Source organism: Paenibacillus sp. TAB_01 (assembly GCF_043945595.1).
Lineage (GTDB): Bacteria > Bacillota > Bacilli > Paenibacillales > NBRC-103111 > Paenibacillus_S.
The window spans coordinates 1,763,358-1,994,043 of record NZ_JBIFNP010000001.1; the positions used below are offsets into that span (position 1 = coordinate 1,763,358).

General features: G+C 53.8%; 199 protein-coding genes, 1 other RNA gene, 27 pseudogenes and 1 other annotated feature (2 of these 228 only partly in view). Of the genes and pseudogenes, 194 read left to right on the forward strand and 33 right to left on the reverse strand.

The features are described from left to right. From gcvPB to gcvT, 3 genes and pseudogenes are all read right to left on the reverse strand, one after another. Positions 1–887, reverse strand: partial view of an aminomethyl-transferring glycine dehydrogenase subunit GcvPB gene (gene gcvPB, locus ACHHV8_RS08370; RefSeq protein ID WP_395157867.1) — the 5' portion only. Its footprint begins 577 nt before the window's first position; only the first 887 of its 1,464 coding nucleotides appear in the window; its start codon is at positions 885–887; the stop codon falls past the left edge of the window. Continuing rightward, positions 884–2,249, reverse strand: a pseudogene (gcvPA, locus tag ACHHV8_RS08375) (aminomethyl-transferring glycine dehydrogenase subunit GcvPA). Before gcvPA ends, gcvPB begins: the two are co-directional and overlap by 4 nt. Before the next feature lie 310 nt (positions 2,250–2,559). Further along, on the reverse strand, positions 2,560–3,669 hold the full coding sequence (gcvT, locus tag ACHHV8_RS08380) for a glycine cleavage system aminomethyltransferase GcvT (protein ID WP_395157868.1): 1,110 nt from the start codon (positions 3,667–3,669) through the stop codon (positions 2,560–2,562). A gap of 354 nt (positions 3,670–4,023) precedes the next feature. Here gcvT and gcvH point away from each other — a divergent pair, with 354 nt between their 5' ends. Next, positions 4,024–4,422 (forward strand): glycine cleavage system protein GcvH, encoded by a 399-nt coding sequence (gcvH, locus tag ACHHV8_RS08385; RefSeq protein WP_395157869.1) that lies wholly within the window; start codon positions 4,024–4,026, stop codon positions 4,420–4,422. A 522-nt stretch (positions 4,423–4,944) separates the two neighbouring features. Here the strand turns inward: gcvH and ACHHV8_RS08390 are convergent. Then, positions 4,945–5,901 carry a LacI family DNA-binding transcriptional regulator gene (locus ACHHV8_RS08390; RefSeq protein WP_395157870.1) on the reverse strand — a complete coding sequence of 319 codons (957 nt, stop codon included), beginning with the start codon at positions 5,899–5,901 and terminating at the stop codon, positions 4,945–4,947. An 832-nt stretch (positions 5,902–6,733) separates the two neighbouring features. Here ACHHV8_RS08390 and ACHHV8_RS08395 point away from each other — a divergent pair. The 27 genes and pseudogenes from ACHHV8_RS08395 (at position 6,734) to ACHHV8_RS08525 (ending at position 34,608) form a co-directional block, all read left to right on the forward strand. Continuing rightward, a complete protein-coding gene (locus tag ACHHV8_RS08395; RefSeq protein WP_395157871.1) occupies positions 6,734–8,239 on the forward strand; it encodes a DUF5605 domain-containing protein in 1,506 nt (501 codons plus the stop codon). A 112-nt stretch (positions 8,240–8,351) separates the two neighbouring features. Further along, positions 8,352–9,788, forward strand: coding sequence for an L-fucose/L-arabinose isomerase family protein (locus tag ACHHV8_RS08400; RefSeq protein WP_395157872.1), 1,437 nt, complete (start codon positions 8,352–8,354; stop codon positions 9,786–9,788). Between the two features lie 146 nt (positions 9,789–9,934). Then, complete coding sequence (locus tag ACHHV8_RS08405) at positions 9,935–10,768, forward strand: transketolase (protein ID WP_395157873.1); 834 nt, start codon at positions 9,935–9,937, stop codon at positions 10,766–10,768. Further along, positions 10,761–11,702, forward strand: a complete 942-nt coding sequence (locus tag ACHHV8_RS08410; protein WP_395157874.1) for a transketolase family protein — start codon at positions 10,761–10,763, stop codon at positions 11,700–11,702. The genes ACHHV8_RS08405 and ACHHV8_RS08410 overlap by 8 nt, the downstream gene beginning before the upstream one ends. Before the next feature lie 15 nt (positions 11,703–11,717). After that, a pseudogene (gene glpK / locus ACHHV8_RS08415) lies at positions 11,718–13,224 on the forward strand (glycerol kinase GlpK). 482 nt (positions 13,225–13,706) lie between these two features. Beyond that, the gene (locus ACHHV8_RS08420; RefSeq protein WP_395157875.1) at positions 13,707–15,878 is read left to right on the forward strand and encodes a glycosyltransferase family 39 protein; all 2,172 of its coding nucleotides are present in this window, start codon (positions 13,707–13,709) and stop codon (positions 15,876–15,878) included. A gap of 18 nt (positions 15,879–15,896) precedes the next feature. Next, positions 15,897–16,924, forward strand: a pseudogene (locus ACHHV8_RS08425) (glycosyltransferase family 2 protein). Between the two features lie 38 nt (positions 16,925–16,962). Continuing rightward, positions 16,963–17,334 (forward strand): GtrA family protein, encoded by a 372-nt coding sequence (locus ACHHV8_RS08430; RefSeq protein ID WP_395157876.1) that lies wholly within the window; start codon positions 16,963–16,965, stop codon positions 17,332–17,334. A gap of 15 nt (positions 17,335–17,349) precedes the next feature. Beyond that, entirely contained in the window at positions 17,350–18,261 is a 912-nt protein-coding gene (gene galU / locus ACHHV8_RS08435) for a UTP--glucose-1-phosphate uridylyltransferase GalU (protein WP_395157877.1), read from the forward strand. A gap of 206 nt (positions 18,262–18,467) precedes the next feature. Beyond that, positions 18,468–19,130, forward strand: coding sequence for an SGNH/GDSL hydrolase family protein (locus ACHHV8_RS08440; protein ID WP_395157878.1), 663 nt, complete (start codon positions 18,468–18,470; stop codon positions 19,128–19,130). Continuing rightward, entirely contained in the window at positions 19,127–19,804 is a 678-nt protein-coding gene (locus tag ACHHV8_RS08445) for a DUF1961 family protein (RefSeq protein ID WP_395157879.1), read from the forward strand. Before ACHHV8_RS08440 ends, ACHHV8_RS08445 begins: the two co-directional genes overlap by 4 nt. Positions 19,805–19,901: 97 nt before the next feature. Beyond that, positions 19,902–20,105, forward strand: a pseudogene (locus ACHHV8_RS08450) (SRPBCC domain-containing protein); the annotation flags it as partial. Between the two features lie 94 nt (positions 20,106–20,199). After that, positions 20,200–20,385: an SRPBCC family protein gene (locus ACHHV8_RS08455; RefSeq protein WP_395163699.1), complete on the forward strand. Its 186-nt coding sequence runs from the start codon at positions 20,200–20,202 to the stop codon at positions 20,383–20,385. A gap of 124 nt (positions 20,386–20,509) precedes the next feature. Then, positions 20,510–21,469, forward strand: coding sequence for a D-2-hydroxyacid dehydrogenase (locus ACHHV8_RS08460; protein WP_395157880.1), 960 nt, complete (start codon positions 20,510–20,512; stop codon positions 21,467–21,469). 397 nt (positions 21,470–21,866) lie between these two features. Continuing rightward, complete coding sequence (locus tag ACHHV8_RS08465; protein ID WP_395157881.1) at positions 21,867–22,148, forward strand: hypothetical protein; 282 nt, start codon at positions 21,867–21,869, stop codon at positions 22,146–22,148. Beyond that, positions 22,142–22,660, forward strand: a complete 519-nt coding sequence (locus ACHHV8_RS08470; RefSeq protein ID WP_395157882.1) for a hypothetical protein — start codon at positions 22,142–22,144, stop codon at positions 22,658–22,660. Before ACHHV8_RS08465 ends, ACHHV8_RS08470 begins: the two co-directional genes overlap by 7 nt. 102 nt (positions 22,661–22,762) lie before the next feature. Beyond that, positions 22,763–23,530, forward strand: coding sequence for an IclR family transcriptional regulator (locus tag ACHHV8_RS08475; protein WP_395157883.1), 768 nt, complete (start codon positions 22,763–22,765; stop codon positions 23,528–23,530). Positions 23,531–23,624: 94 nt separating this feature from the next. Further along, the gene (locus tag ACHHV8_RS08480; RefSeq protein ID WP_395157884.1) at positions 23,625–24,506 is read left to right on the forward strand and encodes a fumarylacetoacetate hydrolase family protein; all 882 of its coding nucleotides are present in this window, start codon (positions 23,625–23,627) and stop codon (positions 24,504–24,506) included. A gap of 81 nt (positions 24,507–24,587) precedes the next feature. Next, entirely contained in the window at positions 24,588–26,066 is a 1,479-nt protein-coding gene (gucD, locus tag ACHHV8_RS08485) for an alpha-ketoglutaric semialdehyde dehydrogenase GucD (protein ID WP_395157885.1), read from the forward strand. A gap of 24 nt (positions 26,067–26,090) precedes the next feature. Continuing rightward, a complete protein-coding gene (locus ACHHV8_RS08490) occupies positions 26,091–28,106 on the forward strand; it encodes a YjhG/YagF family D-xylonate dehydratase (RefSeq protein ID WP_395157886.1) in 2,016 nt (671 codons plus the stop codon). Positions 28,107–28,361: 255 nt separating this feature from the next. Then, positions 28,362–28,883 (forward strand): hypothetical protein, encoded by a 522-nt coding sequence (locus ACHHV8_RS08495; protein WP_395157887.1) that lies wholly within the window; start codon positions 28,362–28,364, stop codon positions 28,881–28,883. Positions 28,884–28,965: 82 nt separating this feature from the next. Next, on the forward strand, positions 28,966–29,151 hold the full coding sequence (locus ACHHV8_RS08500; protein WP_395157888.1) for a hypothetical protein: 186 nt from the start codon (positions 28,966–28,968) through the stop codon (positions 29,149–29,151). Between the two features lie 7 nt (positions 29,152–29,158). Then, the gene (locus tag ACHHV8_RS08505) at positions 29,159–30,664 is read left to right on the forward strand and encodes an AraC family transcriptional regulator (RefSeq protein ID WP_395157889.1); all 1,506 of its coding nucleotides are present in this window, start codon (positions 29,159–29,161) and stop codon (positions 30,662–30,664) included. A gap of 236 nt (positions 30,665–30,900) precedes the next feature. Continuing rightward, positions 30,901–31,863 carry an ABC transporter permease gene (locus tag ACHHV8_RS08510; protein WP_395157890.1) on the forward strand — a complete coding sequence of 321 codons (963 nt, stop codon included), beginning with the start codon at positions 30,901–30,903 and terminating at the stop codon, positions 31,861–31,863. A gap of 16 nt (positions 31,864–31,879) precedes the next feature. Further along, on the forward strand, positions 31,880–32,752 hold the full coding sequence (locus tag ACHHV8_RS08515) for a carbohydrate ABC transporter permease (protein WP_395157891.1): 873 nt from the start codon (positions 31,880–31,882) through the stop codon (positions 32,750–32,752). A 96-nt stretch (positions 32,753–32,848) separates the two neighbouring features. Then, positions 32,849–34,396: an extracellular solute-binding protein gene (locus ACHHV8_RS08520; protein ID WP_395163454.1), complete on the forward strand. Its 1,548-nt coding sequence runs from the start codon at positions 32,849–32,851 to the stop codon at positions 34,394–34,396. An 89-nt stretch (positions 34,397–34,485) separates the two neighbouring features. After that, positions 34,486–34,608 carry a hypothetical protein gene (locus ACHHV8_RS08525; RefSeq protein WP_395157892.1) on the forward strand — a complete coding sequence of 41 codons (123 nt, stop codon included), beginning with the start codon at positions 34,486–34,488 and terminating at the stop codon, positions 34,606–34,608. Between the two features lie 52 nt (positions 34,609–34,660). Here the strand turns inward: ACHHV8_RS08525 and ACHHV8_RS08530 are convergent, their stop codons facing one another. After that, positions 34,661–35,542, reverse strand: coding sequence for a helix-turn-helix domain-containing protein (locus ACHHV8_RS08530; protein ID WP_395157893.1), 882 nt, complete (start codon positions 35,540–35,542; stop codon positions 34,661–34,663). Between the two features lie 139 nt (positions 35,543–35,681). On the opposite strand from ACHHV8_RS08530, the gene ACHHV8_RS08535 reads away from it, so the two are divergent. From ACHHV8_RS08535 to ACHHV8_RS08590, 12 genes and pseudogenes are all read left to right on the forward strand, one after another. After that, positions 35,682–36,071 (forward strand): family 4 glycosyl hydrolase, encoded by a 390-nt coding sequence (locus ACHHV8_RS08535; protein WP_395157894.1) that lies wholly within the window; start codon positions 35,682–35,684, stop codon positions 36,069–36,071. Between the two features lie 13 nt (positions 36,072–36,084). Continuing rightward, the gene (locus ACHHV8_RS08540) at positions 36,085–37,077 is read left to right on the forward strand and encodes a family 4 glycosyl hydrolase (RefSeq protein WP_395157895.1); all 993 of its coding nucleotides are present in this window, start codon (positions 36,085–36,087) and stop codon (positions 37,075–37,077) included. A gap of 68 nt (positions 37,078–37,145) precedes the next feature. Then, a complete protein-coding gene (locus ACHHV8_RS08545) occupies positions 37,146–38,375 on the forward strand; it encodes an oligogalacturonate lyase family protein (RefSeq protein WP_395157896.1) in 1,230 nt (409 codons plus the stop codon). A gap of 319 nt (positions 38,376–38,694) precedes the next feature. Beyond that, the gene (locus tag ACHHV8_RS08550) at positions 38,695–38,997 is read left to right on the forward strand and encodes a MarR family transcriptional regulator (RefSeq protein ID WP_395157897.1); all 303 of its coding nucleotides are present in this window, start codon (positions 38,695–38,697) and stop codon (positions 38,995–38,997) included. After that, positions 38,991–39,884, forward strand: a complete 894-nt coding sequence (locus ACHHV8_RS08555; RefSeq protein WP_395157898.1) for an ROK family protein — start codon at positions 38,991–38,993, stop codon at positions 39,882–39,884. The genes ACHHV8_RS08550 and ACHHV8_RS08555 overlap by 7 nt, the downstream gene beginning before the upstream one ends. 10 nt (positions 39,885–39,894) lie before the next feature. Then, positions 39,895–40,398, forward strand: coding sequence for a Gfo/Idh/MocA family protein (locus ACHHV8_RS08560; RefSeq protein WP_395157899.1), 504 nt, complete (start codon positions 39,895–39,897; stop codon positions 40,396–40,398). A gap of 12 nt (positions 40,399–40,410) precedes the next feature. After that, positions 40,411–40,881, forward strand: coding sequence for a Gfo/Idh/MocA family protein (locus ACHHV8_RS08565; RefSeq protein ID WP_395157900.1), 471 nt, complete (start codon positions 40,411–40,413; stop codon positions 40,879–40,881). Beyond that, positions 40,878–41,873 carry a Gfo/Idh/MocA family protein gene (locus ACHHV8_RS08570; protein ID WP_395157901.1) on the forward strand — a complete coding sequence of 332 codons (996 nt, stop codon included), beginning with the start codon at positions 40,878–40,880 and terminating at the stop codon, positions 41,871–41,873. Before ACHHV8_RS08565 ends, ACHHV8_RS08570 begins: the two co-directional genes overlap by 4 nt. A gap of 32 nt (positions 41,874–41,905) precedes the next feature. Next, the gene (locus tag ACHHV8_RS08575) at positions 41,906–42,865 is read left to right on the forward strand and encodes an ABC transporter permease (protein ID WP_395157902.1); all 960 of its coding nucleotides are present in this window, start codon (positions 41,906–41,908) and stop codon (positions 42,863–42,865) included. A gap of 13 nt (positions 42,866–42,878) precedes the next feature. Further along, complete coding sequence (locus ACHHV8_RS08580; RefSeq protein WP_395157903.1) at positions 42,879–43,760, forward strand: carbohydrate ABC transporter permease; 882 nt, start codon at positions 42,879–42,881, stop codon at positions 43,758–43,760. A gap of 31 nt (positions 43,761–43,791) precedes the next feature. Next, a complete protein-coding gene (locus tag ACHHV8_RS08585) occupies positions 43,792–45,429 on the forward strand; it encodes a type 2 periplasmic-binding domain-containing protein (RefSeq protein ID WP_395157904.1) in 1,638 nt (545 codons plus the stop codon). Between the two features lie 255 nt (positions 45,430–45,684). Continuing rightward, a pseudogene (locus ACHHV8_RS08590) lies at positions 45,685–46,790 on the forward strand (DUF3626 domain-containing protein). 189 nt (positions 46,791–46,979) lie between these two features. Here the strand turns inward: ACHHV8_RS08590 and ACHHV8_RS08595 are convergent. Beyond that, positions 46,980–48,206 (reverse strand): alpha/beta hydrolase family protein, encoded by a 1,227-nt coding sequence (locus tag ACHHV8_RS08595; RefSeq protein WP_395157905.1) that lies wholly within the window; start codon positions 48,204–48,206, stop codon positions 46,980–46,982. Between the two features lie 136 nt (positions 48,207–48,342). On the opposite strand from ACHHV8_RS08595, the gene ACHHV8_RS08600 reads away from it, so the two are divergent. After that, positions 48,343–48,897, forward strand: a complete 555-nt coding sequence (locus ACHHV8_RS08600) for a PadR family transcriptional regulator (RefSeq protein ID WP_395157906.1) — start codon at positions 48,343–48,345, stop codon at positions 48,895–48,897. A gap of 234 nt (positions 48,898–49,131) precedes the next feature. Beyond that, positions 49,132–50,167 (forward strand): annotated as a pseudogene (locus ACHHV8_RS08605) (FUSC family protein). A gap of 249 nt (positions 50,168–50,416) precedes the next feature. Here ACHHV8_RS08605 and ACHHV8_RS08610 read toward each other — a convergent pair. Beyond that, a complete protein-coding gene (locus ACHHV8_RS08610) occupies positions 50,417–51,277 on the reverse strand; it encodes an aldo/keto reductase (RefSeq protein WP_395157907.1) in 861 nt (286 codons plus the stop codon). A gap of 133 nt (positions 51,278–51,410) precedes the next feature. Here ACHHV8_RS08610 and ACHHV8_RS08615 point away from each other — a divergent pair, with 133 nt between their 5' ends. Both ACHHV8_RS08615 and ACHHV8_RS08620 read left to right on the forward strand, forming a co-directional pair. After that, positions 51,411–52,091 (forward strand): FAD-dependent oxidoreductase, encoded by a 681-nt coding sequence (locus tag ACHHV8_RS08615; RefSeq protein WP_395157908.1) that lies wholly within the window; start codon positions 51,411–51,413, stop codon positions 52,089–52,091. After that, positions 52,003–52,554 carry an FAD-dependent oxidoreductase gene (locus tag ACHHV8_RS08620; RefSeq protein ID WP_395157909.1) on the forward strand — a complete coding sequence of 184 codons (552 nt, stop codon included), beginning with the start codon at positions 52,003–52,005 and terminating at the stop codon, positions 52,552–52,554. The genes ACHHV8_RS08615 and ACHHV8_RS08620 overlap by 89 nt, the downstream gene beginning before the upstream one ends. Positions 52,555–52,635: 81 nt before the next feature. On the opposite strand, the gene ACHHV8_RS08625 is transcribed toward ACHHV8_RS08620, so the two are convergent. Beyond that, positions 52,636–53,820: an ROK family protein gene (locus tag ACHHV8_RS08625; protein WP_395157910.1), complete on the reverse strand. Its 1,185-nt coding sequence runs from the start codon at positions 53,818–53,820 to the stop codon at positions 52,636–52,638. Positions 53,821–54,035: 215 nt separating this feature from the next. Between ACHHV8_RS08625 and xylA the strand changes: the two are divergent. Then, a pseudogene (gene xylA / locus ACHHV8_RS08630) lies at positions 54,036–55,353 on the forward strand (xylose isomerase). A 324-nt stretch (positions 55,354–55,677) separates the two neighbouring features. Beyond that, positions 55,678–57,072 (forward strand): threonine synthase, encoded by a 1,395-nt coding sequence (gene thrC, locus ACHHV8_RS08635; RefSeq protein WP_395157911.1) that lies wholly within the window; start codon positions 55,678–55,680, stop codon positions 57,070–57,072. 71 nt (positions 57,073–57,143) lie between these two features. Here thrC and ACHHV8_RS08640 read toward each other — a convergent pair whose 3' ends face one another. Then, complete coding sequence (locus ACHHV8_RS08640) at positions 57,144–57,635, reverse strand: phytanoyl-CoA dioxygenase family protein (protein WP_395163455.1); 492 nt, start codon at positions 57,633–57,635, stop codon at positions 57,144–57,146. Next, a complete protein-coding gene (locus ACHHV8_RS08645; protein WP_395157912.1) occupies positions 57,517–57,960 on the reverse strand; it encodes a phytanoyl-CoA dioxygenase family protein in 444 nt (147 codons plus the stop codon). The genes ACHHV8_RS08640 and ACHHV8_RS08645 overlap by 119 nt, the downstream gene beginning before the upstream one ends. A gap of 156 nt (positions 57,961–58,116) precedes the next feature. Here ACHHV8_RS08645 and ACHHV8_RS08650 point away from each other — a divergent pair, with 156 nt between their 5' ends. After that, positions 58,117–59,031 carry an AraC family transcriptional regulator gene (locus ACHHV8_RS08650; RefSeq protein ID WP_395157913.1) on the forward strand — a complete coding sequence of 305 codons (915 nt, stop codon included), beginning with the start codon at positions 58,117–58,119 and terminating at the stop codon, positions 59,029–59,031. A 68-nt stretch (positions 59,032–59,099) separates the two neighbouring features. Then, positions 59,100–60,026: an NHL repeat-containing protein gene (locus ACHHV8_RS08655; protein ID WP_395157914.1), complete on the forward strand. Its 927-nt coding sequence runs from the start codon at positions 59,100–59,102 to the stop codon at positions 60,024–60,026. A gap of 199 nt (positions 60,027–60,225) precedes the next feature. Here ACHHV8_RS08655 and ACHHV8_RS08660 read toward each other — a convergent pair whose 3' ends face one another. Together ACHHV8_RS08660 and ACHHV8_RS08665 are read right to left on the reverse strand one after the other, a co-directional pair. Beyond that, positions 60,226–60,594, reverse strand: coding sequence for a glyoxalase superfamily protein (locus ACHHV8_RS08660; RefSeq protein WP_395157915.1), 369 nt, complete (start codon positions 60,592–60,594; stop codon positions 60,226–60,228). Between the two features lie 111 nt (positions 60,595–60,705). After that, positions 60,706–61,320, reverse strand: a complete 615-nt coding sequence (locus ACHHV8_RS08665; protein WP_395157916.1) for a nitroreductase family protein — start codon at positions 61,318–61,320, stop codon at positions 60,706–60,708. 305 nt (positions 61,321–61,625) lie between these two features. Between ACHHV8_RS08665 and ACHHV8_RS08670 the strand changes: the two genes are divergently transcribed. The 6 genes from ACHHV8_RS08670 (at position 61,626) to ACHHV8_RS08695 (ending at position 67,082) form a co-directional block, all read left to right on the forward strand. Next, positions 61,626–62,786 carry a Gfo/Idh/MocA family protein gene (locus tag ACHHV8_RS08670; protein WP_395157917.1) on the forward strand — a complete coding sequence of 387 codons (1,161 nt, stop codon included), beginning with the start codon at positions 61,626–61,628 and terminating at the stop codon, positions 62,784–62,786. Between the two features lie 11 nt (positions 62,787–62,797). Next, positions 62,798–63,973, forward strand: a complete 1,176-nt coding sequence (locus tag ACHHV8_RS08675) for a dihydrodipicolinate synthase family protein (RefSeq protein ID WP_395157918.1) — start codon at positions 62,798–62,800, stop codon at positions 63,971–63,973. A gap of 125 nt (positions 63,974–64,098) precedes the next feature. Next, a complete protein-coding gene (locus ACHHV8_RS08680; RefSeq protein ID WP_395163456.1) occupies positions 64,099–64,932 on the forward strand; it encodes a sugar phosphate isomerase/epimerase family protein in 834 nt (277 codons plus the stop codon). Positions 64,933–65,031: 99 nt separating this feature from the next. Then, the gene (locus ACHHV8_RS08685; protein WP_395157919.1) at positions 65,032–65,865 is read left to right on the forward strand and encodes a helix-turn-helix domain-containing protein; all 834 of its coding nucleotides are present in this window, start codon (positions 65,032–65,034) and stop codon (positions 65,863–65,865) included. Beyond that, the gene (locus ACHHV8_RS08690; RefSeq protein WP_395157920.1) at positions 65,858–66,934 is read left to right on the forward strand and encodes a Gfo/Idh/MocA family protein; all 1,077 of its coding nucleotides are present in this window, start codon (positions 65,858–65,860) and stop codon (positions 66,932–66,934) included. Before ACHHV8_RS08685 ends, ACHHV8_RS08690 begins: the two co-directional genes overlap by 8 nt. A 13-nt stretch (positions 66,935–66,947) precedes the next feature. Next, positions 66,948–67,082: a hypothetical protein gene (locus ACHHV8_RS08695; protein ID WP_395157921.1), complete on the forward strand. Its 135-nt coding sequence runs from the start codon at positions 66,948–66,950 to the stop codon at positions 67,080–67,082. A gap of 148 nt (positions 67,083–67,230) precedes the next feature. Here ACHHV8_RS08695 and ACHHV8_RS08700 read toward each other — a convergent pair whose 3' ends face one another. The 3 genes from ACHHV8_RS08700 to ACHHV8_RS08710 are packed head-to-tail and all read right to left on the reverse strand — an operon-like array spanning position 67,231 to position 71,542. Continuing rightward, positions 67,231–67,611, reverse strand: coding sequence for a carboxymuconolactone decarboxylase family protein (locus tag ACHHV8_RS08700; protein ID WP_395157922.1), 381 nt, complete (start codon positions 67,609–67,611; stop codon positions 67,231–67,233). A gap of 27 nt (positions 67,612–67,638) precedes the next feature. Next, positions 67,639–69,285: a thiamine pyrophosphate-binding protein gene (locus tag ACHHV8_RS08705; protein ID WP_395157923.1), complete on the reverse strand. Its 1,647-nt coding sequence runs from the start codon at positions 69,283–69,285 to the stop codon at positions 67,639–67,641. Between the two features lie 22 nt (positions 69,286–69,307). Then, entirely contained in the window at positions 69,308–71,542 is a 2,235-nt protein-coding gene (locus tag ACHHV8_RS08710; protein WP_395157924.1) for an EAL domain-containing protein, read from the reverse strand. A 202-nt stretch (positions 71,543–71,744) separates the two neighbouring features. Between ACHHV8_RS08710 and ACHHV8_RS08715 the strand changes: the two genes are divergently transcribed. Beyond that, entirely contained in the window at positions 71,745–72,254 is a 510-nt protein-coding gene (locus tag ACHHV8_RS08715; protein WP_395157925.1) for a L,D-transpeptidase, read from the forward strand. A gap of 593 nt (positions 72,255–72,847) precedes the next feature. Here ACHHV8_RS08715 and ACHHV8_RS08720 read toward each other — a convergent pair. After that, positions 72,848–74,236 (reverse strand): IS110 family RNA-guided transposase, encoded by a 1,389-nt coding sequence (locus ACHHV8_RS08720; RefSeq protein WP_395157926.1) that lies wholly within the window; start codon positions 74,234–74,236, stop codon positions 72,848–72,850. A 676-nt stretch (positions 74,237–74,912) separates the two neighbouring features. Here ACHHV8_RS08720 and ACHHV8_RS08725 point away from each other — a divergent pair. The 4 genes from ACHHV8_RS08725 to ACHHV8_RS08740 are packed head-to-tail and all read left to right on the forward strand — an operon-like array spanning position 74,913 to position 83,008. Further along, complete coding sequence (locus ACHHV8_RS08725) at positions 74,913–76,976, forward strand: efflux RND transporter periplasmic adaptor subunit (protein WP_395157927.1); 2,064 nt, start codon at positions 74,913–74,915, stop codon at positions 76,974–76,976. Further along, the gene (locus ACHHV8_RS08730; RefSeq protein ID WP_395157928.1) at positions 76,973–80,116 is read left to right on the forward strand and encodes an efflux RND transporter permease subunit; all 3,144 of its coding nucleotides are present in this window, start codon (positions 76,973–76,975) and stop codon (positions 80,114–80,116) included. Before ACHHV8_RS08725 ends, ACHHV8_RS08730 begins: the two co-directional genes overlap by 4 nt. Before the next feature lie 34 nt (positions 80,117–80,150). Beyond that, the gene (locus ACHHV8_RS08735) at positions 80,151–81,374 is read left to right on the forward strand and encodes an RCC1 domain-containing protein (protein WP_395157929.1); all 1,224 of its coding nucleotides are present in this window, start codon (positions 80,151–80,153) and stop codon (positions 81,372–81,374) included. Beyond that, a complete protein-coding gene (locus ACHHV8_RS08740; RefSeq protein ID WP_395157930.1) occupies positions 81,356–83,008 on the forward strand; it encodes an RCC1 domain-containing protein in 1,653 nt (550 codons plus the stop codon). The genes ACHHV8_RS08735 and ACHHV8_RS08740 overlap by 19 nt, the downstream gene beginning before the upstream one ends. Before the next feature lie 404 nt (positions 83,009–83,412). Here the strand turns inward: ACHHV8_RS08740 and ACHHV8_RS08745 are convergent, their stop codons facing one another. Continuing rightward, complete coding sequence (locus ACHHV8_RS08745) at positions 83,413–83,619, reverse strand: DUF1657 domain-containing protein (RefSeq protein ID WP_395157931.1); 207 nt, start codon at positions 83,617–83,619, stop codon at positions 83,413–83,415. 187 nt (positions 83,620–83,806) lie between these two features. On the opposite strand from ACHHV8_RS08745, the pseudogene ACHHV8_RS08750 reads away from it, so the two are divergent. The 8 genes and pseudogenes from ACHHV8_RS08750 (at position 83,807) to ACHHV8_RS08785 (ending at position 92,835) form a co-directional block, all read left to right on the forward strand. Continuing rightward, positions 83,807–84,665: pseudogene (locus ACHHV8_RS08750) on the forward strand (DUF421 domain-containing protein). Between the two features lie 19 nt (positions 84,666–84,684). Continuing rightward, positions 84,685–85,158 carry a stage V sporulation protein AC gene (spoVAC, locus tag ACHHV8_RS08755; RefSeq protein WP_395157932.1) on the forward strand — a complete coding sequence of 158 codons (474 nt, stop codon included), beginning with the start codon at positions 84,685–84,687 and terminating at the stop codon, positions 85,156–85,158. Positions 85,159–85,163: 5 nt separating this feature from the next. Beyond that, positions 85,164–86,174, forward strand: coding sequence for a stage V sporulation protein AD (spoVAD, locus tag ACHHV8_RS08760; protein ID WP_395157933.1), 1,011 nt, complete (start codon positions 85,164–85,166; stop codon positions 86,172–86,174). An 18-nt stretch (positions 86,175–86,192) separates the two neighbouring features. Continuing rightward, positions 86,193–86,558: a stage V sporulation protein AE gene (gene spoVAE, locus ACHHV8_RS08765; protein ID WP_395163457.1), complete on the forward strand. Its 366-nt coding sequence runs from the start codon at positions 86,193–86,195 to the stop codon at positions 86,556–86,558. A 223-nt stretch (positions 86,559–86,781) separates the two neighbouring features. Then, positions 86,782–87,741 (forward strand): AAA family ATPase, encoded by a 960-nt coding sequence (locus ACHHV8_RS08770; protein ID WP_395157934.1) that lies wholly within the window; start codon positions 86,782–86,784, stop codon positions 87,739–87,741. A 2-nt stretch (positions 87,742–87,743) separates the two neighbouring features. Next, positions 87,744–88,997, forward strand: a complete 1,254-nt coding sequence (locus tag ACHHV8_RS08775) for a DUF58 domain-containing protein (RefSeq protein WP_395157935.1) — start codon at positions 87,744–87,746, stop codon at positions 88,995–88,997. Beyond that, the gene (locus ACHHV8_RS08780) at positions 88,990–91,224 is read left to right on the forward strand and encodes a transglutaminase TgpA family protein (RefSeq protein WP_395157936.1); all 2,235 of its coding nucleotides are present in this window, start codon (positions 88,990–88,992) and stop codon (positions 91,222–91,224) included. Before ACHHV8_RS08775 ends, ACHHV8_RS08780 begins: the two co-directional genes overlap by 8 nt. Positions 91,225–91,383: 159 nt before the next feature. Beyond that, positions 91,384–92,835: an IS1182 family transposase gene (locus tag ACHHV8_RS08785; protein ID WP_395157937.1), complete on the forward strand. Its 1,452-nt coding sequence runs from the start codon at positions 91,384–91,386 to the stop codon at positions 92,833–92,835. A 198-nt stretch (positions 92,836–93,033) separates the two neighbouring features. Here the strand turns inward: ACHHV8_RS08785 and ACHHV8_RS08790 are convergent. Continuing rightward, a pseudogene (locus tag ACHHV8_RS08790) lies at positions 93,034–94,391 on the reverse strand (serpin family protein). Between the two features lie 46 nt (positions 94,392–94,437). On the opposite strand from ACHHV8_RS08790, the gene ACHHV8_RS08795 reads away from it, so the two are divergent. The 10 genes and pseudogenes from ACHHV8_RS08795 to leuS all read left to right on the forward strand — a co-directional run bounded on the left by ACHHV8_RS08795 (position 94,438) and on the right by leuS (position 103,770). Next, positions 94,438–94,935 (forward strand): YqeG family HAD IIIA-type phosphatase, encoded by a 498-nt coding sequence (locus ACHHV8_RS08795; RefSeq protein WP_395157938.1) that lies wholly within the window; start codon positions 94,438–94,440, stop codon positions 94,933–94,935. A 7-nt stretch (positions 94,936–94,942) separates the two neighbouring features. Beyond that, positions 94,943–96,064, forward strand: coding sequence for a ribosome biogenesis GTPase YqeH (gene yqeH / locus ACHHV8_RS08800; protein ID WP_395157939.1), 1,122 nt, complete (start codon positions 94,943–94,945; stop codon positions 96,062–96,064). Positions 96,065–96,090: 26 nt separating this feature from the next. Further along, positions 96,091–96,946 (forward strand): annotated as a pseudogene (locus ACHHV8_RS08805) (shikimate dehydrogenase). A gap of 71 nt (positions 96,947–97,017) precedes the next feature. Beyond that, positions 97,018–97,311, forward strand: a complete 294-nt coding sequence (gene yhbY / locus ACHHV8_RS08810; protein WP_395157940.1) for a ribosome assembly RNA-binding protein YhbY — start codon at positions 97,018–97,020, stop codon at positions 97,309–97,311. Between the two features lie 50 nt (positions 97,312–97,361). After that, on the forward strand, positions 97,362–97,949 hold the full coding sequence (locus ACHHV8_RS08815) for a nicotinate-nucleotide adenylyltransferase (RefSeq protein WP_395157941.1): 588 nt from the start codon (positions 97,362–97,364) through the stop codon (positions 97,947–97,949). Next, positions 97,939–98,535 (forward strand): bis(5'-nucleosyl)-tetraphosphatase (symmetrical) YqeK, encoded by a 597-nt coding sequence (yqeK, locus tag ACHHV8_RS08820; protein ID WP_395157942.1) that lies wholly within the window; start codon positions 97,939–97,941, stop codon positions 98,533–98,535. The genes ACHHV8_RS08815 and yqeK overlap by 11 nt, the downstream gene beginning before the upstream one ends. Positions 98,536–98,561: 26 nt before the next feature. Then, positions 98,562–98,909, forward strand: coding sequence for a ribosome silencing factor (gene rsfS / locus ACHHV8_RS08825; RefSeq protein WP_395157943.1), 348 nt, complete (start codon positions 98,562–98,564; stop codon positions 98,907–98,909). After that, a pseudogene (locus ACHHV8_RS08830) lies at positions 98,906–99,809 on the forward strand (CvfB family protein). The gene rsfS and the pseudogene ACHHV8_RS08830 overlap by 4 nt, the downstream one beginning before the upstream one ends. A gap of 107 nt (positions 99,810–99,916) precedes the next feature. Beyond that, a complete protein-coding gene (locus ACHHV8_RS08835) occupies positions 99,917–100,702 on the forward strand; it encodes a class I SAM-dependent DNA methyltransferase (protein ID WP_395157944.1) in 786 nt (261 codons plus the stop codon). Between the two features lie 288 nt (positions 100,703–100,990). Continuing rightward, positions 100,991–101,255, forward strand: a binding site (T-box leader). A gap of 64 nt (positions 101,256–101,319) precedes the next feature. After that, positions 101,320–103,770, forward strand: coding sequence for a leucine--tRNA ligase (gene leuS, locus ACHHV8_RS08840; RefSeq protein WP_395157945.1), 2,451 nt, complete (start codon positions 101,320–101,322; stop codon positions 103,768–103,770). 115 nt (positions 103,771–103,885) lie between these two features. Here leuS and comER read toward each other — a convergent pair. Then, a pseudogene (gene comER, locus ACHHV8_RS08845) lies at positions 103,886–104,720 on the reverse strand (late competence protein ComER). 123 nt (positions 104,721–104,843) lie between these two features. On the opposite strand from comER, the gene ACHHV8_RS08850 reads away from it, so the two are divergent. The 13 genes and pseudogenes from ACHHV8_RS08850 (at position 104,844) to ACHHV8_RS08910 (ending at position 114,815) form a co-directional block, all read left to right on the forward strand. Further along, complete coding sequence (locus tag ACHHV8_RS08850) at positions 104,844–105,614, forward strand: ComEA family DNA-binding protein (RefSeq protein ID WP_395157946.1); 771 nt, start codon at positions 104,844–104,846, stop codon at positions 105,612–105,614. Positions 105,615–105,718: 104 nt separating this feature from the next. Then, positions 105,719–107,014 carry a homocysteine synthase gene (locus ACHHV8_RS08855; RefSeq protein ID WP_395157947.1) on the forward strand — a complete coding sequence of 432 codons (1,296 nt, stop codon included), beginning with the start codon at positions 105,719–105,721 and terminating at the stop codon, positions 107,012–107,014. 44 nt (positions 107,015–107,058) lie between these two features. Further along, positions 107,059–107,565 (forward strand): deoxycytidylate deaminase, encoded by a 507-nt coding sequence (locus ACHHV8_RS08860; RefSeq protein WP_395157948.1) that lies wholly within the window; start codon positions 107,059–107,061, stop codon positions 107,563–107,565. 159 nt (positions 107,566–107,724) lie between these two features. Then, positions 107,725–109,791 carry a DNA internalization-related competence protein ComEC/Rec2 gene (locus tag ACHHV8_RS08865; RefSeq protein WP_395163458.1) on the forward strand — a complete coding sequence of 689 codons (2,067 nt, stop codon included), beginning with the start codon at positions 107,725–107,727 and terminating at the stop codon, positions 109,789–109,791. Beyond that, complete coding sequence (locus tag ACHHV8_RS08870) at positions 109,724–110,344, forward strand: ComEC/Rec2 family competence protein (RefSeq protein ID WP_395157949.1); 621 nt, start codon at positions 109,724–109,726, stop codon at positions 110,342–110,344. The genes ACHHV8_RS08865 and ACHHV8_RS08870 overlap by 68 nt, the downstream gene beginning before the upstream one ends. A 151-nt stretch (positions 110,345–110,495) precedes the next feature. Then, a pseudogene (locus ACHHV8_RS08875) lies at positions 110,496–110,746 on the forward strand (metal-sensitive transcriptional regulator). Positions 110,747–110,765: 19 nt separating this feature from the next. Continuing rightward, positions 110,766–110,966 (forward strand): cation transporter, encoded by a 201-nt coding sequence (locus tag ACHHV8_RS08880; protein ID WP_395157950.1) that lies wholly within the window; start codon positions 110,766–110,768, stop codon positions 110,964–110,966. Positions 110,967–111,046: 80 nt separating this feature from the next. Then, a complete protein-coding gene (locus tag ACHHV8_RS08885) occupies positions 111,047–111,307 on the forward strand; it encodes a hypothetical protein (protein ID WP_395157951.1) in 261 nt (86 codons plus the stop codon). Continuing rightward, positions 111,249–112,100 carry a hypothetical protein gene (locus ACHHV8_RS08890; RefSeq protein WP_395157952.1) on the forward strand — a complete coding sequence of 284 codons (852 nt, stop codon included), beginning with the start codon at positions 111,249–111,251 and terminating at the stop codon, positions 112,098–112,100. The genes ACHHV8_RS08885 and ACHHV8_RS08890 overlap by 59 nt, the downstream gene beginning before the upstream one ends. Positions 112,101–112,103: 3 nt before the next feature. After that, positions 112,104–112,460 (forward strand): DNA ligase-like domain-containing protein, encoded by a 357-nt coding sequence (locus ACHHV8_RS08895; protein ID WP_395157953.1) that lies wholly within the window; start codon positions 112,104–112,106, stop codon positions 112,458–112,460. Between the two features lie 18 nt (positions 112,461–112,478). After that, a pseudogene (locus tag ACHHV8_RS08900) lies at positions 112,479–113,051 on the forward strand (ATP-dependent DNA ligase); the annotation flags it as partial. Positions 113,052–113,157: 106 nt separating this feature from the next. Next, a pseudogene (locus ACHHV8_RS08905) lies at positions 113,158–113,717 on the forward strand (DJ-1/PfpI family protein). Between the two features lie 192 nt (positions 113,718–113,909). Then, a complete protein-coding gene (locus ACHHV8_RS08910; protein ID WP_395157954.1) occupies positions 113,910–114,815 on the forward strand; it encodes an EamA family transporter in 906 nt (301 codons plus the stop codon). A gap of 156 nt (positions 114,816–114,971) precedes the next feature. Here ACHHV8_RS08910 and ACHHV8_RS08915 read toward each other — a convergent pair. Beyond that, positions 114,972–116,116, reverse strand: a pseudogene (locus tag ACHHV8_RS08915) (DUF2264 domain-containing protein). A gap of 323 nt (positions 116,117–116,439) precedes the next feature. Between ACHHV8_RS08915 and ACHHV8_RS08920 the strand changes: the two are divergent. The 4 genes from ACHHV8_RS08920 to ACHHV8_RS08935 all read left to right on the forward strand — a co-directional run bounded on the left by ACHHV8_RS08920 (position 116,440) and on the right by ACHHV8_RS08935 (position 120,684). After that, entirely contained in the window at positions 116,440–116,997 is a 558-nt protein-coding gene (locus ACHHV8_RS08920; RefSeq protein WP_395157955.1) for an RNA polymerase sigma factor, read from the forward strand. Between the two features lie 88 nt (positions 116,998–117,085). Next, positions 117,086–118,492, forward strand: a complete 1,407-nt coding sequence (locus tag ACHHV8_RS08925; RefSeq protein WP_395157956.1) for a zf-HC2 domain-containing protein — start codon at positions 117,086–117,088, stop codon at positions 118,490–118,492. Between the two features lie 329 nt (positions 118,493–118,821). Further along, a complete protein-coding gene (gene holA, locus ACHHV8_RS08930) occupies positions 118,822–119,841 on the forward strand; it encodes a DNA polymerase III subunit delta (protein ID WP_395157957.1) in 1,020 nt (339 codons plus the stop codon). Between the two features lie 66 nt (positions 119,842–119,907). Further along, positions 119,908–120,684, forward strand: a complete 777-nt coding sequence (locus ACHHV8_RS08935) for an AAA family ATPase (protein WP_395157958.1) — start codon at positions 119,908–119,910, stop codon at positions 120,682–120,684. Positions 120,685–120,768: 84 nt separating this feature from the next. Here the strand turns inward: ACHHV8_RS08935 and rpsT are convergent, their stop codons facing one another. After that, positions 120,769–121,041, reverse strand: a complete 273-nt coding sequence (gene rpsT / locus ACHHV8_RS08940; RefSeq protein ID WP_094015290.1) for a 30S ribosomal protein S20 — start codon at positions 121,039–121,041, stop codon at positions 120,769–120,771. Positions 121,042–121,267: 226 nt separating this feature from the next. Here rpsT and gpr point away from each other — a divergent pair, with 226 nt between their 5' ends. The 3 genes from gpr to ACHHV8_RS08955 all read left to right on the forward strand — a co-directional run bounded on the left by gpr (position 121,268) and on the right by ACHHV8_RS08955 (position 123,859). Next, positions 121,268–122,287, forward strand: a complete 1,020-nt coding sequence (gene gpr, locus ACHHV8_RS08945) for a GPR endopeptidase (RefSeq protein ID WP_395157959.1) — start codon at positions 121,268–121,270, stop codon at positions 122,285–122,287. A gap of 124 nt (positions 122,288–122,411) precedes the next feature. After that, on the forward strand, positions 122,412–122,885 hold the full coding sequence (locus tag ACHHV8_RS08950) for a TIR domain-containing protein (protein WP_395157960.1): 474 nt from the start codon (positions 122,412–122,414) through the stop codon (positions 122,883–122,885). Further along, the gene (locus ACHHV8_RS08955; RefSeq protein WP_395157961.1) at positions 122,882–123,859 is read left to right on the forward strand and encodes a TIR domain-containing protein; all 978 of its coding nucleotides are present in this window, start codon (positions 122,882–122,884) and stop codon (positions 123,857–123,859) included. Before ACHHV8_RS08950 ends, ACHHV8_RS08955 begins: the two co-directional genes overlap by 4 nt. Positions 123,860–123,914: 55 nt before the next feature. Here the strand turns inward: ACHHV8_RS08955 and ACHHV8_RS08960 are convergent, their stop codons facing one another. Further along, complete coding sequence (locus tag ACHHV8_RS08960; RefSeq protein ID WP_395157962.1) at positions 123,915–124,130, reverse strand: hypothetical protein; 216 nt, start codon at positions 124,128–124,130, stop codon at positions 123,915–123,917. A gap of 514 nt (positions 124,131–124,644) precedes the next feature. Here ACHHV8_RS08960 and ACHHV8_RS08965 point away from each other — a divergent pair. The 20 genes and pseudogenes from ACHHV8_RS08965 to ACHHV8_RS09060 all read left to right on the forward strand — a co-directional run bounded on the left by ACHHV8_RS08965 (position 124,645) and on the right by ACHHV8_RS09060 (position 144,517). Next, positions 124,645–125,889 carry a stage II sporulation protein P gene (locus tag ACHHV8_RS08965; protein WP_395157963.1) on the forward strand — a complete coding sequence of 415 codons (1,245 nt, stop codon included), beginning with the start codon at positions 124,645–124,647 and terminating at the stop codon, positions 125,887–125,889. Between the two features lie 29 nt (positions 125,890–125,918). After that, a complete protein-coding gene (locus ACHHV8_RS08970; RefSeq protein ID WP_395157964.1) occupies positions 125,919–126,326 on the forward strand; it encodes a hypothetical protein in 408 nt (135 codons plus the stop codon). A gap of 168 nt (positions 126,327–126,494) precedes the next feature. Beyond that, complete coding sequence (gene lepA, locus ACHHV8_RS08975) at positions 126,495–128,306, forward strand: translation elongation factor 4 (protein ID WP_395157965.1); 1,812 nt, start codon at positions 126,495–126,497, stop codon at positions 128,304–128,306. Positions 128,307–128,376: 70 nt separating this feature from the next. Beyond that, the gene (hemW, locus tag ACHHV8_RS08980; RefSeq protein WP_395157966.1) at positions 128,377–129,534 is read left to right on the forward strand and encodes a radical SAM family heme chaperone HemW; all 1,158 of its coding nucleotides are present in this window, start codon (positions 128,377–128,379) and stop codon (positions 129,532–129,534) included. A 123-nt stretch (positions 129,535–129,657) separates the two neighbouring features. Then, positions 129,658–130,119: an N-acetyltransferase gene (locus ACHHV8_RS08985; protein WP_395157967.1), complete on the forward strand. Its 462-nt coding sequence runs from the start codon at positions 129,658–129,660 to the stop codon at positions 130,117–130,119. A 265-nt stretch (positions 130,120–130,384) separates the two neighbouring features. Then, entirely contained in the window at positions 130,385–131,413 is a 1,029-nt protein-coding gene (gene hrcA, locus ACHHV8_RS08990) for a heat-inducible transcriptional repressor HrcA (protein WP_395157968.1), read from the forward strand. After that, positions 131,410–132,951 carry a TCP-1/cpn60 chaperonin family protein gene (locus tag ACHHV8_RS08995; RefSeq protein WP_395157969.1) on the forward strand — a complete coding sequence of 514 codons (1,542 nt, stop codon included), beginning with the start codon at positions 131,410–131,412 and terminating at the stop codon, positions 132,949–132,951. The genes hrcA and ACHHV8_RS08995 overlap by 4 nt, the downstream gene beginning before the upstream one ends. Positions 132,952–133,074: 123 nt before the next feature. Next, positions 133,075–133,662, forward strand: coding sequence for a nucleotide exchange factor GrpE (gene grpE / locus ACHHV8_RS09000; RefSeq protein WP_395157970.1), 588 nt, complete (start codon positions 133,075–133,077; stop codon positions 133,660–133,662). Positions 133,663–133,758: 96 nt separating this feature from the next. Continuing rightward, positions 133,759–135,597, forward strand: a complete 1,839-nt coding sequence (gene dnaK, locus ACHHV8_RS09005; protein WP_395157971.1) for a molecular chaperone DnaK — start codon at positions 133,759–133,761, stop codon at positions 135,595–135,597. Between the two features lie 111 nt (positions 135,598–135,708). Next, positions 135,709–136,840 (forward strand): annotated as a pseudogene (gene dnaJ, locus ACHHV8_RS09010) (molecular chaperone DnaJ). A gap of 167 nt (positions 136,841–137,007) precedes the next feature. Continuing rightward, a complete protein-coding gene (locus ACHHV8_RS09015) occupies positions 137,008–137,166 on the forward strand; it encodes a YfhD family protein (RefSeq protein ID WP_395157972.1) in 159 nt (52 codons plus the stop codon). 40 nt (positions 137,167–137,206) lie between these two features. Beyond that, positions 137,207–137,581 carry a hypothetical protein gene (locus ACHHV8_RS09020; protein WP_395157973.1) on the forward strand — a complete coding sequence of 125 codons (375 nt, stop codon included), beginning with the start codon at positions 137,207–137,209 and terminating at the stop codon, positions 137,579–137,581. A gap of 107 nt (positions 137,582–137,688) precedes the next feature. Further along, on the forward strand, positions 137,689–138,669 hold the full coding sequence (gene prmA / locus ACHHV8_RS09025) for a 50S ribosomal protein L11 methyltransferase (protein WP_395157974.1): 981 nt from the start codon (positions 137,689–137,691) through the stop codon (positions 138,667–138,669). 11 nt (positions 138,670–138,680) lie between these two features. Further along, positions 138,681–138,830 carry a hypothetical protein gene (locus ACHHV8_RS09030; RefSeq protein ID WP_395157975.1) on the forward strand — a complete coding sequence of 50 codons (150 nt, stop codon included), beginning with the start codon at positions 138,681–138,683 and terminating at the stop codon, positions 138,828–138,830. After that, a complete protein-coding gene (locus ACHHV8_RS09035; RefSeq protein WP_395157976.1) occupies positions 138,818–139,357 on the forward strand; it encodes a site-2 protease family protein in 540 nt (179 codons plus the stop codon). The genes ACHHV8_RS09030 and ACHHV8_RS09035 overlap by 13 nt, the downstream gene beginning before the upstream one ends. A 138-nt stretch (positions 139,358–139,495) precedes the next feature. After that, entirely contained in the window at positions 139,496–140,341 is an 846-nt protein-coding gene (locus ACHHV8_RS09040; RefSeq protein WP_395157977.1) for an RsmE family RNA methyltransferase, read from the forward strand. Between the two features lie 5 nt (positions 140,342–140,346). Continuing rightward, entirely contained in the window at positions 140,347–141,699 is a 1,353-nt protein-coding gene (gene mtaB / locus ACHHV8_RS09045; RefSeq protein WP_395157978.1) for a tRNA (N(6)-L-threonylcarbamoyladenosine(37)-C(2))-methylthiotransferase MtaB, read from the forward strand. 102 nt (positions 141,700–141,801) lie between these two features. Beyond that, positions 141,802–142,230 carry an NUDIX hydrolase gene (locus ACHHV8_RS09050; RefSeq protein ID WP_395157979.1) on the forward strand — a complete coding sequence of 143 codons (429 nt, stop codon included), beginning with the start codon at positions 141,802–141,804 and terminating at the stop codon, positions 142,228–142,230. 135 nt (positions 142,231–142,365) lie between these two features. Then, positions 142,366–143,739, forward strand: a complete 1,374-nt coding sequence (locus ACHHV8_RS09055) for a class I SAM-dependent rRNA methyltransferase (RefSeq protein ID WP_395157980.1) — start codon at positions 142,366–142,368, stop codon at positions 143,737–143,739. Between the two features lie 178 nt (positions 143,740–143,917). Beyond that, positions 143,918–144,517, forward strand: a complete 600-nt coding sequence (locus ACHHV8_RS09060; protein ID WP_395157981.1) for a nitroreductase family protein — start codon at positions 143,918–143,920, stop codon at positions 144,515–144,517. A 108-nt stretch (positions 144,518–144,625) separates the two neighbouring features. Here the strand turns inward: ACHHV8_RS09060 and ACHHV8_RS09065 are convergent, their stop codons facing one another. Then, a complete protein-coding gene (locus tag ACHHV8_RS09065) occupies positions 144,626–145,468 on the reverse strand; it encodes a hypothetical protein (protein WP_395157982.1) in 843 nt (280 codons plus the stop codon). A gap of 194 nt (positions 145,469–145,662) precedes the next feature. On the opposite strand from ACHHV8_RS09065, the gene ACHHV8_RS09070 reads away from it, so the two are divergent. From ACHHV8_RS09070 to ACHHV8_RS09085, 4 genes are all read left to right on the forward strand, one after another. Further along, positions 145,663–146,475 carry a helicase-exonuclease AddAB subunit AddB gene (locus ACHHV8_RS09070; RefSeq protein WP_395157983.1) on the forward strand — a complete coding sequence of 271 codons (813 nt, stop codon included), beginning with the start codon at positions 145,663–145,665 and terminating at the stop codon, positions 146,473–146,475. Beyond that, on the forward strand, positions 146,472–149,396 hold the full coding sequence (gene addB, locus ACHHV8_RS09075; protein WP_395157984.1) for a helicase-exonuclease AddAB subunit AddB: 2,925 nt from the start codon (positions 146,472–146,474) through the stop codon (positions 149,394–149,396). Before ACHHV8_RS09070 ends, addB begins: the two co-directional genes overlap by 4 nt. Continuing rightward, positions 149,371–153,414: a helicase-exonuclease AddAB subunit AddA gene (addA, locus tag ACHHV8_RS09080; RefSeq protein WP_395157985.1), complete on the forward strand. Its 4,044-nt coding sequence runs from the start codon at positions 149,371–149,373 to the stop codon at positions 153,412–153,414. Before addB ends, addA begins: the two co-directional genes overlap by 26 nt. Before the next feature lie 143 nt (positions 153,415–153,557). Then, positions 153,558–155,633: a stalk domain-containing protein gene (locus ACHHV8_RS09085; RefSeq protein WP_395157986.1), complete on the forward strand. Its 2,076-nt coding sequence runs from the start codon at positions 153,558–153,560 to the stop codon at positions 155,631–155,633. Positions 155,634–155,667: 34 nt separating this feature from the next. Here the strand turns inward: ACHHV8_RS09085 and ACHHV8_RS09090 are convergent, their stop codons facing one another. Both ACHHV8_RS09090 and ACHHV8_RS09095 read right to left on the reverse strand, forming a co-directional pair. Next, entirely contained in the window at positions 155,668–156,654 is a 987-nt protein-coding gene (locus ACHHV8_RS09090; RefSeq protein ID WP_395157987.1) for an amine oxidase, read from the reverse strand. After that, positions 156,593–157,600: a TetR family transcriptional regulator gene (locus ACHHV8_RS09095; RefSeq protein ID WP_395157988.1), complete on the reverse strand. Its 1,008-nt coding sequence runs from the start codon at positions 157,598–157,600 to the stop codon at positions 156,593–156,595. The genes ACHHV8_RS09090 and ACHHV8_RS09095 overlap by 62 nt, the downstream gene beginning before the upstream one ends. A gap of 272 nt (positions 157,601–157,872) precedes the next feature. Between ACHHV8_RS09095 and ACHHV8_RS09100 the strand changes: the two genes are divergently transcribed. The 24 genes and pseudogenes from ACHHV8_RS09100 to rnpB all read left to right on the forward strand — a co-directional run bounded on the left by ACHHV8_RS09100 (position 157,873) and on the right by rnpB (position 178,858). After that, positions 157,873–158,238, forward strand: coding sequence for a histidine triad nucleotide-binding protein (locus tag ACHHV8_RS09100; RefSeq protein WP_395157989.1), 366 nt, complete (start codon positions 157,873–157,875; stop codon positions 158,236–158,238). Between the two features lie 91 nt (positions 158,239–158,329). Further along, positions 158,330–158,503 (forward strand): 30S ribosomal protein S21, encoded by a 174-nt coding sequence (rpsU, locus tag ACHHV8_RS09105; protein ID WP_010491812.1) that lies wholly within the window; start codon positions 158,330–158,332, stop codon positions 158,501–158,503. A gap of 12 nt (positions 158,504–158,515) precedes the next feature. Continuing rightward, positions 158,516–158,959, forward strand: a complete 444-nt coding sequence (locus ACHHV8_RS09110) for a GatB/YqeY domain-containing protein (RefSeq protein WP_395157990.1) — start codon at positions 158,516–158,518, stop codon at positions 158,957–158,959. A gap of 162 nt (positions 158,960–159,121) precedes the next feature. Then, positions 159,122–160,528: an NfeD family protein gene (locus ACHHV8_RS09115; RefSeq protein WP_395157991.1), complete on the forward strand. Its 1,407-nt coding sequence runs from the start codon at positions 159,122–159,124 to the stop codon at positions 160,526–160,528. 40 nt (positions 160,529–160,568) lie between these two features. After that, positions 160,569–161,558 (forward strand): flotillin-like protein FloA, encoded by a 990-nt coding sequence (gene floA, locus ACHHV8_RS09120; RefSeq protein ID WP_395157992.1) that lies wholly within the window; start codon positions 160,569–160,571, stop codon positions 161,556–161,558. Between the two features lie 44 nt (positions 161,559–161,602). Next, positions 161,603–162,253: a hypothetical protein gene (locus ACHHV8_RS09125; protein WP_395157993.1), complete on the forward strand. Its 651-nt coding sequence runs from the start codon at positions 161,603–161,605 to the stop codon at positions 162,251–162,253. A gap of 152 nt (positions 162,254–162,405) precedes the next feature. Further along, positions 162,406–162,684, forward strand: a complete 279-nt coding sequence (gene yqfC, locus ACHHV8_RS09130; RefSeq protein WP_395157994.1) for a sporulation protein YqfC — start codon at positions 162,406–162,408, stop codon at positions 162,682–162,684. Positions 162,685–162,698: 14 nt separating this feature from the next. After that, positions 162,699–163,880, forward strand: coding sequence for a sporulation protein YqfD (gene yqfD / locus ACHHV8_RS09135; RefSeq protein WP_395157995.1), 1,182 nt, complete (start codon positions 162,699–162,701; stop codon positions 163,878–163,880). A 32-nt stretch (positions 163,881–163,912) separates the two neighbouring features. After that, positions 163,913–164,875: a PhoH family protein gene (locus ACHHV8_RS09140; protein ID WP_395163459.1), complete on the forward strand. Its 963-nt coding sequence runs from the start codon at positions 163,913–163,915 to the stop codon at positions 164,873–164,875. A 57-nt stretch (positions 164,876–164,932) separates the two neighbouring features. Further along, positions 164,933–167,185, forward strand: coding sequence for an HD family phosphohydrolase (locus ACHHV8_RS09145; RefSeq protein ID WP_395157996.1), 2,253 nt, complete (start codon positions 164,933–164,935; stop codon positions 167,183–167,185). Between the two features lie 15 nt (positions 167,186–167,200). Continuing rightward, positions 167,201–167,770, forward strand: coding sequence for an rRNA maturation RNase YbeY (ybeY, locus tag ACHHV8_RS09150; protein WP_395157997.1), 570 nt, complete (start codon positions 167,201–167,203; stop codon positions 167,768–167,770). Continuing rightward, positions 167,767–168,468 (forward strand): diacylglycerol kinase family protein, encoded by a 702-nt coding sequence (locus ACHHV8_RS09155; RefSeq protein WP_395157998.1) that lies wholly within the window; start codon positions 167,767–167,769, stop codon positions 168,466–168,468. The genes ybeY and ACHHV8_RS09155 overlap by 4 nt, the downstream gene beginning before the upstream one ends. A 28-nt stretch (positions 168,469–168,496) precedes the next feature. After that, positions 168,497–168,916, forward strand: coding sequence for a cytidine deaminase (locus ACHHV8_RS09160; RefSeq protein WP_395157999.1), 420 nt, complete (start codon positions 168,497–168,499; stop codon positions 168,914–168,916). Next, on the forward strand, positions 168,913–169,824 hold the full coding sequence (gene era, locus ACHHV8_RS09165) for a GTPase Era (RefSeq protein WP_395158000.1): 912 nt from the start codon (positions 168,913–168,915) through the stop codon (positions 169,822–169,824). The genes ACHHV8_RS09160 and era overlap by 4 nt, the downstream gene beginning before the upstream one ends. A 129-nt stretch (positions 169,825–169,953) precedes the next feature. Then, positions 169,954–170,097, forward strand: coding sequence for a YqzL family protein (locus ACHHV8_RS09170; RefSeq protein WP_395158001.1), 144 nt, complete (start codon positions 169,954–169,956; stop codon positions 170,095–170,097). A gap of 39 nt (positions 170,098–170,136) precedes the next feature. Further along, on the forward strand, positions 170,137–170,883 hold the full coding sequence (gene recO, locus ACHHV8_RS09175; protein WP_395158002.1) for a DNA repair protein RecO: 747 nt from the start codon (positions 170,137–170,139) through the stop codon (positions 170,881–170,883). Between the two features lie 228 nt (positions 170,884–171,111). Next, a pseudogene (locus tag ACHHV8_RS09180) lies at positions 171,112–171,925 on the forward strand (pyruvate, water dikinase regulatory protein). A gap of 90 nt (positions 171,926–172,015) precedes the next feature. Next, on the forward strand, positions 172,016–172,477 hold the full coding sequence (locus ACHHV8_RS09185; RefSeq protein ID WP_395163460.1) for a YaiI/YqxD family protein: 462 nt from the start codon (positions 172,016–172,018) through the stop codon (positions 172,475–172,477). A gap of 40 nt (positions 172,478–172,517) precedes the next feature. Continuing rightward, positions 172,518–174,350 (forward strand): DNA primase, encoded by a 1,833-nt coding sequence (gene dnaG, locus ACHHV8_RS09190; protein ID WP_395158003.1) that lies wholly within the window; start codon positions 172,518–172,520, stop codon positions 174,348–174,350. Between the two features lie 41 nt (positions 174,351–174,391). Next, positions 174,392–175,510 carry an RNA polymerase sigma factor RpoD gene (rpoD, locus tag ACHHV8_RS09195; RefSeq protein ID WP_395158004.1) on the forward strand — a complete coding sequence of 373 codons (1,119 nt, stop codon included), beginning with the start codon at positions 174,392–174,394 and terminating at the stop codon, positions 175,508–175,510. Between the two features lie 127 nt (positions 175,511–175,637). Further along, a complete protein-coding gene (locus ACHHV8_RS09200; protein ID WP_395158005.1) occupies positions 175,638–176,492 on the forward strand; it encodes a hypothetical protein in 855 nt (284 codons plus the stop codon). Position 176,493: 1 nt separating this feature from the next. Further along, entirely contained in the window at positions 176,494–177,255 is a 762-nt protein-coding gene (locus tag ACHHV8_RS09205; RefSeq protein WP_395158006.1) for a tRNA (adenine(22)-N(1))-methyltransferase, read from the forward strand. Continuing rightward, positions 177,231–178,346: a Nif3-like dinuclear metal center hexameric protein gene (locus ACHHV8_RS09210; RefSeq protein WP_395158007.1), complete on the forward strand. Its 1,116-nt coding sequence runs from the start codon at positions 177,231–177,233 to the stop codon at positions 178,344–178,346. Before ACHHV8_RS09205 ends, ACHHV8_RS09210 begins: the two co-directional genes overlap by 25 nt. 101 nt (positions 178,347–178,447) lie before the next feature. Then, positions 178,448–178,858, forward strand: an RNA gene (gene rnpB / locus ACHHV8_RS09215) — RNase P RNA component class A. 58 nt (positions 178,859–178,916) lie between these two features. Here rnpB and ACHHV8_RS09220 read toward each other — a convergent pair. Together ACHHV8_RS09220 and ACHHV8_RS09225 are read right to left on the reverse strand one after the other, a co-directional pair. Further along, complete coding sequence (locus tag ACHHV8_RS09220) at positions 178,917–179,768, reverse strand: S8 family serine peptidase (RefSeq protein ID WP_395158008.1); 852 nt, start codon at positions 179,766–179,768, stop codon at positions 178,917–178,919. Positions 179,769–179,793: 25 nt separating this feature from the next. Next, positions 179,794–180,888: a S8 family serine peptidase gene (locus tag ACHHV8_RS09225; protein WP_395158009.1), complete on the reverse strand. Its 1,095-nt coding sequence runs from the start codon at positions 180,886–180,888 to the stop codon at positions 179,794–179,796. A gap of 211 nt (positions 180,889–181,099) precedes the next feature. Here ACHHV8_RS09225 and ACHHV8_RS09230 point away from each other — a divergent pair, with 211 nt between their 5' ends. The 13 genes and pseudogenes from ACHHV8_RS09230 (at position 181,100) to ACHHV8_RS09290 (ending at position 191,597) form a co-directional block, all read left to right on the forward strand. Continuing rightward, on the forward strand, positions 181,100–181,600 hold the full coding sequence (locus ACHHV8_RS09230; protein ID WP_395158010.1) for a YpuI family protein: 501 nt from the start codon (positions 181,100–181,102) through the stop codon (positions 181,598–181,600). Positions 181,601–181,673: 73 nt separating this feature from the next. Then, positions 181,674–182,828 carry a glycoside hydrolase family 15 protein gene (locus ACHHV8_RS09235; RefSeq protein ID WP_395158011.1) on the forward strand — a complete coding sequence of 385 codons (1,155 nt, stop codon included), beginning with the start codon at positions 181,674–181,676 and terminating at the stop codon, positions 182,826–182,828. A gap of 41 nt (positions 182,829–182,869) precedes the next feature. Beyond that, the gene (locus tag ACHHV8_RS09240) at positions 182,870–183,073 is read left to right on the forward strand and encodes a DUF1540 domain-containing protein (RefSeq protein ID WP_395163461.1); all 204 of its coding nucleotides are present in this window, start codon (positions 182,870–182,872) and stop codon (positions 183,071–183,073) included. Positions 183,074–183,198: 125 nt separating this feature from the next. Then, positions 183,199–183,618, forward strand: a complete 420-nt coding sequence (locus tag ACHHV8_RS09245) for a hypothetical protein (RefSeq protein ID WP_395158012.1) — start codon at positions 183,199–183,201, stop codon at positions 183,616–183,618. 158 nt (positions 183,619–183,776) lie between these two features. Continuing rightward, positions 183,777–184,463: a lytic transglycosylase domain-containing protein gene (locus tag ACHHV8_RS09250; protein WP_395158013.1), complete on the forward strand. Its 687-nt coding sequence runs from the start codon at positions 183,777–183,779 to the stop codon at positions 184,461–184,463. A 97-nt stretch (positions 184,464–184,560) separates the two neighbouring features. Continuing rightward, positions 184,561–185,741, forward strand: a pseudogene (locus tag ACHHV8_RS09255) (cysteine desulfurase family protein). A gap of 3 nt (positions 185,742–185,744) precedes the next feature. Beyond that, positions 185,745–186,960, forward strand: a pseudogene (gene thiI / locus ACHHV8_RS09260) (tRNA uracil 4-sulfurtransferase ThiI). A 144-nt stretch (positions 186,961–187,104) separates the two neighbouring features. Next, positions 187,105–187,773: a TerC family protein gene (locus ACHHV8_RS09265; protein ID WP_395158014.1), complete on the forward strand. Its 669-nt coding sequence runs from the start codon at positions 187,105–187,107 to the stop codon at positions 187,771–187,773. A gap of 202 nt (positions 187,774–187,975) precedes the next feature. Beyond that, on the forward strand, positions 187,976–189,826 hold the full coding sequence (gene typA, locus ACHHV8_RS09270; RefSeq protein WP_395158015.1) for a translational GTPase TypA: 1,851 nt from the start codon (positions 187,976–187,978) through the stop codon (positions 189,824–189,826). An 88-nt stretch (positions 189,827–189,914) separates the two neighbouring features. Further along, positions 189,915–190,184, forward strand: coding sequence for a YlaH-like family protein (locus tag ACHHV8_RS09275; RefSeq protein WP_395158016.1), 270 nt, complete (start codon positions 189,915–189,917; stop codon positions 190,182–190,184). A 35-nt stretch (positions 190,185–190,219) separates the two neighbouring features. Continuing rightward, positions 190,220–190,672, forward strand: coding sequence for a hypothetical protein (locus tag ACHHV8_RS09280; protein WP_395158017.1), 453 nt, complete (start codon positions 190,220–190,222; stop codon positions 190,670–190,672). A gap of 1 nt (position 190,673) precedes the next feature. Then, positions 190,674–190,946 carry a hypothetical protein gene (locus tag ACHHV8_RS09285; RefSeq protein ID WP_395158018.1) on the forward strand — a complete coding sequence of 91 codons (273 nt, stop codon included), beginning with the start codon at positions 190,674–190,676 and terminating at the stop codon, positions 190,944–190,946. A 198-nt stretch (positions 190,947–191,144) separates the two neighbouring features. Further along, complete coding sequence (locus tag ACHHV8_RS09290) at positions 191,145–191,597, forward strand: pyridoxamine 5'-phosphate oxidase family protein (RefSeq protein ID WP_395158019.1); 453 nt, start codon at positions 191,145–191,147, stop codon at positions 191,595–191,597. A gap of 42 nt (positions 191,598–191,639) precedes the next feature. Here the strand turns inward: ACHHV8_RS09290 and ACHHV8_RS09295 are convergent, their stop codons facing one another. Continuing rightward, positions 191,640–192,182, reverse strand: a complete 543-nt coding sequence (locus tag ACHHV8_RS09295) for a YhcN/YlaJ family sporulation lipoprotein (protein WP_395158020.1) — start codon at positions 192,180–192,182, stop codon at positions 191,640–191,642. 104 nt (positions 192,183–192,286) lie between these two features. Between ACHHV8_RS09295 and ACHHV8_RS09300 the strand changes: the two are divergent. Continuing rightward, positions 192,287–193,619: pseudogene (locus ACHHV8_RS09300) on the forward strand (PhoH family protein). Positions 193,620–193,715: 96 nt separating this feature from the next. On the opposite strand, the gene ACHHV8_RS09305 reads toward ACHHV8_RS09300, so the two are convergent. The 3 genes from ACHHV8_RS09305 to ACHHV8_RS09315 form a co-directional block, all read right to left on the reverse strand. Further along, entirely contained in the window at positions 193,716–194,225 is a 510-nt protein-coding gene (locus tag ACHHV8_RS09305) for a hypothetical protein (protein ID WP_395158021.1), read from the reverse strand. A gap of 91 nt (positions 194,226–194,316) precedes the next feature. Next, complete coding sequence (locus ACHHV8_RS09310) at positions 194,317–195,411, reverse strand: hypothetical protein (protein WP_395158022.1); 1,095 nt, start codon at positions 195,409–195,411, stop codon at positions 194,317–194,319. A gap of 141 nt (positions 195,412–195,552) precedes the next feature. Then, a complete protein-coding gene (locus ACHHV8_RS09315) occupies positions 195,553–196,533 on the reverse strand; it encodes a hypothetical protein (protein ID WP_395158023.1) in 981 nt (326 codons plus the stop codon). Between the two features lie 131 nt (positions 196,534–196,664). On the opposite strand from ACHHV8_RS09315, the gene ACHHV8_RS09320 reads away from it, so the two are divergent. Together ACHHV8_RS09320 and ACHHV8_RS09325 are read left to right on the forward strand one after the other, a co-directional pair. Further along, positions 196,665–196,802, forward strand: a complete 138-nt coding sequence (locus ACHHV8_RS09320; protein ID WP_395158024.1) for a hypothetical protein — start codon at positions 196,665–196,667, stop codon at positions 196,800–196,802. Between the two features lie 52 nt (positions 196,803–196,854). Continuing rightward, entirely contained in the window at positions 196,855–197,787 is a 933-nt protein-coding gene (locus ACHHV8_RS09325; protein WP_395158025.1) for a class I SAM-dependent methyltransferase, read from the forward strand. Between the two features lie 36 nt (positions 197,788–197,823). Here the strand turns inward: ACHHV8_RS09325 and ACHHV8_RS09330 are convergent, their stop codons facing one another. Continuing rightward, a complete protein-coding gene (locus ACHHV8_RS09330) occupies positions 197,824–198,054 on the reverse strand; it encodes a DUF2626 domain-containing protein (RefSeq protein WP_395158026.1) in 231 nt (76 codons plus the stop codon). A 341-nt stretch (positions 198,055–198,395) separates the two neighbouring features. Here ACHHV8_RS09330 and ACHHV8_RS09335 point away from each other — a divergent pair, with 341 nt between their 5' ends. The 5 genes from ACHHV8_RS09335 (at position 198,396) to ACHHV8_RS09355 (ending at position 200,880) form a co-directional block, all read left to right on the forward strand. Next, a complete protein-coding gene (locus ACHHV8_RS09335; RefSeq protein ID WP_395158027.1) occupies positions 198,396–199,046 on the forward strand; it encodes an RsfA family transcriptional regulator in 651 nt (216 codons plus the stop codon). A gap of 121 nt (positions 199,047–199,167) precedes the next feature. Continuing rightward, a complete protein-coding gene (locus tag ACHHV8_RS09340; RefSeq protein WP_395158028.1) occupies positions 199,168–199,416 on the forward strand; it encodes a 2-dehydropantoate 2-reductase N-terminal domain-containing protein in 249 nt (82 codons plus the stop codon). Continuing rightward, complete coding sequence (locus ACHHV8_RS09345; protein WP_395158029.1) at positions 199,359–200,153, forward strand: ketopantoate reductase family protein; 795 nt, start codon at positions 199,359–199,361, stop codon at positions 200,151–200,153. The genes ACHHV8_RS09340 and ACHHV8_RS09345 overlap by 58 nt, the downstream gene beginning before the upstream one ends. Before the next feature lie 27 nt (positions 200,154–200,180). Further along, complete coding sequence (locus tag ACHHV8_RS09350) at positions 200,181–200,576, forward strand: DUF3397 domain-containing protein (protein ID WP_395158030.1); 396 nt, start codon at positions 200,181–200,183, stop codon at positions 200,574–200,576. A gap of 13 nt (positions 200,577–200,589) precedes the next feature. Further along, positions 200,590–200,880 carry a late competence development ComFB family protein gene (locus tag ACHHV8_RS09355; protein WP_395158031.1) on the forward strand — a complete coding sequence of 97 codons (291 nt, stop codon included), beginning with the start codon at positions 200,590–200,592 and terminating at the stop codon, positions 200,878–200,880. A 111-nt stretch (positions 200,881–200,991) separates the two neighbouring features. Here the strand turns inward: ACHHV8_RS09355 and ACHHV8_RS09360 are convergent. Next, positions 200,992–201,352, reverse strand: a pseudogene (locus ACHHV8_RS09360) (helix-turn-helix domain-containing protein). A 170-nt stretch (positions 201,353–201,522) separates the two neighbouring features. On the opposite strand from ACHHV8_RS09360, the gene ACHHV8_RS09365 reads away from it, so the two are divergent. From ACHHV8_RS09365 to ACHHV8_RS09500, 28 genes and pseudogenes are all read left to right on the forward strand, one after another. Further along, positions 201,523–202,524, forward strand: coding sequence for an asparaginase (locus ACHHV8_RS09365; protein ID WP_395158032.1), 1,002 nt, complete (start codon positions 201,523–201,525; stop codon positions 202,522–202,524). A gap of 438 nt (positions 202,525–202,962) precedes the next feature. After that, the gene (locus ACHHV8_RS09370) at positions 202,963–203,691 is read left to right on the forward strand and encodes a peptide ABC transporter substrate-binding protein (RefSeq protein ID WP_395158033.1); all 729 of its coding nucleotides are present in this window, start codon (positions 202,963–202,965) and stop codon (positions 203,689–203,691) included. Then, a complete protein-coding gene (locus ACHHV8_RS09375; protein WP_395158034.1) occupies positions 203,606–204,619 on the forward strand; it encodes a peptide ABC transporter substrate-binding protein in 1,014 nt (337 codons plus the stop codon). The genes ACHHV8_RS09370 and ACHHV8_RS09375 overlap by 86 nt, the downstream gene beginning before the upstream one ends. 271 nt (positions 204,620–204,890) lie before the next feature. Next, positions 204,891–205,826, forward strand: coding sequence for an ABC transporter permease (locus ACHHV8_RS09380; RefSeq protein WP_395158035.1), 936 nt, complete (start codon positions 204,891–204,893; stop codon positions 205,824–205,826). Beyond that, positions 205,826–206,740: an ABC transporter permease gene (locus tag ACHHV8_RS09385; RefSeq protein ID WP_395158036.1), complete on the forward strand. Its 915-nt coding sequence runs from the start codon at positions 205,826–205,828 to the stop codon at positions 206,738–206,740. The genes ACHHV8_RS09380 and ACHHV8_RS09385 overlap by 1 nt, the downstream gene beginning before the upstream one ends. A gap of 156 nt (positions 206,741–206,896) precedes the next feature. Then, positions 206,897–207,922, forward strand: a complete 1,026-nt coding sequence (locus ACHHV8_RS09390; RefSeq protein WP_395158037.1) for an ABC transporter ATP-binding protein — start codon at positions 206,897–206,899, stop codon at positions 207,920–207,922. Beyond that, positions 207,919–208,875 carry an ABC transporter ATP-binding protein gene (locus ACHHV8_RS09395; protein ID WP_395158038.1) on the forward strand — a complete coding sequence of 319 codons (957 nt, stop codon included), beginning with the start codon at positions 207,919–207,921 and terminating at the stop codon, positions 208,873–208,875. Before ACHHV8_RS09390 ends, ACHHV8_RS09395 begins: the two co-directional genes overlap by 4 nt. A gap of 202 nt (positions 208,876–209,077) precedes the next feature. Next, positions 209,078–209,278 carry a hypothetical protein gene (locus ACHHV8_RS09400; protein ID WP_395158039.1) on the forward strand — a complete coding sequence of 67 codons (201 nt, stop codon included), beginning with the start codon at positions 209,078–209,080 and terminating at the stop codon, positions 209,276–209,278. Continuing rightward, positions 209,262–209,498, forward strand: coding sequence for a bacillithiol biosynthesis protein BshC (bshC, locus tag ACHHV8_RS09405; protein ID WP_395158040.1), 237 nt, complete (start codon positions 209,262–209,264; stop codon positions 209,496–209,498). Before ACHHV8_RS09400 ends, bshC (ACHHV8_RS09405) begins: the two co-directional genes overlap by 17 nt. Before the next feature lie 46 nt (positions 209,499–209,544). Next, a pseudogene (bshC, locus tag ACHHV8_RS09410) lies at positions 209,545–210,081 on the forward strand (bacillithiol biosynthesis protein BshC); the annotation flags it as partial. Positions 210,082–210,145: 64 nt separating this feature from the next. After that, the gene (gene bshC / locus ACHHV8_RS09415) at positions 210,146–210,730 is read left to right on the forward strand and encodes a bacillithiol biosynthesis protein BshC (protein ID WP_395158041.1); all 585 of its coding nucleotides are present in this window, start codon (positions 210,146–210,148) and stop codon (positions 210,728–210,730) included. Between the two features lie 69 nt (positions 210,731–210,799). After that, positions 210,800–212,062, forward strand: coding sequence for an adenosylhomocysteinase (locus ACHHV8_RS09420; protein ID WP_395158042.1), 1,263 nt, complete (start codon positions 210,800–210,802; stop codon positions 212,060–212,062). Between the two features lie 498 nt (positions 212,063–212,560). After that, on the forward strand, positions 212,561–213,673 hold the full coding sequence (locus tag ACHHV8_RS09425; protein ID WP_395158043.1) for a DUF4349 domain-containing protein: 1,113 nt from the start codon (positions 212,561–212,563) through the stop codon (positions 213,671–213,673). Between the two features lie 111 nt (positions 213,674–213,784). Beyond that, positions 213,785–214,222 (forward strand): division/cell wall cluster transcriptional repressor MraZ, encoded by a 438-nt coding sequence (mraZ, locus tag ACHHV8_RS09430; protein WP_395158044.1) that lies wholly within the window; start codon positions 213,785–213,787, stop codon positions 214,220–214,222. Positions 214,223–214,257: 35 nt separating this feature from the next. Further along, a complete protein-coding gene (gene rsmH, locus ACHHV8_RS09435) occupies positions 214,258–215,208 on the forward strand; it encodes a 16S rRNA (cytosine(1402)-N(4))-methyltransferase RsmH (RefSeq protein ID WP_395158045.1) in 951 nt (316 codons plus the stop codon). A gap of 69 nt (positions 215,209–215,277) precedes the next feature. Next, entirely contained in the window at positions 215,278–215,709 is a 432-nt protein-coding gene (locus ACHHV8_RS09440) for a septum formation initiator family protein (RefSeq protein ID WP_395158046.1), read from the forward strand. Between the two features lie 26 nt (positions 215,710–215,735). After that, a complete protein-coding gene (locus ACHHV8_RS09445) occupies positions 215,736–216,395 on the forward strand; it encodes a penicillin-binding protein 2 (RefSeq protein ID WP_395158047.1) in 660 nt (219 codons plus the stop codon). Next, complete coding sequence (locus tag ACHHV8_RS09450) at positions 216,385–218,046, forward strand: penicillin-binding transpeptidase domain-containing protein (RefSeq protein ID WP_395158048.1); 1,662 nt, start codon at positions 216,385–216,387, stop codon at positions 218,044–218,046. Before ACHHV8_RS09445 ends, ACHHV8_RS09450 begins: the two co-directional genes overlap by 11 nt. A 90-nt stretch (positions 218,047–218,136) precedes the next feature. Next, positions 218,137–220,078: pseudogene (locus ACHHV8_RS09455) on the forward strand (stage V sporulation protein D). An 88-nt stretch (positions 220,079–220,166) separates the two neighbouring features. Continuing rightward, positions 220,167–221,664: pseudogene (locus ACHHV8_RS09460) on the forward strand (UDP-N-acetylmuramoyl-L-alanyl-D-glutamate--2,6-diaminopimelate ligase). Continuing rightward, positions 221,657–223,060, forward strand: a complete 1,404-nt coding sequence (locus tag ACHHV8_RS09465; RefSeq protein WP_395158049.1) for a UDP-N-acetylmuramoyl-tripeptide--D-alanyl-D-alanine ligase — start codon at positions 221,657–221,659, stop codon at positions 223,058–223,060. The pseudogene ACHHV8_RS09460 and the gene ACHHV8_RS09465 overlap by 8 nt, the downstream one beginning before the upstream one ends. A gap of 51 nt (positions 223,061–223,111) precedes the next feature. Continuing rightward, positions 223,112–224,075, forward strand: a pseudogene (mraY, locus tag ACHHV8_RS09470) (phospho-N-acetylmuramoyl-pentapeptide-transferase). 3 nt (positions 224,076–224,078) lie between these two features. Next, complete coding sequence (gene murD, locus ACHHV8_RS09475) at positions 224,079–225,497, forward strand: UDP-N-acetylmuramoyl-L-alanine--D-glutamate ligase (protein ID WP_395158050.1); 1,419 nt, start codon at positions 224,079–224,081, stop codon at positions 225,495–225,497. A gap of 54 nt (positions 225,498–225,551) precedes the next feature. Further along, positions 225,552–226,649: a stage V sporulation protein E gene (spoVE, locus tag ACHHV8_RS09480; protein ID WP_395158051.1), complete on the forward strand. Its 1,098-nt coding sequence runs from the start codon at positions 225,552–225,554 to the stop codon at positions 226,647–226,649. 5 nt (positions 226,650–226,654) lie between these two features. Beyond that, positions 226,655–227,721, forward strand: a pseudogene (locus ACHHV8_RS09485) (undecaprenyldiphospho-muramoylpentapeptide beta-N-acetylglucosaminyltransferase). A 206-nt stretch (positions 227,722–227,927) separates the two neighbouring features. Continuing rightward, complete coding sequence (gene murB / locus ACHHV8_RS09490; protein ID WP_395158052.1) at positions 227,928–228,833, forward strand: UDP-N-acetylmuramate dehydrogenase; 906 nt, start codon at positions 227,928–227,930, stop codon at positions 228,831–228,833. A 15-nt stretch (positions 228,834–228,848) separates the two neighbouring features. Next, positions 228,849–230,114, forward strand: a complete 1,266-nt coding sequence (murA, locus tag ACHHV8_RS09495; RefSeq protein ID WP_395158053.1) for a UDP-N-acetylglucosamine 1-carboxyvinyltransferase — start codon at positions 228,849–228,851, stop codon at positions 230,112–230,114. 297 nt (positions 230,115–230,411) lie between these two features. After that, positions 230,412–230,686, forward strand: the start of a protein-coding gene (locus tag ACHHV8_RS09500; RefSeq protein ID WP_395158054.1) for a cell division protein FtsQ/DivIB. 628 nt of this gene lie beyond the right edge of the window; the window shows 275 of its 903 coding nt (coding positions 1–275); the start codon lies at positions 230,412–230,414; its stop codon lies off the right edge, out of view.

Sequence of the window (230,686 nt, forward strand, 5' to 3'; positions counted from 1 at the left end):
AACGGCACAAGCTTCTGTTTGACGCCGACGGGCCCGGCGCCGGGACCGCCGCCGCCGTGCGGCGTGCTCATCGTCTTGTGCAGGTTCAAATGCACGACGTCGAAGCCCATGTCGCCGGGCCGGGTAATACCCATGATTGCGTTGGAGTTCGCGCCGTCATAATAGAGCAGGCCGCCTGCATCGTGAACGATTTTGGCGATTTCCGCAATGTGCTCCTCGAACAAGCCGAGTGTGCTCGGATTGGTCAGCATGAGCGCAGCCGTGTCCGGACCGACGGCGGCCCGCAGCGCATCCAGATCGACATGTCCGCGCGCATTTGACGGAATCGTCACTGTGCGAAAGCCGGCGGCGGTGGCGCTCGCCGGATTGGTGCCGTGCGAGGAATCGGGGACGATGACCTGCGTCCGCCGCTCCCCGCGGCTCTCGTGATACGCACGGATCATCATGAGCCCCGTCCACTCGCCGTGCGCTCCGGCGGCAGGCTGCAGCGTCACTTGTTCCATCCCGGTCAGCGCCGCCAGGTCGTTTTGCAGCGTGTACATCAGTTCAAGCGCTCCCTGAACGGACGATTCGGGCTGGTACGGATGCAGACATGCGAATCCCGGCAGACGGGCGGTATCTTCGTTGATTTTCGGGTTATATTTCATCGTACAGGAGCCGAGCGGGTAAAAGCCGTTGTCCACACCGAAGTTGCGGCGGGACAGCTCGGTGTAGTGGCGGACGACGTCGACCTCGTACACCTCCGGCAGCTGAGCGGGCGTTTCGCGCAGCAGTCCGGCAGGGATCAGCTCGGCCGGATCGGTTTCCGGCACATCGCAGCCGGGCAGCGAATAAGCGATACGCCCAGGCTGGCTCAGCTCGAAGATGAGCGCTTTGTCGGGCTTCATACGCATACCTCCATTTCCGCGGCGAAGGCGTCGATCTCGGCCTTCGTCCTTTTTTCGGTTACGGCAATGAGCAGATGATTGCGCAGCTCGGGGTAGGCACGGCCAAGATCGAAACCCCCGATGATTCCGGCCTTGAGCAGCCGCTCGTTCAGCTCCGTCAGGCGGATATGATCGGGCAGCCGGAGCACGAACTCGTTAAAAAAGGGAGCCTGAAACGGCATTGCAGCGCCCGGCAGTTTCTCGGCCAGCGCCCGGGCGGCATAATGAGCCTTTTGCAGGTTGAGCCGGGAGACGTCCTGCATCCCTTTTTTGCCCATGACGGATAAGTAGACCGAGGCGCACAAGGCGAGCAGCGCCTGATTGGAGCAAATATTCGAGGTAGCCTTCTCACGTCGTATATGCTGCTCGCGTGCCTGCAGCGTCAGGACGAAGCCGCGCTTGCCGTCGCGGTCGACGGTCTGGCCGACAATGCGGCCGGGAATGCGGCGCATGAGCGGCTCGGCCACCGCGAAGAAGCCGCAGGTCGGCCCGCCGAAGGCCGGATGGATGCCGAGCGGCTGGGCATCGCCGACGACGATGTCGGCTCCCAGCTTGCCGGGAGCCTCCAGCAGCCCCAGCGACAGCGGATTGGCGCTGACGACAAGCAGTCCTTTCCCGGCATGGGCGATCGCTTCTATGGCCCGAAGATCCTCAATGCAGCCGAAAAAATTCGGCGACTGCACCAGGACGGCGGCGGTGTCCGCTGACGCGGCTGCGGCAGCAAGCTCCGTCAAGTCGGTGACACCGTCCCGGCAGCCGACTTCAACGACCTCCAGACGCAAGCCCCGGGCCATGATCTGCACCAAGGCTCTGGCCTCCGGATCGGACCGTGCGCGATACGATGAGCTTGCTGCGCTGTGTCGCCGCACAGGCCAGAGCGCCGGCTTCGCCGAGGGTGGTAGCCCCGTCGTACATGCTTGCATTGGCGACGGCCATGCCGGTCAGCTCGCAAATATAGGATTGAAATTCAAAAATAGCCTGCAGCTCCCCTTGGCTGATTTCCGGCTGGTAAGGGGTGTAGGCGGTGTAAAATTCGGCGCGGGAGATCAGATGCTGAATAACCGCAGGGATATGATGATCGTAAATCCCCGCTCCGAGAAAACTGGTATAACGCTCGGTGTCCGCATTGCGTCCGGCAAGCTGCTTCATATGCCGAAGCAGCGCAAGCTCGTCTAGTCTGCCGGACATGGGCAGCGTACCGCTGTAGCGCAGCGCTTCGGGAATATCCCCAAACAAGTCGTCGACCGATGCGGCGCCGATCGTTTGGAGCATTTCGGCCCGGTTCAGGTCCGTCATCGGCAGGTAACGGTGAGAATTCGTCATCGGAGCATTACTCCTTTCACGGTAGGTTGCACAGAGCTTAAACGGACAGAGGGACTAGGTATGGCAGGAATGAATGAGAAGCATAAGGTGGCCAGTGGCCGGCTAAGGGCCGCAAAGCAGCAATATCAGCAAACGCCTAATGAACTTTAGGGACTGAAGGATCTGAAGGAACGGTCTCGAATGGGATTATTATTGGGATGGATAAGGGGATAGGGTGATTGATCGACAATGCGGCCTAGCCGCTTTGTCGGCAGGCTGTACAGGTGAAAAAAATCGGCAGCAGACTAGGCTGCAAGCATCGTTTTTGCTGCTAAGCCTGCTTTTTACGCCGGTAAAAAGGCGTCTCGACGACGACGGCCTGCAGCGGCTTGCCGCGTATGCCGACTTGGCACCGGGTACCGGGCAGGGCATATGCCGCTTGCAGCAGCGCCAGCCCAAGCGGCCGCTTGAGCGTCGGGGACTGCGTACCCGACGTGATTTCGCCGATTTGCCTGCCATCGGCGAACACCGGGTAGTGCGCGCGGGGGATGCCGCGCTCCAGGAGCTCGATGCCGACGAGCTTGCGCGGCACGCCGGCGGCTTGCTGCTTCAACAGCGCATCGCGTCCGATGAATTCGCCCTTCGTCAGCTTGACGAAGGAGGCTAACCCCGCTTCCAGCGGGGTGACGGACGCGCTGAGCTCCTGGCCGTACAGCGGCAGCTTCGCCTCGAAGCGAAGCGTATCGCGAGCGCCAAGGCCGGCCGGGAGCAGCCCGAGCGGCTCGCCTGCTTCGATCAGCATCTGCCAGACGCGAATCGCATCATCTGCGTGCAGATACAGCTCAAAGCCGTCCTCTCCGGTGTAGCCGGTACGGGAGACGAGAGCGGGGATGCCATCGATGGAGGCATCTTGGATAAAGTGAAACGGACGCAGCTCACCGAGCTTTGCTTCCGTCATAACACGGGATAATATTATCTCCGCCTGCGGCCCTTGAAGCGCCAGCAGCGCCGTTTGAGCGGAGCGATTTGCCAAATCGGCACCTTCGCTCAGGTGCTGCGACAGCCAAGCCCAATCCGCCTCGATATTTGAAGCGTTCACGACAAGCATATATTGATCGGAGGCCAGACGGTAAACGAGCAGGTCGTCGACGACGCCGCCATGATCGAAGCATAGGAGTGAGTACTGCGCCTGCCCATCGGTCAAACGGGAAACGTCGTTGGTCGTCACCCGCTGCAGGAAGCTTCCCGCCTGTGGCCCTGTAACGAGAAATTCACCCATATTCGAGACGTCGAACAGCCCAGCCTGATTTCGGACGGCATCATGCTCGCGTTGGATGCCGGAGAATTGGACCGGCAGCTGCCAGCCGCCAAAATCGATACAGCGCAGACCGGGATACGATGCATAAATGGGGAAGAGCGGCGTTGTTTTCAATCCGTTCATAGGACACCTCCGATCGTAAAGTGGACGATGACAAGTCGATGAGGATATTTCAACAAGGGGCGGCAGAACTAGCTGCGGTCCGGCCAAGCTGTACGGCTGACAGAGGTTCCTGCCTTATTATACGCGCCAGGGCAGGCAGTAAGACGTCCAAGGATGACAAGTCCAACCTGCGGAGCTGCGGGTCGGACACCTGCCGCACTCCAGCTTGAATTATTGTCTGTAGCTTCATTAATACGCCTATGGACAAGCAGCTGTCAATACTATTTTGTCTTTTTCCGCTCGTCCGCGCGTACAATACATTATAGAAGTGAAAAGAAGAGACGAGGGGCATATTCCGTCAGGAGGGTGAACGCAGTGAGCGCCATCGAACCGCAATTTAAGTATACGGAAGAGCATGAATGGGCGGAAAAAACCGCAGACCGCATGGTCAGAATCGGAATCACCGATTTTGCCCAGCATCAGCTGGGGGACATCGTGTTTGTAGAGCTGCCTGCTGCGGGAAAGCAGGTGGAAGCAGGAGAGGCTTTGGGCGTGATTGAATCGGTCAAAACGGTGGCGGACTTGTTCAGTCCTGTAAAGGGAAACATCATTTCGGTAAATGAAGCGCTGCTCGATGCGCCGGAGCTGCTGAATAACGAGCCCTACGGCTCGGGCTGGATCATGGAGATAGAGGTGGACGGGGAAGCCGATGAGGCGCTTGCACCGCTGCTTACGGCAGAGGCGTACGCGAAGCTGACCGACGAACAAGCATAGAGGTACGCAGACAGCTGCCTGCCTATACTGCAACGCTGGTTAGCAGTGGACTGGGCGAGGACTTATTCGCAAGCCCTATACAAAGTTATCGCAAAAAGCTGCCTGCGCATGCTGCAAGGATGGCAGGTAGTGGACTAGGCGAGGACTTATCCGCAAGCTAAAAAAGGTTTGCAGATAGCTGTCAGCCCATGCCACAAGGACGGTGGGCAGCGTCTGGACCAGGACCAATCCCTAGGTAGTTTCATGATTTTGAATAATACACACGATTCGTGTAAGGCACAACACAGTTCGTGTAAAGCAAAGCATGCGTCCAGACATGACGCGGCACGGATTAGATAAGGTACAGAAGGAGGGAAGAAGTACTCAGTGCATAACATGAGACTCCTTCCCTCTATATTTTGTGTCCAGCCGGTTTCGGTTTGCAGGAAGGTTCCCTCTAGCTAAGCTCCACCGCTTTGCAGGATTGACGAATAACGAGCTGCGTATCGATAAACGATTTCAATTTGACCTTATCTTCATGCTCTACGACATCGAGCAGCTTTGCGACAGCAAGCTCGGCAATCGCGGCTTTTTCGACGTGACCGTCGTCAGCTCCGGGGTGATAATAGTAGATTCATGAATGTTATCGAAGCCGATCACGGACAAATCCTCGGGAATCCGGATACCCAGCTCGGTGCAGGATTTGATTACGCTGATGGCGATATAATCACATTCGCAGAATAAAGCTGTAGGAAGCTCGCCGTCAAGCTTTTGAAGCCCGAGCTTGAATTCCTCCTGGGAGGAGACAATGGTCGGCGGCACGGAGAACCAGTGCGCATCCTCTACGCGCAGCTGCATTTCCTCCAGCGCTTGAAGAAAGCCTTTCTTGCGCGCATCAAAATTATACATGCGGGAATCGGACTGTACGTACCCGATCCGGCGGTGTCCCAGCTCGATCAGGTGCCGGGCGGCTTGGTAAGCGCCCATCACATTATTCATGACGATAAAATTGACGTTCAGCGTCTCGAAGCAGGTGTCGAGCACGACTAAATTCGGCTGTTTTCTTGCAATGAGCCCGACTTGCTGCGCTGTCAGGTTCGTGCCGAGCAGAATCATTCCGCTGGTTTCATTCTCATTTTCCATGGTCAGAATCGTTTCCTCCATGGTTTCGGTGGGCACTGAGGAGTAGAACAACGAATAGCCTCTCATCCGGCACTGTTCCTCAATATGGTGAATTAGCTCCATAAAGAAAGGCTGCTTGTTGAATTGCTCCAGCACAATACCGGAATTGGTGCAGGCGACAAAGCGAAGCGTGTGGGACAAGCTGGTTTTTTTATCGGGCTTAACCGTCGTTCGCGGCTGGTAGCCGTGTTCCTCCGCGATTTGCCAAATTTTGCTCCGCGTTTCCTCGCTGATCCCCGATTTACCGCTCAAAGCCAGCGATACGGCCGATTTGGACACATTCGCCAGCCGGGCTATATCTTCCATTTTTATTTTCATTTCATATGACACTCCTCGTAGGGGACAACGGTCTGTTCGAACTAAACAAGTTTAGTTTATATGATCCGGTTTAGATTGACAAGAAATAATTTAGCAGCATTTATTTTATGGATACATCTAAGAAAAATGAGTTTAAGCATCATGAGATTAACCAGGGAAAAGCACGATTGAACTAAACTTAGTCATTTATTTTAGTAATTTTTGAAATAAATAAGAAAAATTTTTACTAAAATATATTGACCTGTTTAGAAAACAGGTGTTATGATTTGGTGGAAGTTGGCAGCGAATACAAGGTTTGAGGCTGTGAAGTCAATCGAATAGAATGGTGCAAGCTGGAGTTCGATTGACCACCGCGCAGCGCTGCAATACATGCTTTGGATTCGTGCTGATTGGAAAATAGCAAAAAACCGGCCGACACATCGCTGTAGAACTGCCAGAAGAGATGTCTTATCATTTTTTTGCATTGAAAGCGATTTCGAAATTATTTTTACTGAAGGGGTTTGTTTATAAACGAGTTTAGTTCAACGAAGGTTTAGCAAGCCACGCCGGGTAATATGTCCGGAAAGTCAGGCGGTAAAGCGACCATTCCTGGATAGGCGGATTTTCGGATAACCCGGTGGTTGCTGAAGAGGCCGGCCGGGCAGGCTGCACGGCATCCTAAGGAAGACAGAACAGGAAATCGTTGATTGGAAACGTGAAGTATTAGAAGCACAAGAAGCATGGGAGACAGGGGAAGAACGACAGCGCAAGAAGCATGGAAAGAACGGCAACCGCGAGAAGCACCGCAAGCGCGGGAAGCACGGGGAACTAGTGAATAGGGAGGAGCAAGCAAATGACTATCGGGCACGAACTGAACAGCCGCGAAATCGAATGCTGGGGGCTGCTGGAGCTTAGGCTGCAGGGGCCTTCCGAAGGCAATCCGTTTAAGGAAGTCGAGCTGGGAGCCGAGTTTGTCTACAAGCACCGCGTGGCCCGTGCGGACGGTTTTTATAACGGCCAGGGCCAATATATCATCCGGTTCATGCCGGACGCCGAGGGCGAATGGGTTTATAAGCTACGCAGCAGCCGGAAGGAATGGGACGGAGCAGAGGGAAGCTTCACCTGCACTACGCCGAAGGAAGGAAATCATGGCCCGGTGCGGGTCCGTTCGGCGGTGCATTTTGCCTATGAAGACGGCACGCCGTACCGGCCGTTCGGCACGACCTGCTACGTCTGGACGCACCAGGCCGATACGATTCAGGAAGAGACATTGGAGTCGCTTCGGCAGGGGCCTTTTAATAAAATCCGCATGTGCGTCTTTCCGAAACGGTACAGCTTTAATATGAATGAGCCTGACTGTTTTCCGTTTGCCGGCTCCAGAGATGAGGGATTTGACTGGACGCGGTTTAATCCCGTTTATTTCGAACGGCTGGAGAAACGAATCGTGCAGCTGCAGCAGCTCGGCATCGAGGCGGATCTTATTCTGTTTCACCCGTACGATCAAGGCCATTGGGGCTTCGACCGGATGGACGCGGAGACTGACGCCCGGTACTTGCGTTATGTTATCGCGCGGTTGGGCGCTTACCGCAACGTCTGGTGGTCGCTTGCCAACGAGTTCGACTTCATGCAGACGAAGACGATGGACGATTGGGACCGTTTCTTCCGCATCGTGCAGGAGAATGACCCTTATCAGCATTTAAGATCGATCCATAACGGGACGAAAATGTATGATCCTGCGAACCTGGTCCTCTACGATCATAACAAGCCTTGGGTAACTCACGTCAGCATGCAGTACTGGGAGCTGACGCCTACAACCGCGTGGCTGAAGCGTTACGGTAAGCCGGTTGTCGTGGACGAATGCTGCTACGAAGGCAATTTGCCGCAGCGGTGGGGCAATATTAGCGGGATGGAAATGACCGCACGCTTCTGGGACGGCTTCACGCGGGGCGGCTCGGTAGGACATGGAGAAACATTCCTGAACCCGGAGGAAGTCATCTGGTGGTCCAAAGGCGGCAAGCTTCAGGGCGAAAGTCCGCAGCGGATCGCATTCCTGCGGGCCATCTTGGAGGAAGCGCCTTGGGATGCCGTACCGATCGAACGGATGCGGGATGCGCCGGCGATTGGGGTTGAGGGCGAGTATTACTTGCAATATTTCGGGCTGCACTGCCCGGCATACCGGGAACTGGCGCTGCCGGAGGATCGCTCCTTCCGCATCGATCTGATCGATACGTGGAACATGACGGTCGCTTCGCTGGAAGGCACATACTCGGGAGCCGTCCGCATCGATTTGCCCGGGGCGCCTTATTTTGCCATTCGGGCGACAGCCGCAGCTGCGGAGCAGGCGGGGATGAGCAGTTAACAAACGGCGGCGCAGACGGAGCTCGTTCCGATGCCGAAAGGCTTGAATGATGAGCGTGACCTGCCGGCGCCGCCGTTATTTTTTACGAGACGGGTAAAGGAGGAACTCGGCTATGGGGAAACTAAAGCTCGGCTACGCGCCGACGAGGCGATTCGTGTTCAGCGCGGAGGATGCGTTCAACTATAAAGTAATCATCCGGGAAAAAATGGAGAGCTTCGGACTAAATATCGATATTGTGGATCTGGAGGGGCTGAATTCGGAAGGGCTGCTCTACGACGACCTGTACAATGCCGAGGCGATCATAAAGCATTTTCAGCGCGAGGAGGTTGACGCGGTATTTTTTCCGCACTGCAACTTCGGCACGGAGGACATGGTCGGCCGTGTGGCCAAGGCGCTCGGCAAGCCGGTGCTGCTTTGGGGGCCGCGGGACGAGGCGCCGCTCGAGGACGGAACAAGGCTGCGCGACACGCAGTGCGGCCTGTTCGCTACAGGCAAAGTCTTGCGTCGTTTTAACGTCCCGTTCACTTACATTACGAATTCCCGTGTCGATGACCCGGTATTCGAGAGGGGCTTCCGCAATTTTGTGGCGGCAGCCAATGTAGTGAAGGCGTTCTGCCGCCTGCGCATTTTGCAAATCGCTCCAAGGCCGGCATCGTTCTGGACGATGATGTGCAATGAAGGCGAGCTGCTGGAACGGTTCGGCATCGAGATTTATCCGATTACGCTGGAGGATATCAAGAATGCCGCCAAGCGGATCGAAGCGAAGGGCGGCGCCGAGCTGGAGGAGGCGGTCAGCTACATCCGGGAGCAGCTGGATTTCTCCGAGGTGGGCGAAGAGGCGGTCGGTAAAATCGCATCCCTTAAGGTGGCCATGAAGCAGTATGCCGTAAAAACGGACAGCACGGCCATTGCGATTCAATGCTGGTCCTCGCTGCAGGATGTGATGGGAATTATGCCCTGTCTTGCGAATGCGATTCTGACGGATGAGCAGATTCCGGTCACCTGTGAAACGGACATCCACGGGGCGATTACTTCGGTTATGGTGCAGGCGGCGTCGATGAATACGAAGCCGACCTTTTTCGCGGACCTGACGATCCGCCATCCGGACAATCCGAACGGCGAGCTGCTGTTCCACTGCGGCAATTTTCCCGTGTCGCTCAGCGCCGAGGAAAAGCCGAAGCTGCGCAAGCACTTTTTGTTCGAGGATCATTCGCCGGGGACGCATGAAGGAGAAATCCGGGGAGGAGAAATGACGCTGGCGCGGTTTGACGGCGATCACGGGGAATATTCGATCTTCCTGGGCAAGGCCAAAGGCACGGAGGAACCGTATACGCGCGGCTCTTACGTCTGGGTTGAGGTGAACGATTGGCCGCTGTGGGAGGAAAAGCTTGTGAAAGGGCCGTATGTGCACCATTCCGTAGGGATTCACGAGAATGTCATCCCGGCTTTGTATGAAGCCTGTAATTATATTCCCGGGCTCCAGCCCGATCCGGTCGATCCGACCGAGAGCGAAATTCAAGCCTGGCTGCGCGGCGGCGAGTGGAGATAAGAGCGGTTCGTTGGTGAAATACGGCTGCGGCAGAGCGTTACTGTTCGTTTTCCGCGGAACGATTCCAACGGTTCGACTCTACTGTTTCGATTCTTCTGTTGCGATACCGTCGGACCCGGCAAAGTATGACAAAGGAGGCGTGGCATTTGAAATCGGCTGAGCTAAGACAAAAAGCGGCTCAAATCCGGATGGATCTGCTTCGGATGATTCATGGGGCGAAGACGGGCCATACCGGTTCATCCTTAAGCAACGCGGATATTTTGACGACGCTGTATTATGATGTCATGCGTGTAGACCCGGCCCGGCCGAAATGGGCGGAGCGCGACCGGTTTATCGCGAGCAAGGGGCATGCGGTCGAATCGTTGTACTGCATTTTGGCGGATAAAGGCTTCTTCCCCAAGGAGGAGCTGGCGACGTTCAGCCAATTCGGCTCGCGGCTGATCGGCCATCCGAACAACAAGGTGCCCGGCGTGGAAATGAATACCGGCGCGCTGGGACACGGTTTGTCCGTTGCCGTAGGCATGGGGCTTGCCGCCAAGCTGGATGGCCGGGACTATCGCGTCTTTACACTGATGGGCGACGGCGAGCAGGCAGAGGGGTCCATCTGGGAGGCGGCGATGGCGGCGGCGCATTACAAGCTGGACAACGTCGTCGGTATTATCGACCGCAACCGGCTGCAGATCAGCGGCGGCACTGAGGAGGTCATGGGCCTGGAGCCGCTGGAGGATAAGTGGAGCAGCTTCGGTTGGCACGTGGTCGGCGTCAATGGAAATAACGTGCAAGAGCTGTCCCGAGTGCTAAAAGCAGCGCCGGCGCTGCCCGGTAAGCCGACGCTGGTAATGGCTTATACGACCAAAGGCAAAGGAGTTTCCTTTGCCGAGGACGTCCCGCATTGGCACCACCATGTGCCGAGCGATGAGGAGCTGGCTCAAGCATTGGAGGAATTAGCGAAGGAAGCGCAGGTGGCTGCATGTGAATAAGATTGCCAATCGTCAAGTGCTGTGTGAAACGCTTCTCGGCATCGCCCGGACCGATAAGGACATCCTTGTGCTGGCAAGCGATTCCCGTGGGTCGGCGTCGATGGTGCCTTTCGTCAAAGAGCTGCCGGAGCAGTTCGTGGAGACCGGCATCGCCGAACAAAACCTGGTCGGCATCGCAGCGGGCCTGGCTTCCTGCGGCAAAAAGCCGTGGGTGACCTCCCCTGCGTGCTTTCTCAGCATGAGGGCGATCGAGCAGGTTAAAGTCGATGTGGCGTACTCGGGGACGAATGTGAAGCTGGTCGGCATCAGCGGCGGCGTCAGCTACGGCGCGCTGGGCATGTCCCACCATTCGCTTCAGGATCTCGCGGTAACCCGGGCCATTCCGGGCTTGACCGTAGCAATGCCGGCGAACCGCCACGAAACGAAAAGGATGACGGAAGCGTTAGCCGCCCATCAGGGCGGAGTGTACCTGCGCATCGGCCGGAATCCGGTGCAGGATGTGTATGCTTCCGACGACTATGAGTTCGAGATCGGCAAAGCCGTCACGATGCGGGAGGGCAGCGATCTGACGATTATTGCAGCCGGCGAAACGGTGCGCATAGCTTTGGATACTGCTGAAGCGCTGGCTGCCGAAGGCGTCGGCTGCCGGGTCGTTAACATGCATACAATCAAACCGCTGGACGAAGAAGCGGTCATTCGGGCCGCCAAGGAAACGGGGCATATAATCACGCTGGAGGAACACAGCATTCATGGCGGATTGGGGGCGGCGGTGGCCGAGGTTGTGATTCAGCGGCATCCCGTTTCGATGCGCATTGTCGGTATACCGGATGAACCGGCGGTGACCGGGAGCACGGCGGAGGTGTTCCGCCACTACGGCATGCATGCGAAGCAGCTGTGCAAGCTTGCTCTTGAAATGATCCGTCCGCACGGATAAGGTGGTGGGAATCAGATGGATACGCCTTATATTTTAACAATTGACCAGAGCACCTCCGGCACCAAAGCGCTGCTGACGGATCGAAGCGGGATGATTGCCGGCAAGGAAGCGATGAGTCATGCCCAGCTGTATCCGCAGCCGGGCTGGGTGGAGCATGATCCGCTGGAGATATACGGGAATGTGTTGGCGGTTGTGCGCAAGGTGCTGGATACAACCGGCATTTCCCCCAGGCAGCTGGCGGCTTTAACGCTGACCAACCAAAGGGAGACGGCGGTAGTCTGGGATCGAGATACCGGACTGCCGGTGTATAATGCTATCGTCTGGCAGTGCCGCAGAACGGCGGCATTTTGCAGCGAGTTGAAGGCTGGAGGGGCAGAACCGGTCATCCGCGACAAAACGGGGCTTGTGCTTGACCCATACTTCTCTGCAGGCAAGTTCCGCTGGATTCTCGACCGGCTGGAGTCGGAGGGGCGGCAGCTGCCAGCGGGCGGACTCATGGCCGGCACGATCGACAGCTGGCTGCTATGGAAGCTGACCGGCGGCGCCGGTCCATGCCACCGATGTAACGAATGCGAGCCGCACCTCGCTGTTCAACATCCATACGCGGGCATGGGACGAACAATTAATCGAGCTGTTCGGCGTGCAGCGGCTGGAGCTGCCGGAAGTCAAGTCCTGCAACGGCACTTACGGTTACACGGCCGACCCCGCGCTGTTCTCCGAGCGGATTCCGATTACGTGCGTCATCGGGGATTCGCAAGCGGCATTGTTCGGTCAATTATGTCATAAGCCCGGCTTGGCGAAAGCGACTTACGGTACGGGAACCTCCGTATTAATGAACATCGGATCGGCTCCGGCCACCGAATCGGAACGGGGGCTCGTCACGGCCGTGGCATGGGAGCTTGACGGCCGGATCGATTACGCGCTTGAAGGGATCATCCATTGCACGGGTGACTGCATGAGATGGGTACGGGATCAGCTGGGACTGTTCACGGATTATGCCGAAGCGGAACGGCAGGCTTCGGCGCTCGGCGACAATGGGGGCGTCTACGTAGTGCCTGCCTTCGTCGGACTTGGCGCCCCCTACTGGTCGCCGCAGGCCCGAGCGGCCGTGCTCGGGCTTAACCGCGGAAGCGACAGGCGCCATATTATCAGGGCGGCGCTGGAGAGCATAGCCTACCAGGTCCGCGATACGGTGGAGCTGATGGCCGCCGAGTCCGGCATTCGGCTGGAGGAGCTGCAGGTGGACGGAGGCGCGGCCGAAAACCGCTTCTTGATGCAGTTCCAGGCAGACCTGCTGCACACGCAGGTGAGGAAGCCTGCGGTGACGGAGCTGTCGGCCATGGGCGCGGCGTATGTCGGCGGCCTTGCGGCCGGGCTTTGGAGCAGCCTTGAAGAGTTAGGCAGGCTGCCCCAGCAGCCTTGCATTTATGTCCCGCAGCGGGACCGGGAGCGGACGAACCGCTATTATGCCGGATGGAAACAGGCGGTTGTGGCTGTTATGTCCATCGAAGGAAGCGAATAGACAGCTATCATATAAGTAAGCATGCAAGCTTGGCCGTATGGCAGAGCAAAGGGTACGGGTTCGGGTAGAGTACGCTTCGGCTATACCGTGTGGGCTGGTCACATAAGCCGCGGAGTTGCGCTGCTCGCCGTATAGGGTTAACGTGTTTCAAAATAACTGCAATGAAGCATGACCAAGAAGAAGACAGGATATCGCGAAGGTTTCGCGCGTTCCTGTCTTCTTTTTTTATACGGGGTCTAACACGCGGTTCCGTTTCCACAACGCTGCTTGGGGGAGCGCGCCTCTTGAATACGCAGTCCAGGTTTTATTTTCAGGCAACTTTCAGGAGCGGCTCAAGGAACGCTCAGTTGAGCTTAAGGAGCAATTCAGTTTGGACGGTTACTATCATAACAAGCGCAAATATGAAAATGAATGGTTCACTCGGCGTCATGCTTCCGCTGGACGGGTTAAGCTGACACGATGGGAATAAAGGAGGAAACGGAATGACGACCGCCAAGCGAGGTCAACGGATCGACTTGTTTTTAATAGGAATCGCGTTCTTATCTGCTTTTCTGAATATGTTTAACATCTGGAACGACGCCTATGCAAATGCATACTACACCGCTGCGGTGACCAGTATGGTGCAAAGCTTTCACAATTTCTTTTTTGCTTCCTTCGACCCGGCAGGGTTCGTAACGGTCGATAAGCCTCCGGTAACCTTTTGGGTTCAGACGCTGTTTGCGAAGGTGCTCGGGGTCCACGGCTGGAGCGTCATTTTGCCGCAGGCTTTGGCAGGCGTCGGATCGGTGCTTCTGATATACCGCTTGGTGAAGCCAAGTTTCGGTCTTGCCGCAGCACGCTGGGCAAGCCTGGTCATGGCCGTAACGCCGATCGCGGTAGCCGTTGCGCGGACGAATAACGTGGACGCCCTGCTGGTGTTCACTTTACTGCTGGCGGCTTGGATGCTGTTCAAAGGCATTCGCGGCAAAAAGCCCGGCTGGATTATCGGGGCATTCGCCATGGTCGGCGTCGGCTTTAATGAGAAAATGCTGCAGGCTTACATGGTTGCTCCGGCGTTTTACCTGTTTTATTTACTGGCTTACAAGGTGCAGTGGAAAAAGAAGCTGGCCGTCCTGGCAGCCGCCACGGCCATTATGGTAAGCGTATCGCTCTCCTGGGCGGTAATAGTCGATTCGATACCGCAGGAAAACCGGCCTTATATGGGCAGCAGCCAGACGAACTCCGTACTGGAACTGGCCTTCGGCTATAACGGAATTTCCCGGCTGACGGGAAATAAAGGCACGGGGGGCGGCGGTCAACTGCCGAACCAGCAGCGCGGCAGCGAATCAAGCGGCCAGCAAGCAGTGCCGCAGAGCTTTGCACCTGACGGCGGCGATTCCGGGCAGATGACGGGCGATGGCGGCAGAGACGGCGGCCGCGCAGGCGGAGGCGGCATGGGCGGCGCATTCGGCACCGGTACGGCCGGGCCGCTCCGGCTGTTCCAGACCGAGCTGTCCGGGCAGGCCAGCTGGCTGCTTCCTTTCGTAGGCTTCGCGTGCGTCGGTCTGCTGGCAGGCATACGCCGCAGGAAGGCGTTGACCGACAAGCAGGCAGAGAGCTTGTTCTGGTTAGCCTGGCTGCTCCCGGCGATGGCATTCTTCAGCGTAGCCGGCTTCTTCCACCATTATTACCTGATTATGCTGGCTCCGGCGATTGCAGCCCTGACAGGGGCAGGCTGGGTGGAGCTTTGGAACCAATACAGGAGCCGAGATAGCTGGCAGATGTGGCTGCTGCCTGCAGGTCTATTGGCTGCGACAGCTTTTGAGCTGTATGTACTGCAGCCTTATCAGTCCCAGATCGGCATAGGCTGGTCGATCGGTATCGGCGCCGCAGGGGCCGTGCTGTCGCTCACCTTGTTCCTGGCGGCAGGCACAAGGGAATTGGTCAGAGCCGCTGCGATAGCGGGAATGGCCGCGCTGCTTGTTGCTCCGACCTTCTGGGCAACGACGCCGATTGTGTACGGAGGCAACAGCATGCTGCCTCAAGCCGGGCCGGGTCAGGCCGGCGGGATGGGCGGAGGCCAGCCGCCAAGGTTCATGGGCGGAAACGGCGGAACGGATGCAGGGAGAACGGACGGCGGCCAGCAGGGGAATATGGCGGATGGACAAACGAGCGGCAGCGATTTTGCGGGAAGCGATGAGCGCGGCCCTGCAAACAATGAGGGGCGAACCGCCGGCGGTAATGCCCGGCAAACTCAAGGGATGGGCGGCATGGGTACCAACGTCAACGAGCAGCTGCTGGATTACGTTACGACAAACAATACGGGCGAGACCTATTTATTCGCTACGTCCAGCGCGATAACGGCCCAAGGCTACATCATCCGGACGGGAAAAGCGGTAATGGCGATGGGCGGTTTCTCCGGCAGCGATCCGATTCTTACCGTCGACAAGCTGGAGCAGCTCGTTAAAAACAAGGAAGTGAAATATTTCCTGGTCTCCTCCGGCGCTCCCGGAGGCGGAAACTCCGAGCTGACGGCCTGGATTCGCGAGCACGGGACGGAGGTGCCGAAGGAGGAGTGGCAGCAGACGCAGTCGAACGGGCAAAGCCAGCCGCAGGACGGAAGAGGCGGCGGTCCGGGCATGGGCGCAGAGACGCTGTATCTGATCAATGAATAAGGACAGGAGGATGGCAAAATGAATACACACATCCGATACTCTATCGTGATTCCGGTCTTTAATGAGGAAGAGGTTATTACCAAAACCTACAAACGGTTAAAGCAGGTGATGGACCTAACGGGGAGACCTATGAGCTGCTATTCGTCAATGACGGCAGCCGCGATAGTTCCGCCGAGCTGATTCATCTCTTCGCTGAAATGGACGGCACGGTCAAGCTGATCAATTTTTCCCGCAATTTCGGTCATCAAATCGCTATTACGGCAGGGATGGATTACGCTTTGGGGGATGCGGTCGTCGTGATCGACGCCGACCTGCAGGACCCGCCGGAGCTTATTCTTGAAATGATCCGCCAGTGGCGGGAAGGCTACGACGTAGTGTATGCCAAGCGGATTCAGCGCATGGGAGAGACGCGGTTCAAGAAGTGGACGGCCAGCCTGTTTTACCGCATACTTCGGGCCTCGACCGAGGTCGCCATCCCGGTGGATACAGGGGATTTCCGTCTCATGGACCGCAAGGTTTGCGAGGAGTTGAAGCGTCTGTCGGAGAAAAACCGGTTTGTCCGCGGCATGGTCAGCTGGGTCGGATTCCGCCAAACGGCCGTTGAATATGTGCGGGAGGAAAGGCAGGCCGGCGAGACGAAGTATCCGCTGAGAAAAATGCTCAAGCTTAGCCTCGACGGCTTGACCTCCTTTTCCTTCAAGCCGCTCAAGCTGGCCGGCTGGCTCGGCGGCACGCTTTCCTTCGCCGGGATAGTCTATCTGCTGGTCATTATGGCAGTGAAGCTTTTCACGGATTCGCCGATCAGCGGCTGGCATGCCGTCGCGATAATTCAACTTCTGTGCACCGGAACAGTTTTGGCCGTGCTTGGCGTCACCGGGGAATATATCGGCCGGATCTACGATGAAGCAAGAGACCGTCCGCTGTATATTGTCCGCGACAGCTTTGGACTGGCGGCGCAGGAGTCCGCGAGCGGGAATAAGCCCGAGACCAAGGCGGAGAACCGGATCGGGAGCCCAATCGAAAAAAAGCTCAGAGGGATCATCTAACATGAGCAGGAACCTTTTGCAGGTGATCAAGTTCGGTTTTGTGGGAGGGATCAATACGGCAATCGACTTTGCGGTGTTCAGCCTGCTCGCATGCAACCGGCCTGCCTTATGTGCTTGCGCAATGCTGCTCCTTTCTCTGCGGCAATGTGAACAGCTACTTCATGAACCGGAAATGGACGTTCAGCCAGAAGGGGAGCGGGAACCGCAGCGAGAAGCTGAAGTTTTTGTCCGTGAGCCTGATCTCGCTGCTGTTGACCACCGGTGTTCTGATTGGGCTGCACCAATATTTGCAGGCTCCGCTGCTGATAAGCAAGCTGTTGTCCGCAGGGGGCGGCATGGCCGTCAATTATTTGGGAAGCCGCCTGTGGGTGTTCGTCAAGCAGGCCGATACCGTGAAAGCAACTCAATAAACAGACTAGGAGTGGATGGATATGAGAGTAAGAAAAGCCGTTATTCCGGCCGCAGGTCTGGGAACCCGATTTCTCCCGGCCACGAAGGCGCAGCCCAAGGAAATGATGCCCATCGTCGACAAGCCGGCGATCCAGTATATTGTGGAGGAGGCGATTGAGTCGGGCATCGAGAGCATCCTAATCGTGACCGGCCGCAATAAGGGCTCCATCGAGGATCACTTCGACCGTTCCGTTGAGCTGGAGCAGACGCTGGAGGAGAAGGGCAAGTGGGAGCTGCTGAATCAGGTACGCGGCATCAGCGAGCTGGTCGACATTCACTTTATACGTCAAAAGGAACCGCTCGGACTGGGGCATGCCGTCCTGTGCGCTGAAGCTTTCATAGGCGACGAGCCGTTCGCGGTGCTCCTCGGAGACGATATTATGGTCTCGGACCCGCCGGCCTTAAAGCAGCTGATACATGCTTACGAGGCTTCGGAGAGGTCGGTCATCGGTGTACGGCAGGTGCCCAGGCAGGATGTGAGCAAATATGGGATTGTATCGCATGCCGGACAGCAGAACCGGCTTTATAAAGTGAAGGATCTGGTAGAGAAGCCCGATCCCGATCAGGCTCCGTCCAATGTGGCGATCATGGGCCGGTATATTCTGAAGCCTTCGATCTTTCAAATGCTGCGCACGATTGAGCGGGGAGCTGGGAATGAGTATCAGCTGACCGACGCCTTACGCCGTGTCTGCCAAAGGGAAGGGCTGCTGGCGCTCGATTTGAAGGGGCAGAGGTACGATATCGGGGACAAGTTCGGGTATATGAAGGCCGTTGTGGAAATGGGATTGGCCCGGCAGGATATGCGGACGCAGCTGCTTGATTATTTGAAGGAAATCGTACGGGCCGAAAGCCGTAACGAAGAATGGAGAAGGACAGTGATCTCCTAGTGAACCCGTATCCGCATGCAGCGAAGACCCGGTGATTCGGCCAGTGAAACGGCTGATTGAATCATCGGTTTTTTTGCCGTTACCGGCTTGTATTACCGAGTTTGAACTGCCGCAGCCGTGCGGCGGACCGAGAAAATGACTTGTCTCCCCCGACGCCTAAGTGATACTATAATTTTGGAAATCAAAGGGAAGAAGGGGTATATTTCATGATATTCGGTCATAATGAGAAGCTGGTCATGATTGGGGATTCAATTACGGATGTGGAGCGTAAACGTCCGCACGGCGAAGGGCGCAACGACGCGCACGGCAAGGGCTATGTATCTGCAGTTAACGCGCTGATTACCACGATGTATCCGGAGCTGCATCTTCGTATCGTGAACATGGGAATTTCCGGCAATACGGTGCGGAATCTGAAGGAGCGGTGGCAGACGGATGTACTGGATCTGGAACCGGACTGGGTTTCTATCCTGATCGGTATCAATGATGTGTGGCGTCAATACGATCAGCCGACCATTACGGAGTCTCACGTCTACATTGAAGAATACCGCAAGGAATTGGAAGCGCTTGTAGCGTCGACACTTCCGTCCGTCAAAGGCATCATTCTGATGACGCCGTTTTACATTGAACCGAACCCTGAGGATCCGATGCGGCAGACGATGGATCAATACGGACAAGTCGTGAAGGAAGTCGCTGAGAAATACAATACCATTTTTGTTGATACACAAGCTGCGTTTGCTGGGCTGCTTGAGCACATTTATCCTGCGACGCTCGCATGGGACCGCGTCCATCCGAATTTAACCGGACATATGGCGATTGCGCGCGCCTTCTTGAATGCCACCGGATTTTCGTGGGACGGCTCCAAGGCATGAGCAAGGAGCTGCGCGGACAGCTGATTTACAGCAATCCGTTGGACAGTCCCGAGGCGATAGCCGATTTTCGCTTGGAGGGACAAGCCGCTTGTTCCTTTCCATTAGGCCGTCTGCGGATGGAGAATGCAGCCGACCCGAAGGAAGGGCAAAAGTCCAACTTCGTCCTCTGGTGTCCGGAGTCGTTTCCGGCGGACTTGTCGGTCGAATGGGATTTCTGGCCGATCCGCGAGCCGGGTCTGTGCATCCTGTTCTTCTCCGCTCAAGGCAGACAAGGAGAGGACTTGTTCGATCCCGCTCTGGCGCAGCGGACAGGGGAGTACGATATGTATCATCATGGAGATATCCATGCGTTTCATATTTCCTATTTTAGGAGAAGATACCCGGAGGAGAGGGCGTTTCACCTGTGTAATCTCCGCAAAAGCTACGGCTTTCATATGGTGGCTCAGGGGGCGGACCGGATTCCGCCCGTGGCGGATGCCGCAGGGCCCTACCGGATGCGGGTGGACAAGCTTGGTGCGAAGGTGGCTTTTTATATTAACGATTTGCTGATCTTTGAATGGGAGGACGACGGTGCAACGTTCGGTCGTCTTCTCGGCGGCGGAAAGCTCGGCTTCCGTCAGATGGCTCCACTGATGGCGGAATACGCGAATTTGAAGGTATACGAGCTAGGTTAGAATAATCGCGCGCAATTCAGGTTAAGCGGTTTGCAAATCCATTTAACGCCGGGGCGGCAGCTCCGGTTCAAGCTTCCCTGCGGTGAGGAGGAATAGCATGTTGGCTGTAATAGATCGGGCCGGTGAGGCGGCGACAGCCCGGTTCGAGCGTCATTGGGAGCATCGGGCAGAAGACGTTTGGGCTTTTTTAACGGAAAACGACAAGCTGGCGCAGTGGTTTCCCGAGCTTCGGGCGGACGACCTCCGGAAGGGAGGCGCGATCCGGTTCAACATGCCGGACGGGACTTCCTTGGATATGGATATCCTCGAGCTGAAGCCGTATTCCGTGCTGGAATACACATGGGGCGAGGGCCAGGGCCCGTTTCGAGCTCACTTCGGAGCCGGATGGCTGCCGGTTGATTTTGCTGGAAACGATGAACAAGATTACGGAGCATACCCCCAAAGATTTGGCGGGCTGGCATGTTTGTCTGGATGTGATCGGGCTGCTGCTGGACGGTAAGACGATGGCTTCGCGCAAGAGCGTATGGGAGACGTGGTACCGGCAGTATGTCGAGCTGCTTGAGAAGCCGGCTTCTTCTTAGTAAAACTTCCGCGGCAGGCCGCAGTGCTTTGCCCGGCTGTCTCTTTTATCCCGAAAATAGAGCTTGAAGCAGAAAGGAATGCCTTCTGCACACAGCGAATGGTATAATGAGGAAAAAGGAGCTGATGACCATGCCGAAAATCGTCTGTGTTCATTCTTTGTCAGCGGAACATGTGGAGCAAATCAAGCGGGTAGCGCCGGATTACGAAGTTATCTGCGGGAAAGACAAGGCCATTTGGCAGGAGCATCTGAAGGATGCCGAAATTATGGCAGGCTGGAATGCGGCCGCCAAGGAAGAAGTATTTCAGCCGGGCAGCAAGCTTCGCTGGGTGCAGAACTGGGGGGCGGGCGTGGACAGGCTGCCGCTTGAGGCGTTCAAGGAGCACGGCATTGCTTTGACGACGGCAAGCGGCGTCCATGCCTACAGTATTTCGGAGACGATTTTTGCCATGATGCTGTCTTTCAGCCGCAAGCTTCATCTGTCGATCCGCCATCAGCTGAATAGGAAATGGCAGGATGTATCGCCCTACGGCGAGCTTCACGAGAAAACCATCGGCATTATCGGGGTAGGAGCCATCGGCGAAGAAACGGCCAGGCTGGCCCAGGCGTTCCGGATGAAGGTGCTGGGCGTAAGAAGATCGGGCGAGCCGTCCCAGTATGTCGACCGGATGTACGACAACAACGGGCTGGACACGGTGCTGGCGGAAAGCGATTTTGTTGTCGTCACGCTGCCGCTTACCTCGGAGACCCGTCATCTGTTCGGCAAGCGGGAGTTCGGACTGATGAAGCCGAACGCGATATTCATCAATATCGGCCGTGGAGGCACGACCGACACGGAAGCGCTGCTGGAGGCGCTGCGCAACGGGACGATTGCCGGGGCGGGCCTTGATGTATTTGAACAGGAGCCATTGCCCGAAACTAGCCCGCTCTGGAGCCAGGACAATGTGATTATAACTCCCCATAACTCGGGCTCTACGGACCGCTATGAGGAGAGAGCCATGGAAATCTTCTTACATAATTTAAAAGAATACACCGCAGGCAGCGCCCCTTCGCTGAACCGCGTGGATTTTAGCAAGCAGTATTAATTAAATATGAATGCGGAGGACGGACCGGACTAGCCGGGCGTCTGACCGCAGGAGCAATGGGAAAGGACGCAGGCTCACGGGCAGGCGTCCCTTTTTTTGTAGAAGACATCCAATACGATAATAAGGACCGGCAAAAAAGGATACGATATGTACAGATTTCCATTCTTTATGATTAAAGGAAGAGAAGAATATATGGTTTTACTTGAATTCGCGGTCGTGTCGGCATGTGTGTGGGTGTTGTACCGGCAAAAGCTTCTCTTCCGGCTCAACACCCTGGTCAATGGGCTGTTCTGCCTTTACCTTATCCAGATGGTAGAAGGGATCATCGTGTCGAACCAAAAGTACGTCGTCGTTACCCGTAACGCATGGTCCATTTCTTACCTATCTTATTCATCTGATGGGAACCGTCCCCTGTATTGCGCTGCTGGCTGTTTATTATGCGGGAAGAGAGAAGGACGGAGCGGGTCATCCGGCCGCATCCTCTATCGGCGTTTGGCTTGCAGGGACTATCGTATTGACCTTGGGAGAATTCATGCTTGAGTCAACAGGCATCATTCGTTATTCCCGCGGCTTTCATCCCGGCGCCTCCTGGCTGTTCTGGGCGGTGTGGCTGGCTGCCGTATTCGTCTGGGACCGGCTGGTCTACCTTAAGGAAGCAAAGGATGTGGGCGCTTGTTAAATGCTCCGGTCCGTTTCGATGCCAATGAATGGTTTGTTTGCGTCACGATGCTCGTATTAATTGTGCTGTTTGCCGTGACGCCCAAAATGTTTTCGATGCAGGCCGCTCTCTGCCTGATGCTGTTTCATTCCGCACTCGGCTTGACGGCCGATATGATTATAGGGGTAGCCTATCCGTGGGATTTTTATGATACGATGGATACGCCTGGATACGACTGGTTTGATTTTTTTATCTACACGGTAAATTATCCTTTGTACGGATATTTTTTTGGAACCGGTATGAAGCTGTGGGAGCGCCGGGGCTGGCCGCTGCCGCTTCTGATTGCGGGAGCCGCGCTGCTGTCGTTGCTTCTGGAGTGGCTGTCCGTACAATTCCAAGTGTTCCAATACAAAAACGGATGGCACGTCTGGGATTCGCTGCTGGCGTATTCGGTTATTTTCTGCGGCAGTGCGGCTTTCGTCAAGCTGGTCATGCGATGGGAGGGGCATGTATTTTATCGCGGCAGGGGATAGACAAAAGATGTCGATTGGATTACAATAGCTTCATACAACACAATATCAAACTTGGTTTTATAATGTAAAACATGTGGTTTGGTTTATTTCAGAGGTGCCACCATGCCAATCATTCAATCTTTGGACCGGGCTTTGCAGATCGTCGATTTATTCGATGAGACGACGAAGGAGCTTAAGATTACCGAAATCAGCGCCCGGATGGACTTGCATAAAAGCACGGTGCATTCGCTGCTAAAAACACTTCAGCTTCACGGCTATATCGATCAGGACGAAGAGTCGGGGAAATACAGATTGGGCATGAAGCTGCTGGAGAAAGGGCAGCTGCTGCTGCAGGGAATGGATATCCGCGCTTTGGCCCGGAAGCATCTGGTCTCGTTATCCGCTTTGACAGGCCAGTCCACGCATTTAGTCATACTGGACGGCAGGGAAGGCGTATACATAGATAAGGTGGAAGGGGATAAGGCCGCCATCCGTTACTCGCGGATCGGACGAAGGGTACCGCTGCACAGCAGTGCGGTCGGCAAGGTACTGGCCGCGTTTCAGGTGAAAGACGAGCAGGCGAAGCTGCTGAGCAACTACAGCTACACCGTGCACACCGCTTCGACCATCAGCGATGAGGAAGCCTTTCTTCGCGCTTTGGAGCAGGCTCGCATTGAAGGCCTCGCGTATGACAACGAAGAGAACGAACCCGGCGTCCGCTGCGGAGCCGCTCCGATCTACGATCATACGGGCGCGGTGATAGCCGCGATGAGCCTGTCGACTTTAAAAACCGCGGTGGACGATGCATCGTTTGCCGAATACATGAAGCTGCTGAAACAGGAAGCCTCGGCGATTTCGCAGCTGCTGGGTTACCGCGGGTCCGAGGGTTAAACCAAAATGCCTTAAACAGGCATTTTATTTTACTCGATATTATAAACTGAGTTTTATAATATAAAACATATGAACGAGGGAGCGTGTCCATTATATGCGTATTATCCGTTATTTGAAAGCGTTGTCTTCAGCCCAGCTGGCTGCTGTTACCGATGAAGGGAAGGTATACGAGCTTCCGCAGCAAGATTTCATCACATTGCTGAAGGAAGCGGAAGCCGCCGGTTCCTCCCCGCTTGCGCTGGTCGAGAAGCTGACTGCAGGCGCACAGCCGCTGTCCCAAAGCCTGGAGCAGCTGGAGCTGCTCGTGCCGATCGAAGCGCCTGAGGTATGGGCGGCAGGCGTTACATACGAGCGCAGCCGCGAGGCGCGCAACTACGAAGCGACCGGCGGACGGATGGACGCGTCCACCTTTTACGATAAAGTGTACGACGCGGAGCGTCCGGAGCTGTTCTTCAAATCGACGGCAGCCCGTACGGTCGGTCCGGGAGGCGAGGTTCAGCTGCGCAGCGATTCCGAATGGCAGATTCCGGAGCCGGAGCTGGCGCTTGTACTGGACGGTCAAGGCCGTATCGTAGGCTATACCATCGGCAATGATATGAGCTGCCGTGACATTGAAGGAGAGAACCCGCTGTATCTGCCTCAAGCCAAAGTATGGAAGCGTTCGTGCTCTATCGGGCCGGCTATCCGCTTGACGGAAACGGTTGAAGACCCGTACAGCCTGCAAATCACCTGCCGCATTTACCGCGATGGAAACAAGGTTGTAGAGGGATCGGCCAGCACGGGTCAGCTCAAACGGAAGCTGGAGGAGCTTACTTCTTACCTCGTTCGCGACAATGAAATTTTTGAAGGCACCGTATTAATGACGGGTACCTGCATCGTACCGCCGAATGAATTTACGCTTGCCGACGGGGACCGTGTAGAAATCGAAATTTCCGGTATCGGCACGCTGGTAAATCCGGTCGTCCGCGCCAGCTAATCGCTGAAGGATCGTTCATTCTCATCTTTCATCATTCATTTTCCATCTTACTTTTCCATTTAATAAAGGAGGCATTATTTCATGACTACACCAGCATCCGCATTTATCGGAGGACAAACATATTTGAACTATATCAACGGGGAGTGGAGCGCTTCCGTTACCGGGAACACCGCTGCCAGCATCAATCCCGCTCAACGCTCGGAGGTTGTCGGCTACGTGCAGTCTTCCTCGCAGGAAGACCTGAACAACGCAGTAGCGGCGGCCAAAGCCGCACAGAAAGGCTGGAGAAAGCTGTCCGGCGCGGCTCGGGGCGATTTTCTTTACAAAGCGGCCAATGCGCTGGAGCGCCGGCTGGATGAGGTTGCGGAAACGATGACGCGCGAGATGGGCAAAACGCTGCCGGAGGCAAAGGGTGAAACCGCACGCGGCATCGCGATCCTGCGCTATTACGCAGGGGAAGGCATGCGCAAAATCGGCGATGTGATCCCTTCCTCGGACGCGGAAGCGCTCATGTTTACGACCCGGGTGCCGCTTGGCGTGGTCGGTGTTATTGCGCCTTGGAACTTCCCGGTCGCTATCCCGATCTGGAAAATGGCGCCGGCTCTCATCTACGGCAATGCCGTGGTGCTGAAGCCTGCTCAAGAAACGGCGGTTACCGCAGCCAAAATCGTCGAGTGCTTTGCGGAAGCGGGACTTCCTGCGGGCGTATTGAATTTCGTCACCGGAAGCGGCTCGGTGATCGGTCAAGGCTTGGCCGAGCATCCGGATGTGAACGGCATTACGTTTACGGGCTCGAATGCCGTCGGCAAGCGGGTTGGCCAAGCGGCCTTGGCGCGCGGAGCGAAATACCAGCTGGAGATGGGCGGCAAAAACCCGATTCTGATTGCGGCGGACGCCGATCTCGATCTGGCGGTAGAAGCAACGATCAGCGGCGGCATCCGTTCCACCGGGCAGAAATGTACGGCGACCAGCCGGGTGTTGGTGGAGAGCAGCGTTTACGAGGCCTTCCGCGAAAAGCTGGTTGCAAAAATGCAGGGGCTCAAAGTGGGACACGGGCTTGAAGCCGGAACCTGGCTCGGGCCATGCGCGAACGAAAATCAGCTGGAAACCGTTCTTTCCTACATCCAAAAAGGGAAGGAAGAAGGAGCGGAGCTTCTGTTCGGCGGCAGCCGTCCCGAGGATCCTGCTTTGGCGGAAGGCTTCTATGTTCAGCCGACCGTATTCGATAAAGTTACGCCTCAAATGGCGATCGCGCGCGAAGAAATTTTCGGGCCTGTGCTTGCCCTGATCCCGGTCGATTCCATGGAGCAGGCGATCGAGCTGGCTAACGATTCGGAATACGGGCTGAGCGCTTCGATTTTCACACAAAATATCGGCAACATTTTGTCGTTCATTCAAGATATGGATGCAGGACTTGTCCGCATTAATTCGGAGACGGCGGGAGTTGAGCTGCAAGCACCGTTCGGCGGCATGAAGCAGTCGAGCTCCCATTCCCGCGAGCAGGGGCAGGCGGCAATCGAGTTTTTTACCTCTATCAAAACGGTCTTTTTGAAAGCTTAATTCAACCCGGAGGAGAGACAGACGATGACAGAGCAGCTGCATGAGATCATGGGGAACGGCTCCGAGAAGCTGTATGAGATTCGCACGCATGCGGCCGGGCCGGGCGGCTCGCTGCCTTTGACGCCGGAGATGCTGCTGAATGCGCCGAGCGGAGATTTGTTCGGGCTCAGCCAGAATGTCGGCATGGGCTGGAAGCCTTCCAAGCTGAAGGGCAAGCAGTACCTGCTGCTCAGCACGCAGGGAGGCATCCGCAAGGAAGACGGCAGCCCGGTTGCGCTGGGCTACCATACGGGACATTGGGAGGTCGGCCTGCTGATGCAGGCGGCCGCCCAAGAAATTACGGAAAGCGGCGGCGTTCCGTTCGCCGGCTTCGTCAGCGATCCGTGCGACGGCAGGTCGCAGGGCACCGAGGGTATGTTCGACTCGCTGCCGTACCGCAATGACGCGGCGATCGTATTCCGGCGGCTCGCCCGCTCTCTGCCTACGCGCAGAGGCGTGCTTGGCGTCGCTACCTGCGACAAAGGACTGCCCGCCATGCTGATGGCGCTGGCTGGGCTGCATGACCTGCCGGGCGTTATTGTGCCCGGCGGCGTTACGCTTCCTCCGACCGAAGGGGAGGACGCGGGCAAGATCCAAACCATCGGCGCCCGCTACGCGAACGGCGAGATGACGCTGGAGGCTGCAGCCGACTTAGGCTGCCGCGCCTGTGCGACCCCCGGCGGCGGCTGCCAGTTTCTGGGCACCGCCGCCACCGCCCAGGTCATCGCCGAAGCGCTCGGCCTGACCGTGCCCCATGCCGCGCTGGCCCCGTCCGGCCAGCCGGTCTGGGAGGAGATGGCCCGGCAGTCGGCGCGGGCGATGATGGCGCTGGAAGCGAAGGGCATCCGGATGAAGGATGTCGTGACGGATGCGGCGATTCATAACGCGATGGCCGTGCATGCGGCCTTCGGCGGCTCGACGAATTTGCTGCTGCACATTCCCGCCATCGCTCATGCCGCCGGCCTGCGCATTCCTTCCGTACAGGATTGGATCCGCATCAACAAGGCGGTTCCGCGTCTGGTCAGCGTACTGCCGAACGGACCGGAATACCATCCGACCGTAAGGGTATTTCTGGCCGGCGGGGTGCCGGAAGTCATGCTGCATCTGCGCCGTCTCGGCGTTCTGAAGCTGGATGCGCTGACGGCGACAGGCGAAACGCTCGATACTGTGCTGGACTGGTGGGAGAAGAGCGAGCGGCGTCAGAAAATGCGCTCGCTGCTGCTGGAAATGGACGGCGTCGATCCGGATCAGGTGATTATGAATCCGGAGACCGCGAAGGAAAGAGGGTTGACCTCGACGGTTACATTCCCGATGGGGAATTTGGCGCCGGAGGGTTCGGTCATCAAGTCGACCTCCATCGACCCGTCGGTCGTCGGAGAAGACGGCGTGTACCGCCACCGCGGACAAGCCAAAGTATTCACAACGGAGAAGGCGGCTATCGCGGCAATCAAGCAGGGCGGCATTCAGGCCGGAGATATTCTGGTGTTGATCGGCCGCGGCCCTTCGGGCACCGGTATGGAAGAGACGTACCAGCTGACTTCCGCGCTGAAGCATCTGCCGTTCGGCAAGTATGTGTCTCTGGTGACCGATGCGCGCTTCTCCGGCGTATCGACGGGCGCCTGCATCGGCCACGTCGGCCCTGAAGCGCTGGCCGGCGAGCCGCTCGGGAAGCTGCGCGACGGCGATACGATCGATATTGTGGTCGACCGCACCAACCTGGAAGGCACCGTCCATTTCATCGGGCATGGCGATCAGCTGCTGACGCCCGAGGAGGGCGCGCAGGTGCTGGCCGCCCGCGAGCCGCATCCCGGGCTGGCGCCGGATCCGAAGCTGCCGCAGGATACGCGGCTGTGGGCCGCGCTTCAAGCGGCAAGCGGCGGAACCTGGGCGGGCAGCGTCTACGACGTGGACCGGATCGTCGCCGTGCTGGAAGCAGGGAAGAAGGCGCTGGAGCAGAGCGCCGCTGCGCAGGAAGAGCCGCTTTCTGAGCGGATCGAATAGCATTGGTTTCAGCATATGAAGACACGTTCCCCTACAACCGGGGACGTGTCTTTTTTATTTTGCAGGCGGCTTCAGCCGGGAAGAATGTTTCGTACTCGCAGCGATGACTTTTTCAGTGGCCGCGGCCTCTTGGGCGGAAAGGCTTTTTTTTCAAAAGGCCGTTTTTCCGCCACGATTCAACAACATGTGCGCTTTTTTTATAATAAACTAAGAGGAAAGCAGCATTACGCCTGAAGCCAGGGGGCCTGATTTCGGATGAAAATGAGTTGGTATTATCGGATTTTATTGTCGTATGCGCCGATTTTTTTCGTTGTCATATCGATTTTAATTTTCTCGTTTTCCACCGTGTTGAACAACTCGGCGAAAAACCAGATGGCCTTGACCAATCAAGCCATTGCGATCAAGGTTATGCAGGCCGTCGACTCGAATCTGAAGGCCTCCGAGCGGATGGTGCTGAAGGAAATGTACACGAATGAAAAGTTAAGCGCTTTCTTCGGGCGGGATGCAGTCAACTCCATTGCAGACTATTTCACGATTTCCCGCAAGCTGGACGATTTCTCTTCCATTTTGCCGTTTGCCAACTCCATTTATTTGTACGATGAACAATCAGGGAAGGTGCTGTCCCGCAGCGGCTTGACCTTGCTGGACCGAATTCGGGGATGCCGAATTTTTACGCAAGGCTTATGCCGAAGGCTCCACTCAAGGCTGGACGAATCCGAGAGGCTTCAAGGAATTTGTCCACGAGGAAGGGGCAGAGAGGGTAATAACCCTGTTTAAATATTATCCGTTCTCGGGAGAGCGGCAGGGGGCTGTCGTCGTCAATATCCGCGTATCCGCGCTGATCGGATTTATTAAGGATTTGACCCGCTATGATGCCGGACTGATCCAGCTGTATGCGACGAGCAAGGAGCCCTTTGACAACAATGCAGCGGCTGCGCTGCCGCCGGAGGACTTGGCTGATGCGCCCCGGCATGAAGCGCCGCTTGTTTTGAAAACGGTTTCGGACTACACGGGCTGGTCACTACGTCGCCGATATGAAGCATAACAAGAGCATGTCGCAGCTGTTGCTGTTCCATGATTTCTGGATTGCTGTGGGCCTTATTACAACGGTAGCCGGCATTCTGTGGTTTACTTACGTCACGCACCGCAATTACAAACCGATTCAAGCCATCGCGGCCCGAATCGAGGAATATACGAAGCGCCGCAGCGGCCGGCTGGTTCGTTCCGGCAGTGCTTTTTCCTCCAATGAGCTGAAATATATCGAAGCGGCCATCGATGATCTGATGGAACGATCGAGCGAGTACGAGCAGCAGTATAAGGACGATTTGGTGCTGAGAAAAAGACAACGCCTGACCGAATGGCTGGAAGGCCGGGGGGAGATGACCGAGCTGCAGTGGGAGCAGGAGATGATAAAGCTTCAGGTGCCTGTTCAGCACAGCCGGCTGGCCGCATCGGTTATGGAATTTGACCGGTATCCGCAGTTTATTGCGCGCTACAGCCGCAGAGACCAATATTTGCTCAAATTTGTCGTCGGCAAGGTGCTGCTGGAAATTGCGCAAAGCGAGCGGATCGCTTTATGGCAGGAGTGGCTTGAGCCGCATCGGATGGCGGTCGTGTTTTTTATCCGTGAGCCGGAGGCCGAGGAGCTGCACAGGACCCGGGAAGCGATGAGGCGGCTGCAGGCGTGGGTCGCGGACAATCTGGAGTTTACGGTATCGGTCGGTATGGGACCGGATACGGCGTACTATGAAGGCGTCGCTTCTTCGTATAAAGAAGCCAAGCAGCTGCTGGGCGGCAAGCCCGCTTTCGGCACGAATTGCTTTATCGGGAAGGCGGAAGTGCGTCCGAAGGAGGAAGGGGGCATTTTCCCTCATCTGCCGGTCATGTCCCTGCTGGCGAAGTCCTTCCGGCTCGATGACGGGCAATGGCCGAATCATTTGGAGCAGCTGCTCGCCTCGCTTCAAGCCGGGCGGTATTCGCAGGCGGATCTGCAGCATCTGTCGGACTGTATGCAGTATCACTTTCATAAGGAAATGCTGGAGCTGAAGGAATCCATTCAGCTGATTTGGAAGGAGGAGTACGCTCCTCAGCTGGCTGGGCTTGTCGAGGAGGCGGATTCGCTGGACAGCTGGCACGAGCGTCTTTATACACTGCTGCGGTCGTTCGAGCCGCGGATGCGGCAGATCCGGGAGAGCTGCAGCCACCATTCCTTAATGTTCCGGGTGAGGGATTACATGGAGATGTATTATGCCGATCCCGATTTATCGCTTAACAAAATCAGTGAGCATTTCGGGATGAATTCCCGGTATTTAAGCAAGCTGTTCAAAGAGCAGTTCGGTGAAAAATTCATCGATTTCATGATAAAGCTGAGGCTGGAAAAGGCGAGACAGCTGTTGCTGGAGACGGATCTGCCCGCGCAGCTCATTGCCGAGCAGGTCGGCTATACGCACGTCATTTCTTTTCACCGCGCATTCAAGAACATGTTCGGATGTCCGCCGGGCGATTACCGCAAACGGATGGAACAGGAGCCGGAATGGCGTCCCGACCTGCAGAATTAGACTCCGTAGCGGAGCTTCTTCGAAAATGTAAAGCGCACTGACAAAATGTTAAGAAGCCTGCTGCGGCAGGCTTTTCGTACATTTCGCTAAGCGGCGAATCATGTAAATTGACCGGAATGGCATAATATTTTACTGTAAATCTATGGAACGGCAGTGGAGCCTAGACCGAAGTCATTCGAACCGAATTCGAATCCAATCTGATCCTATCCGGGTCTCTTAAGAAATGGAGGAATTGTATGTCAGACGCAGGCGGCAAAACCGCGACGGAGACGTTGTCCCGGCCTATTGCGAAGAGGCGGAGCCTCAAGCTGTTCGCCAATCAGGATTGGCAATTATATGCACTGCTGTTTCTTCCCATGCTCTACTTCGTCATTTTCAAGTACGTCCCGATGTACGGCGTTACGATCGCTTTTAAGGAATTCAATATGTTTCAGGGAGTATGGAACAGTCCGTGGGCGGGTCTCGATGCCTTCAAGGAAATTTTTAAAATGAACGATTTCTATAAAGTGCTGCGCAATACGATGCTGCTTAATCTGCTGGACCTGGTCGTATCGTTCCCGGCTCCGATTATTTTGGCCGTGCTGCTCAACGAGGTGCGTATCCAATGGTTTAAAAAGGGCGCGCAAACGATTCTTTACTTGCCGCATTTTATTTCGTGGGTTATTATCGGCGGAATTGTATACCAGCTGCTGTCCACCAATACCGGTCTGGTCAACATTTTATTGCGGTCCTTAGAAATGAAAGCGGTTCCTTTTTTGACGGAGCCCATCTATTGGGTGATTACGTATGTAGGCTCGGGCGTTTGGCAGAGCGCAGGCTGGGGCACGATCATTTATTTGGCGGCCTTGACCGGCATTAACAAAGAGCTGTACGAGGCGGCGGAGGTGGATGGCGCGGGGCGCTTCCGGAAAATCTGGAACATCACACTGCCGGGGATCAAATCGACCATCATTATTTTGCTCATTATCAATATCGGTCATATGGCGAGCATCGGCTTCGAACGTCCGTTCGTGCTGGGCAACCCGCTTGTAACCGATGTATCGGACGTCATCAGTACGTTTGTATACAAGGTAGGTATCCAGTCGGCACGCTTTACGATTGCAACGGCGATCGGGCTGTTCCAGGCGGTAGTGGGCTTGATCTTCCTGCTGTCGTCCAACTACATTTCCAAAAAGGTGACCGATCAGGGCATCTGGTAAAGGGAGGCTGCGTTTTATGAGAGTAAGTACGAGCGACAAAATTTTGGATACATCGATCCTTGTAATTATTACGATAGCTTCCTTCCTCGCACTGGTGCCAATCCTTCATCTGGCTGCTGTCAGCCTAAGCTCCAACGCGGCTATTTTATCGAACAAAGTGACGATTTTCCCTGTGGAATGGAGCACGATCGCCTATAATACCGTTCTTCGGGACGGCAAAATGGTCAGCTCGCTTTTCTTCACGATACTGCTCGTTGTTCTGTTTACCCTTATCTGTATGGTGATGACGGTCTGTGCGGCTTACCCGCTGACGAAGTCGCGGTTGAAAGGGAGAGATTTTTTCCTGCTGATGATTGTGTTCACGATGTTTTTCAGCGGGGGGCTTATTCCGGAATATTTGCTGGTCAAATCGCTGAAGCTGACCAACACGATCTGGTCTTTGATTTTACCCGGCATGATCAACGCATTTTATTTGATTATTCTAAAAACGTTCTTCTCCTCGATACCGGAGGAGCTTGAGGAATCCGCCCGGATCGACGGCAGCTCCCATTTCGGCACGCTGTTTAGAATCGTGCTGCCGCTTTCGCTCCCTGTGCTTGCTACGCTGAGCTTATTTTACGCAGTCGGCCGCTGGAACGGGTTTATGGATGCGCTGTTCTATATCACGAACCAGGACTTGTACCCGATTCAGCTGAAGCTGTATCAGCTCGTCATCAGCAACCAGATGAGCGATGCGACGGCGACGGAGGGCGTCAACTCGCTGGCGCCGATTCCGGAGAGCCTGAAGGCAGCCAGCATTATGTTTGCTACGATTCCGATTCTGATCGTGTATCCTTGGCTGCAGCGCTACTTTATTTCCGGCATGATGATCGGCGCGGTCAAAGGGTGATATACGGTGCCGCCGGTTTTGCCGGCAGCGTTAGCTGTAATACCAGCCTCTATAAGACGAAAAAGGGAGTTGAAAGCAATGCCTTTATCTAAAAAAATGACCAAGACCACCTCGGCCTTTCTCGCCGTATTGCTGCCTGCCTTAACATTGGCCGCCTGCTCGGACAGCGGCTCCAGCCCGTCCTCAGGAGACGCAGGCGGGAAGAAGGGCAGCCCTGTAACGCTCAAGATCGAGCTGTTCGACCGCGGCAATACGCCTCCCGGCGCGCCGCCGCTCACCGAAAGCTGGTTCGTCAAGTATATTCAGGAGAAGTTCGGAGACCCGAACAACATTAAAGTGGAATTCGTGACGGTTCCCCGCACCGAGGAAGTGCCCAAGCTGAATGTGCTGATGGCGGCGAACGAAGCGCCGGATCTTATTTTCACCTACAGCGATCCCGCCGTACAGAACTGGGTGAAGCAGGGCGGGCTGACCGAGCTCGGCGATCTGCTTAACCAATACGGCCCGAATCTGAAGAAATACCTCGGCGACAAGCTGCTGAATTACGGCGTGATTAATGGAAAACAGTACACGATTCCTGCCAAGCGGATCATTATAGCTTCCAGTACGCCGGTTATTCGCCAGGACTGGCTGGATAAGCTGGGCATGCAGCCGCCGAAGACGACCGACGAGTTCTACAATGTGCTGAAGGCCTTCAAGGAGAAGGACCCGGGCGGCACCGGCGGCAAGGTGATCCCTTACGGCATCCGCTATAACAATAACTTGGACCCGCTGGTGCGGACGTTCTGGAAGAAGATGACCGAAGAAGAATATTATTCGCTGCCGGATTGGCAGAAGCCGGGCAATAAGGACGCGTACCGTTTCTTGAACAAGCTGTATAACGAAGGCTTGATCAGCCCTGACTTTGCGCTGGATAAAGACGGCAAGAAGTTCCAGGCGGACCTGGTTAACGGGCAGATCGGCTTCGCGATCACGAATACGAATGAGCCGGTCTATCAGGCTTATTACTCTACGCTGCAGAAGAACGTGCCGAGCGCCACGCTGATGCCGGTCGATCCGTTTACGAACTACGAGGGCAAGCACGTGAAGGCGATTTATCATCCGCTGTCCGCGCATTTGATGATTCCGAAGTCAAGCAAGCGCGCGGTCGAGGCGATCAAGTTCCTCGATTGGATGTCCGACTATAAAGTGATTTTCGATCTGCAGAACGGTCCGGAGGGCGTTGCCTACAAAATGGGAGACGACGGCATTCCAGTGTTCCTCGATACCGACGAAGCCAAGAAAATCATGTATAACTATCTCGACTACAGCATGCTGATTAACGGAAAAGACATGGGGGATCAGGAAAAAACGCTTAAGGCGAATGCGGCCGACCCTAAGTATAAGCAGTTCACGATGGACAGCATCAAAGTCGGGGATACGGACGGCCAGCTGCCGGCGCGCTTCGACCGGCCGATCGAGTCCCAGATCAAGTACAATCAGACGTTGTCTGATAAGGGCGTGGAGATTACCGTCAAGACTATTACGGCGAAGCCGGCCGACTTCGATAAAGTGTATGACGACCTGGTAGCGGAATACATGAAAATCGGCGGGAAGGAAGTCATGGACGAACAGCTCAAGGTATACAAGGAAATGAAAAAATAACCGCGCAACCTCGATGTCTCCCCGGCATCGAGGTTTGCCGCTGTCTTAGACCTTATGCTTGGTTGCTTGGTTCCCGGCAGGGAAGGGGGATGAGAAGGGGGCGGCGGCCGGCTAATAAGCGCGGAGACGGCCGCCATATCGAAGGCGCCGGCGGGATGCAGCCGGTGCGGCAGGATATATCGCGCCTGCCCCGCAACCGCAACCGCGGCTAAAAGGCCGGCAGGCGGTGCAGCCTGCAGGGTGGCTAGGGGCACGCCGGCCGCCTCAGGGCAATTCATTCCTGCGGTATTGCAGCGGCGTTCTGCCGCATATTTTTTTGAAGATGCGGTAAAAATGCTGGATGCTTTGAAAGCCGCAGTCCAACGCAATATCGAGGATCGGCTGCTCGGTTTGGATTAACCTTTTTTGCGCTTCAATCACCCTTCGGTACTGCAAATATTCCACTACCGTGAATTGCGTCGTTTGGCTGAATTGGCGGCAGATCGTAAATTTGCTTCGGCCGAAATGATGCTCCAGATCGTGAAGCTGTACCGGCTCCATGTAGTGATCATCCAGATAAGCAATTATTTCCCGGACCGGATCTTCCGAGGGCCGGACTCTTCGGGCGGCGGCAGCCGTTTCGCACAGCTTATCGTATTCCAGCAGCAGCAGGGCCAGGTGGAGCTTGAGCTCCGCATCCGACGGATGGAGTCCGTACCGCTTGCCGTCATTCCCCGGCTGCTGTTCATACAGCTGCAGCAGGCTTCGGTACATTGCCTCCACCCGCATTCTTTGCGGCAGATCAAGGCAGGCCCGCTTGTTCCTCTTGAGCTGGAGCGCAGCGAGACGCCCCTCCAGGCTGAGTGCGGCGAGCAGGTCTTTGAGAAAGCCTTCGTTGAACTGCAGGACATAACGGGTATAATCGTGCGCAGGATTATAGAAGATGCTGTGGATTTCATAAGGATTGATCAGCAGCCAGTCCCCTTCCCGGATATGGTACTTCGTGTCCTTGACGAAGATATGAATGTCCGCGCGGACGAAGAAGGCGAGCTCGAATGTGTCGTGAAAATGCTCCAATGGCTTGCGGTGCTCTTTCCCGCTGTTCGTGTAATCGATAAAGAAGGATTCGTAAGGCAGGTAATCCGCGCTGCGGGTCATACGTTGCATTCGCCTCCTTTTGCCAAAATAAACGGCAAGATACGTTCATTATAATCCGTCCGGCAATTTAATTGAAGACGGTTACACGGCTCGGGCGATACAATTATTAGGAGATTCAAACGAGGAATAAAGCGAGGAGGCTGGATCGATGAATTCCATGATTTTGACAGTGATCGGCGGGGGCAGCGTAAACTGGATGCGGAATTTGATGCGCGATGTGTATTTGATCGACGAGCTGGAGGGCGGGGAGATCCGTCTGGTGGATCCGAATCTGGAGCATGTGCAGGCAGTGGCCGGTATGCTGAACCGGTTCAACGAGCTGCGCGGCAAGTCTTACCGGATTCGCGTGATGGACGATCGGCAGGAGGCGCTCAGCGGAGCGGATTTCGTTATGACCACCTTCAGTCCGGGCGCGATGGACGCCTTCTGGAACGACCTGGAGCTGCCGATCCAGTACGGGATCCGCCAGCCGGTCTCGATGACGGTCGGTTCGGTGCGGCATTTCGGCGTCCCTTCGAACCGCTCCGGTCGCTTATGAGCTTGTAGAGGAAATGGAGCGGCACTGTCCGGGCGCCTGGCTGTTGAACGTCACGAATCCGATGAGTGTCGTCACCGCAGCGATGAGCCGGGCGGCGGCGAAGACGAACGTAGTCGGCCTTTGCCATGAGTTTCACTGCCTGCCGGCCTATTTGGGGCCGATGCTCGGCCTGGCGAAGCCTGATGGCATGGACACGCTGGACTATTTGTACCGCTGGCTCCCCGAGCAGGGGTTTGAGTATAAGGTAGCCGGCGTGAACCATTTTATATGGCTGACGCAGGCGTCGCTGCATGGAGAAGATATGCTGCCGAAGCTGCGGGCGTATTGCGGAACGCATACCGAGCTTGGAGGAGGAGACAAGAACGGCTCCGGTGCAGCCGCTTCGTTTCAAAACCGCGGTGCGGTCAAATTTGCCCTCTGCCGCCAATTCGGCTACTTGCCGCTGGTCGGCGACCGGCATCTGATCGAGTTTATTCCGAGCCTGTGCAACCAGCGCAACGGCTGGGGCATGAAATATGCCGTGCGCAAAACGACGGTGGATGCCAGAAGATTTCTGAAGTCGGAGCAGCTGCGGCACATCCAGGCGGTTGCGGCGGGGACGGAGGAGATTTCATGGGAACGCTCGGGCGAGGAGATGGTCGAGATCATTCGCGCGGTTCGGGGCGGAAACTCTACGCCGGCAATCGTCAACATCCCGAACCGGGGCCAAATCAGCAATCTCCCGCAGGGAGCCGTTGTGGAAACCTTGGCCACCGTATCGGCGGCGCTAGGGGTTGAGCCGGTCATGTCGGGAGAGCTTCCGGGCTCGGTAGGCAGCTTGTGCAGGCTGCACGCGGATATACACGAGCTGACGCTGCGCGCAGCGCTCGAGGGCAGCCGGGAGCTGCTGATCGAAGCATTAAGTCTCGATCCGCTCAGCGCGGGAGCGGATTTCAGCGAGCTGCCGCAGCTGGCGGACGATCTGCTTCTGGCGAACCGCGAATGGCTGCCGAGGTTTTTCCGGTAAGAGGCAGCCGGGCGCTTTTTTCAACTGCATAGGTTGACAGCCTTATCATGGATCAAGGGGGATGCGATATGAAAGGCAGTATCGTCAAACATAACCTGACGGAGCATAAGGATGCCCTCACGGGGCGTACCGTCAAGCAATTGACCTCTCAGCCGGGGAATCATCACCATCTGTATTTTACGAGCAGCAGCTTTACCGCCGATAACCGCAACGTGCTGTTCCTGAGCGACAGCGGCGACGGCAGTCCGAACGTATTCAAGCTGTCGCTGGCGGATGGGACGGGCGTTCAGCTGACGGATAATCAAGACGGGTATATGAAGAGCTATGTGTATTATGACGGCCGGCCTTACCGCGGGCTGGCGAAGGCGAGCCCAAGCTACAATCCGGCGACGCATACGCTGCTCTATATTCAAGGGCAGGAGGTTCGGTTACTGCAGGTCGATACGCTGGAGGAAGAAACCGTATATACATTGCCTGACGGGGTGATGACCGGATTTACCCATCTGTCCCCCGACGGCCGCCTTGCCTGCGTGCCTTATATTGATGCACGGGCTTTTGAGGTAGGAGAGTCGGACAATCCGTTCTCCGCCATCCGGGATAAAGTGACGCAGGAGCGGATCGAATCCCAGCTCCTTGTCATTGACTTGATGTCCGGGCAGGCGGAGATATGGGGCTCGCAGGTAGGCTGGATCACACATGTGCAGTTCCCGCCGGGGGAAGGCAGATCCATTCTGTACAACCATGAAGGCGGAATGGTGGAGCAGCGGATCTGGCTATATGATGAAGGAGCGATGAGCCGTATCCGCGATCAGTCGCAGGAGCGGGAGCCTGTCTGGATCTGCCACGAGATGTGGCTCCAGCACAGCCGGGGCGTGCTTTATCACGGCACCAAGGGGGTGCCGAACGATCCGGCCATGAAGGGAGCGGGCCTTGACAAAGCCGCGTCTGCTCCCGCCCTGCAGGCGAGCTTTGTGGGACGCTTCGATCTCGACAGCGGGAATTACACGGAGCTGGCGTTTCCCGCGGAAATGACCGCCTATGGGCATTTCACCGCGAGCTCGGACGACCGGCTGCTGGTCACCGACGGAGTTATCGACGGCCGGACGATCCATTTGTGTACGCCGGATTGGGCGAACAGGCAGCTTGTCTGGACTCCGGTATGCCGTCATGACAGCAGCTTCAGCGTGCAGGATGTGCATCCGCATCCGATATTCAGCCATGACGACCGCCGCATTCTGTTTACTTCCGACCGGGCTAACGAGAAGGGCAAGGGTCACCTGTATGTAGTTGAAGTGTAGAAGGCCGGTGAATTTCCAACACGTGCGAATCCCAGGGGCACGGCGGCTCTGTACGGCGTTCGGCCGGGCAGCATGAAACAATCTCTTTACCATTACCATATTCTCCAGCGCAAGGACGTCCGGGTACCGGATGATTCTTGCGCTTTTTTTGCAGCTGTTTGTTAGAGGAATAGGAATGGATTCCAGCGGTTGTAAAATATGAAAAATAATTTAAAGTATTCAGAAAATTCTGGAGGAATTTTAAAAATATTGGAGAATAGGTTGTTATATGGACTTTCTTTTTCGATTGGAGAAAGTAAGTTGGAAGTGAGGTACCCTATTGAATAATAAGAGAGAGAGCCGAAGCGGAAGTCAGCAGCTAATCAAGGAAATCAATCAGGTGCTTATTTTTAACGCCATTCGCGAGAGGGGGCCGATTTCCCGCTCGCAGCTCGCCAAGGAATTGAGCCTGAGCCCGACGACGGTCACCGTTATCGTTGATTATTTCAAGGAGCACGGCTTCCTGATGGAGATAGGAAAAGGAGACTCCAGCGGGGGAGAAAGCCGATCCTGGTCAAGCTTGCGCCCGATGCGGGCTGCGTCATTGCGGTTGATCTTGATCAGAGCAGAGCCGCCGTGCTGAATCTGGAGGCGGAAATTTTGCGGGTCAGACCGCTGCCTGAGGCAAGCAAGGACGAGTGGGTTCATTCGCTTATTCAAGTCATTAACGATCTGATACTGGAAAGCGGCGAAGGCTTTCGTTTATTGGGGATCGGCATTGCCGTCCCAGGCATCATCAGCCTGGATAAAGGCGAGGTCATCACCGCCACCAATTTTAACATAAATCATCTTTCCCTGAAGGAAGAGCTGCAAAAGCATTTTCACGTCCCGATTTTGCTGGAGAACGATGCCAATGCGGCGGCCTACGGCGAGTTTCTGTACGGCTGCGGCCAGCAGGTTTCCAATTTCGTGTACCTGCATGTCGGCAAAGCCGTCGGCGCCGGGCTGTTCCTGTCCGGCAGCCTGTTTACCGGCGGAGCCGGGGGAGCGGGAGAATTCGGCCATATTACGATGGATGAAGACGGACCGCTCTGCCGATGTGGCAATAAGGGCTGCCTGGAAAAGCTGATCAGCGAAGCGTCCCTTGTGGAGAAATGGCGTCAATGGGCGCCGGGTGAAGCGGTAAACCCGAGTCTGGTCGAGCTTGTCGAATTAAGCAATCGGGGAGACGAGCGTGCGGAGCGGCTGATGGCTTATGCAGGCTCGCTGCTCGGCCGGGGGCTCGTTACTTTAATTCATTTGATCAATCCGTCGTTTATTTTATTGGGAGGTGAGCTCGCTCTAAACAATACCCGCTTGCTGCAGGAAATTAAGGATTACGTCGGAACGCATTGTATGCCTATGTTTTCGAAGCACGTTGAGATCAAGGAAGGCTTGACCCGCTTGAATGCGGGAATTATCGGAGCGGGCTCGTTGGCGCTGCATTATTTCTTCGAGCACCTGCACATGGAGAACTATACCGAATCTTAGGAGGAAGCCTATGTTTACGATTGGTTTGATTGGGGCCGGCACCATGGGCAATACGCACAGCCAGGCGTACCGGCAAATTCCGGGCGCGCAAATTACGGCGGTATGCGATCTCGACACGGCCAAGGCGGCTTGCATCGCCGATGATTGGGGTGCTGCCGTCTACACTAGCGTTGAGGATATGCTGCGCGAAGGGCAGTTTGACGCTGTGGACGTTTGTCTGCCTACCGACCTGCACCGCTGGGCGGTGGAGCTGACGGCTGCCAGCGCGAAGCCGGTCTTCTGCGAGAAGCCGATTGCGCTGACTGAGGAAGACGCCTCGGCGATGATCGATGCCTGTTCACGGGCCGGCGTCACCTTGATGGTCGGTCATGTGGTACGGTTCTTTCCCGAGTACCGCGCAGCGCGGGAGCAGCTGCTGTCCGGGAGGCTGGGCAAGCCGGGAGTCGTACGCAGCATACGTTCCGGCGCCTTTCCCTGGTCGGACTGGTTTGCTGACGATGCGCGGAGCGGATGACCGCTGCTTGATTTGGCCATCCATGACTTCGACTTCTTGCGATGGTGCTTCGGCCCCGTAAAGCGGGTGTTCAGCCGGACGCTTTCGACCAAGCGGGAGGGCATGGAGCATACGCTGACGCTGCTAAGATTCGAAAGCGGCGTGATGGCCCATGTGGAGGCCAGCTGGGCTTACCCGAAGGGATCGCCCTTTCAAACCTCTCTTGAAATTGCAGGCTCCGACGGCCTGGTCCTGTTCGACAAAGGCAAATCGGCCTCAATCGTTCAATATGGAGGGCCCCGCAAGCAGACAGGCGTGCCGGACAGTCCCTTGATGATGAGCCCTTATGCGTTGGAGCTGGAGCATTTTATTCACTGTGTTAAAGAAAAGAAGCAGCCGTTGACCAGCGGAGAAGAAGCCCTCGCTTCGCTTAGGATCGGTTTGGCGGCTTACCGCTCTGCCTTAACCAAGCTCCCTGTAGAAATGGAGGTTATCTCACAATGAGTACTTTGCGGATCGGCATGATCAGCTTGGCGCACCAATCGCATGCTTACGGCTATGCCAGAGGCTTGCTGGAGCAGCCCGGCGTTGAAATCATTGGGGTCTATGATGAGGAAGAGGAACGCGGTCAGAAGGCGGCGGCGCATTTTCAGACCGATTTTTATCCGGATTATACGACATTGCTGGAGCAGGCGGATGCCGTGCTGATCTGCTCGGACAATCAGAAGCACATCGTGTACGCCCGTGCGGCAGCGGAAGCGAAAGTACATATAATGGTGGAGAAGCCGATTACCGTGCAGGGGGAAGATGCGCGCGAGCTGATCGACCTGTGTGAAAGGCAGGGAGTTGTGCTGCAGACGGCATTTCCTGTCCGGCTGGACGCATCGGTGCAGAAGGTGAAGAAGCAGATCGAGAGCGGAGAGATCGGCGAAGTTGTAGCGATTGCAGCGACCAATCACGGAAAAATGCCCGGCAGCTGGTTTATTCGCCCGGAATTGTCCGGCGGCGGCGCCGTACTGGATCATACCGTGCATGTCGTAGACATCATGCGCTGGCTTTTGCAGAGCGAAGTGGCGGAGGTATACGCCGAAGTCGACACCCTGCTGCACGATATCGAGGTGGACGATTGCGGGCTGCTGTCCATGATCTTTGAGAACGGAGTTATCGCGACGCTCGATACGAGCTGGTCCCGGCCGAAGTCGTTCTCGACGTGGGGCGACGTCACGCTGCGGATCGTCGGAACGGAAGGCGTTCTTCACCTCGATGCCTTTGCGCAGAGCGGCGAGCTGTGGGAGAACGGGGCCGATTTATCGCACCGAACCGTTCCATGGGGAGATTCGGCGAATAACGCTTTAGTAGCGGAATTTATCGCCGGTATCCGGGAAGGACGGCCCTCCTCCATTTCCGGTCTGGACGGCCTGCGGGCGGCGGAGGTGGCATGGTCGGCTTACGAATCGGCCAAGGAAAATAAACCGATGGCCGTCCGGCATTTTTAAAGACGGAGGCAGGGAAATGGAGGTGAACGTCAATGGCACAGGCTTCCCTTTCGGAAGAAACCGGGCTGAAGGCACAGGCCAGGCGCAGGAAATCGCGGATCCAACCGTTTTTGAGAAATTGGGAGCTGTATTTGATCATTTCCCCTGTTCTGATTTATTTTATCGTATTTGAGTATTTCCCCATGTACGGCGTGCAGATCGCCTTCAAAAACTTTGTCGCAACCAAAGGCATCTGGGGAAGCTCGTGGGTCGGCTTCAACCATTTCGAACGTTTTTTTGACAGCTATTTCTTTTGGCGCTTATTGAAAAACACGCTGGGCATCAGCTTGTATCAGCTGGCCGTAGGCTTTCCGGTGCCGATTCTGTTAGCGCTGATGATGAACGAGCTGCGGCTCGGCTTTTTCAAAAAATTCGTCCAGACGATCACCTATGCTCCGCATTTTCTTTCGACCGTCGTCCTGGTCGGCTTAATCGTTATCTTCCTTTCTCCCCAAAGCGGACTTGTGAACCAGATCATCGTGCGGCTGGGCGGAGAGCCGATTTCCTTTATGACCGAGCCGGGATGGTTTAAGTCGATTTACGTATTTTCCGGCGTATGGCAGCAGATGGGCTGGGGCTCGATTATTTATTTGGCGGCGCTGGCCGGCATCGATCCGCAGCTGCATGAAGCGGCCAAGGTGGACGGGGCAAGCCGGCTGCAGCGCATTTGGCACGTGAACCTTCCGGGGATTATGCCGACGATCGTCATTCTGCTTATTTTGAATGCAGGCACGATTATGGGCGTCGGCTTCGAAAAGGTGTACTTGATGCAAAATGACCTGACCCTCGAAACCGCCGACGTCATTTCCACTTATGTATACCGTACGGGGATCATTCAAGCGCAGTACAGCTTCGCTGCCGCCGTCGGCCTGTTCAATTCCGTCATCAATCTGATTCTGCTCGTCACGGTAAACTATGCGGCCAAACGGTTGAACGAAACCAGTCTATGGTAAGGGAGGTCAGGGGATGCCCCGCAGCTTTGAGGATAAATGCTTCGATACCGTCAACGGTCTATTGCTCGTGCTGATCAGTCTCATCGTACTATACCCCCTGGTCTTTGTTCTGAGCGCATCCGTCAGCGACCCTTCAGCCGTAGCGAAAGGAGAGCTATGGCTCCTGCCCAAAGGGATCAATTTTCAAGGCTATGTGAAGGTCTTCCAAAATGAAGAGATCCTTAGCGGATACGGCAATACGATCCTGTATACGCTGGTCGGCACGGCGATCAATCTGGTGCTTACTATCTGCGCAGCATACCCGCTGTCCCGTAAGGATTTCAAAGGACGCCACGTCATTACCGGATTTCTTATGCTGACCCTGTTTTTCAGCGGGGGCATTATTCCTACTTATTTACTATTGAAAAAGCTCGGCATGCTGGGAACCATCTGGGCTATCGTCATCCCCAATGCGGTGGCGGTCTGGAACGTCATTATTATGAGAACGTTCTTTCAGACGAGCATTCCGTATGAAATTCAGGAGTCGGCGTCGATTGACGGGTGCAGCAACACGCGGATTTTACTGCTGATCGTCCTGCCCTTGTCCATGCCGATTATTGCGGTCATGCTGCTGTTCTATGCGGTCGGTCATTGGAATGCCTTCTTTAACGCCTTGATGTATTTATCGAATCGCAGCCAATTTCCGCTGCAGCTGATTTTGAGGGAAATCCTGATTCAAGGGCAAATGCAGGCCATGCTGGATATGGCCGACGACTCGCTGGCGAAGAAGCTGATGGAAGTGGAAGTCATTAAATACGCGGTCGTCGTTATCGCCAATTTGCCTGTTCTGCTGCTTTATCCGTTTTTGCAAAAATATTTTGTGAAGGGCATCATGATCGGAGCCTTAAAAGGATAAACATCAAACGACAGGTAAGGGAGAGGGAGCTATGAAGGGAATTCAATGGACTTCCGTTCTGCTGACGGCGGTCGTCACCGGAGGAATGCTCGCGGGCTGCAGCGATGGCGGCAGCGGATCGGGCGGAACCGCGGACGGAAAGGACAAGGATACGAAAACGGCGGAGACTAGCGTGAGCGCAACCGGCTTTCCGATTGTAAAGGATCCGGTCAGCATGACATTTATGGCGGCTAAGGCGCCGACGACGGCGAACAACTGGAACGAAACGATGCTGTGGCAGGAATATGCGAAGATGACCAACATGCAGATCAATTTTCAGCTGACGCCATTCGATGCTTTTACGGAGAAGCGCAATCTTGCGCTGGCGAGCGGAGATTACCCGGATGCGATCTTCCTGGCCCGAATGACCACCTCGGACTTGGTCAAGTACGGCGGACAAGGCACGCTGATCAAGCTGAACGATTTGATCGACAAGTATGCGCCGAACCTCAAAAAGATTCTGGAGCAGTATCCCGATATCAAAAAGGGGATTACGATGCCGGACGGCAACATCTACAGTTTTCCAAATCTGCTTGCGCCCGAGTTCACCTCCGTGCGTATGGGCAAGCTGTGGATCCGCAAGGACTGGCTGGAGGCGTTAAATATGCCGGAGCCGAAGACGACGGAGGAATTTTACAATTATTTGAAGGCGGTCAAGACGACCGATCTGAACAAAAACGGCAAGGCCGACGAAATTCCGCTGGGCGGCACGAAGCTGGTCGATGTCGTGGCCCAATTCAAAGGATATTTCGGGGTGATGAACCGGGGCGCGAACCATCCGTATGTCGATCTGGACCCGGCCGGCAATAAGCTGCGCTTCATTCCGACCGACGACCGTTACAAGGAAATGCTGCAGTACTTGAACAAGCTGTACAGCGAAGGGCTGATCGACAAAGACATTCTTCCCAATGAGAAGGATCAGAACAAGTTTTTCGCCAAAGGCGCCGAAGGGGTCTACGGAGCTTTGAAAATCAGCAGCCCGTTCACGCTGATGAAGCAAACGAATTACATAGGGCTTCAAACGCTGCAGGGACCGCGCGGAGACAAGGTATATTCCGAGTTCCGTCCGGCGGTATCCGGTCCGGGGGCGTTCGTCATTACCGACAAAAACAAAAATCCGGAAGCGACCGTCCGGTGGATGGATTATTTCTACAGCGAGGAAGGCAACAAAATGTTCTTCATGGGCTTCAAGGACAAGAGCTATGTGGAGAAGCCGGACGGCAGCGTAGAATATACCGATGAAATTTTGAAAAACCCGCAGGGCTTAACCTTCGAGCAGGCGCTGGTGAAGTACGTTACGTGGCCGGGCGGAGGCTATCCGGGCATCGTAAGGCAAAAATATTTCAAAGGCGCCGAGAGCCTGCCCGAATCGCTCGACGCAGCCAAGAAGATCGAGGCGAGCCTGCCGAAGGAGGTATGGCCGAGCTTCAGCTATACCGATGCGGAGAACGAGAGGATGATCGCGTTGAGCACGGACATCCAGGCCTATGTCGACGAGATGACCGCCAAATTCATCACCGGCGGGGCGCCTTTCTCCGATTGGGATAAATTCGTGGCCACGATCAAGAAAATGGGCATCGACGACTACATGAAGCTGTATCAAGCCGCATACGAAAGATACAAAAAATAAACCAAAACCGCACCCTCCCGGCCGGGAAGGTGCGGTTTTGGTTTCATGAATCGGTTGAAGGCAAACGGCGGGGAGGCGCCGAAGATATAATAACGGGCATGAAATGAAGTTTGTCATTTGCACGCCGGCTGATTCGCTGCGGTCCTGGAGTACTATTACAGACGGCGATCAGAATACTATGTATGTATCGGCACAAGAATGGGCGTACGATTTGATTGGAATTCCGATACGGCTTCTTCTATAAGGAGGGATACGATGAAGCAGTTAACTCCGGCACAGCTGCGGGCACTGCGCCATGTGCGAGATCAGGCCAAGGCAGCGCAATCACAGGCCCTTGTCAAAATAGAGCGTGTCCTCAAGAGCGGGCACGTATCGTTCACGAACCTTGAAACGCTCTTGGCGAGCCTCCGCGCCTATGCCCGCGTGACTTTGAATTTCCACCCGGACCGGGTGCTTGCTGCCGGTTACACGGTAGCGGAGGGGCTGTCCCGACGGGGGAAGTACGACAGCCAATTTCTGACCGGCGTGACGAACGGGAGCCGGACGGCATTCCCGGGAGGAGACCGCGACGGCTGGGAGCGGAAGCTCTTCGGCGGCGCGTACCATACGCCCGGAGGCAAGCAGGAAGAGCGCCCGAAATACGGGGCGCTCAATGTAATGAATTATGGCGACGGGGCCTCGCCCCGCTACGGCTCCTGTTATATCGTACTGGCTCCCGAGGTGCTGAACCGGTGCACGTTTACTTTCGGGGACAGTCATACGGGCCGGAGCCCAAAGGAACGATCGATGTATTCGAGCCGGTGCTGGCTGCTCTGCTGGAGACCGTCGAGACGACGGGGAATGCGTTGGGAACATCCGGCACGGGTGTGGAAGCCGTAGTCCGGAGGCTGCTTGAGCTTGGTTCCCCGCAAGGGGATGCTGCCCGGGGACAGGTCGGACGAGCGCTGGACGATTACATCGAAGCGCAGGTTCACGGCGACCTCGATCTGCACGCCGATGTCGAGGCACTGGTCGCCGACCCGGCTTATCGGGGCACCGCGACAGCCAAGATGCTTGAGACCTTGTGCGATGCCTACGCGATTCGGCTGCGCTGGCATCCGGGCTTCCAGCTGCACGCGGACGACGTGCCGGAGCACTTTCGCGGTCCGGCGATTCCTCCGCTGGCTAGGCGCATTGCCGGCCGGTTCCCGGGCCGGGCCCCCGGCCTGCTGGATGCCGAGGTGCTGGGCCGGGCGGCCGCCACACTGCAGCATCAGCCTGAGACATGGGCCGACTGGGCGAGCCCGGCCGATACGTTCCAGCATATCAAACAGCTGTGGCATGTTCTTGTGCAGTATGGCGAGCCGATAATAACCGATTAAGGGGCGGATAGGTTCTTTTGTCAGCGGCTTTAGCTCACGCCTTAGCCCATACACCTGGTCCGTGCCTTGAGTCCTCGGCTTTTGCCGTGGCGATCCGGGCTTCGGCGCTTCGTCCGGCCAACGCTGGTCTGCTGACCTGCCTCTGCGGCCGGATGGCCGGATAACGGAGCCCGCTGCTCAAGCCTAGCTTTAAAGCATGCCTGCAGCCGATGGCTGCTGCTCACGCTTCACCTGCAGCGTCTGATCCAGCCATTCGAACACGCGGTGATTGTAAAGCTGCAGCGCTCCGAAGTGGCAGTGTTCTTCCGCCCCCTCTTCGGCGGTGAATTTCATGTAGGTTTTCGGGCAGGTCAATGCGTCATATAACCGCTGAGGCTGGCCTGCAAAGAAATGATCCGCCTCGGCCTCGCATACAAGCGTAGGGCATTGGATCTTCTCGGCGATCCCGTCCAGTGTAAACGGCTCCGTTTTCTGAATTAAATCGTAGTAGGAGCCGGCTTGAAACGTAAACAGCCCGTTCTCAATCGCCCAGCGGATGCCTGTAGAGAAGCCCATAATTTTGGCGGCGGCTTCATTGTATTCGTGCGGCTCGGGCGTCCGGTCGCCCGGGTTCAGGAACGGACGGGTCTTCTCGCTGAACTGGAAGTTATACACCCCGTCATTTGCTATGCAGGCGGCCAGCCGGTGCTCGAAGGCGGCGGCGCGCGGAGCCAGCAGTCCTCCCAGGCTGATGCCCATGAGCGCGATGCGCTTCGGATCGGCTTCCGGACGGGTCAGCAGGTAGTCGACAACCGGTGTGAGCGCCTGCTCCCAATCCGGCCGGAAAGGAAGCCGCTGCTCGCGGATCATCGCGCCCTGTCCCGGTCCCTCGAACGTAAGGCAGTTATATCCGCGCTGCAATGCGGCAGCAGCCACCTCCAGATACAATTCCTCGCCTGTCGAATCATAGCCTCCATGCACAATCAGCGTCGGCCGAGGCGTCGACGAATTATCCACCCTATAAAAATAACCTGAAAGATGCGTATGCTCATACGGAATCTCTATGATTTCAGCCAGCGAGTCCAACAGCCGGATGGCCTGGCGGAAGGTTGTGCGGCTGCTGCCCCATGTTGTCATAATCCGCGGGTCCTGCGGGTCGCCATGTAGAAAAAACTCCGCCGTACGATAATAGTTGGAGGCGCGCAGGTAAGCTTCGCGTGCGCTGACGGTCTGGCCGCCGGCCAGTGCCGCATCGGCGAGCGCATGAACTTTTGTTGCGGTTGCATGCCATTCCTTATACCAGCTTTCAAAATCTCCCTCCTGTATCCGGTAAGCGGTCATCAGGCATTCGCCGATATCGGCGCCGCCGTAGGAGGCATAGCTTAAAGTTCTCAGTAATTCGAAGGAAAACGTCTGGTCTTTGAAAATCAATTGCATGGCTATCTCTCCTTTAAGGTTTCAGATGGTTGAATCTGTTAAATTAATAAGTTAATATTAACCTATAACAATTTCGTTTATATGTCAACGATAACTTATGTTAAATTTAACTTATTTTTTTGAGGCGGGGGATTGTATGAGTTCCATTCAATACATCATGCTTAGCTTATTGGCACGCGAGCCGTTAAGCGGCTACGACATCAAGCAGCAGATGAACGGAAGGATCGATTCGTTCTATAAGATCAATAACAACCAGCTGTATCCGGTGCTTGCCAAGCTGGAGGGGGAGGGGCTGGTGGAGCTTCAATCCCATGAGCGGGAATCGTACCGCCCGGCGCGTAAGGTTTACAAAATAACCGATGCCGGGCTCGAAAGGCTGAAAGCATGGGTTATCGAGCCAAGCGAGCCGGAGGCGGTCCGCATGGAATTTTTGCTCAAGCAGTACAGCTCCTGGCTGATCGAGCCGGACATTCTGATCCCGCAGCTGGAGGCGAAGAAACGGGAGCACGAACAGCGCTTGGAGGTATACGAAACGAGAGTCGCCGGCTTTCGTGAGGAGCATGGTCCGTTAACGAGCCGTGATCCTCTGTTCTCCACCGTGGCGGTTATCGAGATGGGGGCGGGGTTCGAACGAAGCTGCATCGAATGGTGCGATAAAATGATCGGCTGGCTGAAGGCGGACAAGATCTAGGACGAGCCGCGATCGGCTGGCTGGAGACGATTACATTTGAGAGAAAACAGCCTCTTGCCGTGTCCGGCCCAGCTCTGCCGCGGAGCTGAACATAAGCAGCATGCTTTACCATAAGGCGAATATTGACCAAAGCTCAGATGTTTTGTATCTTGTAGGGATGGGTTATATATGATTACAGCTGAAACAGCTTCATGGCAGCCCGAATCAACATCTTGAACGAAATGAGGGAATCTATTGTCTTTTGGGGCACGTATGCTGAAGACGGGAATAGCGGTGACCCTGTCGCTGTACATTTGCGCGTGGTGGAACCTGTCCCCCGCCGTTATCGCGGCGGTCGCGGCCATCTTTGCCATGCAGCCGTCCTTGTACCGCTCATGGCGCTATTTTCTCGAGCAGCTCCAGACCAATACGCTGGGAGCGGTCATCGCGATGCTGGCCGGGATGTTCTTCTCCAAGGACCCGATTGCGATCGGGGTTATCTGCATATTGGTCATTATGATTTGTCTGAAAATCAAAATGGGCGACACGATAGGCTTAACGCTGGTTACCGTCGTTTCGGTGATGGAGGCCTCGGGCCAGTGGGATTTTGCGTTAAACCGTTTTTTGCTCAGCCTGATCGGGATTGTATCGGCCTTTCTCATTAATATTATTTTCCTTCCGCCCAAGCCAAGGGAGCAGTTCACGGACCAGTTTCACGATGCGTTCAATCAGCTGTCGCTGCTGCTTAGAACGGTCATATCCGATGAAATGAAGAAAAAGGTGTTCAGAGAACAGAAGCAGAAGCTGAGCGACGCGCTGCGCTCCTTGTCGGACAAATACAAGCTGCTCGAAGAGGAAATCAAAAATCCGAAGCGCACGAAGTATAGTAAAACGCGGCATGTTGTGGTCTATAAGCAGATGCTGTATGCGCTGCAAAAAGGCTACGAGGTGCTGGACGCCGTCGAAGAGCATTATTTCCAGGCCGGACCGTACGGACGCAACCGACGAGACGTACGACCGCCATCTGGAGAGGCTGATCAAATACCATGAGTATGTGCTGCTCAAATTCGACGATAAGCTGAAGAAGGACAGCTCCGAGTCCGCCGCTATGGAAGAGGAGAACGACCGGTTTATGCAGATGGCTACCGATTCGTACAGCCAGGGCCGCGATGGAGCGTTCCGCCTGTTTGTCGTGGCGGCGGCCATGTACGATTACGGCTTCCAGACACGGAGGCTGGACCGTCTCGTAGAGCATTGGGACGGCGGCGGTGAGGAAGAAAAGGAAGCTTGAAAGCAAGCGTGAAGAGGGCGGGTGCCTCCTTTCGGGGAGCGCATCGTACAGAGGCTTTATCGGCCACGTGCAGACGCATTTGAAACAGATCGACCGGATTAAAGGCTTTGTGCGCAAAGCTTGACCGGATCTAAGCGTGTAAGGAAAAAATATGCCCCAAGAGGCGGCCGGGACGAATCCGGCTGCCCTTTGGGGCATTGTTATTCCATGTTCAATGGTGCGTGACCGGATAGGTTCCGCATTCCGAGCCTAAGCCCGCACGTACCATTGGCCTGACGTCCATTCGCTTGCTTTCCAGCGAAGCACCTCCGGATTTGCCAGGTGCGCAATTTCCTTGAAGAATTCGACGCGCTCGGTTTCCGGCATCGGGGTGAAGCTCTGGGCAACGCTCAAATTTCTTTCGAGCTGCTCCATCGATTCCATCCCGACAATGGCCGTAGAAATCGGCAGGGAGAACGTATACCTTAATGCTTTCTCATACCAAGGAGCAAGCTTGCCGAGGGCAAATACCTTCATCCCGACAATGGCAACGCCCTTCTCGTTAGCCTTGGGCAGAAACTCGTGCGCAAAGCTGTAAATGAAGTGATCCGCAGCCGACAATGCGACCAGCACGCTGTCAAACGGATGCCGATCGATCGCTTCGAGCTGAACGCGCGGGTTCGTATGCCCGCTGATGCTGAGCGATTTGACGATGCCCTGCTCTTTGGCTTCGATCAGAGCTTCAAGCGCTCCGCCGGGTGCGAAGCAGCGGTCCAGCTCCTCCATCGTCATAACGTTGTGAAGGCGCCATTCGTCAACGTAATCCGTTTGCAGCCGCTTGAGGCTTTCCTCCAGCAGCTTCAGGGAACCGTCGCGCGTGCGGTCATGGGTTTTGGTGACCAGATGTACGTCCTTGCGGCGTGCCTGAAACGCTTTGCCGAGCCGCTCCTCCGATTGTCCGTTGGAATAGCTGGGCGCCGTATCGAAGTAAGTGATGCCGGCATCGATCGCGCGGTTCACGATCCGAATAGCCTGCTCCTCCGTACAGTTGTGGGCGTCGACGATGCGCTGAGCGCCAAAGCTTAGAATGGGAAACTGCTTACCTGTAGATCCGTAGGCTCTTTGTTCCATAAAAGCTTCACTCCTTCAAATGAGAAATGGTATGCTGGACAAGAATTAGTATACCATATTTTAGGTGAAATCCAGACTGGCGTCTGGATAGAGACGGCTGGATCAGATAGAGACTGGAAAGGCAGGGGAAACGATGAGGACAGCATACGATGTAATCATTGCAGGAGCCGGCTCGATGGGGATGAGCGCCGGATATTATTTGGCGAGCCAAGGAGCCGAGGTGCTCCTTCTGGACGCGTTCAATCCTCCCCATACGTTCGGCAGCCATCATGGAGACACGCGTCTGCTCCGCCATGCCTACACGGGAAGCCGTACGTATACGGAAATGGCGCTCCGGGCCGACAAGCTTTGGACGGAGCTGGAGCAGGCCGCAGGGGAGCCGCTGATCGTCCGTTCCGGTGTGCTGAACATAGGAACGCCGGATTCGTCCCTGCTGGCGGCGAAGCTGGAACGTTCGAATGAATATGGGATTGAGCTCGAGACATTGAGCTCGGCGGACATGGGGAACCGCTGGCCCGGCCTGACGCTGCGGGATTCCTATACCGGCATGTTCGAGAAGCGGGCGGGTTACTTGCTGAGCGAAGCCTGCGTAAGTGCCTGCCGGAGGCTTGCCGAAGCGCAGAACGCGGTAGTGCGGCCGTTCACGCCGCTGCGCAGGCTGGAGGCTGAGCGGGGGGACGTGAGGGCGCATACCGGACCAGGGCGTCTTTACCGCCAAAGCCGCAGTGCTCAGTCTCGGCGCCTGGTTCGGCGGCATCGAACGGCTTCCGAGGCTACCGATTCGCGCTTACCGCAAGGCGGTGGCCTGGTTTGAACCGGCGGAGCGGAAAGACTTGTTCGAGGCTTCCGTATTTCCGGGCTTTACAATCGACAGGCCCGGCGGAAGCTATTACGGCTTTCCGAGCCATGGAGGCAGCGGCGTAAAGATTGGAAGACATGACGGCGGAACGGAATGGACGCCGGGAGAGCCCTTCGAGCCTTTTGGCCATGAGGCCGGGGATGAACGGGAGCTTAGGCTCGCGTTGGAATTCATGATGCCCTCAGCGGCCGGCAGGCTGCTGCGGGGGAGCGTGTGCAAATATGAAATGACGCCTGACGAGGATTTCATCATCGACCGTCACCCGGATTACGAGCAGGTGCTGCTGGCCGGAGGCTTTTCCGGACACGGCTTCAAATTCGCGAGCGCAGTAGGCGAAATCTTGTCCGAGCTGCTCATCCGGGGGGAAACGGAGACGGATATTCGTCCGTTCGCCTTATCGCGCTTTCGGCAGGTATAAGAAAGGGGATGCCTTCGGCGCTTTAAGGCCGGGGCATCCCCTTTCTTTTTAATAGAAAGAAGCCGGAGAGGCTCCGGCTTGTCATACGGGCGGCCCGAACCGGTTCAGCTCGGCCGAGGCGAAAAACTTCGTGATGGCAAAGGAGCAGGCGCCCAGCACGGTCGCACGAATGCCAAGCTCGGAAAACTGCACGTTCAGCTGGGCCCGGGGATAAGGAAGGGAGCGTTTCTCCAACGCTTCCAGCATCGGGCCGCGCAGCCATTTTTGCGCGTCGGCGAGACGCCCGCCGATAATGATAGACTCGGGATTAAAGCCGTTGATGATGCTGACGATGCCTGCGCTCAAATAATAAGCGAGCCGCTCGAACAGCCGGACCGCTTCCGCATCGCCCTCATCGGCAAGCTTCAGCAGCGCCTCGACGGTGATATCTTCTATGCCGAGCACGATGCGGGCCTGCTCCAGAAGCGCATGCTCGGAGGCGTACAGCTCCCAGCAGCCGTAATTGCCGCAGGGGCATTTGCGCCCATCGAAATGGATCGACATATGACCGAGCTCGCCGGAGAAGCCGGAGGAGCCCCGGTACAGCTCATGATTAATGATGATCCCCGTCCCGATCCCCATCCCGATACTGATGTAGACGAGGTGAGAGGCCGATTGGCCGACGCCGAACTGTTTTTCGCCTACGGCGCCTGTATTCGCCTCGTTGTCGATGACGACCGGGATATCGAAGGCTTCCTCCAGCATGCTCTGCAGCGGGACGTGATCCCAGCCCAGATTCGGGGCGAACAGCACATTGCCTTCTTCGTCGCTGATCCCGGGAATACCGATGCCGATGCCGACGATGCCATAGGTGCTTTCCGGAGCGCGGGAAATCATTTCGCGGATGCTTTGCGTCAGCTTGGCAAAGACCTGCTCGACGGATTCGTTGCGGTGGGACACCCGGTACTCTTCAAGAATAGTGCCGTTCAGGTCGGTCAAGGCGGTGAAAATATAGTTGACCCCCAGATCAATGCCGATGGCGAAGCCCGCCTTCCCGTTAAACAGCAGCATCATGGGCTTGCGTCCACCGCTGGATTGGCCAACCCCGATCTCGTAGGTCAAATGGCTTTCGATCAGCTCATTGACGAGGCTCGAGACCGTGGCTTTGGTTAAGCCGGACAGCTCCGCAATACGGGCTCTGGAGATAGGAGAGTGGGTCCGGATAAAATCGAGCACAAGAGATTTATTTATTTTTTTGACTAGGCTTAAATCGCCGGTTGGTTTCATAGCTGCCCCCATTAATTCGTTCCGAAAGGTTTGTAGACTTGATTTTAACATGGAAAAGGCGCATTTGCACCAACTAAGTTTGTTTAATGAATTTACAAACTTTGAAGTCGGTGGTATGATAGGGATGTAAGCGTTTCTGTGCATGAAATTAGCAGAGTGCTCAGAGCGGAATATCATTCATCATAATAAATTAAAACATTCCGGAGGGAAGATCGATGAGTTATTTTGGTAATTTGGAGAAAGTGAAATATGAAGGAAAGCAATCCACGAATCCGCTGGCATTTAAATTTTATAACCCGGATCAAGTGGTTCTCGGCAAAACAATGAGAGAGCACCTGCGGTTTGCCGTAGCTTACTGGCATTCCTTTACAGCGAACGGAACCGATCCATTCGGTACCGGAACGGCGATTCGCGGCTGGGACCGGCTTCTCCGGAATGGATTTGGCCAAAGCGCGCGTTGAAGCTTGCTTCGAGCTGTTGAACGTGCTGGACGTTGATTATTTCGCATTCCATGACCGCGACATTGCGCCTGAAGGCAGCACCCTCCAGGAAACGAATCAGAATCTTGATCTTATCGTATCTTTAATCAAAGATAACATGAAAGCGACTGGTAAGAAGCTTTTGTGGAATACGGCGAACATGTTCACCAACCCGCGTTTCGTACACGGTGCGGCAACGACTTGCAATGCTGACGTATTCGCTTACGCGGCTGCTCAAGTGAAGAAAGCGCTGGAACACGGTAAAGAGCTTGGCGCCGAGAACTATGTATTCTGGGGCGGACGCGAAGGCTATGAAACGCTTCTGAATACGGATATGGGCTTTGAGCTGGATAATCTGGCGCGCTTCATGCACATGGCTGTCGATTACGCCAAAGAAATCGGCTTCGACGCGCAGTTCCTGATCGAGCCTAAGCCGAAAGAGCCGTCCAAGCACCAATACGATTTCGACGTGGCAACCGCGTTGTCTTTCCTGCAAAAATATGATTTGAAACAGCACTTCAAAATGAACGTGGAAGCAAACCATGCGACTTTGGCAGGTCATACGTTCGAGCATGAGCTGCATGTAGCGCGGATTAACGGCGCACTCGGTTCCATCGATGCGAACCAAGGCGATATGCTGCTCGGCTGGGATACCGACGAATTCCCTACGGATCTGTACTCCACTACGCTCGGGATGTACGAAATTTTGCAAAACGAAGGCGGCATCGGCCGCGGCGGCGTGAACTTCGACGCGAAGGTTCGCCGTTCTTCCTTCGAGCCGATCGATGTCGTGTACGCACATATTGCCGGTATGGATTCGTTTGCGAGAGGCCTGCAGGTTGCCGCCAAGCTGATCGAAGACCGTGCGTTGTCCAGCATCGTTGAAGATCGTTACTCGTCCTTTAACTCCGGTATCGGTGCGGATATTGTTTCCGGCAAAGCAAACTTCCGCACACTGGAAGCTTATGCGCTGCAAAACAATCCGATCGAGAACAAATCGGGCCGTACCGAGCTGATCAAAAACGTGCTGAACCAATACATCATCAACGTTTAATACTACTGAATACTACAAGAGATACAACAACGGCCTGCGAGAGCGAACCAGGGTTCCAAATGGACCTGCGGCTCCTTGCGGGCCGTTTTTTATTAGGCATTTATCGAACGGCTCGACAGGAAATCGAGCACGGGAAATTTGGGCTCGGGACAAGCTTCCGAGTTGTGAAAGACTCTTGATTCATACATAAAGGCTTCCTGTCCCTTAGGGGCGAAGGACGCCTTTTGGATGCTTCCGCATTTCCCGACAAGAGGCGACATGCGGGTTTGCTTAACTCGCATTTATTGTTATAATAAGGTCAATTATACAGTTGAGGGGATAGCTATGGACTTTATTAGTACTAGAGGCAAGATTCAGAAGGTTGGATTTATCGATGCGTTCTTGATGGGCTTGGCAGATGACGGCGGATTAATTATCCCTGAACATATACCGGTTGTTCCGCAAGACCAGCTGAAGGCGTGGGAGCAGCTGTCCTACCAGGATTTGATGTTTGAAATTTTCTCTCTTTATACGAACGGTGAAATTCCGGACGAAGATTTGAAGGCTTTGATTCAGGACAGCTATGCGACATTCCGCAGCCCGGACGTGACGCCGATTCATACGATTAACCCGTCCCTGCATATTCTGGAGCTGTTCCACGGACCGACATTCGCGTTCAAGGATGTGGCGCTGCAGTTTATCGGCAACCTGTATTCTTACGTTTCGAAGAAGCAGGGCAAGATCATCAACATTCTTGGAGCGACCTCCGGCGATACCGGCGCTGCCGCGATCCAAGGCGTAAGAGGCAAGGAAGGCATTCAAATCTGCATACTGCATCCGCATCAGAAGGTCAGCAAGGTGCAGGAGCTGCAAATGACGACCGTGCATGACGACAATGTGCTGAACCTGTCTGTCGAGGGCAACTTCGACGATTGCCAGCGGGTGATCAAAGAGCTGTTCGCCGATATCGAGTTCAAAAACAAATATCATCTGCGCGCGATTAACTCTATCAACTTCGTGCGGATTTTGGCGCAAACCGTATACTATTTTTACGCTTACTTCCAGGTAAAGAAGAACCAGCAGCTGAATTCGATCGATTTCAGCGTGCCAACAGGCAACTTCGGCAATATTTTCTCCGGCTACCTGGCCAAGCAGATGGGGCTTCCGATTCGCAAGCTGATCCTAGCGACGAACGAGAACAACATTCTGGAGCGGTTTGTCAAAGAAGGCATTTATATGCCGGGCGATTTCCTTACGACTTACAGTCCTTCGATGGACATTCAGATTGCAAGCAATTTCGAGCGGTACTTGTATTATCTGAACGGCAAAGATTCAGGCAAAGTATCGGAGCTGATGGGCGAATTCCAGAAGGAAGGCAAGCTCGTCATCGATCCTGCGCAAATGCCTCAGGTGCAATCCGATTTCGATGCGCACGGTGTTAAAGGCGCGGAATGCCTGCAAATCATTGAAAAGTACAACAAGGAGAGCGGGTATTTGCTCGACCCTCATACCGCTTGCGGTGTAGCCGCTTATGAGGCATGCAGCGATAACCAGGAAGTGTGCGTCGTATTCGCGACCGCGCATCCGGCCAAATTTAACGAGGCGCTGGCCTTGATTCCTATTGAGCCGCAGTTCCCCAAAGAAATCAAGGGGCTGTTTGACCAGCCGCAATACCAAACGGTGCTTGATTATTCCAAAGAAGAGATCGTACGCCAGCTCGAAGCTTTTTATAAAATTTAATGAACGACAGCTGTCGTTCCCTTAACCGGGAGCGGCAGCTGTTTTTCTTTTGCGGATCGCAGCTTAAAGATTCATCTCCGATAAACAACCGGAAAGCCGTCACCCTGGATGATTTCCCCCTGCTTTACTTGGATATGCGGCTCCATCGGATGTTTGCCGTTGGGCTCGTAACGGGTATGACCGGGCATATAATGGACCGCGATCGCTCTGCGCTTCCGCTCGGAACGGTTGTTGGGGCTTCCATGCCACGTCAGGCAGTGATGATAACCGACCTGCCCTTTTTTAATCTCAAAAGGCACCGCCTCGACCTGAGCGGACTCGGGCAGCAGCTCCGGATGCTTGTGATAAGGCATAAAATCCGGCGTGCTTTTTAAATGCTTCTGGTGATTGCCCCACTTATGACTCCCGGGCACCATCCACATGCAGCCGTTCTCGACGGTGGCGTCATCCAACGCGACCCAAGCGCTGACCAGGTCGGCAGGCTGAATAATAGGCCAAGCGGGATGGTCCTGGTGCCAGGCGGTCGGCTTCGCCCGTAACCGGCGGCTTGTATTGAATTTGATCGTGCCAGATGCGCAGCGTATCGGTACGGCACAGCTGCGCCGCCTCCTCGCAGAGCGTACGGTTGGCGGCGTGCTGCAGGAACAAATCGCTGGCCATCCAGATGTTCACGATCTGGACGACCGTTTCCTTGCTGCTTATGGACATGCCGTACTCCGGGCTGCCGTCCAGCAGATTCCGGTTTAATACCGGTTTTTTGACCGTTTCTCCATTCATTACCCGGTCCAGCTCTTCACGCAGCCGGTCTACCTCCTGTTCACGCAGCACCACGCTTCCTTTTATAAACCCATCCTTGTAAAACGCTTCCAATTGGTCTAATGTAAGCATCAGGGTCTCCCTCCCGGTCATAAAATGATTCATGCATTGCAAGCTCGCAATCTAAGCATAGCAAGCGGGAGGATGCTCGTCGTTACAGCTTTCGCATAACGAATTGCACTTTTCACAGATGGATGGACGAACAAGCCGATGGCAAGGAGGAACCGTGTGAACGAAGAAAGCCGGCGGGAAGCAAGGACTGTATATCGAACGCCGCTTTCGCGGCTGAGACCCGTCGTCAATTTTGCTAACCGGCTGAAGTCCTATGAGGGACAATCGTGGGGGCCGCGGACGATTTCCGACTGCCAGCTTGTTTATGTGATTTCCGGGCAGGCAGAGGTTACGATAGGGCCGCAGCATTACCGGATCAGCTCGGGAGAATGCCTCTTTTACGGTGCGGACAGTCCTCATTCCATTCTCTCCTCGCGAACCGACCCGGTGACGTTCAGCAGCATTCATTTCAGCTGGGATCAAGACTCGCTGGAGCCGGTTATGCCGCTTCCCGGCATTCGGGACTGCGGTGCGACGGAGCTGTGGCGGGAGCCGGCATCGTATTTCATTCAATCGGCGGCAGAAGAAAGGACGATGGTTCCCCATCACTGCTTGCTGCCGGAGCTGGAGCCGATTTTTTTGAGCATCGTTGCGGAATACCGTATGGAAGCTTATGGTTATCAGGCGAGCATGAGAGGGCTGCTTATCCAGCTGTTGTCGCTGATCATCAGGCACCAGCGGCAAACGGTCCGTTTGGTCTCCGCCCAACAGCAGCAAAAAATCGAGCCGGCGCTCGAAGCTATCCGTCTCAAACCGGATGCTCACTGGACGACGGAGGAACTGGCGCGTCTATGCGGCTACCATCCGACTTATTTTGCAGCCTTGTTCGGAGAGATCGTGGGGGAAGCGCCGAAGCGCTATATTATGCTCGAACGAATCCGCAGAGCCAAGCTGCTTTTGCTGGAAGACTTGACCGTCGAGCAGACCGCGAACAAGCTTGGCTATGCCAGCATGCATTACTTCTGCAGAAGCTTCAAGGAGATTACAGGGCTGACACCGACCGAATTCAAAAGGCAGATGCACATTTTGTAAGCGCTTGATTCATTGTCGGCAGAACAAAATCAATCCAATTTATATGATCGATGGAGGCGTTGTGGAAGATGGCGGTTATTATAGGTTCGGGATCGCACCGTTACGAGGTGAAGGAGCATTGGGCAAGGCTGCCGGAGGGAATGACATTCGGTTATACGCATGGAGTCGACACGGATTTGGATGGCCATGTGTATATTTTTCATACGGGAAGCCCATCGGTAGCGGTGTTTGACCGGGAAGGCAGCTTCCTGAGAGCCTGGGGCGAGGAATATGAGGGCGGAGCCCACGGATTTTATATTCACAAAGAGGAGGCCGGAGGCCCGTTTATTTATTTGACGGATACGAAACGGGGACTTGTCGTGAAAACGACTCTTGACGGGAAGGAGCTGCTGCGTATCGGAACGCCGGATCTGCCCGATATTTATGCGGAGGGTCTGCGGTTCGTGCCTACCGACGTCGCTGTCGGGCCCAACGGGGATATTTATATTGCCGACGGTTACGGTCAAAGCTGGATCCACCAGTACGACGCGCAGGGACAATACATCCGGTCCTGGGGAGGCAAAGGCAGCGAGCCGGGGCAGCTGAACTGCCCGCACGGCATTTCGGTAGATACCCGAAGCGGCCATCCCGAGCTCTACGTGGCTGACCGGGGCAATCATCGGATTCAAGTGTTCACGTTGGACGGGAAGCATCTGCGGTTCGTTACCGACGAGATGAGAATGCCCTGCAGCTTTTACTTTTACGGCAGCGAGGTATATTTTCCGGATCTGCACAGCCGAATTACCATTCTCGACGGCAGCGACCGGCTTATCGCTCATCTGGGATACGACCCGGAAGCGCACCGGCAAACGGGCTGGCCGAATCTGCCCAAGGCGTATTATACGCCGGATAAATTCAGTTCCCCGCACGGCGTCTGCGTAGATCAACAAGGAGATGTGTATGTGGCGGAGTGGATTTCAGACGGGCGCGTGACCAAGCTGATCCGGCAGCGGTAACCAGCGGCTGGGCCGTAGGCCGTACATAGGAGTAAATAATCTTTTTTCCAGGCACAGCCTCCTGTGGGCCGCAGTTAGGCTTTTTCGGGAGGCTGTTTGCTTATTGACGGGCGAAGGGACGCTGCTATTGTACGGCGATGAACGGACGTAAAGCTGCTGCGATTGTTCGACCAGGAACAAAATCGCCCTGCGAGAGGGGCTAGACAGGCTTAGGCTCGTAAAACGTCAGCCGGTTGCTGAACGGATCCCATACAGTGCATTCCCGCGTACCCCATGGGGTAGTTTCCAATCCGGGCCGTGCATGCTTGTACTTCTTGGACAGCAGCCGCTCGTGCAGCGAATCGATGGAGTTCGCCGCGATCCGCAAGTGAACGCCGGGACTGCCGTCTCCGTGATGGCCGGACAGGTGGAGCATGCAGGCGCCGTGCGAAATTTGCATATATAACGGCAAGTCGTCCTCGAACCGATGCTCCCAGTCCAGCGTAAATTCAAGAAAATCCAAATAAAATTCCCTGGCCTTCGCCTCATCGAAAATCCTCAATATAGGTGTGATTTGTCCCAATGCCAACCAAGATCCCTCCTGTTTTGCCAGATAGACTGTAACCCTTTATTTAATCAAAAAATATATTCGTGCTGCAGAGGCAGCTTTCCATACGAGATAAGAAAAAAGATGAAGCCCTTACGGCTTCACCTTTCCTTCAAAGACCACTTGACTCAGCTCGACGCGGGAGTTCGGTACTTCGCGTTCGCGCAGGCCTTCCGGCAGCTGCTCCGGGTCGCCTTTATAACCGAGAGCGATAACGGCATGCAAATCGTACTGCTCCGGCACGTTTAACAAAGTACGGGCCTTCTCGCGGTCGAAGCCGCCGATCGCATGGCTGGCAATGCCGAGCAGGCTGGCTTGCAGCGCGATATAGCCCCATGCGGCACCTGCGTCAAAAGCATGAGCGCCGTTCGGGTCGCCGTTCGCTCTCAGCTTATCGGAGGCTACGAGCAGGAGCACGGGAGCTTTGGAAGCCCAGGTCCGGTTAAATTCATTTAAAATATCGTGGAACTCTTGCAGCTGTTCCCCGGTTTTAGCGACGATGAAGCGCCAAGGCTGGTCGTTATAGGAAGATGGAGCCCAGTGAGCCGCTTCAAGAATCGTGTTCAAATCCTGATCGGAGATAGGGCGGTCGCTGAATGCGCGCGGCGACCAGCGATTCAGGAAAGCAGGCGAAACCGGATGTTCAGACTTGCGGTTCGCGCTTACTTCAGGTGTTAATTCAGCTGTAAATGCATTCACTTGACTCATGAATAAATACCACCTTTCAAATGGGTAACTGCTTATTTAAATATAGCATTGGGTGGAAATGATTTCAACTCTAAAATATACTATTTTTATCGGAAATATATGAATTATAGGTCTTACTTGATTCATCCTTATATTTAAACATTTTTCAGGAAAATTCTTCATATCTCTTCAAAAATCCTGCAAGCGTTTCCGAAAATAAGAACCGATTTCTGATATTCATAAGACGGACCCTGTCTGACGGTTTACAATGACAAGGAAGCGTACAACGAAATCCAAATTGAGTTTATACAGGAGGTCCAACCATTATGGCGGTAATTCAGCTTGGGATCATTATGAATGGAGTTACGGGAAGGATGGGGACGAATCAGCATTTGATCCGCTCCATTCTGGCCATTCGTCAGCAGGGCGGCGTGAAGCTGCCGAACGGAGATACGATTATGCCTGATCCGATTCTTGTCGGAAGGCAGGAGCATAAGCTGCAGGCTTTGGCGCAAGCTCATGGCCTGGAACGCTGGAGTACCGATCTGGATGCTTGCTTGGCCGATGCTTACAATGTTATTTATTTCGACTCGCAAACGACGGTGCAGCGCGCGCAAAGCATCCGCAAGGCTATCGCTGCGGGCAAGCATATTTACTGCGAGAAACCGACGGCGGAAAGCCTGGAGGAAGCGTTCGAATTGGCGAAGCTTGCGCGCGAAGCAGGTGTGAAGAACGGCGTCGTGCAGGACAAACTGTTTCTTCCCGGCTTGATCAAGCTGAAGCGTTTGGTGGATTCCGGCTTCTTCGGACGCATCCTGTCCATCCGGATGGAATTCGGCTACTGGGTGTTCGAGGGCGACTGGCAGCCGGGGCAGCGGCCTTCGTGGAACTACCGCAAGGAAGACGGGGGCGGGATCGTCGTCGATATGTTCGCTCATTGGCGTTATGTGCTCGATAACCTGTTTGCGCCCGTCCGTTCCGTATCCTGCCTTGGCGTAACGCATGTGCCTGAACGCATCGACGAGCAGGGAGACCGTTACGAATGCACGGCCGAGGATGCCGCTTATGCGACCTTCGAGCTGGAAGGCGGCATTGTCGCTCAGGTCAATTCCTCTTGGGCCGTCCGGGTCGACCGCGACGATCTGCTCACGATTCAGGTCGACGGCACCGAAGGCAGCGCCGTGGCAGGGCTGCGCAACTGCAAATCGCAGCATCGCGTCAATACGCCGAAGCCGGTCTGGAATCCGGATATCCCGAACCCGTTCCAATTCCGTGAGCAGTGGGAGTCCGTACCGGATAACCAATTGTTCGACAATGGCTTCAAAATTCAATGGGAGCAGTTCCTGAAGCATGTGGCGACGGAAGATACGCCGTTCCCTTGGGATCTTCTTGAAGGGGCTAAAGGAACACAGCTCTCCGAGCTTGGATTGCAATCATGGCGCGAGCGCCGGTGGATTGACGTGCCGGAGCTGACATTCGACAAGTAGGAGGGAAGCGAATGACACAGCAAGCCAGAACATTGAAGCTGCCCCGCACGGGCGGCGAGCTGTACACTTATGAGCTGAACCGGGGAGCGGCTTTCGCCGTTCCGCAGGGAACGCTGCAAAAGCGGATCGCTTATTCGGCGGCGCATGTCGTCTGCGATCCGTTCGCGGGCACGGATCCGCTGGCGCAGTCGCGGATCGACTTCGAGGCGTCGATGGCGTACCGGCGCTACTTGTGGTCGCTCGGCTTGTCCGTCGCCGAAGCGATGGATACGGCCCAGCGCGGCATGGGCCTGGACTGGCTCGCCGCCAAGGAGCTGATCCGCCATTCGATGGCGGAAGCGCGTGCGGTCGGCGGGCGGATCGCCTGCGGCGCAGGGACGGATCACCTGGCGCCGGGCGCACAGGTCACGCTCGAAGCGGTGGAAGCCGCCTACGAGGAGCAGTGTGCCTTCATTGAGGGCGAAGGCGGCCGGATCATACTGATGGCAAGCCGTGCGCTGGCGGCCTGCGCCAAAGGGCCGGAAGACTACGAGCGCGTCTATGGCCGCATCCTGTCGCAAGTATCGCAGCCTGTCATTCTGCACTGGCTCGGCGATATGTTCGATCCTGCGCTTGCCGGATATTGGGGCAGCAGCGATCTGGACGAAGCGATGGAGGTCTGCCTGCGTGTCATCCGCAATAACGCCGACAAGGTGGACGGCATCAAAATTTCGCTGCTGGATGCGCAGAAGGAGATCAAGATGCGCCGTCTGCTGCCGGACGGCGTCAAGATGTACACCGGCGACGACTTCAACTATCCCGAGCTGATTCTCGGAGACGAGCAGGGCTTCAGCCATGCGCTGCTCGGTATTTTCGACGCGATTGCTCCTGCGGCGGCAGCGGCGCTGCATGCGCTGGACGAAGGGGATACGGCGAAGTACCGCGACCTGCTCGACCGGACGCTGCCGTTATCCAGACATATTTTCCAGAAGCCGACGTTCGCCTACAAAACGGGGATTGTGTTTATGGCTTACCTGAACGGCCACCAGCCGCATTTCCGGATGATCGCCGGAGCGGAGGGAGCAAGGTCCGTGGTTCATTTATCGGATTTGTTCGTGCTGGCCGATCAGGCGGGACTCTTCACCGATCCCGACCGGGCGGTCGAGCGGATGCGGCGGGTGCTCGCTTTGTCGGGCATCACGGATTAGCCGGCGGCCGGCTGGCCGACGAAACCGGATCTGTGTATGGATTCCTGCATCCGTGGGGATGCAGGAATCCATTAAGGATGGAACAGCAAACTTACAAGCCGATCAGTACGGAAGGAGCAAAGCTTATGTCGATAGAGCCATTAGCGGATTGGAAGCGTCTTAGCTTGAATCAGATTACGACGGACCGATGGAGTTTGCGGGAGGCGGTGGAAGGCTGCCTGCGTGCAGACATCTCGTGGATTGCCCCTTGGCGCAATAAAGTGCACGAAACGGGTCTTGCGGAGAGCAGAAGGCTGATCCGCGACGCCGGCCTGCGCGTATCCAGCCTGTGCCGCGGGGGGATGTTCCCGGCAGCTACGGCGGCGGAACGCGAGGCGAGACTCGAAGATAACCGCCGGGCGGTGGAGGAAGCGGCCGAGCTTGGCGCGGAAGCGCTGGTTCTGGTGTGCGGTCCGGCGCCGAACCGGGATATTGACCAGGCGCGGCAGTGGGTGGCCGAAGGCATCGAGCGGCTGGTGCCTTTTGCCCGCGAGCACGGCATTCGGCTCGGGATCGAGCCGCTGCACCCGATGTATGCGGCGGAGCGCTCGGTTATCGTGACACTGGGCCAGGCGAATGCAATGGCGGCCGCGTTCGATCCGGCCGATGTCGGGGTTGTGGTGGACGTGTTCCACGTCTGGTGGGATCCCGAGCTGTATGCGCAGATCGCCCGTGCCGGAGAGCAGCGCAGAATTGTCGGCTTTCACGTATCGGATTGGATCGTGCCGGTGCCTGATATGCTGCTCGGACGCGGGATGATGGGCGAAGGTGTCATCGAGCTCCGCCGCATCCGGGAGGCCGTCGAAGCCGCAGGCTACAACGGTCCGATCGAGGTGGAAATTTTTAACCAGGCTGTCTGGGATATGCCGGGGGATGAGGCGCTTGCCCTGATTAAGCAGCGCTATCTCGAGCATGTATAAGCTTGCGGCACAAACCGCATGAAAACGGTTGTAGGCAGGCTCCCAAAGGGGTAGAATGGTCACAGAACCATTATTTCCTAGCGTGTTGGGGGCCTCCTTATGTTGCTGAAAAGGATTGATTTACCGGTGAACGGCATTCATTTATATGAGAGCAAGCATCAGGACGGGGACATCGTGAATGAGCATCATCATGGAATCCATCAATGTTTATTTGCGCTGGAAGGTGAAGGTGCCATTACTCTGGATGGGGTGCAGCACGAATGCCGGCAGGATTGCGCGGTACTGATCGTTCCTTATTCCAACCATGCGGTGATTTCAGACTCCAAGCTGACGCTGCTCGTCCTTGCCTTTGAGGAAGCGGGAATGGATTCGTTCGCCCGCTCCGAGCTGCTGCAAAGCTGCTTCAAGGCGTCGGCTATGCTGCGCTTGAACCCTTTTGCCGCTGCGGAGGTCAGGCAGCTGCTGCGAAAAATGCTGTTCGAGCAGAGCCATGAGGACGCTTACGGACCTTGGGCGCTGCACATCTATCTGCACGAATTGCTGCTTGTGCTGGCACGCTCCAGCCAGTCGGCGATCGTAACGGATTCGAACAGCTTGCGTGCGGACCGTATACGCAGCTATATCGACAAGCATTATTTCGAACCGCTGACAGCGTCGGATTTAGCGTCAAGACTTGGCATCGGAGCGCGTCAGGTGAACAATATTTTTAAAGAACAATACCGGATGACACCGATTCAATATGCGACGGAAGTCAGAATCAAGCTGGCTCAAAAGCTGCTGGAGGAAACGGACAAAGACATCGTCTCGATTTGCTTTGAGGTCGGTTACGAAACGCTGCCGACGTTTTACCGGGCATTCAAAAATATCGTGAAGATGTCGCCGAATCGGTTCAGACAGCAGAGCCGCAGCGGGAGGAGCGAGGGGAATGAGTAAGAAGCAGGTTAAGGTCGTCATGGTAGGCATTGGGGGCTATGGGGCCACGCATGTCAGGGATATGCTGCGAAATATTCGCAAGGAGGATGCCGTGCTGGCCGGCGTCGTTGATGTAAAGCCGGAGCTGAGTCCGTTTTACCAGGAGCTGAAAGAGGCGGGCGTTCCTATGTTCGATTCGCTGGAACGCTTTTACGAGCAGACACCGGGGGGCGCCGACCTGGCCGTAATTTCGACGCCGATCCAGTACCATGCCCCGCAAACGCGCCTTGCGCTCGAGCACGGCAGTCATGTGCTGGTGGAAAAGCCCATATCTGCAACCGTTCAGGAAGCCAGAGCGATGATGGAGGCGGAACGTCAGTCGAATGGGCTTTTTGTCGCGGTCGGCTACAATTGGTCGTTCACTACGCAAATACAACAGCTCAAAAAGGATATTCAAGCCGGATTGTTCGGCCGCCCGAAACGGTTCAAAACGCTGGTGCTGTGGCGCAGGCCGCTTAGTTATTTTCAATCCGGGTGGAAGGGACGCCAGAAAAGTCCTGACGGCGCGTGGATTCTGGACAGCGTTGCGCACAATGCGACCTCGCACTATTTGCACAATATGTTTTATTTGTTGGGCAAAGAGACCGCTGCCAGCGAGCAGCCATTGCAGGTGCAGGCGGAGCTGTACCGGGCTAACGAAATTGAAAATTTCGATACCTGCGCTGTAAGAGCGCAAACCGGAGACGGCACGGAACTGTTGTTTATCGCTTCGCATGCGGTGACAGGCGTAGAAGGGCCTCTTTTTTGTCTGGAATTCGAACGGGCGACCATCACCTTTGCTTCGGGACAGCAGGATGATGAGATCAAAGCGGTTTTTCAAGACGGATCGGCTAAAATTTATCCGAAAACAGGTGCCGGAGGCGCCAGGGAGCGCAGCAAGCTGCTTACCTGCGTTGAGGCGGTCCGAAAACCGATCGTCCGATATTTTGTGCGGGCTGGATGCCGCTTACCCTCAATTGCTGTGCATGAACGGGATGCTGGAATCATCCTCCATCCAAAATTTCCCCGAAAGCCTGGTGCGCTGGGATGAGGAAAGCCAGGTCGTGTGGGTCGAAGGGCTGAAGGAAAGTCTGAAGCAGTGCTATGAGCAGTGGTCGCTGCCGTCCGAGAACGGCATATCCTGGGCGCAAGCGGGACGTATAGTGGACTTATCGGATTACTCCATTTATCAAGGGTAATTGAATCTATCGGTTCACGGCGATCGGAAAAAGGCTGTAGCCCGCAGCGATGATTATCGGCGGTTTTCAATGAAATAAGCGATATTTTCCCAGGAAACAAAAAAGGCATGAGTCCGACGCATTCGTCGTGAGTTCATGCCTTTTCAATTTACAGACTAATCTCTCTATCCTTAAAGATTCTCATAACTACGTCCATTGCGCTGATGGCTTTGGGAAAGCCGACGTAAGCGGAGCAGTGCATGACCAATTCTACGATTTCGACCGGCTTCACGCCGACATTCAACGCAGCGTGAACGTGAAAGTTCATTTGATCGATGGCTCCCTGGCTGATGAGCGAGGAGAGGGTGATCAGCTCGCGCTGCTTGTGATCCAAAGCCGGTCTTGCGTATACGTCCGCAAAACCGTTCTTGACGATCATATCGGCAAAATCCGGATAAAAGCTGCGGATCGCTTCCAATGGAGGGAAGACGCCCCCTCCGACCATTTTTTTCAAAATATCCATTCCTTGCTCATGACGTTGATCTGACATATTTTTTTAATCCTTTCATTATATAATTTAGTCCAGGCTCAGCAGTCTCGATAAAATCGGCGGAATCTCCAGCGGATCGACGATGATCTCGATGACGGTAGGCATAGAGGACTTCAATGCCGCGGATACCGCCTCGCGGATGTCATCCGTTGTACGGCAGCAGATGCCGTCCGCTCCCAGAGAGCGGGCGAATTGGGTGGCGTCGAGCGGCTTCTCATAGATCGCGCCGATGCTACGGCCCGTGTTGTAGGACATGCCTTTATCGACCATATCCAGGCGCCCGTTATTCAGAATAACGAACAGCGTCGGAATCCGGTGATTTACCGCCGTAGCAATTTCGGTGCCATGCATCATGGCGCAGCCGTCTCCGGTTAAGCAGACCATTTTGAGGTCGGGACGGGCGGCCTGCGCGCCGATGGCATAGCCGATAGCATGGCCCATAGCGCCGAATACATCGTCGAAAATAAACGTCCCCGGCTCATAAATATCGTAATGCCGGATCGCATAAAAGGTGTGGCTGCCGTCATCGCCGAACAGGATGGCGTCTGCAGGCAGCGAGGCCCGCAAAGCTTTTACCGCCTCAACGGCGGACAACACGCCGCTGCCGGCTGACGGATTCGCCGGTTCCGTCACAAGCTCCAGGCTCGCCGCGGCTTCATAGTGCCGGCCTTGGGCGCCCGCCAGCTCGATCAGCTGCCGCAAATTGGCTTTGGCGTCGCCCAGAATGGCGCATGTCGGCACCGGAATCGCTTTGCCGATAAAGGTTAGCTCATAGTCGAAATGAATGACCTTCTCCGGCATCATGTCCGGCGTAAAGCCCGACAAGGTCATATCGCTCAGCTTGCTTCCGACGACAATCATCAGGTCTACGCCTGATTTCAGGTAAGCTTCCGCTTGCTTCGTGCCCCCGAGCCCGAAATTACCGAGGCAAAGCGGATGGCGGGTAGGGAAAGCGCCTTTGCCGCCCGGAGTCGTAATGACGGGAATGTTCCAATGCTCCGCAAGCACGCGCACTTCCTTGTAAGCCTGGGAAGAAAGCACGCCTTTGCCCAGGAACAGAACCGGCCGTTTGGCCTCGTTCAGCAATGGAATGGCCTCGGCCGCATTCGGAGATACGGCCTGGGGGATATGCTTCGGCAGATCGAGCTCGAACGGTTCGATCTGAGCCGTGAGGATGTCGAAAGGGATGCACAGATGCACAGGGCCGCGAATGCCGGTTACCGCCCGCTCTACGGCATGCTTTAAGTAAAGCGGCAGCAAATCGGCCCGGTCGACCCGAGCGCTGAACAGTGTTACAGGCTCGAACATTTTCACGAGGTCCGTGCCAAATAAGCTGGAGTCTTGCCCCATTGCTTTTCCTGAATCCAGTGCCGAAGGCTGTCCTGTAATAATAAGAGTCGGGACGTGATATGCCTTGGCTTGTCCTGCCGCTGTCAGCAGGTTCGTGCCTCCCGGACCCGAGGTACCGATAGCTACGCCCATCGTACGGTTCGCCAGCGCGTAACCGCCGGCAGCGAAGCCGGCTCCGGATTCATGACGGGTCAAGACAAATTCAACCTCTTCGCTGTCCAGATCGAGCATCAGCGGAGAGATTGATTTTCCAGGGATGCCGAACACATGCTGGACGCCCCATTTTTTTATATTGGCGGCAAGCACCTGAGATACTCTTTTCATAGCTTCCATTCATCTCCAACTTCTATGATATGCTGTGTTTCAAAAATTTTTGTTCCAGCTCGTCTGCCGAAAGCGGCGGACTATAATAGTAGCCTTGGATTTCGTCGCAATGCTGTTCCTTCAGGAAAGCAACCTGTTCCGGTGTTTCTGCCCCTTCTGCAATAACCTTCAAGCCTAAATGATGCGCCATGGAAATAATGACGCCTACGATCCGCGCATCGCTTTCGTCAGTGGTGATATCCCGGACGAAAGAGCGGTCGATTTTTAACCGGTGAATCGAAAACTTTTTCAAATAATTCAATGAACTGTAGCCGGTACCGAAGTCGTCGATACTGATCTGAACGCCCAGCCGGCTGAGATCATCCAGAATGACGCTGGCTCTCTCGACATCCATGGTCATGGTTTCGGTAATTTCCAGCTCCAGGCAGTCCGGATCGAGGCCGGTTTCTTGCAGCACCTCCGCCACCGTAAGGTTGAGGCTCTGCTTTTGGAATTGGGCCGTGGACAGATTGACGGCGATACGGATCTTCGGATAGCCCGCATCCTGCCAAAGCTTGTTCTGCCGGCACGCCTGCTTCAAGGCCCACTCGCCGATCGGAACGATAAGTCCCGTCTCCTCCGCCAAAGGAATAAATTCCCCGGGAAATACAAGCCGGTTTCTCGTCGGCTGCCAGCGGATCAACGCCTCGACACCAACGATTTGTCCTGTATGCAGGTCAATTTGCGGCTGATAATGAAGCACCCATTCCTGCCGCTCCACCGCCTTGCGAAGCGCATTTTCCAAGGCCAGCTTCTCATGGGAAGACTGATTCATCGACGGAGCGTACAGCACGTAGTTGTTTTTCCCTGTTTCCTTGGCTTTATAGAGAGCCGTATCCGCATGAATCATCAGCGTTTCTGCATCTAACCCGTCCGCGGGGAAGAAGGAGATACCGATGCTGGCCGAGATATGAAAATCGTGGCCCTGGATACGGAAATTGCGCTTCAGCTTCTGAATAATCGCATCGGCGATGCTGACTGCAGCTTCGGGATCCGAGGCGTTGGGGAGGATAATTGTAAATTCGTCTCCACCCATTCGGGCCAGTGTGCTTCCAGACTTGAGGCAGCTTTTGAGCCGCTTGGATACTTCATACAACAGGTTGTCGCCGTTCTGGTGGCCGAGCATGTCGTTGACCATTTTAAACCGGTCGAGGTCGATATAAAGGATGGCGAACGAATGATTGTTCTGCTTGGCCGACTCGAGCATTTCGTTAAGCTGCTTGTAAAAAAGCCGCCGGTTCGGCAAGTCCGTCAAGTCGTCATGGTACGCCAGATGGTTGTATTTTTCCTCGGCGTTATACAGCGGCGTGACGTCCCGAAACTGTCCGAATGCGCCGATAATTTGATAATGCTCATCATAAATAGGAAGTGCATCGAACAAGCAGACAACCTTGGACGAGGCGTTGGGTCTTTCAAAAATGAGCTGAATATTTTCATATTTGCTGCCTTTTTCAATTACGTCGCAAATATACTGGCCCATCGGCTTGAACTGGCGCACCGCCTGCTCAAAGACAAGCTCCTTCTTTAATCCGGTCAGCTGCTCGGCAATATCGTTGAACTCTATGATATCCCCGGCCTTGTCCGTCATTATGATTCCGCTACGGGTCGAGTTGATCATAATCTGATTGAGCACGTTGAGCTTTTGATTCTGCTTGATAAGCAGCAGCTCCCGCTCGATTGAATCTACCGCCATCGAAAGCAGCGTCAGATAGGAAGGATCTGCCATCTCGATGGAGGTCATGATGGAAATTGTGCCCAGCAGATCGTTCATGTCAGTATAGTGAAAAGGGACGGAATAGCATGCGCTGTCAAAGAGGTAGCGGTGATAGTGGTCTTGCCCGATCAGCTCTATCGGAATGCGCTCCGAAAGCGCGAGATTAATGACGTTCGTGCCGCACGACTCTTCGGTGAAGCGCACTCCGTTGCGGATGCCCAGCTGGGAAATGGTTTGCTTTATCGTTTCGTCGCCGTCCATCTCGAGCACGACGCCGTTTTCATCCGAAATCACGATGAGAATGGGGTTTCCCTTGAGAGAATCCAGCAATTTTTTGACAAAAAAACGAACGACATTCAGCACGCTTTCGTATTCAGCAAACTTGCGCTTCAGCTCCAATGGGGACAAAATTTCGTCAAACCCGGGGATCGTGTCGGGATCCAGCTGGTATTCCGCCGATTTCCGCTTCGATTCCTGTATATATTGCGGTTTGGTTAGCGTCATGTGGGACCTCGTTTCCTCTCTTCCTTCTTCTTATAGTGTGTAATTCGTTTCTGTAATGAAAAATTCCTTCTTCCCTTCAAATAAAATCGACAAGGTTCTTTTCTGTTCGCTTTCTTTTGCCGTTTCGCCTTGTACAGAGGCACATAAAATCCTACCGTTGGTGAACAATAACCGTGCATAACGGGTCAAAGGGTGAGATGAATTGAAATGGAAGCTGGTCATGGCCGTCTTTATCAGCTTAGTTTGCATGGGATATAGCTTGTCCGGTCATATCCTTGCAGCGGCAGCCCCTTCGTCCATCCCGCTTGAAGCGCTGCGCGAAGAAGGGGTTTATATTGAAATTAATAAACGAACGAATTATCTTTCCGTCATTGTCAACGGAAGAGTGATGTACGGCTTTCCCGTCGCTACAGGAAGACGTACGGACCTAACCCCGGTAGGGGAGTTTCACATTGTAACCAAGATCGTCAAGCCATGGTATGTCCGCAAGCAAATTCCCGGGGGTTCTCCCAAAAATCCGCTCGGCAGCCGCTGGCTCGGCTTAAGCGTTCCTGGAACGGGCGGATACACGTACGGAATCCATGGGACGAACCGGCCTTACTCGATCGGCAGCCATGCTTCGTCGGGCTGCGTCCGGATGCACAACCGGGACATTGAATGGCTATACCGCCATATTCCTCTGGGGACGAAAGTGATTATTAAAGAAAAATAAGCACGGGCGTATAAAATGGAAAGCAGCGGACATACTAGAATCAGCGGTGAAACGAGAGAGGTGTGGTTCCGTTGAACGATTCAACGAAACATTCCGGGAACATTGAGTTAGACTCCAGATAGAAGCGGAGGGATGTGCCAAAGACACGTTAGCGTAGTACACGTACTGCAAGATGTGACGAGGTTTCTGACCTAGCTTTTGGAAGGGATCGAGGCAAGTGTACCAACATCAATTCACCGCGGAAAGGGACTCCGAAAGGGGTCCTTTTTTTGCATATCAGCGTACTATATCAAATAGTTTTTTAGATATTTTGAGCAACCTAAACACACCTATGTCTTTGGATTTCCAAAAAAAGTTAGCAACTGACAGGAAAACGATAGACAGAACCGACTTTTCTCGAATTTGAAGGAAATAGCCTCGTGTTTCAATCCTGCGATGCAATCTGGCTGAGTGCAGAATATACGCTAACGTACAATGCGCATTTACAGGACGAGGTGGATAAGGCTAATCTCCGAGGTCCGTATGGCCTCCTGAATTTAATCCGATCTCTCCTCAATCCCAGAAAGAACGGCTCTGTTGTTTTTCGTTACGATCTAAGCAGCTTGATGAGAAGCGGTAATAAAACAGTTGTACTTTAATTTCTTATTTATCTCCGTGGTGACCTGGTATTTCGTGCTTTGGGATGCAAACGGAACTTGATCCCGCAGCATGGCAAACGCGATTTTGAGCATTTTATTTCCCATCGCAAGGAAGATGGCGCGTTCATGCTTTCCGCGGCTTTTTAGCCGCTCATAGAACGTCTTTAAGTCCTGGTTATGAAGGCAAAGGTTACGACCAGCAAGAAACACCACATAACGAAGATGGTTGTTTCCTTGCTTGGAGATATGACGGTAAGAGCCTTTGCTACCGCCCGTCTGCTTGATGATGGGATTCGTGCCTGCTTTCTTAATCAATTGACCTGCATGAGTGAAATGCGACAGGTTTCCCATTTCAGCATAGAGCTCTGCGGATGTCGAGACACCAAGACCCGGTACGGTCAGGAGAAGTCTGCCATCGGTTTGAAGCAGCAAGCCTTCAATTTCCTGCTCAAGCCTATCGATTTTGGCGTCGAAAGCGTGAAGGTCGTGCAGCTTCATTTTGAGCAGCATAAGCTCAGGACGGAGTTCTTCTGTATTCCGTGATAAAGATTGCTCAGCAACGAACAGAAGCTTGTGTATAGCTGTGTTGCGCAGCTTCAGATTATGCCTTATGGATAACTCGCGAAGGCCCATCTCACCTAATTTCAGGATCATGGACGGGTGTGGATAATGCTCCATAAAGAAGAGCGAAGCCTTGCCCCAAAAGTCGCTGAAGACTTTAATTTTACGTGCCTTGCCTTGACTGTGGTCGGCATAGCATTGGAATTCACGCCAGATGATGTCCATGAGAGTCCGGATTTCTACACGCAATATGGAGCGTTTGCGAATCTCGAAGCGTCTGGCTCTTGTAAGTACCCGTAGGTGTCGTTGGATGCCCTCCAGCAGACGAGTTTCCGTGGCGTTGTTGTTTTTAATCGCATGAGCAATGGCGACCAGGTCGAGATCATCGGTCTTGCACCAGTTCAGCGCGCTAGCCCTCTCCTCAAAGGTAGAGTACGGATTAAAGATTTGTACCAGATCCCCTCGCTTGGTCATTTCACGAACCACATCTTCGTAATAATGTCCAGTAGCCTCAACGCCAAGAAAGATACGCTGTGCCTGAATGGTTGTAACAGCAAGATCAATTTTTTGACACAAGAGCTTCATACCCGATTCACTAACAGAGAAGAAAAAGGGTCTTTCAATCACGTCACCGAAAAAATTGCATATGAGGGCTTTTTGGTGTAGTTTAGCGGCATCAATGGCGACGATAAGGACTTGTTCAAGATTAACCCCTCGTAGCTGTTGACTAAACTTTGTACCCTTGATACCTTGAATATGTGAGGATTTCCCATGTGACTCCAACCTCCTGTGGTGGGATAGGTATAGATTGAAGTTCCCTGTCAGGTGCTTCTTTCTTCGGTAGTCGCTGGGAATTTCCTCTTTTTGTGTTGATTATATTACACGCCAGAATTTATAAATTTTCGGGGTCCCCGCAAAGTACCTGAGTCCGCTTCGAAGCCTGCGCCCCACTTTGTGGGGCGCAGGCTGTCGAGAAACCCGCCTTTAAGTGAAAAAGGAGCACAGACGCAGGTGGGGTATACAAGCTTACGAAGCTCGTTTTTCTACGAAAAACGCTTAGTTTACGTCCGCCTTTGAAATCCGTGAAAATACCTTTAAATTTAATCCAATTCACGGGTTTCAACAGCGGCTGGAGGAGGATACCCCACCGGAGTATCGCACAAATTCTGGGTTTCTAGACAAGCTCAGCCCCACTTTGTGGGGCTGTTTTTCGTCTGTCCAGGGAAGAAAACAGAATCTTTTTCCCCTATTGGTTCAACTTACATATTTCACAGTTTTTTTACATTTCAATCATAGTTTCATCATGAATGTGCGCTAAGTTGATGATATGCTGGAGCATCGGCTTTTTTCATGCATCCGGAACCGTTGACTTTGAAGAAGCATTCAAGGTGTCTCCTCGATGGGAGCATTTCCCGGTGATGGATGGGCGGATAAGAATTCGTGGAGGGGTATGGGCAAAATGATCAGGTGGATTCAGAATGTATCCAAAAAGTGGGTAGTTGCGGCTGTAGCGATTATTGCCATCGTAGCGGTTGTCGGCGCGACCGTATGGAATGGAGCGGGGCTTAAGCCGAGCCAAGGCGCTCAGCAGCCCGGAGGGCAAAGAGGCGGAGCGGGAGCACGGCAGTTCCCGGTGGAGACCCAGGTCGTCAAGATGTCGGAAGTGACCGGAGGACAAGTATTTACCGGGTCCATCACGCCGATCTATACAACGAATATTTCTTCCAAAATTTCCGGTAGAGTGACGGAGCTGATGGTGAAAGCCGGCGACCGTGTCCAGGTAGGACAACCCCTCGCCAGAATCGATACAACCTCCTTGCAGCAGCAAATCGCGCAGACTGAGAACTCGGTGGCCGTGACGGAAGCGCAGGTTCAGAAAACAATTAACGATCAGGCCAACAGCGTCGCTACAGCGGAGAAAACCCTTTCCGTTCAGCAGGCCAACCTGAATAAAGCAGTCACTGACCAGCAGAATGCGGTTGCTGCCGCCAAGCAGCAGGTAGAGATTTCCCAGGCGAATTATAACAAGGCGCTCAACGATCAGCAGAACGCCATTGCCGCGGCCAAGCAGCAGGTGGCCATTTCGCAGCAAAACTTGAACAATGCTCAGGTTGCCTACAACACCAATCTGACCAATGCGCAAAATACCCTGAACGCCCAGCAAGACAGCGTACAAACCTCGCAGGTCAGCTCCAACAATTCGCTGGAGTCGCTGCAGCTGAAGCTGGAGCAGGCCATTATCAATTATAACAATGTGAAGCAATCGACCGAGAGACAGACGGATATCGATGCGGCGCTGCAAAAGCTGCAGCAGGCGCAGCTGGATCTGGATCAGGCGCAGCAGACAACGCCGAACGCACTGATTTCGGCCAACAGCTCGCTGTTGAAAGCACAGGCGGATCTGATCGCCGCGCAAAATTCACAGACGGTACAGATAGCTCAAGAAACATTAAATAAAGATACGATCACTCTCGCCAACGCGCAAAATACGCTCGCCGTCATATTGGATGCGAACCAGAAATCGCTGGAGAAGGACCAAATGTCCTATACCAATGCGCAGGCCTCCCAGGATTTGGCGTTGAATGTGTCCAAAGCTCAGCTGGCGCAATCGGAGCAGGCGCTGCAGAGCGCCAAATCGACCGATGCGATAACCGTCGGCAATGCGCAGCTGCAGCAGGCGCAGACCAATCTGAGGCTGTTAAACGAACAGCTGCAGGATGGGGAGCTGTTATCTCCCGTTGAAGGAGTCGTAACGGCAATCAATACGCCGGTAGGCCAGAATGCGGGAGCGAACGCGAACATTATCTCCGTGGCGGCTCTGAACCCGACGCAGGCGACGGTCAACGTCTCCGAGGCGAACATCGGCAAGATCAAGCTAGGCATGGAAATGAAGGTTACCGTTCCTACCTTGAATAAAACGTTCGACGGCACGGTGTATACGATTCGTCCTACCATGGACTCGGTGACCAAAGCCTACGGTGTGGACATCAAGGTCAATGATCCGAACGGCGAGCTTCTGCCGGGTATGTTTGCGACCTCCAGTCTGAAGAGCGAGGGCCGCAAAGCTCTTATGGTGCCCGCCGATGCGGTGCTGAGCCAGCCAAGCGGCAACTCGGTATTCGTCGTATCCGAAGGCAAGGCGAAGAAGGTTACCGTCAAGGTAGGTACATTGACAAGCGCTCAGTTTGAAATTACAAGCGGTTTGAAGGAAGGCGACGAAATTGTCGTCAAAGGCCAGGAGCTTCTGTCTGATAAAGCGTCGGTACAGGTCATTCAGCCGAACCAGCAGGGCGGTCAAAAGGGCGGCCAAGGCGCTCAGAAGCAGGGCGCAGGCGGTCAGCAGGGCGGACAGCGACAAGGCGGGGGCGAGAAGCCGAAGGCAGACAAGGCCGCAGGCGATAAGCCCGCGACGGAGAAGCCGCAGGGTGAGAAAGCCACGGAAGAACGTCCGAAAGGGGAAGGCGGCGCCAATCCTAACGGCGGAAGCGCCGGTCAAAGCGGGAGAGCAGGTGGCACGCAGTGAATTTAGCGAATTTCTCGGTCAATCGCCCCGTTACCATCTTAATGATTATGATCGCCTTAACGATCCTGGGCTCTATCGCGGCTCCGCTGCTGCCGGTGGATTTATACCCGAACATGGAGATTCCGACAGCGACGGTCCAAACGAGCTGGGCGGGCGCTTCTCCGGCTCAGGTGGAAACGCAGGTGACCAAACGGGTGGAGGCCGCGGTGGCGACAATCGCCAACGTGCAGTCGGTCAATTCGACTTCGCGAACCGGCTCCAGTATCGTAACGGTGCAGTTTAACTTCGGTACCGATATCGAGGATGCGACTCTCACGATGCGGGACAAGCTGGACCGCGTGCGAAGGCAGCTGCCGACGGATGCGGATGCGCCGGTCGTGTCGAAGGCGAACCCGAACAGCCAGCCGATTATGAGCTTGTCCTTGTACGGGAACAGCGTTGACCTGGCGACGCTGCGCGATTTGGCCGACAATATCGTCAGCCCCGCCGTCCAGCGGGTGGACGGAGTTGCGTCCGTCGGGGTATCGGGCGGCCGGGTGAGACAGATTCAGCTGCTGCTCGATCAGACGAAGCTGAACCAGTACGGCCTGACCTTCAGCCAGGTCACCTCCGCGCTGAGCAACGACAACCAGTCTATGGATGCGGGCTTGGTGTACAAGGGCGACCAGCTGATTCCTCTGACGATTGAAGGCGAATTCAAGTCGGTATCCGATATTGATAAAGTACGGGTGACGCTCGGCAGAGGCCAGTCCATTGCCATCGGGGAGCTGGGCCAGCTGATCGATACGTATCAGGATATTACGTTCGACTCCCGCCGCAACGGAGAGCAGAGCGTCGGCATTTCGGTGCTCAAGCAGTCCGACGGCAATACAGTGGCGGTAGCCGACGGGATCCGCAAGGAGATTGCGGAAATTCAGAGCAAGCTGCCGGAAGGCGCCAAGCTTGCCGTGCTCAATGATACATCCAAGTATATCAGCAACTCCATCAATACCGTAATAGAGCATACGCTGCTTGGAGCCGTTTTCTCTATCATCATTCTGATGCTGTTCTTAAACAGTATCCGCGCCACGCTGATCATCGGGGTCGTTATTCCGATTTCGGTTGTCAGTACGTTCAGTATGATGTATTTCTCCCATCAGACGATCAACACCATTACATTGGGAGGTCTCGCGCTCGGTCTGGGCTCGCTCGTAGACTTCGCGGTCGTCGTACTGGAGAGCATTTTCCGTAAAAAAGAAGAAGGCTTGTCGCCGGTCGAGGCGGCCAAGCAGGGAACGGCCGAGGTCGGAACCGCCGTGCTGGCGTCCGCCCTGGCCCAGATCGCGGTATTTGCGCCGACCCTGTTCATCAACGGCATGATTAAAAACTTCTTCGTGCCGATGGCGCTGACGGTCAGCTTCTCGCATATCGCGGCTTTGTTCGCGGCGATTACGCTCGTACCGATGCTGGCGGCCAAAATCTTGAAGAAGCATCACGACGAATCGCTGCCTGAAGGCCGCTCCTATAATCCGGCGGTCTGGTTCGGCAGAGGGATGAACCGGTTGACCAACGGTTACTCGTTCCTGCTTAAATGGTCTTTGGGACATCGTTGGACGATCGTGTTCATCACGGTGCTTATGCTGGGCGGCAGCGTTTTTTTAACGAAGTTCGTCGGCTCGGAATTGATGCCCAAGACGGATGAAGGCCAGTTGAATATTAACATCAGCTTGGCACAGGGAACGAAGTTTGAAATTACGAACGCACTTGCAAGCAAGATTGAAAGCCAAATTAAAGATCTGCCCGATATTGATACGATATTTACTAATGTGGGCAGCAACGGCGGCGGCGCCTTCCAGAGCGCTTCGACCAACTCCGCCAGCATATCGGTCACGCTGAAGCCGATCGGGGAACGCAAGCAAACAACCGAACAGGTTGTGGAGCAAATCCGTAATTTGACTCAGGGCAACCCGGGAGCGCAAATTTCCGTGAACAGCCGGTCTTCGGTCCGTCTGCCGGGCTTGGGCGGCGGAGGCGGCGGGGCGGACATCCAGGTTAACCTGAACGGTCCCGACCAGGCGGTGCTGGGCAAGCTGGGCGATATGGTCGCCGAGGAGCTGCGCGGGATTCCGACGCTCCGCAACGTTCAAAACACGCAGGAACGCAGTATTCCTGACTTTACGATGACGATCGACCGCGATGCAGCTACCTATTACGGTATCTCCGTGCGCGAGGTCATGACTTCCCTACGTACGGCCTACCAAGGGGCCGCTGCAACGAATCTGAAGTCAGGAGATACGCAAATTTCCATTTTGGTTAAGTACCCAACGGAGTTTACGAACAACCTGGAAAATCTGAACCAAATCGTTCTGACGACGAGCTCCGGCGCGCAGGTTCCGCTCAATGCGATTGCCAAAGTGGAACCGAGCTCCAGCCCCGCTCAGATCCGGCATATCAATCAGCAGCGTCTGACTACGGTGCAGGCTTTCGTTAACGGAGCGCCTGTCGGGGATGTAGCCAAGGTTGTCCAGGAAAGGCTGGATACAATTCAACCGCCGGACGGCTACTCGATTACGCTCGGGTCCCAGGCGGATTCGAACAGTACGTTCAAGAGCCTGTATATTATGCTGGGGCTTTCTCTCGTCCTGGTATACATGGTTATGGCGAGCCAGTTCGAGTCGCTGTACGGTCCGTTTATTATCATGTTTTCGATGCCGCCGACCTTTATCGGGGCGATTCTCGGTCTATTCCTCACGCACCGTACCATTAACATGAACTCGGTTATGGGGATGATTATGCTGGTCGGGGTTGTGGTGAATAATGCTATCGTTCTGATCGACTATACGAATCAGCTGAGAAAACGGGGGTATACCCTTTACGATGCCCTGGTCGAAGCGGGCCGCATTCGTCTTCGCCCGATTCTAATGACCACGGCGACAACCGTTCTGGCGATGCTGCCGCTCGTCATCGGTTTTGGCGAAGGCGCGGAGGCTCAGGCCTCCATGGCGACTGTCGTTGCTTTCGGCTTGACCTTATCAACGATGGTTACACTGCTGCTCGTTCCTGTCGTGTATATGCTGATGGATGGATTCGTGGAAATAGTGAAAAGCAAGTGGAAGCGTCCGTCTCCTCCGGCTCTGCCTGCGAACCATTCCAGCCGGTAATATCGACATAACAATTGGAGGAGAGGGATAGAGAATGCTTCAACGCAAAAGCAACTCAACACGTAAACGCCGGCTGGGCCCCTTATTTGCCCTGCTGCTGGCGGTTCAAGTATTCATGACGCTTGGAACGGCCTGGGCGGAGGAGCAGCCGTCACAAGAGAAGGAGGCTTCCTCTCCGGCGGCCGCTTCCGTTCCAGGTCTGGGCATCGTTCAAATTACGGGAGGCTTGGGACATACCGTCGCTTTGAAAAGCGACGGTTCCGTCTGGACGTGGGGCGACAGCCAGCACGGTAAGCTGGGTACAGGACCGAATGCGTTCCGCTATGCGCCGACGCAGGTGGGCGCGTTGTTCGACATAACTTCCATCGCGGCCGGACTGAACCATACGCTTGCCCTGCGCAAGGACGGTACGGTGTGGGCGTGGGGACAAAACAACAGCGGCCAGCTGGGTGACGGCACACAGACGGACCGTCCGGAGCCCTTCGAGATTGAAGGCTTGAACAATATTGTTGCCATCGCAGCTGGAAATAACTACTCGGCTGCGCTGAAGCGGGACGGCACGATCGTAACGTGGGGCGACAATTCCAAGGGACAGCTTGGCAACAGCACGTATGACAACAAGCTATCTCCTTCGCAGCTGACCTATCCGACGAATGCGATCGCCATAGCGGCAGGCGGAAATCATATGCTGGCGCTGCTGAGCGATAACACAGTTCTAGCCTGGGGCGACAATACGTACGGCCAGGTAGGCAATGCGGAAACGCAAAGCAAAACCAATCGCCCAACCATTGTAAACTTCACTTATGATACGGTCGCTTTAGCAGCCGGAGCCAATTTTTCGGCGATTCTCAAAAAAGACGGACAGGTGTGGACATGGGGATACAATATTTCCGGCCAGCTCGGGAACGGCAATAATACGGATCGTAATTCAGTCAATACGGTCGTGGGCGCGGACGATGTGGTCAGTATGGTTGCAGGAAACTCTCATATGATCGTTCTTCACAAGGACGGCAAGGTAAGCGGCTGGGGCCTGAATAACTATGGCCAGCTGGGTACCGGCGACTATGAGAACAGCGATCATAACGTTCCGGTGGAAGGCTTGAAGGATGTGGCGGTGATCGGAACCGGCAGCTTTAATTGTATGGCGGTCAAGAGCGACGGCACGCTCTGGTCCTGGGGGAACAGCACGCTGGGGCAGTTGGGCGACGGAAGCGCCGTCAGCCGGATTTTGCCGGTCTCGTGCCCCGGTTCAATATGATTGTACAGCCGCCCAAAGGAGGCAGCTTCAGCAATGAGCCGAGCTCGAACAGAATCGCTGCTGGGGACAGCTTTACCGTCGTAAGAAAGCTGAACCGGCTGTGGACCTGGGGAGAAAACACGTACGGCGAGCTTGGCACCGGAACCGTTGGCGGCAAAAATACGCCTGCGGAAACCGCTCCGGGTGCAGGCGAAGTCACGGCTGTGGAGGCCGGAAGCCACGATGCGTTCGTGCTTAAACCGGACGGCACCGTTTGGAGCTGGGGACTTAATCTAAACGGACAGCTGGCCGATGGAACCAGCGATAACCGGAATGCCCCCGCTGCGGCGCCGCTGCTCAAGGATGTGGCCGCCATCGCTGCAGGTAATGCATTTACTCTTGCTTTGAAGAAAGACGGCACCGTCTGGGGGATCGGCGACAATACCTTCGGACAATTGGCCGATAACACCGCTTCGCCGAGAACCACACCGGTTCAAATTTCCGGGTTGTTCCGGATTAAGGCAATCGCGGCAGGGTATAATCATGCGCTTGCGCTGGCGGAGGACGGAACGCTGTGGGCATGGGGGGATAACAGCAACGGCCAGCTCGGAGACGGTTCTACGATGCTGCGCAGAGCTGTTGTTCCGATCGAGGGGCTCAAGGATGTCCAGGCGATCGCGGCGGGCCGCAATCACTCCCTTGCCCTGAAATCCGACGGTACGGTCTGGACCTGGGGTTACAACGGTTTCGGCCAGCTGGGTGACGGCACGACGACGAATAAGTCGCAGCCGGTTCCGGTCGCCGGACTTACCGGCGTTGCTTCGATTGCCGCAGGGAGCTACCATTCGCTGGCCGTTAAAACAAACGGCACCGTCTGGGCTTGGGGCCAAGGCACCTTCGGCCAGCTTGGCGACGGAGGCACCGAGAACCGGTCCCAGGCCGTTCAGGCCAAAGGCATTCTCGGCGCCGCAGAAGCCGCCGGAGGCAGCTATCATTCCGCCGCTATTTCGGCGGACGGTACCGTTTGGACATGGGGCTCCAACATGTCCGGCCAGCTCGGGGACGGTACGTACAAGAACCGTACCTTCCCTGAGGCAGTGACCGGCTTCGTCAGCGCGTTCCGCGACACGGCCGGTCACTGGGCGGAGGCGGCGATAGCCTCCGCTGTGGAAAAAGGCTATGCCGACGGGTACCCGGACGGCACGTTCAAGCCCGACGGCACGCTGACCCGTGCCGAGTTCGCCAAGCTTACCGCCTCGGCGCTCAAGCTGCCCGATACGGCAGCTCAGGCTGCAAGCGGCAGCGCTTGGTATCAGCCCTACGCCGATGCGCTGACCAAGGCCGGGTACTACGGCCCGAAGGAGACGCAGGGTGCATGGGACGAGCCGATTACGCGCGCAGAGCTGGCGCGTATCGCAGCGAAGGTAACGACCCAAGAGCTGCAGGGAGCGAATACGGCGATGACGGACGACTTCGCCATGCTGACGGCCGTGAAGAAAGGGATTTTGCAGGGGCTGCGTAACGGCGAGCTTGCTCCGGCTGAATCCTCAACCCGGGCCCAGGCAGTTACCATCATCGAAAGAATGCTCTCCGTACGCGCCGGCGTGGCTCTGCCGGTCGATACCTTGGCGCTGACGCATGCGCAACAGCCTTAAATGCGCTCGCTAGCCTGCGAGAAGCAGATGTCCAGCAGGCGCTTCCGCGGATAACCCGAAATTCCTTGGGCATAACTGGGCATTTGCATATGCCGATTCGCCCGGGATGGCATAACCTACAGCATGGTTAACTATGCGGGAGGGAGCGGGCACAAATGCTTAAGGACAGCTCGGCATTGCTGATATTGGTACTATTTATTTTGCTGATGCTCTTGCTCATGCTGCTTGGATGAGCGGTATGGCAAGAGCGGGTCTGGCTATAGAATACAAGTTTTTCATGAATACAGCCTTGTGGAGGCCGGAGACGGCAAACACAAGGCTGTTTGTATTTTATTGGCTGCCGCTCGCTGAGAATCATTATGTAAAAGCGAACCTTCCCGGAGAAAGGTTCGCCTTGTTTCAATTTAGAAGCCTTTGTATTGAGGCTCTTCATTTTCCAATTGCTGCACGCGGCTGCTTACTTGGTCGCAGATTTGCTGCGTTTGTTTAGCCGCATTTTCAAACAATTGTTTTGCTTCCTGGTTTTGTGTGCTCAAAGCGAAAGTCTCCAGGCTGGCTTGTGCGCTTTTCAAAGAGGCCAGGGTTGTTTTGACGCTGGATGCTACAGTCATGTGTGTCACCTCCCTTACGTGGTTTGCAGATAGTAATGTGCTCTATAATCTCCATAATCATAACTGGTAGCGGCTGGGAATTAATTGGGAAAAGTTTAATAAGCGGACATTTTATAACGACTTGGCATTTGGCAAATAATTTAATCGCAAGGCAAATATCAGGGACAACATGAAGGGAGATGCGGGAATGGATTGGCTTCAAATTGCGCTGAAATCGCTTGGCGCCATTGTCATGCTGTTTATTCTGACGAGAATTCTGGGGAAGAAGCAAATTTCACAGCTGACCTTTTTTGAATATATAACCGGAATTACCTTGGGAGAGCTTGCGGGTTTTATTTCGACGGATCTGGAGAACCATTACATGCACGGCGTCACGGCGCTGCTCGTCTGGTTCTGTGTTCCTCTGCTGGTTGAGCTTGTTACTTTGAAGAGCAAGACGCTGCGCCAGTGGTTCGAAGGAAAAGGAACGATTCTGATCGAGAAAGGCAAGGTTCTTGAAAAAAATTTGAAGAAAGAAAGATACACGGCAGACGAGCTGTTGGAGCAGCTGCGTACGAAGAGCGTGTTCAACATGGCCGATGTCGAGTTTGCCGTATTGGAAGCAAGCGGCGAGCTTAGCGTTCTGCTCAAGAAAGAGAATCAGCCCCTGACGCCCAAGCATTTGGGAATCAAGGTAGCGCCGGAGAGGGAAACGCAGGCTGTCATCATCGACGGAAATTATATGGACGAGCCGCTGTCGACGGCGGGCTTCAACCGTGAATGGCTGGATACCGAGCTGGAGAAGATAGGCGTAATCAAGGACAATGTTTTCATCGGGCAGGTAGATTCTTACGGCCAGCTGTATGTGGACTTGTATGATGATATTCTTCAGGTTCCTCCCAATACGGAGAAGCCTTTATTATATGCCACGCTGAAAAAATGCGAGGCTGATTTGATGCTGTACGGGCTGTCGACTCAGGACGAGCAGGCCCTGGACCATGTATCAGCAAGGAGCCGAGCAGATGCGCGGTATTTTGCAGCAAGTGATGCCTCTGTTGAAACGATAATTCGAAAGGAAGGGTGCTCATGGCCACAAAAGCGAAGCAAAAAATGACATGGACGCAGCAGGAATACCACACCTTAGCCAAGAAAAAGGAGCCGGCCCGACCGGTAGTCAAGAACTGCTTGAGAGCCTTTGTGGCCGGAGGCATTATTTGCACGATCGGTCAAGCGCTTATGGAGCTGTTTATCCGCATGTTCGGCTTTTCGGAGAAGACCGCAGGCAATCCGACCGTTGCGATCCTGATTCTGCTTTCGGTCATTTTAACCAGCTTTGGAGTTTATGATAAAATCGCCCAATGGGCAGGGGCAGGCTCGGCCGTTCCAGTGACCGGCTTCGCAAACTCTCTCTGCTCTGCGGCTTTGGAGCATAAGAGCGAAGGCTATGTGCTGGGTGTCGGCGGAAATATGTTTAAATTGGCCGGTTCGGTCATTGTATTCGGTACGGTAGCGGCGTTTTTCGTCGGTATAGTCCATTTACTCTTTGGAACGGGGAGGTAATCCGCATGCTGCAGGGGCATCAAAGCTGGAACTTTAGCAAACGCCCGGTGATTCAGTCGACCGCAACCGTTGTCGGCCCTGACGAAGGGAAGGGCCCTTTGGTACATGATTTTGATCTGGTGCACGGCGATATGCTGCTGGAGCAGGACAGCTGGGAGAAGGCCGAGCGCAAGCTACTGGAGGAGTCCGCCAAGCTGGCTATCGACAAAGCCGGCCTGACCAAGGAACAGATCCAGTTTTACGTCGGTGGCGATTTGATGAACCAAATTATTAGCAATACCTTTGCCGCGAGAACGCTGACCATTCCTTATATCGGCATTTTCGGCGCCTGTTCCACATCCATGGAAGGTCTTGCTCTGGGCTCGCTCATCATGAGCTCGGGGTATGCCAAGCATGTGCTGGTAGGCACGTGCAGTCATAACTGCACGACGGAGAAGCAGTTCCGTTACCCGACAGAGTACGGCTCGCAGAAGCCGCCCACGGCCCAATATACCGTGACGGGTGCGGGGACTGCTGTGCTGGGCACCTCGGGAGACGGGCCTGTCGTGACCGGGGCAACGATCGGAAGAGTGGTCGATATGGGGATCAAGGACCCGTTCAATATGGGAGCGGCAATGGCTCCTGCGGCGGTCGACACCATTCAAGCCCACTTCCGGGATTTTCACCGGGAGCCGGGCTACTATGATTTGATTTTAACCGGGGATTTGGCGAAGGTCGGCTATGACATCGCCTGTGAAATGCTCGAAAAGCATCAGGTGCCGATGCATCAGACCCAGTATTACGATTGCGGCTTAATGGTTTATGACGTTGAGAACCAGCCTGTCATGGCCGGCGGCAGCGGCTGCGGCTGCTCGGCCGTCGTGACCTACGGTCACATTATGAAGAAGCTTCGCAAGAAGGAATTGAAACGGGTGCTTATCGTGGCTACCGGCGCGCTGCTGTCACCCTTGTCTTTTCAGCAGGGGGAGAGCATTCCGTGCATCGCTCATGCCGTAGCAATCGAGAGTGGAGGTTGAAGATCGATGGAAATATTTATGCAGTTTGTTTGGGCTTTCGTAATTGGAGGGGCTATCTGCGTCGTCGGGCAGCTTATGATGGATGTGATGAAGCTGACGCCGGCGCATACGATGAGCACGCTCGTCGTTGCGGGAGCGATCATTGACGGCATTTTTATCGGGGACAAAAGCTTGTACGACCGCTTCATCGAATTCGCGGGAGCCGGTGCGACCGTTCCTATTACCAGCTTCGGCAATTCCTTGGTGCACGGGGCGCTGGAGGAACTGGATAAGAACGGGCCGATCGGGATTTTGACGGGGATTTTCAAAATAACGAGCGCGGGCGTATCCGCGGCTGTCATTTTTTCATTCCTTGCGGCCCTGGTTGCAAGACCGCGAGGATAATCCGCTGACCCGATGCCCTCAGCCTTAAGGCGTATGCTGCCTTAAGGCTTTTTCGCTGCCGGGAAGCTGTGAAAAGTGGTACAAATCAGCCATAATGTGTAATTTTACAAACAATTTTAGCAGGATTACACGTATACGGCCTTTTTTGAATCCTGTAAAATAGAATGAGGCGTACTTTAACCATTGCAGCAGGCCTATTCTAACCCCAAGGAGGATCAGGAGCATGGAGGCTATACTAAGAGAAGACATTCAAATACTAAAGCGTATTCAGGCAAATTTGGAATCTTGTATCCTCGGTAAATTCGACGAAATTAAGCTTCTCCTGACAGCAATGCTTGCAGGAGGGCATGTCCTGCTCGAGGATGTTCCCGGAACAGGTAAAACGGTGCTGATTAAATCCTTGGCCCGGTCGATCGAAGGCCAGTTTCGCCGTATCCAATGTAATCCTGATTTACTGCCTACGGATATTACCGGGGTTTCGATATACCATCCGAAGGATGAGGTGTTTATTTTTCGGGCAGGCCCCATTATGACGAATATACTGCTTGCGGACGAAATTAACCGGGCGACCACGAAAACCCAGTCCGCACTGCTTGAGGCGATGGAAGAGCGGCATATTACGGTGGATGGTCAGACGTATCCGCTGCCGCAGCCGTTTTTGCTGCTGGCGACGCAAAACCCGATCGATTTTGAAGGGACGTATATGCTGCCGGAGGCGCAGCTGGACCGCTTTATGATGAAGTTCAGCCTGGGCTATCCGGACGAGGATACCGAAATGAAAATGATTTTGTCGCAGAGTGTCGTGCATCCGATCGAGCTCCTCGAGCCAGTTGCTGATGCGGAGCAAATTCTCGGCATTCAGCAACGGGTAAAGCAGGTGCATATGGATGACGCGGTAGCAGGCTATCTCGTCTCCATAGCAAGGCAGACCCGGGAGCACCCGTCGATTTTCCTGGGGGCCAGCCCGCGGGCCACGCTGTCTCTGGTGCAGGCGGCCAAAGCGTATGCGCTGCTCCAGGAGAGAGATTATGTGATCCCCGACGATATCAAGTTTCTGGCGCCTTACGTGCTAGGACACCGGATCCTGCTTCACGCGGAAGCGCGTATGGACGGAGCCACGGTACAGTCGGTCCTTCAATCGGTATTCCAGCAGGTTAGGGTGCCGGTTCGGATGGAGAGATGAGTATGATGAGGGAACCGTTCATTCAGAAACTTGTTGAACGTCCCCGCATGAGCCGGCCGTTCTGGGCGGTACTGGCCAGCTTTCTCGGCAGTCTCGGTTATCTGCTGTTTCAAGGCGGCAAGCTTGCGCTCATGCTTTTTGTTATTATGCTCCTGCTGAGCGTGTATTTACTCCTGGGCCAATGGAGCGGGATCAAGCGCACGCAGGGAGCCAGATCTTTAAACAACATCGAACACGGCGGAACGCTGGAAGCCGGCAGCTCGCTCGGCGTCAGCATCCAGCTGCAAATTCCCGGCTTTTGGCCTATGCCTTATATTTTTGTCAAAGACCGGCTGTATCATAAAAACGGCAGCGAGCTCGAATTCGAAACGACGATCGTGCCGGATTGGCGCCGCCGCGGGATATGGGAATACAGGACGCCTGCGCTGCGCAGAGGCTCCTACGCCTTCGGCAGTACGGATTGCGTGACTGAGGATATTTTCGGACTTTTCGAGCACAGCGGAACGCTGACGCTGCCTCACAGTATTGTGGTGCTTCCGAAAACGGTGGCGATCAGGGAATGGCAGCAATTTCATCAAATGATGAAAGGGACGAACCACCATTCCACGACCACACGGGCCGTGAGGGAGACGACGCAGATCAACGGCGTCCGCGAGTATATTTACGGGGATCGGCTCTCGAGAATTCACTGGAATGCAACCGCGAAGACCGGAACGTGGAAATCGAAGGAATTCGAGCGTGAATCGCTGCCCAAAACGTACCTGGTGCTCGACCGCTATAATAAAGCCTACGAGGACGATCTGGAACAGTTCGAGCTGGCGGTATCCGTAGCCGCCTCGCTGTTCCAATACGGGGTGAGCCGAAGCCTTGCGCTGGGCTTGGTTTCGACCGGCTCGGATGATGTGTACTACGAGCCGAGACCGGGGCAGAATCAGCATAAAGCGGTTCAGCAGCATTTTATTCATGTGGAGGCTGACGGGAACTACGCATTGAAGCAGGTGCTGCGAGAAAAGATGCAGAATCTTGTGCCGGGCAGCTTTGTGGCGCTGATCACCCCCCAATACGGGGAAGGCATGCTGCAAATATTCAGATGGCTGAAGCAGCTGCAGTTGAACCCCTGCCATATCTGGCTGACAGCTGATTCCGAGAGCGACGAACGCTGGCTCAAGCAGCTGCGCTCGCTCGGTATATCCGGCTATGCCGTTCATTCTCTTCAGGAGCTTCCTGTCGTACTGGGGGGAGAAGCGGATGAATGAACCCGTTACGTGGTGGCGGCAGTTCTTTTTCTCGAATTGGACGCACCGGCTTACCGTCCTGCTGGCAGGACTGCTTCTTCTTCAATTCGTGTTCTGGATTGCAAAGGAAGACGGGGTCTGGCTCCCGGAGACCGTCCGGATTGTCGAGCTGACCCTGCTTGCAACCTTCATCCTCGAACATATCCCGCGCCTTCATTGGCTGTTCCGCGGCCTGCTTCAACTGGCCGTCCTTATCATTATCAATACCCTCGTGCTGGAATCATTTGATGTGATTCAACCGATCCGGCTTGCCAGCTTTTTCAGCTCCAGATTATTTCTGAACTTGTATGAGCTGACGCCTTACTTATGGTTCAGCTTGGGAGCATGGGTCGTTTATCTGAGTGTGATTTGGTGGGTTGAGGTCAAATGGAGGGTATACGCCCTCATGATTTTGAGCGTGCTCGCCATGTGCATTCGCGACTCGTTCTCCAGCGTCTATCTCTGGCCGCAGGTAGCCATGTCGGTAGGCTGCGGATTGTTCCTGCTCATCTTGTGCCACTTTCAGAGCCTCAGGAAAAAAGACCCTGCGGCCTGGGGTCATCTGGCCGATTATCCGACTTCCATCGCCGTTCCCGTCATCGCACTAATCTGCCTGACGGTTACGATCGGTACGGTGATGCCGGAAGTAGGGCCAATATTGACGGATCCTTATACCGCGTGGCGCACCTACCGTGGCGAGCCGGTTAATTTTACGACCGGCAAAGGAATTGAGGTCGCTCCGGTCGTGTCCAATGCGGATACGTCGTCGGGGTACAGCCGTAATGATGCCGCGCTCGGCAGCGGCTTCGAGTTCGATTACACCCCTGTGATGACGGTCGATACGACCCACCGAAGCTATTGGCGCGGAGAAACGCGCTCCTTATACAGCGGCAAAGGGTGGGATTTGAGCGACAGCGATAAACGGGCCGGCGTCTCCGCCGTGCGTGCCGATAATCTGCTGGCGAACGACCCGCGCTCTGCGGGAAGCAAGATGAGAACCGTTGAAGTGAAGCAGACGGTGACGCTGCTTAACGAAGAGCCGTATCCCGTCCTGTTCGGGGCGTTCAACGTGCAGAAGGTGACGGATTTGAACGGCGTCAAAACGGGCTTTGAGGGGCTGCAGTGGGTGCCCATGCAAGGGGAGCTGCGCTACAATGCGCAGCGGCAGCCATACCCGAAAACGTACACCGTCATTTCCCAAATGCCCGTCATTGATGAGGAAGGACTGCGCAAAGCGACGGAACCGGTCAACCGTTCCGAATTCGCCGAGTACTTGCAGCTGCCGGACAATCTGCCGGCAAGGGTCAGACAGCTGGCTAACGACGTCACCAAAGACGCGGTGAATCCATACGACAAGGCGAAAAAGATTGAGGAATATTTGCGTACAACCTTTCCTTATTCGAATAAGCCGGACTTAAGCAAAGGCCGCAGCCGCGATTTCGTCGATCGTTTTTTATTTGAAATCAAGGAAGGCTACTGCGACTACTTCTCTTCCGCGATGGCTGTCATGTCCCGCTCGATCGGCCTGCCTACCCGGTGGGTCAAAGGATACGCGTCGGGCTTGAGCGCGGTCTCCCAGGAGGAAATGTTCGGCTTTATGAGCGATGAGGCAGGTTTGGTCGATCCGGATGCGGCAGGAGTCTATACCGTCCGCAATGCGGACGCGCATTCCTGGGTGGAAGTCTACTTCAGCGGCTGGGGCTGGGTTCCGTTCGAGCCGACCGCAGGGTTTGCACTGCCGCAGGTTTCCATTCCGGAGGAGCTCCAAACGGAGCCTGCAGCCGTACCTGAGACTATGGAAACGGTGGAGGAACCGGCCGATTTGTCCAATCATGTGCATTGGGTCAGACTCACCGGCATCGGACTGCTGCTTGCTGCCCTGGCTGCCTTTCTGGTATGGAAGTTTCAGATCATTGAGGTCCTCCACGAACGGCTGGAACGCCGCCGCGCTTCCCTGCTGAAGCAGAAGGTGATCGTCGAATGCGAGCGGCTGCTGCGGATTTGCAGGCGTAACGGCTATGAACGTCAGGAGCATGAAACGCTTCGTGAAGCGATGCGCCGGTGGACGAAGCAGAGCAAGTGGATGAAGGCGGACCTGGATCAAATTCTGGCCATTTTCGAGAAGGCCAAGTACAGCAAGGCGGAAATAACGGAAGAGGATTGGCAGCAGGCTTCCGAGCTTATTGAAAAGCTGCGTTCCCAGTTCTAGCTTGCGTGCTCCGTAAAATCAATGTGAAAAACGCCGAACCGAAAAGGCGAGGCCACTGAAAAAGTCCATTAATGAAAAGGTACAGACTCTCAATATTTTGAGGGCGCTGTGCCTTTTTTCTTGTATACTTTAAAGTAATACGTCGGAAGGGTGAAGACCATGTTCCAGCCTCAACTTTCTTTTGCATTAAGCCCATACACTGCGCTATATGACCTCATCGTGCCGAAAGACCACATGCTACGCCAGATAAATGAGCTGGTTGACTTCTCCTTCGTCTACGACGAATTGAAAGCTAACTACTGTTTGGACAACGGCCGTAACGCCATCGATCCGTTGCGGATGTTTAAATATCTGCTTCTGAAAGCTATTTTCGAGGTGTCGGACGTGGATCTGGTCGAGCGCTCCCGGTACGATATGTCTTTTAAATACTTCCTTCAGATGGCTCCGGAAGAAGCCGTCATCGACCCGAGCTCCCTTACGAAGTTCCGCAAGTTGCGGTTAAAAAACATGGATCTGCTGGATCTGCTCATCGGCAAGACAGTTGAACTAGCTACTGCGCAAGGGATTTTAACGAGCACCTCCATCATCGTGGACGCGACGCATACAAAAGCCCGTTATAACCAGAAATCACCGTGGGAGATTTTACAGGACCGTTCCCGCAAATTGCGAAAAGCCATCTACTCTATCGACGAATCGCTGAAGGGGAAGCTACCTGCCAAGAACGCCGTGGATACGCTCGAGGCCGAGATCGACTATTGCCAGAAGCTCATTGAGGTTACCGAAACCGGGCTTGGTATCGCCCAACTGCCTAAGATTACAGAACCGTTGAATCTGCTAAAAGAGACCGTCGAGGATGACATAGAACAACTGCGCATCTCGCAAGATCAGGATGCGCGCGTCGGCCACAAGAGTGCAGATTCCTCGTTTTTTGGCTATAAGACGCATATTGCCATGAGTGAGGAACGAATCATTACGGCGGCAATTGTAACGACCGGAGAGAAGAACGATGGCAAGCAGTTGCAATCGCTCATCGAGAAAAGCAAGGCTGCGGGCATGGATGTAAAGACGGTAATTGGCGATATGGCCTATTCGGAAAAAGAAAACATCGCATACAGCAAGGAAAATCAGATTGAACTCGTCTCCCGGCTTAACCCACAAATCACCCAGGGTATGCGCAAAAAGGAAGATGAATTCGAATTCAATAAAGATGCAGGCATGTATGTATGCAAGGCAGGCCATATGGCGATTCGGAAAGCGCGGACAGGAAAAAAGGGAATCAGCAAAAACCAAAAGGACACTTACTATTTCGATGTGGAGCTATGCAAACGATGCCCCTTCAAAGAAGGATGCTACAAGGAGGGCTCTAAAAGTAAAACGTACTCGGTGAGCATTAAATCCGGGGAGCACGCCGAGCAGATGGCATTCCAGGAAACGGAGTATTTCAAAGAGAAGGCGAAAGAACGGTACAAGATCGAGGCCAAAAACAGCGAACTTAAGCACCGGCACGGGTACGACGTAGCCACGTCCTCGGGTCTGTTAGGCATGCAGATACAAGGAGCTATGGCCATATTCGCAGTAAACTTAAAGCGGATATTGAAACTGGCTGACTAAAAAATAGCGTAAAGCCCTATGAAAAATGCGGTACCCTCCGAGAAAATCGGAACAGGTGCCGCATTTTTTTCGCCTAACGCCTGGACTCACCGAAAAAACGTAAGTTCTTCAGTGGCCTCCGAAAAGGCAGCCGGCGTTTTTCTTGTTGCTGTGCGCAGGCGCGGGAAGGAAGCAGTCCCCTTGTGCTGGCCTGCATTGTTATTGTTCCGGGGAGAAGACCGACCCGAGGAACAGCAGCGCTCCGGTCGAACGGTCCTCAATAGCGAAGAAAAAGGGACGGTCGACCGTCATTTCAAAAGGAGCCGCGGCAGGCGCCGGCGCGGAACCTGCCATCTGCACGGAGGTGGCCGCAGCGGCTTCGGTCCTTTTTCATTCACCTCGATAAAGGATTTGTGCAGAACTTCGTCCACGCTGAGCTTGTCGGCCGCAGCCGTTATTCCGCTGAAGTCCGCTTGACCCGGAGCGAAGGCTTCCGCCATGCCGAGCGCCGTCAGGGCTTGGTTAAGCCTAAGCGAGACATTTAATTGAAATCTGGGCAGCCGGAGGGTGCCCGGCTGAACCGGGAAAGATGAGGACCACGTCTCCGGATGAGAGAGCAGACTCGCCTGCAGGCTCTCCAAGGTTAACGCTTCGTCAGGCAAAATCACGAGCATGCTCTGCCGCTTGCCGGTATAGGGGATGCGGACGGCCTGGTACTGGCCGGTACGCATGTATTCGAAGGAACCGGATTGGCTCATCATCGGTACCGGACGGGTCTTACCGCCAGTCAGATGAAAATCGCGCTGCTCGGTTGCTTCCGCCCGGAAGGGACGGGCCCAATTTCCCTTAAAGTAGACGGCATTCATGAGCATTAAGAGCGCTTGCGGATTCAGCGGCGGCTCGACCATGGCGGGAATTTTGCCATGAGTCTGCTTTTTGACCCATTGATTGATGGTTTGGGGCGCGCGTTCTTTCGTGAAATCCAAAGCTTTGACCTCTGAAAGATAATACGTCTTGGTTTGACGCATAAACTGCGGGTTCAATGCCAATCCTTCGCGGACCCACATGGCATTGGCGATGGACAGCACAGAGCCGCTGTCGTTGTGATTTAACAGATCCAGCAGCACCTCGTGGCCGCGATTGACCTCTTCCGGCTGCAGCTCGTTCCACTGCAGAGCCTGGCTCATGGCCGCTCGGGTGGAGCCATGGGCGCCATTATACGCCAAAGCCAGTGCCATGGTTATGCTGATGGGCGAGATGAAAAGGTTGCTTCCCGCCTCTTGCCTTTTCGTCAGCTCGCCGTACAGCTGCAGACCGATCCGGCGGTCGGCCTGCACTACCCTGCTGTCCAACTGCTCCAAAGCATATTTGGGCTTGGAGGAAGCCGGGGTCTGGAAGCAGCCGGCCAAGAGCAGCATAGAGGTGAAGCAGACCAGAGCCTGACGCTTTCTGTTTCGCATAAAACGTATCATGCTATCGCCTTCTTTGAGAGGTTTTGGTAAATAGACGTAAATCAGGAAGGATAGGTTGCGGCGGCACGGCCTGCCGTGTAAAGCTTTTTGCAACAAAAAGGACATATATGGTATAGTTTGCGTATATATGCTCGTTCTGGGGTGAATTTTGTTGCTGAATAATCTGGTTCCACGCTTACAAGTGAACACGATTTACGATATTGATTTACATGAACTTTGGAAGCAGGGGAAACGGGGCATCATTACCGACCTGGACAATACGCTGGTAGGGGCCAAGGCCCCGCTGGCGACGCCGGAGCTGATCGATTGGCTCAAGGTGGTTGCCCAGATCGGATTTCAAGTGGTTATCGTATCGAATAATAACAAGGTACGCGTAGCCCAGTTTGCCGAACCGCTATCGCTTCCATTTATTTATCGGGCCAAAAAACCGACCAGCGCGGCATTTCATAAAGCTCTGCAGCTGATGAAGCTGTCGGCGGACGAGGCCATTGTGATCGGGGATCAAATGATGACCGACGTGCTTGGAGGCAACCGGATGGGATTGTATACCGTTCTGGTGCTTCCCATTGCGAAGGCAGACGAGGGCGTCTTTACGAAGATAGTCAACCGGACGCTGGAAAAAGTAGCTTTAACTTGGATGAAAAGGTAGGTATGACATGACAGAAATTTTAAAAGACGCCGAGGCCTGTGCGGGCTGCGGCGTTAAGCTGCAAACAGAGGATCAGGACAAGCTCGGATACGTTCCCCAGCAGGCGCTGAGCCGGACGCCGGTCATTTGCCAGCGCTGCTTCAGGATCAAAAACTACAATGAAGTGTCGGGAACGACGCTAAATCAGGACGATTTCCTGAAATTATTGAGCCACGTCGGAAGCACGAAGTCGCTTGTGGTCAATATTGTCGACATCTTCGATTTTGAAGGCAGCTTGATCAGCGGACTTTCCCGCTTTGTCGGGGACAATCCGGTCGTGCTCGTCGTCAATAAGATCGATCTGCTGCCCAAAGTGACCAATTTCAATAAAATTGTCAACTGGGTTCGCAAGCAGGCGAAGGAGTTCGGGCTGAAGGTTGTCGAGGTCGTGCTCTGCTCGGCCAAGCAAAACCTCGGTTTCGACCGGGTTATTCAGGCGCTGGACGAATTCCGCGACGGCCGGGATATTTATGTCGTCGGCGCGACGAATGTCGGCAAATCGACCTTGATTAACCGGCTGATCCGCGATTACAGCGATCTGGATGCGGAGCTCACTACGTCGCATTATCCGGGCACGACGCTGGATCTGGTAAAGATTCCGATGGACGACGGAACTTCGATTATCGATACGCCGGGGATTGTGTACCCGCACCGTTTAACCGAGCTCGTCAGCCGGAAGGATCTCGGCAAGCTGATGCCGGACCGTCCGCTCAAGCCGCTTGTTTTTCAATTGAACGAGCACCAGACGATATTTTTCGGAAGCTATGTCCGGTTTGATTTCGTGCAGGGGACGCGGCAGTCGTTTACGTTCTACGTGTCGAATGCGCTGCCTGCGCATCGGACCAAGCTGGAGCGGGCCGACGAGCTGTACGAAGAACATAAGGGCGTTATGCTGGCTCCGCCGTCGCTTGAGGCGCTGGAGCAGCTGCCGAAGCTTGCGAAGCATCCGGTTCGTATTCCGAAAGGGAAAATTTATGATGTATCCATTTCCGGTCTCGGCTGGGTTAAAGTAAACAGCGACGTGGGTGCGGATCTGATGATTCATGCCCCCAAAGGCGTGAAGGTCGCTGTCAGGGAATCGATGATTTAAGAGCGGGACGGGGAGGAACACAGGTCATGGGGAAGCAGCAATTGGACAGCCATACGATCATGTACGGAGTATTCGGAGATCCGATCAGGCACTCCAAGTCGCCGATCATGCTGAATCGGGCATTTGAGGAAGCCGGCTTGAACGCGGCCTATGCGGCGTTTCATATCCTGCCGGGACAGCTGGAGGATGCGATAAAAGGCATTCGCGCGCTGCAGTTTCGCGGGGTGAACGTAACGATTCCGCATAAGCTGGAAGTGATGGATTACCTGGACGAGATCGACGAGGGCGCCCGCATTATCGGCGCGGTGAACACGATTGTCAACGACAACGGCCGATTGATCGGCTATAATACGGACGGGATCGGCTATGTCCGCTCTTTGAAGGAAGAGACCGGCATTGACCTGAACGGGAAAAAAGTGCTGATGCTCGGTGCGGGCGGCGCGGCCCGCGGCGTAGGCTATGCGCTTGCCAAAGAGGGCGCGGCGCATATTTATATTGCGAACCGGACCAAGGAGAAGGCGGTCGAGCTTGCCCACAGCATGTCCGGGTTCACGCAGGTGACCGGCATGGGGCTTGACGAGCTTACCGATGTGGCGGGCGATGCCGCTTTGATCGTTAACAATACGTCGCTCGGCATGCATCCGAACGTCGATTCCGTGCCTATGGATACCGCGCTTGTCCGCTCCGGAACGGTGGTCAGCGATTTAGTCTATAACCCGCTGATCACGAGGTTTCTCCGCGAAGCGGAAGGAAAAGGCGCAGTCATTCACAGCGGCCTGGGGATGTTCATATACCAGGGAGCGTATGCGTTCGAATATTCGGACCGGCGTGCCTGCGCCTACCGCAGCGATGCGAGACGCCGTGCTGCAATCGTTCAAATGACCATTCAGCGTGCGGAACGGGTTCCTATCGCTCCCGCACGCTCATCACATCAGAATAGAGGAATTATCATCATGCTGACAGGCAAACAGAAAAGACATTTGCGCTCCTTGGCGCATCATTTAAACCCTATTTTTCAAGTAGGCAAAGGCGGCGTCAACGATCATCTGATCCGCCATATCGAAGAAGCTATCGAGGTTCGCGAGCTGATTAAAGTGACCGTGCTGAACAACTGTCTTGAGGACCGCAGCGAGATTGCCCAGCAGCTGGCCGAAGGGGCCGGCGCGGAGCTTGTGCAGGTCATCGGCAAAATTATCGTGCTGTATAAAGAGTCGAAGGATAATAAAACGATCGAGCTGCCCGTTTAACGGCTGCTGTGACAGCAAGCTTAATCTCTTGATGAAAAAGAGGTGTATGGATGAAGGTTGGAATCATGGGAGGAACCTTTGATCCTATTCATATCGGCCACCTGATCGCCGCTCAGATTGCCTGCGAGCAGGCGGGGCTGGACGAGGTGTGGTTTATGCCGACGAATGTGCCCCCGCATAAGGAGAACGCTCCGCTGGCCTCTGCCGAGCAGCGTCTGCAGATGGTCAAGCTGGCGGTGGACGCGCATCCTTATTTTCGCCCGCTGGATATCGAACTGCGCAAAGGCGGCATATCCTATACCATCGATACGGTAAAGCTGCTTCGTGAGGAGCAGCCCGGCATTCATTTTTCTTATATCATCGGAGCGGATATGGTACAGTTTTTGCCCAAATGGTATAAAATTGAGGAGCTCACGGCACTGATTACCTTTATCGGACTGATGCGGCCCGGGTATATTCTGGATTTGGAGGATTTGCCGGTTCATATTCAGCAGGCGGTAAGCCTTGCCGAGATGCCCTTGATCGAGCTGTCTTCCACCCGCATCCGCAGCCGGAAAGCCAAAGGGCTGTCCATCCGCTACATGGTTCCGGATCGGGTATACGAATATATCGAGGAGAACGGCATCTATGGATCGTAAACAGTTGATAGAAGCAGTGAAGTCGCAGATGCCCGCCAAGCGGTGGGAGCATACCCTTGGGGTGATGGAAACGTCGGTCATCCTGGCGCGCAGATACGGCTGCGATCCGGAGAAAGCTTATACGGCCGCCATTCTGCACGATGTTTGCAAATTTTGGCCCGTGCAGGAGCAGGCTAAGGTGATTCGGGAGAACAATCTGCCGCAGGATCTGCTGGATTATGATAAAGAGCTCTGGCATGCTCATGCCGGCGCATTTATCGCAAAGCGCAATTACGGCATCGGCGATGAAGAAATACTTGATGCGATCCGGTACCATACTTCCGGCCGGCAGGGGATGTCGCTGCTCGAAAAGGTGGTCTGTCTGGCCGATTATATCGAGCCGGGTCGCGATTTTCCAGGGGTGCATAATATTCGTGAAATCGCTGAACATAATGTAGAGAAAGCACTATTGTACGCGTTTGACGGTACCATCCGGTTTCTGCTGGATAAGGGGAGGAAGGTATACCCGCTTACGATCCATGCGCGAAACGGGCTGGTCGACGAGATAAAGCTGTCGGAACCGGTTGAGCCGGAGCTTCAAAACTGAACGGAATGAATAAAGGAGGAAATTGAATGAGCGTAACCCCCGATCAATTAATGAATGCGGTCGTTGATGCGGCTGACGATAAAAAAGCAATGAATCTGGTGACATTGAACCTGCAGGGTATCTCGCTGATCGCCGATTATTTCGTTATTTGTCACGGTAATTCCGAGACGCAGGTGCAGGCTATTGCGACGGAAGTCCGCAAAAGAGCGGAAGAGCTTGGCGCGCGCGTGCGCGGTACGGAAGGCATGGACACCGCGCGTTGGGTGCTGGTGGATTTGGGCGATGTAGTGGTGCATGTATTCCACCGCGATGATCGCGAGTATTACAATATTGAACGGCTTTGGTCGGATGCGAAAGTGGTAGAGCGGGTATGAGTTTAGAAGCAGGTAAATGGTACGACCTGGAGGTTGCAAGGGAAGTTTCGCCTCACGGGTATTTTTTGACAGACGGAGTACAGGACGTACTCCTTCACTACAGCGAGACGGTAGGCGAAGTGCCTGTCGGCGGGGAAGTGGAAGTGTTTCTATTCTACGATTCGGACGGACCGGCTGGCCGCAACGATGCGGGAGCCGCTTATCCAATTGGGCGAGGTGGCGCTTCTCGAGGTTGTCGATATTCATAAGCGGTTCGGATGCTTTCTGGAGATGGGATTAGGCCGGCATTTGCTGCTGCCGTTCCGTGAACAGCCGGAGCTGCAGGAGCTTCGTCCCCAAATCGGGGACAAGGTGTATGTCGTTCTGGCGCACGACCGTCAAGGCAGGCTGATCGCGAAGACCGCCAACGAGCACGACCTGAAGCCGCTTTGTTTCGACGCGCCGGCGAGCTGGAAGAACAAGCTGATTAAGGGCAGAGTGTACAAAGCGCTGCAGATGGGCACGTTCCTGGTGCTGGACGGCGGCGTGATCGGCTTCGGCGTGATCGGCATGATTCATGCTACGGAAAGAACCCGCCGCCTTCGGCTCGGCGAGGAGGTTGAAGTCCGCGTCGGTTTTATCCGTGAGGACGGCAATGCCAACTGTACGATGAAAGCGGCTAAGGAAGTCGGACGGGACGAGGATGCCGAGCAGCTGCTGGCCTTCCTGAAGGAACGGCCGAACGGGGCGATGCCTTACTCGGACGAAACGCCGCCGGATGTCATTATGCAGCGATTCAAAATAAGCAAGTCCGCTTTCAAACGGGCGATCGGCAAGCTGATGCGCGAAGGTCTGGTCTACCAGCAGGGAAGCTGGACCCATCTGAAGCCGGAAGCGCAGCAGGAGCCGCAGAGCGAATAAAGATAAATAACGAACCGGCAGCGATCTGCCGAGGCATTCCTTGGCCTGTTGAGCGGGAACGGGAGCCTCGGGGCCTGCCGGTTTTTCAATGAGAGGGGATTTCCCAAGTGGCATACGCCGAGTTCGCCTATCTGTACGATAGGCTGATGGAAGAAATGCCGTACCCGGAATGGCTCGATTTCTTAAGCCAATGCTGGAGCAAATACGGCAAACCGCGGACTCTCGCAGATCTGGGCTGCGGAACTGGGAGCTTGTCTATCCCGTTGGCGCGGCAGGGAATCGAGGTGTACGGCATCGATCTGTCTGACGATATGCTTGCCGTCGCCCAGCAAAAAGGGGCGGAAGCGGAACGGCACCAGCCGTTTCCGGCAGGAGGCTCGGTCGCCTGGCTGCAGCAGGATATGCGCGAATGGAGCCTGCACCGTCAGGTCGATGCGGTCATTTCCTTGTGCGACTGCCTCAACTATCTGCTGGAGGAGGAAGAGGTCGCCCAAACATTTCAGCAGGTATTCGCCGGATTGAATCCCGGAGGTTTATTTGTGTTCGATGTGCACACGCCGTATCAGCTGGAGGCCTACGCGGAGGCGCAGCCGTTCTTTTTGAATGAGGATGACGTTGCCTATATTTGGACAAGCGAGCTGGACGCGGAGCGCTGTGAAATTGAGCATGCCTTGACGATCTTTGTAAGCGATATGGAAAGAGGCAGTTCAAATACTGGGAGCGAGCGGTTCCGCCGGGTGGACGAGCTGCACGTGCAGAGAGCCTACCCTATGGCATGGCTGAAACGGCAGCTGCAGCAAACGGGCTTCAGCGAAGTGGAGATGTACGGCGATTTTGCGTGGAAGTCGGTGACGAAGACGACGCAGCGGGCTTTTTTTGTGGCGCGTAAATAAGGTTTAATGGAGAGCTTGCGCAGTCTTTATTGCGGGGTTCAACTGCCGGAACGGTCATTTTAATAGCTCAAGAACCAGGCGGACGACGCCGAAAATAATGCCCCACAGGGGCAGCGATAAAAGGACTCCGTTAACAAGTCCGGTCATTAGAAAGCACCTCGGTTTCATGGATACGGCATGCGCTGCTTTTATAAGCCTATCTTTTCCAGCTTATGCCGTTTCTAATCAGATGTGAGAGACGGCGCACTTGACATGATTGGCGATTTTTACATATAATCGCTGTATATCCTTACAGCTGTGAAAAGAAGTAGTAGCTTGTATCATTTCTCAGAGAGCCGGAGATTTCGGTGGGAGCCGGTAAATGACCAGAGTGAACTCGTCTTGGAGCCAGAAGGGAGAAGCTTGGCCTTGTCGTAATACGGGAATCCGATTCGGCAGCCGCCAGCCTAATCCTGATCGTCGCCCCCGCGTTAAGGGGAAGAGTGAACACGGGCAAAGCATGCCCGCTGTTAACTAGGGTGGTACCACGGGAATTCTGCCTCTCGTCCCTAGCGTTGCGCTAGCGATGAGGGGCTTTTTTGGTAGTTTGGAACGCATGTTGAAGGAGGAGCAAGGAAATGACGCAGGAAACGAAAGAACAACAAGGCTATAACCCGCTGGTTATAGAACCGAAATGGCAGGAGTATTGGGATAAGAATAAGACGTTCAAGGTGCTTGACGATGACAGTAAGCCGAAGTTTTACGCGCTGGATATGTTCCCTTATCCGTCCGGAGCAGGCTTGCATGTAGGTCATCCGGAAGGCTATACGGCGACAGATATCGTATCCCGCTTCAAGCGGATGCGCGGTTATAATGTGCTTCATCCGATGGGCTGGGACGCTTTCGGTCTGCCGGCCGAGCAGCATGCTCTCGATACAGGGAAGCATCCGCGCGATATTACATTTAAGAACATCGATAACTTCCGCCGCCAAATCAAATCGCTGGGCTTTTCCTATGATTGGGACCGGGAAATCAGCACGACGGATCCGGAGTACTATAAATGGACGCAGTGGATCTTTATCCAGCTGTACAACAAAGGGCTGGCGTATGTAGACGAGGTGCCGGTCAACTGGTGTCCTGCGCTTGGCACCGTGCTTTCCAATGAAGAGGTCATCGACGGCCTGAGCGAACGCGGAAACCATCCGGTCATCCGCAAGCCGATGCGCCAATGGGTATTGAAAATTACGGAATATGCGGAGCGTCTGCTGGAGGATCTGGAAGAGCTGGATTGGTCCGAGTCGATCAAAGACATGCAGCGCAACTGGATCGGCAAGTCGACGGGGGCAGAGGTCGAATTCGCGATCGACGGTCATGAAGGCCAAGCTCTGAAGGTATTCACGACCCGTCCGGATACGCTGTTCGGTGCAACGTACTGCGTCATGGCGCCTGAGCATGAGCTCGTATCCGCCATTACGACACCGGAGCAGGAAGCGGCTGTGAAGGAATACCAGGACAAAGCGGCTCGCAAAAGCGATCTCGAGCGTACCGATCTGGCGAAGGATAAAACCGGGGTGTTCACAGGCGCTTATGCGGTGAATCCGGTAAACGGCAGCAAGGTGCCGGTCTGGATCGCAGATTATGTCCTGGGAGGCTACGGTACGGGAGCCATTATGGCGGTGCCGGGGCATGACCAGCGCGACTGGGAGTTTGCCAAGCAGTTCGATCTGCCGATTATTGAGGTTGTCCAAGGCGGAGATGTTGCGAAAGAGGCCTACGCGGGCGACGGCAAGCATGTAAACTCCGACTTCTTGAACGGCTTGAACAACGAGCAGGCGATTGCCGCAATGATCGAGAGTCTTGAAGCCGGAGGCAAAGGCCGCGGCAAAGTAACGTACCGCCTGCGCGATTGGCTGTTCAGCCGTCAGCGCTATTGGGGCGAGCCGATCCCGATTCTGCACCTGGAAGACGGGACGATGAAAACCGTACCGGTCGATCAGCTGCCGCTGCTGCTGCCGGACGTGGATCATATCGCGCCTTCCGGAACCGGCGAATCGCCGCTTGCCAATGTGACGGAGTGGGTGAACACAGTCGATCCGGAAACCGGGATGAAAGCGCGCCGCGAGACGAATACGATGCCGCAGTGGGCGGGAAGCTGCTGGTATTACCTGCGCTTTATCGATCCGAAGAACGATAAAGAATTGTGCTCCCCGGAGCTGCAGCGCAAATGGCTGCCGGTCGATTTGTACATCGGAGGCGCGGAGCATGCGGTGCTGCATCTGCTGTACGCCCGTTTCTGGCATAAGGTGCTGTATGACCTGGGTGTCGTCGAAACGAAGGAGCCGTTCTACAAGCTGGTAAACCAAGGGATGATCCTGGGTGAAAATAATGAAAAAATGAGTAAATCCCGCGGCAATGTCATTAATCCGGATGAAATCGTCAATGAATTCGGCGCGGATACGCTGCGGATGTACGAAATGTTTATGGGGCCGCTGGAGGCGACCAAGCCTTGGAATGTAAACGGGGTGGAAGGCTCCTACCGCTTCCTGGGCCGGATCTGGCGCTTGTTCGTTAACGAGGACGGCCAATTGAACGGTAAGATCAATAGCGACGACGCTCATGGCAGCGATGCGTTCAAACGGATCTGGCACCGGACCATCAAGAAAATTACGGAGGATCTGGAGGCGCTTCGCTTCAACACCGCGATCAGCCAGCTGATGATTTTCATCAACGAGGCATATAAAACGGATGTGCTGCCGAAGCAGGCTATGGAGAATTTCGTACAGCTGCTGTCTCCTATCGCCCCCCATTTGGCCGAGGAGCTGTGGCAGAAGCTCGGACATAACGACTCGATTACTTATGCGGCATGGCCGGCTTACGAAGAGGCATGGACGGTGGATAACGAAGTCGAAATCGTCGTTCAGGTGAACGGTAAAATCGTCGAGCGGACGAACGTTGCCAAGGATGCGGATGAAGCCGCATTGCAGGAGCTGGCGATGGGAATGGCAAAGGTGCAGGAAGCGATGGCAGGCAAATCGGTCCGCAAGGTCATTGCCGTAAAAGGCAAGCTTGTCAATATCGTGGTCGGCTAAGACTTAAAACTAAACTAAGATTAATACTAAGGTTCAAAAAAATAACCGCTCTGTCCGGCGGAATTCCGGCGGGTCAGGGCGGTTCATAGAAGAGAACAGCGAAAGCATCGCGTCTTTAATCATCCTTTGTGGTCAAAAACCGTGCTTCGAGCTTTTCCAAATCCTCTTCGTATTTAGAATGAGTTGTGCGGATCACATGGTTAAACATGTCGCACAGCTCATTTTCCATTATACGGAGTCCTTCGGCGGTGATTCCCCCGGGAACGGAAACCCGTTTTCTAATTCCCTCCGGCGTAAAGCCGCCTGTCGTGAGCAGTTTGCCCGTCCCTAACGTCATTTCGCTAACAAGCTGCGTGGCTTCGGTCTCGGAAATACCGGTTTCCTGAACGGCGGCATCAACGAATTTTTGAAGGAAGAAGGAAAGGAAGGCCTGAACCGCAGCTGGTCAGATCGGAGGAGACCCGGGTATGCTTCTCTGACACCCGGATGGGGGCGCTGATATGGGAAAGCAGGTTTTCAAGCAGTTCCTTATCCTCGGCCGTCATGCGGTCGCTGTAAATGCACAGCGTCGCACCGCTAAAGGCATAGTTCGTAATGCTGGGTATAATCTTGGCGATCTTGCATGCGATCTGGCCTTCCAGATGGCGGATGAGCACGGGGCTGGTGATTGAGACCAGTACCTGGGAAGGACGCGCCGTGGCGCTGATTTCGTCTAAAACGGTTTTGTAATCGTTAGGCCTGACACAAATAAAGAACAGCTCGCAGCTGCTGACCACTTCTATATTGGATGAAGCAACCCGCAGGCCCGGATAAGAGACTGCCAATCGCTCCACTTTTTCGATCGTGCGGTTCGTCGCCACAATTTGATCCGGGTTCAAAGCTCCGGATTGAATGAATGCTTCGATGAGTACACTGCCCATGCTGCCTGTGCCTATGAATCCTACTCTCATGACCATCCCCCCTGAATAAACTGCAGCCTTCTTAATTCATATGAGTTTTAGGGGGGGAATATGTTTTTTTCTTGAAAACCGGGTTTTCATAAACGAATGAAGGAAATGGAGGGAAATCATTGTATGTCAGAAAGCATGCTTCACAAAAAATGGCTGCCGCTTGCTTTGGTGCTCGGATGTCTTGCCTTAGGAGCAGCCGGCTGGTTCGGTTATTCCCTGTGGGCGGCTGCAGCCAAAGCTCAAGCAGGCTGGCGGCTGGCCAACGAGGACATGCGCGAGCTGCTGTTGGAGCAGGCGGAAGAAGGAGGGGCAGCCAAGCCGGCTGCTGCGGCAAAGGCTAAGGCGGGGAGCGTGCCTGCGAGTGACCCCGCCGGCCCGTCCGGCGCCTCGCAAGCAGCCTCCGGCGAGAGCACGGAGCCGGCAGTTCCGCAGCCGGGAGCCGTTTCCGGCGCGGCGGCTCCGCTGGAAGCCTGGGGTGGGGCCGCTGCTGCAGCTTCGGGTGCACCCCAGGCGGCCGCGAGCGCAGCTTCGGGCACAGCAGGCTCGAATGAAGCCGGCACGTCGCCGCCGGCAGCCTCGGCAAGTTCTGGTCAGGCGGACGAAAGCGCCGCTGCTGCTGCGGCGGGAACCCTCGATCCCAAGCCGTCCCAAAGTTCGGCGGCGCCAGCGGCCCAGAGCTCAGCTCAAGCCGGGGGCAGAATCAATCTTAATACCGCCACGGCGGGCCAGTTGACCGCTATTCCCGGTATCGGGGACAGCAAAGCGAAGGCGATCCTCGACTACCGTGTACAGCAGGGGGGACGTTTTCAAAGCGTAGAGCAGCTGCTGGAGGTGAAGGGCATCGGAGACAAGCTGCTGGCAAAGATGAGGCCTTATGTGACCGTAGCGCCTTGATGCGATTACTGCATAACAGCGCTTTCGTTTTTTTACCATTTATGAGAAAATAGCAGTGAACCCATAATCATACTATTATTTATCTATTAAAGGGAGGCAATACCATGTCTGAGGAACGTAAGCTTGGTCTTGAAACATTGGCTGTCCATGCAGGTCAGGAGATCGATCCGACTACGATGTCTCGTGCAGTTCCGCTCTATCAAACGACATCCTACGGGTTTCGCGATACCGATCATGCTGCCGATTTGTTTGCATTGAAGGAATTCGGCAACATCTATACGCGTCTGATGAACCCGACGACAGATGTGTTCGAGAAGCGCGTCGCCGCATTGGAAGGAGCGCCGGCTGCGTTAGCTACGGCATCCGGTCAAGCGGCCATTACTTATTCGATTCTGAACATAGCCGGAGCGGGAGATGAAATCGTTTCTGCCGCAAGTCTTTACGGCGGTACATACAATCTATTTTCGACGACACTGCCGAAGCTGGGCATCCATGTCAATTTTGTCGATTCCAACGACCCGGAAAACTTCCGGAGCGCTATCACCGGGAAAACCAAGGCGATCTTTGCGGAAACGATCGGGAATCCGAAAGGCAATGTGCTGGATATCGAGGCGGTTGCCGCCATTGCTCATGAGCATGGCATTCCGTTGATTATCGATAACACCTTCCCGAGCCCATATTTGTGCCGTCCTATCGAGCATGGGGCAGATATCGTCGTTCATTCGGCAACCAAATTTATTGGCGGCCACGGGACTTCGATCGGCGGAATTATCGTAGACGGAGGCACGTTCGACTGGAAGGCCAGCGGCAAATTCCCCGGCTTGACCGAGCCGGATCCGAGCTACCACGGGGTCGTATACACCGATGCCGTCGGACCGATTGCCTATATTATTAAAGCAAGAGTACAGCTGCTGCGGGATATGGGAGCGGCGATCTCACCGTTCAACTCGTTCCAGCTGCTTCAAGGTCTGGAAACGCTGCATTTGCGCATGGAGCGCCACAGCTCGAACGCGCTGCAGGTAGCGCAATTCCTGGAGGCGCATGAAGCCGTCGATTGGGTCAGCTACGCAGGTCTGCCAAGTCACGATTCTTACAATTTGGTTCAAAAGTACATGCCGAAGGGTCAAGGGGCTATCATGACATTCGGTATCAAAGGCGGAATCGACGCGGGACGTAAAGTCATTAACAATGTGAAGCTGTTCTCACACTTGGCCAATGTCGGCGATTCCAAGTCGCTGATCATTCATCCGGCCAGCACGACGCATCAGCAGCTGTCGGAGCAGGAGCAGGAAGCGGCGGGCGTTAGCCCGGGCATGATCCGCTTGTCCATTGGCACGGAGTCCATTGGTGATATTTTGTACGATTTGGGCCAGGCGATCGAGGCGAGCCAGCAAGCATAAGCATTAACAAACCATTAGAGAGATAGGTTGGGAGAGATCATACGATGCGTAAAGATTGGGATACTTACTTCTTGGACATGGCTTATATGGCTTCAACGCGATCCCAATGCAGCCGCAGACATGTCGGGGCGGTGCTGGTACAAGGCAAAAAGCTGCTGGGCGCCGCTTATAACGGTGCGCCGATGGGCGTCCCCGATTGTTCGGAGGCAGGGTGCATGCTTGTCGAAGAGTTTGAGCTGGTCACTAAGGACGGCAGCGAACAGGTAGTCAAAAAGCAGCGCTGCATCCGGACGATTCATGCGGAACAAAACCTGCTGCTGTTTACCGATCCGAAGGATCGGGAAGGCTCTGCCGTATACGTAACCGATCAGCCGTGCTGGACCTGCGCCAACATGCTGGCTAACAGCGGGATCAGCGAGATTGTCTACCATCGTCCTTATCCGAAGGACAGCGAGAAAGTGAAGGCGCTGATGCAGCAGAAAGGCATTTTGTTCCGCTGCCTGGAAGCTTATGAGCCTCCGCAAGGAACGATGGGCGAAGTTCAGCATTAACGTAATACGATTGTTAGAGGAAGAACCTCTTCTTACCGATGCTTCGGGAGAAGAGGTTTTTTTATTTGAAGCAATGGAGTCCGCAGTTGACTTGCTGCAAGCGGGACAAGGCGGGATGAAATTAAAGATTAGAAGGGAGGCGGGCCACTGGTGGGGTGGATGAGGAGCCGTCCTGTTGTAGCCGTTACGCTGCTCTGGACTGCAGGTTATGCGCTTGCCGCAGGGGCGGAGCTTTCGATACTTTCCTACGTGACGAGTCTGGCGCTGGCGGCGGCGGCTTGTATTGTATGGATATTTCCTTTTCCGGGACATAAGCTGCTGTGCGGTCTGCTGGTCATTCTGGTCGCCGCCGGGTATTACGAGGCGTATGACCGGGGGAATCAGTCCCATTTTATTGCGGCGGGGGGCCAATCTGAGGATGCGGTTACGGAGACATCGATTTCTCTGGAAGGGGTTATTGTTTCACCGGTTGAGGTGGACGGGGATAAGGCGGCATTCATATTAGCCTCCGCAGCAGTGGATGGCGAACGGTTTGCCGTAAATGTCAAGCTGCTCACGCAAGGCGAGCAGGAGACGGCGCGGCGCTGGCAACGCAGCGATCTGGTATCGCTGCAGGGCAGTGCCAAGCTGCCCGAGGAAGCGAGAAACTTCGGCGGATTTGACTATCGGGGGTATTTAAAGCTTCAGCATATTCATTGGCAGATTTCTGTCAAAGGCGCGGAGTCAATAAGCGTGCGGCCTCCGGTATCCTGGACGCTGGAGAGGGTGCTCCGGTGGAACGACCAGCTTCGGGACCGGTTAGGGCAGTGCGTAGAGCAGCTTTTTCCGGCGTTGCAGTCCGGATTTATGAAAGGGATGCTGGTCGGTCTGACGGATGACCTGAATCCGCTGCAGTTCCAGCAGTTTTCTCAGCTTGGCTTGACCCATATCATTGCCATTTCAGGACTGAACGTAACTATCTTTTTAGGCTGTTTGATCTGGCTCATGCGGCGGCTGGGCTTTACAAGAGAAACCTACCTGATAACCGCTATTTTATTGATGCCGCTCTATATTGCCGTAACAGGGGCGTCGCCATCCATTATTCGCGCCGGACTGATGGCCATGGTAGCCTTATATGCGGCTTACAGGCATGCTTTGAAGGACGGGCTGCATATCGTGCTGCTGGTAGGGATGGCCATGCTGGTATGGGAGCCCTATTATTTGCTGGATGTGAGCTTCCAGCTGTCTTTTCTAGTTACGATCGGCCTTATTCTCGGTGTCCCGCACGTCAGCCGTATGCTTCCGATCCGCTCGCGGGCCTGGAGAGACGCCGTATCCATTGCGGTTGTGGCGCAAGCGGTTTCCTTTCCCGTTTCAATTTACTATTTCAATCAGTTTTCTTTGCTTTCACTGGCCGCGAATCTGTGTCTTGTACCGCTTTTCAGCATGGCCGTCATGCCGGCGGGAACGGCGGCTATGCTGCTTGGGCTCATCTATTTGCCGGCAGGCAAAGTCATAGCTTGGCCGGTCACCTGGCTGAATGAATGGATCTTTGCGATTGTCGAAACGGCAAGCCGATGGGGTGTTTTTCAAACGATTTGGCGGACACCGGGCTTTGGCTGGATGTTTTGCTATTACGGCGGCGCCGTGTTTTTGCTGTATGGCGTTCACCTTTACAAGCAAAGCTTTATACCGCCAGAGGCGGGGCCGATGCTGCAGATCGGATTTTCTGCAGCTCCCCAAGAACAGGCGAAGAAATGGATGCCGCTGAAATCGGCTGTGCTGCTCTCAGCGGCCATGCTATGGATGATCCTGCTTTTATTCTGGGGATATGATGCGGAGCGGCGGGGCGGACAGGGAGAAGTCGATTTTATCGATGTCGGACAAGGAGACAGCATATTGATTCGTTCTCCGGTCAGCAACAGCATTCTATTGATTGATGGCGGAGGTACGGTTACCTTTGGCAAGCCCGGAGATGATTGGAAAAAACGCAAGGACCCCTATGAGGTAGGGCGCAAGCTGCTGGTGCCTCTGCTCAAAAAAAGAGGCATCCAGCAAATCGATTATTTGGTTATTTCTCACCAGGATGCGGACCATATCGGCGGCTTGCAGGCAGTATTGGAGCAAATTCCTGTTAGAGAGGTCGTATTCAACGGGCACCTTCAAGCCCGGGGCAGCCGTGGAAAAGCTGTTTCAAACGGCGCTTGCCCAAGGCGCTCAACTGGTAAAGGCGTACTCCGGAGATAGACTGGAGGTAGATGAGAAGACAAGCCTGCAGGTTTTATTCCCCATAGCGGAAGCTGGGGCTGATGCGATCCGCATTGAAAAGGAACAAAACGGGGAATCTCTCGTGCTGCTGATGAGTATGCTAGGAACAAAGTGGCTGTTTACAGGCGACGTGGATGAAGCCGGTGAGCATCGCATGCTGGACAGCATAGCACAGGCTGCCGGGAAGATTGGCAATCAGACGCAGCCGAATAGCTCAGCCCCACTTCCTGCTTTGGCTTCTACCTATACACGATCCTCCAGGACGTCTGTTTTAGCGCCCATCGATGTGCTGAAGGTTGCCCATCATGGGAGTAAAACCTCCTCCAGCGAAGCATGGCTCGATGCATGGCAGCCGAGGCTTGCCGTTATTTCCGTAGGAGAGCATAATGTGTACGGACATCCCAGTCCGGTGGTGACCGCACGTTTGCAGGAACGGAAAACGGGGGTGCTGCGAACGGATCTCCACGGTGAAGTTCAAATGCGGGTAACGGAAGACGGACAAATCCATGTGCGCAGCAAGCTTAAGCAATGAGCTCATGATTTTAATCATTCTCCATTGACATACCCAAGGGGGGTATTGTATATTGAACTTAAGAGGTGAGCACATGACGAATGAAACCATAGAGGCTGAAGGTCATGAATGCGGTTTGAATGGAGGCGAGCGGAAGAGTCATCATTCCTAAATGAAGACGAATCTTGTTTCCAGGCTGAATCGGAGCGAGGGACAAATCCGGGGTATCAGAGGCCTGATCAAGAAGGATACTTATTGTGATGATGTGCTGAGTCAGATCGCCGCAATCCAATCCGCACTGAATGGCGTCGGGAAGCTTTTGCTTGTGGGACATATGAAAAGCTGTGTGATGGAACGCATTCAAGCCGGGGATCAGGAAGTCATTGACGAGCTCCTTACACTGTTAATAAACTAATGAAATAATCGAATGGAGGCCATGGGAATGACCAACGTAAAATTGAAAGTCGAAGGTATGTCCTGCGGGCATTGCGTAAATTCTATTGAAGGAGCGCTTCAGAAATTGGGCGCTGCCGCCAAGGTGGACCTGGGCGCCAAGTCGGTCACCGTCGATTATGATGAGGCGAAGCTGTCGCTGGCAGCGATTAAAGAAACGATTGAGGAGCAGGGTTACGACCTTGTTTAAGAACTTAAGGAGCCATCGGCCGGTGGCTCCTTTATTTCACTCTTTTACATACCCCCATAGGGTATATGGTAGTTTTCTAATTGAAATCGGCTTTCATCGTGTGGAGCGCGCTTCGCCTGAAGCAGCTTAGCTGGGCGAAGCCGCTGAAAAAACAGGAAGAGGTTTACAAACGAAGAAAAATGGCTATTCTGACGACAAATGCCAATCATTTTTTCTTCTTAAGTGTTGCATGGATAAACTTTAATGAGGCTATAGGAAAAACGTTTCAGGGAGGATTGTTTTATGAAAAAGCTGGTTGTTGTACTTTTAACCGTTGTGGTACTGCTGAGCGCGTGCAGTAAGTCCAAGACGGAGCATGTCATGCAGCAGGACGGAAGCGGGGGCGGACATGGCACTCATGCCGGGATGGGCCATGAGGCTGCAGAGAAATCAAGCACATCCGATACGCAGACGCAGGTGGATTGGAAGCTTTCAGCGGAAAAACCGGAGGCTAAGCAGCAGATAACGATATCACTGCAGGTTAATGACCAGAAGGGTAAACCGTTACAACAGTTCGATATAAACCACGAGAAAAAAATGCACCTGATCATAGTCAGCAAAGACTTATCGTACTTTGATCATATTCATCCGGAATATAAAGGCAATGGCAGCTTTGAAGTCACAGCTTCGTTCCCTGCCGGAGGAGATTACAAGCTTATTGCGGATTTCATTCCTGCAGGGCTGGGAGCGGTGACGCAGACGCACTGGGTTCAGGTCCAGGGAGCCGCTTCGCCCTCCGTCCCGATTCAGCCGGATACAGCTATGACCAAAACGATAGACGGGAAGTCGATCACCTTATCGGCCGAGAGCCTTACGGCAGGCAAAGAAACGCTGCTGACCTTCCATATGGAAGAAGCAGGGACGAAGAAGCCGATTACTAACCTGCAGCCCTACTTGGGCGCGGTGGGGCATGTTGTCATTCTGAGTGCGGATACGGAGCAATATTTACATGTGCATCCGATGGATGAGAAAGCTGCGGGGCCGGACGCCCAATTCATGACGACATTTCCGAAGGCGGGAACCTACAAAATTTGGGGACAATTTCAGCGGGACGGCAAAGTATTTATCGTAGCCTATGTCGTTCAGGTGAAATAGAGCATGCTGCCGCGGCTGGAACCGATGATCGTCGGCTTGGGGAGAGAGGCGTTTGACGATGACAGCTATATTTTTGAGCCTAAATGGGATGGATGGCGGCTGCTGATTTATGTCGGCGGCAATGCTGCCGGTACCGGCACCGGCAACAGTAAATCCCGCACCATCGAGGCTTATACCCGCAAAGGAAAGCGTGTGACGCACCAATTTCCTGAGCTTCAGGAAGCGCTCGGCGCCATCGACGTGGCCGAAGCCGTGCTGGATGCGGAAGGGATCTGCCTGCGCGACGGGAAACCCGTGTTTGATGATTTGGCTTTTCGCGGCCGCCTGGGCAGGCAAGCTCGAATAGAACAGGCGCGGTGAACCCATCCGGCTACTTTTGTCGTGTTCGATATACTGTTCCTTGATGGCAAGTCCCTGCTGCAGGAGCCGCTCATGAGCCGCAAGCGGCTGTTGGCGGAGCGGGTTTCCTCCACGCAGATTATGACGCTGACGATGTATGTAGAGAATACCGGCAAGGCATTATTCGAATTGGCACGGCAGCAGAATCTTGAAGGGATGGTAGCCAAGCGCAAGGATGGCCTGTACATGCCGGGCAAGCTGTCCCCCGACTGGTTAAAGTTCAAGCATTGGAAAAGCATCGATACGGTGATCCTCGGGTACCGAACCGTTCCCCGATTTGCTCTCCTTGTAGGTCTGCATTTCAGAACGGTGCGCAATAAGCCGGTTTCGACCGTCGAACTGGGTATTGCCGAGGAGGACAGGCGGTACTTTGCAGAGTGGGCGGCCAAGCACGAAATTCATAAAGAAGGAGCCGTGCAGCGGGTGGAGCCCAAGCTTTGCTGTCGAATCGGCTACCAGGATCGAACGGACACGCATCAGCTGCTTTCTGCGGTATTTCAGGCCTTTCTTCCGGATAAGCTCCCGGAGGAATGCATGTGGGCTTACGAATGATTTGTTCGTTTCAACATATTTCGTCAAATTACACCTATTTACAGGGAATTACATTCAGGACATAATGAAAGGATGGTTCGTCCAAATATGTCCAAGGAGTGGTTTTATGTCCAAATCCATTTTGATCGTGACAGGCGACGCAGCTGAAGTACTGGAGGTTTACTATCCTTATTACCGTGTGCTGGAGGAGGGCTATGAAGCCGTTATTGCCGCCCCGGTCAAAAAAATGCTGCATACGGTCGTTCACGATTTTGTAGAGGGCTGGGACACCTATACGGAGAAGCCGGCTCACCTGCTTCCGGCTCATGTTTCGTTTGCCGATGTGGATCCGTCCAAGTATGACGGCTTGATTATTCCTGGAGGAAGAGCTCCTGAATATATCCGGTCGGACAAGCATTTGCCTGCCATTCTCAGCCACTTTCTGGAGGAGAACAAGCCGGTCGGCGCCATCTGCCATGCAGCGCAGGTGTTTTCCGCATTAAAGAATACGGACTATTTTACGGGAAAAACGATGACGGCCTACACGGCATGCCGCTTTGATGTCGAGCAGCTTGGCGCGACCTATGGCGATCAGACGCTTCACGTCGACGGGAAGCTGGTGTCGGGTCATGCCTGGCCGGGCAGCTGCCTGGCTTTATGCGCGAATTTCTTAAGCTTCTGAAATGAAATAACGGCGAGTTCACCAGCGCTTCCGGCCATCCGGTGGCGCTTTTTTTTGTCTGTGCAGCCAGAAGCTGGAGGCTGTTTTACCTTGAATAAATGAATTCGATCTGTTATATTGGTTCCTTGTGAGGCACCTTCGTCAAACGAAGGGGCTTTCATGGGTGGGTGAGGGATAACGAAAAAGAAGGAATGGGTATGACCCCAATGAATCGCTGGAAAGCCATCGGGCTTGTATTGACGGGAGCAGCTTCTTACGGACTGCTGTCCTCATTCGTCAAGCTTGGCTATCAGCAGGGCTTTACGCCGGAGGAAGTGACCGGAAGCCAGGTGTTTTTCGGCTTTATCGGACTGTGGCTGCTAAGTCTGCCGCAGCTTCGCAGAATGAAAGGAATTTCCCCTTCCGGGATAGTCAAGCTTATTTTAAGCGGCACGTTTACCGGGTTGACCGGTTATTTTTATTATCATTCGCTGCAGAGCCTCGACGCGTCGTTTGCCGTCGTGCTGTTGTTCCAGTTTACATGGATGGGGATGCTGCTGGATTGGCTTCTGGAGAGGCGGGTGCCGAGCCGGTACCAATGGATAGCGGTCATTCTTATATTGGCGGGTACCGTACTGGCCTCGGGACTGCTGTCCGGATCGTTGAACCGGGTGAGCGCAAGCGGCATCGGGCTCGGATTGCTGGCGGCCTGCTGCTACACGATGTTTATTTACTTCAGCGGGCGTGTGGCGACGCATCTGCCGGCTTTAACCCGTACGACGTGGATGATCACCGGCGCCGCGCTGATCGTATTGACTCTTATGCCGCCCCACTTCCTGTGGAACGGCGCGTTAGGTAAAGGATTGTGGCTGTGGGGCATCCTGCTGAGCGTATTCGGCATGATGATACCTTCCTATTTATTTGCCAAGGGTGTACCGCATATGGCTACAGGACTTGCCGCTGTGCTGGGTTCGATCGAGCTGCCGGTCGTCATTATTTGTTCGGCGCTGCTGCTGAAGGAATCGACCAGCCCCGTTCAGTGGGCGGGTATTGTTATTATTCTGATCGGGATTGTCGTATCAGAACGGCGGGTAAAAAAACACGCAAGCGTTCCGAACGCGTAAAACCTGGATTCCCGCATCAGCGCAAGAATCCTGCGGTGTCCAGGCGCCGCATAACGGAGGGTAAAAAATAAAGCACAGGATTGGCCTTTTCGGCCGCCTGTGCTTTTTTGTTCATGATTTCCATAATAACGCCGCGGTCATTCATCAGCGTTTGACTTAGTACAAGGCTTTATCGATCGGGAAGCTTTGACCGCTCCAGGCTTTTTTCGCTGTCCAGTCCGCTTCTCCCTGCCAGAACGGGTCGTCGGCGGGCAAGCCCAGCGGCAGGAACACGGCAGCGCATAAATATAAGCTGCCCGTCGAGATATAATGCTCTCCGACTTCGGGCTGATGGCCGCAGAAGCCGATGGTCAGCCAGCCGTTCTCGTCAAAGGTGCCGGGCGCTTCGATCATTCGGCGGATGACCGCCGTCAGCGCGCAGCGCACCTGAGCCGGCTCCAGGCCGGCGTCGAGCCGGTGCTGCAGAGCCATCTGACTCAGCAGCTGGAAGGCGCCGAACCGGTAAGCCAGCGACCGGCCTACGGCAGGGAAGGTGCCCTCCGGCGAGATGAGCCGTTCCTGCTGAACGGCGTAGCGGGCCGCCCGCAGCACCGCTTTTTCTTTCATAGCCGCCCATGCTTCTTCTTCATGGCCGACCTTCTCGATAATATCCACCAGCATCGGTTGAATCACGAAGCTGTTATAATAATCCGCATGGTACTCCGTCCGTCTCCATAATTGCCGTCGCCTTTATACCAAGCCTCATGCTGTCTGAGCGCGTAATCGACACGCATCCGGTCCCAATCCGCAGCTCCTGCCTGGTACAGCGCCGTCTCGATCATCGCTGCGAACAGCAGCCAATTGTTAAAGCCGGGCTTGCGCGTACGGGTCGATTTCAAGGCGGCTACGACATTGTGCTGAACCCGCGGCTCCAGCTTGTGCCACAGCTCCTTCGGGGCCCGTATCAGGGCGTGGGACAGAAACGCGGCATCGACAATCGGCTGATAGCCTTCCGAGAAATTCATAAAATCAGGCGACGCCGGATCGGTAGCCGCATCGATGGCTTCTCTTGCCCATACGGCGTAATGCTCGCGCAGGCGGCCTTCTTCGCCGTCCTGGCTCCCGGTTTCCAGCCAAGGGGCTATTCCCGTCAGCAAACGGCCCAAGGCCTCCAGGTAGGTATACATATGGCGATCCTCGATCTTACGCTCAATCGGCATCGTCTCTTTCAATTTGCGCTTGGTCAGCTGGAATAACACGGGCTGTGCGATCCGGCTCAGTGTGTCGATCCAATAGTTACGATCCTCAGTAGCATGCGGCATGTTTCTTTCCTCCCGGTTGTTTCGACAATTAAGTTTCAATACCGTCCATTTTATAACAAAATGAAATAAGGGTCATTGGTGATCCTGACAATTATCTTTGTGGTTTTTTATCAGCTTCCGCTTTTTTCGGTGTTGTGCCGGAGGCGCTGCCGACGCTTCAAGAAGCTCCCACACGAGAGCCGGACGGGGGAGTTTCCCGGTATACCTTCAGACAAAAATTTGATATTCTTAGTAAGGTTCATCATTTTTTGACTTGTATACAGTTTGCTGCAACATTCTTTTATTCTAGTACGTTTATATGGTTGCAAGAGAGGGGGATCCCAGTGGTAGCGCCAGAACTGATAAAGGCTGCCCAGTCGGGCGATCGCGACGCTCTAATTACCCTACTGCGTGAAATTGAAAACCATGTGTACCGGACTGCTTATTACATTCTGGGCAATGAGCAGGATGCCATGGACGCCGCACAGGAAGCGTTAATTCGAATTTATACGAAAATTAATTCATACGAAGAAAAAGCGCAGTTCAAAACATGGGTGCAGCGGATCGTAACGAATCTGTGTATCGACAAATTCCGCAGGTCCAAACCTACGGTATCCATTGAGCAGCATGACATGAATTTTACTGCGGGTTTTACGGTTGAAGACGAGGTGATGAACGGGTATATTGCCCAAGATATACGGGAGGCGATTGACAAGCTTCCGGAGCATCACCGTTCGGTGGTTGTGCTGCGGTATTTACAGGATTTTTCCTACAATGAAATTGCGGAATCGTTAGATTTGCCCATTAATACCGTGAAATCTTATTTGTTTAGGGCAAGGGCACAGCTGCAGACTTTACTAAAAGATTATAAAAAGCCCCGAAGTGACGCCATACATGGCTGACAGCCGACGGTTGACGTGAGTAGATCCGGTTTTCTACTTCGTTGTACAAAATTTCCCTTGTGAATCGACTAGAAAGGTAGTGTGCGGGATGATGTGTCAAGAGGTGATCGATCTGATGCAGAGATACCTCGATCAGGATCTCGATGAAACTGAATATAATGCCATGCTCCGGCATTTGCAGCAGTGCGACGAGTGCACGGAGCTGTTCCAGCGCCTCGTCTCGTTGTCCCATGAGCTGGAGCAGCTGCCGAAGGTGACGCCTTCCTACAGCTTGGTGGATGCGATTATGCCTAGGCTCGATCGGATCGATGCCGGTGCGCCTTCCATTGAACCTCCAGCTGTCTTGGAGGCTGCTGCTCCAGCTGCAGCGGCGCCTGCTTTTGAGCGAAGCGTGCCGCAGACGGCCCCGTCCGTCAGCGCCGATAACAGATGGCGCCAGCGGATGCGCGGCCTCATATCGCCGCGGTGGCTCGGCGGGGTCGTTGCGGCCGGTCTGGTGCTTGGATTTTTCGTTTTTGAGCAGCAGCAGAAGCATACCGATATGACGAATGCCGACGGGCTGCTGGCGACTTCCCCTCAAAGCGGAAGTGCCCAGAAAAGCTCCCGGAGCGATAACAGCGCTGCAGACTCGGCGGGCGGAGCATCTCCTGCGGGTTCGTACGAGCTGAAACGGAGCGAAGTGACCGCTCCGGAGGCGAAGGAGCCGCCGACGGGAATCAGCGGAGCCGACGACTCGCTGAAGGCTCCGGCCATGGCGGGAGCCAGCCAGCCGGGGAACATGGCCGGCGGCGCCGCGGCGAAGAAGAAGCCGGCGGCGGATGCGGGCTCGACAGCCCCGGCTGCGCCCGAAGGGGCCGCGGCTAAGCCGGACCCGGTCAGCGGCGGCGGGGAATCGCCGGCCGATACAGCGACGCAGCAGCCGTCCCCGCAGGAGCCTTCGGCAGGCTCGCAGGCGGCGGAGCCGAATTCTCCGGCGGCGCAGGGGCCCGTGCTGAACGAGCAGCAGCGCATTCAGCTGGCGAAGCCTCCGCTGGACGCTTCGAAGGAGGCTGACAATGCAGCCGGTTCGAATGCCGCTTCGACGCAGGATGCCTCGGATATTCAGCCGAAGATGCAGCTGATGAATCCGAACCAGGGCTTTGCGGCTGCCGGCGGAGCCTCCGAGCCTCAGGCGAAGCAGCCGGATGGGGGGAGCGGCGCGATGTACGGTATTGCCGCCGCTCCGCCTCCCGAAACCTTTGCGGCGAAGGTACAGCCGCTGGCTTCCCCGGACGGTGCGTACAGCGCGGTCATAAGTGAGGATCGCCATGTCGTGATTAGCGACAGACAGGGCAAAAAAGTGTTCGCTTCGCATGAATGGCTCGCCGCAGCCAAAGTAACCTTAGGCAGCTGGACTGCGGATAACAAGCTGTCATACCGCATTACGGAAAATAATGTGACAACTACGTATGATATTGATGCGGTGAAAGCAACCGAAACCCGCCAGCAGGGTTGAGAACCGATCAACACCAGCGGGCGTGCGAAGCCGTTTATAGATGCGCAAGTGCAGCGGTCGGAAGAAAGGTCCGTATTTAAAGGTAAAAATATAGGTGCAGCGCAGCCGAAATCGTCACAAGCGCCGGCTTCGCTGCATAGGATATGGTAGTTTCAGCTTACGATTTCACGTCGTATGACCACTCATGAGGGAAGTTTCTAGAGCTTTCCTCCAAGTGTTTATATAGATGGGGTTTCGTACAAAGGGATTAAGTCGGAAACCGGCAGGTTTTGACGTAATCCCTTTGTTGTTTTACAATGCTTTGTAGAGAATAGAGGTGGGGTAAGGACATGGATTACAAAACAGCAATGAAACAGATTCAGAAGGGGCAGCCTGCCCCGATTTATGTGTGCTACGGCGCCGAATCGTATCTGGTGCATTCGTTTATCGAGAAGCTGACTGAACGGCTGATCGAGCCGAACCAGCGCGAGTTTGCCGTAACGAAGTATGATTTGGCCGAAACCTCGCTCGATACCGTCATTGAAGAAGCTGAGACGCTGCCCTTTATGGTGCCGAGGAAGCTGGTTATCGCTTCGAATGCGCTATTTTTGACGGGGGCCAAGGAAAGCGCCAAGGTCGAGCATAAGCCGGAACGGCTGCTGGAATATATGAAATCGCCGGCTGATTTCTCGGTGATTGTGTTTACAGTGAACGCGGACAAGCTGGATGAGCGCAAGAAGCTGGTCAAGTCGCTGAAGGAGACCGATACGCTCGTTGCATGTACTTCACTTTCCGCAGATGAGCTGACCCATTGGGTCAAGAACGAAGCCGACAAGGCAGGCGTACAGTTTGCCCCGGGAGTGATCGACCTGTTTATTATGTATACCGGGACAAGCCTGCAGGCATTGGCGAGCGAGCTGGATAAATGCGCATTATATGTAGGGCGCGGAGGCACCTTGACGGCGGATGCGCTGGATCAGCTCGTCACCCGGAGCGTGGAACAAAATATTTTTATTCTTATCGAGCATATCGTGCAGCTTCAGCTGGATAAAGCATTTACCATGCTCTCCGAGCTGCTTCGGCGCAAGGAAGAGCCTATCAAGATCATGGCTTTGATTGCTAGGCAGTTCCGGATTATGCTCCAAGTGAAGGATTTGCAGCAGCAGGGGTACTCCCAGCAGCAGATGGCTTCCCAGCTGGGGCTTCATCCTTATGCGGTTAAAATTGCCGCGGGACAGTGCGGCCGGTTCGAGCCGAAGCGGCTTGCCGATATTATGGCTCAGCTGTCCGACCTGGATTATCAGATGAAGAGCGGCAAAATCGATAAGGTGCTTGGACTTGAAATGTTCCTGCTCCGGCTGGCGGCTTAAAGAAGACGCCTGCTGTCATGGCTGCCGCTGCCGCAGTGAAGGAAGAGCAGGGGAGTTGAATGTGGAATGACGAGATCTATTGCACCCTACCTGAGGAGCGTGGCGCTGGATAGTGAGGGAATCCCTTCCTTCGACCGCTATCCGTTTCATCTGGGCGCCGTTAAAAGTTTAAAGGAACGGAGCCAGCTGCGGCTGCATCCGAAGGTCACTTACATCGTCGGTGAGAACGGGATGGGAAAGTCGACTTTAATGGAAGCGATTGCTGTCGCGTGGGGCTTCAATCCGGAGGGCGGGACGAAAAACTTTTCATTTTCGACCCGTGCGACCCATTCCCCTTTGCATGAATGGATCCGATTGGTCAGAGGCATCCATAAGCCCCGGGACGGTTTCTTCTTTCGGGCGGAGAGCTATTACAATTTGGCGTCTCACATTGACGATCTGGATAGCGAGCCTTCTCCGGGCCCTCCCATAAAATCGTCTTACGGCGGGAAATCACTGCATGAGCAGTCGCATGGCGAGTCTTTTTTCGCAGCTTTTTTGCACCGTTTCGGCGGGCAAGGACTGTACATATTGGACGAGCCCGAGGCGGCGCTGTCCCCCTTCCGGCAAATGGCAATGCTTGCCCGGATTCATGAGCTCGTGCAGCAAAATTCCCAATTCATCATTTCGACGCATTCTCCGATCGTGATGGCTTACCCGGATTCGATCATTTATGATTTGACGCCGGATGGAATTGAGCGCAAAGCGTGGGAGGAAACCGATCATTACCTCATTATGAAGCAGTTTCTTCTGAACCGGGCCCGGATGACCGGGGAGTTGTTCGGCGAGCCGGCGGACGGGTAGAGCCGAACGGGAATGGAGGGAAAGACAAGAAAAAAAGACCGGCGGCTCCTTACGGAACCATCGGTCTTCGCTTTGAACAAGTGCTTACGCTTGTGCAGAAATCGCGTTCAGCTTTTTAGCCAGACGGGATTTTTTGCGTGCAGCGGCATTTTTATGGATTAAACCTTTGGTCGCTGCTTTATCCAGCTTTTTGCTGGCAGTTACCAAGGCTGCTTGTGCAGTTTCCACATTGTTGCTAGCAGCAGCAGTTTCGAAGCTTTTTACTGCAGTGCGAAGAGCGGATTTGTGAGATGCGTTGTTCAAACGACGCTTTTCACTTACTTTTACTCTTTTAATCGCGGATTTAATGTTCGGCATTGACGTTCACCTCCTAAACCAACTTGCATAAAACGCACATTTTCATGTTTGTTGACAACTCTTGATATTCTAACATGCCCCATATTAAATTGCAATAGAGTTCCAGGGCTTGTTCCTACATTTCTTTGAAGCCCGGGAAGTGCGGCTCTTGGAAGCCGAAGAAGTGCGGGCACCCGCCGCTTTGTATAAGGTGCTCCTCTTTTTCACACAATAGACAAGCATACTGATGTTGAAAGGAGACGAGGCTCAGGTGGTGGATTTAAGCGCATTTTCCGTTCGTACGGACCTGGCTTTGGAGGCCCATGATCTGGCTTCCCCAGCGGGACAGGCGATACCGGGTGTACATACGTCGTCAGAGGAAAAGGATGGAATCCGGATCAGTATCGTTGATATTACGTCAGAGGAAGGCTCGCGCGCGATAGGCAAGCTTCCCGGTCATTATATAACGCTTGAGGTTCCGGAGCTGCGGCGCAAAGACAGCGGTCTTCAGGATCGGGTGGCGACTGTGTTTGCTCAGGAGTTCGAGTCGTTTCTTCAAAAGCTGAACATCGGTCCTAACGCCAAGGTGCTTATTATCGGCTTGGGCAACTGGAACGTGACGCCTGACGCGCTCGGTCCCATCGTCGTCGAGAACATTATGGTGACGCGGCATTACTTCGAGCTGATGCCGGGACAGGTCAGTCCCGGGTACCGGCCTGTCAGCGCCGTGGCTCCAGGCGTCCTGGGCATTACCGGTATTGAAACGAGCGAGATCGTCCAGGGGATTGTCGAGAAATCGCGGCCGGATCTGGTTATTGCCATCGATGCGCTCGCTTCAAGATCGCTGGAGCGGGTGAACACGACAATTCAAATTGCGGACTCGGGCATTCACCCCGGATCGGGGATCGGCAATAAACGCAAAGGGCTGACCCTGGAAACTTTAGGTGTTCCGGTGATAGCCATCGGTGTGCCTACCGTCGTATATGCGTCCACGATTGTCAATAATGCATTCGATATGATGCACCATCATTTCCGCCAGCAGACCAGCAATACCGGCCAAATTCTCGGGCTGCTGGACAACATGCAGGAAAACGAGCGGCTGGAGCTGGTCCGTGAAGTATTGAATCCGCTCGGCCACGACCTGCTGGTCACCCCGAAGGAAATCGATCAATTTATCGAGGATATAGCGAACATTATCGCGAGCGGCTTGAACGCTGCGCTTCATGAAGCGGTGGATGCGGATAACGTTTCGGCTTATACGCATTAAAGTGAGTGTGGCTGTTAAGCCGTCCCGGCCGATCGGGACGGCTTATTTTTGTGGAAAAAAAGGGGAATCGCGGAACATTGTAGAAACATCCAAGTAACGAATTTTATTTTAGGATGTGGATACTATGACCAAAGCCGATAAGCCGAGGCTGTTTATAGGCTCTTCTGCCGAAAGCGTAGAGGTAGCCGAAGCGCTGCAGACCAGCCTGCATTACACCTTTGAAGTGACTGTATGGAGCCAGATGCTGTTCCCGCCGTCGCAGACGACGCTCGCCCCTTTGATCCGAAAAGCGCAAAGCACCGATTTCGCCTTATTTGTATTCGAGCCGAACGATCTTACTCTGCTGCGGGAGCAGGTGGTGAGCACGGTCCGTGACAACGTCATTCTGGAGCTGGGCTTGTTTATCGGGCAAATCGGATTGGAGCGAACCTATTTTATGATCCCTGAAGGGGAACAGCTTCATCTGGCTACGGATCTGATAGGACTGACGCCTTTAAAATATAATTCCGGACACGGAGATGGCCTACTCGCAGGACTGGGACCGGTGACATATATTATGAAGCAGATGGCCAGAGAACTGGGAATGCGCAGCAGATGAGGCCGAAACTATTTATCGGCTGTTCGCCGAACGGAACGCTGCTGTCCGAGTTTTACCAGACCCAGCTGGCTTCCCAAACGGAAGCGGCTGTCGTGAATCAGGGCATCCTGTCTACCTCCAACCCGATATTAAAAAGGCTGGACCGCCAGCTCAAGGAATCGGATTTCGGCCTGATCGTCCTGACCGGAGCAGACTTTGCCGATCCTTCCATGTATGCGAATCTGATATTTTTGACGGGCCTGTTTATTGGAGAACTGGGGTACAAACGCACCTTCATCGTCATGCCCAAGGGGCACCGGCTGCCGGATTATTTGGAAGGCTTTAATCCGCTAGCTTTAGAGGAGGAGAACGGGGAGCCGCGGCTGGAGAGGGCAGGAGTGCATCTGTATCCTATCCGCCAGGCGATCAGCGGTCTCAAGCTGAGATACAAGCTTTCCGATTACCGGAAAGCGGATGCCGACCGGCAGTTTTTGTTCTCGGCGCTGGATGCTTTGAATCTATCGGGTAATGTAGACTATGACAGAGTGCTGGATAAATTCCATAAGACATTCGATCCTTCGTGTGGTATAATCGAATTCCAGGAAGTGACAGCCGCAACGCTGTTTGAACTGTTGGAAGACGGCGTCACCCTGAAGCAGTTTGCCCGTGCAGGACAGGTGGGAAACAACCATACCATCCTGCTGACGGATAAGAGCAGTTATTTGGCCGAATGCTGCCGGGCCGCGGACATTAACGTGCATCTGGGCCGCGCCAAGGATAAAGAAGACGGTGTATTTGAATATATTTACTGCGTGAAGCTGCATCCGACGATTATTTCCTCGCTGCATTTTACGACGGACATCCATATCCCGCCCCATCATCATCACACCATCATGATGGAGCTGTCGCAAAAAAACGCCAAGCTGGTTTCTTCGCTGAAGTCCATTGTGAAAGGAAGGATCAACTATGCTGAAGCGCATGAAGAGAGCTCATAAAACCAAGATTGCCAAACAAAGCAAAGAGCGGTTGGAAGCGGAACCGGAACAAAATCTACAGCGGCCCGACCGTGCTTGCCAAGACCGGCGGAGTGACGATCGTTGCCAAAGGCAGCTTCGATTTCGAATCGGTAGTCTGATAGTTTAGTTTATTGCCCCAACAGGACTCATCCGAAGTGCCAAGCACGGCAGCAGCTGCCGGATGCTCGGCGCTTTTTTTGTTTTGCCGGAGAAAGGCTTCGCCGGATTGCTGTTTTTGCCCCCAGAGCACTCCTCGTTATCCTTGCTTTCACCACTCATAACTCCCCTTCTTCTCGTTACTCCCACTGCTCTTCCTTGCTCAGCGTGCGCTCCTTGCCTTTGTTTTTTCTTTGCACTCAGCCCGTTCTTCAAAAGTATGTCCATGCTTTAAGCTCCGCCGTTTCGGCCGCTCTTTTATCGGAAGAGCGGTTTTTGGCGTCTTCAGCATCTCAGTACACCGCTCCGGTCAAAGCTCTCCCCGTCCCGGTGAGGCCGCACATCAGCTCCTCGCCATGCGTATGAAAAAATTTTACAGTCGCTGTTGGCATAATCGCCAGGCTTTCCGTGTCATTGCCCGAGCAGCCATTCTTTAATAGGCGTCCTTCCTTTCACTCTGCGCTCTATTGCCTTCGTAACAGCATTCGACAGCCGGTACATAAATTTGTTGTACTATCTTCTACTAAACGCTCATAGATTTGTTACTAGAGGTCGTTAAGCTAGTGAACTGGTAGTGCCTGAGTTTGAGACCGAGGGAGGCGTACATAATGAAATGGACGGCAGTAACGGTAAATGTAAGCAAGTACCGTAAATTAGGACAGGAGCTCAGCGTATATGTGAAAATATTTTCCGTTCTTATCTCCGGCTGCATTGTATTTTTTGTAGCGTTGGGGTTACTTGGATACGCACAAACGAAACTAAGCAATACGGAACCCAGCTCCTCGATGAAAGGGCTGGCGGCTTCCGTATCGAGCCAATTTTTTATGGACATGCTGGGGATGGAAGTGGCCCATATGCAGACCGACCGGCAGGCGTTTACCTTCTCGCAGGCCAACGTATCGGGCTTTCTGTTCTCGCTGCTGACGGACTTGAAATGGAATGATCCGAAAACGTTCATTGCTCGGGAAATGCCCGGCATGATGGAGGATCGCTCCGTGGTGCTGCGCAAGGTGGCGGCCACCCAGGACGACGGAACGGAGGATTATGGTCGTAGGGCGGATGCGATCGCCAAGAACGGGGAGGGCGGAGAAGGCTCCATTACGGCCAACCCTACGGCGCCCAAGCCCCCGGCAGAGACAGGACAAGCCCCGACGGCGAAGCCGCCGCGGACAGCGGGCAAAAACGTGGCGTTCATTTATCAATCGCACAACCAGGAGTCGTACCTGCCTGACCTGCCGGGGGTAAAGGATCCCGATAAGGCGTACGATCCGAAGAAGAACGTCACGCTGGTCGGTCTGAGGCTGGCGCAAAAGCTTGAGGAGGAAGGGATCGGCGCGGTGCATTCGGATAAGAACTATCCGGCGATCGAGAAAAACTTCAACTATTACTATTCCTACAAATATTCTTTGAAAACACTCCAGGAAGCGTCGGCATCCCACCCGGACTTGAAATTTTATTTTGATATTCACCGGGATTCCCAGCGCCGTGAGAAGACAACGATGCATTTGAACGGCAAAGACTATGCGCAGGTCTACTTTATCGTAGGCGGCAAAAATCCGGATTGGAAGGAAAACGAGCATTTTGCTTCGCAAATTCATGAGGCGCTGGACAGCAAATATCCGGGTATTTCCAAAGGGATGTTCGCCAAGGCGGCGGAAGGGAACGGCGTATACAACCAGAATTTCTCGCCCAACAGCGTGCTGATCGAGGTTGGGGGTGTAGATAACTCTCTTGAGGAATGCTACCGGACAGTCGATTTGCTGGCGGAAGCGATCGCCGAGGTCGTGCTGAACGTGCAAAAAGTGGACGGCAGCGCGCCTGCCGAGACGAAGGACGACAAGAAACAAAGCTAAACCTGGCATGGCAACGGGGGAGAACGAGGATGAGAACGTGGTATGTTAGAATGCTGCTGATTTTGCTTACCGCAGGGTTTTGCATCTTTTTCGGGGTCGATCTCGCGACACGCGGGGTCGAACGGATTCAGGGGCCGATCTACCAATCGGCCGTAAACGTAAATGCCGCAGGGGAGGGCGCTGCTGTCAAAAGCGGCCCTACCCCGGCTAAGCCGGGCGCCCAAGCGGAGGGCCCGCATGCCGCCGCAGCGGGCAAGGCGAAAGCAGCGGCCGAGCCGAAGAGCCAGCCGGAGCCGAAGGATGTCGAGCCGAAGGAAGATATTTCCGAGGCGTCCGGCATTAATCTGCTGGGCAATAAAGTGGGCGAATTGCTGCAAATTATCGCGCATCACGGTATTCGGTGGTTCGTCGCATTGTTCGATGCGATAACCGGCTGAGCCGGGCCGGACGGCTGTTTTTCCCGCTCGTGTCAGGCGTGAACGCGCGCAGCTGCGCGGCGCAGCAGCCGCTCGAAGCCCGCGCGGCGTTTGCTCATTGAAGCGCCCCCTCACAACTGCTATAATTAGAGGTATTGTAAATTTGTAGGTTAGTGAGGGTCAGCGTACATGGATATTTTAGACAGACAGAAGAAGATCAGAAACTTTTCAATCATTGCCCACATCGACCACGGTAAATCGACGCTGGCGGACCGCATACTAGAATACACTGGCGCACTGTCCTCGCGCGAAATGCAGGAGCAGGTGCTCGATCAGATGGACCTGGAGCGGGAACGGGGCATTACCATTAAGCTTCAGGCCGTCCGGTTGAACTACAAGGCTGACGATGGCGAAGAATATATTTTGAATTTGATCGATACGCCGGGACACGTCGACTTTACGTATGAGGTTTCCCGCAGCTTGGCTGCCTGTGAAGGAGCGCTGCTGGTCGTCGACGCGGCGCAGGGCATCGAGGCGCAGACGCTGGCGAACGTATACCTTGCTCTCGATAACAACCTGGAGATTATTCCGGTCATCAACAAAATCGATTTGCCGAGCGCGGACCCTGAGCGGGTCAAGCAGGAGATCGAGGATGTCATCGGACTGGATACGAGCGAAGCGGTGCTGGCTTCCGCGAAGGCCGGAATCGGGATTAAAGACATATTGGAGCAAGTTGTCAAGCAGGTGCCGGCGCCGACAGGCAGTCCGGACAACCCGCTGAAAGCGTTGATTTTCGACTCGCATTACGACCCTTACAAAGGCGTCATCGTATATGTGCGCGTACTGGACGGCTCCATCCGTTCCGGCTCGAAAATCAAATTTATGGCCACGGAAAAAACCTTCGAGGTCATCGAGGTCGGCGCGTTCAAGCCGCGCATGACGATCGTCGACTCGCTCGATATCGGCGATGTCGGTTTTATCGTGGCAGGTGTTAAAAATGTAGGCGACACCCGCGTCGGGGATACGGTGACCGATGCGAAGAATCCGGCGCCGGAGCCGCTGCCGGGCTACCGCAAAATTAACCCGATGGTATTCTGCGGGCTGTATCCGATCGAGACGAGCGATTATAACGATCTTCGCGAAGCGCTGGAGAAGCTGCAGTTAAACGACGCATCGCTCAGCTTTGAGCCGGAAACGTCGACGGCATTAGGCTTTGGATTCCGCTGCGGCTTCCTCGGGCTGCTGCATATGGATGTCATCCAGGAGCGGATCGAGCGGGAGTTCAACATTCCTCTAATTACGACGGCGCCTAGCGTTGTGTTCAAGGTCACGCTGACGAGCGGGGAAGTTCTGCAGATCGAGAATCCGTCGCTGTTCCCGGAAACAGGCAAAATCGATTACGTCGAAGAGCCTTATGTGAAGGCGGCCATCATCGTGCCGAACGATTATGTCGGAGCGATTATGGAGCTGTGCCAAGGCAAGCGCGGCGAATTCATTAATATGGAATACTTGGACACGACCCGGGTCACGCTGACTTACCAGATCCCGTTGTCCGAGATCGTATACGATTTCTTCGATCAGCTGAAATCGAGCACGAAGGGCTATGCTTCGTTCGACTACGAGCTTTCGGGCTACAGACAGTCCAATCTCGTCAAGATGGATATCATGCTGAACGGCGAGCAGGTCGATGCTCTATCCTTCATCGTACATCGCGACCGTGCGTATAACCGCGGCCGGATCATCTGCGAGAAGCTGAAGGATCTGATCCCGCGTCAAATGTTCGAGGTGCCTATTCAAGCCGCGATCGGGCAGAAAATCATCTCCCGCGAAACGGTCAAGGCGATGCGCAAGAACGTATTGGCCAAATGCTACGGCGGTGACATCTCCCGGAAACGGAAGCTGCTGGAGAAGCAGAAGGAAGGGAAAAAGCGCATGAAGCAGGTCGGCAGCGTCGAGGTGCCGCAGGAAGCGTTCATGGCGATTTTGAAAATCGACGAGTAATTATAATCAGGCAGGTGCGCCGGAACAAGCGCATCTGCTTTTCCGTTCAACGGGGAAGGAGGGGATACGAATGATTCAACGTCAAGAAACGCCGCAGGCCGTCTACATTCATATTCCGTTTTGTACGAACAAGTGCCATTACTGCGATTTTAATTCGTATGTGTTGAAGGGCCAGCCGGTGATGGATTATTTGGATGCGCTGGAGAGGGAGATGGAGCGGACGGTGCTCGAGACGCCGCCTGGCGAGATCGAGACCATTTTTGTCGGGGGCGGAACGCCGACGGTGCTGCTCCCGGACCAGATGGAAAGCTTTCTGAATAGGGTCCGGACTTATTTTCCGAACACCTCATCAAACCTCGAGTTTACGATGGAGGCGAATCCGGGAACGACGGACAAGGAAAAGCTGCAGGCTATGATCGAGGGCGGCGTGAACCGGATCAGCTTCGGCGTGCAGTCCTTTGACAATAAGCTGCTCGAAGGCATCGGACGCATTCATAATACGGATGACGTGTACCGCAGTCTGGAGAATGCCCGGGCCGTCGGGTTCGCCAATCTGTCGATCGACCTGATGTTCGGCCTGCCGAATCAGACGCTTGCGGCGATGAACGATTCTTTGGATAAAGCTCTGGAGCTCGGGCTGACGCATTATTCCATTTACAGTCTGAAGGTCGAAGAGAATACGCTGTTTCATACGCTGTTTCAGAAAAATCAGCTGCCGCTGCCGGACGAGGATGTCGAGCTGGACATGTTCCTGCTCATTATGGACCGCTTGAAGCAGGCGGGCTACGGGCAGTATGAAATCAGCAACTTCGCCAAGCCAGGCTACGAAAGCCGCCATAACAGCATGTATTGGCTGAACCGGAGCTATTATGGCTTAGGTGCGGGAGCGCACGGTTATGTACGGGGCAGCCGCCACGTGAATATTAAAGGCGTTCAGCCGTATATTGATGCGACGCTGAGCCGGCGCCCGCTGCTGGAGCAATTCGAGGTCAGCGAGCAGGATTCGATGGAGGATTTTATGATGGTCGGTCTGCGTCTGACCCGGGGAGTGAAGCGTGCGGATTTCATCCGCCAGTTCGGCCGGGAGCCCGAGACGGTGTTCGGGACGGTGCTGAATAAGCTTGTAAGCCGGAAGCTGCTGGAAACGACGGAAGAAGGCTATCGTCTTTCGCCGCAGGGACTGCTGCTCGGCAACGAGGTATTCGGGGAGTTTTTGAGTGAGGACTAGTATTTGAGCCGGGCCGCTCTGAAGCAGCAAGGTCTCGTTAGAACATTTTCTTATTGAATTATTTATACGGTTTGTTGTATATTTATTCATATCGAATTTTTAACGCGGATTGGTGGGTTTGCTATGGCGGTCACATGCAGAAAAGCGACAGAAGAAGACATTGATATGTTGCATGATATTATTCAAGGATATGCCGAACAAGGAATTATGCTGCCCCGTACCAGGGAAACGCTGGCAGAGCAAATCGATACCTTCGTAGTGGCTCACATAGATGAAGAACTGGTCGGCTGCGGCTCGCTTACAAGGCTCGGCAAGGACCTCGTAGAAATACGCTCTCTGGGGGTTACGACAGGACATAAAGGACAAGGCATCGGCAACGCGCTGGTCGACTTTTTAATAGAAGAGGCGAAAAGACAGGAAATTCCGAAGGTGATGGCGTTGACGTATGCCGTGAATTTTTTTGAAAGAAACGGGTTCAGCGTCGTGCCGAAAGAAATTTTTCCGGAAAAGGTATGGCGCGACTGTATCCACTGCAAAAAGCAGCATTGCTGTGATGAAATCGCGGTTTTAAAGCGCCTGGATTGACTTGACACAGACCTTCGGGTCTGTTATTTTTGTATTATGATTTAGCACTCGACACAACGGAGTGCTAACGAAGCCCGGATGAGGCTGAAGTAAGTCACGTTTAGTTTGAATGTGTACAGGTTAATGGACTTTATGTACGTGTGGAAGTTCAGCTTAGCTGTTTGATGAATAAGCGGTAAACGATGGGTTGAGCTGATGAATTCGGAAGTCTTAGAGAACCGCCGCCGGTCCGGCGCGTTGCGAATAATTTATGGGGGGTTATCTTATGTTGACTGAGCGTCAAAGGCAAATTTTAAGTGCAATCGTAGATGATTATATTCGTTCAGCTGAGCCTGTCGGCTCCCGCAGCATCTCCAAACGCGGCAATGTCGGCTTCAGCCCTGCCACCATTCGCAATGAAATGTCGGATCTGGAGGAAATGGGTTTTCTGGAGCAGCCTCATACCTCTGCAGGGCGGATTCCTTCTCATAAGGGATACCGCTATTATGTCGATCATCTCGTTAACCTGGGCGGATTGGGACAGCATGAGGTTGATGTGCTGAAGCTTTTTTTTGCTGAGAAAATGCAGGAGATGGAACAGGTCATTCAACAGGTGGCCATGATTTTATCCAATCTGACGAATTATACTTCCATCGTAATGGGACCCGAAATGTTCAACACTACGCTGCGACATATGCAGATTGTGCCTTTGAACGAACGTACGGCCGTGGCTATCGTCGTGACCAATACGGGTCAGGTGGAGAACCGGACGGTCACGCTGCCGGAAGGCATTCCGATGTCCGAGATCGAGAAGGTCGTGAATATTCTTAACGCCCGGATGAACAATGTGCCTTTGCATCATTTCAAAGCCAAGCTGTACACCGAAATCGGCGAGGAAATGAAGAATTACGTTTCGGGCTACGAGGAACTGCTTACTATGCTGAACAGCGTCGTCCTGCAAGGGGAAGATGACCATCGTATTTTTCTCGGCGGCACGACGAACATGCTGACGCAGCCGGAATTTCAGGATATGGAGAAGGTTAAGAGCATTCTGGATCTTCTCGCGGAGACGCCGACCCTTGCAAAGCTGTTTTCCGGCGCATCCTCGGGGATTCATGTCCGGATCGGCAGCGAGAATACGGTGGCCGCGATCAGCGATTGCAGCTTGATTACCGCATCCTATTCCATTGAAGGGCAGCATGTAGGCACCATCGGTATTCTTGGCCCGACACGGATGGATTATGCCAAGGTGATCAACCTGCTAGACCATTTATCCAGGGACATGACCTTGGTATTGGAGCGATGGTATAAATGAGCCAGATCAAACCTGTCTCTCCCGAGGGAGACGACACTTATGCGACGCTGCTGAATAATGCGGGCGCAATACGCGCGATTTGCTCTGCGGTGGAGGGCACCCTTGGTCCCAAGGGGCTCGATACGATGCTGGTCGGCGGCCAGGGAGAAGTGATTATCACCAATGACGGTGTGACGATCCTGGAGAAAATGGACGTGACGCATCCTGCCGCCCGGCTGCTTATTCAGGTGGCGCGTTCTCAGCAGCAGCAGATCGGCGACGGCACGACAACGGCGACGGTGCTTGCCGGCGCTCTCGTAGCGGAGGGAGTTGCGCAGGTTACGCGCGGCGTGCCCGTGGCCAAAGTGGTCAAAGGCATTCAAGAAGGCGTCGCGTCGGCCTTGGTTTCGCTGGCGAAGCGCAGCCGCCGCCTCGAAGGCTTGAACGACCCGCTGCTGTACCGGATCGGCTATATCGCCGGAAGAGAACATGGCGACTTGGCCGAGCTTATTCTCGAAGGGGCGAAACGCTTAGGGGTGCCCAAGCTGCAGGAGGAGAGCTTTCGTTTCGCGGATACGGTTCTGTCGCACAGCCGCGCGGCCAGCGAGGTTTGGCCGGGCTTGCTTGTCCAGAAGAAGCCTGTGAACGCGCAGCTCGACTTTCCTCCGGATTCGGCAGCGGTGCTTGTGTTCCAGGATGCATTCGAGCCGGAGAGCATTGACGAGGAAGCTTTGATGACCGAGGCGGGATTTCAGAAGCAGATGCAGCTGAGAGAGCAGTTCCGCCAATCGCTCGAGAAGCTGGTCGAGCTTCAGGTCGGGCTGATCATCGCCGACCGAGGCGTGAATGCCGAGGCGGAGCAGTTCTGCACCGACCATGGCATCATGGTCCTGCAGCGGGTTCCACGCGGCGAGCTGCGCCGCGTGTGCGAGTATACCGGCGCGCGGCCGATCCGCCGCAGCGGGCTGCGCAAGCCTGCGGCGGAGCTCGCAGGCTATCTCGGCTACGCCGGGAGCGTGTCGTACGACGAGCGTCTCGAATGCGTCCGGCTGGCCGAAGGCAGAGGCCGGGCGCAGGTGACGATCGTCGTCGGCGCCAGCACGAGCGAGGTCGTCGGCGAGCGGCTGCGCATCGCGCGCGACGCGGCATCCGCCGTGCAGGCCGCGCTGCGGGGCGGATGGCTTCCCGGCGGCGGCACGGCCGAGATGGCCGCCGCCTACGACCTGGATCGGCTGCGCGAGACGATCCAGGGCATGGAGGGCTTCGGCATCGCTGCCGTCGCCCAGGCGCTGCGCAAGCCGATGGCGCAGATTGTCGTCAACGCGGGCTACAATCCGCTGGAGAAGGTCGAGGAAGTGAAGGCGGCTCAGGTTAATGCCGGCTCCGACACGCTTGGAATCGACTGCGACAGCGGAGCGGTGACCGATATGCTGGAGCTCGGAGTGATCGACCCGGCTCCCGTCAAGCTGCATGCGCTGCAGGCGGCCGGTGAGGTTGCAGCCGCCGTGCTGCGAATTCATACCGTAATCAAGATGAAGCAGCCCCGGGCGGAAGAATAGACGAACGCATGCATCCATTTCCGGCGGCCGGAAAGATCTTGACGGCTGCTTAAACCGGATGAGGCTGGTTAGAATAGATGGAGTACGAGCAGGATCGGATTCGGATCAAGGAGGTGACAGACATTGAGTACTGAACAAAAAAACCAAGCGAACACGGAGCAGGAAGTGGACGCTACATACAACGAAAACGCAGAAGCGGAAGCGGCTGACGCAGGTCAAGACGAGTCCAACGCTCAAGAGCAAGCCGGACTGACTCCCGAGCAGCAGGAGATTGAGAAGCTGAAGCTTCAGGCGGATGAGCATCACCAGCGTTTGCTTCGGGCGCAGGCGGATTTCGATAATTTCAGAAGACGCACGCGTCAAGAAAAAGAAGAGTTCGCGAAATATGCTTCGTTGAAAGTGGTAGAGCAGCTTTTACCCGTAGTGGATAACTTCGAACGCGCTTTGGCAGCAGGCAAAGACAGCAATGATTACGATGCATTGATCAAAGGCGTGGACATGATTTTCCGTCAGCTGGATCAGGTGCTTGCCGCAGAAGGCCTGACACGGATGGAAACCGTAGGCCAGCCGTTCAATCCTGAATTCCATCAAGCGGTCATGCAGGTGGAGTCCGATGAGCACGAAGAAGGCATCGTCGTTGAGGAGCTGCAAAAGGGCTATCTGCTGAAAGACAAGGTGCTTCGCCCTGCCATGGTAAAGGTAAGCTCATAAGGCGCAGCAGGATGCCATTTTACGATCATTCATGACCATATTCGGGTGACATTTAAAATAGACAGTTTTTTTACAATCTAAGGAGGTTGGAAGAGCATGAGCAAAGTAATCGGTATTGACTTAGGGACAACAAACTCTTGTGTGGCCGTTATGGAAGGCGGCGAGGCTGTAGTTATTCCTAACGCGGAAGGCAACCGTACAACACCATCCGTCGTTGGTTTCAAAAAAGACGGCGAGCGGATCGTCGGCGAAACGGCAAAACGTCAAGCCATCACGAACCCGGACCGTACGGTTATTTCCATTAAACGTCACATGGGTACGAACCATAAAGAAACGATTGACGGCAAAGATTATACGCCGCAAGAAATTTCCGCTATCATTCTGCAAAAGCTGAAGGCTGATGCCGAAGCTTACCTGGGAAGCCCTGTAACCCAAGCGGTTATTACCGTGCCGGCTTACTTTAACGACAGCCAGCGTCAAGCGACGAAGGATGCGGGTAAAATCGCAGGTCTGGAAGTACTGCGTATCGTGAACGAGCCGACGGCTGCGGCACTGGCTTACGGGATGGAGAAATCCGAAGACCAGACGATCCTGGTTTATGACTTGGGCGGCGGTACGTTCGACGTATCCGTGCTGGAATTGGGCGACGGCTTCTTCGAAGTAAAAGCAACAAGCGGGGACAACCACCTGGGCGGCGACGATTTCGACCAAGTCGTTATCGACTATCTGGTAGCCGAGTTCAAGAAAGAACAAGGCATCGACCTGAGCAAAGATAAAGCGGCTGTTCAACGTCTGAAGGACGCAGCCGAAAAAGCGAAAAAAGAGCTTTCCGGCGTACTGACAACGACGATTTCCCTTCCGTTTATTACGGTTGTGGACGGCGTGCCTCAGCACTTGGAAATTAACCTGACACGCGCGAAGTTCGAAGAGATTTCTGCCGCGCTCGTAGAAAGAACGATGGGCCCGACTCGTCAAGCATTGAGCGATGCAGGCTTGTCCGCTAACCAAATCGATAAAGTAGTGCTTGTCGGCGGTTCGACACGGATCCCTGCCGTACAAGAAGCGGTGAAGCGTTTGATCGGCAAAGAGCCTCACAAAGGCGTTAACCCGGACGAAGTGGTTGCGCTTGGCGCAGCGGTTCAAGCGGGCGTTTTGACAGGCGATGTGAAGGACGTTGTATTGCTCGACGTGACTCCGTTGTCTTTGGGTATCGAAACGGCAGGCGGCGTATTCACCAAAATGATCGACCGCAATACGACGATTCCTACGACGAAATCGCAAGTATTCACAACCTATGCCGACAACCAGCCTAGCGTAGAAATTCACGTGCTGCAAGGCGAGCGCGCAATGGCTAACGATAACAAAACACTCGGCCGCTTTATCTTGGGAGACATTCCGCCGGCGCCGCGCGGCGTACCGCAAATCGAAGTTACCTTCGATATTGATGCGAACGGTATCGTAAATGTCAACGCCCTGGATAAAGGTACGGGCAAGAGCCAAAAAATCACCATTACTTCCTCGAGCGGTTTGTCTGACGAAGAAGTGGACCGCATGATGAAAGACGCCGAATCCCACGCTGAGGAAGACCGTAAGCGCAAAGAGATGGTAGAAGCTCGCAATAACGCTGACCAGCTTGTGTACTCCGTAGACAAGACGATCAAGGATCTGGGCGACAAAGTCGACCAAGGCGAAATTGACAAAGCGAATGAAGCTAAAGAAAAAGTCAAAAAAGCGTTGGAAGGCGACAACCTGGATGAAATCAAAGCGGCTACGGAAGAGCTGACTCAAGTGGTTCAGCAATTGTCCGTGAAGCTGTACGAGCAAGCGGCTCAGCAGCAGCAAGCTGGCGATGAGGGCGCGGCTGAAGGCGGAGCGAAGAGAGACAACGTCGTCGATGCGGATTACGAAGTGGTTGACGACAAGAAACAAAACTAATTTCATTGCCGAATCAGAAGTCAAAGCCATTTTTTTGGCTTTGACTTTCCCTTTGGATAATGAGATTATAATTGTTTAGAGTGTTGTGTCTTGAAAGATGGGAGTGGAACGATGAGTAAACGCGATTATTACGAGGTGCTCGGATTAGGCAAGGATGCTTCGCAAGACGATATCAAGAAAGCTTATCGCCAAATGGCCCGCAAGTTCCATCCGGACGTGAACAAGGCAGCGGATGCAGAGCAGAAGTTCAAGGAAGCCAAAGAAGCTTACGACGTGCTGAGCGACGATCAGAAAAAGGCGCAGTACGACCGTTTCGGCCATGTGGATCCTAATCAAGGCATGGGCGGAGGCGGCTTTGGCGGAGGCAATGCGGACTTCGGCGGCTTCGGCGATTTGTTCGATATGTTCTTCGGCGGAGGAGGCGGTCAGCGCCGTAATCCGAATGCGCCTCAGCGGGGGAACGATCTCCAGTACACACTGACGATCGAATTTAAGGAAGCGGTGTTCGGCAAGGAGCTGGACATTCAAATTCCGAGAACCGAGACTTGCGATACGTGTCACGGCAACGGCGCCAAGCCGGGAACGAAGCCGGAGACATGTACGGTATGTCATGGCAGCGGACAGCAGGAAGTCATTCAGAATACGGCGTTCGGCCGTATTGTGAACCGTCGCGTATGTTCTGCCTGCGGCGGCCAAGGCGTTACGATCAAGGAAAAATGCGGCACGTGCCACGGCTCGGGCAAGGTGAAGAAGCAGCGCACCATTCACCTGAATATTCCTGCCGGTGTGGACGAGGGAGCTCAGCTCCGCGTTTCGGGCGAAGGCGAAGGCGGTACGCGCGGAGGTCACTCCAGGCGATCTGTTCGTGGTTATTCGCGTGAAGCCGCATGATTTCTTCGAACGGGAGAACGACGATATTTACTGCGAAATTCCGTTGACCTTTACTCAGGCAGCGCTTGGAGACGAGATCGAAATTCCGACGCTGACGGAGAAGGTGAAGCTGAAAATCCCTGCGGGCACCCAGACGGATACGTATTTCCGGTTGAAGGGCAAGGGCGTGCCGCGTTTAAGAGGCTACGGCCAAGGAGACCAGCACGTGAAGGTTGTGGTGGTAACCCCGACCACCCTGAACGACGAGCAGCGGGAGCTGCTGCGGGAATTCGCCCGTCAGAGCGGAGAGCACACGCACGAGCAGCAGCAATCGATTTTTGAACGAATGAAAAAAGCGATTCTCGGCGACTAAAATGATAAAGCACATCCGATGAGTTTTCTCAGGATGTGCTTTTTGCTTTTTTGGCCCGTATGGTAGCCGTATAGGATCCGCAATTATGAAGACAATAACAAAAGGTTGCCCGGCACCGGCGCTGGTCCCGGCTTCTGTATTTCATTAGGCCTAAGGAGGAATGCCATATGACTCAATCATCAGATGAATCCTTTGAACAGTATAACCCCAATCAGCTGGCTGCAACGAAGAATGAAGATGTGGAGTTTAGCCGTGAGCTGGCGGATGAGGATGATCTGGAGGCGCTTGAGCGCTCCAAAGAAGCGGATGCCCGGCAGCAATCTTAAAGAATGGGCGTAAGAAAGCAGGAACGGAGGCAGTACATGTATGGCTGAAAAAAACATTCTGGCTTACTTCCATTCTCCGGCGCAAGCCGAAAGCATCGTCCCGAAGCTCAGGGCGCTGCGGGTAGCTGAAGTGAGCGTCGACCGGATCGGGGAGCTGCACGGTGCCGAGGTCGGGCAAAATGTGAACCCGATGACCGGGGATTTTCCCGGACTGGCCTACTTGACGCTGGGATCGGACGGCCCGGCCGTCACGGGGGGCATTCTGGCCGCGGCGAGCGTCGATGCGAACGGTCTTTCCAGCGGCGGAGAGTATGATGAAGATAACCGGCTGGATACGATTATGACGGTTATCGTAGATGAGCAGTATCATGAGCAGGCGCTGCGCGTGATTCAGGACGGCGGCGGCAAAATATAACGGCGTAGAAAGCTTCCCTTGGATGGAAGCTTTTTTGTTTTGGCAATTTATTGTATACTGGGAATCATGTGCTTTTTGAACAGTTGAGGTCTAGGGAGGATTTGGACATGCGTTGGCATGAAGTAACGGTGTATACCACCGAAGAAGCGATTGAAATGATTTCGAACTTTATACATGAGCTCGGAGCGGGCGGAGTGGCGATTGAAGAATCGGGTACCTTGAACAAGGAGAGAGATACTTCTCTGGGGCAATGGTATGAGAAGCCGCTGAACGACATTCCCGAGGGGCGCGCCGAGATTAAAGGCTATTTCTCCGAGGGGATTGATATGGAATCCATCATGGAGCAGCTGAAAGCCTCCGTAGCGCAGCTTACGGAATTCGATATCGATACAGGCAATCCTACTTTCGAATGTAAGGAAGTGGATGATGAGGACTGGGCTAACAATTGGAAGCAGTACTTCAAACCGATCCGCATTACCGACCGGATGACGATTAAACCGACCTGGGAAGAGTATACGCCGGGCGCGGATGAGTTGATTATTGAATTGGATCCCGGGATGGCTTTCGGCACGGGAACCCATGCAACCACTTCCTTGTGTCTTAAAGCATTGGAGAACGTTATTCAGCCGGGAGACGATGTGATTGACGTAGGCACGGGCTCCGGTGTGCTGGCTATTGCAGCCGCCAAGCTGGGAGCCAAGCATGTACTGGCGCTGGATCTGGATCCTGTGGCAGTATCAAGCGCTAATGAGAATACCCGATTGAACGGGCTCGAATCAACGATTACGGTCAAGCTGAGCGATTTGCTGGGTGTGCTGAGAGAAAGCGCCTCAGATGCTGATGCCGCGGCTGCATTGGGCGTCAAGGTGCCCGTTCAGGTAGCTGTTGCCAATATCCTGGCAGAAATTATTTTGTTGTTCGTGCAGGATGTATATGACGTACTCGCGCCGGGCGGCACTTATGTCGTATCCGGCGTTATCAAAAGCAAACAGGACGATGTGGAGCAAGGACTGGAGCGTGTCGGATTTACGGTCGCCGAACGCCATGAAGACCAGGATTGGGTTGTCATCATCGCCAGAAAGCCGTAGGTGTTTATTTGATGGATTGGAGTTCCTTTCTGCCGTATCCGGTCAGTCATCTGCCGTTCGTCTTTGTCGTGCTGCTGATCGGATTTGCGGTACATGAATTTGCCCATGCTTATCTTGCCGACCGGTTCGGGGCCCTACACCCCGTTCCATGGGCCGGTTGACGCTGAATCCTAGAGCCCATGTCGATTGGCTGGGGATGATTTTTTTTCTCATTATCGGCATCGGCTGGGCCAGACCCGTTCTGGTTAACCGTTCCCGTTTTAAGAAGCCGAGAATCATGGGGATTCTCGTTTCGCTTGCCGGTTCCGTCAGCAATTTGATTCTCGGATTTATCAGTATTATTATCTTGTATTTGCTGCAAAAAAATCATGTGCTTGGAAGCATGTCGACAGGCGTGCAGATGGCCATCCAGTTATTTTTGACCTACATGGTCATGCAAAATATTTTCCTGTTTATTTTAAACCTGATTCCGCTGCCTCCGCTGGACGGCTACCGCATCGTGGAAGATCTGCTGCCGCGTCCTTGGCTGGCCAAGGTGAAGGAGCATGAGCAGTGGCTGTTTTATGTCATCTTATTGATGTTCTTTATCCAGCCGATCCGTAATGTGACGCTCGGCCCGATTTTTGCCTGGCAGTGGGATATATTGAACGCATTTAACTATATCGTTTCGGCGGTTTTCGGCAAATAGCTTCCGACCCTTAAGAGCAGTCTCCGGCATGAACTGGAGATTGCTGACAACGGTGGCTTTTTTACCGGAAAAGTTGTATGATGAGGGTTGATGTTTTCATGCTTATTTCTGTAAATCAACACGAAAGTAGAGAAGAACATGCAGCGTTACTTTATTGCTCCGGAACGGTTCGAAGCCGCGTCGGTTACGATTACCGGTGACGACGCCCATCACCTGGTGCGAGTCATGCGGGCCAAAGCCGGCGATCAGGTCATCGTCAGCGACGGCATCAGCCGGGAAGCGCTGGTGAAGCTTCGCGAACCGGAGAAAGACCGGGTGGAAGCGGATATCGTGGAAATGCTGCCGCTTGACCGCGAGCCGGAAGTAGAGGTCTGGATTGCCCAGAGCCTGCCGAAGGGCGACAAGATGGAGCTCGTCATTCAAAAGGGGACGGAAATCGGCGCAGGCCGGTTTATTCCTTTCGTATCCGAACGGACCGTGGTTCAGCTGGATGCGAAGAAAGAAGGCAAACGCATCGAGCGCTGGCAGAAAATCGCCAAGGAAGCGGCCGAACAGGCGCACCGGAACCGGGTGCCTGCCGTTGAAGCCCCGCTCTCTTGGAAGCAGCTGCTCCAGCTGGCAGGACAAGCCGATGCGGCATGGATTTGCTACGAGAAGGAAAACGGGTTACAGTTAAGACAGCAGATTCAAGAAGCTTTATCCAAAGGAAAAGCGATTCGTATAGATTCGGCGGCGCAGGGCGAGGCTCCGGCAACAGACGGACCTGAAGCTTCTGCGAAGCCTCAAACCGAAAGCGGCGGCGACCGTATAAGGCTGCTCCTGATTATCGGGCCCGAGGGCGGGTTCACCGAGCAGGAGGTTGCGAACGCGGAAGCGGCAGGCTGCCGCTCCGTCAGTCTGGGACGCCGCATATTACGGACGGAGACGGCCGCGATGGTCGGTCTCACTTGCATTTTGTACGAATCCGGCGAGATGGGAGGATAACGAAGATGCCTACAGTTGCGTTTCACACGCTGGGCTGTAAAGTCAACTTTTACGATACGGAAGCGATCTGGCAAAAGTTCAAGCACGATGGCTACGAGCAGGTAGATTTTGAATCTACGGCTGACGTATACGTTATTAACACTTGTACCGTTACAAATACGGGCGATAAAAAGAGCAGGCAGATGATTCGCCGCGCTGTGCGCCGCAATCCGGAGGCTATTGTTGCCGTAACGGGCTGCTATGCGCAAACCTCCCCTGCGGAGATTATGGCTATTCCGGGCGTGGACCTTGTTATCGGAACACAGGACCGGGATAAAATCATGACTTATGTTCAGCAGCTTCAACAGGAGCGGCAGCCGATCAATGCGGTCCGCAATATTATGAAGACACGCCAGTTTGAAGAGCTGGATGTGCCGGATTTTGCCGACCGGACACGCGCGTTTTTGAAAATCCAGGAGGGCTGCAACAACTTCTGTACTTTCTGTATCATTCCTTGGTCGCGCGGTCTGATGCGCAGCCGGGAGCCGGAGAGCGTGATTAAACAGGCTCATATGCTTGTCGACGCGGGATACCAGGAAATTGTACTGACAGGAATTCACACGGGCGGTTACGGGGAAGATATGGAGAACTACAGCTTGGCGAAGCTGCTGTGGGATTTGGACAAGGTCGACGGCTTGAAGCGGATCCGCATCAGCTCGATTGAAGCAAGCCAAATTACCGATGAAGTGCTTGAGGTGCTGAATGCCTCGGATAAAATGTGCCGTCATCTGCATATTCCTCTGCAGGCGGGCGATGACCGGGTGCTTTCGAGAATGCGCCGCAAATACACAACGGCCGAATTCGGCGGCAAAATCGAACGGATTCATCAGATTATGCCGGGCGTAGCTATTACGACGGATGTCATCGTAGGATTTCCGGGAGAAACGGAAGAAATGTTCCGAAACGGCTACCGTTTTATGGAGCAAATGCAGTTCTCGGAAATGCACGTATTCCCGTATTCCAAACGGACGGGAACGCCGGCGGCACGGATGGAGGATCAGATCGACGAGGAGCTGAAAAACATCCGCGTGCACGAGCTGATCGATTTGTCCGAGCGTATGCAGCTCAGCTATGCGAAGAAATTCGTAGGCCAGGTGCTGGAGGTTATTCCGGAGCGGCCGCATAAAGGCGAGCCGGGAAGCGGCTTGATCATGGGTTACTCGGATAACTATTTACAGGTGGTGTTCGAGGGCAGCGAGGATTTGGTCGGCAGCGTGGTTCAGGTGAAGGTGAACGAAGCCGGAGTCAACGAGTCCAAAGGCCAGCTGCTGCGTGTATTGACACCGATGGCAGCTGCTCCCAAAGCACTGATTGTGTAAACCGCAGAACCAAGGATTTCATTCTATGTATAAGGATGAAATCCTTCTTCTTTCTCGGTGAGGCGATGCATTGAAATCCGACTCGGAAAGGATGGAAATGGTATGAAGGAAATTTCCGCAGGCGGCGTCGTTTTCCGAAAGCAGGGAAACGATACCCATGTACAGATGATTCAGGATCGTTATGGCAAAATTACGCTTCCCAAAGGAAAGATGGAGCCCGGCGAAACGATTGAAGAAACCGCGCTCAGGGAGATCTTGGAGGAAACGGGCATTGTCGGAGCGATTGTGAAGCCTTTGGAGACGATTAAATATCAGTTCACCATGTCAGGCGTCGGTGTGATCGATAAAGAGGTCCACTATTATCTTGTAGAGGCCAAGAGCGGCGATCTGCACGCACAGGTGGAGGAGATCCGCGGCGTCGAATGGCTGCATCCGCTGGAGGCATGGCACCAGCAGGTCCACTCGGGATATGGCAACAACGATTCGGTTTTGAAAAAAGCGCTCCATTCTTTGGGGTATGAGGTAAACTGAATACGGCTGGCTGAAGTCTTCAGCGAAATGAAACATTTTACATATCATATAGAAAAATAGCGGCTTCGGCATTGTTCCGCACGTGGATGCGGGAACCTGACGCCGGATTTTTGCGGTTTGAGAGGAGCTTGACCTATGGCAGTAGTCATTTTGGATAAGAAAAGAAAGAAAAGGCTGGAGGCCGGACATCCCTGGGTATACCAGTCTGAAATCGAGCGGATGGAAGGCGAGGCGAGCCCGGGACAGCTGGTTTCCGTACATAATCATTTGGGCCAATATCTTGCTACGGGCTATTGGAACCCCGCTTCGCAAATTACTGTGCGCATTGTGTCTTACGCGCCGGTCGAGGCAATGACTCATGACTTCTTCGCAGAGCGGTTCCGCCGCTGCCTGGAGCAGAGAGAAAGGTTCTTGCCTGGAGCCCGTTCGTACCGTTTCGTGTACGGGGAAGCGGATTTCTTGCCGGGATTGATCGTAGACCGCTTCGAGGATGTATTCGTCGTCCAACTGCTGACGTTAGGCATGGATCAGGTGCGTGAAGCGATCGTTTCCGCCCTTGTAGAGGTTGTAGAGCCTGCCGGCATATATGAGCGCAGCGATGTTTCGGTAAGAGAATTGGAAGGCTTAGAACAGCGTACAGGGCTTCTGTATGGGGAATGTCCGCAGCATGTGCTCATAACGGAAAATGGGCTGAAGCTGGAGATCGATATTCAACAGGGCCAAAAAACCGGTTATTTCTTCGATCAGCGGGAAAATCGTGCGGCCATTGCTCCTTTGATGCAGGGCTGGGGCAAACGCAGCGGTATCGAGCTAAGGGAGATTCCGGCAGAGGATGGGTCAGAGCGTCTGGTTCAGGCTCCGGTCAATGCCAACGGCAAAGTGGTCACCTTTCCTCTGTGGGACGGTGCGACCGTGCTGGAATGCTTCTCGCACACGGGCAGCTTTACGCTGAATGCTTGCAAGTATGGCGCGAAAAAGGTGACTTGTCTTGATATATCCGAGCACGCTATCGAGAGCGCCCGTACGAATGTGAAGCTGAACGGCTTTGAGGATCGGGTAGAGTTCGTTGTTGCCGATGCTTTCGAATATTTGCGAGAGCAGGTAAAAGCGCTCGATCTGCGCCAGGAACGGGGACATGCGGACAAGAAGAAGGTGGATACCTCGCAGCCTTTGCACAATAAAGGGAAGACTTGGGATGTCGTTATTCTTGACCCGCCGGCTTTTGCCAAAACGCGGAGCGCCGTGGAGGGCGCCTGCCGGGGCTATAAAGACATCAATCTTCACGGGATGAAGCTGGTGAATGAAGGCGGCTATCTGGTTACGGCAAGCTGCTCGTATCATATGAAACCGGACTTGTTCCTGGAAACGATTCATGCCGCGGCGAACGACGCCAAGAAAATTTTGCGGCTCGTGGAGTTCAGAGGAGCGGGTAAGGATCATCCGCGCATTCTCGGCGTCGACGAAGGCCACTATCTGAAATTTGCTATTTTTGAGGTTCGCAGCAGGTAAATGACACCTATGCCGGCCGTCCTTCCATAACGAAGGGCGGCCTTTGTGCTGTTCGCAGGGAAAGGTGAAGAAAGGAGATTTCATCTCTCTGGGCGCAACAACAATCTTGCTATTCCGCAACACGACTTTTATAATGGTTTGTATGAATGATAATAATTCTCAATGATAGGAGAATCAAATGAGCCAATTATCGAATTTATCTATGAGTCTTGGAGAAGCTATTCGCGGGCGGCGCAGCATCGGGCGAGTCAAGCAAGACCCGGTTCCGAAGGAGCAGATCGAAGCTTTGCTGGAAGCGGCTTCGTGGGCGCCCAGCCATCATGCGACCGAACCATGGCGTTTTTATGTTATGACAGGTAATGGAAGACAGGTGCTTGCTGAAGCTTATGCGGATGTAGCTATGCAAAGCAGCGTCGGAACGGCTTCCTCGCAGGAAGAACAGGAGATGCGCGCCAAGCACGGCGGGAAGGCGTTTCGCGCTCCCGTTGTCATAGCTGCGGTCGTTTCTCCTTCCAGCGCGCCTGGAGTCAACCGGCTGGAGGAATTTGCAGCGGCCCATTCCGCTGTGCAGAATCTTCTGCTTGCGGCGCATGCGCTTGGGCTTGCCGCCATATGGAGATCGGGGGAGCCGATGTACCACCCGAGAATGAAGGAGGCTTTCGGTCTGGCCGAAGCGGAAGAAGTCGTCGGCCTTATTTATGTAGGCTACCCTGACATTCGGCAGCATGAAGGCAAACGAGAGCCGGTCGCGTCTAAAACCGTTTGGCTCGAGAATTAGCGCATTGAAGAAAAGAGCCGTACTGCAATGATTGATTTATACGGAGAAGGCGTACTCAGCTCGGCTGAGCGCCTTTTTTTATGCTGCGAGACGTCTGGAGGACGAGGCTCATTCCAGTACGGAGAGCAGCAGAGGGTCATCGGCGATCCTTTTGGAAAGGAACTGTACCGCCTTTTGCACTGCCTTTCGGATCATTGCCCGGGGGTCTGCTGCGAGCTTCGCGAAGAGCGGCTGGAGCAGCTCCCAGCGCTGGGCGGCTTCCGCGGTGGCGAACAGCCGGGCGATGTGCCAGCGGGCTCCGGGAGTGTCCGCCTCGAGCCATCGTTCCATGCGGCGGTAGACCTGCTCCGGGTAGAGTGGCAGCAGCCCGCTCCCGAGAACGGGTGCGCCCAGCGCTTTTTTTATGGCGGCATCGGTGTCGGAAAGCAGCGACTCAGTCAGATCCAGAAGCTTCTCCGGGTCAACGAGGCTCCGGGAAGCAGCGGCATATTTCACCGCGAGAAGCGAAGCGAGCCGTACATTGGCAGACGCATGCTGCGTCCACAAAACGATCAGAGGGTAAAATAAACGGAAATGCTTGCCGAGCAGGGTGCCCGCCGCACGTGCGCTCCAGTCCCGCACTTCCTTAAAAGGGCTGTCGGCTAATTGCATAAGCTTCAAATTCGCCGCTTCGGGATTAATCGGGAACTGGTTTGCAAGAAGAAACACGGCTAGCTCCTGCGCGGCTGCGTCGCTGTATCCGGACAGCTTGTGCGTCAGCTGCTGAAGCCGAGCCGGGTTCGAGTGAAGCTCTGCTTCCATGAGCAGCAGCGCCCGATGGGTGACGGTTTGGGGCTTGCGGTTAGAAGAGGCTGCCATTGCGCTGCGAAGCGTATCCAGCATCACGTTGATAGAGGATTCGCGGACGGCGGCAATCCAGGCGGCTTCCCAGGCTGTATGTTCGTTCGTCATCGGCTTCTCCTTGGATTTGAGATTAGTTGTATTTAATATTACTATAAAACCGCATACAGAACAAGTGTTCTCATTCTATTTTGTGTGCTATAATGAAGCCAAAAGATCCCTTTCCCTATGTTTCGGCATTTTTGGTAGAATAGTAGAGTTAAGGATTTACGGAGCAGGTAACAACAAAGCAGGAGGAACAAACGATGGCCATACGTTTTGTGCTGGGAAGAGCAGGCAGCGGAAAAAGCGAATATTGCTTACGGGACATGAAGAGCAAGCTTATGGAATCGCCGCAAGGACGGCCGTTGATCCTGCTGGTGCCCGAGCAGGCTACATTTCAGGCTGAGTATGCTCTTGCCTCGACGCCCGAGCTGAGGGGAACCCTGCGCGCTCAGGTGCTCAGCTTCCGGCGGCTGGCGTGGCGCGTTATGCAGGAAGTAGGGGGAACGGCACGGCTGCCGATCGACGATACCGGAAAAAAACTGCTTATACATAAAATTTTAAATAAGCAACGTCAGCACTTGAAGCTTTTTGCCGGCTCATCCGACCAAATGGGCTTCATTGAGAAAATCAACGATTTGTTTAAAGAGCTGAAGCGGTACGGCGTCAATGCGGAGGGGATGTCGGCTTTTCTTGCGGATACGAGGCAAAAGCCGGCTGCGCTTTCCGATAAACTGCACGATGTGGAGCTGATTTATAAGGAATTCGAAGCGGAGCTCTCCAAGGCCTATCTGGACGGGGAGGACTTTTTGACGCTGCTTGCGGAGCAGCTGCCCGAGTCAGGCTACGTTCGCGGAGCGGAGTGCTGGATCGACGGCTTTCACGGCTTTACGCCTCAGGAGATGGCTGTCATTGAAGGGCTGGCGGGCGTCTGCAGCGAAGTGTCGGTCACGCTTTGTCTCGACCGTGAGTACAAGCTGGGCGACAAGCCGCATGAGCTGGATTTATTTCATCCGACGGCCCTGGACCATGCTGCAGCTGCAGGAAAGGATCGGACCGGCTGGGCGTTGAAGTGAAAGAGACCGTGGAGCTGCCTTCGGCGCCTTCCGTTCGTTTCCGCTCCAACCCGATGCTGGCCTACATGGAAAATGTATTTGACCAGAGACTCAAGAAGCCGTATACTTCCGTATCCGGCGCCATCCCGTTGGAGCACGGGGTCACTCTATCGGCCGCTGTAAACCGGAGAGCGGAAGTGGAAGGCGTGGCGCGCGACATTTTACAGCTGGTCAGGGATAAACAGCTTCGGTACCGCGATATTGCCGTGACGGTTCGTAACATCGAAGCTTATGGCGATTTGCTGTCAGGCACGTTCAAGGATATGAACATCCCTCACTTCTTCGACCAAAAAAGAACCGTTATGCACCATCCGTTAGTGGAACTGATCCGTTCCTCTATGGAGGTGCTGTTGAATCATTGGAAATATGATGCAGTATTCCGCTGTGTGAAGACCGATTTTTTCCTGCCATGGACGAATTCGGCCGATAGAGCAGGCGGAAGCGAGCATCCGAGAGTAAGCCGTCATGCTATGGATCAGCTTGAAAATTATGTGCTTGCCTTTGGAATCCAGGGATCGCGCTGGTATGACGGAAAGCCGTGGACCTACTCGCTGCGCGCCAGTCTGGAGCAGCCGGAGGCGGGCTCCACAGAGTCCGAAGCGGCGATGCTGCGCCTGATGAACCAGTGCCGTGAAATCATCGCGAGGCCGCTAATTGCTTTTCAGGAGAAGATGAGACGGTCGAAAACCGTTCAGGACAAAGTCCAGTCGCTGTATGAGCTGCTGACCGAGCTCAAGGTGCCGGACCGGCTGGAGAGCTGGAGTCAAACCGCCGTTCAAGCGGGTCAACCCGAACAAGCGAGAGAGCATGCCCAGATATGGGACAGAGTGATGGATATGCTGGATCAATTGGTAGAGCTGATGGGGGAGGAGACGGTATCTGCGGAAACGTTCGCAGAACTGCTTGAAACGGGCATGGAGAGCATCCGGCTCGGTCTTGTGCCGCCCTCCCTCGACCAGGTGCTGATCGGCAGCATGGACCTGAACCGGACAAGCCGGATCAAGCATATGTTTGTGCTGGGTGTGAATGAGGGCGTCATGCCGTCCAAGATTAGCGAGGACAGCATTATTTCGGAGCAGGAGCGGGAGCTGCTGACGGGTTTTGGCATGCCGCTGGCCGAAAGCGCGAGACGAAGACTGCTGGATGAGCTGTTCCTGATTTACTGCGCCTTTTGCACGCCGTCCGAACGTTTATGGCTGAGCTACCCGCTGGCGGATGAGGAAGGGAAGTCACTGCTGCCTTCCGAAATGATCCGTCATGTGAAGCGGATGTTTCCTTTTCTGAAGGAGCGTCTGCTGATGAGCGAGCCGGCGGATGCCATGGGCTTGACAGAGCAGCTCAGCTACGTGGCGCATCCGGGAAGGACGTTATCTTACCTGATTGTCCAGCTGAAGCAGTGGATGAAGGGAGTCCCGATTTCCGGCGTGTGGTGGTCCGTTTACAATTGGTTCGCCGCACATCCCGAATGGAGCGGCAAGCTTCGCGGGCTGCTGCAGTCTCTGCTTTATACGAATGAAGCCAGGGCGTTGAGCAGGGATACCAGCAGGCTGCTGTACGGCGAGCATGTGCTGACCAGCGTGTCGCGGATGGAGCGGTTCGTCGCCTGTCCTTTCTCGCAGTTCGTCTCGCATGGGCTCAGGCTGCAGGAGCGAAGAATTTACCGTCTGGAGGCGCCCGACATCGGGCAGCTGTTCCACGCGGCTTTAAGCCTGTTCGCCGAGCAGGTGGTCAGTGAAGGTACGGATTGGGGGGCGCTGACCGCAGAGGATTGCTTCGTCAAGGCCGAAAGCGTAGTAGATCTGCTGGCTCCCCGGCTTCAGAGCGAAATATTGTTTAGCTCGAAGCGCCATCATTATATTGCGCGTAAGCTGAAGCAGGTTGTTGGCCGTGCGGCGATGATGCTGGGCGAGCATGCCCGGCGGGGGCAATTCGTGCCTGTCGGCCTGGAGATCGGGTTTGGGGAGGGCCAAGCGATTCCTCCTTTATCCTATGAGCTGGACAATGGGATCCGGATGGATGTCAGGGGACGGATCGACCGTGTAGACCGGGCGACGACCGAGCAGGGAACGCTGCTGAGAGTCATCGATTACAAATCAAGCCCGACTTCGCTTCTGTTATCGGAGGTGTATTACGGTCTTTCCCTGCAGATGCTGACCTATCTGGACGTTATCTTGACGCATGCGAAAGCATGGCTTGGAACGGACGCCAAGCCTGCAGGGGTATTGTATTTCCATGTGCATAACCCTCTGCTGCAGACGAAAAACCGGATCTCGCCCGAAAAGGCGGACGAGGAGCTGCGCAAACGGTTTAAAATGAGAGGCCTGATCCGTGCGGATGCCGAAACGGCCCAGTTAATGGACGGGGCGCTCGCAGGGGCCAGCGGCCATTCGCAGCTGATTCCCGTCGCCATGAAAAATGACGGAAGCTTCTATAAATCGTCTTCCGTCGCGGATGATGCGCAGTGGCAACTATTGCGCCAATATGTCCGGGGCACGATCAAAAGCATCGGAGAATCGATGACCGGCGGCGAAATCGGCATAGAGCCTTACCGTATGGGTCAAGAGATTCCGTGCACGTTTTGTTCCTACAAGCCGGTCTGCCAATTTGACGGCCAATTCGAATCGAACCGGCACGCGGTGCTGAAGCCGTTAGGAAAGGAAAGAGCAATGGAGCTGATGGACGAACGGCTGCAGGCGGCCGACAAGCCTAAGGGTGTTCCGTTTCGGCCGGCCAGAGCGGTGCAGCCTCGTGCAGCCGGCGTCTTACCGGGGGCAGGAACGGAAGAGGAGCAGGAGGTGCTTGAGCTCGAGCTTGAGCTGGAGACTCTGCCGGAACTGAAGAAAGGGGAGAACGGCCATGATGGACAAAATCCAAAAGCCTGAGGGCAGCACGTGGACAGACGACCAATGGGATGCCATCGCCATCCATGGTCATGACATGCTCGTTGCCGCTGCCGCAGGCTCCGGTAAAACAGCGGTTCTCGTCGAGCGCATTATCCGGAGAATTTCCGATGAGCACAATCCGGTTGACGTGGACAGGCTGCTGGTAGCGACGTTCACCAATGCGGCCGCCGCCGAAATGCGCCACCGGATCAGCGAGGCATTGGAGAAGGCGCTGGAACGTAATCCCGGCTCCGATCACATTCGCAGGCAGCTTGCCTTAATTGCCCGCGCTTCTATCACGACACTGCACTCCTTCTGCTTGGAGGTCATCCGGACCCATTACCAGCGAATCGGGCTCGATCCCGGCTTCCGAATCGCCAATGAAACGGAAAGCGAGCTGATGCGGCAGGATTTATTGGAGGAGCTGTTTGAAGAACAGTATGAGGCGGCGACGGAGCAAAGCGATTTTTGGCGACTGGTGGAATGGTTCGGTGGCGAGAAGAGCGACGATGCGCTCCACCGGCTGGTGCAAAGACTGTATGATGAATCGAGAAGCCATCCGAGTCCCGACCGGTGGCTGAGAGAAATGGCGGCTATGTTCAATCGGTCTGAACATAGACCGAGCGGCGCAGAGGAGAATAACCCATGGATTCCGAGCCTGCTGGTTTCGGTTCGGCTGGAGCTGGAAGGTATCGTGTCCGTTTTGAAAGAGGCGGTGCAGCTTGCCGATGCTCCTGGAGGGCCGGCTCCGTATTTGTCCAATTTGAAGGAGGACTTGGAAGCGGTCGCTTATTTGCAGCAGGTAGCGGAGTATTCCTGGACTCATTTGTACGACGCTTTCCAAGGCACGGCGTTCGGTAAGCTGAAGCCCAGCAGGGGCGATCAATACGATAAAGAGCTTCAGGAGCGGGTGAAGGAGCTTCGCAATAAAGCGAAGGAGGAGCTGACCGGATTAGCCGAAGAGCTGTTCGACCGGACGCTCGAGCAGTACGAGCAGGAGCTGGAGGAGCTCGCGCCGTTAATGCTTGCGCTGGTAGAGCTGGTCATTGAGTTCGGACGGCGCTATCAGGAAGGGAAGAAAGCCAAGGGGCTGGTCGATTTCGGCGACCTGGAGCATTTTTGTCTGCACATCCTGTCCGAGGATGCCGGCAGCAGTGTTCTTCAGCCTTCTTCCATCGCTTTGCAGTACCGCGAGCATTTTGCTGAAGTGCTTCTCGACGAATACCAGGATACGAACCGGGTGCAGGAGGCTATCGTCTCTCTGATCTCCCGCGAGGGTCCGGGCAACCGGTTTATGGTCGGGGATGTGAAGCAGAGCATATACCGTTTCCGGCTCGCGGAGCCGGGTTTGTTTCTGGAGAAATATAAAAGCTATAAAAGTGATGAACCGGAACCCGGCCAAAAAATTGATTTGGCCAAAAATTTCCGCAGCCGCCGTTCTGTCGTTGACGGAGTAAACTATATTTTCCGGCAGACGATGGGGGAAACGGTCGGCGAAATTGCTTACGATTCGCGGGCCGAGCTGGTGTACGGCGCATCGTACTATCCCGATTGGCCCGGAAGCAACGGGTCCGAGGCGGCGGAATTGCTGCTGATGGACCGTTCTGAAGACGAGCTGTCTCTGACGGATGACGCTGTCGTCTACGAAACTTCCTCGGAGCAGGAAGGACAAGAGGCGGCTGCCGAAGCCGTTAGCGAAGCGCGCGAGCTCGAAACGGCTCAATTGGAAGCCAGAGTCATCGCGCAGCATATCCGGAAGCTGCTTGGCGCCGAAGGCGGACCGGTCTTCCAGGTTTACGACAAGGCGTCCGGAGGGCAAAGAGACATCACGTACCGCGATATGGTCATCCTGCTTCGGGCTACCCAGCAGTGGTCGCCTGTTATTATCGAAGAGCTTCGGCAGCAGGGGATTCCGGCCTATGCGGAGCTTAGCAGCGGTTACTTTGCGGCGACGGAGGTCGAAGTGCTGCTCTCGTTGCTGCGGATTATCGATAATCCGTATCAGGACATTCCGATTGCCTCCGTCCTCCGCTCGCCGATCGTCGGTCTGACGGAGGAGCAGCTGGCGTATATTCGGATTGCGGGAAGACATAAGGCGTTTTACGAGGCTGTCATTTCCTATGCTAAAGTCAGTCGCCGACCGGACATCGATACGGGGGTTGGAAGCGATGAGGCGCACGCAGCGGCTGCGGAAATCGGGGAAGGGTTGAACGAAGCGGCTGCCGGCGAAGAAGCGGGAACTATGGAGCGGCGTGCTGCTTCTGCATCATTGGACATCGCTTCCGAGGTTCCTATGGAGCAGGTGAGCGATCGGGATCCTGAGGTTCAGAGCAAGCTGGAGCTATTTTTGAAGCAGCTTCAAGGCTGGAGGGAGAGCGCCCGGCAGGGTGAGCTTTCCGAGCTTATTTGGACGATTTACCGGGATACCGGCTTCTATGATTTTGTGGGAGGCTTGCCTGGCGGGCAGCAGAGACAGGCGAATTTGAGGGCGTTGTATGACAGGGCCAAGCAGTATGAAGCTACGTCGTTCCGCGGATTATTCCGGTTTCTGCGTTTTGTCGAACGAATGAAGGATAGCGGAGGCGACCTTGGAACGGCCAGAGCGCTTGGAGAACAGGAGAATGTAGTCCGCATCATGTCGATTCACAAGAGCAAAGGGCTGGAGTTTCCCGTGGTGTTTGCTGCCGGGATGGCCAAACGGTTCAATCAGCGGGATCTCACGGATACGTTCATGGTTCACAAGGATTTGGGCTTCGGGCCGAAATATATGGATGTGCAGACCCGTACCAGCTATCCTGCGCTGCCTTGGCTTGCCATTCGCCGCAAGATGCGGACGGAAATGCTGGCTGAGGAAATGAGGGTGCTTTACGTTGCGCTGACCCGCGCGAGGGAAAAGCTGTACCTTCTGGCTACGGTGAAAGACACGGACAAGCTGCTGCAAAAATGGTCGCGTTATTTGGAGCATCATGAGGAGCTGCTTCCGAACGATGCGGTGGCCCAGGCCCGTTCTTATCTGGACTGGATCGGTCCGGCGCTGATGCGCCATCCGGACGGCCGCGCCCTTCGCGAGTATGCCGGGGGTTCCCAGCGGATCCCGGCGGCATGCTCCGGCGATCCGTCCCGGTGGGAGGTGCGTCTGCTTAGACCGGAATGGTTTGCGTCCGTGGCAGAAGCGGCAGGCGCTGCCGATATAGATGAAGAGCGTATGCAGTCTGTATTCCATTTGGAGCCTGTCAGCGATAAAGGGGATTTGACAGACCATCAGGTGTGGGGGCGGTTGTCTTGGGAGTATCCTTATGCCCAGGCATCGGCGTTATTGTCCAAAACATCCGTCACCGAGCTGAAGCGATTATCGGAGCATCACAGGCTGCTGGAGCTGATCTCGGACGAGCCGCAGGCCGGTATGCTGAACGATCCGCTGCTTTCTTCTCCATCGGCTTACCGACCGGCCATTGTCCGGCGTCCGAGATTTCTGGAGCAGAAGAAGCTGAATGCGGCAGAGCGCGGAACGGTATTTCATGCCGTCATGCAGCATATACGTATGGACAAGGTTCCATCTGCTGACGACATCCGTGAAACGTTAGCCGATATGCTGCGTAAGCAATTATTAACCGAACCGCAGTGCGAGGCTGTAGATGCTGACGTAATAGCCTCTTTCTTCCGGAGTGATTTGGGCGGCAGGCTGCTGCATGCGGATCGCATCCATCGCGAGGTACCGTTCAGCTACGGTCTGCCCGCTAAAGAGGTATACAGTGATACGGATGAGCAGACAGCCGAAGAGACTATTCTTCTGCAGGGGATTATTGACTGCATGTTTGAAGAAGGACAAGGGCTCGTGCTGCTGGACTATAAAACGGATCATGTGAAGAGCGGCGGCACGGCCGAGCTGCACGCTATTCGCGAGCGGTATCGTCTCCAGCTCGATTTATACGCCAAAGCGGTTGAGAAAATCTGGAGGCGTCCGGTCACGGGGAAATACATTTTCCTGTTTGACGGGGCTCATATCCTGGAAGTGTAGTTCGGATGCTCGGCAATAAGATGATTTAAACATGAAGGGGGATTGTCTCATATGATTTCGACCCGCAAAGCTGCCCGCCTAGGCGCAAAGCTGCTTATGGTCATTTCTCTAGCTGTAGGACTTCTGGGTGGCGGCGCCGGCGCTTGGGCCGATCCGATTTGGGATCGCTGGCAGGCTGCCGATGCGGCTGTGAACAGCGGACATCCGGAAGCGGCGGTCCCCATTGGCAGTACCTTGTCGAGTATTACGCCTCGATTGCCGATTGGCAAAATGCGGCATTGTTTTGCGGCAGGCTGGACGAATATTACGACGGAATCCAGGACTATGTGAATGCAATCCGTTATTATGAGCTGGAGAATGAGTACTGGCTGAAAGACGGCAAGGATTGGGGAGCCGTCGATCTGCAGCGCGCGGAACAAATCCGGACGGTCGTAGAGCTGTATCAATCGACCTCCGATACGGCTCTGCTAACCCGGCAGGGGGCGCCGGCGAACGGTAAGCTGGCCAAGTTCGAGCCTGCCTACGGCATGTATATCGGTATGTACTCCGAGCAGGATCCGGCCATGCAGAACCACTTCAGCCGGTCGGAATCGATCTACGGCAAAAAGCATGCGCTCTACCTCGCCTATTCGCCGGTAGGCGGGGCTTTTCCCAAGCAGTATGCGGTACGAGCCAAGGAAACGGGAGCTGCGCTGCAGATTGCCTGGGAGCCGAAGAACGGCCTGGATTCGGTGAAGGATGACGCTTATTTAAGGGAATGGGCCCGTGCGGCCAAAGCTTCGGGGATACCTATCTTTTTGCGCTATGCCAGCGAAATGAACGGCGACTGGGTTGTATGGCATGGCGACCCGCAAAAATATATCGAAAAGTTCAGGCTGGTCCACGACGTGATGGCCGAAGAGGCGCCGAACGTTGCGATGGTCTGGAGTCCGGGAGATGTGCCTGCCTACTCCATGGATGTTTATTATCCGGGAGACGATTATGTCGACTGGGTCGGCGTCAGTATGTATACTGAGCCGTACGAGAACGGCGATCCGGCACAGGGGAATATGCAGGCTACATCGCCTGTTGAAAGGCTGGATTATTTGTACAAGACGTATTCGGACCGGAAGCCGCTGATGATCAGCGAGACGGCCGTATCCCACTATGCTCATATTCCGCAGGAGTCTTTTACAGACTATGGGCTGCTGAACCTGCAGCGGCTGTACGAAATCATGCCGCTCAAATATCCGCGGCTGAAGTCAATTACGTACTTCAATGTGGATCTGAAGGATCGGGAATCCCGCAACAATTATTTGTTAGGGGCTAACGAGGCGATGAAAAACCTGTACAGCCGGATGATCGCTTCCCCGTTCTATTTAACCAAGGTAGAGCAGGGGGCCGTACCGGCAGACGGAACGGGGCATACGAAGCTGCTGGATACCCAAAATACGTTTACAGAACGCACGCATATTACTCCATGGGTTAAAATTCCGGATATTTATATCGGCAAGCTGGATTATTATTTGAACGGCAAGCTGATCGCCACGCAAACCGCTCCGCCGTTCGGGATCGATCTGGAGGCAGGGAGTGTCCCGGAAGGCTCCAATGTAAAGCTGGAAGTCTACAATCAGGCTGGAAAGCAGGTAGCTTCCAAGTCGGTATCAATCTCCTCCGGGGTGGCTGTACGGATGAAAGGGAAGCTGCAGGCTTACGAGCAGCCGCCGGTCATTCGTCAAGGCAGCACGCTCACCCCGCTGAGAGCCATATTTGAATCTATGGGAGCTACCGTTACATGGGATGCCGCTACGCAAACCGCGACCGGACGCAAGGGGGATACCGTGGTGACGCTGAAGATTGGCGATCATCAAGCCTATAAGAATGGGCAGCCGATTACGCTGGAGGTTCCCGCTCAATTGGTGAACGGGTATACCTTGGCTCCTGCCCGCTTCGTAGGCGAGGCGTTCGGCGGCGAGGTACAGTGGGACGGCAGCCTGCGAGCCGTTAAAATTACGGTTCCTCCATCCCAGGTATCCAAATCCGCAGCGCCTTCGGCTTCATCCGAGCGGCCTGCGGAGCAGAAGCCTGAAGCGTTAGCTCGTACGGCTGCTTCTTCCTCTGAAAGATCTCACCCAGACCAAGAGCAAAAACCCGATTCCTTCGAATCGGGTTGGCTCTTTCAGCTTTTCTCCATAGTTCGTTCCTTGCTGCAAACAGCGGCAGCCTGGTTATCGCACTGATTCTCCGCCGCGTAAAGCCCTTGCTCACTGTGCATTAAATGCGAACAGGTACTTTGACTTCCTCCATAATCGCTTTCGCTACTTTACGGGCGCTCGAGAAGGAACGCTCCGCCAATTCTCCTTTACCTTCGCAGCCATCGCCGCAGAAATAGAACGGCACATTCTCCAATCGGGTCGGCAGCAGCTGGTTCGTTACAATATTTTTAACGCTGGCCACCATAGCTTTCTTGGATACCCGTTTTACGGCCGTTTCATCCCGCCAGCCCGGATAATAGTGATCGAACAGGTCTTCCATCTGCTTGGTTTTGCTGTCCAGGTAAGCCTTTCTTTCTTCTTCATTCGAGAAATTGTCGCTCAAATAAGCGATACCCTGCAGCAGCTGGCCGCCGTCCGGCACCAAGGTATGATCCGTGGCGGATACATCGCTGATAAACAGCTTGTTGTCCATGTCGCTGATATAAGAGAATGGACGGGCGACAACCTTGTTCAGGCCGATATCGTATACCATGACTTCCGTAGGGGTATTCTCTTCGAACGGAGCCATGAACGGTTCCCAAGGCGTTCCTTTCATCAGCTTGCAGATTTGCTGTACCGGCATTGCAAAAATTACTTTATCGAAAACGAGCTCCCTCGTTTTGGTTTTCAGCACATATTTTCGATCCTCGTACCGGATTTCCTCTACGCCTTCCTTGAGAGCCATCTCCCAGGTGCCGGGCAGCTCGATTTTTTGGCGCAGCTGGTTGGTAATGACGGCCCAGCTTCCCAGCACGTAGTTAACCGGACGGGAGGAGAGGAACAGGTTATGGTAGTATTCGCTGATCACTTCGCCAGGAACCTTGCGGGCTTCTTCCGGCGTGATGAAGAAGTTGGAGCAGACGAGATGCTCCCATAGCTCTTTTACATCCTCATCCGCATCGGATTGAGCGAGGTAGTCGCCTAGCGTCTCATAGTTTTTCACTTTATGAATATGGGCGATGATCGCGGAAATTTCCCCGACAAACCGGCACCTTCTGCTTCGCATTCAAAATTTCCGTCCGCATTAAATTGACAAAATCAAGCGGCGCGGGAGTTAACTGATCGTTTTTGTAATACATGACTCTTCTCTTATCCACCTGCTTGGAGCTGAAGGACAGACCAAGCTCACGCTCCATCGCGCTTAGTTCGTGCCGGTCGATTCCGTATACGGCATGAGCGCCGTAATTGAGCGTAAAGCCTGCTTTCTCATATGTAAAAGCACGGCCGCCCCATTGCGGACTTCTTTCAAATATAACACCTTCAATTCCTTCATGCTCCGATAAATAAGCCGCGGCAGTCAAGCCGGCCAATCCTCCGCCAATAATTGCGATTTTCATCTTGTTAGCCTCCTTAGCGTTCTGTATCAGCCTTGATTCGATGGGTATAGAGGATGCGCCTTGATCGGAACGCAGTCCGGACCAAACCCAAGCGAGATTATTTCGTACCATGCCGAGCAATTCCTGTTCTTCCTGAGAGCACCACATCCATAAAGTTCCGCGATAGGCCGCGATGAGCAGCTTCACCTTGGTCGGGTTCGGCAGCCAGCGCAGCAGGCGGTTAAACAGCAATTGATACTGCTCTTCTTCAATGGCTTTTAAAGCTTCGTTCTGAAGCGAAAGGGAGATCAAGCTGCGAATCAGCCTAGGATACGTTTGAATATTGGACGACAAGTCTAAAAAGAGCCTGTTAATATGACCCTCAAGGGATTGAACCTGGGATGGGGTTGTGTCCGCCCATTCGGAAATAACATGAATTTGCTTGCGGGACATTTCCCTTAATATCTCATCTTTTCCTTGAAAATAATGATAAAAAGTGCCCTTTGACGTGTGGGTAGCGGCAATGATATCGTCGACCGACACCTGCTCATAACCGCGCTCCATAAATAAGCGCAAAGCCACCTCGATCATAAACTCCCGCTTTTTACGGGTTGAAGCACGCATAAACCGACTCATCCGAACCACCCCATCGTCCATCATCGGCTTCATTATACATAATATTAGACTTACAGTCTAGAAGTGAAACAGGGCTATCGTTTTTTAGTTTTGGCAGGAACGGAAAGTCTATGCGCCGCTTTCAAATACGAGAAAATAAGGGGAAAATCGACGTTTAACGAACATCCTTAATTTTTCTTTGATTCGGAGTTTCTTTTTTGCGAAAAATTCGGTATAGTAATAACGATATAGAATTACCGTCATAGCTTTAGGCGCTGGGAGGACAACCCGTCATGGATTGTATTTTTTGTAAGATCATCGAGGGGAGCATCCCTTCCAAGAAAGTGTACGAGAACGAGCACGTGTTGGCGTTTCATGATATTCAGCCGGCCGCTCCCGTACATATTTTGATTATCCCCAAGAAGCACATCGCAACCATGAACGACGTTGAGTCAAGCGACTGGGGCTTGCTCGGTGAGATTCATCGTGCCGCGCAAGAAATCGCCAGACAAGTTGGTGTGGCGGAAAGCGGTTATCGTTTGATTAATAACTGCGGTACAGACGGAGGACAAGTTGTTTTTCATATTCATTATCACTTGTTGGCAGGAGAGAAGCTGGGCCCGCTTAACGCGAGGCAGTCAACAAACTTTATTTCATAGGTTGACACCCAGTTTAGCTATGCCATATAATGAAATTTGATGAATTGCTTTTTTTCGTCTTGGACGGTCTGTTCGGAGGGAGGGAAAACTGGTGTCAGAAACTCGAGTTCGCAAAAATGAAACTATAGATGCTGCACTTCGCCGCTTTAAGCGCTCCATCGCAAAAGATGGCGTATTAGCGGAGGTTAAAAAACGCAAGCATTATGAGAAGCCAAGCGTGAAACGTAAGAAGAAATCAGAGGCTGCTCGTAAGAGAAAGTTCTAGGGGGCTTAATCGATGAGCTTAAGCGAGAGATTAAACGAAGATATGAAGCTAGCGATGAAGAGTCAAGACAAGTTTAAACTCTCCGTAATCCGTATGGTTCGTGCAGCTATCAAGAATATTGAGATAGATCAGCGTAAAACCTTAGATGACCAAGAAGTACTTGACGTTCTGAATCGTGAAGTTAAACAGCGGAAAGATTCCCTCCAAGAATTTGAAAAGGCAGGTCGTGACGACCTCGCCGAAACCGTGAAGGCAGAAATTGAAATTCTGATGGAGTACTTGCCGCAGCAGCTTTCGGAAGAAGAAGTAAAAGCCATTGTATCGCAGACCATCCAAGAAGTGGGAGCTTCTTCTAAAGCGGATATAGGAAAAGTCATGGGTGCATTGATGCCTAAGGTGAAAGGGCGTGCCGATGGCAAGATTGTCAATCAGGCCGTTCAACAACTCTTATCATAGTAGGACATGGAAAACACTCCTGGAAACAGGAGTGTTTTTTTATTTATTCGGTTAATCGAATAGGTTAGCCGAATGGTTTTTTTTGCAAGTTTGAATCGAATAGGCTATCCTTTACGTAAGTATGAACAAGGAGCAAATAAGGAAAAAGGAGGTGAGGGTCACATGTGGAAGCCTAAGCCTTCGGCTTTGCTGCTCAGAACGGGCATGCTTCTGCTGGCAGCCTTGTTTATGTTAACAGGCTGGATTCCTGTTTCTGCTGCGGTGCAAGAGACAGGACAGACCGCCCCTGCCGCTTCAAGCCAGGCTCCATTATCCGCTCCAGTCGTGGTCATTCCCGTTCACAAGACGATTGAGGCGGGGCTGGAGAAGTTTTTAACCCGTGCGGTAAATGAAGCCGCGGAAGCACAAGCGATGTATATTGTTCTGGATATCGATACTTTGGGCGGAGAGGTTATCGCCGCAGAGGAGATTGGAGAATTGATCCGGGGCAGTAAGGTGCCGACGATCGCCTATGTTCACGGTAAAGCGGTTTCTGCAGGGAGCTATATTGCTCTGAATGCCGTGCAGATTGCGATGGAGCCAGGCAGCTCGATAGGAGCGGCCGCCGTTGTGGACGGCTCCGGCAACGAGATCGATAATGTAAAGGTTGTTGCCCATTGGGCTAGTGAAATGCGTGCTGCTGCCGAGCTTCGGGGGCGTGATCCGCAGATAGCGGAAGCGATGGTTGACAAAAATGTCGGCGTTACCATGCAGCCGATCGGGCGCGACGTGCCGAAAGGCCAGCTCGTTTCCTTGACGGCGGAGGAGGCGGTGAAGGTAGGCTACGCCGAGGTGCTGGCCAAAGATATGGGCGAGGTGATTCGTCATATCGGAGGGACGGAGCACCCGCTTCTTACGATGAAGCCTACGCCGGCTGAGACATTTTCCCGATGGATTACCGATCCGCTGGTATCGACGCTGCTGCTCTTTATCGGCATCGCAGGGATTGCCATCGAGTTGTTCGTGCCAGGATTCGGTATTCCGGGAATATTGGGGCTGCTTGGTTTTGGCTTGTACTTCTTCGGCCATTACATTATCGGCTTCGCGGGGGTGGAGGATATAGCGCTCTTTATCATTGGCGTCGTGCTGCTGATCATCGAGATTTTCGTTTCCAGCTTTGGTATTCTAGGCATCCTGGGGATCGTCTGCTTATTCAGCAGTGTCGTGATGGCGGCCTACAATACGAAGCAGGCGGCATTGAATCTGTCTATCGCTTTCGTGCTTGCAGTCATTGTGTTGGCTATCTTTATTAAAATATTTAAGCACCGCGGCGTCTGGAACCGGTTTATTTTACGCGATTCGCTGACGACCGAGGAAGGCTACACCTCAGCGGACTCGAGAACAGAGCTGGTGGGCCGGACAGGGACGGCGCTTACGCCGCTGCGTCCCGCAGGCACCGTACAAATCGGCGAGGATCGGATCGATGTCGTAACCTCGGGAGAATTCATTCCTGCCAGCACTTCAGTCATCGTTATTCAAGTCGAAGGCTCGCGCATTGTTGTTCGCAAGGAAGAGGAAAGACATGCTTAAAGCCTGAAATCAGGCCTATTCACTTAACAGGAGGTTATGTATGGATTCCATTGTTTACGTGCTGCTGCTTGTAGTCATTGTTATTATCGCGCTGTCGGTCTTTTTAAGCTTCGTTCCCGTGATGCTCTGGATCTCGGCACTCGCGTCGGGAGTGAGAATCGGGATTATTACGCTGGTTGCGATGCGTCTGCGCCGGGTTATTCCAAGCCGGATCGTCAATCCGATGATCAAGGCAACGAAGGCCGGTATTGATATTACGATTAATCAGCTGGAGAGTCACTTTCTGGCGGGCGGTAATGTAGACCGCGTTGTTAACGCTTTAATCGCCGCGCACCGGGCGAATATTCATCTGGAATTCGAACGTGCGGCCGCGATCGATTTGGCGGGCCGCGACGTGCTGCAGGCGGTGCAAATGAGCGTCAATCCGAGAGTCATCGAGACACCGACAGTTTCTGCGGTAGCCAAGGACGGGATTGAGGTCAAGGTTATCGCACGGGTTACGGTACGTGCTAACATCGACCGTCTGGTCGGCGGCGCCGGCGAAGAAACGATCATTGCCCGTGTCGGCGAAGGGATCGTAACGACGGTAGGTTCTTCCGGCTCCCACAAGGACGTGCTGGAAAATCCCGATTTGATTTCCCGAACCGTTCTGGGCAAAGGCTTGGATGCGGGAACGGCTTTTGAAATATTATCGATTGATATTGCGGATGTCGATGTAGGCAAAAATATCGGCGCTCATCTGCAGACCGAGCAGGCGGAAGCGGATAAACGCATTGCGCAGGCAAAGGCGGAGGAACGCAGAGCGATGGCTGTCGCCCAGGAGCAGGAGATGAAGGCGAGAGTGGTCGAAATGAAAGCGAAGGTCGTCGAGTCCGAATCGCAGGTTCCTTTGGCTATGGCTGAGGCGCTGCGCGGCGGCAAGCTCGGCGTGATGGATTATATGAACTTGAAAAATATCGATGCCGATACGCAAATGCGCTCGACGCTCGGGAAAATGAACGATACCGGGAAAAACGAAGAGCAGGAATAACGCCCCGAACCAAGATGACATAGCAGAAGGGAGCGTGTCCGAAGTTGAAACTGATCGAGCTGATTTTGCATAACTGGGTGTTTTTTGTTATCGCCTTTTTCTTTCTGAGGGGCGTTTTTAAGCGGAGCAAGGGCGAGAGCAAGCCGTCTGGAACGCGTCCTGCAGCTCCGAACTCGGGGATGCCTCCATTCGGCGGCGGAGGTGCGGGTACAGGTACGGGATGGGGGAAGAAGGTTCCTGGGCTCCATAAAGGAAAATCCGTTCCCCCCGCCTCGTCGGAGAGGCAGGGCGAACGTACGTCTCCGGCAGCCTCGAGGACTGCCGTAAAGCCTCAGAGCCGCCAGGATGCGGCTGTTCCTGTATTCAAGGGGCAGCAGCAGGGCAGAGATCCCGAAGCCTCGTTCTGGGATGCATCACCGCTTGAAGGCGATTCGATTGCAAGACGGGCCCGGAAAAAGCCTGTTAACGGTGATAACGGAGATTTTACCGATTCCGGCAGCATGAAGCCTTTGTCAAGGAATCAGCTGGCCCAGGGCGTGATCTGGGCGGAAATATTAGGTCATCCGCGGTCGCAAAAAGCCATACCGCAAGCCATAGTGTATAGTCCGGTTCAGCACCGGGTTCCTGTCTTCTCAGGAATCCGGTGCTTTTTTGCGTGGTCGGATGAAGCGGTTTGCTTCGCCAGGTTCTCATAAATCACGCGGCTCGCGCATATGGTGTAAATAGCCTATGCTGCGTGTATCCGGTTCATTTCTTGACAGCTGATACGAACGGCTGCCGTGCAGCCATATGCTTATGCTTTGGGAAATAAGTATTGCGTAACCGAAAAACGCTCAGGAGGGTAACTATGCGCAGTCTTACTCGAAAATGGAATCAATTTACGGCGAAGCTCCTGGATGTCCCTCAAGACGTTGTTTTGGACCTGCCCCGATTTACCATGATCGGCAACATGCAGCTGTACATAGAAAACCACCGAGGGGTGCTTCATTTTTCGAGCGAGCTGCTGAGGCTGGCTCTTTCCAAAGGGAAGCTGGAGGTGCATGGCAAGGAACTGGTCATCCGGGCCATTTTATCCGAGGAAGTGTTTATTGAAGGGGTCATTGACGAAATCAAATTTATTCCGTGAAGAGGTGCAGGGTATTGAAATCATCGATTCTTTTATCGCTCCGCGGTTACGTGCTGATAGAGGTAAAGGGCCGGCGGCTGGAGGCTTTGATCAACAAGATTATCGAGCAGGGGGGGACGGTATGGGATATCCGGCTGCTCGGAGATTCGCGGGCTGAATTGTTTATCCTGCTCAAGGATTTTTTCAGGCTTCGCCCGTGGTTAAAAGAGACAGGCTGCCGGGTCCATGTCCTGAAGCGCTTCGGGGCTCCGTTTATGCTGGACAAACTGGAGAAGCGCAAATTTTTTGCAGTGGGCCTGATCTGCTTTTTTATCGGCATTTACCTGCTGTCTTCCGTGGTCTGGCAGGTGCGTGTGGAAGGCAATGAAACGATTAGCACGACGCAGATTTTGGAAGCGGCCAAGAAAGAAGGCCTCTATAAGATGCAGTGGAAATACCGTTTGAGGGATGCGGACGTATTGTCCAAGAGCCTGCAGAATGACCTGCCCCAGGCGGCCTGGGTCGGTGTGGAAATTCACGGCACGCATATCATCATCAAGGTCGTGGAAGCGACGATTCCGGAAAAACCGCCGCTTGCAAGTCCGAGGCATCTGGTGGCATCCAAAAACGCGCTGGTGACTTCGATCTTTGCCGAGAAGGGAAAGCCCATCGTAAAGGCGAACACGTACGTCCGCAAAGGGGACATCCTTATTTCCGGCATTATTGGAGACGAGCTGCATCAGCAGACGGTCGTAGCGGCTGGGGAAGTCAAGGGGCTGGTGTGGTATTCGCCTACTGTAGAAGTGCCTTTGACGCAGCGCTACAAGGTGTACACAGGCGAAACGAAGAAGCGGTTCTACCTCGTGCTGGGCAACCGCGGATTGCAATTGACAGGGTACGGCAAGCTGCCCTTTGAACAATATGAGAGCATACCGGAACGTAAAACGCTGCAATGGAGAAATTGGAGTCTGCCCGTAGGCTGGATCAATGAGAAGCTTATGGCGACGAGCGAGGTGGAACGGCCGATCGATCCGCAGGAAGCGAAATCGCTCGGAATTGAGCAGGCGAAAGCGGAAATTTTGTCGCTCGCTGGCAAGGATTCGAAGATCGTAAGCGAAAAAATTTTGCATGAAAAGACGGAGAATGGTAAAGTTTATATGGAAGTACATTTAGAGGTGGAAGAATCCATTACCCAAGAACTACCTATTGTCCCATAATTGCGTTCGCTTGAAGGAGAAGAGGCCTGTTGATTGACAATGCACGCATCGTGAAAGTGGCTTTGAAGAATACTTCGGAAGGGCTCGCGCTGTTCGGACCGCAGGACAAATTTCTGCATCTGATCGAAGAGCATACTGAAGCCAAGATCCAATCTCGAGAAGAGGAAATCGTCATTCAAGGCAAGGCAGCCGAGACGGAATCCCTCCAGCAGCTGTTCGAAGTTTTGCTGGAGCTGGTGCGCAACAACTACATTTTGAATGAACGCGACGTGCTGTACGCACTCGAGTTGGCCAAGCAGATGAAAGCGGACCAGCTGCTGGATTTGTTCAAAGGGGATATTGCCACGACCCATAAAGGGAAACCGATTCGAGTGAAAACGATCGGACAGAAGCAGTACGTTTCGACCATCAAGAAACAAGATATCGTTTTTGGCATCGGTCCTGCGGGAACGGGGAAAACGTACATTGCCGTCGTGCTCGCCGTCACGGCCCTCAAAGAGGGGAAAGTGAAGCGGATCGTGCTTACCCGTCCGGCAGTGGAAGCGGGAGAAAGCCTGGGCTTCCTGCCGGGTGATTTACAGGAAAAGGTTGACCCTTATTTGCGCCCATTGTATGATGCTCTTAACGATGTGCTGGGGCCTGAACAGGTGCTCAAATCGTTGGAAAGAGGCTTGATCGAAATCGCTCCGCTTGCCTATATGCGCGGCCGGACGCTGGACGACTCGTTTATCATCCTGGACGAAGCGCAGAATACGACGCCGGAGCAAATGAAGATGTTCCTGACCCGACTCGGGTTCGGCTCCAAAATGGTCATCACCGGCGATGTGACGCAAATTGATTTGCCGCGGGGAAAATCGTCGGGGTTAGTAGAAGCGCAGCGGATATTAAAACCGATCGATGAAATCGGGTTTATTCACTTTTCTGAAGCAGATGTTGTGAGACACTCCTTGGTGCAAAAAATTATCGTGGCTTACCATGAGGAACAAGAAAAATAGACCGACTCTATGATCAGGTAAGCGGAATAGAGCTCGTGAAAGGGATGACCTTTCGAGATGAAAAACCAGGTTTCAATTCAAGGCAAATTTCAATATCGGCTTTCCGGATGGAAATACAGCGCCATGGTGCGCTTTCTTCTGTTTTTGGTGCTTACTCTTCTTTTTTATGCAGCTTTAATGAGTAAAATCATACCTCCGACCTATGATATCCAGCTGGGTTCCGTGGCGGAGAAGGATATTTTGGCTCCACGCGCGATCGAGAATGCGGTAGCTACCGAGCAGGCGAAGGAAGAAGCGGCGCAGCATGTGCAGCTGGTCTACAAGATCGTTCCTTTGAAGAATGAAGTGCTGGTGGAGTCCATTTTCGAGAAGCTTCTCCAGATTAATGCCGACTCCGAAGTGACGCTCGGCGACAAGGTCAATATTTTTAAGACGGTTCTCCCGAGCCTGATTCTCGATCATGCCGACAAGCAGCTTAAGAGCTTTGCCGACAGCGGTCAATATAACGATCTCCTGCTGCAGGAGATGAGCAAAAAAATCCGCGAGCAGCAGTACCGCATCCCGGAGGAAACGTATTATAAAATGCCGCGCCTCTCCAAAGAGGATTTGACGGCGATGGAGCCGGTGGCTAAAGATATCGTTACCCGGCTGATGAACGATCAGATTCTGGATGCACAGACGGTCCGGGCGAAGGTGCCAGAGCTGGTAAATGCTTCTACGCTGACCAAGAGCAATACGAGGGAAATGGTGCAGGAGCTCGTCAGAGCGGCAGTGACGCCGAATAAATTTTTCGATCAAAAAGGCACCGACGAAGCCAAGGGCCACGCCCGGGACAATGTGAAGTCGGTTTATATTAACAAGAATGAAGTGCTCGTCAAAAAAGGCGATCAGATTACCGAAGAAATCTATCAGCGGCTGAGCGGTTTGGAGCTGCTGAAGGACCAGTCCAGCTACTGGCCGAAGATCGGACTGCTTCTGATCGTGGTGATGCTTAGCCTCGTCATTTATATGTTTATTAAGCAAAGCAAGCTGTCGGTCAGTTACAACAACGCTCAATTGCTTATGCTTGTTCTTATCGTACTTATCAATATATTCAGTATGAAGCTGTTCTCTTTAGTGCAGAATTTAGATTATCCGTTTATCGGGTTTCTCGCGCCGACGGCGCTCGGAGCCATGCTGATTGCCATCCTGCTCGATACGAACTTAGCCTTTATTTCGGCTGTCGTATTCAGCGTGCTGGCAAGTGTTATTTTTAACACGGATCATCTGCAGCCGTTTGATTTCCGTTACGGGCTGTTCGCCCTTGGGGCATCGCTTGCCGCTATTTTCTCGATTCAGCGTGCCAGTCAGCGCTCGTCGATTCTCAAGGCCGGTATCGTTGTAGCCTTGTTCGGTATGGCGCTGGTCGCTTCGTTATTGTTTATCGAGGACCACGATTCGAAGAGGGAAATGCTGTTCGCGCTTTCCTTTACGGTCGGAGGCGGCGTGCTGACGGCGGTGTTTGTCATCGGGCTGCTGCCGTTTTTTGAAGTCGCTTTCGGGATTCTCTCCCCATTGAAGCTGGTGGAGCTGTCCAACCCGAACCATCCGCTGCTGCGCAAGCTGCTGACGGAAACCCCGGGAACATACCATCACAGCGTAATGGTCGGCAATCTGGCCGAAGCGGCGGCGGAGTCGATAGGAGCCGACGGGCTGTTGTGCCGCGTGGGAGCTTACTATCATGATATCGGTAAAACGAAGCGTCCGATTTATTTTATCGAGAACCAGACCAACATTGAGAATCCGCACGATAAAATGGACCCGGCTTTAAGCAAATCGATTATCGTGGCTCACGCCAGGGACGGGGTCGAGATGCTGAAGGAGTATCATCTGCCCAAGCCGATCCGCGATATAGCGGAGCAGCACCACGGAACGACGCTGCTGCAGTTCTTTTATCACAAGGCGAAGAAGCTTGCGGAAGCCGAAGGGGATACGACGCCTATTGAGGAGCAGGATTACCGCTATCCGGGGCCGAAAGCCCAGTCGAAGGAAGCGGCCATTGTCGGTATCGCCGACTGTGTGGAAGCTGCGGTTCGCTCGCTGCGAAGCCCTACATTGGAGCAGATCGATTCGATGGTGCGCAAAATTATAAAAAACCGGCTTGATGACGGTCAGTTTCACGAGTGTGACTTGACCATCAAGGAGCTCGACCAGATTGCCAAAACGCTGAATGAAACGCTGCTTGGCATTTTTCACTCAAGAATTGAATATCCGAATGATTTGCAGGCGCAGGCCCAGAGCAGTCAATCAGCCGGAGCGAAAAGCGAATAAAAGGAGTTTAACCGGATGAGCTTACGTTTGGAATGGAATAACGAGCAGCAGGTGATGGAGATTTCGCCTGAATTTATTGCAAAGCTGGAGCAGCTTTTGCAGCTTGCGGGACAGTCCGAGCATGTATCGGAGGGCGAGGTTGCTCTGACCTTTGTCGATGATGCGGAGATCCAGCGTCTGAACAAAGAATACAGGGGACTTGACAAGCCGACCGATGTCTTATCCTTCGCAATGCAGGAAATGGGCGAGGATGAGATTGAAATCGTATTTGACGACATTGATTTTGTCGAGGAAGACGACCTTCGCGAAGGAGCGCTTCTGGACGGGACTGAAGAGGAAGATAGTCTGGAAGCGGACGATGCCGGCGAGCCGTTCGAGGAACCGCTCGGCGATATTATCATTTCGGTGCCGCGAGCCATTGCGCAAAGCGAAGATTACGGGCATTCCGTCGAGCGTGAGCTGGGCTTCCTGTTCGTTCACGGTTTTCTGCATTTGATCGGTTACGATCATCAGACCGAGGAAGAAGAGAAAGCGATGTTCGGCAAGCAGGAGGAAATTCTGCAGCAGGCGGGCCTTGTCAGATGAGACCCAAGGTGAAGTGGCACCGAAGCTTCCGCTTTGCCTATGAAGGCGTCAAGTACGCCTTGTCGACTCAGCGCAATATGAAGTTTCATTTTTTCGCTGCTTTTGCCGCGCTGCTGCTGGCGTTGTTTTTCCGCCTGCCGAAGCTGGAAATTTTATTTATTTTGCTGGCCGTGACGTTAATGATCGTGACAGAGCTGATCAATACGGCGGTTGAAAAAGCCGTGAACCTTGCCATGCCGGACCTGCATCCCCTTGCCAAAATAGCCAAGGATGTGGCCGCAGCCTCCGTACTGGTGTCTGCGGCTTTTGCCGCTATGGTCGGGATGATTGTGTTTTACGAGCCGGTTGACCGCTTGTTCCGCGAAGCCCGCGTCAGCGAGGGACACGGCTTCTCGGCCGCGATGGTATGGATCTTGCTCAGTCTGGTGATGCTGACGGTCATTGTGGTGGAGACCCGGTTCTCCAAGCCGGGCAGCCGGGTGAAGCCGAGCCTGCTGAGCGCGGTCGCTTTTGCCGTATCGACGCTGATCACTTGCTTCGTGGGCGTGACGCTGGTCGGGCTGCTCAGCTATTTGCTTGCAGGCCTTGTGGCGTTCGTGCTGTACGACAAAAGCGACCGCGGCCTGCCTAATCTTGCGCTCGGCGCAAGCATAGGCGCCTTCGTGGCGGTGCTGGCCTATTATTTATTTCAATTTTAATCGTGTACAATAAAAGGAGCGGGATTCGATGGATCGTCAACAACTGATTGCTCACGCAATGGAAGCCAGAGAGCGGGCCTACGTGCCTTATTCGCAATTCAAGGTCGGCAGCGCATTGCTCGACCGTCACGGTAAGGTACACTTCGGCTGCAATGTGGAGAACGCCGCGTACGGGCCGACAAACTGTGCTGAGCGCACCGCCCTGTTCCGGGCTATCGCAGACGGCGAGCCCGCCCGTTCCTTTCAAGCCATTGCGGTCGTTGGAGACACCGCTCAACCGATAACCCCGTGCGGCGTATGCCGTCAAGTGCTCATTGAGCTCTGCGCGCCCGACATGCCGGTCTATCTCGCGAATCTTCAGGGAGAGGTATCGGTAACGACAGTGGCGGAGCTGCTGCCCGGGGCGTTTACTATGAAGGATCTTAATGGAGGCAACGATTTAACATGACAGCCAATGCAAGCAAGCAAGCTTTTAAATCCGGCTTTGTAGCCATTATCGGCAGGCCCAACGTAGGGAAGTCGACGCTGATGAACCAGGTCATCGGTCAAAAAATTGCGATTATGTCGGACAAGCCGCAGACGACGCGGAATAAGATACATGGGGTTTACACAACCGACGAAGCCCAGATCGTTTTCCTGGATACGCCGGGGATTCACAAACCGCAATCCAAGCTGGGCGAGCATATGATGAGAGTGGCCGAAAGCTCGCTCGGCGAGGTGGATGCCGTATTGTTTTTGATCGATGTGGTGGAAGGCCTCGGAGGAGGAGACCGCTTCATCATCGAAAACCTGAAGAAGGTCAAGACGCCTGTCATCCTCGTTCTGAACAAGATTGACCAGGTTACGCCGGAGGAGCTCCTGCCGGTTATCGTGGCATACAAGGACCTGTATTCGTTTGCGGAGATCGTGCCTATATCGGCGCTGCAGGGCAACAACGTCAACACGCTGCTGGATCAGATCGCCAAATATTTGCCGGAAGGCCCTCAATATTACCCTGCCGATCAGATAACCGACCATCCGGAGCAGTTCGTCTGCGCAGAGCTGGTACGGGAGAAAATTCTTCACCTGACACGGGAGGAAATTCCGCATTCCATCGCGGTTTCGATTGAGGATATGAAGGTGGAGCCTAATGGAGTAGTTCACATTTCCGCCGTGATCTACGTGGAACGCGACTCGCAGAAGGGAATTATTATCGGCAAAAAAGGGGCTTTGCTCAAAGAAGTGGGCAAGCAGGCGAGACGGGATATCGAGGCGCTCCTCGGCTCCAAAAGCTTTCTTGAGCTGTGGGTGAAAGTGAAGAAGGATTGGCGCAACCAGGAGCGGGTGCTGCGCGACCTGGGCTTCCGTAACGAATAAATGTTCATCCTGCACCGTTTGGAGTAAGCATGGCAGTAATTGCATGGCATACTTCAAGCGGTTTGGTATCATCCTAATCCTGTTGACAGGTACCGTTCATCCGTCTTACAGGAGAGGAGATTGATACACATGAGAGATTTTTCGTGGAAGTATTTTTCAATGACCGGTGATGTGGATGCTTACCTGCTTTATAAGGAAATTTCAAACGATTCCGAAGAGCCTGTTCTGGAATCGGAGGAGGATCCCGATTTCGACGCTGTCGACGGGATATAATTAGAGCCTGTAAGTCACGGCTTGGGGGAAGAGCGGACGATGCAGTACAGAGTTCAGGGGATTGTAATCCGCAGTATGGATTACGGCGAGGGCAACAAGATCATTACGTTGTTCTCCCGGGAAATAGGCAAAGTGGCGGTCATAGTCCGGGGCGCCAAAAAAGTCAAAAGCCGTTATGCTTCCGTGTCCCAGCTTTTTACGTATGGCGATTATTTATTTTTTAAATCAGGCCAGCTGGGGACGCTTAATCATGCGGAGATCGTAGAGTCGCATCATACCATTCGGGGAGACTTGCATAAGGCGGCCTACGCATCTTATATGGCGGAGCTAACTGATCGAGCATTAGGCGATCAGGAGGCAAACGCTTTTTTGTTTGAGCAGTTGAAAGCGGCTCTAACGGCACTGGACGAAGATAAGGACATACAAATCACTACGTTCATATATGAAATGAAAATATGGATGCAGGCCGGATACCAGCCCGAGCTCGATGCCTGTGTATCCTGTTCAAGAGATCAGGGCGATATGTATTTCAGTGCGCCGGTCGGCGGTATTTTGTGCGAGAACTGCCGTCCCAGAGATCCGGAAGCCATTCCATTGGCTCCGGGTACTTTGAAGCTGCTGCGGGTTTTTGCCAAAATGGATCTTCGGCGGCTGGGGCAGATCGATGTGAAGCAGGCGACAAAGGATAGTCTGAAGCAATTGATCCGATCTTACTATGACGCGCATATTGGAGTGCAATTAAAGTCCCGAAGCTTCCTTGATCAAATGGAAAAGTACGGAGTATAAAGCTTTGACATTTTTATCCGGCTTTGATAATATATTATATTAACATTAAAAACGACTTCTCGTCCGACCTAGTCTTGTTAGGCTTGTCGGCGGGAATTTTTTTTGGAAGACGTATCACCGAGACGCTGTGATCTGGTTTGTATTTGCGTTATCTATTCTAGCAAAGCCTTTAATAGTTGGGTAAGTAGTAAGGTAGATTCGCGAGAGAAGGCTGAAAGAAGGTGGAATATGAATCGGCGCACGAACCCTATTATTTATATAGCTTCCGATTCGGCCGGGGAAACCGGCGAGGCAGTGGTCCGGGCGGCTTCCGTGCAGTTTTATCCGCAGCAGGTCGATGTCCGGGTCGTACCGTTTCTGGACGAGCCGTTCGGGAATTGATAAGCTGATTCAAACAGCGAAGGAACGCGACGGCATTATTGTATTTACTCTTGTTATTCCCGAGCTTCGCGATTATTTGATTGAACAGTCGATTCGTCATCAGCTGCCTTATGTCGATCTGCTCGGTCCGATCATCGGTTCGCTTGAGCAGAAGCTCAATCAAGAATCGCGTCATCAGCCCGGGATGATCCATCCGCTGGATGAGGACTATTTCAAGAAGGTCGAAGCGGTGGAGTTTGCGGTGAAGTATGATGACGGCAGAGATTTCACCGGCGTGCTGCAGGCGGATATCGTGCTCGTCGGCGTATCGCGAACCTCGAAAACGCCTTTGTCGATGTATCTGGCGCACAAGAAATTCAAAGTGGCGAACGTTCCGCTCGTACCTGAAATTCAGCCGCCGGAGCAGCTGTTCACGGTATCCAATCGTAAGATCGTCGGACTCCGCATCACGCCGGAGAAGCTGAATGTGATCCGTTCGGAGCGGCTGAAGACGCTTGGCCTGCCTCAGAATGCGACCTATGCCAACGTAGAGAGGATCAATAAAGAGCTGGCTTACGCCGACAGCATTATGAAAAGGCTTGATTGTCGAATTATTGACGTGTCCAACAAAGCCGTAGAGGAAACGGCGAGCACAATAATCGACTGGTTTCACGGAAGATAACCTTTTTTCCCGAAGTACGGCAGGATTTTTTATTTCTTCATCGTATATAATAGTACGGTAGGATTCCAAAGAAATTCGGTGGGTCGAATGATGCAGCATAAAATTATTGTCGATGCCGATGCGTGTCCGGTGAAATCGGAAATTGTAAAAGCCGCGGCGCCCTTCAAGGTAGAAGTCATTATGGTGGCTTCGTTTGACCATCGTCTTCCCGAAATGGAAGGGGTACAGACGGTACAGGTCGACCGTTCCGATCAATCGGTAGACTTATATATTGTAAACCGTATCGCAGCGGGCGACGTGTTGATTACGCAGGATTTTGGTCTGGCCGCTCTGGCATTGGGCAAGAAAGCCATTGCTCTTTCGAACCGGGGGCAGGAATATACGAACCGGACGATCGATTTTTTGCTGGACCGGCGTCACGAACAAGCCAAGCAAAGGCGCGGCGGAAAGCATTCAAAGGAACCGAAGCCGTTCACCGACGAGGATCGACATTTTTTTCAACAATCTTTGACAAAAGTTTTGCGGCGCATGCAGGAGATTTCACAGCCGTAGCGAATACTATTACGTGTTAATTTGATTGAAGGTGGTTAGGATGAGTAACGGACGCATTCCGGAAGAAATCATCGAAGCGGTATTGAAGCACCATGATATCGTCGATGTTGTCGGTCGTTACGTGCATTTGAGCAAGCAAGGGCACTATATGAAAGGGCTTTGTCCTTTTCATTCGGAGAAAACGCCATCCTTTACCGTCACACCGGAAAAGCAAATTTACCATTGCTTTGGCTGCGGCGCCGGAGGCGGAGCCATTCAATTTCTGATGGCGATGGAAGGCTACTCATTTGCCGAGGCGATAAGCCATATGGCCAAAGAGGCCAATCTGGATATCGGCCTGGACCCCCAGGCGGGCGGACGGACACAGCAAAATCCCGAGAAAACGAAGCTGCTCGAAGCCTACGAGCTGGCCGGCAAGCTGTACCAGTACATCCTGAAGAACACGGAGCAGGGAAAACAGGCGATGCAATATTTGCGATCGCGCGGACTGCATGATCGAATGATCGAAACCTTCGGGATCGGCTACGCGCCGCCGCAGTGGGATACGCTCGCGCAGCTGCTGGAAAGACGGGAATTTTCGCTTCCTTTAATGGAGAAGGGCGGACTGCTCTCTGCACGTCAAGACGGCCAAGGCTATTTTGATAAATTCCGGGACCGGATCCTGTTCCCGATTCATGACTGGAAGGGACAGCTGATTGCATTCGGCGGCAGGGCGATGGGCGATGCCCAGCCCAAATATTTGAACAGTCCTGAATCGATGCTGTTCTATAAAAGCCGCAGCCTGTACAATTTTCACCGGTCGCGCGCTCAAATCCGCAAGCAGCAGCAGCTTGTGCTGTTCGAAGGCTATGTGGACGTGATCAAGGCATGGGAAGCGGGAGTAACGAACAGCGTTGCCACGATGGGTACTGCCTTGACGGAAGAGCATGCCGAATTCATCCGTAAGCAGGCCGATCAGGTCATTGTCGCTTACGATGGAGACGGAGCGGGCCAAGCGGCAGCCTATAAGAGCATTCCGATTCTGGAAAAGGCCGGATGTCTGGTCAAAGTGGCCATGATCCCGAATAATCAGGATCCGGATGACTACATCTCTACACAAGGTTCTGAACGATTCGTACGGGAAGTGATTGAAGCTGCCGTACCGTCGATCAAATATAAACTTCTTTATTTTCGCAAAAATTTCAAACTGCAGGAGGATGGGGATAAGCTTCGTTACATTCAGCAGGCTCTCAAAATCATTGCGGACATTACGTCCCCTATAGAGAGAGAGCATTATGTAAAGGAACTGGCGGCGGAATTTCATTATTCATTCGAAACGGCGATGCAGAACCTGAACGAAATCCGGCTGCAATCGGAAAAAAACAACAGGTTCGGGGATAATAACGATAAACCGTGGAATAATGTTATGAATGACGCAAGACCTCGAGAACGTACGCCTTCTTTGTTTCCAGCTTACCACAACGCGGAGCGGCAGCTTCTTGCAATCATGATGTATGACCGGGAAGTAACGCATTACGTGGAGCGTAAATTGGGAGATCAATTCAATGTTGATACTCATGCGGCGCTTGCTGCTTATTTGTACGCTTATTTTGCACAGGGCTTCGAGCCGAATGCCAGTAATTTTATTGCTATGCTGCAGGAAGCGGATCTGGAAGGATTGGCGAGCTCGCTTGCAATGATGGGAAACTCTCATGGGGTCAACGAGAAAGTCATCGACGATTACATCCGAGAAATAAAAAAATATCCGCAGCAGCAGCAAATTGAGCGAAAAAGAGAAGAAATGATTCGTGCAGAACGTTCAGGGGATATCATACGTGCGGCACAGATTGGTATTGAGATTATTTCCCTAGAAAAGCAGTTAAAATCTTCTTAGTCTATTGGCTAAAGAAGCTCTAGGGAGGAGGGAGTTGGATTATGGCGAACGATCAACGCACGGAGATAGAGACGGAGTTGACGTTAGATCAAGTAAAGGAACAGCTAATTGAGCAGGGGAAAAAGCGTTCCTCTTTAACCTACAAAGATATTATGGAGAAACTGGCTCCCTTTGACCAGGATCCTGAGCAGATCGATGAATTCTTTGAGCAGCTCTCTGAAATGGGTATCGATGTAGGGAATGAATCGGATGAAGAGCACGATATGAACCCGATGAACCAGGAGCATGACGATTTTCATTTTGACGATGATCTGTCGCTTCCGCCCGGTATTAAAATCAACGATCCGGTTCGTATGTATTTGAAGGAAATCGGGAGAGTTCCTTTGCTGTCCGCAGAGGATGAGGTGGACCTGGCGAAGCGGATCGAGCTCGGAGATGAAGAGGCGAAGCGCCGTCTTGCCGAAGCGAACCTGCGTCTCGTCGTCAGTATCGCCAAGCGTTATGTCGGACGCGGCATGCTGTTCCTTGACTTGATTCAAGAAGGAAATATGGGCTTGATCAAGGCGGTTGAGAAGTTTGACCATACTAAGGGCTACAAGTTCAGTACGTATGCAACCTGGTGGATCCGTCAAGCGATTACCCGGGCTATTGCCGACCAGGCAAGAACAATCCGGATTCCGGTACATATGGTCGAAACGATAAATAAACTGATCCGCGTTTCCCGGCAGCTGCTTCAAGAGCTCGGGCGCGAACCTACACCGGAAGAAATCGCGAAAGAAATGGATCTGAGCACCGATAAAGTGCGTGAAATTATGAAAATTGCCCAGGAGCCGGTTTCGTTGGAAACTCCGATCGGGGAAGAAGACGATTCGCATTTGGGAGATTTCATCGAGGATCAAGAGGCGCTTGCACCTGCGGATGCGGCAGCTTATGAGCTGCTGAAGGAACAGCTGGAGGATGTGCTGGATACCTTGACGGAACGCGAGGAAAACGTGCTGCGTCTTCGCTTTGGCTTAGACGACGGGCGTACGAGAACACTGGAGGAAGTCGGCAAAGTGTTCGGCGTCACCCGCGAACGGATCCGCCAGATTGAAGCGAAAGCCCTTCGTAAGCTGAGACACCCGAGCCGAAGCAAACGGCTTAAAGATTTTCTTGAATAATGTACTGCCCATGACCTCTCTGCATCCGTGCAGTTAGGTCTAATTTTTTGTCTCACCTCAGCCGATATAAGGATTTAGGCATATAGATCGAAACGGAACATTCGGTTAATGAGGTGAATAAGCTGAAATGGATGACAAAACGAAACGGACCGTATTGATCCGGGAAATTGAGCATTGGCGTAAAAGCAAGCTGCTGCCTGAGCATTATTGCGATTTCCTGCTGCATCTTTACTTGGAAGACGCTGCTTCGGGGCAAGGGAAATCGACACAGGATACGGGATTTATGAAGTCTTCGGCCGAAGCTATAAAAAACAGTAATTGGAAAAAATGGGTTTTGTACTTCGGTCTTTTAGCAGCAATTTCTTTAACTGCTCTTAATTTTAACGCTTTTGAATTACCAATGCAAATTGGGGTATCCGTTCTGTTCCTTTTTCTATGCTACACGCTGGGGAGCGTACATAATGGCAAAGAGCCGATAAAGGCTCAAGTTTTGTTTGGCATGGCCTCTTTATTTCTTTTGTTTATCGGCGTGTATTTGTTACATCAGCACGGAATCCGGGATAAGCCGGCGCTTGTCGTGGGCTATGTCGTCTTATGCAGCTTGATCTGGATGTTGACCGGATTGCTGGCAGGCCGGATGCTGTTCCAGCTGAGCGGCTGGGTAGTCCTTGTTTTTTGCTATGGCTGGCTGCTGCACTATCGGCTCGATTCGATCAACTGGATTACGCTTGAACTGAGCTGGGTACCGTTGAGTATCTTCTTTGTCTGGCTCGGCTGGATGATTCTCGGCAAAAGCAAGCAGATCGGGACCGTGTTTCTTATGCTGGGCTGCATAACTTGGTTTATGCCTGAATTGTATGGTATGCTTTATGCCGAGCAGTATGGCGAACAGGCCGTCCAGCTGGCTTTGATCGGCAAAATGGTGACGGAAGCAAGCGTATTGTTCGCGTCTCGAAAAAAATGGACAGAGTGGGTTGCTTAAGATGCTGAAAATTTCAAAAAGACTGGAAATGATAGCCGGTCAGGTGCCTTCGGGAAGCCGTATGGCCGATATCGGCTCGGATCATGCGCTGCTGCCGACCTTTTTGGCGCTGCAGGGGAAAATTACGAAAGCGGTAGCGGGTGAAGTCAACCCGGGGCCTTTTCAAGCGGCAGCCAAGCAGGTGAAGGAAGCGCAGCTGCAGGACCGCATTGAGGTACGTCTTGGAGACGGCTTGGCCGTCATTTCTCCTGATGAAGTCGATGTGATTACTATTGCCGGCATGGGAGGGGCGCTGATTGCTTCCATCCTTGAAGCGGGCAAAGCGAAGCTGAGCGGTGTCGGCACATTGGTATTGCAGCCGAACGTCGGCGAATCGATTGTGCGTTCCTGGCTTATCGACAACGATTGGATACTTACAGGCGAGCAGATCCTTGAAGAGGATCATAAAATATATGAAATTTTGACGGCCGTGCCGAAAGCTCAGACGGAGCTGGATAACGAGATGATCTACCGCCGCCGTGAGCTTGTCGAGCATGTCGCTTTAGACCGGGAGCTTCTCCTGAAGCTGGGGCCTTATTTTATAGACCGGCCCGATGAGGTATGGTTTCGCAAATGGTCGCTTGAGCTGGACAAGCTGGATAAAATCCGGCGCCAAATGGCGATGTCCGACTTGGACGAAGCCAAGCGCAAGCGGCAGGAATTGGAAGAAGAGATGAGGCAAATCAGGGAGGTATTGGCTTGTTTGCAAAAGGACAGACGATAACTCAGCTTATGGAAGAACTGGCCCCCAAGCACTATGCGGTGGAGAACGACAAAATCGGTCTTCAGCTGGGGACGCTGAATAAAGAAGTGCCGAAGGTACTGGTGGCGCTTGATGTGACGGAGGAAGTGGTCGAGGAAGCGATCGAAGCGGGAGCCAATCTGATCATTGCGCACCATGCGATCATTTTTCGCCCGCTTGCCCATTTGCAGACCGATTCGCCGGCAGGACGCTTATATGAGAAGCTGATTAAAAACGACATTGCCGTCTACATAGCGCATACCAATCTGGATGTGGCCGAGGGCGGCGTCAATGACTTGATGGCCGAAGCGCTGGGGCTCACCGGCTTGTCTCCATTGGAGGATGTGCACACCGAGAAGCTGAAGAAGCTTGTGGTGTTTGTGCCTGAGGATCATCTGGAGAAGGTCCGGGATGCGGTTTTTCATGCGGGAGCCGGCTGGATCGGCAAGTACAGCCACTGCAGCTTCAATATCGATGGTACCGGAACGTTCATTCCTGAGGAAGGGAGCGATCCGTTCATCGGCAAACAAGGCAAGCTGGAGCAGGTCCGTGAGGTAAGGCTGGAGACGATCGTTCCCCAGAGCGCCGAGCGCCGTGTCGTCCAGGCGATGCTGAAGGCGCATCCCTATGAGGAAGTGGCTTACGATTTGTATCAGCTGGACTTAAAGGGCCGTACCTTCGGCCTGGGCCGCGTCGGCAGGCTGGCGGCGCCCATTACCCTGGGCGAGCTTTGCGAGCAGGTCAAGCAGGCCTACGACGTCCCTGCGCTGCGCCTGGTCGGCCATCCCGGCCGGACGGTTCACAAGGTTGCCGTGCTTGGAGGCTCGGGAAGCCGTTATGTGAGGCAGGCGCAGTTTGCGGGTGCCGACGTGCTGATTACGGGCGATATCGACTATCACACGGCGCATGACGCGCTGGCGGCGGGCATAGCGCTTATCGATCCCGGCCACAACATAGAGAAAATCATGAAGCAGGGCGTGGCGGACTACCTGCTGAAACGGCTTGCCGAGAAGAAGATCGGGACCCAGGTGATCGCATCGCAGCTGAGCACGGAGCCTTTTCGCTTCGTCTGAGCTGTCACGGCTTGTGACCTGTTAATAACGACCTGAATTGCAAAAAAGGTGACGGTTGAATTTTGCCGCGATACGCTGTATACTAGCAAATGCACATCAGGAAAGCTTGACAGACAATCGCTGGTGAGAAATCACGAGAGGAAAGTCCGGGCTCCATAGGGCAATGATGCTGGATAACGTCCAGTCAGCGCGAGCTGAAGGCTAGTGCCACAGAAATGGACCGCCGATGGCACAGGATTCGTCCTGTGCACAGGTAAGGGTGGAACCGTGGTGTAAGAGACCACGAGGAGATATGGTGACATATGTCCTGGTAAACCCCATCTGGAGCAAGACCTAATGGAACGCAGGTTTTCCTTGCGAAGACAGTCCCGGCCCGGGACGCGTTCGGGTTGGTCGCTTGAGCCAAGCAGCAATGTTTGGCCTAGATAGATGATTGTCGCTTCAACGGTGGGAGGGTGGTACCCGTTCTGACCACTGGAAGTACAGAACCCGGCTTACGGCACGCTTTCCTGTAACCATGACAAAACCGCCTGAATCGGCGGTTTTTGTGCTTATTAGCGATATTGTAAGTCAATATAATGAACGATGCAGCAAAAAAGATAGCTTGGAGTGAAGCCGGCCCTGCAGCCGGTCCAGCAGCCGCTGCGTCCAGTCCGACCAAATCGAGCCGGGCTCCGTCACCTGCTGACCTTCGCCCGCTTTGTTCTCGGCAGCTGTCGTGCCGCCGGGCGTTTTTGACGCTTCTGCGCTTTTCAGGGCGGCCACGACATCGATCAGGCCGTAGCCGAAATATTTATCCTGGCCTTTAGGGCCGATATCTTGAGCGGTATGGCGCATAATGTCCATCACTTCCGTATTCTTCAAAGCAGGATTGACCGAACGGATCAGCGCGGCAAGAGCCGTGACATGCGGGCTGGCCATCGAAGTTCCGGATAGGGCCGCATACTGATTGTGCGGGTAAGTGCTGGCTATATTGACGCCGGGCGCCGCAACATCGATGTAATCGCCGTAGTTGGAAAAGGAAGCCTTGCTCTTGTTGGCGTCCGTAGCTCCTACGGCGAACACTTCCGGATAAGCGGCCGGATAGCCCGGCTGCTCCGTATTGTCGTTGCCGCTTGCCGCGACGATGACCACATCATGGTCATAGGCATATTTGATAGCGTCATGCAGGAAGTTAGCCTCCGCATAGTTGCCCAAGCTCAAATTAATGACCTTGGCGCCGTTGTCCGTAGCCCATATGATCCCTTGGGCTACGGAATAAGTGCTGCCTGCGCCGGTCTCATCGAGAACCTTAACCGGCATAATCCGGTTGTACCAGCTCATCCCGGCCACGCCCAAATTGTTGTTGACCAGCGCGCCGACGACACCGGCTACATGCGTGCCATGCCCGACATCGTCCAGCGGCTCGGCATTTTCATTCACAATGTTATATCCGCCGACCAGCTGGTCACTTCAGATCGGGATGGTTCAAATCTACGCCCGTGTCGACAATGCCTACTGTAATCTGCTCGGAGCCTTTATTGATCGTCCAGCCTTTCTCCGTGTCGATCAGCGGCAGATTCCATTGGTACCGCTGGTACAGGGAATCGTTTGGAGTAATCATACCGCGGGCTGCATCGGATGTCTGCTGCTGTACGGCCGGTTCCTGGCCCACATGATAAGTGGTATTGGTCATATACAGGAAATGCGGTTCCGCATACTCGATATTCCAGCTTCTGAAATAATTCATCAGCTGCTTGGCTTCCATTTGTTTGGATTCGAATACGTAAGTATAGCCCAGCTTCCGATGCCCGACGGCCCCGATATCGGATTGGATTTTGGCCAAATCAGCAGCGCTCGGTTCTGTCTTGAATTTCACCACAATTTGGTCGACATGATAATGGCTTGTCCCTTCGTTCTGTTCAGGATGATCGACCTTGACGTCTTGAAGCGTGTCGGAATCGACAGATTCAATTTTATAGCGTTTATCGCTTGGATACGGAACGATCCGCAAATTTTTGAGCTGATGCTCCTTCACCTGCTTTAAAATTTCCTGCTTGACGACGCCGATCAAGGAAGCGTCCTTGGAAGCGGCCGGAACTCCCAGAACAAAATAAGTGGCGCCATTGCTTTGAAACGGCTTCGACTGAAAGCTTTCACCCTTGTCCGCTTTGGCTTTCGCTTTTTTCAACTCAGCCTGCGCCAGGGAGCTGGTGGCTTTATTCAGCTTGCCGACGGTAAGGCCGTCCGACAGCTTTTGATTCCGTGACACCCAGATCAGCTGTTCCATATGCGGATGCTGAGCTTGCAGGGTCTGCAGCTCCTGAAGCTTTTTGCCGTCAGGCTGCTGCTCGGTTTGCTGAAGCACATGGCGCAGCTCCAGGCTGCACTGGGTCCGGCACAGCTCATCGGTTAACTGCATGTCCTGGGACATGGTTGTTCGTTTCATCTGTAGCTCTGCGGCCGGAGACAGGCTTTCAATACGGGGCACTGCTTCATTTCTTGGAAAGAGAACGACGCCAAGAGCGATCAGAGCGATAAAGGACAGGGCATATTTCCACATGGGGCTGGCTCCTTTGCTTAATATAGATATATGCCTAGAATCCCCGGACCCGCTGTTCTTACTACCGGAAAACATCTCCTTCTGACGGAAGAGATGAATACCTGGACTTTTTTCGTATTACTTTTACCCCTGATTTGTGGTAGGATGATTTTAGTAGTATTTCATTATATAATAAAAATGGTGTTGTGCTGATTAGAGGAGGTCTTTCAATATGGCGACGTTTAACGTCAAGAATGTATGTGAAACTACGAAGAGCAAATTAAGCGAAGCAATCGCGAAAATGGAAAAGTTTTTGAACGAGTATTCTTTACAGCAGTTGAATACGGAAATGGATGCGGCAATGGAAGATTTCTACAAAGGCTATTTGTCGGATACAAGACATCTGCTCGTATTCAGTGAAGTCGCTTACGAGAAGCTGGGCGTGAGCCTGCGCCGTCCGACGTTCAATGTGGAATATGCAGAGAAAGTGCTTTATGAGGTATACCATGGCTGCGTGAACAACTTCTTTTATCCGAAGAACGAATGCTATTCCGAAGACGGACGCTATGCTTATACCGGACAAGATGCCATTCGTTTCCGCAAAAAACCGACCCGCGCCGTTCGCGATCTGACAATCGAGCTGTCCAAAATTTTTGAAGCGCTTCGTGAAGAGCTGTCTTACTATGAGACGGATTACATCACGCAAAAACGGATGCAGGGCGAACGCGTTTAAATTCATACATCTGGGAAATAATGACAAGAGGTGCTGAACAAGCATCTCTTTTTGTTTAAGGAGGAGATGGGCAATGAACGATAATAATAGGTCTGACGCTTACATATCGGCCGACGAGCTGGCCCGGATCAGTAAACAGATCATCAAGCTGAACCAGCATCCGAGCGGCAGCTATGTTGCCTGCCCATTGTTCTCCAATTATGCATTCAGCTGGCTTCGGGACGGAAGCTTTATCGCTTATGCAATGGACGTATGCGGAGAGACGGAAAGCGCCGGAGCTTTTTACGAATGGGTGAACGGAGTATTGGCCCGGCAGCAGGACCGCGTCCGGCATTTGCTGGAGAAGAAAGCCCGCGGCGAATGGATCGACCAAAGCGAATATTTACATACACGCTACCATTTGGACGGAAGAGATGACGACCACTCCGAATGGGGACATTTTCAGCTCGATGGCTATGGAGCTTGGCTGTGGGGCGTAACGGAGCATTGGAAAGCGATCGGACAGGAGACGCTGCCGGAGTCTTACCGCGCAAGCGTGGAATTAACGGTCCGTTATTTGTGCGCATTTTGGCAGCTGCCCAACTTCGACTGCTGGGAGGAAAGGAACGACCAGATTCATCCTTCGACGCTTGCCTGCATTTATGGAGGGCTGGAGGCGATCCGTTCTTATATCGATTTCCCGGAGCTTGCGGCGATTCCCGAGCAGATTAAGCAGCTCTTGTTAACGCACGCGGTCCATCCGCAAGGCAATTATTTCGTAAAAAGCATTCGCCCTCTTCCGGAGCCGGACCGCTATGAAATTAGCTACGACGGGGTCGACGCGAGCCTGCTGTGGCTTTGTCAGCCATTCCGTATATTGCCTGCCGAGCATCCTGTGATGGAGGCAACATTAGCTCAAATTGGGCAAAAGCTGAAAACCCCTGCGGGCGGCATCAGACGCTATGCGGCTGACGAGTATTACGGGGGCGGAGAATGGATTCTGCTGACGGCTTGGCAGGGATGGGTCGATGCCCAATCCGGCAAGCAGACCGAAGCGCAGCAAGCGCTACGCTGGATCGTTCAGCAGGCCGATGCAAGAGGGAGGCTGCCGGAGCAGGTTCCGCACACGGACATTGACCGGGGAACCTTCGATCAGTGGACCGGCACGGTGGGGCACGCCGGCAGTTCCGCTGCTGTGGTCGCATGCGATGTATCTTGTGCTATATTGCCAGCTGCACGAATAGGATAGCGTCCCCCTTTGCCGGGCACATTGATAAAGGGGTGATGATGATGCCAAATGTAAAATGCAGTGTGGCCAATTGCAAATTCTGGGCAGAGGGCAACAACTGTGCAGCCAAGGAAATTATGATTGATATCGATGAGCATGCAAAAGCCGATTTCAGCTCCGAGTTCGCGGATGAAAGCTTTGATCACCAGGACAAAGCTTCAAGCGTCCGTAATACCTGTTGTCACACGTTTGAGCAGAAGAACTAGCTCAAACGTGTAAAGCAGAGAAACCCGTCCGGACTTTACCCGATTCAAACGGGTAAAGCTTGGATGGGTTTCTTGACAACTTCTAGCGCCAATGAATTTCAGTAACGCTTAGGAGGCTGAACCGCATGAAAGAACAAGAGCACCGGGAACTCGAAGCCGCATCCAAGGAACCCAAGCGGTTCCCTATGGATCAGCTGCGTAAGGAGACGGGACAGGAAGCGACAGAAGAATACGCGGCGGAATTAGCCGCGCCTTATGCCGCTCCCAAGCAAGCTCCCGTGGAGGCAAGGGAAGCCGAAGCTTCCGCTGTAGTGGAAGAGACGGATACAAGATCCTCGGCTGGGACCGCTGCCTGGATAGGGTATACTTCTATTCTGCTGTCCGTTATCTCTTTGTTTATTTACCCTGTATTGTTCGGAGCGGCCGGTTCGCTGCTGGGATTGCTGGCCTACTCGCAAGGGCAAAAAGCGTTAGGCGTATGGTCCGTCATTTTAGGTTTGGTTTCATTGGCAGGCTATTTCCTGCTCGTCCCGCTGTATTCATAGAAAGATCGTGCTGCGCAAAAATATGCGCTGAGAGAGCAAGCCGTCCACGGCTTGCTTTTTCAGTTCAATGGAAAGAACCAAAAAAAACTGGATGGCCGGTCCAAAAAAGTGTACAATGTATGAATAGATCAGACTGTACTTATGGGAGCTTACCTTCGATGAATATCAATCCGAATACGATGAAGGAATTACTTCAGCTGCAGCTATTGAACAAAATGAGTTTTTTGTCAGGCGACGATCAAACCGGCGACATGGGAGATACCGGATCTTTCTCGGATCTGTTAAACGATATACTTTCTCAAGCTTCGGGGAATGGGGATGCATCCTCGGCTGCGGGCGCAGTCAAGGCTTCCTCTCTGAAGCCTATGGCCTATAATCCGCTGCTGGCTTCTTTGAGTCAAGACGGCTCGGAAGCGTTGTCCGGACATGAAACGGCTTACGATTCCATTATTCAAGAAGCGAGCCGGTTTCACGGGGTGGAATCCAGCTTGGTGAAAGCGGTTATAGATGCGGAATCTTCCTTTAATTCGCGGGCGGTTTCCGGCGCGGGAGCCAAAGGACTGATGCAGCTGATGGATCAGACGGGCCGCGGCTTGGGCGTAACCAATCCGTTCGATCCTTCGCAGAACATCCAGGGAGGGGCCCGCTACCTGTCCAATTTGCTGTCGAAGTATAACGGAAATCAAGGCGTTGCGCTGGCTGCATACAATGCCGGGCCGGGACGTGTCGATCGTCTGGGCATAACCAACGATAAAGAGCTTGTGTCCAAGCTTCATTTGTTGCCATCGGAGACGCAGCAGTATGTAAACAAGGTTATGAAGCTGAAGCAACATTACGAGGCATAATCGATAATCAAGACCTGCTGTAAGCGGCCTGCGTAGGTGCTTAAAGAGGTCTATTTTTTCGTTCGTTGAAGAAGAGCATGACGAAGACAGGAGGTTCATTATGTATTTGGATTATGCAGCCACGACGCCTCCCTACGATGAAGTGGTCGAGACGATGGCCGAGGTGATGCGGACATATTACGGGAATCCGTCATCGCTGCATCGGGCTGGAGCGGATGCCGAGCAGCTGCTTAAGCAATCCCGCGGCGTTATAGCCGAGTGTCTGCAATGCCGGGCGGATGCCATCCGGTTTACTTCCGGCGGTACCGAAAGCAACAATCTGGCGATCCAAGGAGCAGCGGAGCGCTATCGGCACCGGGGAATGCATCTGATTACGAGCGTGATCGAACACGCCTCCGTATACGAAACCTTTCGCCATTTGGAGAAGCGGGGCTACGAAGTGACTTACCTGCCTGTCGATGAAACGGGTCAGGTAAGTCTGGAGGATTTGAAGAACGCTTTAAGAGAGGATACGATCCTGGTCAGCATCATGGCCGTGAATAATGAAACGGGGCGTATACAGCCGATTCGCGAGATCGGTCAAATGCTGAAGGAAAGCGCGCCGCGGGTGCTGTTTCATGTGGATGCGGTACAGGCCGTCGGGAAGCTGGACCTTCAGCCGGCAAGCCTTAACATTGATCTGATGTCAGGTTCCGCGCATAAGCTGCGCGGCCCCAAAGGAGCGGGCTTTCTGTACTGCAGGGAAGGGCTTGAGCTGCAGCCGCTCCTGTGGGGCGGAGGGCAGGAAAAAGGCCTGCGTTCAGGAACGGAGAACGTGCCCGCTATTGTCGGGATGGCTAAAGCGATGCGGATTGCTTACGGACAGCGCGAGGCTTTTCTCGAGCATACGGCTCGCCTGAGAGTATATTGGGTACAAGCGATCCAAGAAATGCCGGAGCTGCAAGTAAGCGGGCCCCCGACGCGTCCGGGATGGCTCCCTATATTCTTCATTTCAGTTATCCCGGAATGAAATCCGAGGTTATAGTTCACGCCCTGGAAAAGCATGATATCTATGTATCGACCCGCTCCGCCTGCTCCTCGGGTACGGAGAAGCCGAGCCGCGTGCTCCAAGCGATGGGCTACAGCAATGAGAGGGCGCTGGGCGGTATCCGCATCAGTTATTCCCTGGAGCAGTCACTCGATGATGCGAGCCGGTTTGCCGGCATTTTGCGGCAGGTTGTCACAGAGCTGAAGCCGAGTCTGCCCCAGTCCTATCAAACAAGACTTAGACGGAGGTAAGGGATGGAACCCGAATGGATCGTTCTCCGTCACGGAGAGCTGACGTTAAAAGGCAAGAATCGGCACCGGTTTGAAAAAACCGTGTTCGAGCAAATAAAAAAAGCGATGAGGCCGTTTGGAAAAATTACCTTTACCCGTGAGTTCGGCAGAGTGTATCTGGTTCTGAACGGGGAGCCGTATGACCTCATCTCCGAACGGTTGAAGAAAATATTAGGGCTAAGCTCATTCAGCCCGGTCTACACCGCACCTTTGGAGCTGGAAGCTATCCAGCAGACGGCTCTGACAGCCATGGGCAGCCTGAAGCAGGCGCCTGCAACGTTTAAGGTATCCGTTCGCCGCGTCAACAAAAGCTTTCCTCACGATTCCCAGCAAATGAACCATCTGATCGGGGGATACGTTCTGCGTGCCACCCCCGGACTGAAGGTGGATGTGCAGAAGCCCGATGCGGAGCTCCGAGTTGAGCTTCGGGAAGAGAGAGCTTTGCTATATTCAGAGGTCGTCGAAGGGGCCGGCGGATTTCCGCTCGGCACGAACGGCAGGTCGATGCTGATGCTGTCCGGAGGCATTGACAGTCCGGTTGCCGGTTTTCTGGCGCTTCGCCAAGGCTTGCAGCTGGAAGCGGGTCGATTTTCACAGCTTCCCCTATACGAGTGAACGTTCTCAGCAGAAGGTGCGGGATTTGGTCAAGCAGTTAACCGAATATGCCGGTGATATTAAGCTGCATATGGTGCCTTTTACTAAGGTGCAGACGCGAATCCACGAGGTTTACAGGGACAACCTGTACATTACTCTGCTGCGCAGAGCGATGTTTCGCATCACGGAGAAGCTGGCGGAAGCCGCTGGAGGCTCGGCCATCGTCACCGGCGAAAGCTTGGGCCAGGTAGCCAGCCAGACGCTTGGCAGCATGAATGTAATTGGCAGGGCGGTCAGTCTGCCGATCATTCAGCCTCTCATTTGTATGGAGAAGCAGGAAATTATCCGGGTTGCCGAAAGAATCGGCACCTATGATATCTCGATTCTGCCTCACGAGGACTGCTGCACACTGTTCCTGCCTCCGGCGCCCAGCACAAATCCGAACCTGCGGGTCGTGGAGATGCTGGAACGCAAGATGGAGTGGCTTGAAGAGGAGCTGAACCAGGCCGTGCTCGAAACCGAAACGGTATGGATTCAAGCCAAAGGGCAGGAGGAAACAGTCCGTCCATTCGCCGATTTCTTCTAGGAGCGGCGAAAACGCAGGAGTGAAATGCGGAAATTAACGCAGGCCGCCGACAATATGAGACAAAAAATGAAACCTGCAAAGCTTGTTTACGTAACATCGTTACAGAAGAATTTAAAGATTATTTGAGGCTGGAGGGTCATAAGCATGTTGGAATGGTTTCTGTTGTTTTTGCAAATTATGCTGATTAATATCGTATTGAGCGGTGACAATGCGGTGGTTATAGCTCTCGCGAGCAAAAACCTGCCTCTGCATCAGCGGAAGCAGGCGATCTGGTGGGGAGCGTTCGGCGCGATTGGCCTGCGTCTTATTTTGACTATCGTTGCGGTGTACGTATTGACGGTTCCCTACATTCAAGCTGCCGGCTCGCTGCTGCTTCTCTACATTGCGATCAAGCTGCTGATCGACGATGAAGGCGAAGCGCATGTGAAAGAAGCGTCGACGCTCGGCAAAGCGGTTTGGACCATTATCGTTGCCGATTTTGTTATGAGTCTGGATAATGTTCTTGCCATCGCCGCCAAAGCGGACAACAATTTAACCGTCATTATCCTCGGTATCGGGCTGAGCGTGCCGATCATCGTATGGGGCAGTACGCTGGTCATGAATTTGCTGACGCGCTTCCCGGTTCTCGTTTATATCGGGGCAGGCATCCTGGGATATACCGCTGGAGAAATGTTCGTGAAGGATGAGATTGTAGCGGACATGCTGCTTCACAATTTCCCGCATTGGATCGTTCCGATCGTGACGACGATTCTGGTCATCGGGGTCGGTTTGGCTAAAAAATTGTCGGCGAAACCGAAGCCGAAGCACCCATAGGCAGGATTTGCAAGCAGAAGCAATGTTTAGCTTACGTTAAAAATGTCGTTTTGCCTTGCGTTTTGCCCAAGTTCCACGTATAATAAACATAAATGTCAAGCGTCGGCGCTTATGTCCGACGCTTGTTTTATGAACGGACCCGGTCCTAAGCGTCAGATCAGCAGGACTGGCAGGGTCAAACTAAGGAGAGGTTAGGGAAACCATGCATTCAAGAGATAAAATACGCAACATTGCGATTATTGCACACGTTGACCACGGTAAAACAACATTGGTAGACAAACTGCTTCAACAATCCGGTACGTTCCGTGATAACGAAGCGGTTCAGGAGCGGGCAATGGACTCCAACGATTTGGAGCGGGAGCGCGGCATTACAATTTTGGCTAAGAACACGGCCATCAAATACAAAGAATTTTTGATTAACATTGTGGATACACCGGGACACGCCGACTTTGGCGGCGAGGTTGAGCGTATTATGAAAATGGTTGACGGCGTATTGCTGGTCGTTGACGCATTTGAAGGCACAATGCCGCAAACGAAGTTCGTATTGCGCAAAGCTTTGGAACAAAACCTAACACCTATTGTCGTCGTTAACAAAATCGACCGTCCGAACGCTCGTCCGGCGGAAGTCGTTGACGAAGTGCTGGATCTGTTCATTGAATTGGGCGCTAATGACGAGCAGCTGGACTTCCCGGTTGTATATGCATCCGCTCTGATGGGTACCTCCAGTATGGAGTCGGATCCGGCGAAGCAGGACGACAACATGCAGGCGATTTACGATACGGTTGTCAGCCACATTCCGGCTCCGACGGAGAGCGTAGTCGATCCGCTGCAATTCCTCGTTACATTGATGGATTACAACGAATATTTGGGCCGTATCGCTATCGGCCGCGTTAACCGCGGCGTTGTGAAGCAGGGTCAGGCTATCGCGGTTATTAACCGTGAAGGGATCACCAAGCAGGCTCGCATCGAGAAGCTGTTCGGCTTCCAGGGCTTGAAGCGGATCGAGATCGACGAAGCGGGTGCAGGGGATATCGTTGCGATCGCAGGGATCAAGGATATCAACATCGGGGAAACGATTGCCGATCCGACGAACCCTGAAGCCCTGCCGGTTCTGAAAATCGACGAGCCTACACTGCAGATGACGTTCCTTGTCAACAACAGTCCTTTTGCCGGACGTGAAGGGAAATGGGTAACTTCCCGTAAGCTTCGCGAGCGTCTGTTCAAAGAGCTGGAGACGGATGTCAGCTTGCGCGTAGATGAAACGGACAGCCCGGATGCCTTTATCGTTTCCGGCCGCGGCGAGCTTCACCTGGGTATTCTTATCGAGAATATGCGCCGTGAAGGCTTCGAGCTTCAGGTTTCCAAGCCTGAGGTTATCATCAAAGAGATCGACGGACAAAAAATGGAGCCGCTGGAGCGTCTGATCATCGACGTACCTGAAGAGAGCATGGGTGCGGTTATGGAAAGTCTGGGAACACGCAAAGCCGAGATGGTCAACATGATCAACAACGGCTCGGGCAACGTTCGTCTGGAATTCCTCATTCCTGCCCGCGGCTTGATCGGATACCGTACGTACTTCCTGACGCTGACGCGCGGCTACGGTATTATGAACCACGCATTTGACAGCTATGGCCCTTACTACGGTGCAGGCGTCGGCGGACGTCACGAAGGCGTGCTGGTGTCCAGCGAAACCGGCACATCGACGCTGTACGGTATGCTGTCGGTCGAAGACCGCGGCATTCTGTTCCTTGAACCGGGTACAGAGGTGTATGAAGGAATGATCGTTGGGGAGCATACCCGCGATACCGACATCATCGTTAACATCTGTAAGGAAAAACAACTGACCAACATCCGCTCTGCGGGTAAAGACGATACCGTCAAAATGAAAACCCCGCGTCTGTATTCCCTGGAGCAGGCTCTGGAATACTTGAATGACGATGAATACTGCGAGATTACTCCGAAGTCGATTCGTCTGCGCAAAAAGATTTTGAATAAAAGCGAACGCGAACGTGCCGACAAGCACCGCAAAATGGCGGAAGCTAATTCTAGATAATAATAGGCCCTATGAGAAAGCTCTGATGATTCAGAGCTTTCTTTGCAGGCTTTAAAGCTTATATGGGATCCAAGGAGGTTGAAGCTGCATGACTGAATGGTTTCGTGAACACCCTTACATTACATACGTGATCATTTTCGTTCTGATGACCTACGTATATAACAAAGTATTCAAAATGAGAAGGCTGCCGATCCTGAAGGAAGCGATCGTGTATATCGTGCTGGGTATCGGTGCGCTGATGCTGCTCATGTTCCAGCTGGGAGCTCTGCCCATCGTGCCGAGCCTGACCGTAGCTGTAGCGATGATGTTCCTGTACCGAATCCGTTACTTTTTCTCAAGCCGCGCAAATCGCAAGTAAGGTGATCGACCAACCGAGAACGAGGTGAGACGGCAATGGCCCGTTACTGGTTAACTCCTCTCCTCTGTGAGGACGAGGACGTGATTCTGTTGAAGGAACGCGAGGAGCTTTCTGCGGAACAGGCGGCAGAGCTCATGAACAGGCTGAAAACGGTGCATCCCCGCATGCTCGTTTCGTTCAAAGCGAACCTGCTCTTAAGCGAGGAGGCGGAGGCGGCCTGCGGGGTAGATGAGGTGCCTTTTGCATTAAGCTCAGGCGAGAGTATTGTCTTCGGTGCCGAAGACGCAGGAGAGACGCTGGAGCTGTCTCACTGTGCGCAGGCTTATCTTGACAGGCTGCCCTCGGCCGCTGAATTCGCCGCTTGGCTTATCGAAGCGGAAGCCTTGCTTCAAGGTGATGGAGGGAGCGGTCTGCTTTCTTTTGTTCATACGATGAGAAGCTGGCTCGAACGGGGCTGGAGCGTCACACTGCTGCGGGAGGATGAATAGAATGAGAGTAGAGGATGCTTTTTTCAATTGGCTGCAAATGAAGCTGGTGTCGGACGCCAGGCCGGAGGATCAGGCAGCTGAGGATACGCGGGTGTTCTTCGAGCAAATATTGCGGGAGGATCATGCCGTCTCCGAATGGGAAACTACCTCCGATGATGCGAGAATCTTTATCGATTTCGAGCAAAACGGAGGCCGGCAAAAGCTCTTTTTTGACAAAGAGCTGGCGGGGCAGCTGTTGATGGACATAAATTCCAATCCGAAGTACAATCAGTGACATAATTAAAAGCCACTCCCGATAAAATAAATTAATCCCTAATCTGAAAGGAGTGGCCCCTCACATTGAAATACATACCGGCTTATACTGTAATTATTCTACAATCCACGACTGTCTGTGGTTGCCAAGCATCGCCTGTGATATAATATAGTCAACAGCACACAAACCCATCTACAAATAGCCGCAGGAGGGGTACCCATGGCAGAAACAATTACAGTATTGTCGGAGCCATTGTATGCAGCCTTGCAAAAAGAACCGTTTGTGCTCTTAAGTACGATGGATTACGAAACCGGCTCGCCAAGTATGAACGCCGTTTCCTGGCTATATGCCAAGGACCCGGAAACGCTGCGCTTTGCCGTGAACCAAAGATCGAGAATTGTTACGAACCTGAAGCATCATGAACTGGTCAATGTGACTTTTATCGGTCAAGGCTCTGTCCATGCCATTTATGGCAAAGTGCGCCCAGTGGCGGAGGCATTGGAAGAGGTGCCTTTCAAGCTGGCCTGCTATGATATTGACATTACGATGGTGCGGGATGCGATGTTCTATGGATCTCGGATTTCCGTTGCGCCTGAATACGAGAAAACGTATGATAAACGCGCCGCTGAAAAGCTGGACGCGCAGGTTTTCACTGCTATGAAAAAAGCCTAGAATGCATCGATTCTAGGCTTTTTCTCCATATGTTTTTTAGCATCACATGTTTTTATTCGGCATTTGCGGTTCTGTGCTCTGCGGGCTCGGCTCCACTTCTCTTGGCAGCTGAGGCATGATCCGCCCGACGATTTCCGCCATCTCCTCAGCAAAACCGCTAATCGGTTTTCCTTCTCTAACATGCTCTCTGATTTTATGCAGTCGGGCTGACAAATCCATGTCAGAGGTTACAATCGCATCAACACCATAAGGATCTTTTTTTAGTGCTTCCGCAACCGATAGCTTGATGGTTCCCACTTTGGAACGGTCCATATCCGGAGGCAAATTGATCCCGACAACCGCTGTGTTTCCGAAAACGACGCAATTTGCGCTTTCGACCTGAGGGATGCTGGTGGCAATTTGCTCCAAACGTTCGGAAACGGCCCGGGAATCGACGATTTCCTTTTTCTGGGGCGCGGTTTGCTTCACTTGTACTTGTCGATTCGTCTCATTTGTCGGAGAGGGGGAAGCTCCATTTTTTGGTGATTGGTTACATCCTGCTACAAGGGATAGCATGACCAAGCAGCTGATCCACAATTTCATCATCTTTTATCGTTCCTTTCATCCCTATATTGCTTTGGTTATCTTGTCCTTACTTGCTCTATCTTATGTACAACTAAACCAAACACCAGACCTGGGAGGGGACTCAAATGAAAAAAGTTTTTGTGCTGGATACTAATGTACTCTTACAGGATCCAAACGCTATTTTTGCTTTTGAGGATAATGAGGTGGTGATTCCCGCAATTGTTCTGGAGGAAATCGATTCCAAGAAACGGAATGCGGATGAACTTGGCCGGAATGCGCGGCATATTTCCAGAATGATGGATGGTCTCAGATCGCAAGGAAGGCTCCATGAAGGCATCGCGCTGCCAAGCGGCGGGAGGCTGAAGGTAGAACTGAATCACCGAAGCTTCGTCAAGCTGCAGGAAGTGTTTGCGGAGGTGACGAACGATAACCGCATCTTGGCGGTTGCGCTCAATTACCATTTGGAAGAACAGGAACGGTCTGACCCCAGACCTGTAGTTATAGTAAGTAAAGATACGCTCGTACGCATTAAGGCGGACGTGCTCGGTTTGACCGCGCAGGATTACTTGAGCGACCGGATTGTCAATATGCCGGACATGTATATGGGTTACCTGACGATTCACGTGCATCCCTCGATCATTGACGAGTTTTATACGTACCGTTACTTGAGTGTAAACTCGCTCAATCTGGCTTATCCGCTGCACCCGCATGAATTCGTCATCCTCAAGGATGAGATGGGAACGTCCAAATCGGCGCTTCTGAAGGTGAATGCCGAAGGGAAGAAGCTGGAGCCGCTGTTCCTCAGCAACGAGCCGATATGGGGCATTGGAGCCCGCAACGCGCAGCAAAGAATGGCATTGGAGCTGCTGCTTAACGACGAGATTCCGATTGTCACGCTGACGGGCAAGGCAGGAACCGGGAAAACGCTGCTGACGCTCGCCTCCGGACTTATGAAGGTGGAGGATGAGCGCAAGTATAAAAAGCTGCTGATCGCACGCCCCGTCGTTCCGATGGGCAAAGATATCGGCTACCTGCCGGGGGAAAAGGAAGAGAAGCTGCGCCCGTGGATGCAGCCGATTTACGATAACTTGGAATTTTTGTTCGATACGAAAAAACCGGGGGACATCGATAAGGTGCTGGCCGGGCTCGGCAGCATTCAAGTCGAAGCTTTGACGTATATAAGAGGACGGTCGCATTCCAGGACAGTTCATTATTATTGACGAGGCACAGAACCTGTCGAAGCACGAGATCAAAACGATCGTATCGAGGGTAGGAGAGGGCAGCAAAATTATTTTGCTCGGCGATCCCGAACAAATTGACCACCCTTACTTGGATGCATCAAGCAACGGGTTGACGTATGTGGTCGAACGCTTCAAGGGGCAAAGCATCAGCGGCCACATTACGCTGGAACGCGGAGAACGTTCGCATTTGGCTCAGCTGGCCGCGGACTTGTTATAATACCTTTTACCTCCTCACTTGCAAAAAGAAGCGCGGCGGGGAACTCTGGCACACAGAGCTCCACCCGCTGCGTTTTTTTTGCTGCATAGGTACGGTTTAGAAGGGAAGCGGCTTCGCTTCACAATGATAAGCCCGGGCGATCCGTTCGGCAAGCTCCTTGGACTCGATGTCCGTCAGGTAAGCCTGGGCGGACTCGTCACCGAGCTGAAAGCTTGCCCACAGATGCTCCTCGAGCTGCAGCAGGGCTTGTCCGGGCTCAGCGTCCGGATCGGCGTCAGCGGCGGCCAGCCGGAAAATATAAACGGCGTCCGCGTAGACATAGGGATACCCGGAGCGGGTAACCCAGCCGTAATCGCTAAAAGCCGGACGGGCCTGCAGGTTTTCCGGCAGCTGCAGCAGCTCCGCGTCTTCCCAGGCGATCTTGTACTGCTGCATAACGGAGCAAGCGGCCTGCCGTTCTTCTAGCGTCCGGAAAATCAGCATCTCCTTGTCCCTGTCAAGCAGCGGGGCTTTGGCCGCCAAGGCCTTGATCAATTGAGCGTAAAAACCGGGAAGCTTCCCTTCGGGAAGCTCCATCATTAGTCCATAGGCACGTAATAATTCCACGGCTGCATCGGTTCCTTTCACGAGAATTTTAATTGGCATGATCGGAAGGGACGATAGCCAGTCTCTGACCGAAGGATAGCAAATTACGAGGCTATAAAGCAAGCTTAAACAGCAGGCTCAGCTTGCCGTTCTCTACTTGTACGCCGGTAACCTGAAGGAAGGAGGCCAGCATTTGAGGGTAGATGCCCAAATCAAACTCTTTTTCCATTGCTTCTATCGTGGTCTGCGGCAGGTCGAACCCGTTAAACCGGAGCTGGTCCATCCGGAAGCGCACATATGTCTTGGGCTTATCTTCGCCTTTGGTAGCGAGCTCATAATGTCCGATAATGGTAACCTCCATATCGTCCTGCTTGCCGGAAGCCGTAACGATGCCGCTGTTAAACTGAAAATTTAAGTTGCGAAAAATCGGATTCTTGCTGCGGAGAAACTCGTTTAAATCCTGATCGCTGATTTGGAATGTATACTGAAAACCGTTGATAATCAGATGCTGATTTAGCCCGCTCTGATCCTGGGAGCTGTTCGTACCGGGAGCCGACACCATTTCCGGAAGCTGCTTCATAGCCTGCGCCAAGGCTTGAAAATACGTTCGGAATAGAGGAATACCCTTGTCCTGCCATTGGACGGTCAGCTGGGCCATTTGCTGAAGAATCACCGCGTTTGCAGCGGCCGGCTGCTTGGCCAATTCGGCATCAAGCTGCTGCTGGAGCTGGAGGCGCTGGTCTTTTTGGGCAAGGAACCGGGCTTTGGCCTGCTCCAGACTGGTCTTGGAGGTCAGAAGCGAGGATTGAAGCTCTTGCAGCTGCTTTTGGTTCGTCAAATGCTTGTGCAGCGTATCGCGGTCATTGCGCACGATCATTTGCAAATAGTCGAACAGGGTCAGGGCGTCTTTGAAGGACGCGGTCGAGAAAAGGAGCATCCACAGGGAATCGCGGTCTCCCATATAATAGGCTCTCAGTACTTTGGCGGCATGCTTTCTCGTTTCGGCGGAAAGAGCTTGCTGGGTTTGAATATCCTGCTCTGTCTTGCTTATCTTTTGTTCGAGCTGCCGCTCCTCGCTTTCAATACGCTCGAGCTCTTGGTCGATTTCGTAGGCGGTCAAGCTTTTTTGCAGCAGCAGCTTCAGCTCGTCCGCTGTTGCGGCATGAATCGGGGGAGAGGGGCAGCTGTCAGGCAGGTGATCAGGCAAAGGGCGATGAATGCGGCTTGTCGCAACAGCCTCATCTGTGTACCTCCCTCTTCAATTAACTCTCACTGTTAGATTATCACAACTTTATGAGAGAAAGGATAAAAAAATGCCTTCTTCCTGGGAAGAAGGCATGAGGCTTGCTTATTTCTGTGCCGCAGGGGCAGGCTTGACCAGCTTCAACAGCTGGTCAAGCGATTTTTGCTTCGCAGGAGCTTCTTTGGTGAAGGGAGGAGTCTGGTTCAGCTCGCTCAAGGTCTGATCCCAGACCACCCGGCTGACATTTGTGCTCGCTCCGGTATGAAACGTCACGTCCCACCGCTGCTCGCGGATAAATCCCTGACTGTCGACGACCAGCTCGACGGTTGAAGGAGCGGACCAGACGATCTGCTTCAATACGGTTGTCCAGGCATCCGCGGCGGGGCCCGCTTGTACGAGCCCGTTCGTCTTAAGCAGCTCCATTAGACTGGGCGCGGAGGCTGTCCAATAATCGGAGAATGCCTTCTCATTCTTCTTATCGACGGTCAATACGATTTTCTTACCTGTGTCTCCACCGGGAAGGGTGACCGGTTCTTTGGCAGTGGAAAGCCAATGGGGATCGATCCCCTCCCACAGCTTTTGGCTCAGCTCGGAGGTAAGCTTGCCCGTGTTTTTCAACGAATCGGCATTAGCCCCGGAAGCAGCTCCCGTTTGGGAGGATGGGATCGGCAGCATCATATATTCATCCGGCTGATTTAATGGTGGCATATGGAAATACAATTTGCTATCTTTAATGAGAATAGGAATATCGATCGCGCTGCCGCCCGCCGGGGTGACTTTTACGTCCGATTCCATTCGTGCCGGTTCCAGTGAAGTCAGACCGCTGTAATCAAGCTTGCTGTCTTTTAGAAGGCTGAATAAAGCGATGGTCATAGGACTGGTTTGTCCCGATCCCAGCAAGGAAGAATCGGCATGCAGCTCCAGTGAGCCGTTAAACCGGTAGCTGGCGATCTGCTCTTGTTTGGCTGCGGCCTGAAGTATTTCCTGCTTCAGAGCGGCGTTGTCCGTGCAGCCTGCGCTGAACAGCATCAGACCAAGGGAGGCAAGCATCCATCCGGTGCGTAGTTTCTTTCGTTTGGCTGGCAAAATAAAAGCTCCTTCCACAATCCATCGTTGCTGTACTTATTCATGAATTACTTTCATTATATCGGTAATCGCCCGCTTTGTCTTTAGTAGAGAAATAGGAGCGCAGGTGAAATCAACTAGGGGGGAAGGAATTGAACGCGGACCGCAGACTGATTCAGAAGCTGATGGAAACTATACATAACCGCCCGGAGCGTACGATCTCATTTCGGGAGTACATGGAAATATGCCTGTATGATCCGGAATTCGGATATTATATGAAGGAGAAGTGACCGAATCGGCCGGGACGGCGATTTTTATACAAGCGCTTCCATCGGAGGGGTAATGGGTGAGGTAGTGGCCCGTTATATAGCCGATACGGTCAAGCTTTGGGGAGTACATAAGCCCTGCAGCCTCGTGGAGTGGGGAGGCGGAACGGGCGCGCTGGCGCTGCAAATATTGGACGAGCTGAAGCGGTCTTTTGCCGATGCATATGAGAGCCTGGCCTATATCAGTATCGAAGTCAGTCCGGCACATCGGGCTGTGCAGGCGAACAAGCTGCGGGAACACACGAACCGTATCCGCTGGATGACAAGCGAGCAGTGGCTTCAGCAAGGTTCTTGGGAGCGGGTCATCGTTTTATCGAATGAGCTGCTTGATGCTTTTCCAGTCCACCTCGTGCAAATGCGCGGGGGGCGGCCGTATGAAGGAAGGGTCGGATGGGATGATGCCGCAGGCTGGTTTACTGTGAGCTTCCCGGAAGAGGCCGAGCCGGCCGTTCGGGAATATGTAGAAGCCTGGGGAGCGGGATTGGAGGAAGGCCAGCGGCTGGAGGTCAATTTGGCTGCGGCCGGATGGCTGCAAACGGTGGGAGCGGCAATTCAGAGCGGAGAGCGGCCCTCACGATCGATTACGGGGAACCGGGCGGAGGAGCTGTATGCGCCGCACCGTTTCCAGGGCACTTTAATGTGCTATGAAAAGCACCGGGTGCAGTCCGATCCTTTCCAGCATCCGGGAAATCAAGATATAACAAGTCATGTGAATTTCTCGTCACTTATACGCGCAGGCGAGGCGGCGGGATTCGAGACGAAAGTATACACTACCCAAAAGCAGTTTCTTGTGGATAACGGTATCCTCCAGCTTCTTCAGGACACCCTGCTTTCCGACCCATTCAGTCCTGCCGCCAGAAGAAACCGGGCGATCCGTCAGCTTCTGCTCAGCGACCAGATGAGCGAGCTGTTCAAGGTGCTCATACAGAAAAAAGGCGAGCTGCGTTAAGCAGCCCGCCTTTTTGTGACCCGTCCATTACAAAGGCTACACGGACATTTTGAAGAATGACCAGTATGTAAAGCCTGTAAACGAAAGGATCATGTACCCCCAAAAAAGCAATATGTAGGTACGCTCGGATAATCTCAGGTATCCCAACAGTACAAAGAGAGCCGTTTGGGCGAAAAAGAGCATCGCCATCGGAATCATATCACCGGCCAAAGCCATCAATCCGATGACCAGCGTCCAAAAGCCAAGAACACGAAACATGCGATCCAATGTGCATCCCCCTTTCTAAAAAGCGGTACTTTACTATTGAACATTATACCTGCCCGGCCATCAAGTGTAAACGCCCAAACTTGTGACGATATTACAACATTTTTGCCGAAATAGGGTAAATTTTTCCCAATCAAGCTTGATTTACTGCGGATAGAGATAGCTTTCCCCGTTGTCCGCCGCAACATGTATGAGTCCATGAAAAAATGGCAATACAAATTAGTAGAAAAAGATTCTATGAACTCTATTATGGGCATAGAGATGAAGTAACGCAACATTCCATGTCTTACTTTCAATAGATCAGTGGATGATTGATACCCAGGGGTTAGGAGGACTGCTTCTGTATGACTGCCATCAGACAAGATGCTTGGAGCGATGAAGACGATTTAATTTTAGCGGAAGTCACTTTACGGCATATTCGTGAAGGAAGTACGCAGCTATCCGCATTTGAAGAAGTAGGAGAAAAAATAGGTAGAACGGCGGCTGCATGCGGCTTTCGTTGGAATAGTTTTGTTAGAAAGAAGTACGAAGCGGCGATACAGATTGCCAAGGCCCAGCGGCAGAAACGAAATCAGCAGAAAAAGCATTCCGCATTTGCGGCGGTATCCCACAGCACGGCTGTATTGGAAAGCGGCAGCGATGCTGCAAGGTCTCATGATTCTTTTGTGGAGGAGTCCATTTCCTTCGATGCGGTAATTCGGTTTTTGCGCCAATGGAAGGGCACTTATCAGGAAATGTCGCGTCATATCCGGCAGCTGGAAAAAGAAATCGGTGAAAAGCAGGATGAATTGGACCGTCTGCGAAGCGAGAACGATGTGCTGAATAAGCAGGTAAACGAGGTCGAGACGGACTATCGGGTCGTCAATGACGATTACAAAGCTTTGATTCAAATTATGGATCGGGCGCGAAAGCTTGCCTTCCTGGTGGAGGAAGAGGACGAGAACAAACCGCGGTTCAAAATGGACGCGAACGGAAATTTAGAAAGAATAGATTGAGAGGAGTCTTGCAGGCGCTGCCCTGCAAGACTTTTTTTCATCGCAGCGCCGGCTTCGCGAAGTTTTTCTCGTCTACCGGTTTCTGTTATGATGAAACCATAGGAGCCGGGAGGGGACGTAGATGAGGTTGGAAATCATTGGCGCAGGGGCCATGGGTATGCTGCTAGCCGCGGCGCTGCTGGAATCGGGTGCGGAAGTAACGCTGATTGCCCGCACCTGCGAACAGGCGGAAGCTATACGCGCCGGCGGGCTGCTGTGGCCCGCACCGTGGACGGAGCGGAGTGTTCCGCCGCGCGGACGGAGAACGCGACAGTGCATCCGGCGGCCGTCTATTCCTTCGAGGAGCTGCTGGAGAAGGAACCGCAGGTAACGACACAGGCGGACGGGGTTCTGCTTACCGTGAAGCAAACTTCGATCACGGAGGCGCTCGCCGGCTGGATCGGCAGGCGGCTCGGTGCCGGTGTGCCGCTGGTTTGCTATCAGAACGGCATAGGACATACAGACCTGCTGGCGCGCTATGTTCCGGTGTCGTCGCTGCTCGCGGCCGTTACGACGGAGGGGGCTCTGCGGCATTCGATGCGGCATGTGGAGCACACGGGACGCGGCACGACATGGATCGGGCAGCTGGAGAGCGAAAATGTGGACGAGACGTCCATACTTTTTCAAAAAAAGCTGCAAAATCAACTGAAACAGGCAGGATTCGATGTTTCTTTGTCGAACCAAATCACTAGTAAGGTATGGAACAAATTGCTGATTAATGCGGTGATCAACCCTTTAACGGCTGTGCTGCAGGTATCGAACGGGACTTTGCCCGAGCTGCCGGCTGCGCTGCCGCTTATGCGCTCGCTCTATGAGGAAGGCTCTTCGCTTGCAGAAGCGCTGGGCATTCCGCTTGCACCCGATTTATGGGAGCAGCTGCTGGCCGTATGCCGGCTCACCGCGAACAATCGTTCCTCCATGCTGCAGGATGTTCAGTCCCGACGACGTACGGAGCTTGATGCGATCACCGGAGGTTTGCTGAAGAAGGCCGATGAAGCGGGAATGCAGCTTCACGCCCATCGAACAGTCTATGCTCTGGTACGATCGATCGAGCAGCAGTGGCAATGAATAAAACTGTAAAGCGGGGGATCTGCCGTGAGCGGATGGTTGGCTTGGCTGCAGACGGTTTACACTTTTCTGGCTCTCGTGCCGTTTGTTTCTTTTTTTGCAGCTTGGGGGATCGTTTACGGAATGACGAAGGACAAAAAGAAAGCAACGTCTGCCGCTATCGATGTTACTACTTTATTTTTGATCGGTTCTGTGTCGGTGCTAACCAAAAGGCTGCTTGACAGCGAATTCGGTCTCTGGTTTGTCGTTCTTATGTTCCTGATCGCCGGAGGCTTGATCGGCAATATGCAGAACCGGCTGAAGGGGAAGGTGGATCCCGTCAAAGTCTTGAAAGCTATGCTGCGGTTAGGATTTGTCGTGCTGTCCGCCTGCTATTTGTTACTCCTATGTATAGGCTTGGGGAAATATATCATTACCAGTTAAGGAGGGTCCTGACATGGCTGTACATAATTTAATGGAAGATATCGTGAAGAGCTGCCTGAAGGATTGGATGCAGCATCAGCCGGAGTTGGCCGGCATGGATGAAAAAGCGGAGAGCGACATTATGGCTATCGTGTTAAATCAGCTGCCCGCCAAATACGTTTCTACTTTGCAGGGCGAGGTTTTCGCGAAAACGCAGCTGCGGGCGCAGGTCGAGAGCGATGTTTACAGGGAACTGGCGCTTGGGGTGCAGAAAGTATTCAAATCCGACCGGAAGTCGGTTCTGAGCTCGGATTCGCAAGCTTAGGAGCCTGGCGCAGGCTGAAGAGCTGCGCCGATTGTAGATGGCGCTTACATTTTGGGAAATGCTAAAAACCTAGCAAAGCTGTCGGTATAAAACCGGCGGCTTTGCTTTTTTTCATTCGTTTCCGATTTCCCTCACCGCCCTGATAAAAGCGATCAGCTGCCTCACTTCGCGCGAGCTTAACGCGACGCCATCCACAGATAAAGGAACCGTTCCCAATTCTTTTAACGCAGGAAGGGGTTGTTCGTGATTCTCGCCTTGGTGCTGCGGATCCGGATCATCCACACGGCCGAGCAAATAGTCGACGGAGGTTTCGAACAGCTCCGCCAGCATTTTCACCGCCTCCAGGGAAGGTTCACGGTAACCGGATTCATATCCGGCGTATGTGCTTTTTGCAATGCCGAGCCGGTCAGCTATGTATTGTAAGTAACCAGCGTTTACTTTTTCTCAATTCGGTTAATCTATTTAAAACCATATCTAAATCTAACCCCCTGACTCCCAAAACTATTATAACATCAGCTGGCGTATACTCAAGCAAGATGTACGCGATTCGCGATGTTGATGCTTGATTTATCTTTTTTTCGTCGCTATAATAGGATAAGGGTCGCTATAAGCGTACTTTTTCTTTCATTTGAGGTGCGAATCGTGAAAAAATTACTTTTGTTGGCTACCGGCGGCTCCATTGCGTCCGTCGAAGGAGAGGAAGGGCTGTCTCCTCAATTGGATGCCCCTGATTTATTAAGCTTCCTGCAGGCTAAAAATCCGCGTTATGTTATCGAAAGCAAGCTGCTGATGAATATTGACAGCACCAATATGCAGCCGGAATCATGGGTTCAAATTGCGGAAGCGGTCTATGATAATTATGAGCAGTATGATGGATTTGTCATTACACACGGTACCGATACAATGGCTTTCACCTCAGCCGCATTGTCCTACATGCTGCAGAATGTCAGCAAGCCGGTCGTGATTACAGGTTCGCAGATCCCCATCAATTTCAAGAAAACCGACGCCAAGAAAAATGTAGTGGATGCGATCCGGTTTGCTTGTGAGGAGGTTGGGGGCGTATTTCTTGTGTTTGACGGTCGGGTGATCCGGGGAACGAGAGCCGTGAAAATTCGAACCAAGAGCTACGATGCGTTTGAAAGCATCAATCATCCCTATGTAGCGCATATTCATGACTCGGAAGTGAAGTATGTCAGCTCGATGTCTTCTATCAAGGCCCAAAAGCATCCGAAGAAGCTGAAGCTGGATACAGCTTTATCCCCTGACGTTTTTTTGTTAAAACTGATTCCCGGGACGAAACCGGAAATATTTGATTATCTTAAGCCCTTGTATAAAGGCGTAATCATTGAAAGCTTCGGAATCGGAGGAATTCCTTTTCAAGGAAGAGACCTGGTGACGAAAATTAAAGAGCTTGCCGCATCCGGCGTCGCTGTGGTTATTACTACGCAATGCCTTGAAGAAGGCGAGGATTTAAGCTTATATGAGGTCGGACGCAAGGTCGATCAAGATCACGTCATTCTTTCCGGAGATATGAACACGGAAGCCATCGTTCCTAAATTAATGTGGTGTTTGGGGAAGACGGATCAGCTGCAGGAGGTTAAACGGCTGATGGAAACACCTGTTCATTTCGATACGACGGTTTGATTTGATCTGCCCTTTGGAGTTCTGCATAATCGCGTTTGCTCAGGAAATAATAAACTTGGATTAGAAGAAGTTTTGTTTCCGGAAGCTGTCGGGATTGGCGGATTTCATCCTGAAGAAGGGGCAGATGAGTGATGGAAAGAAGCTTAAATGGCCAATGTATAGCCGATGAGACCTGTAACCCTGTCCAATGCTTAATTTATAGCGGTAACAGGGTTTATTTTGGTGTACGCAAGAATGCGGGCAGGGCTGTGAGGCTGGAATAATATACAGCTTATATTAATTGACCATTGGTTGTATAATTTTTGTTTGGCAACGGTTTCAATCTATTTACAAAATCACATAGTTGCTTTAATATCTTTTAGTGTTATCTTTACGTCATGAAATATGACATTTAGTAAAGATGCCATATAATTACATATTTTATGAGGAGGGCGTTACATGAAGTTGAATAAACTTCTCGTCATGGCCACAGTTACAGCGATGCTGGGCAGTGTTGTAGCAGGTTGTGCGAGCAATAACAATCAGCAGGCCGGGGGTGGGGATAACAAAGCACCGGTACAGGAATTGAGAATTAACCTGACGGCGGAACCGCCGGCACTGGACAGCTCCATCGCAACAACAAACCCTGCGTTCACGATTATGAATGCCATCAACGAAGGGCTGTACCGCCTGGATAAAGACGGTAAGCCGCAGCCGGCGCTTGCCAAGGATATGCCGAAAATTTCCGCTGACGGTCTTGTTTATACGATTACGCTTCGCGATGGACTGACATGGGCTGACGGTTCGCCTTTGAAGGCCAGCGACTTTGAATTCGCTTATAAACGCACGCTGGACCCGACCACTAAAGCGAAATACGCCACTATGCTTGCATGGATTAAAGGCGGGGCTGCTTTGACGGCTGCGAAGCCTGAAGAGATCGAAGCGAAAAAGGCTGCCGTTGGCGTAAAAGCGATTGACGATAAGACGCTGGAAATTACATTGGAGAGACCGATAGCGTTCTTTACGGATCAGCTGTCGATGCCGATTTTCTTCCCGCAAAAGCCTGATTTCGTGAAGGCTCAAGGCGATAAATTCGGCGCCGATGCGGACAAGGTCATTGGTGCAGGTCCGGTTCAAGCTGGAATCCTGGAACCACCAGCAGCAGCTTGTGATGGTGAAGAACGATAAATATTGGGACGCAGCGAACGTGAAGCTGAACAAGGTTACCGTCAATGTGGTGAAGGAAGCCAGTACGTCCTTGAATATGTATGAGACAGATCAAGTCGATTTGACGGAGCTTAAAGGCGATCAATATGCGATGTACAAGGACAAGCCTGACTTGACGCTCAAAAAAGAATTCGTATCGTCCTACGTGATGTACGAAACGAAGAAATTCCCGGCGTTCGCGAATGCGAAGATTCGCCAAGCCCTGGGTATGGCGATTGACCGGAATGCTTTGAATGATGTCGTATTGGGCGGTTCTTCGATTCCTTCGACAGGCTTGATTCCGGGTACGGTGTCTGACGGCAACAACCAAGAGTTCCGTAAAGTAGCCGGAGACACGCAGCCGAAATTCGATGCGGCCAAAGCAAAGCAATTGCTGGATGAAGGCTTGAAGGAACTGAACATGACTTCTCTGCCGACCTTCAAATTGACTTCTGACGATACGGACGTTTCGAAGAAGACGATCGAATTTATTCAAGCTCAGTGGAAGCAAAACCTGGGTGTGAATGTAGAAGGCGAACCGCTGCCGTTCGCGCTGCGCGTAGAAAGAATGCAGAAGAACGACTTCCAGGCGCTGATCGCGCTTTGGGGTGCAGACTATAACGACCCGATGACGTTCCTGGATATGTGGTTGAGTGATAACAAATCGTTCAACTACATGGAATACAACAACAAATCGTACGATGATCTGGTTAAAGCCGCAGACAAAGAAACGGATCTTGCGAAACGCTCGCAAATGCTTGTGGATGCAGAAAAGGTTTTGATGGCTGACATGCCGCTTAGCCCGCTGTACTTCCGTACCAGACCATACGCTAAGAAAACGAATGTCGACGGTATTATTTTACCGGCGATGTCCAAAGAATGGGAATTGAAATGGACTTCCATTAAGTAATCCGCCGTTATCCAGGCGGAAGGCAGGCAAGGAACAAGAATAAGGAGCCGTTCCGGGGGAACGTGACGGGCGGCTCCGCTTTTATTTTTTGGTCAGCAGAACGGCTTCGCAAACATAGTCTTGTTAAGCTGAAGGTCTATGCTTGCGAAACCGTTTTGCTTTTCATAAGCGCCGGTTTATTGGATGACGGAATAGGCGTTGACCCTAAGCTGATAGGATTCATCCGATAGGTTTATGTTGTTTTTTTCTTAATTTGTTCAGGAGGTGCCCCATGCTGCGCTATGTGCTGCGACGTTTTTTTTACATGCTGATCACTTTATGGCTCATAGTCACTTTTACTTTTGTTTTGATGAAAAATTTGCCCGGTGATCCGTTCGGCGAAGACTCCATCAAGCTGACGCCCGAGCAAAAGCAGATATTATTCCAACAATACGGGCTGGATAAACCGATCGGCCAACAATATGTGAAGTATTTAAACGATATTCTTCACGGTGATCTGGGCGTGTCTTACCAGTTTCCTACGCAAAAGGTGACCGATATTATCAAACAGAGCTTCCCGGCTTCGCTGGAGCTTGGATTATGGGCGCTGCTGATTGCCATAATCGTCGGTTTGCTGCTTGGCATTATCGCTTCATTGAATCATAACAAAGGTCTGGATGTGGCAGCCATGTTCACGGCCGTCGTTGGGATTGCGATTCCATCCTTCGTGCTTGGACCTCTGCTTTCCTATTATGTCGGGGTTAAGCTTGGGTGGCTTCCTCCGGGGATGTGGTCAGGCCCATCTTCCCGTGTACTGCCGGCCATTGCCTTATCGTTCGGTACGATAGCCATTCTCGCAAGGCTGATGAGGACGTCCATGCTGGACGTGCTGAATCAGGATTATGTCAAAACAGCCCGGGCCAAAGGCTTGTCCGAGCGCGCGATTGTCGTGCGCCATACGGTCCGCAACGCGATTTTGCCGGTAGTTACGATTCTGGGGCCGACCTTCGTTAACTTGATTACAGGGACGCTGGTAGTTGAACAGATCTTTGTCGTTCCCGGCTTGGGTAAACACTTTGTGCAGTCTATCTATTCCAATGACTACACTATGATTACGGGTTTGACTATTTTTTATGCATTTATTCTGGTCATTGTTCTGTTCGTGACTGATATCATTTACGGTTTAATTGATCCACGGATCCGGATTGCTAAGGGAGGTAAGGCATAATGGAAGTCACCAAAGAGCAGTTTAAGCCCGTCGACAAATCCGGCCCGGTGAAAGAAGCGATAGTCCGGCCTTCACTGACCTATTGGCAGGATGCCTGGAGACGGCTTAAGAAAAATAAGCTGGCGATGTTCGGATTGATTACGCTCGTCTTATTAATACTATTTGCCATTTTTGGTCCTATTTTTACATCGTACGACTATGCCACACAGAATTATAATATAAAGAACCTGAAGCCTAACGGTGAACACTGGTTCGGAACGGACGATTTCGGCCGTGACCTGTGGGTTAGGGTATGGTGGGGCACGCGGATTTCGTTATTTATCGGGATTACCGCTGCTTTGATTGACTTGGTTGTCGGCGTGCTCTACGGCGGTGTTTCCGCTTACTACGGGGGACGTGTGGATGACGTGATGCAGCGGATTATCGAGATTATATACGCGATTCCGTTCCTGCTTATTACGATATTGATGATCATGACGATCGGTCCGGGGATCTGGACGATCATTATCGCCTATTCCATTACCGGCTGGGTGCCTATGGCCCGCCTGGTGAGGGGGCAGATGCTGACCTTGAAGGAGCAGGAATATGTTCTCGCAGCGCGTACGCTTGGCGCCGGCTCCGCACGCATTATTTTGAAGCATCTGGTTCCGAACGCTCTGGGTCTTATAATTGTACAAATTACGTTTGTCGTACCGTCGGCGATTTTTGTTGAAGCCTTCCTGAGCTTTATCGGTTTGGGAATCCGTGTTCCATTGGCTTCGCTCGGTTCGCTGTTGTCTGACGGTGTGGCGGCGATTCGTTTATATCCGCATCGGGTTATTTTCCCGACATTTGTTTTCAGCTTGATTTTGTTAAGCTTTAACCTGCTGGGCGACGGACTGCGCGATGCGCTGGATCCGAAAATGCGCAAATAAACGTAATTATTACGATTATAAGAAGATTTGGGTTTGCAAAGATTCTTTTTATATCGAACCATCTTCGTGCTTGCGAAGCCATTAGGCTTTCGATTAAGCGCTGCAAGGCTTACGAACCCGCTTTGCTTAGGCAGAGCTTGCAGGAGGGAACCTCGAATGAGTAAAAATATATTAGAGGTCAAAGACCTCAAGGTATCATTCAATACGTACGCCGGGGAAGTACAGGCGGTACGCGGCGTTTCCTTCCATCTGGAGAAGGGGGAAGTGCTGGCGATCGTCGGCGAATCGGGCTGCGGCAAGTCCGTGACGGCGCAAACGATCATGCGGCTCATTCCGTCGCCGCCCAGCGTTATTAAAGGCGGATCCGTTATGTTTGACGGAAAAGTGGACATTACGAAAACCTCCAAGAAAGAAATGGAGAAAATCCGCGGCTCCGAGATGGGGATGATCTTCCAGGATCCGATGACCTCGCTCAACCCAACGATGACGATTGGCAAACAGATTACTGAAGGCTTGATCAAGCACCAGGGGCTGAGCCGAAATGCCGCTCATGAGCGTGCGGTCGAAATGCTTCGTCTTGTCGGCTTGTCCAATCCTGAGGGACGTGTGAACCAATATCCGCACGAGTTTTCCGGCGGGATGCGCCAGCGGGTTATGATAGCTATCGCTTTGGCCTGTAGTCCGAAGCTGCTGATTGCCGATGAGCCGACCACCGCGCTGGACGTAACGATTCAAGCGCAAATTATCGAGCTGATGAAAGATTTGTCCGAGAAGACGGAAGCGTCGATTATCGTCATTACGCATGATTTGGGCGTTGTGGCGGAAATGGCGCAGCGGGTCATTGTCATGTATGCGGGCAAGGTTGTGGAGCAGGGAACGGTAGATGAATTGTTCTACGATCCGAAGCATCCTTATACATGGGGACTTCTGCGCTCCGTGCCAAGACTGGACCAGGATACGGACAGCGAGCTGGTTCCGATCCCCGGTACGCCGCCGGATTTGTTCTCTCCGCCGAAAGGCTGTGCGTTTGCGGCGCGTTGTCCTTATGCGATGGGCGTATGCTTAGAGATCGATCCGGATCAAACGCCGTTAACGGATACGCATTCGGCAGCCTGCTGGCTGCTGCATCCGGATGCTCCGCCTGTGGAGCGGCCTGTTGAAGTGGGGAGGGTTGCGCAATGAGTGAACAACCGATTTTAGAGGTGCGAAATTTACAAAAGCATTTTCAGGTGGGCAGCGGCAAAACATTGAAGGCTGTCGATAACTTGAACTTCGCCATCAACCGCGGAGAAACGTTCGGACTGGTCGGCGAATCCGGCTGCGGCAAATCGACCGCAGGCCGAACGATTATCCGGTTATATGAAGCGACGTCGGGCGAAGTGCTGTTTAACGGTGAAAACGTGCATCAGCTTAAAGGCAAAAAGCTGCATGACTTCCGCCGCCAGATGCAAATGGTGTTCCAGGATCCGTACGCCTCGCTGAATCCGCGGATGACGGTCGGCAATATTATTGCCGAAGGCGTCGACATCCACGGGATGTACTCCGGCGCAGAGCGCAAGGAGCGGGTCATCGACCTGCTTCGCGCGGTCGGCTTGAACGATGAGCATGCGAACCGGTTTCCGCATGAATTCTCCGGCGGACAACGCCAGCGGATCGGCATTGCCCGTGCGCTTGCCATTGAGCCGCAGTTTATTATCGCCGACGAGCCGATCTCGGCGCTGGACGTTTCCGTACAAGCGCAGGTCGTCAACCTGTTTAAGAAGCTGCAAAAAGAGCGCGGTCTGACCTACCTGTTCATCGCGCACGATTTGGCCATGGTCAAGCATATTTCCGACCGTATCGGCGTTATGTACCTGGGTAAGCTGGTGGAGGTAACGACTTCCGAGGCGCTGTATGCGAAGCCGCTGCATCCTTATACGCAGTCCTTACTGTCCGCTATTCCGATTCCGGATCCGGAAATCGAACGGACGCGGGAGCGCATCATTCTGCAGGGGGAAATTCCGAGTCCGCTGAATCCGCCGAGCGGCTGTCCGTTCCGCACGCGCTGTCCTCATGCGATGTCCGTGTGCGCCGAAGTGATGCCTGAATTCAAAGAAGTGGAGCCGAACCACTATACGGCTTGTCACCTGTACTAAAATCAATTCCTACTATTATATATAGTATATACAAGATTTTATAAGGGCCGGCTTTCACCGCTGCGATGGATGGATTCTTTCGCGGCGGCGGGGGCCGGCCCTTCTCTGTGACTTTTTGGGAAATACAGTTTTGACGGCGGGGGCCAACATGTGTACAATCAAGAAAGGTACTTATTAATAATGAGGAAGGGTGGCTGCCGAGTTGAAGATTGAATCGATTCATTGGAGGTCCAGCCAGCCTCTAACAGAGGATTATGTTCACAATTACAGCAAGGTCAGCTCCTTGTTTGATTATAATCCGTGGGACAGCAGGTCGCTGCAGGAGAGAGCGGTCTGGCTGGATCAAGAACGCGGCGCTGCGGCGGAACCGGCAGCAGCTGGCGGAAGTGCTGCTAAGCTATAATAAAGCTGTACATAATGCTCCGGAGGCGCTGCAAGCTGTGGAGCAGCTGAAGGATGCGCGCACACTGTGTATCGTGGGCGGCCAGCAGGCGGGATTGTTCACGGGTCAAGCGCTTGTCATCTACAAAGCGATTACACTGATCCGCTCCGCCCGGGAGGCGTCGGCCAAGCTTGGAAGAACCGTCATTCCTATATTCTGGATTGCCGGAGACGGACCATGATTTCGACGAAGTGAATCATATTCAGACGTTGTCGCAGGATCTGCAGGTGCAGAAGCTGAAGATTGATCCCTCTTCGCAGAAGCGCACCTCCGTAAGCCGGCTGGCAATTACCGAGGAACAGTGGGAGCAGGCGCTGGAGCAGCTCGACGCCTCGCTTATTCCTACGGAGTTCAAGCCTGCATGGATGGAAGCACTGCGCAGCATGGCGTCTTCTTCCAAGACGCTGGTCGATCTGTTTGCGCAAATGCTGGCGAAGCTGTTCGGCTCTCAGGGGCTTGTGCTCCTGGATTCGGATGATCCGGCTCTGCGCCGGGTAGAGGCTCCGATGTTTCGGACCCTGCTTGACCGCAACGGCGAGCTCCGCGAGGCTTTCCATCAAGGAGCCGGCAGCGTAGAGGCGCTTGGCTATCACCCGCAGGTTGAAATGCAGGAGCGGCAGGCGAACCTGTTCGTGTTCGATGACGAGGAAGAGCGCATCCTGCTGTACGCCGGGGACCAGGCTCAGGTGTTCACGGACCGTAAGCAGGAACGCCGCTTTCCAAAGGAACAGCTCGTGGAATGGCTCGAAACGTCGCCGGAGCGGTTCAGCAACAATGTGCTGACGCGGCCGTTAATGCAGGATTATTTGTTCCCTGTACTGGGGTACCGTGCTCGGACCGGGAGAAATTGCGTACTGGGCTTTGACGAAGCCTGCGTTTCACCAAGCCGGCATGACCATGCCTTTGATTATTCCAAGACTCGAATTCACCTTGATGGAGGGTACGGTTCAGAAGAACATGAACAAGTACGGCTTGTCTCTGGAGGATGTGCTGTACCGTCTGGAGGAGAAGCAGCAGCAATGGCTGAAGGAGCAGGATACGCTCCGGCTGGAGGAGCGCTTCGAGCAGGTGCGGTCGCAGTTTAAAGACAGCTACCAGCCGCTGGTAAGTCTTATCGCAGGGATTAATCCGGGGCTCGGCAAGCTGGGCGAGACGAACATGGGTAAGATTGTCGAGCAGATCAGTTTCCTGGAGCAAAAAGCGGCCGATGCCGTGCGGACGCAGTTCGACGCCTCGCTGCGCCAGTTTCAGCGGATCGCTTTGGCGGTCGTTCCCGGAGGGAAGCCGCAGGAGCGGGTGTACAATATTCTCGCTTATCTGAATAAATACGGCACCGACTGGCTGTATGAGCTGCTTGACGCCGAGGCCGGCGAGCTTGCGGCGGACGGCCGGCATAAAGTGCTGTATATGTAAGCTGGACAGAGCATGATAAAGTAAGCAGCCATAACGATAACTTAACCTGTAAATGATGGAGGAAATCAAATGAATACAAAGGATCGCAGCATTATCAGAGATCTGTCTCTGGCACCGGAAGGGCATTTGAAGATTGACTGGGTTAACGCGCATATGCCGGTATTGAACCGCATCCGTGAGCAGTTCGAGAAGGAGCAGCCGTTTAAAGGGCTGAAGGTAGCCATTTCCCTTCACTTGGAAGCAAAGACGGCCTATCTGGCTAAAGTAGTTCAAGCAGGGGGCGCAGAGGTAGCGATTTGCGGCAGCAACCCGCTGTCCACACAGGATGACGTTTGCGCAGCATTGGTGGAAGACGGCGTTACCGTATTTGCCAAATATAATCCGGAGCCGGCGGAGTATAAAGAGCTGCTGATCAAAACGCTCGAAACCGAACCGGATCTCATTATCGACGATGGCGGCGACCTGGTTTCCATTCTTCACTCCGAGCGTCAGGATCTGCTGAAAAAAGTCCGCGGCGGTGCCGAAGAAACGACGACCGGTATTTTGCGTCTGAAAGCGATGGAGAAGGAAGGTCAGCTGCAATTCCCGATGGTAGCGGTGAATGACGCCTTCTGCAAATATTTGTTCGATAACCGTTACGGTACGGGCCAATCCGTATGGGACGGCATTAACCGCACGACCAACCTGGTAGTTGCGGGTAAAGCAGTCGTTGTCGTAGGCTACGGCTGGTGCGGTAAAGGGGTTGCGATGCGCGCCAAAGGGTTAGGCGCTAATGTCGTCGTTGCCGAAGTGGATGCGATTAAAGGCGTAGAAGCTTATATGGACGGCTTTGCTGTGATGTCGATGACGGAAGCGGCCAAAATCGGTGACTTCTTCGTTACCGTCACGGGCAACCGCGACGTTATCCGCGGCGAGCACTACAAAGTGATGAAGGATGGCGCGATCCTGTCCAACGCAGGTCATTTCGATGTGGAAGTTAACAAGCCTGAGCTGGACGCGCTGAGCGTATCGAAGCGTACGGTTCGCCGCAATATCGAGGAGTACACGCTGCAGGATGGCCGCAAGTTCTATTTGATCGCGGAAGGCCGTCTCGTGAACCTGGCTGCAGGCGACGGACATCCGGCGGAGATTATGGATATGACGTTTGCGCTGCAAGCTATGTCCTTGAAATATGTGAACGATAACTACAAGCAAATCGGCAACAAGGTCGTTAACGTTCCTTATGAGCTGGATGAGCAGGTAGCGCGCTTCAAGCTCGCTTCTCTGGGCATTTCTATCGATGCGCTGAGTGAAGAGCAGAAATCGTATTTGGACAGCTGGACGGAGCATTAATCTGCTGCTGTATTGAGCAAAAGCCTCTCTTTTGATCCCGGTGATCGAAAGAGAGGCTTTTTTTACTGTATAGAAAGGCCTAGGAAGGCTCGGACTTATTAAAAGCGTCAGCAGGATAAGTGAGGCAAACGCGGTTAAAAGCAAGTTCTATCCGCTATAGAAACGACGATGAAACGTGGTCGAGTCCCCGCGCAGGCCGAGGCCACTGAAAAACTAGCAGAGAGTGCGGAATCGTTCTGTAGAAGCGAACGCGTTCGCCTTTGTCCTTGGATTTCAACCGCTACGAGCGGTATATAAGCAAAGAAATCCAGGGACAACAGCGATCGGAAGAATGTTCCGTACTCGTAGCGATGCCTTTTTCAGTGGCCTCCGCAGGCCGCCGGTTCTTTTTTTGATGCTAGATCTGTTAAAAAAATGAAACAAATCCAAGTCCCTCCACGTTTAGAAGGTAGCACGCCATTCAGGCGGTGCAGAACCAATATACAATGGGGGGATCGTATGGAGGTCAAAAGGGGGATCAGAACAAAGGCAGGGAGACCGTTCCGGCTGTTCGCCGGGATCGGCGGGCAAGGCATGCTGCTGCTTGCGCTGTTAGCGGCGGCGCTTTCCGGCTGCAGCGCCGCGGACAGCAGCGGCGGATCGGAAGCGGCAAAATCAAGCGCCGCTGACGTAAGGACGGATGCGCTTGCGCAGAGCGGGGCTGCTGCCGCATCGAATGCGGCGGTGCCGGCCGAGGGCAAGAGCGCAGCACCTGCAGCGGACGGAAAGCAGAGCGCGAGTCCGCCTGCGGACAGCTTCAACGGAAGCGTCCCGGCTGCGGCCGGGGATGCGTACGGCGCGGTCGACCGCAAAATTATTTATAAAGCGAGCCTGACGATGCAGGTAGATAAGTATGCGGAGGCCCAGACGCAGATCGAGAGCGCAGTGCGTCAGGCCGGCGGTTACGTGCTGCAGTTTACCGAGAACGAAACCTCGTATGAAAAACGAGGCAGCTTCGTCATTAAAGTGCCTGCTTCGGGCTTCGGTTCGCTGTTAAATCAGCTGGAGAGCATCCATCCCACTACACAGAAAAATATGGAGGGGCAGGACGTATCCGAGGAGTATGTTGATTTGACGGCCCGGCTGAAGGCGAAGCAGGTGGTGGAGGAACGGCTGATCTCCTTCATGGAGAAGGCTGCCAAAACGGATGAGCTGCTGGCTTTTTCCAATGAGCTCGGCAAAACGCAGGAGGAAATCGAACGGATCAAAGGCCGGATGAGGTATCTTGAGCAAAATGTAGCCTATTCCACGATTGAACTGAGATTGACGCAGAAGCTTGGCTCTGCCGCAGTCATTCAGGCTCAGGATCAAGGACCGCTGATGCAGCGGGTCTCGGCGGCGCTAAACGGCAGCACTGCCGCGCTTGCGCTGTTCTTCCAATGGGTTGTCGTGGTGCTGGCTGCCATTCTTCCGGTGGCTCTGGTGCTGGCCGTTATTGCTGTCCCTTTCTGGTTTATCCGGAAAGCGAGGCGGAAGAAATTGCACGAAATCCGGAGGAAGCTGTCGGATTCTGACGATGCATTGGCGCCGCTTCCGCCGGCTGACGAAGGTTCGGCAGAAGCGGAAAAGTAAATATTTTAAGCAAATCCTGCATATTTGCAGGATTTTTTATTTATGTGGAGAATATTAGCTATACAGGTGGTGGAAAGTGGGGTAAAGTGGTGAAAAGGGGTGAGGTTCTAAATGTTCATGGGAGAATACCAGCACACTATCGATGACAAAGGTCGAATGATCGTGCCGGCTAAATTCCGTGAATCTCTGGGACCGAGCTTTATTGTGACCCGCGGCCTGGATCAGTGCCTGTTTGTTTATCCGAGGGAAGAGTGGAGCGTGCTGGAGCAGAAGCTGAAGGCGCTGCCCTTAATGAAAGCCGACGCGCGGGCGTTTACCCGGTTTTTCTTCTCCGGGGCGACGGAGTGCGAGTTGGACAAGCAAGGCCGTATGAACTTGCCTAACAATCTTATTGAGCATGCCAAATTGGAAAAGGACTGCGTCGTCATCGGGGTTTCCAACCGGGTTGAGATTTGGAGCAAGCAAATGTGGGAAAACTATTCCTTACAATCGGAAGAATCGTTTAATGAGATTGCCGAGAAGCTTGTGGATTTTAATTTCGACTTGTAGAAGTGCCGTATGACAAACTCAGGAGGAAGTGCATCATGTTTCATCATGTTACTGTTTTGAAGGAAGAGGCCGTGGAGGGCTTGAATATCCGGCCGGACGGCGTGTACGTCGATTGTACGCTCGGAGGCGCGGGGCACAGCTCGGTGATTGCCTCAAGGTTGAACGAGCAAGGACTGTTAATCGCATTTGACCAGGATGATGCGGCACTGCATAACGCACAGACCCGGTTGGCGCCATATATGGATAGAGTGATGCTGGTACGAAGTAATTTCCGCGAGATTGAAGCGCAGCTGCGCGCTATACCGCGCGCGCTGAAAGATGGGCAGGTACAGGTCGACGGCATTTTGTTCGATCTCGGCGTCTCTTCCCCGCAGCTGGATGAAGCCGATCGCGGCTTCAGCTATCACCAGGATGCGGAGCTGGATATGCGGATGGACCAAACGGCCGATTTGACCGCGAGAGAAATTGTCAATCAGTGGTCCGAACAGGAGATTTCCAAAATTTTGTTCGAGTACGGCGAAGAAAAATTTGCCCGCCGCATTGCGGCGCAAATCGTGGCGGCCCGGGCCAAGGGGCCGATTGAGACGACGGGCGAGCTGGTCGAGCTGATCAAGGAAGGCATTCCCGCCGCAGCCCGCCGCAGCGGTCCGCATCCGGCGAGACGCAGCTTTCAAGCACTGCGCATCGCGGTGAACGATGAGCTGGGAGCTTTTGAAGAGGCGCTGGAGCAGTCGATCCGCTGTCTGGCTCCCGGCGGCAGAGCCTCGGTGATTACTTTCCACTCGCTCGAGGATCGCATCTGCAAGCAGACATTTGCCAAACACTTGGAGAAGTGCACGTGCCCGCCCGATTTTCCGATGTGCGTTTGCGGCAAGAAAGGCGTCGTAAAGCTCGTCAACCGCAAGCCGATTGAGGCTGGCGCAGAAGAGCTTGAGGCCAACCCGCGCGCCAGATCGGCAAAGCTGAGGGTAGCGGAGAAGCTCTAAGGAAGCTTGATAAGACGATGAAGTTTCGCAAATACATCCATACGCGTCATGAAGGGGGAGATTGATTACATGCCTGCCTATATTCATGGAAACTTGGCAGTTGAGCAGAAGTCGCAGCAGAAGGTAAGCGTCAAGGAAACGAAGAAAGTCATCTATCGCAACAAAACGCTGCCGGTACAAGAGAAGCTGTTCTATTTGTTTACCGTGCTTGTGTGCGTGGTAGTGGCGAGTCTGATCATTTGGAGATACGCTCAAATCTATGAAATGAATACGAAGATTCTCGATATGGAGAATAATATTCAAAAGCTGCAGGCGGAAAACAGCGTGCTGAAGAAAAAAGTAGACGCCCTCTCCGCTCCCGACCGGCTGCGTGAAGAAGCGGTCAAGCTGGGACTCGGGCCGGTGAAGGACAAGCAAATCAGCAAGGTGGCCAACAAGAGCGGCGCAGGCTCGTCGGCTGTAGCGGATGCCAACCAGGGGAAGACGGACGTCACGCCGTGAAGATCTGACTGGGAGAGTGAAAAGGTATGTCTAAAAAAATAAAGCTAAGATCACTACTCATCGGAGGGTTATTCACCCTCCTTTTTGTTGCCTTGGTAGGGAGACTGTATTGGGTGCAGGTGGTGGATGGTGCGGAGCTGCTCGCAGCAGCGCAGAAGAAATGGGAGGCGGAGGAGGTTCTGCGTCCGATTCGCGGAGCCATCGTAGACCGCAACGACAAAGTATTGGCGGAGGACGCTCCGGCGTACACCGTTGCTTTGAATCCGACGCTGATTAAGAAATATCATCTTGAGAATGCCGTATCGAAAGGCTTGGCGGCCATTCTCAAAACATCTGACGATCCGACATCGATCGCCGCCCTGGAAGATAAAATAAGCTCAAGGCTGAACAAAACGTATACGACGGTAAATCCTCAGATCGAAATTCGCAACGAGGGCTGGAAGATTGACGTAGAGGTGGCCGACCAGGTAAAGCAGCTGGTAGAGCAGTTGAAGCTGCAGGCCGGCACGACAGGCAGTATCGGCATATATTTAATGAAGGAACAGAAGCGGTTCTATCCGGGCGGGAAATTGGCTGCCCATCTGCTTGGTTACAGCGATAAAGAAGGGAATCCGAAGCTGGGCTTGGAATCCAGGTTCGACAGTGTGATGAAAGGAACGCCGGGCTCGTTGACGTATGAGAAGTGACCGCAACGGAGTTGAGCTTCCGGATGCGAAGGTAAACTACATTCCTGCAATAGATGGAAACAATGTAAAGCTGACCATTGACAAGAATATTCAATTTTACATAGAAAGCGCACTTGAGAAAGTATTCGATAAATACCATCCGAAAAGCTTGACGGCCATTGCGGCCGATCCGAAAACGATGGAAATACTCGGTATGGCCAGCTTCCCGAATTTCAATCCGAACAAATATTGGGAGACGGAGAACCAAAGCGACTTTTTAAATAATGCCGTTGCATCGCAGTACGAGCCGGGTTCTACCTTTAAGCTCGTCTCCTTGGCGGCTACCGTACAGGAAGGCATCTTTAACCCGAACGAGCTGTACCAGTCCGGTTCGATCAAGGTTCCCGGCCGGACGCTTCATGACTATAATATTTCCGGTTGGGGTCAAATTACGTATTTGGAAGGTTTGAAACGGTCCAGTAACGTTGCCTTTGTCAAATTGGGCGAGAAGCTGGGTAACCCTAAATTTCTAGATTACATTGGGAAATTCGGATTCGGGGCTAAAACGGGCGTTGACCTGCCTGGAGAGGTATCCGGTATCGTAAATATGCACTACCCGGCGGAATATGCCACGGCGACATACGGGCAAGGCTTGACGGCTACGGCGATTCAACAGACAGCCGCTTACGGGGCCATTGCCAACGGAGGGAAGCTGATGTGGCCGCATATCGTCAAGGAAGTGTACAATCCGAAAACGAAGGAAGTCGTCCAATCCTTCGAACCGAAGGTAATCCGGCAGGTGGTAACGGAGCAGACGGCAACCAAGGTTGGCGAATATCTGGAGCAGGTCGTCAGTGACAAGGCGATCGGCACAGGGAAGAACGCGGCGATCGAAGGCTACCGGGTTGCAGGGAAGACCGGGACGGCCAATAAGGTTGAGCCCGGCGGAAAGGGCTATGCGGAAGGCAAATGGGTTATTTCGTTTATCGGCTATGCGCCCGTGGAGGATCCGAAAATTTTGCTGACGATCATTGCCGACGAGCCTGACCTGGGCGGGGATTTCCATTTAGGGGGCGAGGTTGCTCCTCCGGCCTTCAAGGAAATTGTTTCCCAAACGCTTCGTTATATGGGCGTTCCATCTTCTGCACAGCAGATGAAGTCGGCTGAGAAGGAAACGAAGGAAATCATGCCGGATATGACCGGTCAGTCTCTGGATCAGGCTAAAACAACGATGAATAAATACGGAGTTGAAGTAGAGGGCGTAGGTAAAGGCTCGAAAATTGTGTCGCAATCACCGCCGCCAGGTACTGAAATCGGAGCTGCGCAGCGAATTTATGTAGTTATGCAGGAGGAAGGCGATATTTCGATCCCGGATATGACCGGCAAATCGCTTCGGGAAGCGATGGAGGTGTGCTCCATCATCAAGGTGAAATGCCAGTCCGCGGGTGAAGGCTATGTCGCATCGCAATCTCTTGCCGGGGACGGGGATGCTCGGGTATTAACGCTTCAGCTGAAGCCGTACAGCGAGCTGCTGTCATCGGATAACGACGGGCCAGGCAATGTGCCGGCTTCGACAGGCAAATCCGACAAAACGAAGTCATCCAAAGGCAATGATACGTCCAAGACGGCGGATACCGTCAAAACTGCAGACGTCAAAAAAGCGACTCAGTAATCGAGGAAGCTTGTTCTATCCCCGGGTTGTCCTGAATATTCTGGATATGAAACAATCTAGACAACCTATTCAGGAGGGGATCGAACGGCCATGAGGGCATCGAATGTAACGGTTCGTCGTCGACTATTCACTGCATTGATTATAGGAACGATCCTGTTCGTCGCGCTGATCGTGAGGCTCGCGTATGTTCAGATATGGAAGGGACCGGAGCTAAGCCAGATGGCGGAGGATTCGTGGCGGCGGGAAATACCTTTTGCAGCGAAAAGAGGAGAGGTGTGGGACCGCAACGGCGTACAGCTGGCCTACAATATCAGCTCGCCGACGGTATTGGCCATTCCGGCTCAGATCAAGGACAAGAAGGCAACGGCGGCCCAGCTGGCCGCTGCGCTGCAAATGACGGAGGACTCGGTTTTTCAGATGATTTCCCAGCGGAAATCGAGCGTCTACATCAAGCCGGCGGGGCGTAAAATGACGATGGAGAAGGCGCAGGAAATTCGTGCGCTGGAGCTGCCCGGAATTTTCGTAGCCGAGGACAATAAACGGTATTATCCTTTCGGAGAACTCGCTGCGCATATTCTCGGGTTTACCGGAATTGATAATCAGGGTTTGACGGGCATAGAATTGAAGTATAACAGTCTGCTGACCGGTATCGGGGGCAATATTTCCTATTTGGCTCAAGCCAATGGGGGAGCGATGCCGAATTCTACTGATAAATATGAGAAGCCGCATGACGGGATGAACCTTCAGCTGACGATCGACAGCCATTTGCAATCGGTGCTGGAGCGGGAGCTGGATCAGGCTATGGTCAAGTACCAGGCCAAGAATGCGATCGCGATCATGATGGATCCGAACAACGGTGAAATATTGGCGATGGGGGCCCGGCCGGGGTACAATCCCGGCAACTTCAGAGATTATCCGAAGGAAACGTATAACCGCAACTTGCCGATCTGGATGACCTATGAGCCCGGATCGACTTTCAAAATCATTACGCTGGCGGCCGCCCTGGAGGAGAAGAAGGTAAACCTGACCGAGGGCTTCCACGATCCCGGCGCAATCGAAGTGGCCGGAGCCCGGCTCCGCTGCTGGAAACGCGGCGGTCACGGCAGCGAGACGTTCCTGCAGGTCGTCGAAAACTCCTGCAACCCCGGCTTCGTCGTGATGGGGCAGCGTCTTGGCAAGGAGAAGCTGTTCGACTACATTTCCAACTTCGGGTTCGGCAAAAAAACCGGCATCGACTTGGGCGGCGAGGAGAACGGGATTTTGTTCAAGCTGTCCCGCGTCGGTCCGGTGGAATTGGCAACGACTTCCTTCGGTCAAGGCGTGTCGGTCACGCCGATTCAGCAGATTAGCGCGGTTTCGGCTGCGGTCAACGGAGGAAAGCTGTATAAGCCGCATGTAGCCCGCGCATGGTACAGTCCGGAGACGGGACAGCTGCAGGAAACGATTAAACCGGAGATGGTAAGGCAGGTCATTTCCGAGGAGACCTCCAAGCAGGTGAGGGAAACCCTCGAGAGCGTGGTCGCCAACGGGCACCGGCCGCAACGCCTTTATCGAAGGCTACCGCGTCGGGGGCAAAACGGGGACGGCGCAGAAGGTTATCAACGGACGCTACTCCGCCGACGAGCATATCGTTTCGTTCATCGGCTTCGCGCCGGCAGACGATCCGAAGGTCGTTGTCTATGCGGCGGTAGACGACCCGCAGGGGATTCAATTCGGCGGCCTGATTGCGGCTCCGCTGGTCAAGAACATTATGGAGGATGCTCTCCATTATATGAATGTGCCTCCGCGCAAGGATCAGCTGGAGCGCAAGTACGTGTACGGGGATACGAAGCAGTTGGAAGTGCCGAACCTGGTCGGCATGAGCGTGACCGATATTTATGAGGATTTGAACTCGGACTTCCTGCTGGCCAAATCCGGCGTAGGCAACTTTGTGACGAATCAGGTGCCGAAGCCGGGCGTTAAGGTGGAGCAGGGCTCGACCATCCGCATTTATTTATCAGATAAAGACCCGACTCCCGAAGGGCAGCAGTAACAATTTGGCGTTTTTGAAAAATTGGGCTTTTCAGCGGCGTATTTTTTGTCCATAATAGATACCATGTGTTAAAAACGGAGGGGAACCCATGAAGTTAAAGGAATTGGCTTCCCAGCTTGCGGTCAGCCGTATTTCGGGGGATGACAGCATAGAAATTACGGGGATCGAAATCGATTCCCGTAAAGTCAAGCCGGGAGATTTGTTCGTATGCGTTTCGGGCAAAACCGGAATCGCAGATCGGCATCTGTATGCGGCGCAAGCCGTTCTGAACGGCGCCTCCGCCATCGTGGTCGAGCGGGATGTGGACATCGAAGCGCCCAAGCTTTTTGTAACGGACACTTGGGATGCGCTGGCCGTTTTGTCCTGCCATTTTTACGGCTATCCGAGCAGGGAAATGAAGCTGATCGGCGTTACGGGGACGAACGGCAAGACGACAACGACCATTTTGATCGATCACATTTTTACCCATGTGGGAAAAACAACCGGGCTTATCGGAACGGGACATACGAAGGTCGGTACCGTAACCTTTGAAACGGTCGGCACTACACAAGACGCGCATGAGCTTCAAAAAAATTTGGCGAAGATGCGTGACATTCGCAGCGATTACTGTATAATGGAGGTTTCCTCCCATGGCCTGGATTTGGGCCGGGTCAAAGGCTGCAGCTTCCGCACGGCGATTTTCACCAACCTGACGCAGGATCATCTTGATTATCACGGGACGATGGAGGCTTATCGGGAGGCCAAAGGACTGTTTTTTGCCCGGCTCGGCAACGATTACTCCGGCGACCCGGATGCGCACAGATATGCGGTGCTGAACGCCGATGAGGCCGCTTCCGCTTATTTTGCCAAGCTGACCTCGGCGCAGGTTGTTTCTTACGGTATTGATCAGCAAGCCGATGTGCGGGCGGAGCAGATCCGTTTCAGCTCCAAAGGAACCAGCTTCCGCTGCGTGACGTTCCGCGGAACGGTTGATCTGGAATTGAAGCTTGTCGGCAAGTTCAATGTGTACAATGCTTTGGCTGCGATTGCCGCCGCCCTGCTGGAAGGCGTATCCTTGGAGCAAATCAAGTCCAGCCTGGAGACGGTCAAGTCGGTCGAGGGCCGAATGGAGGTTGTCGATGCCGGACAGCCGTTTCTTGTGCTGGTCGACTATGCGCATACGCCCGACGGGCTGGAGAACGCACTCTCGACCATCCGCCATTTTGCGGAAGGGAAGGTTTACTGCGTATTCGGCTGCGGCGGCGACAGGGAACCGGACGAAGCGGCCGTTGATGGGCAAGGTTTCTGCGGCTTACAGCGATTATGTCTACGTCACGTCCGACAATCCGCGTACGGAAAATCCGGAACGGATTCTCGAAGATATTGTTCCGGGCCTTCATGAAGCCGGGTTGTCGCCGGACCGGTACGAAACGGTTGTGAACCGCCGGGAAGCGATCAGTCGCGCGGTCGCCAAGGCCGGGCCGCAGGACATTGTGCTGATAGCAGGCAAAGGCCACGAAACCTATCAGGATATTATGGGAATTAAACACGATTTTGACGACCGTGAGGTTGCCAGAGCCGCGATAAGGGGACGATATCATGATTAAACGAACGGTGGCGGAAATTGCCGCAATGGCAGGAGGCACGCTGGCGCCGGGAACCGACCCGTTATTTCGTATCGAGGGCGTTTCGAAGGACACGCGGACATTGCCCCCGGGCTGCCTGTACATTCCCTTGATCGGCGAATCGTTCGACGGTCATCAATTCGTTCAGGATGCGCTGGATAAGGGAGCGGTAGCTTCGCTCTGGCAAAAGGATCACGAGCAGCCGCCGGAGGGTGCTGCGCTCATTCTGGTAGACGATACGCTGACGGCCCTTCAGGCATTAGCCAAAAGCTACCGTCATCAGCTGAATGTCCGGGTTGTCGGCATTACCGGCAGCAACGGCAAGACGACGACGAAGGATATGACGTCGGCTGTATTATCCACCACTTATAAGGTGCACAAAACGCTGGGTAATTATAACAATCATTTTGGGCTCCCGCTGACGCTGCTGCAGCTGGAAGAGGACACGGAGATCGCCATCCTGGAGATGGGCATGAGCAGCAGAGGGGAAATTCGGCTGCTGTCGGAGCTGGCGGAGCCCGAAATTGTATTGATTACGAATATCGGGGAATCGCATTTGCTTCAGCTAGGCTCCCGATTGGAAATTGCGCGAGCGAAGACCGAGATTTTGGCGGGGCTGCAGCAGGACGGCACGCTGGTATATAACGGGGATGAGCCGTTGATCGAGCAGGTGCTGCCGGAGCTGCGCGAGCCCGGCGCGATGAAGGCGGCTCGGTATCATCGCGTCCGCTTCGGAGCGAAGCCGGATAACGACCTGTATCCCGTGCAGCAGCGTATGGATGCTTCGGGAACGCATTTTGAAGTGCAGCGCTTCAACGGAATCGATTTTTATATTCCGCTGCTGGGCTCGCATAATGTCATTAATGCGCTGGCTGCGCTAGCGGTCGGCGTGCACTTCGGCATTCCCGCAGCGGTGATGGCGGAAGGCCTGAAGCAGCTGTCCATGACGAGCATGCGCATCGAGAAAATCCAAGCCGCATCCGGCTTGACGCTGTTGAACGATGCCTACAACGCGAGCCCTACCTCGATGAAAGCGGCATTGAAGCTGCTGACCGAGCTGCAGGGCTACAGAAGCAAAATCGTCGTACTCGGCGATATGCTGGAGCTGGGTGAGCAGGAGGCCGAATTTCACCGGCAGATCGGCGCCATGCTGAAGCCGGACAGCATCGATCGCGTGTACGTCTTCGGCACGTTGGCTAAGCATATCGCCGAGGCGGCTGCCGTGAACTATCCGGCCGGACACGTACATGTGTTTGACGACAAAAGCAGGCTTGCGCAGGCGGTTGCCGCCTATGCGTCGCCGGACGATGTGGTGCTCGTCAAAGGCTCTCGCGGCATGAAGCTCGAACAGGTGGTCTCCCTGCTGAAGCAGCTGTAGATCCCGCAAGGAAAGAACCAGGTTTATTATAGGTTGTAGGAGGACACTACCGTGGATTTTAACGTGGTCATGATTACTTTGGGGGCAGCCTTTTTGCTGGCTGTCATCATGGGGCCATTATTTATACCTCTTCTTAGAAGGCTTAAATTCGGCCAGCAGGTCCGGGACCGACGGACCGCAAAGCCATTTGAAGAAAACGGGGACGCCTACCATGGGCGGCACCATTATTTTGCTGGCATTAGCCTTGGCTGTGCTCCGCTTTGCGGATAAGAGCATGGAGATGGTTATTTTGCTGATCGCCGCGCTCGGGTACGGACTGGTCGGCTTTCTGGATGACTATATCAAAATCATCCTGAAACGCTCGCTCGGCTTGACAGCGAAGCAGAAGCTGCTTGGCCAGCTGATCGTCTCGGTGATCGTTTGTATTTTACTTGCCCAAATCGGCCACAGCACGGATGTGCGGATTCCTTACATCGATTACACCATCCCTATGGGCTGGTTTTACTATCCCTTTGTCGTGGTGATGATGCTCGGTACGTCCAACGCGGTGAACTTTACCGACGGGCTGGACGGCTTGCTGGCCGGTACCAGTGCCGTGGCGTTCGGCGCCTATGCGATCATTGCCTTGAACAACACCCAGCCGGATGTAGCGATATTCTCCGCTGCAATGGTAGGGGCGGTGCTCGGGTTTCTGGTCTTCAATGCGCACCCGGCGAAGGTGTTCATGGGAGACACCGGATCGCTCGGCATCGGCGGCGGCCTGGCGCTTGTAGCCATTTTGACGAAAGCGGAAATTTTGCTGATCCTGATCGGCGGCGTGTTCGTCGTAGAGGTGCTGTCAGTGATCATTCAGGTCGTATCCTTTAAAACCAGAGGAAAGCGTGTATTCAAAATGAGCCCGATTCATCACCATTTTGAATTGACGGGCTGGTCCGAATGGCGCGTTGTCATTACGTTTTGGACTGCCGGCATCGTACTGGCGGGAATCGGACTAATTTTAAATGAGGTGTTATAGCAGATGAAGCATCCAAGAGAGTACCGCGGAGAACAGGTTGTAATACTGGGCCTGGCCCGCAGCGGGGTAGCCGTTGCAAAGCTGTTTCATGAGCTCGGAGCCGTTGTCACCGTTAACGATAAAAAGGAAAAAAACCTATGCCCTGAGGCCGATGAACTTACGGCTCTGGGTATTTCTGTTATTTGCGGCAGTCACCCCTCTGACCTGATTCACGAGGGTGTCCGGCTTGTGGTCAAAAATCCGGGGATTCCCTATACGATTGAGCCGATCGAACGCGCGCAGCAGCTCGGTATCGAAATTGTGACCGAAGTAGAGGTGGCCGGTCTTATTACCCAGGCTCCGATGATCGGGATTACCGGCTCTAACGGTAAAACGACTACGACCACCTGGATCGGCCTCATGCTGGACAAGGCGGGCCTGCGTCCGATTGTAGCAGGGAATATCGGCCGTGCGCTGACGGAAGCGGCGCTGGAAGCAACGCCGGAGAATACGCTGGTCGTCGAGCTGAGCAGCTTTCAGTTGAAAGGGACGTCGGCGTTTCGTCCGCGCATCGCCTGCTTGCTGAACATATACGAGACTCATCTGGACTACCATGGAAACATGGACGATTACATAGCGTCCAAGGCAAAGCTGTTCGCCAACCAAACGGCAGAGGATACGGCTGTATTGAATTGGGATCAACCGGTATGCCGCAGAATCGCAGGCGAGGTGAAAGCTTCGGTGCTGCCTTTTTCCGTGACTCAGGAGCTGGAATATGGGGTCTTCGTGAGTCCCGGCTTGAACATGGAGGCTGCGGCGGGAGAGCGGACTATTGTCTACAAAGATAGAGCCGGAGCTGTACATACCATCCTGCCCGTTGACGAAGTCGGCATTCCGGCCAGCTTCGACGTGGAGAATGCGCTGGCGGCTTCCTGCGCAGCCATAACGGCAGGCGTGCCTTTGCCGGTCATCGCGGAAGCGCTGCGGGAATTCCGCGGGGTTGAGCATCGTCTGGAGCATGTCCGCACGCTCGACGGCATACAGTTCTACAACAATTCCAAGGCTACGAATCCGACAGCCTCGATCAAAACGATAGAAGCGCTCGGCGCTCCAGTAATTCTCATCGCAGGGGGGCTGGATCGCGGCTCCGATTATATGGAGCTGCTTCCGGTATTCCGCGAACGGGTGAAAGGTTTGGTAGCGATAGGACAAACGAAGGAAAAAATCGTCCGCGTTGCCGAGCTCGCAGGCATGAGCCGGGTGAAAACCGTCGATACTGCTAACAATGTGCAGGATACGGTCATAGAGGCGGTTCGTCAGGCGGCGGCAATGGCTGAAGCCGGAGACGTGGTTCTTCTTTCGCCGGCATGCGCCAGCTGGGACATGTTTTCTTCCTATGAGGAAAGGGGAAGCATGTTTAAGCAGTCCGTGCATAACCTGTAAGAGGGGGGTAATACAAGCTGCCCCTCCCATTTTGCGAGGTTAGAGGTGGCATGTATGGTCAAAGCGCGTTCTGCTCCGGATGTAACCATGTTGATGTGTACCTTGGTGCTGCTTACCATCGGCGTCGTGATGGTGTACAGCGCCAGTGCCGTGCTGGCATTTCACGAATTCGGCGATTATTTCTACTATTTAAAAAGGCAATTGCTTTTTGCCGTGCTAGGAATTGTCGCGATGTTTTTTACTATGAACGTAGATTACTGGGTTTGGAAAAAGTATGCCAAAATCGGGCTGATCGTCTGCTTCATTCTGCTCGTCGCCGTTCTGATTCCCGGCATCGGGGTTGTGCGGGGCGGAGCCCGTTCGTGGCTCGGGATCGGATCGTTCGGGATTCAGCCCTCCGAGTTTATGAAGATCGGCATGATTCTGTTCCTGTCCAAATGGCTTTCCGAGCAGCAAAGCAAAATTACGCTGTTTACCCGGGGCCTGCTGCCCCCGTTAGGCTTGGTCGGACTGGCCTTCGGCATGATTATGCTCCAGCCTGACTTAGGGACAGGCGCCGTGCTTGTCGGCGCAACGCTGCTGATCATTTATACGGCGGGCGCAAGGCTGCTTCATTTATCTTATTTGGCGCTTGTCGGAGTCGTCGGTCTGGTCGGCCTCATCATTGCCGCCCCTTACCGGTTGCAGCGGATTACGGCATTCCTGGATCCCTGGCAGGATCCGCTTGGTGCCGGCTATCAGGCGATCCAGTCGCTTTATGCCATCGGCCCCGGCGGTCTGGTCGGGCTGGGCCTGGGTATGAGCCGTCAAAAGTACAGCTATTTGCCGGAGCCGCAGACGGATTTTATTTTTTCAATTATTTCCGAGGAACTAGGCTTTATCGGTGGTTCATTTGTACTCATTTTGTTTATGTTACTTGTGTGGCGCGGCATGCGCACGGCCATCACGGCCCCGGATACGTTCGGCAGCTTGCTGGCTACAGGGATCGTAGGTATGATTGCGGTTCAGGTCATTATTAACATCGGGGTCGTTATCGGTATGTTCCCGGTTACCGGGATCACCCTGCCGCTCATCAGCGCAGGCGGCTCGTCGTTAACGCTGATGTTGACGTCCATCGGTATTCTATTAAATATTTCCCGTTACGCGAGGTGAATTTTTTGAAAACCATCGTCTTTACAGGAGGCGGTTCAGCAGGCCATGTGACGCCCAACCTCGCTATTATTTCCAAGCTCCGGAAGCAGGGCTGGAATATTCAATATATTGGCTCCAAGGATGGCATTGAACGCGAAATTATCCAGCATGCGGGGATTGACTATCATCCGATTTCCTCCGGCAAGCTGAGAAGATATTTTGATCTGAAGAACATGAAGGGCACCCTTTCAAGGTAGTTAAAGGGATCGGAGATGCTTATAGATTGATGCGGAAGCTCAAGCCCTCTATTGTTTTTTCCAAAGGGGGCTTCGTTTCCGTTCCGGTCATTATCGGGGCATGGCTCAACCGGATTCCGGTGATCAGCCACGAATCGGACATTTCACCCGGACTGGCCAACAAAATATCGCTGCCCTTCGTCAGCCGGATCTGCGTCAATTTTCCGGAGTCTCTGAAGTACATTCAGGGAGGCAAGGGAATCTGCACAGGACTGCCTATCCGTGACCAGATTTTGCAGGGCAAGGCGCTGAAGGGCTATGAGCTGTGCGATTTCCATAAGCAAAAGCCGGTGCTCCTCATCATGGGAGGAAGCCTGGGTGCGCAAAAAATCAACCAGGCCGTCCGCGAATCGCTGCCGTCGCTGCTTGAGCGTTATCAGCTTGTACATCTATGCGGCAAAGGTCAAACCGATCCTGCCTATGCCCATCTTCGGGGCTATAAGCAGTACGAGTATATGAACGAAGAGCTGGCCGATGTGCTGGCGATGACCGATCTGGTCATTTCCCGGGCGGGGGCTACCTCGATTTTCGAATTTTTGGCGCTGCGCAAGCCGATGCTGCTGATTCCGCTTACGCGCCAGGCCAGCAGAGGAGACCAGCTGCTAAATGCGGCTTCCTTCGAACGGCAGGGTTACGCCCACGTACTGTTTGAAGAAAATTTATCCCGGGAAACGCTGATCTCAGGCATCAACGAGGTGTATGAAAACCGGGAGCAGATGATTGCCAGCATCCGCTCCAACGAACAGACACAGGCTGTGGACACGATCATTCGTCTGATCGAAGAAACCAGCAAATAGCGGTATTTGACCCGTTTGAAGAAACTATCTAGGCGATTGTCACACTATTTCCGATTGAACATAAACTACACTATAACCGTGACAGACACCCGGAAGAGAAAGCGGGAAGCAGAATAAGCGAGCATGAATGGGGTAAGAAGAGTTCTCGCTGACTCGTCCGCTGCCTACTATTAGGGCTCCAGGGGTTCTGTGAAGGAGGTTTTCCCATGCAGCAGGTCATTACTCAATTGCAAAGCGGATTATTCGGCGAATGCCGCCTGAATGAACCGCTGGCGCCTCATACCACTTGGAAAATCGGCGGTCCGGCCGATGTGCTCTTGATTCCGGGAAGCAAGGAGCAGCTGGTTGAAGCTGTGAAGCTGCTTTACCGGCATCAGGTGCCATGGACTGTGCTAGGCCGCGGTTCCAACATGCTTGTATCCGATAAAGGCATACGGGGGGTCGTTCTGAAGCTCGGTTCCCTGCTGGAGACGCTGCGGTTTGAAGGCGATGTGGCTTATGCCGGAGGGGCTTATTCGTTCATTAAGCTGTCCGTCATGGCCGGCAAGGAAGGGTTGACCGGATTGGAGTTCGCCGGAGGTATTCCGGGAACAGTGGGAGGCGCCGTCTACATGAACGCCGGAGCTCACGGGTCCGATGTGTCACGCATACTGTTAAGAGCTGAAGTGCTGCTCCCGACAGGAGATTTGGTCATGATGCAGCAAGCGGATTTCGAATACGCCTACCGGCATTCTCTACTGCAGAAGCAGCCGGGCATTGTCATCGAAGCTGTATTCCAGCTGAAGGCCGGCGACAGGAAAGAGATTGCCGGAGCGATGGCGGCTTATAAGGACCGGCGATTGCGTACCCAGCCGCTTCAATTGGCCTGCGCAGGCAGCGTCTTCCGTAACCCGGAAGGACATCATGCCGCAAAGCTGATCGAAGAAGCGGGACTTAAGGGACTCAGAGTCGGAGGCGCCGAGGTTTCACCGCTGCATGCCAATTTCATTGTCAACACCGGGCAGGCGACAGCTCAGGATGTGCTCACCCTCATTGAACAAGTACAGCGACTCGTTTTGGAAACATACGGCGTATCGCTTGTTCCCGAAGTATTGGTGGTGGGGGAGCGGTAAATCGGAGGTGGGACTTTGGAAAAGTTGGTTATCGAAGGTGGGAGACCTCTATCGGGAGCCATCAAAATTCACGGCGCAAAAAATGCGGCGCTGCCCATATTGGCAGCCGGAATGATGGCGGAAGGGACGATTACGATTCATAACGTGCCCGATCTGTCGGACATTCAAGTCATGACAGGGATCCTGCGCGCATTAGGGTGCCGGACGGAGCATCAAGGAGATACCGTGACAGTCAATACGTCGACGGCGAACTCGTCTCATATTCCGGAAAGCTTGATGAGCCAGATGAGATCCTCTATCTTTTTGATGGGACCGTTATTGGCCCGTTTTGGTAAGGTGCAAGTCTATCAGCCGGGCGGCTGCGCTATTGGTGACAGAAAAATAGATTTGCATTTGCGGGGACTCGCCGCGTTGGGAGCGACAATCGAGGAGTCGGGCAATACCATCGTTTGTACCGCCGCCAAGCTGCGAGGAGCGGAAATCGTACTTGATTTTCCGAGTGTGGGGGCAACGGAAAATATTATGATGGCTGCGGCGATGGCCGAAGGCATGACGACGATTTCCAATGCGGCCAGAGAGCCGGAAATACAAGATTTGCAAAATTTCCTGAACAAAATGGGCGCGAAAATTATTGGAGCGGGAACCGATACGATTACGATCGAAGGCGTATCCCAATTGACCCCATGTACTTATCGCATTATTCCTGACCGTATTGTGGCTGGAACAATGATGATCGCCGCAGCGGTAACCCGGGGGACGATCACGCTCGAGAACGTTTGCGCCGCTCATCTGACTTCTGCGATCCACGTATTAAAGCGCTCAGGTGTTCAAATAGCAATTAACGGTGATATAATAAATGTAAGCTGCTTGACGAGGCCGAAAGCGGTAGAGCGAATCGTGACTTCGCCTCACCCGTCCTTTCCTACCGATTTGCAGTCGCAAATCATGGTTCTGCTATCCTTGGCGGACGGCTTAAGTATTGTGAAGGAAACCGTGTTTGAGAGCAGATTCAAGCATGTCGACGAGCTGACACGTATGGGCTCGGATATCCGGGTCGATCTGAACTCGGCATTTATCCGGGGAGTGCCCCGTCTGTATGGGGCTACCGTCGAAGCGACGGATTTGCGCGCGGGAGCCGCGCTTGTGATTGCGGGATTGGCTGCGCAAGGAACGACCGTCATCGAACAGATTCATCATATTGACCGGGGCTATGACCGAATCGAACATATGCTGTCCCATCTGGGAGCGAGCATCCATCGTGTAACGCCGGTAGCTACGTAAGTTCCTGCTATCTTTTCTTATATATCCTTATGACCACTGCCGCTGAAATATCCCCTTTCTTTACTAGAATCGGGATGTTTGGCGGTTTACATAGTTTATATCCGCTAGCCCCGTCTTGGAGTGCCCAGCCTTGCCGCACCGATATTTCTGAGACCATGCCCGGCCGTCACGAAACGAATACGCATTTCTGCGAAATGCCCAGCAATACTTACGAAGTGAGTTTTTGCCTACGCAAAAACTCAGCGAATGCTTACGAAGTCAGGCATTTCTACGAAATGCCCTTAGGAGGGACAACCCTTGCAGCCAGAAAAGAGATTGCCCGTCATCCAAAAGCCCAAAGCCAAGAAAAAGTCCCGCAGCAGCAAAAGGCTGCTAGTCTTTTTGTTCATATTTTTCGTAACGCTGCTCTGCATTCTATTCTTTCAATCTTCCTTAAGCCGAATCAGCGTAGTCGAGGTCCACGGACAGGAGCTGCTAACCGCGGAAGCAGTCAGCCAAGCGGCGGCCGTTAAGCCGGGGGATCATTTTTTCTCCGTTTCCTCCGAACGGATCGTAGAGCAGGTCAAAACGCT

Bases quoted from the DNA above. Each gene is read 5' to 3' on its own strand.
- ACHHV8_RS08625 (WP_395157910.1), bottom strand. From the start codon at position 53,820: ATGAAACCAACCGGCGATTTAAGCCTAGTCAAAAAAATAAATAAATCT.
- ybeY (WP_395157997.1), top strand. From the start codon at position 167,201: ATGAGCTTACGTTTGGAATGGAATAACGAGCAGCAGGTGATGGAGATT.
- ACHHV8_RS08440 (WP_395157878.1), top strand. From the start codon at position 18,468: ATGATATTCGGTCATAATGAGAAGCTGGTCATGATTGGGGATTCAATT.
- ACHHV8_RS08895 (WP_395157953.1), top strand. From the start codon at position 112,104: ATGCTGCCGCGGCTGGAACCGATGATCGTCGGCTTGGGGAGAGAGGCG.
- ACHHV8_RS08685 (WP_395157919.1), top strand. From the start codon at position 65,032: ATGTTGCTGAAAAGGATTGATTTACCGGTGAACGGCATTCATTTATAT.
- ACHHV8_RS08400 (WP_395157872.1), top strand. From the start codon at position 8,352: ATGGGGAAACTAAAGCTCGGCTACGCGCCGACGAGGCGATTCGTGTTC.
- ACHHV8_RS09230 (WP_395158010.1), top strand. From the start codon at position 181,100: ATGGCGACGTTTAACGTCAAGAATGTATGTGAAACTACGAAGAGCAAA.
- ACHHV8_RS08970 (WP_395157964.1), top strand. From the start codon at position 125,919: ATGAGAACGTGGTATGTTAGAATGCTGCTGATTTTGCTTACCGCAGGG.
- addA (WP_395157985.1), top strand. From the start codon at position 149,371: ATGATGGACAAAATCCAAAAGCCTGAGGGCAGCACGTGGACAGACGAC.
- ACHHV8_RS08615 (WP_395157908.1), top strand. From the start codon at position 51,411: ATGAGGACAGCATACGATGTAATCATTGCAGGAGCCGGCTCGATGGGG.
- mraZ (WP_395158044.1), top strand. From the start codon at position 213,785: ATGTTCATGGGAGAATACCAGCACACTATCGATGACAAAGGTCGAATG.
- ACHHV8_RS09205 (WP_395158006.1), top strand. From the start codon at position 176,494: ATGCTGAAAATTTCAAAAAGACTGGAAATGATAGCCGGTCAGGTGCCT.
- gcvT (WP_395157868.1), bottom strand. From the start codon at position 3,669: ATGAACGGATTGAAAACAACGCCGCTCTTCCCCATTTATGCATCGTAT.
- spoVAC (WP_395157932.1), top strand. From the start codon at position 84,685: ATGGCCACAAAAGCGAAGCAAAAAATGACATGGACGCAGCAGGAATAC.
- ACHHV8_RS08890 (WP_395157952.1), top strand. From the start codon at position 111,249: ATGAAAAAGCTGGTTGTTGTACTTTTAACCGTTGTGGTACTGCTGAGC.
- ACHHV8_RS09355 (WP_395158031.1), top strand. From the start codon at position 200,590: ATGGCTGTACATAATTTAATGGAAGATATCGTGAAGAGCTGCCTGAAG.
- ACHHV8_RS08785 (WP_395157937.1), top strand. From the start codon at position 91,384: ATGTTCCAGCCTCAACTTTCTTTTGCATTAAGCCCATACACTGCGCTA.
- ACHHV8_RS08775 (WP_395157935.1), top strand. From the start codon at position 87,744: ATGATGAGGGAACCGTTCATTCAGAAACTTGTTGAACGTCCCCGCATG.
- ACHHV8_RS09440 (WP_395158046.1), top strand. From the start codon at position 215,278: ATGCCTGCCTATATTCATGGAAACTTGGCAGTTGAGCAGAAGTCGCAG.
- ACHHV8_RS09425 (WP_395158043.1), top strand. From the start codon at position 212,561: ATGGAGGTCAAAAGGGGGATCAGAACAAAGGCAGGGAGACCGTTCCGG.
- ACHHV8_RS09385 (WP_395158036.1), top strand. From the start codon at position 205,826: ATGGAAGTCACCAAAGAGCAGTTTAAGCCCGTCGACAAATCCGGCCCG.
- ACHHV8_RS08480 (WP_395157884.1), top strand. From the start codon at position 23,625: ATGCGTATTATCCGTTATTTGAAAGCGTTGTCTTCAGCCCAGCTGGCT.
- ACHHV8_RS09185 (WP_395163460.1), top strand. From the start codon at position 172,016: ATGCAGCATAAAATTATTGTCGATGCCGATGCGTGTCCGGTGAAATCG.
- ACHHV8_RS08645 (WP_395157912.1), bottom strand. From the start codon at position 57,960: ATGCTTACATTAGACCAATTGGAAGCGTTTTACAAGGATGGGTTTATA.
- ACHHV8_RS09250 (WP_395158013.1), top strand. From the start codon at position 183,777: ATGAATATCAATCCGAATACGATGAAGGAATTACTTCAGCTGCAGCTA.
- dnaG (WP_395158003.1), top strand. From the start codon at position 172,518: ATGAGTAACGGACGCATTCCGGAAGAAATCATCGAAGCGGTATTGAAG.
- ACHHV8_RS09265 (WP_395158014.1), top strand. From the start codon at position 187,105: ATGTTGGAATGGTTTCTGTTGTTTTTGCAAATTATGCTGATTAATATC.
- hrcA (WP_395157968.1), top strand. From the start codon at position 130,385: ATGTTGACTGAGCGTCAAAGGCAAATTTTAAGTGCAATCGTAGATGAT.
- ACHHV8_RS08515 (WP_395157891.1), top strand. From the start codon at position 31,880: ATGAGAGTAAGTACGAGCGACAAAATTTTGGATACATCGATCCTTGTA.
- ACHHV8_RS08770 (WP_395157934.1), top strand. From the start codon at position 86,782: ATGGAGGCTATACTAAGAGAAGACATTCAAATACTAAAGCGTATTCAG.
- ACHHV8_RS08815 (WP_395157941.1), top strand. From the start codon at position 97,362: ATGAAGGTTGGAATCATGGGAGGAACCTTTGATCCTATTCATATCGGC.
- ACHHV8_RS09065 (WP_395157982.1), bottom strand. From the start codon at position 145,468: ATGACGAACGAACATACAGCCTGGGAAGCCGCCTGGATTGCCGCCGTC.
- ACHHV8_RS09445 (WP_395158047.1), top strand. From the start codon at position 215,736: ATGTCTAAAAAAATAAAGCTAAGATCACTACTCATCGGAGGGTTATTC.
- ACHHV8_RS08560 (WP_395157899.1), top strand. From the start codon at position 39,895: ATGTTTACGATTGGTTTGATTGGGGCCGGCACCATGGGCAATACGCAC.
- ACHHV8_RS08510 (WP_395157890.1), top strand. From the start codon at position 30,901: ATGTCAGACGCAGGCGGCAAAACCGCGACGGAGACGTTGTCCCGGCCT.
- rpoD (WP_395158004.1), top strand. From the start codon at position 174,392: ATGGCGAACGATCAACGCACGGAGATAGAGACGGAGTTGACGTTAGAT.
- rsfS (WP_395157943.1), top strand. From the start codon at position 98,562: ATGAGCGTAACCCCCGATCAATTAATGAATGCGGTCGTTGATGCGGCT.
- rsmH (WP_395158045.1), top strand. From the start codon at position 214,258: ATGTTTCATCATGTTACTGTTTTGAAGGAAGAGGCCGTGGAGGGCTTG.
- ACHHV8_RS09200 (WP_395158005.1), top strand. From the start codon at position 175,638: ATGGATGACAAAACGAAACGGACCGTATTGATCCGGGAAATTGAGCAT.
- spoVAD (WP_395157933.1), top strand. From the start codon at position 85,164: ATGCTGCAGGGGCATCAAAGCTGGAACTTTAGCAAACGCCCGGTGATT.
- ACHHV8_RS09100 (WP_395157989.1), top strand. From the start codon at position 157,873: ATGGATTGTATTTTTTGTAAGATCATCGAGGGGAGCATCCCTTCCAAG.
- ACHHV8_RS08585 (WP_395157904.1), top strand. From the start codon at position 43,792: ATGAAGGGAATTCAATGGACTTCCGTTCTGCTGACGGCGGTCGTCACC.
- gpr (WP_395157959.1), top strand. From the start codon at position 121,268: ATGTTGAAAGGAGACGAGGCTCAGGTGGTGGATTTAAGCGCATTTTCC.
- murD (WP_395158050.1), top strand. From the start codon at position 224,079: ATGAAGCATCCAAGAGAGTACCGCGGAGAACAGGTTGTAATACTGGGC.
- ACHHV8_RS09160 (WP_395157999.1), top strand. From the start codon at position 168,497: ATGGATCGTCAACAACTGATTGCTCACGCAATGGAAGCCAGAGAGCGG.
- ACHHV8_RS09325 (WP_395158025.1), top strand. From the start codon at position 196,855: ATGGGTGAGGTAGTGGCCCGTTATATAGCCGATACGGTCAAGCTTTGG.
- floA (WP_395157992.1), top strand. From the start codon at position 160,569: ATGGATTCCATTGTTTACGTGCTGCTGCTTGTAGTCATTGTTATTATC.
- ACHHV8_RS08420 (WP_395157875.1), top strand. From the start codon at position 13,707: ATGACGACCGCCAAGCGAGGTCAACGGATCGACTTGTTTTTAATAGGA.
- ACHHV8_RS09225 (WP_395158009.1), bottom strand. From the start codon at position 180,888: ATGTGGAAATATGCCCTGTCCTTTATCGCTCTGATCGCTCTTGGCGTC.
- typA (WP_395158015.1), top strand. From the start codon at position 187,976: ATGCATTCAAGAGATAAAATACGCAACATTGCGATTATTGCACACGTT.
- ACHHV8_RS09395 (WP_395158038.1), top strand. From the start codon at position 207,919: ATGAGTGAACAACCGATTTTAGAGGTGCGAAATTTACAAAAGCATTTT.
- ACHHV8_RS08705 (WP_395157923.1), bottom strand. From the start codon at position 69,285: ATGAAAAGAGTATCTCAGGTGCTTGCCGCCAATATAAAAAAATGGGGC.
- ACHHV8_RS09380 (WP_395158035.1), top strand. From the start codon at position 204,891: ATGCTGCGCTATGTGCTGCGACGTTTTTTTTACATGCTGATCACTTTA.
- ACHHV8_RS08725 (WP_395157927.1), top strand. From the start codon at position 74,913: ATGATCAGGTGGATTCAGAATGTATCCAAAAAGTGGGTAGTTGCGGCT.
- ACHHV8_RS09235 (WP_395158011.1), top strand. From the start codon at position 181,674: ATGAACGATAATAATAGGTCTGACGCTTACATATCGGCCGACGAGCTG.
- ACHHV8_RS08505 (WP_395157889.1), top strand. From the start codon at position 29,159: ATGTCGCAGCTGTTGCTGTTCCATGATTTCTGGATTGCTGTGGGCCTT.
- ACHHV8_RS08580 (WP_395157903.1), top strand. From the start codon at position 42,879: ATGCCCCGCAGCTTTGAGGATAAATGCTTCGATACCGTCAACGGTCTA.
- ACHHV8_RS09115 (WP_395157991.1), top strand. From the start codon at position 159,122: ATGTGGAAGCCTAAGCCTTCGGCTTTGCTGCTCAGAACGGGCATGCTT.
- ACHHV8_RS09020 (WP_395157973.1), top strand. From the start codon at position 137,207: ATGGCTGAAAAAAACATTCTGGCTTACTTCCATTCTCCGGCGCAAGCC.
- thrC (WP_395157911.1), top strand. From the start codon at position 55,678: ATGGACTTTATTAGTACTAGAGGCAAGATTCAGAAGGTTGGATTTATC.
- ACHHV8_RS08520 (WP_395163454.1), top strand. From the start codon at position 32,849: ATGACCAAGACCACCTCGGCCTTTCTCGCCGTATTGCTGCCTGCCTTA.
- ACHHV8_RS08535 (WP_395157894.1), top strand. From the start codon at position 35,682: ATGAATTCCATGATTTTGACAGTGATCGGCGGGGGCAGCGTAAACTGG.
- ACHHV8_RS09340 (WP_395158028.1), top strand. From the start codon at position 199,168: ATGAGGTTGGAAATCATTGGCGCAGGGGCCATGGGTATGCTGCTAGCC.
- ACHHV8_RS09390 (WP_395158037.1), top strand. From the start codon at position 206,897: ATGAGTAAAAATATATTAGAGGTCAAAGACCTCAAGGTATCATTCAAT.
- ACHHV8_RS09420 (WP_395158042.1), top strand. From the start codon at position 210,800: ATGAATACAAAGGATCGCAGCATTATCAGAGATCTGTCTCTGGCACCG.
- ACHHV8_RS09055 (WP_395157980.1), top strand. From the start codon at position 142,366: ATGGCAGTAGTCATTTTGGATAAGAAAAGAAAGAAAAGGCTGGAGGCC.
- ACHHV8_RS08690 (WP_395157920.1), top strand. From the start codon at position 65,858: ATGAGTAAGAAGCAGGTTAAGGTCGTCATGGTAGGCATTGGGGGCTAT.
- ACHHV8_RS09110 (WP_395157990.1), top strand. From the start codon at position 158,516: ATGAGCTTAAGCGAGAGATTAAACGAAGATATGAAGCTAGCGATGAAG.
- murB (WP_395158052.1), top strand. From the start codon at position 227,928: ATGCAGCAGGTCATTACTCAATTGCAAAGCGGATTATTCGGCGAATGC.
- dnaK (WP_395157971.1), top strand. From the start codon at position 133,759: ATGAGCAAAGTAATCGGTATTGACTTAGGGACAACAAACTCTTGTGTG.
- ACHHV8_RS09035 (WP_395157976.1), top strand. From the start codon at position 138,818: ATGGGCCGGTTGACGCTGAATCCTAGAGCCCATGTCGATTGGCTGGGG.
- ACHHV8_RS08865 (WP_395163458.1), top strand. From the start codon at position 107,725: ATGAGGAGCCGTCCTGTTGTAGCCGTTACGCTGCTCTGGACTGCAGGT.
- yhbY (WP_395157940.1), top strand. From the start codon at position 97,018: ATGCTGACAGGCAAACAGAAAAGACATTTGCGCTCCTTGGCGCATCAT.
- ACHHV8_RS08955 (WP_395157961.1), top strand. From the start codon at position 122,882: ATGAGGCCGAAACTATTTATCGGCTGTTCGCCGAACGGAACGCTGCTG.
- holA (WP_395157957.1), top strand. From the start codon at position 118,822: ATGGATTACAAAACAGCAATGAAACAGATTCAGAAGGGGCAGCCTGCC.
- ACHHV8_RS08935 (WP_395157958.1), top strand. From the start codon at position 119,908: ATGACGAGATCTATTGCACCCTACCTGAGGAGCGTGGCGCTGGATAGT.
- ACHHV8_RS08570 (WP_395157901.1), top strand. From the start codon at position 40,878: ATGAGTACTTTGCGGATCGGCATGATCAGCTTGGCGCACCAATCGCAT.
- ACHHV8_RS09465 (WP_395158049.1), top strand. From the start codon at position 221,657: ATGATTAAACGAACGGTGGCGGAAATTGCCGCAATGGCAGGAGGCACG.
- ACHHV8_RS09290 (WP_395158019.1), top strand. From the start codon at position 191,145: ATGGCAGAAACAATTACAGTATTGTCGGAGCCATTGTATGCAGCCTTG.
- galU (WP_395157877.1), top strand. From the start codon at position 17,350: ATGGATATGAGAGTAAGAAAAGCCGTTATTCCGGCCGCAGGTCTGGGA.
- ACHHV8_RS08860 (WP_395157948.1), top strand. From the start codon at position 107,059: ATGCGTAAAGATTGGGATACTTACTTCTTGGACATGGCTTATATGGCT.
- ACHHV8_RS08525 (WP_395157892.1), top strand. From the start codon at position 34,486: ATGAGAAGGGGGCGGCGGCCGGCTAATAAGCGCGGAGACGGCCGCCAT.
- ACHHV8_RS08610 (WP_395157907.1), bottom strand. From the start codon at position 51,277: ATGGAACAAAGAGCCTACGGATCTACAGGTAAGCAGTTTCCCATTCTA.
- ACHHV8_RS09370 (WP_395158033.1), top strand. From the start codon at position 202,963: ATGAAGTTGAATAAACTTCTCGTCATGGCCACAGTTACAGCGATGCTG.
- spoVAE (WP_395163457.1), top strand. From the start codon at position 86,193: ATGCAGTTTGTTTGGGCTTTCGTAATTGGAGGGGCTATCTGCGTCGTC.
- mtaB (WP_395157978.1), top strand. From the start codon at position 140,347: ATGCCTACAGTTGCGTTTCACACGCTGGGCTGTAAAGTCAACTTTTAC.
- ACHHV8_RS09070 (WP_395157983.1), top strand. From the start codon at position 145,663: ATGGCCATACGTTTTGTGCTGGGAAGAGCAGGCAGCGGAAAAAGCGAA.
- ACHHV8_RS08475 (WP_395157883.1), top strand. From the start codon at position 22,763: ATGCCAATCATTCAATCTTTGGACCGGGCTTTGCAGATCGTCGATTTA.
- ACHHV8_RS09295 (WP_395158020.1), bottom strand. From the start codon at position 192,182: ATGATGAAATTGTGGATCAGCTGCTTGGTCATGCTATCCCTTGTAGCA.
- ACHHV8_RS08495 (WP_395157887.1), top strand. From the start codon at position 28,362: ATGAAAATGAGTTGGTATTATCGGATTTTATTGTCGTATGCGCCGATT.
- ACHHV8_RS08965 (WP_395157963.1), top strand. From the start codon at position 124,645: ATGAAATGGACGGCAGTAACGGTAAATGTAAGCAAGTACCGTAAATTA.
- ACHHV8_RS09060 (WP_395157981.1), top strand. From the start codon at position 143,918: ATGAGCCAATTATCGAATTTATCTATGAGTCTTGGAGAAGCTATTCGC.
- ACHHV8_RS09275 (WP_395158016.1), top strand. From the start codon at position 189,915: ATGACTGAATGGTTTCGTGAACACCCTTACATTACATACGTGATCATT.
- ACHHV8_RS09030 (WP_395157975.1), top strand. From the start codon at position 138,681: ATGGATTGGAGTTCCTTTCTGCCGTATCCGGTCAGTCATCTGCCGTTC.
- yqeK (WP_395157942.1), top strand. From the start codon at position 97,939: ATGGATCGTAAACAGTTGATAGAAGCAGTGAAGTCGCAGATGCCCGCC.
- ACHHV8_RS09450 (WP_395158048.1), top strand. From the start codon at position 216,385: ATGAGAAGTGACCGCAACGGAGTTGAGCTTCCGGATGCGAAGGTAAAC.
- ACHHV8_RS08780 (WP_395157936.1), top strand. From the start codon at position 88,990: ATGAATGAACCCGTTACGTGGTGGCGGCAGTTCTTTTTCTCGAATTGG.
- ACHHV8_RS08985 (WP_395157967.1), top strand. From the start codon at position 129,658: ATGGCGGTCACATGCAGAAAAGCGACAGAAGAAGACATTGATATGTTG.
- ACHHV8_RS08950 (WP_395157960.1), top strand. From the start codon at position 122,412: ATGACCAAAGCCGATAAGCCGAGGCTGTTTATAGGCTCTTCTGCCGAA.
- era (WP_395158000.1), top strand. From the start codon at position 168,913: ATGACAGCCAATGCAAGCAAGCAAGCTTTTAAATCCGGCTTTGTAGCC.
- ACHHV8_RS09050 (WP_395157979.1), top strand. From the start codon at position 141,802: ATGAAGGAAATTTCCGCAGGCGGCGTCGTTTTCCGAAAGCAGGGAAAC.
- ACHHV8_RS08665 (WP_395157916.1), bottom strand. From the start codon at position 61,320: ATGAGTCAAGTGAATGCATTTACAGCTGAATTAACACCTGAAGTAAGC.
- ACHHV8_RS08445 (WP_395157879.1), top strand. From the start codon at position 19,127: ATGAGCAAGGAGCTGCGCGGACAGCTGATTTACAGCAATCCGTTGGAC.
- yqfC (WP_395157994.1), top strand. From the start codon at position 162,406: ATGCGCAGTCTTACTCGAAAATGGAATCAATTTACGGCGAAGCTCCTG.
- ACHHV8_RS08595 (WP_395157905.1), bottom strand. From the start codon at position 48,206: ATGCAATTGATTTTCAAAGACCAGACGTTTTCCTTCGAATTACTGAGA.
- ACHHV8_RS08710 (WP_395157924.1), bottom strand. From the start codon at position 71,542: ATGACGCTAACCAAACCGCAATATATACAGGAATCGAAGCGGAAATCG.
- prmA (WP_395157974.1), top strand. From the start codon at position 137,689: ATGCGTTGGCATGAAGTAACGGTGTATACCACCGAAGAAGCGATTGAA.
- ACHHV8_RS08925 (WP_395157956.1), top strand. From the start codon at position 117,086: ATGATGTGTCAAGAGGTGATCGATCTGATGCAGAGATACCTCGATCAG.
- ACHHV8_RS09335 (WP_395158027.1), top strand. From the start codon at position 198,396: ATGACTGCCATCAGACAAGATGCTTGGAGCGATGAAGACGATTTAATT.
- ACHHV8_RS09145 (WP_395157996.1), top strand. From the start codon at position 164,933: ATGAAAAACCAGGTTTCAATTCAAGGCAAATTTCAATATCGGCTTTCC.
- ACHHV8_RS08545 (WP_395157896.1), top strand. From the start codon at position 37,146: ATGAAAGGCAGTATCGTCAAACATAACCTGACGGAGCATAAGGATGCC.
- ACHHV8_RS08390 (WP_395157870.1), bottom strand. From the start codon at position 5,901: ATGAAAATAAAAATGGAAGATATAGCCCGGCTGGCGAATGTGTCCAAA.
- ACHHV8_RS09095 (WP_395157988.1), bottom strand. From the start codon at position 157,600: ATGAGTCGGTTTATGCGTGCTTCAACCCGTAAAAAGCGGGAGTTTATG.
- ACHHV8_RS08675 (WP_395157918.1), top strand. From the start codon at position 62,798: ATGACACAGCAAGCCAGAACATTGAAGCTGCCCCGCACGGGCGGCGAG.
- ACHHV8_RS08600 (WP_395157906.1), top strand. From the start codon at position 48,343: ATGAGTTCCATTCAATACATCATGCTTAGCTTATTGGCACGCGAGCCG.
- ACHHV8_RS09280 (WP_395158017.1), top strand. From the start codon at position 190,220: ATGGCCCGTTACTGGTTAACTCCTCTCCTCTGTGAGGACGAGGACGTG.
- ACHHV8_RS09015 (WP_395157972.1), top strand. From the start codon at position 137,008: ATGACTCAATCATCAGATGAATCCTTTGAACAGTATAACCCCAATCAG.
- ACHHV8_RS08575 (WP_395157902.1), top strand. From the start codon at position 41,906: ATGGCACAGGCTTCCCTTTCGGAAGAAACCGGGCTGAAGGCACAGGCC.
- ACHHV8_RS09170 (WP_395158001.1), top strand. From the start codon at position 169,954: ATGAGAGATTTTTCGTGGAAGTATTTTTCAATGACCGGTGATGTGGAT.
- ACHHV8_RS08995 (WP_395157969.1), top strand. From the start codon at position 131,410: ATGAGCCAGATCAAACCTGTCTCTCCCGAGGGAGACGACACTTATGCG.
- rpsT (WP_094015290.1), bottom strand. From the start codon at position 121,041: ATGCCGAACATTAAATCCGCGATTAAAAGAGTAAAAGTAAGTGAAAAG.
- yqeH (WP_395157939.1), top strand. From the start codon at position 94,943: ATGACAGAAATTTTAAAAGACGCCGAGGCCTGTGCGGGCTGCGGCGTT.
- ACHHV8_RS09040 (WP_395157977.1), top strand. From the start codon at position 139,496: ATGCAGCGTTACTTTATTGCTCCGGAACGGTTCGAAGCCGCGTCGGTT.
- ACHHV8_RS08680 (WP_395163456.1), top strand. From the start codon at position 64,099: ATGTCGATAGAGCCATTAGCGGATTGGAAGCGTCTTAGCTTGAATCAG.
- ACHHV8_RS08670 (WP_395157917.1), top strand. From the start codon at position 61,626: ATGGCGGTAATTCAGCTTGGGATCATTATGAATGGAGTTACGGGAAGG.
- ACHHV8_RS08910 (WP_395157954.1), top strand. From the start codon at position 113,910: ATGACCCCAATGAATCGCTGGAAAGCCATCGGGCTTGTATTGACGGGA.
- ACHHV8_RS08465 (WP_395157881.1), top strand. From the start codon at position 21,867: ATGGGAACCGTCCCCTGTATTGCGCTGCTGGCTGTTTATTATGCGGGA.
- ACHHV8_RS08460 (WP_395157880.1), top strand. From the start codon at position 20,510: ATGACCATGCCGAAAATCGTCTGTGTTCATTCTTTGTCAGCGGAACAT.
- ACHHV8_RS08395 (WP_395157871.1), top strand. From the start codon at position 6,734: ATGACTATCGGGCACGAACTGAACAGCCGCGAAATCGAATGCTGGGGG.
- ACHHV8_RS09155 (WP_395157998.1), top strand. From the start codon at position 167,767: ATGAGACCCAAGGTGAAGTGGCACCGAAGCTTCCGCTTTGCCTATGAA.
- ACHHV8_RS09285 (WP_395158018.1), top strand. From the start codon at position 190,674: ATGAGAGTAGAGGATGCTTTTTTCAATTGGCTGCAAATGAAGCTGGTG.
- ACHHV8_RS08880 (WP_395157950.1), top strand. From the start codon at position 110,766: ATGACCAACGTAAAATTGAAAGTCGAAGGTATGTCCTGCGGGCATTGC.
- ACHHV8_RS09090 (WP_395157987.1), bottom strand. From the start codon at position 156,654: ATGCGAAGCAGAAGGTGCCGGTTTGTCGGGGAAATTTCCGCGATCATC.
- lepA (WP_395157965.1), top strand. From the start codon at position 126,495: ATGGATATTTTAGACAGACAGAAGAAGATCAGAAACTTTTCAATCATT.
- gucD (WP_395157885.1), top strand. From the start codon at position 24,588: ATGACTACACCAGCATCCGCATTTATCGGAGGACAAACATATTTGAAC.
- ACHHV8_RS08540 (WP_395157895.1), top strand. From the start codon at position 36,085: ATGGAGCGGCACTGTCCGGGCGCCTGGCTGTTGAACGTCACGAATCCG.
- leuS (WP_395157945.1), top strand. From the start codon at position 101,320: ATGACGCAGGAAACGAAAGAACAACAAGGCTATAACCCGCTGGTTATA.
- ACHHV8_RS08850 (WP_395157946.1), top strand. From the start codon at position 104,844: ATGTCAGAAAGCATGCTTCACAAAAAATGGCTGCCGCTTGCTTTGGTG.
- ACHHV8_RS08490 (WP_395157886.1), top strand. From the start codon at position 26,091: ATGACAGAGCAGCTGCATGAGATCATGGGGAACGGCTCCGAGAAGCTG.
- ACHHV8_RS08855 (WP_395157947.1), top strand. From the start codon at position 105,719: ATGTCTGAGGAACGTAAGCTTGGTCTTGAAACATTGGCTGTCCATGCA.
- recO (WP_395158002.1), top strand. From the start codon at position 170,137: ATGCAGTACAGAGTTCAGGGGATTGTAATCCGCAGTATGGATTACGGC.
- ACHHV8_RS09240 (WP_395163461.1), top strand. From the start codon at position 182,870: ATGCCAAATGTAAAATGCAGTGTGGCCAATTGCAAATTCTGGGCAGAG.
- ACHHV8_RS08655 (WP_395157914.1), top strand. From the start codon at position 59,100: ATGGCGGTTATTATAGGTTCGGGATCGCACCGTTACGAGGTGAAGGAG.
- hemW (WP_395157966.1), top strand. From the start codon at position 128,377: ATGATTCAACGTCAAGAAACGCCGCAGGCCGTCTACATTCATATTCCG.
- ACHHV8_RS08700 (WP_395157922.1), bottom strand. From the start codon at position 67,611: ATGTCAGATCAACGTCATGAGCAAGGAATGGATATTTTGAAAAAAATG.
- ACHHV8_RS09245 (WP_395158012.1), top strand. From the start codon at position 183,199: ATGAAAGAACAAGAGCACCGGGAACTCGAAGCCGCATCCAAGGAACCC.
- ACHHV8_RS08735 (WP_395157929.1), top strand. From the start codon at position 80,151: ATGCTTCAACGCAAAAGCAACTCAACACGTAAACGCCGGCTGGGCCCC.
- ACHHV8_RS09375 (WP_395158034.1), top strand. From the start codon at position 203,606: ATGCGGACAAGGTCATTGGTGCAGGTCCGGTTCAAGCTGGAATCCTGG.
- ACHHV8_RS08530 (WP_395157893.1), bottom strand. From the start codon at position 35,542: ATGCAACGTATGACCCGCAGCGCGGATTACCTGCCTTACGAATCCTTC.
- ACHHV8_RS08745 (WP_395157931.1), bottom strand. From the start codon at position 83,619: ATGACTGTAGCATCCAGCGTCAAAACAACCCTGGCCTCTTTGAAAAGC.
- spoVE (WP_395158051.1), top strand. From the start codon at position 225,552: ATGGTCAAAGCGCGTTCTGCTCCGGATGTAACCATGTTGATGTGTACC.